The organism is Kribbella sp. NPDC003505 (assembly GCF_040610875.1).
In the GTDB taxonomy this organism is placed as follows: Bacteria; Actinomycetota; Actinomycetes; order Propionibacteriales; family Kribbellaceae; genus Kribbella.
Window position 1 is genome coordinate 113,844 of sequence record NZ_JBEXNA010000002.1, and the last position, 228,580, is coordinate 342,423.

Genomic DNA, 228,580 nt, shown 5'->3' on the forward strand with positions numbered 1-228,580 from the left:
ACGTGCCGCAACTTCTGCTCGACCGCGAGCGTCTGACAGCCATGTCCACAGCTGCGACCGGTGTCATCCGGACCGACGCCGACGACCGATTGGCGCGGATCATCCTCGATGTGGTGGGGTCTGCTTCGTGATCGTCACCGCTCCTGACACGCTGTTACCGGCCGAGAAGCTGGGCAGGGTGCACTTCGTCGGTATCGGCGGCGCCGGCATGTCCGGCATCGCCCGGATCATGGCCTCCCGCGGGATCGAGGTGTCCGGGTCGGACGCCAAGGACGGCAAGGTGCTCGCCGCGCTCCGGGCGCTCGGCGCGACCTGCTGGGTCGGCCACGCCGCCGAGCACGTGAAGGACGCCGACACGGTGGTGGTGTCGACCGCGATCCGCGAGACCAACCCCGAGGTGGTCGCCGCCCGCGCGGCTGGGATCCCGATCCTGCCGCGGGCCGCCGCGCTCGCCTCGGTGATGGTCGGCCGCCGGACGCTGGCGGTGGCCGGCACGCACGGCAAGACCACCACCACGTCGATGCTCACGGTCGCGCTGCAGCACTGCGCCGCCGACCCGTCGTACGCGATCGGCGGCAACCTGAACGAGTCCGGGTCGAACGCGCACGACGGCACCGGCGACCTGTTCGTCGCCGAGGCGGACGAGTCGGACAAGTCCTTCCTGACCTACTCGCCCGAGGTGTCGATCGTCACGTCGGTCGAGCCGGACCACCTGGACAACTACGGCGACGAGGCCAGCTACCGCCAGGCCTTCGAGGAGTTCTGCGGCCGGGTGCTGCCCGGCGGGTTCATGGTGATCTGCCAGGACGACGCGGGCGCGCGGCAACTCGCGGCGTACGCGCGCGACCGCGGGATCGACGTCCGGACGTACGGCGAGGCCGACGACGCGGACCTGCATGTCACCGAGATCACCGCGACCGGGGCGACCCAGTCGTTCGTGCCGGTATACCGCGGCCGCAAGCTGCCAGTCGTCCGGCTGCAGCAGGCGGGCAAGCACAACGCCCTGAACGCGTCGGCGGCGCTGACCGTCGGGCTCGGGCTCGGGTTCTCCGCGGCCGACCTGGCCGAGGGCCTGGCGTCGTTCACCGGCACCGGGCGACGGTTCGAGTTCAAGGGGCTCGAGGACGGCGTCCGGGTGTTCGACTCCTACGCGCACCATCCGACCGAGCTGGCCGTCGACCTGACCGCGGCGCGCCAGGTGGCGGGGGAGGGGCGTGTGATCGCGTGCTTCCAGCCGCACCTGTTCAGCCGGACCCGGATCTTCGCGACCCAGTTCTCCGACGCGCTGGCGCTGGCCGACGAGGTCGTGGTGATGGACGTGTTCGCGGCCCGGGAGGACCCGGAGCCCGGCGTCACCGGCGCGCTGATCGCCAACCACGTGCCGCTGAAGCCCGAGCAGGTGCGGTTCGAGCCGTCCTGGTCCGCCGTGCCGCAGCTGGTCGCGGATCTCGCCGAGCCGGGCGACCTGGTGGTCACGCTGGGCGCGGGCGACGTGACGCTGATCGGCCCGGAAGTCGTTGGTTTGCTGGCCGAACGTGCTGCCACCCGCGAGTCTGCGCAGGAGACCCCCGAGCCTGTGGTGAAGTAAAAGCGTGGGGTACGTCGAATGAGCCAGAGCGTCGATCTCGCTCGGGCACAGCAGCGGTTCGCGCGCCGGCAACGGCTGGTGCGGTGGCGCAGCTGGTTGCCGTGGGCGGTCGGCGGCGGACTGGTCGTGCTGGCCGGTCTGGTCGTCTGGCTGTTCTACTTCTCCACTGCGTTCGCGGTCTCCGGGGTCCGGATCAGCGGCGCCGACACGGTGCCGGTGGCAACGATCGAGCAGGTCGCGGCCGCGCCGATCGGGACCCCGCTGGCGAAGGTCGACCTGCGGTCGATCGCGGAGCGGGTGCGCACCGTACCGGCCGTCGCGGACGCGCAAGTGACTCGGGCGTGGCCGCGCAAGATCGTGATCGTGGTCACCGAACGGGTTCCGGTCGTGGTGGTCACCGACGGCTCGCGGTACGAGTTGGTGGACGCGACCGGTACGTCGTACCGGACGGTGCCGGACCGGCCGGCCGGACTGCCGGAGGCGAAGGTGACCGGTGCGCGGCGCGACGTCACGATCCACTCGGTGGTGACGGTCTCGGCTGCGCTGCCGGACACGCTGCGGGCGCAGGTGGGGACGATCTCGGCAGCGTCGCCGGACTCGATCACCCTCAACCTCAGCTCCGGCGTGAAGGTCGTTTGGGGTAGTTCCGATGACAGTGAGCGCAAGGCCGGGGTACTGAGCGTGCTGATGAAGCGGCAGGCGAAGGTGTACGACGTCTCGGCGCCCGATCTCCCTGTCACCAAAGGCGAAAAGCGGTGACGGGACACATCCGCGGCGCGCGGCGAGGCGCGTGGATTTTGGCGCGAAGCGTCCCGTATCGTGCGGCGTAATCTAAAGTTGACATAAGTCTAAGCATCCACTTGAGGTTCAGTCTTTTCGCTGGACAACGGGAAAGCAACGAGGCGAGAGGCGCGGACGTGGCGGCACCGCAGAACTACCTGGCACTCATCAAGGTCGTCGGCATCGGCGGAGGCGGCGTGAACGCCGTCAACCGGATGATCGAGCACGGTCTGAAGGGCGTTGAGTTCATCGCCATCAACACCGACGCACAGGCGTTGCTGATGAGCGACGCGGACGTCAAGCTCGACATCGGCCGCGAGGAGACCCGCGGCCTGGGCGCCGGTGCGAACCCGGCGATCGGGCAGAAGGCCGCGGAGGACCACGCGGAGGAGATCGAGGAGGCGCTGAAGGGCGCCGACATGGTCTTCGTCACCGCCGGCGAGGGCGGCGGCACCGGCACCGGCGGCGCGCCCGTGGTGGCGCGGATCGCCCGGTCGCTCGGCGCGCTGACCATCGGTGTGGTGACCCGGCCGTTCTCGTTCGAGGGCAAGCGCCGCGCCACCCAGGCCGAGGACGGCATCAGCACCCTCCGCGAGGAGGTGGACACGCTGATCGTGATCCCGAACGACCGGCTGCTGACCATCTCCGACCGCGCCGTGTCCGTGCTGGACGCGTTCAAGCAGGCCGACCAGGTGCTGCTGCAGGGTGTGTCCGGCATCACCGACCTGATCACCACGCCCGGTCTGATCAACGTGGACTTCGCCGACGTCAAGGCGGTCATGTCGAACGCCGGCTCGGCGCTGATGGGCATCGGCTCGTCGCGCGGCGAGGACCGCGCGGTCGCGGCCGCCGAGGCGGCCATCTCGTCACCGTTGCTGGAGGCAAGTATCGAGGGCGCGCACGGCGTCCTGCTGTCGATCGCGGGCGGTTCGGACCTGGGTCTGTTCGAGATCAACGAGGCGGCGCAACTGGTGTCGGAGTCCGCGCACTCGGACGCGAACATCATCTTCGGCGCGGTCATCGACGACGCGCTCGGCGACGAGGTGCGGGTCACGGTGATCGCGGCCGGCTTCGACGGCGGGATGCCGAAGCGCCGCGAACAGGCCATGAACCAGGCCAGACCGCAGTCCACCCGCCCGACCTACTCGGTGCCGATGTCCGGCGGCTCGACCCCACCGGCCCAGCAGCCGGGCCAGCAAGCGGGCCAGCCGACCACGCCGCCGCCGGCCACCAACCAGCCCCCAGCAGGCCAGCCCACGACGAGCCAGCCCACTGCGGGTCAGCCCGGCGGGAGCCAGTTCGGCACCGGTCAGCCCGGCGCGGGCCAGTCGGGCGCGGGTCAGGCAGGGACCGGTCAGCCGGTCGGAGGCCAGCCCTCCCAGGCGGCCCCGACGCAGCCTTCACCGGCGTCACCAGCCCCCCAGGGCCAGCAGCAGGCTCCGGCGCCGTCGGCCGCCCCGGCAGACGAAACGATCCCGGTCCCGGCCCCGACGGAACCGCGCGTGGGTACGACGAACTCGGCCCGCCCCGTGCAGAACGGTCAGCAGTCCGCCCAGCCGGCCCCGCACACCCCGGCCTCGCCGTCGACCCAGCACTCCTGGCCGACGCACGGCCCCAGCAACTCCACGAGCGGAGCCGCGACCCCCAAGCCGAAGAAGCCCGAGCCCGAGGAAGACCTCGACATCCCGGACTTCCTCAAGTAGGACGCCGCACCACCCGAGCGCTCACCAGCCGTCGCGACGACGGCCGGTGAGCGCTCATGCTGTGCCGGACGACGGCTGCCGCGGCCGGTACACCGACACGACGACGCCGTACCGCGACTCACCCGCGCCGGCGTCCTCGAGCTCACCGACCATCCGGTCCAGCGTCGCACCGAGCTCCGCGGCCTGCTCGGCGGTCAGCCGCAGGTTTCGCACGGTGAACGCGGGGACGTCATCGGCCGTCTCGAGCTCGGCCGCGACCGCCTGCAGCGACACCGCATGGCTCGCCCGGGCGCCTTCGCCGACGAAGTCGAACCGTCGCACCGAACGCCGGTAGTACTGCTCGGTCCCGCCGCGCACCTGCCGGGTCTCGGCGACGTGCACCATCCCGGCGTCACGCAGCACCCCCAGATGATGGGCGACGTTGCCCTTCGCCGTGCCCAGTGCCGCGGCGAGCTGGCTGATCGTGGCCGCCTCCTGCCCGAGCGCGAACAGCAGACGGTGCCGCAAAGGGTGCCCGAGGGCCTTGAACTGCGCGGCCGTCGACACCTCCAGGTGGTCGGAGATCTCGCTCATGGCGAAAGCGTCTAAAAATCTTGACGCTTTGTCAAACCCCGTGCTTCACTCCTGCTCATGCGAACCGAAGAGATCAGGGCAGTGCTGGACCGGCTGGGCGCGTTGGTCGCCCTGCACTACGTCTTTCCCGAGACCGGCCGCGAGATCGCGGACCGGCTCGCCGCGGCGGCCGCCGAAGGGCGCTACGACGCGTTCGGGGCGCCTGAGGAGCTCGCGCAGCGCGTCACCGCCGACCTGCAGATCGGCAACCACGACAAGCATCTGCGGCTCAAGTACCACCGCGACGGGCTGCCGGACGAGACGGATCCGGTGGCGGAGGAAGCGCACTGGCGCCGCAGAGCAGAGCTCGACGCCGGCGGGATGGCCCGGGTCGAGCGGCTGGACGGCAATATCGGCCTGCTGGAGATCCGCCCGTTGCTGTATCCGCCCGAGCACGCCGCTGCGGTGATCACGGCGGCGATGACGCTGCTCGCGTCGACCGACGCGCTGGTGATCGACCTGCGCCGCTGCGTGGGCGGGTCGCCCGACCAGGTCGCCTTCGTCTGCAGCTATCTCCTCGCGTCCGACGAGCCGATCCATCTGCAGGATCTGCTGACGCCGGCCGACGGAACGATCCGGCAGTTCTGGACCGCGCCGTACGTGCCGGGTCCGCGGTACGAGGGCAGCAAGCCGATCTGGGTGCTCACCAGCTCGGCGACCTTCTCCGGCGGCGAGGAGCTGGCGTACAACCTGCAGCAGTTCGGGCGCGCGGTCGTCGTCGGTGAGCGGACGGGCGGCGGCGCGCATGCTCGGCGTGGATTCAAGCTGCACGAGCAGCTCGAGGCGACAGTGCCGGTGGTGCGGTCGGTGAACGCGGTGTCGGGGACCAACTGGGAAGGGACCGGCATCACGCCCGACGTCGACGTGCCCGCGGAGCTGGCCCTGACCGAGGCCTACCGGCGGGCGGCCGAGCACGTGATCGGGCTGCCGGCGGACAGCACGCGCAACGGTGTGACCGACGAGGCGCGGACGGTGCTGAGTCCGGCGGTCGCGGCTGGGTAATCTTCAGTCGTGTTCGGCTACGACGAGGAACTCTCCGCCGCCCGGGTCGCCTTCACCGATCGTTTCGGTGGCGCCAGCCAACCGCCGTACGGCGAACTGAACCTGGGCAGCGCCTCGGGTCCGGACGTCGAGGGCGTGACCGCCAACTTCCGGCTGGTCGCGGCGGAGTTCGGCGTGCCGGCGGAGAACGTCGTGCGGGTCAGCCAGGTGCACGGCCGTGACGTGCATGTCGTCGGACCGGACGACGAGCTGCCGATCCGGCCGATGCCGCGGGCCGACGGGCTCGTCACCACCCGCTCCGACGTCGTCCTCGCGGTTCGCGCCGCCGACTGTCTGCCGGTGCTGCTGTCCGGCGGCGGCGTGATCGGCGCCGCGCATTCCGGCCGCAAGGGAATGTACGTCGGCATCGTCGCGGCGACCGTCGACGCGATGCGGGATCTCGGTGCGTCGCGGATCACCGCCGTGCTCGGGCCGTACGCGTGCGGCAACTGCTACGAGGTTCCCGAGGAGATGCGCGCCGAGGTCGCGGAGCGGGTGCCGGCGTCGTACTCCGAGACGACCTGGGGGACGCCCGCGATCGACGTCGCCGCCGGCGTGCGCGCGCAGCTCGCCGAGCTCGGCGTCGAGGTGATCGACGCGACCGCGTGCACGATCGAATCCCCGAACCTGTACTCGTACCGCCGCGAAGGTCCCGAGAGCGGGCGGATGGCGGGACTGATCCGGAAGCTGGTCACGCGATGAGCACTCGCGCCGACGAGCTCCGGGCGAATCTGGAGCAGGTGCAGGAGCGGATCGAGAAGGCCTGTCAGGCGGCCGGGAGAAGCCGGGACGAGGTCACCCTCGTGGCGATCACCAAAACCTTCCCCATCAGCGACGTACGGGCGCTCGCGGCCCTCGGGGTGACCGACGTCGGGGAGAACCGTGAGCAGGAGCTGAAGGCGAAGGCGCCGGACTGCCCGGACCTCCGCTGGCACTTCGTCGGTCAGCTGCAGTCCAAGAAGTCCCGCTCGATCGTGCGCTACGCGTCGGCCGTGCACTCGGTCGACAGGGACTCGCTCGTCGACGCGCTGTCGAAGGCAGCCGTCGCGGAAGCGAAGACGGTGCGCTGCCTGATCCAGGTGAGCCTCGCGGCGTACGGCTCCGCGGACGCGGCGACCGGTGCGATCCGCGGCGGCGTCGAGCCGTCCGTCGTCGCCGCGCTGGCCGCGCGGATCGCGGCGGCGGAGGGTCTCGAGCTCGGGGGAGTGATGGCGGTCGCCCCGCTCGGAGCGGACCCGGACGAAGCCTTCGCCGGGCTGCGCGACGTAGCGTCGCGGCTACGCTCCGAACACCCCGGAGCGGACTGGATCTCGGCCGGGATGACCGGCGATCTGGAGGCCGCGATCAAGCACGGTGCGACACACGTCCGGCTCGGGCGCGCATTACTCGGTACGCGCACTCCGCTGGGTTAGTGTCGACATCGAGCGGGTTTTGCTTCCTGCTCACTGTTGTCGTCGAGTTGCCGTAGAACCGGATCGAGGTGCTGGAGGGCCATGAGCGGCGCGCTGCGCAAGATGGGTGTGTACCTCGGCTTGGTCGAAGACGGGGAGCGTTACAACGCCCGCTACGACGACACGTACGACGACGAGTACGACGACGAGTACGACGAAGCCGTCGACGGGGACTCCCACGAGGCCGAGCCGGCGCCCGCCGGCCGGGAGAGCCGCGAGCCGCGTGAGCATCGCGAGGATCGCCAGGACCGCACGGACCTGGGCGGCGCCACGGTCAGCAAGTTCCCAGACCGGCGCGGGGTCGCGCCGTCCCCGGAGGTTACCGAGTTGGCCCGGATCACCACCGTGCACCCGCGCAGCTACAACGAAGCGCGCGTCATCGGTGAGCACTTCCGTGACGGGACGCCCGTCATCATGAACCTGACCGAGATGGACCACGCCGACGCCAAGCGGCTGGTGGACTTCGCGGCCGGCCTGATCTTCTGCTGCCGGGGCTCGATCGAGCGGATCACCACCAAGGTGTTCCTGGTCTGCCCGCCCAACGTGACGGTGGCCGCGGAGGAGAAGGAAAAGATCGCTGCGGACGGGTTCTACAACCAGAGCTGAGGCCGGCGCTTCCGCCGTCTTCTACACTCGTTGTCGACATGGATGCTCTAGCGCTCGTCCTCATCGTTCTCTACTGGGTTCTGCTCGCCTTCTTCCTGGTGCTGGTGGCGCGGTTCGTACTCAGCCTGATCGTCATGTTCGCTCCGCAGTGGCACCCCAAGGGTCCGCTGCTGCTGTTCTTCGAGCTGATCTACTCGATCACCGATCCGTTCCTGAAGCCGCTGCGGCGGATCCTGCCCCCGATCGGGGCCGGCGGTATCCGGATCGACCTGTCGATGCTGATGCTGTTCGTCATGGTGTCGGTGGCGATGGCGATCAACTCGACGGCCCTTCGATCGTTGTGAGGGTGAGGACCGCGAAGACCGGGTAGGTAGAGCCCGGATTCCGTCATAAGACAACGAAGCGATAACGTGATCTACTGAGTCGCCAAGGCGAGGGCCACGGGGACTCCGCCAAGACACAGACAAACGAGGTGAAAGATGCCGCTGACGCCGGATGACGTCCGCTCGAAGCAATTCACGCCCGTCCGACTACGGGAGGGCTACGACGTCACAGAGGTCGACTCCTTCCTCGACGAGGTGGAGGCCGAGCTCGAGCGACTTCTCGCCGAGAACGAGGAGCTGCGGGCCAAGCTCGCGGCGGCTCAGCGTGCCGGTGCCGACCAGCAGCGGCCGGTCGACCAGACCGCCGCGCTGCCGCCCGTCGTGCAGCAGCCCAAGCCCCCGGTCGTGGTCGAGAAGCCCGAGGAGCCCAAGCCGCCGGTGGCGGTTCCGGGCGCGGCCGCGGCGGCCGGCACGGTCGGTGACGCCTCCAGCTCCGCGGTGCGGCTGCTGGAGATGGCCACCAAGCACTCCGACGACCTGGTCCAGGAGGCGAAGGACACCGCCGACAAGATCATCGGCGAGGCCCGCGCCAAGGCGGAGCGCCTGGAGAACGAGGCCCGCGGCAAGGCCGACCGGATGACCGGTGAGGCCCGCGCCCGCGCCGAGAAGCTCGACGGCGAGATCGCCGAGCGCCGCGCGCAGATGCTCGGCACCCTGGAGAAGCAGAAGGGTCAGCTCGAGCGCACGATCGACGACCTGCACGCCTACGAGCGTGAGTACCGCAGCCGCCTGAAGACCTACTTCACCGAGCAGCTGAAGGCGCTCGGCAACGGCGACGACACGCTCAGCCCGCGCAACGGCTTCCGGCCGGAGGCGCGTGCGCAGGCGCACGGTCACGGCGTCTGACAGACCTGATCGAAGAGGCGGTGCTTTCCGGCGGCACCGCCTCTTCGCCATGTCTGGCCACTTTTGACACAGGGTCTCCCGGTCATGACAGGGAGTCAGGGCCAGGCAGCAGCAACCTTCCGGCCGCTGAGCGTCTCGACATCAGCAAGCCGCAGCCGGTACGGCGCCAGCCGCAGGAGTGAGGGTGATTCCCCGGAGGGACCGTCGGGGAACACACTCCAGAAGTCGTAGCCGAGTGGTGGGGGAGCGTCCCGGTACAGCTCCCACACTCGTTGCCGGGTCGCGGTGTCCGTGACCCACTCCGCCGCGCAGTCCGCGACGGCAACCTCATGACCGGGCTCCCAGTAGCTGCAGCTCACGTACGGGCTGTGGGCCAGATGCCGCGCCTTCAGCGGCGTCGCCCGCGTGACGATCCACCCGGTGAGCTCGTCGCCGGACAGCTCCCAGATCGGGTGCAGGATGCGGCTGCGTGGTCGCTTGTCGGGGCCGACCGTCGCCACCGTGCACCACACGACTCGGTGCGCTCTGTCGAGGAACTCCTTTTGCACAACCATGGTTGTAGATTAGCCCATACACAACCAAGGTTGTATATTCTCGGGTTGTGGAATTCGATCCTGCCGACGCCGACCTGTCGCTGGCCTCGCTGTTCGCCGGCTGGGCGCTGGCCGACGAGCTGCAGCGCCGGCTCGCGGCGGAGGGTTTCGAGGACTCGCGGTTCTCCGACGGCGTGGTGTTCCAGCATCTGGTCGCCGGGCCGGTGACGATCAGCACACTCGCGGAGAAGCTGGGCGTCACCCAGCAGGCCGCCTCGAAGACGGTCGCCGACCTGTGGATCCGTCGCTACGTCAACCGTCAGCCGGACCCGTCGGACGCGCGCGCACGCCAGGTCGTGCTCACCGACCGCGGCGAGGCCATCATCGCCGCCGCCCGCAAGCACCGGGCCACCCTGGACGCCGAGCTACGAACGGCCCTGGGCGACAAGCGGGTCGAGCAGACGCGGCGACTGCTGCTCGAGGTCATCAACCACCTGGGCGTGACCCCATCCCTCCGCGCCCGCACCGTCCGCCCACCCCACTGACCACGACCACCCCATTTGCCTGGCTGACCACCACACTTGCCTGGCTGACCACCGAGATGTGGGGTTCTCCACCCGTATCAACGGTGGAGAACCCCACATTTGGCTGGTCTACCAGCCAAATGCCGGTGACGGGTCAGGCCTTGGTGAGCCAGTAGGTCAGCTGCAGGTCCTCTTCGGTGCCGGTGGCAACATCTCCTGAGCTGTCCGTGGCTTCCGACGGCGCGGACTGGTTCAGCTCGACGGCGAGGACCTCGCGGGCGATCTCCTCGGCGTGCTTGCCGAGGGCATCGCTGAGCTCGGCGTCGGTCGAGGTCACCCAGACCGTGATCCGGTCGGACACCTCGAGGCCGGCGTTCTTCCGGGCCTCCTGCAGGGTGCGGACGACCTCGCGGGCGAGGCCGGCCTGCTTCAGCTCCGGCGTCAGCTCGAGGTCGAGGGCAACGGTCTCACCCTGCTCGTTGACCACCGACCAGCCTTCCTTCGGCCGCTCGGACAGCAGCACCTCCGCCTCGGAGACCTGGACCTGCTCGCCGTCGACCACGACCGTCGCCGTCCCGGACTCCTTCAGGGCGGCGGCCAGCGCGCCGGCGTCGGCCGCGGCGATCGCGGCGGCGACCACCGGGGTCTGCTTGGCGAACCGCTTGCCGAGCTCCCGGAAGTTGCCCTTGGCGGAGAACTCGACCAGGTCCGCGCCCGCCGAGGACAGCGGCGCGACGGTGCCCACGTTGAGCTCGTCGGCGATTTCCTGCAGCAGCTCCGGCGACAGGTCCGCGATCGCGGCCGACCCGACCAGCGCCCGGGCGAGCGGCTGCCGTGTCTTCACCTTCGCCTCGGCGCGGGCCGACCGGCCGAGCTCGACGACCCGGCGGGCCATCGCCACGTGCCGCGCCAGGGTGTCGTCGACGAGCGTCTCGTCGTACGTCGGGAAGCTCGCCAGGTGCACCGACTCGGGCAAGCCGGGCGTGACCGGGCGGAGCACGTCCTGCCAGACCCGCTCGGTGACGAACGGCGTCAGCGGCGCCATCACCCGGGTCAGCACGTCGAGCGTCTCGTGCAGGGTGGCCAGCGCGCCCGCGTCACCGGACCAGAACCGGCGGCGCGAACGGCGGACGTACCAGTTCGAGAGCACGTCGACGAACGAGTTGATCAGCAGGCCGAGCCGCTGCGTGTCGAACCCGGCGTACGCCTCGTCGGTGTCGCGGACCAGCCGGTGCGTCTCGCTGACCAGCCAGCGGTCCAGCACCGAACGCTCCTCGACAGCCGGCGCGTCAGCAGGCGACCAGTCGGCCAGCCTGGCGTACAGCGCGTGGAACGCGACGGTGTTCCAGTAGGTGAGCAGCACCTTCCGGACGATCTCGTTCAGCACGTTCGGCCCGATACCGCGCGCCTTCCACGGCGACCCGGAGGCGGCCATGAACCAGCGCACCGCGTCGGCACTGTGGTCGTCCATCAGCGGGATCGGCTCGAGGATGTTGCCCAGGTGCTTGGACATCTTCCGGCCGTCCTCGGCGAGGATGTGCCCGAGGCAGACGACGTTGCGGTACGACGACTCGTCGAACACCAGCGTGCCGATCGCCATCAGCGTGTAGAACCAGCCGCGCGTCTGGTCGATCGCCTCGGAGATGAAGTCCGCCGGGTAGGTCTCCGCGAACTTCTCCTTCGAGCCCTCGACCCACGGGTAGCCCCACTGCGCGAACGGCATCGAGCCCGAGTCGTACCAGGCGTCGATGACCTCGGGCACGCGCCGCGACTCGGCGCCGCAGGTCGGGCAGTCGAAGGTGATGTCGTCGACGTACGGCCTGTGCGGGTCGCTCGCGCTCAGGTCGCGGCCGGCCAGCTCGCCGAGCTCGGCCAGCGACCCGACGCACACCTGGTGGTCCTCGTCGCAGCGCCAGATCGGCAGCGGTGTACCCCAGTAGCGGGACCGGGAGACGGCCCAGTCGATGTTGTTGCGCAGCCAGTCGCCGTACCGGCCCCACTTGACCGACTCCGGGAACCAGTTGGTCTTCTCGTTCTCGCGGAGCAGCGCGTCCTTCACCTGCGTGGTGCGGATGTACCAGGACGGGAGTGCGTAGTACATGACCGGGGTGTGGCAGCGCCAGCAGTGCGGGTACGGGTGCTCGTACGGCACGTGCTTGAAGAGCAGGCCACGGTCCTTGAGGTCCTTCACCAGGTCCTCGTCGGCCTTCTTGAAGAACTGCCCGCCGACCAGCGGCACGTCGGCGTCGAAGTGACCGGTGGTGTCCACCGGCTTCACCACCGGCAGGTTGTACGCGCGGGACACCAGCAGGTCGTCCGCACCGAACGCGGGGGACTGGTGCACCAGACCCGTGCCGTCCTCGGTGGTCACGTACTCCGCGAGGACGACGTAGTGCGCCTCCTCCTCGAACGGCACCAGCTCGAAAGGCCGCTGGTAAGTCCAGCGCTCCATGTCGTGGCCGGCGTACTCGCCGGTCACCGTCCAGCCCTCACCGAGCCGGTCCAGCAGCGGCTTCGCGACGACCAGCGACTCGGTGCCGTCGGTGGCGACGACGTACTCGACGTCCGGGTGCACGGCGACCGCGGTGTTCGACACCAGCGTCCAGGGCGTGGTCGTCCAGACCAGCAACGACGCCTGGCCGGCCAGCGGACCCGAGGTGAGCGGGAACCGGACGTACACCGACGGGTCGACCACGGTCTCGTACCCCTGCGCGAGCTCGTGGTCGGACAGGCCGGTGCCGCAGCGCGGACAGTACGGCGTGATCCGGTAGTCCTCGACCAGCAGGCCCTTCTCGTGGACCTGCTTCAGGGACCACCAGACCGACTGGACGTACTCCGGGTCCATCGTCTTGTACGGGTGCTCGAGGTCCACCCAGTAGCCCATCCGGACGGTGAGCTCGTTGAAAGCGTCGACGTGCCGCAGCACGGACTCGCGGCACTTCGCGTTGAACTCGGCGATGCCGTACGCCTCGATGTCGGGCTTGCCGTTGAAGCCGAGCTCCTTCTCGACCGCGACCTCGACCGGGAGGCCGTGGCAGTCCCAGCCGGCCTTGCGCTCGACCCAGAAGCCCTTCATGGTCCGGTAGCGCGGGAACACGTCCTTGAAGACGCGGGCCTCGATGTGGTGGGTGCCGGGCATGCCGTTCGCGGTCGGCGGACCTTCGTAGAACGTCCACGGCGTGCCGCCGGCGGACTGCTCGAGGCTCTTGGCGAAGGTGTCCTGCTCCTCCCAGAGCGTGAGCACCTCGCGCTCGAGCGCGGGGAAGTCGACCTGGGCGGGAACCTGCCGCCAGGGGGTGTTTGCCGCCATTGTCTGCGTCCTTCGTCGCGTCCTGCTGTGCTGGACGAGGGACGAAGCACCCGGACCGAGCCGGCTACCGCGCGGTACCACCCTCCTTGGCAACCTTGTGCGGGTTGCCCACTTCCTTAACGAGACGCTGCCGGTTCTAATAGGTCCCTACGGACTGTTCTTCCGGCGGCTCCGAGGTGATGGCCTCATCACTGCCTTGCGCTTCGCGGTCCTCAGTGTACGGCGTCGTACCAGGTGGCTACGAATCGTTAATCGGTGGTGCGGTAGGAATTCGAGGATGAGAATTCTGTTGCGGGTCCGGCCGGGGGCCTCCAGGACCGCGGTCGGTGGCCGGTACGACGGTCCGTCCGGGCCGGCGCTGGTGGTCGCGGTGGCAGCCCGTGCGGTGGAAGGACAGGCGACGAAGGCTGTCCTGGGGGCGGTCGCGGCGGAGTTCGGCGTACGGCGTTCCGCGGTGACCCTGGTGCGTGGGGCGACCAGCAGGGACAAGCTGGTCGAGGTGGAGGGGGAGGAGAACGACATCCGGGCGCGGCTCGAGCTGCTGCTCGGTTGACCTGGGATTGTTACGGACAGTGACGTCCGCAATGCGGTTGTGACGCGCAGAACATCGAGCGGGCTTGAAGAACCGACTACCGTATGTCCACGGTCTGCGCGTCAGACTGGCACGTGATGTGCGCGTGGCCTACTGTCTTGCGACCAGTCCGCTTCAGTCTCCGACTAAGGCAGGGGGTAGCCGCCATGGCTACATCGGCACGGAAGAAGTCCGCCCCCCAACGTTCTGCCGCGGCCAAGAAGAGCGCCCCGGCATCCGGCGAGCCGAAGAAGACGACGACGGCCCGCAAGGCACCGGCGAAGAAGACCTCGCCGGCCGCCAAGACTTCCGCGAAGCAGGCGGCGACCGCCACCGGTTCCGCGGCCAAGAAGGCTCCGGCCAAGAAGACCCCTGCCAGGAAAGCGACAACGAAGAGGGTGGCCATGAAGACGAACGAGAACAGGACTCCGGCGACGGCGCCGGGGAAGTCCGCAGCCCACACGGCCGAGACCTTCAAGGTCAAGCCGGGTGAGGACCCGTGGACCGCTGCCGAGCTGGCCGAGCTGCGGGCGGAGCTGGAGGGTGAGGTCGAGCACCTCAAGCAGGAGATCCGGGACGCCGAGCAGGAGATCGCGGGCCTGTTCCGGGACGGCAGCGACGGCGCCGGCAACGACCAGGCGGACGTCGGCTCCACCACCCTCGAGCGGTACCACGAGCTGACCCTGGCCAACAACGCCAGGGACATGCTGAACCAGATCGAGTTCGCGCTGACCCGGATCGACGACGGCACGTACGGCGTCTGCGAGAACTGCGGCAACGCGATCGGCAAGGGTCGGCTGCAGGCGTTCCCGCGTGCGACACTGTGCGTCTCATGCAAAGAACGCCAGGAACGCCGCTGAACGACCCTGCCTCGTCTCACCAGGTGGGGGACGAAGACACACCGGAACCGGCCGACACCGCGTCGGCCGGTTCTCCGTCGTCCGACGACGCTGTCGCGGACGGCGGCGGTGGGACGACCCCCGGTAACCGGTCGTGGAAGTGGACCGTGGTGTTCGCCGGCGTCGGGCTGCTGATCCTCTTCCTGGATCAGCTGACCAAGGCGCTGGCGCTGGCGCACCTGACGCCGGGGGAGCCGGTGAACGTAATCGGTTCGCTGCTCAAGTTCAACCTGATCCGGAACTCGGGTGCCGCGTTCAGCCTCGGTTCCGGCTACACGCCGTACATCAGCGTCATCCAGATCACGGTCGCGCTCGGCGTCGTCTACCTGTCCCGCCGGCTCGGTTCGGCGGGCTGGGCGGTCGCGTTCGGGCTGCTGTTCGGCGGCGCGGTCGGGAACATCCTGGACCGGATCTTCCGCGAGCCGTCGCCGTTCCACGGGCACGTGGTCGACTTCCTGCAGACCCCGCACTGGGCGATCTTCAACGTCGCGGACATGGCGGTCACGTCGGCGGCCGTCCTGCTGGTGATCCAGACGCTGCGCGGGATCCGGCTCGACGGTACCCGGGAGCAGCGGAAGTGAGCTCCCGGACCGTGATGGTGCCGGACGGTCTCGCGGGGGAGCGACTGGACGCGGCCCTGTCCCGCCTGTTCGGCGTGTCCCGGACGAAGGCGGCCGAGCTGATCGAGTCCGGGCTGGTCCAGGTCGACGGCGTACCGGCGCCGAAGTCGTCCCGGGTCGCGGCCGGCGTCCTGCTCGACGTCGAGCTGCCGCCGCCGCCGTCCGAGGTGACCGTCGTCCCGGAGACCGTGGACAACCTGCGGATCGTGTACGACGACGACGAGATCGTCGTCGTGGACAAGCCGGTCGGGGTCGCCGCGCACCCGTCGCCCGGGTGGACCGGCCCGACCGTGATCGGGCACCTGGCCGGCGCCGGGTTCAGCATCTCGACCAGCGGCGCCGCCGAGCGCAAGGGCATCGTGCACCGGCTGGACGTCGGGACGTCCGGACTGATGGTGGTCGCGAAGACCGAGTACGCGTACACGGTCCTCAAGCGCGCCTTCAAGGAGCGCACGGTCAAGAAGATCTACCACGCGCTCGTGCAGGGCCATCCCGACCCGTTCACCGGGACCGTCGACGCGCCGATCGACCGGCACCCGCACCACGACTACAAGTTCGGTGTGGTGGCCGGCGGCAAGCCGAGCGTCACGCACTACGAGACCCTCGAGGCGTTCCGGTACGCGACGCTGCTGGAGATCACCCTCGAGACCGGCCGCACCCACCAGATCCGCGTCCACATGTCCGCGATCGGCCACCCGTGCTGCGGCGACCTCACGTACGGCGCCGACCCGATCCTCGCCGAACGCCTCGGCCTCACCCGCCAATGGCTGCACGCGATGCGCCTCGGCTTCACCCACCCCGGCACCGGCGAGTACGTCGAGTTCACCTCGGAGTACCCCGAAGACCTCGACCACGCCCTGGACCTCCTCGTCGACTGAGATCCGGGCCTACGCTGAGGTCATGGACGGATCTCGCCCCGGGGGGACGGGGCGTTGGCGGCTGCCGGCCGAGGTGACGAGCTTCGTCGGGCGACGGCGTGAGCTCGCCGACACGAGGCGGCTGTTGTCGAGCAGCCGGCTGCTGACACTGACCGGGGTGGCCGGGGTCGGCAAGACGCGCCTGGCGGTGCGGATGGCCGCCGAGGTACGGCGTACCTTAGACGACGGGGTCTGGTTCGTCGAGCTGGACGCGCTGCGGGACCCGGCCCTGCTCGGCCATACGCTGGCCGAGGCGCTCGACCTGATCCAGGTGTCGGCGAGCCCGGAGACGGATGTCGCGGAGTTCCTCGAGGACAAGCACGTGCTGCTGGTGCTCGACAACTGTGAGCACGTGGTCGAGCAGTGCGCCGTGCTCGTGAGCAAGTTGCTGGCGATCGCACCCGGTCTCCAGGTCCTGGCGACCAGCCGGCACGTCCTCGGGGCCGAGGGCGAGCAGATCCTGACGGTGGCGCCGTTGCCGACGCCGTCTGCCGAGTCCGCGGACCCCGATCGGTACGAGGCGCTGGTGCTGTTCGCCGACCGGGTTCGGGCGGTGATGCCCGGCTTCGTCGTCGACGACTCGAACCGGGACCAGGTGATCGAGGTCTGCCGGCGGCTGGACGGCGTACCGCTCGCGATCGAGCTCGCCGCGGTCTGGATGCGTACGCTGACGTTGCCGCAGATCGTCGAGCGACTGGCGGACCGGGTCCGGCTGCTGCTGGGCGGCGGGGCCACGGATCCGTTGTACCCGCAGGCGCTGGAGGCCGCGATCGGCTGGAGCTACGACCTGTGTTCTCCCGGCGAGCGGCTGCTCTGGGAGCGGCTGTCGGTCTTCGCCGGCGGGTTCGACCTGACCGGTGCGGAGGAGGTCTGCTGGGGCGACGGCATCGAACGCGACGAGGTGCTCGGTCTGGTCGCCGGTCTGGTGAACAAGTCGATCATCACCCGGACGGCGGCGTCCTCGCCGGTGGTCGCGGGCTACGACATGCTGATGACCATCTCGCAGTTCGGCGCGACCCGGCTGGGTGACCGGACCCGCACGTACCGGTTCCGGCACCGCGACTACTATCGGGCGCTGACCGCCCAGTGGGCGACCGACTCGTTCGGTCCGCGGCAGGCCGAGCTGTTCCTGCGGACGCGGCGCGAGCACCACAACCTCCGGACGGCCATCGACTTCTGCCTGGCCGAGCCGGGGGAGGAACCGGTCGCACTCGAGCTCGCGGCGCCGATCTGGACGTTCTGGTTCGCGGGCCTGCTGCGCGAGGGGCTGCGCTATCTCACCCGGGCACTCGACGCCGCGCCGGCGCCGACGCCGAGCCGCGCTCTCGGACTCCTGGCCGGCTGCCAGCTCGCGATGTTCCTCGGCGAGGCGGAACTGTTCGCGCGCTGGCTCGCCGAGTGCGCGGAACTCGCCGAGCGGTACGACGACGACCGGCTGCGGGCCGGGGTTGCCGAGGTGTCGGCGCACGCGATGATCTACGAGGGGCGGGAGGCCGCCGCCGTCGGCGAGCTGGAGCGGGCGCTCGCCGGGTTCCGCGCGGGCGGGGACCGGCACGGTGAGTTCAACTGCCTCTACCTGTTGTCGCTGGCAACTTTCTTCCTGGACGACCCCAGGGTCGACGAGTTCAGCCGCCGGGCGTACGAGCTCGCCGAATCGCGGGGCGCCGTCCAGTCGCGTGCGTACGCGCTCTGGGTGCTCGGCGTCGTGCAGTCGCGCGACCACGACCAGTTCGAGTCGGCGACCCTGCGCTTCCGTGAGGCGATCAGGTCGTTGCGGCCGCTGAACGACCGGACCGGGATCGGGTTCTGCGTCCAAGCGCTGTCCTGGTGCGCGGGGGCGGCGGCGCCGGACGAGCGCGCCGCACGACTGATGGGAGCGGCACGGGCGGTCTGGCGCAGTGGCGTCGTGGTCCGGGAGACGACGCCGTACAGCCGGCTCGACGACCTGACCGCGGAGCGGATCCGCGCGGCGATCGGTGCGCCCGCGTTCGGCGCGGCCTTCGCGCGCGGAGCGGCGTACACCTTCGACGAGACCGTCGCACTCGCGCTGGGCGAGGACGACGGACCGGACCGGCGTGGAACCCGACGGAACGGCCGGCGGCTGACGCGGCGTGAGCACGAGGTCGCCGTGCTGATCGGCGAGGGGCTGAGCAACCGCGAGATCGCCGACCGGCTGACCGTCTCCCGGCGCACCGCCGAGACCCACGTCGAACACATCCTCGGCAAGCTCGGCTTCACCTCCCGCAGCCAGGTCGCGCACTGGGTCGCGGACCACCCACCTACGTAGTCAACATCCGTATCCGTACCGATGCGCGGGGTCGCCGGTCGCGCGACGCTTGGATCAAGCGTTGTGTGCCACAACGTGGCCGTGGGTCCCCTCCCCGCGGCAGGCCGCCTGGATCCCTCCACCCGGGCCGGCCGCAGGTGGACCTGGCGCCCCGAGACCCCGGGCGGTGCCAGGTCCGCCGTTGTCCGCGCCGCGAACTGGTGTGCTCGTGGTCTGATCCACGACCGGATAGCGGGCGCGGCGCGAGCACGCCGGTGAGCCGGTTCAGAACTGTCCACGGGCCCGCATAGGCTGTACCGGTCCACCTGAATCGCGCCCTGGGAGGTCTGCGTCGATATGGCGTCCAGCGACAGTTTCGTGCATCTCCACGTGCACACGGAGTACTCGATGCTGGACGGCGCCGCGCGGATCGACGAGTTGTTCAAGACCGCCCAGGAGATGGGCATGCCGGCGATCGCGACCACCGACCACGGGTACGTGTTCGGCGCCTACGAGTTCTGGCGGACCGCGAAGAAGTACGACGTCAAGCCGATCATCGGCGTCGAGGCGTACCTGACGCCGCACACCCACCGCTCGGAGCGCAAGCGGGTCAAGTGGGGCGACGCGAACTCCGGCCGCGACGACGTCTCCGGCTCGGGTGCCTACACCCACATGACGCTGCTGGCGAAGAACACCTCCGGCATGCACAACCTGTTCAAGATGAGCTCGCTGGCCAGCCTCGAGGGCTATTACTTCAAGCCCCGGATGGACCGCGAGCTGCTGAACACCTACGGCCAGGGCCTGATCGCGACCACCGGGTGCCCGTCCGGCGAGGTGCAGACCCGCCTCCGCCTCGGGCAGTACAAGGAGGCCGTCGAGGCCGCCGCGGAGTTCCGCGACATCTTCGGCAAGGAGAACTACTACTGCGAGCTGATGGACCACGGCCTCGGCATCGAGCGGGACATCCAGAAGGATCTGCTCAAGCTGGCCCGTGAGCTCGACCTGCCGCTGGTCGCGACCAACGACCTGCACTACACCAAGCCCGAGGACTCCCAGGCGCACGCCGCGCTGCTGTGCGTCCAGTCCGGCTCGACGCTGTCCGACCCGAACCGGTTCAAGTTCGACGCCAACGAGTTCTACGTCAAGACCGCGGCCGAGATGCGCGAGGTGTGGAAGGAGCTGCCGGAGGCGTGTGACAACACGCTGCTGATCGCCGAGCAGTGCGACGTCAGTTTCACCGAGGGCGAGGGCCGGTTCATGCCGCGCTTCCCCTGCCCCGACGGCCACAACGAGGAGTCCTGGTTCGTCGCCGAGGTCGAGACCGGTCTGCACCACCGCTACCCGGGCGGCATCCCGGACCACGTCCGCAAGCAGGCGGAGTACGAGATCGAGGTCATCGTCTCGAAGGGGTATGCCGGCTACTTCCTGGTGGTCGCGGACTTCATCAACTGGGCCAAGAAGAACGGCATCCGGGTCGGCCCCGGCCGTGGTTCGGGTGCGGGCTCGATGTGCGCGTACGCGATGAAGATCACCGACCTGGACCCGCTCCAGCACGGCCTGATCTTCGAGCGGTTCCTGAACCCGGAGCGGATGTCGATGCCCGACTTCGACGTCGACTTCGACGACCGTCGCCGCCCCGAGGTGATCCGCTACGTCACCGAGAAGTACGGCGACGACCGGGTCGCGATGATCGTCACCTACGGCACGATCAAGGCCAAGCAGGCGATCAAGGACGCCGGCCGGGTGCTGGACTACCCGTTCGCGATGGGCGACCGGATCACCAAGGCGATGCCGCCGTCGGTGATGGGCAAGGACATCCCGCTGTCGGGCATCTTCGACTCGACCCACAAGCGGTACTCCGAGGCCGCCGAGTTCCGCTCGCTGTACGAGTCCGATCAAGACGTCCGCAAGATCGTCGACACCGCCCGCGGCCTGGAGAACCTGAAGCGCCAGTGGGGTGTGCACGCGGCCGGCGTGATCATGTCCAGCGAGCCGCTGATCGAGCTGATCCCGATCATGCGCCGCGAGCAGGACGGCCAGGTCATCACCCAGTTCGACTACCCGAGCTGCGAGACGCTCGGCCTGGTCAAGATGGACTTCCTGGGCCTGCGGAACCTGACGATCATGGACGACGCGGTCAAGAACGTCGAGGCCAGCCGCGGCATCACGCTCGACCTCGACGAGCTGGCCAAGTCCCTCGACGACAAACCGACGTACGACCTGCTCGCCCGCGGTGACACGCTCGGCGTGTTCCAGTTCGACGGCGGCCCGATGCGGGCGCTGCTGCGGCTGATGCGGCCGGACAACTTCGAGGACATCTCCGCGGTCGGCGCGCTCTACCGCCCCGGCCCGATGGGCGCGAACAGCCACACCAACTACGCCCTCCGCAAGAACAAGCAGCAGGAGATCAGCTACCCGCACGACGAGCTCGCCGTCGCGCTGGAGCCGATCCTGGGCACGACATACGGCCTGATCGTGTATCAGGAGCAGGTGATGGCGATCGCCCAGCAGCTCGCGGGCTACACGCTCGGCAAGGCGGACCTGCTCCGCCGGGCGATGGGCAAGAAGAAGCGCGAGGTCCTCGACGCGGAGTACGTCGGCTTCTCCGAGGGCATGAAGGCGAACGGCTTCTCCGAGGCGTCGATCAAGGCGCTGTGGGACGTGCTGGTCCCGTTCTCGGACTACGCGTTCAACAAGGCGCACTCGGCGGCCTACGGTCTGGTCTCGTACTGGACGGCGTACCTGAAGGCCAACTACCCGGCGGAGTACATGGCCGCGGTCCTGACGTCGGTGAAGGACGACAAGGACAAGATGGCCATCTACCTGAACGAGTGCCGCCGGATGGGCATCAAGGTGCTGCCGCCGGATGTCAACGAGTCCGACTCGAACTTCACCCCGGTCGGCACCGACATCCGCTTCGGCCTGTCGGCGATCCGCAACGTCGGCGTGAACGTGGTCGCCGAGATCGTCGCGGCCCGCGAGGAGAAGGGCCGGTTCACCGACTTCGTCGACTTCATCGACAAGGTGCCGCTGCCGGTCTGCAACAAGCGCGTGATCGAGTCGCTGGCCAAGGCCGGCTCGTTCGACTCGATGAGCCACGCCCGGCGCGCGGTCGTCGCGGTGCACGAGCAGGCCGTCGACGAGGCCATCGACCTCAAGCGGAACGAGGCGCACGGCCAGTTCGACCTGTTCTCGATGGGTGACGACGACGCCGACGAGGGCGAGGGCAACAGCCGCCTGACCGTCACGGTCCCCGAGATCGAGGAGTGGGACAAGGCGACCAAGCTGGCGCACGAGCGCGACATGCTCGGGCTGTACGTCTCCGACCATCCGCTGTTCGGTGTCGAGCACGTGCTCACCAACGGCAGCGATTGCACGATCGGGCAGTTGCTCGCCGACGAGGACCGGCCGGACGGCAGCCGGGTGACGATCGGCGGCCTGGTCACCGCGGTCCAGCGGAAGGTGAACAAGCGCGGCGACATCTACGCGATCGTCACCATCGAGGACCTCGAAGGTTCGATCGAGGTGATGATGTTCTCCTCGGCGTACCAGCTGCACGCGCATCTGCTCACCAACGACGCGATCATCTTGATGAAGGGCCGGGTGCGCCGCCGCGAGGACCGGCTCGAGCTGAGCGGCGACGAGGTCGTCGTCCCGGATCTGACCGAAGGCCCGAGCGGCCCCGTCGTCCTGACCATGCCGGTCAACCGCTGCACCCCGCCGGTCGTCGATCAACTGCGCGACATCCTGACCTCGCACCCCGGCATGACAGAGGTTCACCTGCGCCTGCAGGCACGCCAGAAGACCACCGTCATGCGCATCGGCGACCGCTTCCGGGTGACCCCCACCTCGTCGCTGATGGCCGACCTGAAGGCGCTCCTGGGTCCCTCCTGCCTGGCCAGCTGAACGATTGTGGAACCCATGCGTCACACTGGCGTCGTGAGTCAACCGGAGTCCTCCCAGTCGCCGTACTTGGCACCCCCGTCGATGAACCCGTTCGGGAGGCCGGCCGTCGAGGAGCCGCGGCTGCCGTGGGCGAAGGCGATCCTGGTGACGGTGGTGGTGTTCCTGGTCGCGGGTGTGGTGGCCGGGTGGGCCTGGCAGCAGTTCTCGCCGCTGGCCAAGTACACCGTGGACGAGCAGGGCGGGGCGCTCGGCGAGGAGCAGATGACGCGGATCTTCGGGCCGGACGGGACGTTCACCGCGATCGGTTTCGTGGCCGCGGTGGTGCTCGGCGGGGCGTTGTTCTGGTGGCTGCGCAACTACGGTCCGTGGTCGGTCGCGATCGTCACTCTCGGTGCTTGCCTGGGCGCAGGAGTGTGCTGGGGCGTCGGCATGCTGCTCGGGCACGACCCGATCGAGCCGCGGCTGCGGGCCGCTCACCCCGGTGATCTGGTCGCGGCTCCGCTGGAGCTGCACACCTGGACGCCGGCGGTCTCCTGGCTGATCGGCGCCGCACTGGCCTGCGCGATCATCGCCGCCGCCACGTGGCGCGCTGAGCCTGTTGCAACCACTTCGCAACCTGCTGCGTCAGAATCTGCACCGCCGGTCCACTAGCCTTTTGCAGGTCCGGTGGTGAGGCCACCGGAGCCAGCGAGGGAGCATATGTCCGACCAGAACCAACCACCCCAGTACCCAGGTGCCGGTGGTCAGCAGCCGCAGTACGGCCCGCCGCAAGGGCAGAACCTCTGGCCCCAGCAGGGTCAGCAGCCGGGGAGGCCGCAAGGCCAGCAGCCCGGCCAGCACGGTTACCCACAGCAACACCCGCAGCAGGGCCAGCAGTACGGCGGCCCGCAGCAGGGTGGTCCTCAGCAGGGTGGTCCCCAGTACGGCGGTCCGCAGGGCCCGGGTCCGCAGCAGCCTCCGCAGGGTGGCGCGCAGTACTACGGCCAGGGCGGGCAGCAGCAGTACGCTCCGCAGCAGGGTCAGCCGGGTCAGGCGTCGTACGAGCAGATGCACATCGGCGGTCAGCCGCCGCAGGGCCCCGGGTACGGCGGTCCGCAGCAGTGGCAGCCGGAGCCGAAGAAGAAGCGCGGCAAGCTGATCCCGATCATTGCCGCGGTGGCGATGGTGCTGGTGGTCGCCGGCGGCGGAATCTTTGCCTACGGCAAGCTCGGCGGCGGCGGCAAGCAGCCGGCCGACGTGCTGCCCGGCACCGCGGTCGGTTACGCCCGGGTGGACCTCAACCCGTCGGCCGGCCAGAAGGTCGCGGCGGTCCGGTTCCTGATGAAGTTCCCGTCCGTGAAGGACAACCTCGGCCTCACCGGTGAGCAGGACGACCTGCGGCAGAAGCTGTTCGAGCAGATCAAGAAGTCCGCCGGCGACGACCTGGCCGATGTCGACTTCGACAAGGACGTCAAGCCCTGGCTGGGAGACCGCGCCGGCTTCGCCGCGCTCCCGCCGGCCGAGGGCAAGGACGAGCCGATCCCGGTCGTCGCCGTCCAGATCAAGGACGAGGACGCCGCCAACAAGGGCATGGACAAGCTGCTCGCGAACGAGGACGACAAGCCCGGCCGTGCGTTCACCGACGGCTACATGATCCTCGGCGACGACCAGGCGACCGTCGACGCGGCCGTCGCCACGGCCAAGGACAACCCGCTGAGCAAGAACGCCAAGTTCAGCGCGGACATGGACAAGCTCGGCGAGCAGGGCTTCATCTCGGGCTGGGCGGACGCCAAGGGCCTGGCCTCGATCAGCGGCAAGGTCGAGTCCAGCCAGATCGCCGGGCTCGGTGACGCGACCGCCGCGGTGGCGCTGCGGTTCGACGCGTCGTACGTCGAGCTGAAGGGCATCGCGCACGGCGACAAGAGCGTCAAGGTGAGCTCCGCCGACGCCGCCGACCTGGTCACCAAGCTGCCGGAGACCACGGCCGGCGCGATCGCGATCTCCGGCGGCGAGAACCTGATCGACACCGCGTGGGCGCAGGTGCAGAAGGCGGGCGGCGAGAACCTCCAGCCGATGATCGACGAGATCGCCCAGGAGACCGGGCTGAAGCTGCCGGACGACCTGAAGAGCCTGGCCGGCAAGAACCTGTCGGTCTCGATCGACAAGGACACCGCCGACGGCCCGAAGATCGCGGCCCGGATGGAGACCGACCCGGCGAAGGCCGAGCCGGTGGTGCAGAAGCTGACCACGCTGCTCCGCGAGCGGTCCTCGGCGAACATCCCGATCGAGAGCGCGAAGGACGGCGACACGCTCGTCGTCTCGACGAGCAAGGACTACGCCGAGCAGGTGCTGAAGGACGGCGGCCTCGGCCAGACGGAGAACTTCAAGCAGGCGCTGCCCGACATCAAGGGCGCGGTGATGATCGGGTACGTCGACTTCGAGGCGGCCGGATCGGTCAGCGACCGGTTCGCCGACGACAAGAACCTGGCCGCCCTCCGCTCGGCCGGCGTCGTCACCCGCTCCACCGGCGACGGCGAGGCCGAGGTCACCCTGCGGGTCGTCGCGAAGTAGTCGGCACAGCGAACGAAAGCCCCGGACAGAATTGTCCGGGGCTTTCTTCGTGGCTGATGTCGAAAACGGCGGATCGGGTTCTACCTCCTGGGTGAAAGCACCTCGTCACGAGGGAGAAGCACCATGACCCACATCAGCGAGATCCGGACCGTCGGCGTACCGGTGACCGACCAGGACCGCGCGCTGGCGTTCTACACCGGCGCGCTCGGCTTCGAGCTGCTGATGGACGCGCCGTTGCCGCAGTTCGGCGGCCGGTGGATCGTCGTCGCACCGGGTGGCTCGTCGGCCGGCATCGCGCTGGTCCCCGCGAGTGAGAGCAACCCGGCAGGCGTCGACACCAGGATCCGGATGGCCAGCCCGGATGCGAAGGCCGCACACCAGCACTACCTCACCACCGGCGTCGACACCGACGAGTTGCTCGAGTGGCCCGGCGTACCCCCGATGTTCAGTCTGCACGACCCGGACGGCAACCGCCTGTACGTCTCACAAGCCTGAGTCAGCGGGGCAGTCGTACGCCGGTCAGCGCGGCGCAGGCGTCCAGAAACGCGTCCTGCGTCTCGCGGTCCGAAGCGGCTGGATGAGTCCGGTGTGGTCGCCGGTGGTAGTAGTACCCGCCGCTTCCGGTCTCCGGCGCGGTAGCCAGCCAGGCCTGCGTCAGGTGCGCCTGCCCGAGATCACCAGGCGCACCGCGACCGCCCATCTTCGTCGGGACCCAGCCGGGGTCGACCGCGTTCGACAGCACGTCCGGCCAGAGCCGGGCGACCGCGAACGCCAGCAGGACGTCGTGCAGCTTGGAGTCCGAGTACGCCTGCGCTCCACGCCACCGCCGCCGTACCCACTGCAGGTCGTCGAGGACGACTTCACCGCCTTCGTGCATGCCGGAGCTGAGGTAGATCAGGCGCTCCGGGCGTTCGATCAGCGCGGTCAGCAGATACGGCGCCAGCGCGTTGATCGCGAACACGTGCTCGAGCCCGTCGACCGTCTCGATCCGCGGCTCCTGGTACCCGACGGCCGCGTTGTGCACGACCACGTCGAACCGCCCGGACGTATTGGCCTGGGCCGCCAGGTCCCGCGTCTGCTCGATGCTCGCGAGATCGCCCACGAGCACCGCCGTCGCGTCCGGCAGCGCTCGGCGCGCGTCGTCGGCGCGCCGTTCGTTGCGCGCGTGGAGCACGACCTCGTGCCCCTGCGCGACAAGTTCCCGCGCCAGCAGCTGCCCGAGGCCGTCGGCCGACCCGGTGATCAGGATGCGTGTCACGACTGGAGTCTCACACCAGGACGTGGCCGCCGTCGACGGACACGATGGAGCCGGTGGCGTAGGGCTGGTCCATCAGGTAGACGTAGGCCGCCGCGATGTCGTCCGGCTCGCCGATGCGGCCGACCGGGAGGTGCTGTGCGGTCTCGTCGTAGTCGATGCCGCCGCGCCACATCGGCGTCCGGACGACGCCGGGCTTGACGGCGTTGACGCGGATCGGCGCGAGTTCGACGGCGAGGGCCCGGGTGAGGGAGTCCATCGCGCCGCAGATGCTCGCGGCGACCGACCAGCCCGGACCCGGCCGGTCGCCGGCGGCGCCGCTCGTGAGGACGATCGAACCTCCCGCCCGGAGCTTCGGCACGGCGGCGCTCACGGCGCCGAGCGCACCGAAGTACCGCAGCTCGAAGGCCTGGCGCGCCTGCGCCAGGTCCATCGAGCCGACCTCGAGGAAGGTCAGCGCCTCGCCGGCGGTGTAGACGAGGTGGTCGAACGGATCGAGCCCGTCGAAGAACGCCCGGACGGCGGCGGCGTCGGTGAGGTCGACCGCTTCGCCGGCGGCCGACGCGGGCAGCGCGCCGAGCGCCGCCTTCACGGACTCGGGGTTGCTCGAGGCAACGATCACGGTGGCGCCCTGGGCGGCGGCCAGCTGTGCGGTGGCCAGGCCGATGCCCGACGTACCGCCGAGGAGGACTACGCGGTGGTCCTGCAGAGTCACGGAACTGCCTTTCGTGGAGAGGAATCTCGCCTCCACGATGCGGCCGCCGGGGCACCGGCGTCCAAGACCTGTTCTGGGCTCTGTAATACCCTGAAGGTATTATGGATCTCGATCTCCGCAAGCTGAGGTACTTCGTCGCTGTCGCCGAGGAACTGCACTTCGGCCGCGCGGCGGAGCGGCTGCACATCGCGCAGCCTGTGCTGTCCCGGCAGATCCGCGCCCTCGAGGACGAGCTCCGGGCCCAGCTGTTCGCCCGGACCCGGCGATCGACCGAGCTGACCGCGGCCGGTCGCCAGTTGCTCGGCGACGCCCGGCCGCTGCTGGCCGCCGCCGAGGGCACCCGGCGCCGGGTGGCGCGGGCCGCGCGCGGTTCGAAGACCTTCACGATCGGATTCATGCCCGGCCTGACCGTGACGGAGGCGGTCCGCGCGTTCGGCGCGCTCCATCCCGAGCTGGAGCTCGAGCTGATCCGCACCACCTGGGACGATCAGGTCGACGTACTGCACGACGGTCGGGTGGACGTGAGCATCGTCCGGCTGCCGATCGACCAGGCCGGCCTCACGGTCCGCCCGCTCTTCGAGGAGCCCCGGGTCGCGACGCTGCCGGCCGGCCACCGTCTGGCCGGCAAACCTGTCATCGACATCACCGACCTCGCCGACGAGCACCTGCTGCAAGACCCGGATGCCGTCCCCGAGTGGCGCGACATCGCCGTCGAGCTCCGCACCCGGACGGCGAGACCGGTCCCGGTCCTGCACAGCGTCGAGGAGAAACTCGAACACGTCGCCGCCGGCCACGGTGTCTCGATCGTCCCGCTGTCCGTCGCGACCTTCTATCAGCGCCCCGACGTCGTCACGGTTCCCGTCGGCAACCTCGCGCCGAACAGCGTCGCCCTGGCCTGGGTCGCGACCCGCCGCTCCCGCCTCCTGCAGGACTTCGCCGGCCTGGCCGCCTCGGTCAGCTGGACTCCGTAGGTCTGCCCGATCGGGTACGGCGTTGTCCGCGCCGGTGTCATGATCGGAAGATGCGGTGGAGCGCGAGCGCCCTTCTGGTGATTGCGTTGGCGGTGGGATGCTCCGGTGGGGGAGAGGTGCCGGCACCTTCGCCGCAAACCCCTGCGCGGACGAGCTTCCCGGATCCCGGGAAACAAGCGCTCGATCCGGCCCGGGCCGCGGCCCTGCAGGAGCTCCTGACGAGATTCATCAAGTACCCGGACAGCCCGTCCGGCTCCCGCGGTGCCACGGCCGCGGTCGTCACCGATCGGTGGACCTGGTCGGGCGCGGCGGGGACGGACGTCAGCGGGACTCCGTTGCGCCCGGACACCGGTATGGCGGTGGCCAGCATCACGAAGACGTTCGTTGCGGCGGAGGTGATGCTGCTCGCGAAGGCCGGGAAGCTCAACCTCGACCTGCCGATCTCGCGCTACGTGCAGCACCGGCTGGCCGCCAACAACGCGACCGTCCGCCAGCACCTGTCGATGACGTCAGGCGTACCGGACTTCCAGCCGGCCGACTTCGGCCGAATGGACAGGGCGATCGCCGCGGCGCCGGGCCGGCACTGGACGATCGCGGAGTCGCTGGACTACTACTCCTCGACGGTGGGCGCGCCGGACGGCACGTTCAGCTACAGCAATCCGAGCTACGCCCTGCTCGGCCTGATGATCGAGAGGATCACCGGGCAGCCGCTCGCCACCGTGCTGCGCCGCGATCTCGCGACCCCGGCCGGGCTGGGGCACGCGGCGTTCCAGGACGGGGAGAAGCCGCAGCCGCCGGTCGTCACCGACGACAACGCCTCGTGCGGCCAACCCGACGGCTACGTACCTTGCCGCGCGTTCGCCAGTTCGGCCGCCGCCTACGGCGGGCTGGCGGCGGACGCCCCGACGATCGCCCGCTGGGGCTACCAGTTGTACGGCGCCCGCGTCCTTCCGGCCGACCTGGTCGGCGAGCTGATCGCGGGCGACGGCGAGTACGGTCTCGGCACCATGCGGTTCACGCGTCAGTTCGGCATCGCGGACGCCTACGGCCACGGCGGCGACATGCCCGACCACAGCAGCCTGCTGGTCGTGATCCCCGAGAAGAAGGTTTCGATCGCCGTGATCCTGGCCGACGGCGGCCGCAACCCCGGCCGGCTGGTGGGCGACCTGACCGAGGCGCTGCAGCCGTTGCTCAGTTGAGGACCCGGTAGCGGATGTGGGTCGCGCGGGGCGTGTCGATCACGCGGACGACCTCGAGCTCGATGCGGTGCGGGAGGACGTCGAACAGCCGCAGACCGCTGCCGAACAGGACCGGCACCTGGCTGAGCTGCAGCTCGTCGAGGACGCCGGCCGCCAGCGCCTGCTGCGCGGTGACCGCGCCGTGCACCAACACGTCCTTGTCGCCGGCAGCCGCCTTCGCCTGCGCCATCGCGGTCTCGATGTCGCCGACGACGTGGACGTTCTCGTAGTCGACCGGTGTGGTGTCGTGGCTGACGACGAAGATCGGTACGCCGTGGTGGTGCCCGCCGTAGTAGTCGACCTGCTCCGCCGTACGGCGGCCGACCAGGACCGCGCCGGTGGCGTTCAGCTCGTCCCAGATCTCGCCGGCCTCGCCGTCCGGGCGGCCGACTTCGCCCGCGTCGTCCAGGTACCACTCGTGCAACCGCATGAAGTCGTCGCCGCCGGGATTGCCGGGCCGGTCGTCCGGTCCCGCGACGTAGCCGTCGGCCGACATCGACATCAACAGCACGGATGAAGACATGAGCGTGCTCCCTCGCTCCGGTGGCGCGGTCGGTCCGCGCCCTGTGCCTTCGCGTCGAAGACGCTACCGCCGATTCGACATCATTCCGCGGCCAGTGTCTCCAGGACGCCGTCGCCGTACTTGGTCAGCTTGTTCTCGCCGATGCCGCTGATCGTGCCCAGCTCGGCCAGCGACGTCGGCCGGTCGGTGGCGATCTGCCGCAGCGTCGCGTCGTGGAAGATCACGTACGCCGGGACGCCCTGCTCCTTGGCCACCGCCGCCCGCCACGCGCGCAACCGCTCGAACACCGGCGCCGCCTCGGGCGCGAGATCGGCGGCGGCCGCCTTCTTGCCGCCGGACGACCTGCTCCTGGAACGCACCCGCTCGGGCTCGCGGCGCATCATCACCTCGCGCCGCCGGCCGAGCACCTCGCCGCTCTCCTCGGTGAGCACGAGCGTGCCGTAGTCGCCCTCGACCGCGAGCAACCGGAGCGCGAGGCACTGCCGGATCACGCCGCGCCACTCGGTGTCCGTCAGCTCGGTGCCGATCCCGAACACGGTCAGCTGGTCGTGCCGGAACTGCTTGACCTTGTCGGTCTCCTTGCCGAGCAGGATGTCGATCAGCTGCCCCGCGCCGAATTTCTGCCCGCGCTCGTGCTGCAGCCGGTACACCGTCGAGAGCAGCTTCTGCGCCGCGATCGTGCCGTCCCAGGACTCCGGCGGGGTCAGGCAGGTGTCGCAGTTCCCGCAGGCGTCGCCTCGCTGGCCGAAGTACGCCAGGAGTTGCGAGCGCCGGCACTGCACGGTCTCGCACAACGCGAGCATCGCGTCGAGATGCGCACTCAGCCGCCGCCGGTGCGCGAGGTCGCCCTCGGACGTGTCGATCATCTTCCGCTGCTGGACGACGTCCTGCAGCCCGTACGCCAGCCAGGCGGTGGACGGCAGGCCGTCACGCCCCGCCCGGCCGGTCTCCTGGTAGTAGCCCTCGACCGACTTCGGCAGGTCGAGGTGCGCGACGAAGCGGACGTCCGGCTTGTCGATCCCCATGCCGAACGCGATCGTGGCCACCACGACCAGTCCGTCCTCGCGCAGGAACCGGGCCTGGTTCGCGGCGCGGGTCCGGCTGTCCAGGCCGGCGTGGTACGGCAGGGCCTCGATCCCGTTCTGGGTCAGGAAGGCGGCGGTCTTCTCGACGCTGTTGCGCGACAGGCAGTACACGATGCCCGCGTCGCCGGCGTGCTCGGTGCGCAGCAGGTCGAGCAGCTGCCGTTGCGGATTGTCCTTCGGGACGATCCGGTACTGGATGTTCGGCCGGTCGAAGCTCGCGACGAAATGCTTCGCGTCGCCGAGCTTCAGCCGGGTCGCGATCTCCTGGTGGGTCGCCTCGGTCGCCGTCGCGGTGAGCGCGATCCGCGGGACGTCGGGCCAGCGCTCGTGCAGCTCGGACAGCATCAGGTAGTCGGGCCGGAAGTCGTGGCCCCACTGCGACACGCAGTGCGCCTCGTCGATCGCGAACAGCGCGATCTTGCCCTGGTCGAGCAGCCGCACGGTCGCTTCCACCCGGAGCCGCTCGGGCGCCAGGTACAGCAGGTCGAGCTCGCCGGCCAGGAACGCCTGCTCGACCTCGCGGCGCTGCTCGAAGTCCTGCGTGGAGTTGAGGAATCCCGCCCGGACGCCGAGCGCGGTGAGCGCGTCCACCTGGTCCTGCATCAACGCGATCAGCGGCGAGATGACCACGCCGACACCGGACCGCACCAGCGACGGGATCTGGTAGCACAGCGACTTGCCGCCGCCGGTCGGCATCAGCACCAGCGCGTCGCCGCCTGCGACGACGGTGTCGATGATGTCGCCCTGCTCGCCGCGGAAGGCGTCGTACCCGAACACCCGCCGGAGGACCTGAAGGGCTTCGGAATCGGGCAACTCGGTCGTCTCACTCACCCCGGCGAGTCTAGTGAGATCGCGCCGACGATGCTGGCGCGATCGCCGGTACCTGTGGATTACCGGACAGATCGGGCAGTTCCTCACGGATCCACTGCCGCGGTGAACAGCCCGCGATCGCGCGGAACTCCCTGGTCAGGTGTGCCTGATCGGCATACCCGGCGGCGGCCGACAGCTCGGCCAGCCGGATCCGCGGCTGCCGGCGGAGTTGTCCGGTGACGCGCTCGAACCGCAGCACGCGGGCCGCGACCTTCGGCGGCAGACCGAACTCCGACGTGAACCGATCAGTGAGATGCCGCCGGCTCCACCCGACCTCGGTCGCCAGCTCCTGGACCCCGATCGAGCCGCTCGCGCCGCACAGTCGCTGCCAGGCCCGGCCGAGCTCGGGCCGGACGGCACCGGGACGGCTCCCGTCGAGCTGCCGCAGCAGCAGGGCCTCGAGCAGGTCGAAGCGCCGCCCCCAACTCGGCGCCTCGCGCAGCTGCTCGGTCAGCTCGCGCGCGGGCCGGCCGAGGACCTCGTCCAGACCGACCACCGTCGAGGCGAGGGCGCCCGGCGGCAGTCCGAGGAGCGCTCGAGCGGCCGGGGGAGTGAGCGAGACCTGCACGCCGGCGCGGCTCGGTGTCTGACCGATGTGGACCGCCCGCGAGTGGAGCCCGCCGACAAGTGCGTCGTACTTGTCCACCGGGCCGCCCGGCCAGGCGACGCCGAGGGGCTCGTCGAGCGTGACGACGAGCGTCAGGTGGCGCGAGGGCAGGCCGCGGTGCAGCGCCGGGGGATCACCGGCGTACGCATATCCGCTGATGTCGGGCACGAAGGGGCGCAGCGCGGGGTGCGCCGCGCGCGTGTGATGGCCGAGTCCTGCCATGCGTCCAGGCTAAGACCGTCCACCGACAAGAACCGCGGCTCCAGAATCCGGGACCCGCATACCGTCATTCGGACGGGCGTGGCACTATCGGGAGATACGCCACACCTAGCTAGGAGATGTTCGTCGTGCCTGCTCTGAGGTCCCGCACTGTCACCCACGGCCGCAACATGGCGGGCGCCCGCGCGCTCATGCAGGCCTCCGGGGTAGCCCGCGAGGACTTCGGGAAGCCGATCATCGCGGTGGCGAACAGCTTCACCGAGTTCGTGCCCGGCCACACCCACCTGGCCCCGGTCGGCCGGATCGTCTCCGAGGCGATCCACGCGGCCGGCGGGATCGCGCGCGAGTTCAACACCATCGCCGTCGACGACGGGATCGCGATGGGCCACGGCGGCATGCTCTACAGCCTGCCGTCGCGGGACCTGATCGCCGACTCGGTCGAGTACATGGTCGAGGCGCACTGCGCGGACGCGCTGGTCTGTATCTCCAACTGCGACAAGATCACCCCGGGCATGCTGATGGCCGCGCTCCGGCTGAACATCCCGACCGTGTTCGTCTCCGGCGGCCCGATGGAGGCCGGCCGCGCGACGCTGGTCGACGGGACGGTCCGCAAGCTCGACCTGATCGACGCGATGTCCGAGGCCGTCAACGAGAACGTCTCCGACGCCGACATCCTGCGGATCGAGGAGAACGCCTGCCCGACCTGCGGTTCCTGTTCCGGCATGTTCACCGCGAACTCGATGAACTGCCTGACCGAGGCGATCGGCCTGTCGCTGCCCGGCAACGGGTCGGTGCTGGCCACCCACACCGCCCGCCGCGCGCTGTACGAGAAGGCGGGCGAGACCGTCGTCGGGCTGGCCCACCGGTACTACGACAACGACGACGCGACCGTGCTGCCGCGCTCGATCGCGTCGAAGGAGGCGTTCGGCAACGCGATGGCGCTGGACATCGCGATGGGCGGCTCGACGAACACGATCCTGCACCTGCTGGCCGCCGCGCAGGAGGCCGAGGTCGGCTTCGACCTCGACGACATCAACGCGGTCTCGCGCCGCGTCCCGTGCCTGGCGAAGGTCGCGCCGAACGTCGCGCCGCAGGGCACGTACTACATGGAGGACGTGCACCGCGCCGGCGGCATCCCCGCCATCCTCGGCGAGCTGCACCGGGCCGGCCTGCTGAACCAGAACGTCCACACCGTGCACAGCGACTCGATCGACGAGTGGCTGAAGACCTGGGACCTGCGCGGCGGTTCGCCGTCGCCGGAGGCCGTCGAGCTGTGGCACGCGGCGCCGGGCTGCAAGCGGTCGGCGCAGGCGTTCTCGCAGTCCGAGCGGTGGGAGACGCTGGACACCGACGCCGCGAACGGGTGCATCCGGGACCGCGAGCACGCCTACTCCAAGGACGGCGGCCTGGCCGTGCTGAAGGGCAACCTGGCCGTCGACGGCTGCGTGGTGAAGACGGCTGGCGTGGACGAGTCGATCTGGACGTTCGAGGGCCCCGCGGTGGTGTGCGAGTCGCAGGAGCAGGCCGTCGAGAAGATCCTCGCCAAGCAGATCCAGCCCGGCGACGTCATCGTGATCCGGTACGAGGGCCCCAAGGGCGGGCCGGGGATGCAGGAGATGCTGTACCCGACCTCGTACCTGAAGGGCCGCGGCCTCGGCAAGGTCTGCGCCCTGATCACCGACGGCCGCTTCTCCGGCGGTACGTCGGGACTCTCGATCGGCCACGTCTCGCCCGAGGCGGCGTCCGGCGGGACGATCGCCCTGGTCGAGGACGGCGACCGGATCCGCATCGACATCCCGAACCGGTCGATCGAGCTGCTGGTCGCGGACGACGAGCTGGCCGCCCGCAAGGCCGCCCTGAACGGCGTCTACGCCCCGAAGGCCCGCGACCGCAAGGTCTCCACCGCCCTCCGCGCCTACGCCGCCATGGCCACCAGCGCCGACAAGGGCGCCGTCCGCGACATCAGCAAGCTCGGCTGAGCAGCCGCTTGATCTCGAGCGGCTTGAGATCGGCCGCCGAAAGGTCCCCCAGCGGCAGCCAGGCCGGCTCGTAACGGTTGGTGGGGGAGTCGGCCTCGGCCTCCTCCCCGCCCAGCACCGGCTCGCCCGCAGGTGCGTCGACGCGGAAGTAGTGCTCGACGCGCCCGGCGTTCGACAGCGTCAGCAGGTGTTCCCCGACGGTGCCGTGCAGCCCGGTCTCCTCCTGGAGCTCCCGCACGCACGCCGCCTCGGGTGTTTCGCCGGGCTCGACACCGCCGCCGGGCAGGGTGACGTACGCCGTACCGTGCTTCCGCCGGTGGATCACCAGGAGTCGCTCGTCGCGGACGATCACGGCGACGGCTCGGTCCTTCACAGTAGGGCTTCGAGGTCGAAGGCGAGGCTGATTGCCTCGGCCAGGGCTGGTTCCTGGTCGGGGTGGAGGTGGCCGATCAGGCGGCCGAGCTGGGCCTTCGGGATGGTTTGGATGTTGTCGCAGGATATCGCGCTGGCGTGGTCGAGGCCGTTCTCGGGGCCGACTCGGACCTCGGTGGACAGGCCGCGGATCGTGCTGGTGATCGGGGCGACCGTCACGTTGGTGAGGCGCGGGCGGATCAGTTCGCGGGTGAGCACCACCACGGGGCGCGGCTTGTCGAGCCGCGCGATGTGGATCGGGCGCATCAGTCGAGGTCGCTGAGCACGGTCCCGGCGGCCGCGGGGGCGAGACCCTCGAGGTCCGGGTAGTCGCCGTACTCGGTCAGGATGGCGAGGTCGCGCGCGGCCAGCTCGCGGCGGCGCTCACGCTCCATCGCCCGGGCGACCACGGACGCCCGGCTGGTCGCCTTGTCGGCGGCGACCAGTTCGTCCATGAAGTCGACCAGCTCGTCCGGCAACCGCACGGTGATCTGCTTGCTCATACCAAAACCATACCGCCTCGGGATTCAATCCGGTAGCGCGTCAGTTGGGGGAGAGGGCGGACCAGCTGATCAGGTCCGTGGCAGGCAGGGACGGGAGGGCGGCGATGGCGGACAGCTCGGTGTCGATCAGGCCGACGAGTTGCGCGAGGCGGGTCGTGACGTCCTCGGCCTCGAGGAGCTTCTGGCGGTCCGGTGTCATCAGCTTCATCGCGGCCGACATCAGGTAGGACAGCGTGCCCGGATCGTCGGGGAGGTCGCCGAGGTGCAGGCCCGGGCGGCTGATCTCGCTGACCGCCGCGGCGTACCTGCGGAAGCGTTCCAGCGCGACCGTCGCCGTCCCCAACGGGTCGTCGCCGAGGTCGTCGGGCAGCCACTCGACGTCCGCGACCAGGTAGTCGCCGGTGCCGTCCAGCTCGGTCACCTTGAACCGCCGGTTCCCGGTCAGGGTCACCTCGATCGGACCCTCGTCGTCGGCGTCCACCGCGATCTCGGAGATCGTCGCCGCGCAACCCGTCCCGTACAGCGACCGGAAGACCCGCTCACCCAGCTCGTACCCGTCCCGGACCGCGAGCGCGCCGCAGATCAGCTCGCCGCCGTTCTCGACCAGGTCCCGGACCACCGCGCGGCCCTGCACGTCGGTGACCGGAATCGAGACCACCAGGCCGGGAAAGATCACCGTGTCGACAGTGAGCAACGGCAGGCGGGAGTCCATGCCGACGAGCCTAGGGCATCGCTGCCCCTGATCACCTGTGGTGACCGGCCGGCCTGTGGATATGGCGTCGGGGGTGCGGGGCGTGACCACTAGACTGACCCCCATGATTCGCCGCGTCGACCTGCGGGGCCGAGTGGCGGCCGGAGAGGTCTTCGACCTCCAAGCCGAAGTGATTGCCCTCGTTCCCCGAGCCGTGTTCGACGTCGAGAAGGCTCTCGACGTCGTCCGACCCATCTGCCTGGACGTCCGCCATCGGGGCCTCCAGGCCATCCGGGAGTACGGCGAGAGGTTCGACCATGTCCGGGTCGAGGACATCCGGGTCCCGGCCGCGGCGCTGAAGTCCGCGCTGGAGGAGCTCGACCCGCAGGTGCGCCGCGCCTTCGAGGAGTCGATCCGCCGGGTCCGCGAGGTCAGCCAGGACGAGCTCACGGCTGATGTCGTCTCTGAGCCTGCACCGGGCGGGCGGGTGACGCAGCGGTTCGTCCCGGTCCAGCGCGTGGGGCTCTACGTTCCCGGCGGCCGCGCGCCGCTGGCGTCGAGCGTCGTGATGAACGTGGTGCCGGCCCAGGTCGCCGGTGTGCCGTCGCTGGCCGTCGCCTCGCCTCCGCAGAAGGAATTCGGCGGCCTGCCGCACCCGACAGTGCTCGCGGTGTGCGCGCTGCTCGGGATCGACGAGGTGTATGCGATGGGCGGCGCCCAGGCGATCGCCGGTTTCGCGTACGGCTTCGAGGGATGCAAGAAGGTCAACCTGATCACGGGTCCGGGCAACATCTACGTCGTCGCGGCCAAGCGCAACCTGCTCGGTGAGGTCGGCATCGACTCCGAGGCCGGACCGACCGAGATCGCGGTCCTGGCCGACGCGACCGCTGACCCCAAGCACGTCGCCGCCGACCTGATCAGCCAGGCCGAGCACGACCCGATGGCGGCCAGTGTGCTGGTCACCCCGAGCGAGTCGCTCGCCGAGGCGGTCGAGGCCGAGCTGCCGCCGCAGGTCGCGCAGACCAGGCACCGGGAGCGGGTCACCGAGGCGCTGTCCGGGCAGCAGTCCGCGATCGTGCTCGTCGACGACCTCGAGCAGGGCACCGCGGTCGTCGACGCCTATGCCGCCGAGCACCTGGAGATCCAGACCGCGGACGCCGAGGAGCGGGCCGGCCTGATCACCAACGCCGGCGCGATCTTCGTCGGCAGCTGGTCGCCGGTCTCGCTCGGCGACTACTGCGCCGGGTCGAACCACGTGCTCCCGACGGCCGGCTGCGCGTGCCACTCGTCCGGCCTGTCGGTGCGCAGCTTCCTCAAGGCGGTGCACGTCGTGAACTACTCGCGCGACGCGCTGCGCGAGGTCGCCGGGCACGTGGTCACGCTTGCCGCCGCCGAGGACCTGCCCGGCCACGGCGCCGCGGTCTCCGTCCGATTCCCCGAGGAGCAGTGATGGGCCGCTTCGACGGGCTGCCGATCCGCGAGGAGCTCAAGAGCTTCGAGCCGTACGGCGCCCCGCAGCTCGACGTCCCGGTGCTGCTGAACGTCAACGAGAACCCGTATCCGGCGAGCGAGGCGACCGTCGCCGACATCGCCGCCGCGGTGACCGAGGCCGCCCGCGGCATGAACCGGTACCCGGACCGCGAGTTCCTCGGCCTGCGCGCGGACCTCGCGGCGTACCTGGCCCGGGAGTCCGGCGCACACCTGGAGCCCGAGCAGCTCTGGGCCGCGAACGGGTCCAACGAGGTGATGCTGCACGTCCTGCAGGCCTTCGGCGGCCCGGGCCGGACGGCGTTGTCGTTCGCGCCGACCTACTCGATGTACCCCGAGTACGCGCGGGACACGAACACGGCGTGGGTCACCGGCCGCCGGGCCGAGGACTTCACGCTCGACCGGAGCAAGGCGATCGCCGCGATCTCCCGGCACCGCCCGTCGGTCGTGCTGCTCGCCTCGCCGAACAACCCGACCGGGACGGCGCTGCCGATCGACGTGACCGAGGCGATCGTCGCGCACGCTGCCGCGCACGGCGCGGTCGTGGTGGTCGACGAGGCGTATGCCGAGTTCCGCCGCACGGGGACGCCCAGCGCGGTCAGCCTGCTGCCGTCGTACCCGAATCTCGCCGTCGCGCGGACGATGTCGAAGGCGTTCGCGATGGCCGGCGGCCGGGTCGGGTACCTTGCCGCGAGCAAGCAGTTCGTGGACGCGCTGCGGATCGTCCGGCTGCCGTACCACCTGTCCGCCGTGACCCAGGCGGTCGCGCGCGCCGCCCTGCGGCACTCCGACGAGCTGCTCGGCCGGGTCGAGCAGTTGCGCGTCGAGCGCGACGAGACCGTCGACTGGCTGCGGTCCCTCGGGCTGCGTGCGGTCGACTCGGACGCCAACTTCGTCCTGTTCGGCACGTTCGCGGACCGGCACGCGGTCTGGCAGGCGCTGCTCGACGACGGCGTCCTGATCCGGGAGACCGGCCCGGACGGCTGGCTGCGGGTGTCGATCGGCACCGGCGAGGAGATGGCCGCGTTCCGCGCCTCGCTGGAGCGCATCCTGAAGACTGACACGGGAAGGCTGACATGAGCCGCACTGCGCGGATTGATCGTGAGACGAGCGAGTCCAAGGTCCTCGTCGAGCTGAACCTCGACGGCGAGGGCCGGGCGGACATCTCCACCGGGGTCGGCTTCTACGACCACATGCTCAACGCGCTCGCCAAGCACGCGCTGCTCGACCTGCACGTGAACACGGTCGGCGACCTGGAGATCGACGCGCACCACACGGTCGAGGACACCGCGATCGGGATCGGGCAGGCGCTCAAGGAGGCCCTCGGCGACAAGCGCGGGATCCGCCGCTTCGGCGACGCGACCGTCCCGCTCGACGAGGCGCTGGTGCACTGCACCGTCGACCTGTCCGGCCGTCCGTACTGCGTGCACACCGGCGAGCCGGACGGGCAGGTGTATGCGGTCATCGGCGGCGACTACGCCGGTTCGCTGACCCAGCACGTCTTCGAGACGCTGGCCTTCAACGCCGCGATCTGCGTGCACATCCGGGTGCTGTCCGGACGCGACCCGCACCACATCGTCGAGGCGCAGTTCAAGGCCTTCGCCCGCGCGCTCCGGGCCGCCGCCGAGCTCGACCCGCGGCAGCCGGGCATCCCGTCCACCAAGGGTGCTCTGTGAGCAAGAAGGTCGTGCTCCTGGACTACGGCTCGGGCAACATCCGGTCGGGGGAGCGCGCGCTGCGGCGGGTCGGCGCGGACGTCACCGTGACCGCGGACTTCGACGCGGCGTGCCAGGCCGACGGTCTGCTGGTGCCCGGTGTCGGTGCCTTCGAGGCGTGTATGACCGGGCTGAAGGCGGTCCGCGGCGATGTCGCGGTCGACCGGCGGCTGACCGGCGGCCGTCCGGTGCTCGGGATCTGCGTCGGCATGCAGATCCTGTTCACCCGCGGCATCGAGCACGGCGTCGAGACCGAGGGCTGCGAGCAGTGGCCCGGCACCGTCGAGCGCCTGCAGCCGGTGGACGGCGAGCCGGTTCCGCACATGGGCTGGAACACGGTCGACGTACCGTCCGGCACGACGCTCTTCGACGGGCTGGAGAAGGAGCGGTTCTACTTCGTGCACTCGTACGGCGTGCGGAGCTGGGAGCTGACCGACACTCGCGAGTCCGTCACGCCGCGCGTCACCTGGACGACGTACGGCGGGGACAGGTTCGTCGCCGCGGTCGAGAACGGGCCGCTCTCGGCCACCCAGTTCCACCCGGAGAAGTCCGGCGACGCCGGCGCGACCTTACTGGAGAACTGGGTCCGCTCACTGTGAATGAGTGACACGCGTTCACTTGCCGTTGGGTTGTTGTTTACCGTACGTTCACTGGTCACCACTGCTTGTCGTCGAGCTAGGGAGACCGCCTCATGACCAGTTCTTTGTCCAGGCGTCAGTTCGTCGGCCGTGCGGCCGCGGCGGGTGTCGCGGTCAGTGTGGCCGGTTCGGTCGACGCGCTGTACACGGCGCAGCCGGCACTCGGTACGTCCGGTCCGAAGATCGGTTACGGCCCGCTGATCGAGGACCCGGACGGCATGCTCGACCTGCCGCGCGGCTTCAGCTACAAGATCCTGTCCCGCGAGGGCACCGTCCGGCCGGACGGGCTGCAGACGCCGAGCCGGTTCGACGGAATGGGCACGTTCCCGGACCGTGACGGCGGCAACCGGCTGGTCCGCAACCACGAGTGCAGCCCCACCGCCAAGATCAAGGTCGTCGCGCCCGCCGAGCGGACGTACGACCCGGCCGCGGCCGGCGGCACGAGCACGCTCGTCGTGAACCGGCACAACCAGGCCGTCCAGGAGTTCGTCAGCCTCGGCGGGTCCGCGATCAACTGCTCCGGCGGGATCACGCCGTGGCGCACCTGGCTGACCTGCGAGGAGACCGAACTCAAGGCCGGGCAGAGCGGCTACACCAAGGACCACGGGTTCATCTTCGAGGTCGACCCGTACGATGACCGGCGCAACGTCGGCCCGGTCCCGCTGACCGCGATGGGCCGGTTCCAGCACGAGGCGGTGGCGATCGATCCGGCCACCGGGATCGTGTACGAGACCGAGGACGCGTTCGTGGCCCCGCTCGGCGGGTTCTACCGGTTCCTGCCGAACCGGCCGCGCGGCGGCTGGGGCAGCCTGCGGGCCGGCGGGGAACTGCAGGCGATGCACATCCCGGACCTGCCGGACCTGTCCGTCGTACAGGAAGCGGGCACCGAGTTCCACGGAGTGCAATGGGTCAAGGTCCCGGATCCGCTCGCCACCGCCGAGTCGGTCCGCGCGCAGGACTACGCCAAGCCGATCACCGGCGGCTACAAGCTCGAGGGCTGCTGGTGGGGTGCGCTGGACCGCTGCGTGTACTTCGTCTCGTCCTTCGCGCGTACCGAGCTCGGCCCGAAGATCGACCACGACGGCCAGGTGTGGCGGTACGACCCGCGGAAGGGGACGCTACGGCTGATGGTGATCTTCACCCGCCCGAAGCCCGGGTCCGACGACCCGGAGTTCGATGCCCCCGACAACATCACGATGTCGCCGTACGGCGGGCTGATGATGTGTGAGGACGGCCTGGGGGAGCAGCACATCCTCGGCACCACCGAGGACGGCGAGGTCTTCAAGTTCGCCCGCAACCGGGTCAACAACGGCACCCCGGGGGACCCGGAGTACGGCGAACTGGCCGGCGCCGGCTTCTCCGCCGACGGCCGGACGATGTTCTTCAACGTCTACAACCCCGGCATCACGTACGCGATCACCGGCCCCTGGCGCCGGCGGCGCTGAGCTTCTCCTCGCGTGTTGGGGGTTGTTCGTCGGTATGACAGCGAAGAACCCCCGACACGGGCGGATATCCACTCATGTGTGGACGAGCGGCGCGGGTTACTGGGTTGCGCCGGGGAAGGCGAGCGGCGCGCCGCCCCAGGTGAGCTGGCTACTCGCGGCGGCCAGCAGGCTCTCGATCGCGAACGTACGGACCGCCGGTTGTTCGGCGGCCTCGACGAGGTCGCCGTACACCGCAGCGATCCGCTGCTCGATCACCAGGATCAGCCCGCTCGCGGTGGCGGTGTTGACGACCGCCCGGGGGAGGTCGTACGCCGGTTCGGCCGCGACCGGGGTCTCGCCGGCGGCGACCAGCAGCGCGCTGAGCCGGTCGCGGTTGTCGCGGTGGCGTTCGAACGTCTCGTTCGCCGCCCGGAACCGGGCCCCGCTGAGCTTGCCCCCGGCCACGCCGACGCCGTACAGCGCCGCGTGCTCACCCGCGAGGGCCGCCTGGAGAGCCTCAACCTGGTTCACGCGTTGTCCTTCTTCTTGGCGGGGGCCAGGGTCGTGCCCAACTGGGTCTCGGCGGCGGCGATCTCGGCGAGCAGGCGAGCGGGCGCGCCGGACAGCTTGGCCGCGGCGGCCGCGTGGGCGACGGCGGCGGCTTTCTCCTGCTTCGAGATCGCGGCCAGCGCAGCCTGCGAACTCGCCGGGACCGCGGTCTTCGTCGCCTGCGCGGCCACGCCCTGGGTCTCCTTGAGCTTCGCCAGGTGGCTCACGTGGTACTTCGCCCCGGCGGCGAGCTGGGCCCGCAGCGCGGGGAACCGGCGGGTCGAGGTTGCGTAGAGCTGGGACAATTGAGTCACCAGGGTCGCAGCGCCGCTGAGAGCCGCGACGACCGCTGGATCGACGGTTGGCGTCTCCTCCGCCGGTCCCTGCGACGTCGACGGCTTACCGTTCACGGCACCCGGCGTACCGGCCCCGGCGGCAGGGTCGTCCTTGCATCCGCTCAGCGCGACCGCGCCCGGGACGAGGGCGGCGGTCACGACGACGGTACGTCGGCTCAGGCGGCGATCGGGCACGGCGGAACGATACCCGGTCGCGCGCCCACGACCGGCCGGGGACGAGGCGGTGACCGGGATCGGAGGGCGGGCCGGATATGGTGGGCTACTGCCCTTGGCGCGACCGCCGGGGCGGCAACGGGTGCACAACTGGAGAGAGAGGCAGGTCAAACTGTGAGCCGACGGACTGACCACACGGACACCACGAGCCTCGAGAACTTCCTGCGGCCGATCGTCGAGCAGTTCGGCTGCGACCTGGAGGCCGCGGACATCAGCCCGGCCGGACGCCGCCGCCTGCTGCGCGTCCTGGTCGACCGGGACGGCGGCATCAGTCTCGACGACGTCGCCGAGGTCACCCGGGCCGTCTCCAAAGCGCTCGACGCCGACGACATCATGGGCGAGGGCGCCTACACGCTGGAGGTCTCCAGCCCCGGCGTCGACCGCCCGCTCACCCTGCCCCGGCACTGGCGCCGCAACACCGGCCGGCTGGTCGCGGTCACGCTGACCGCGGGCGGCAAAGTGACCGGCCGGATCAAGTCCGTCTCCGACGAGGCGGCCGAACTGGACGTCGACGGCAAGCGGCAGAGCGTCGCGTACGCCGACGTGGCCAAGGCCAAGGTCCAGATCGAGTTCAACCGGGCTGCCGGCAACGACACTGAGCCATCTTCTGTTGATGGAGAAACACCTGCCGACGGCACGGTGGAGGAGAACTGACATGGACATCGACATGGCCGTGCTGCGGTCGCTGGAACGGGAGAAGGACATCTCCCTGGACGTGGTCGTCGAGGCGATCGAGCAGGCGCTGCTGGTCGCGTACCACCGCACCGAGGGCGCGCAGCAGCACGCCCGCGCCGAGCTGGACCGCAAGACCGGGCACGTGACCGTCTTCGCCCGCGAGCTCGCCGAGGACGGCACGCTGGCCCGGGAGTACGACGACACTCCGGCCGACTTCGGCCGGATCGCGGCCACCACGGCCAAGCAGATCATCCTGCAGCGGCTGCGCGACGCCGAGGACGAGGTCCGGTACGGCGAGTTCTCCGGCAAGGAGGGCGACATCGTCTCCGGCGTCGTCCAGCAGGGCCGCGACCCGCGCTCGGTGATGGTCGACCTCGGCAAGATCGAGGCCGTGCTGCCGGCGCCCGAGCAGGTGCCGGGGGAGAAGTACGAGCACGGCTCCCGCCTGCGGGTGTACGTCGTCGGCGTCCGGAAGGGCTTCAAGGGCCCGCAGATCACCGTCAGCCGGACCCACCCGAACCTGGTGAAGAAGCTGTTCGCGCTGGAGGTCCCGGAGATCGCCGACGGCACCGTCGAGATCACCGCGATCGCCCGTGAGGCTGGTCACCGGACCAAGATCGCGGTCCGGACTCTGAACCCGTCGGTGAACGGCAAGGGCGCCTGCATCGGGCCGATGGGCCAGCGGGTGCGCAACATCATGCACGAGCTGCACGGTGAGAAGATCGACATCATCGACCACAGCGACGATCCGGCGACGTTCGTCGGGAATGCGCTGTCCCCGGCGCAGGTTACGTCTGTGGAGGTCGTCGACGCCGCGGCCCGTGCCGCGCGCGTCGTCGTACCGGACTACCAGCTCTCGCTCGCGATCGGCAAGGAGGGGCAGAACGCCCGCCTGGCCGCCCGCCTCACCGGCTGGCGGATCGACATCCGGCCGGATACCGATGTGACTGCCGAGAGCGAGAAGGTAGACTGATCTCTCGGTCGGTCGACTGAGTCGCAACCACACCCATGGAACACGTGACAGAGACCGCAGACGCGCGCCCAGGACTGAGTAAGTCTGATAAGGCCCGGGAGCGCACCTGCATCGGGTGCCGGAAGCGATCCGGTCCGGCTGACCTGCTGCGGATGACGGTTTCCGGAGGACTCGTCCTTCCGGATCCCGGGCACCGGGCACCCGGACGCGGGGCGCACCTGCACCCCACGACCGAGTGCTTCGACCTCGCCGTCCGGCGCAAGGCGTTCCCACGGGCCTTCCGGGTCCCGGGGCCGCTCGACGTGACCGGGCTGCGGGACCACGTCGCGCAGCGTGATAAGTAAGAAGCAGTGCAAATGGCGGCCGGCAGGCCGTCCGCGGCGGTCCGACCGGATCGTCCGTGACCGACATGAAGGCGGGTCATCGACTCATGACCACTCGATGAGTGTCTACCGATGAGTGCAAAGCGATGAGCACGTACGTCAACTAACGGTCCGCGCCCAGGCTCGGACCAGAGGGAGAGTAGTGGCAAAGGTCCGGGTCTACGAGCTCGCGAAGGAGCTCGGAGTTACCAGCAAGGTCGTTCTGACCAGACTGAACGACATGGGCGAGTTCGTCCGATCGGCATCCTCGACCATCGAGGCACCTGTCGTTCGGCGGTTGGCGGAGGAGTTCGAGAAGAACCCGCCGAAGAAGCGTGCGGCCAAGAAGGCCGCCGCGAGCACGTCTGCCGCGCCGCAGGCGACCGCACCGGTCGCGCCGGCGCCGAAGCCGGCCCAGCCGGCTACCCCGAAGGCTCCGGCCGAGCGCCCCGCGCCGGCCGCTGAGGTGCGCACCGAGCCGGCTCCGGCCGCCGAGGCGCCCGCGGCCGAGGCCGCGCCGGTCAAGTCCGTTCCGGCCCCGGGTGCCAAGCCGGGTCCGCGTCCGGGCCCGAAGCCGGGTCCGCGCCAGGAGACCGCTCCGGTGGAGCCGGCTGCCGCCGCGTCCGCTCCGGCCGAGTCCGCTCCGGCGGCGAAGGCGGAGACCCCGGCGGCCCCGTCGTTCGAGGCTCCGGCCGCGCAGGCGGCTCCGGCCCCGGCGCCGGCTCCGCGCCGGACCGGCGGCGACTCCGCGGCCCGTCCGGGTCCGCGTCCGGCCGCGCCGGGTGCGACCCCGCGTCCGGGCGGTCAGGGTTCCGGCCCGCGTCCGGGTGGTTCGGGCGGTCCGGGTGCCGGTCCGCGTCCGGGTGCGCCCCGTCCGGGTGCCCCGCGTCCCGGTGCGCCCCGTCCGGGCGGCCAGGGTGGCGGCGGCCCGCGTCCGGGTGCTCCGCGTCCGGGCAACAACCCGTTCAGCTCGACCCAGGGCATGCAGCGCGGTGGACCGCGCCCCGGCCCGGGTGGTGGCGGCGGCGACCGGCAGGGCGCTCCGAGCCCGGCCGGGATGGCTCCGCGTCCGCCGCAGGGTCGCGGCGGTGAGCGTGGCGGCGAGCGCGGCGGCAGCGACCGCCCGCGTTCGGGTGGTGTGCCGGGCGCCCCGCGTCCGAACCCGGCGATGATGCCGAAGTCCTCGGCCGGCACGTTCACCGGTCGTCCCGGTGGCGGCTCCGGCGGTCCCGGCGGTGGCGGCCGCGGTCGTCCCGGCGGCGGTCCGGGTGCCGGTCCGCGCAGCGGTGGCGGCGGTGGCGGCGGTTTCCGTCCGGGTGGCGGCGGCCCCAGCGGCCCGCCCGGTGGCGGCGGTGGCCGTCCGGGTCCGGGCAACCGCGGCCGTGGCGGCACGCAGGGCGCCTTCGGGCGTCCGGGCGGCCCGGCGCGGCGTGGCCGCAAGTCGAAGCGGGCCAAGCGCCAGGAATTCGACAACATGCAGGCTCCGGCCGTCGGCGGCGTGCGGGTCAAGCACGGTGACGGCGAGGTCGTGAAGCTGCCTCGCGGCGCGTCCCTGACGGACTTCGCCGAGAAGGTCGGCGTCGACCCGGCGTCGCTGGTCCAGGTGCTGTTCCACCTCGGTGAGATGGTGACCGCGACCCAGTCGGTGAACGAGGAGACGCTCGAGCTGCTCGGCACCGAGCTGAACTACGACGTCCAGATCGTCTCGCCGGAGGACGAGGACCGCGAGCTGCTGCAGTCCTTCGACATCGAGTTCGGCAACGACGAGGGCGACGAGGGCGACCTGGCTCCGCGGCCGCCGGTGGTGACCGTCATGGGTCACGTCGACCACGGTAAGACGAAGCTGCTGGACGCGATCCGGATGGCGAACGTCGTGGCCGACGAGGCCGGCGGTATCACCCAGCACATCGGTGCGTACCAGGTGACCACCGAGGTCGACGGCGAGCAGCGGGCGATCACCTTCGTCGACACCCCGGGTCACGAGGCGTTCACCGCCATGCGTGCCCGTGGTGCGCAGGCCACCGACATCGTCATCCTGGTGGTCGCGGCCGACGACGGCGTGATGCCGCAGACGATCGAGGCGCTGAACCACGCCCGCGCGGCGGGTGTCCCGATCGTGGTCGCGGTGAACAAGATCGACGTCCCGGCGGCGGACCCGGCCAAGGTGCGCGGTCAGCTGACCGAGTACGGCCTGGTGCCCGAGGAGTACGGCGGCGACACGATGTTCGTCGACGTCTCGGCGAAGTCCCGGATCAACATCGACGGCCTGCTCGAGGGCGTCGTGCTGACCGCGGACGCGGCGCTGGACCTGCGGGCCAACCCGCACATGCACGCCGAGGGCATCGCGATCGAGGCGAACCTCGACAAGGGCCGTGGTCCGGTGGCGACCGTGCTCGTGCAGCGCGGCACGCTCCGGGTCGGCGACTCGATGGTGGTCGGCCCGGCGTACGGCCGGGTCCGGGCCATGCTCGACGAGCACGGCAACAACGTCGAGGAGGCGACCCCGTCGCGTCCGGTCCTGGTGCTCGGTCTGACCGCGGTGCCGGGGGCGGGTGACAAGTTCCTGGTGGTCGACGACGACCGCCGCGCGCGGCAGATCGCCGAGAAGCGGGAAGCCCGTGCCCGGGCGGCCGCCAACGCCAAGCGTCGCGTTCGCCGGACCCTCGAGGACTTCATGGCCTCGATGGAGAAGGGCGAGACCCAGGAGCTGCTGCTGATCCTGAAGGGCGACGTGTCCGGTTCGGTCGAGGCGCTGGAAGACGCGCTGGTCCGGATCGAGGTCGGCGACGAGGTCAGCTTGCGGATCATCGACCGCGGTGTCGGTGCGATCAACGAGAACGACGTCAACCTGGCCATCGCGTCGAACGCCGTCATCATCGGCTTCAACGTGCGGCCGGCGGGCAAGGCCGGTGACCTGGCCGAGCGCGAGGGCGTGGATGTCCGGTACTACTCGGTCATCTACTCGGCGATCGACGACATCGAGGCCGCGCTGAAGGGCATGCTGAAGCCGATCTACGAGGAGGTCACCCTCGGCCAGGCGGAGATCCGCGAGATCTTCCGCTCCTCGAAGGTGGGCAACATCGCCGGTTGCTGGGTGACCAGCGGCCTGATCAAGCGCAACGCGAAGATCCGGTTGATCCGGGACGGCTCGGTCGTCCTCGACAACACCGAGCTGTCGTCGCTGAAGAGGTTCAAGGACGACGCGTCCGAGGTCCGCGAGGGCTTCGAGTGCGGTCTGACCATCAACAACTTCAACGACATCAAGATCGGCGACGTCGTCGAGGCGTTCGAGCTCCGCGAGAAGCCGCGCAGCTGACGGTGCAATGACAGTAGGCGGTGACCCGGCGCGGGTCACCGAGGAGTAGCGTCCGGAGAGACTGCGGTCTCTCCGGACGTTGTTCATGAATGAGGGAGTGAGCCCTGATGGGTGAAGCAAGGGCGAAGCAGCTGGCCGACCGGATCCAGGTGCTCGTCGCGGAGCTGCTGGAGCGCCGGGTCAAGGACCCGCGGCTCGGGTTCGTCACGGTCACCGACGCCCGGCTGACCGGTGACCTGCGCGAGGCCAGCATCTTCTACACGGTGTACGGCGACGAGCAGGCGCGGGCGAACACCGCGGCCGCGCTGGAGTCGGCGCGCGGCCTGATCCGCAGCGAGGTCGGCAAGGCGCTCGGGCTGCGGCACACGCCGAGCGTGGCGTTCTTCCTGGACGCCGTCCCGGAGACCGCGGGGCACATCGAGGAGCTGCTCGAGAAGGCCCGGATGGCCGACGCCGAGGTGGCCAAGGCCGCCGCGGGCGCGAAGCCGGCCGGTGACGCCGACCCGTACAAGCACAAGGACGACGACGAGGACGAGCAGGACTGAGGCCGGCGTTGAGCTCTGAGTTCACGGCGGCGTCGGACGGGATCGTGGTCGTCGACAAGCCGGCCGGGATGACGTCGCACACCGTCGTCGCCCGGATCCGCCGGCTGGCGGGCACCCGGAAGGTCGGTCACGCCGGCACGCTGGACCCGATGGCGACCGGCGTCCTGGTCGTCGGCCTGAACCGGGCGACCCGGCTGCTCGGCCACCTGCAGTTGGCCGACAAGTCGTACGACGCGACGATCCGGCTCGGCGCCACCACGACGACCGACGACGCGGAGGGCGAGATCCTCAGCACCGCCGCGGTCGACGGCGTGACGGCCGAGGCGATCTCGGCGGCCGTCGCGGCGTACCGCGGGGAGATCTCGCAGGTGCCGTCGAAGGTGTCCGCGATCAAGGTCGACGGGAAGCGGGCGTACGAGCGGGTGCGGGCCGGCGAGGAGATCGCGCTCAAGGCGCGCGCGGTGACCGTCTCGCGGTACGACGTGCTGGACGTGCGGGTCGCACCGGACGGGATCGACGTCGACGTGTCGGTGGACTGCTCCAGCGGGACGTACATCCGCGCGCTCGCGCGGGACCTGGGCGCGGACCTCGGCGTCGGCGGTCACCTGACCGCGCTGCGGCGTACCCGGGTCGGCTCGTTCGGACTGGCCGCCGCGCATTCGCTGGAGTCACTGGCGAAGTCCTTCGACTGGCTGCCGATCGCGGACGTTGCCGCCGGCACCTTCCCGCGGTTCGACGCCGACGAGGCGCAGGCCGCCGCGATTCGCACCGGCCGCCCGCTGCCGGGTCTCGACCTGGAGGCAGGTCAGACCGCGATGTTCGCCCCCGACGGCACGTTCCTCGCCCTGTACGAGCCGCACGGCCCGCTCGCCAAGCCGACGGCGGTCTTCGTCAGCTGATCCTCTTGGGTACCGGGAGGTATGAGCGACGAGGAGCTGACGGCCGAGTTCGGCGTGGTGGCCGAGTGGACCGCTGACGTCGTCGACGAGCTCGGGCCGGAGTACGCGATCGTCGCGGGCTGCCGGGGCAGCGGGGACCCGGCGTTGCTGGATTGGCTGGCTCAGGCCTGTGGCGTGGGTCCTGAGACGGCGTTGGTCGATGTCGGTGCAGGGGTGGGCGGAGCGGCCGCCTGGGTCGCGGAGACGTACGGCGCCCGGCCGGCGCTGGTCGAGCCGATGGAGGCGGCCTGCCGGGCGGCGCGGCGGATGTTCGGGTGGGACGCGGTCCGGGCGCGCGGTGAGGCGCTGCCGTTCGGCGACGGGCAGTTCGACGTCGCCTGGTGCGTCGGGGTGCTGTGCACAGTGCACGAGAAGCGGGCGTTGCTGCACGAGCTCGCGCGGGTGCTGCGGCCGGGCGGCTCGCTCGGGATGACGGTGCTGGTGGCGGATCCCGCGTTGCACAGCGCCGTACCGAAGGGGAACGAGTTCCCGGAGGCGGACGAGGTGCGGGACCTGATCGCCGGGGCAGGGCTGACCCTGCGGGCGCTGACCGAGGCACCGAACGGAACGACGCCCACCGAGTGGGTCCTGAAGGCGGGCCAGATAGACGAGTTGCTGCGGAAGCAGCACGCCAACGACCAGGCCTGGCGCGAGTCCGAGGAGCAGGGCCGCAAACTGTCCCACCTGCTCACCACCCGCCAGGTCACCACCCGTCTGTTGCACGCGACGAAATCTGTCGGTGCGGCAGGCTAGCGTGCGGTGGCATGAAATACGGGTTCGTGATGGCGTACGGCGATGCGCGGGCTGCGGCCGAGTTGGCGGTGCTCGCCGAGGAGCACGGCTGGGACGGCTTCTTCGTGTGGGAGTCGATCTGGGGCATCGACGCCTGGGTGATGCTGGGCGCCGCGGCGATGACGACGGAGCGGATCAGGCTGGGGACGATGCTCACGCCACTGCCGCGCCGCAAGCCGTGGGACGTGGCGGGACAGACGTCGACGGTCGACAACCTGAGCGGCGGCCGGGTGATCCTGGCCGTCGGGTTGGGCGTGTCGGGCGACGCGCGGTTCTGGCTGTTCGAGGACGACCCGGGGCGCAAGGTCCGGGCGGAGCTGATGGACGAGTCGCTGGAGATGTTGCAGCACCTGTGGCGTGACCAGCCGTTCGAGTTCACCGGCCGGCACTACCGCTCGGCGAAGGTCGCCGAGCTGATGCCGCCCGCACCGCCGCCGCCGGTCCAGCAGCCGCGGATCCCGACCTGGGTGGTCGGGGCCTGGCCGCGGCCGAAGTCGATGCGCCGGGCCGCGCTCCAGGACGGCTGGCTGCCCACCTACGTCGTGGCGCCGGGCCAGGAGCGCGGCGACTGGACACCGGCGCTCCTGGGCGAAGGCGTCGAGTGGATCCGCCGCGAGCGTGCCCGCCACGGCCTGACCATGGACGGGTACGAGATCGTTGCCGAAGGCTCCACCTCCGCCGGCGACCCGGATCCGGCCGCCACGGTCCGCCCGTGGGCCGCGGCGGGTGCGACCTGGTGGATCGACGCGGACTGGTCCTCGATGGACCCGGCCGAGGTCCGCGCGGCCGCCGAGCGCCGGCTCAGGGCCGGTCCGCCCCGCGTCGACTGACTCCGCACCGTACTCTGGACTGGTGCGTTCTCGTCCGACGTTGGAGTGGGCTCCGGGCCCGGAAGTGCTGGCGTTGGAGCCGGGCCGGACGGATGTCGGCCCGGTTGCGGACATCGTGGCCGCCGGGCGGGTCGTCGTCCTGAGTGGCGCCGGGATCTCGACCGAGTCCGGGATACCGGACTACCGGGGTGAGACCGGGAGTCTGCGCACGCACACCCCGATGACGTACGGCGACTTCACCGCGACCGAGGCCGCCCGGCAGCGGTACTGGGCGCGCAGCCACCTCGGCTGGCGCACCATCGCCCGCGCCGCGCCGAACGACGGCCACCGCGCCGTCGCCGCCCTCCAGGCCCGCGGGTACCTGAGCGGCATCATCACCCAGAACGTCGACGGCCTGCACCAGGCGGCCGGCGCCCGCGACGTCGTCGAGCTGCACGGCAACCTCGACCGCGTGATCTGCCTGGACTGCGGTACGACGTCGGCGCGCGAGGTCCTCGACCGCCGCCTCCGGGCGGCCAACCAGGCGTTCACGGCGGAGGCGACCCGGATCAACCCCGACGGCGACGTCGAGCTGCCCGAGGACGTCGTCCGCACGTTCAGCGTCGTCCCGTGCACGGTGTGCGGCGGCACCGTGAAACCCGACGTGGTCTTCTTCGGCGAGAACGTCCCGAAGAGCCGCGTCGAGCGCTGCTACCGGCTGATCGACGATGCGAACGCCGTCCTGGTTCTCGGGTCCTCGCTCACGGTGATGTCCGGGTTCCGCTTCGTCCGGCACGCCGCCAAGTCGGGTACGCCGGTGCTGATCATCAACCAGGGCCTGACCCGCGGCGACCCGTACGCGACCTGCAGGGTGAACCTGCCGCTCGGCAGGGCACTGGGGGAACTGCTGGAGGAAACCACCGGGCCGAGCCACGCGTGAGGTGGCCCGGCCCGTGGTCCGCGGTACGGATTGGAAAGGGTCAGCGTTGCGCGCTGGTCCGTACGCGGTTCATGGAGGCCTCGAGGGCCTGAGGGGAGGCAGCGGCCTGTTTCGCCAAGGCGCGGGCCTTGGTCGCCCAGGCGGACTGCTCCGCTGCGGTCACGACCGGCGCCTGGCCGGTCAGCGTCTTGTAGGTGAGGGAGGCCATTGCGGCCTCGCCTTCGTAGCGCGGGTGGTAGTTCAGCGCCCGCAGCAGGTTGATGTCCTTGCCCTGGATCCAGGCCTGTCCGTCCGGCGCGCACGCGTCGTGCCCCGTGGACGGCGTGAAGGTGTCGACGTACGTCGCTCCGCCGGCCGCGGCGGCACCGGCGACGGCCGCGTTCAGCGCCTGCTCGATCGAGTACAGGTACGCGTAGTCGCCGTCGGCGAAGGGCAGGATCGACGGGCAGGTGCCGTGCTCGGGCGCGATCTTCGGGTACCCGATCAGCACGATCGTCGCCTGCGGCGCCCGGGCCCGGATGCCCTGGACGACGATCGCGATCCGGGTCTGCGTCTGCGTGATCTTCGCCCGCAGCGTGTCGACCCCGTCGACCGTGAAGTGCGCCTTGCAGGGAGCGCCGGCCGGGTCCGAGGCCCGCAGCCCGGGACAGGTGCCGATGATGTCACCGAAGACGCCGAAGTCGTTGCCGCCGATCCCGAGCGTCACCAGGTCGGTGTCCGGCGTCAGCGCGTCGAACTGGGGCGCCGCGGTGCCGAGGACCGTGCTCTGCGGCTGGGTCATGTTCGTGGTGTCGGCGCCGCCGCAGCTCACGTCGGTGAACCGCCACACGCCGAGCGCCGCGGCGAGCATCTTCGGGTAGTTGCTGTACGAGCGGGCACAGCCGAGCGACAGCAGGTCGGCCAGCGGCACGAACGGTGCCGACGTGTACGAGTCGCCGAGCGCGACGTACTTGGTGAACCGCGGCGTCGCGGCGGCCTGGGTGGCGCCGGCCGCGGGCAGGCCGACCACGAGCGTGAGTGCCGCGCAGGCGGCGACCAGACGGCGTAGCTTCACGAGACCTCCCCAGCAGGGCCCACCAGTGCGCCGCCCACCCTAAGTTGAGTCACTGCCCGATTACAAGGGGTGATCGTGGACCTGATGAAAGCGATCGTCCCGGGGCATGGAATCCTGCTCTCATGCGTGTCTGGCACGGATTGGACGAGGTGAGCCCGGACTTCGGGCCGTCGGTCGTCACCATCGGCAACTTCGACGGCGTGCACCGGGGTCACCAGGAGGTGCTCGCGCACGCCCGCGCGCGGGCGGCCGAGCTGGGCGGCCTGCCGGTGGTCGCGATGACCTTCGACCCGCACCCGATGCAGGTGCTCCGGCCCGACCGCGCGCCGCTGATGCTCACCGATCCCGCCCGGCGCGCCGAGCTGCTCGGCGAGGCGGGCGCGGACGCGGTGCTGATCCTCCCGTTCACCAAGGAGGTCTCGCACTGGACGCCGGAGGAGTTCATCGAGCGCACGCTGGTGACCGCGCTGCGCGCCAAGGCGATCGTGGTCGGTGAGAACTTCCGGTTCGGGCACAAGGCGGCCGGTCACGTCGACACGCTCCTCCAGGCAGGAGCGCAGTACGGCTTCGAGGTCGACGGGCTGAGCCTCGCGGGCGGCCGGCAGCCGTGGTCGTCGACGTATGTGCGGCAGAAGCTCGCCGACGGCGACGTGGAGGCTGCCGCCGAGGCGCTCGGCCGGCCGCTGCGGGTCACCGGTGTGGTGGTCGAGGGCGACAAGCGCGGCCGTGAGCTCGGCTACCCGACCGCGAACATCCCGGCCGACCCGGGCGCCGCGGTCCCGCAGGACGGTGTGTACGCCGGGTGGCTGACCGTGCTCACGCCGGCGCCGGGCGCCCCGGCGTACCCGGATCCGCTGCCCGCGGCGATCAGTGTCGGCAGCAATCCGACCTTCGACGGCGTCGACCGGCGGGTGGAGTCGTACGTGCTCGACCGCGACGACCTGGAGCTGTACGGCGCAGGAGTCGCGATCGACTTCGTCGCCCGGCTGCGCGGCACCCAGATCCGTTTCGACAGCATCGACGAGCTGCTCGTCCAGATGAAGGCCGACGTCGACGGCGCGCGCCGCCTGCTCAGCACCGATCCGGGCTGATTAGGGGAGCAGTCCACGGACTGATACGCTGGCTGCTGCCGTCTGAACGGCCGCGGATCGAGAGTGCTCGGGTGAAGAATGCCCCGGTGCGCCGCGCAACGGAAATCGAGAGGATGCCTGTGTCAGCTGTTGACGCTGCTACGAAGAAGAAGATCATGGGTGAGTACGCCCTGACCGAGGGTGACACCGGTTCCCCCGAGGTCCAGGTCGCGCTGCTGACGCACCGGATCAGCCACCTGACCGAGCACCTGAAGGAGCACAAGCACGACCACCACAGCCGTCGTGGCCTGTTGCTGCTCGTCGGTCAGCGCCGCCGGCTGCTGAACTACCTGGCGAAGAAGGACATCAACCGCTACCGATCCCTGATCGAGCGGCTCGGCCTTCGCCGATGACGTCGCGAGGAGCGGCCCCCCGAAACCTGGGTGGCCGCTCCTGGCGTATCCACGCCCTGAGCTGATAGAGCGTGGCACAACTGAATACGGAGACAGCAAGACGTACGAGGCGACGCGAAGCGCGTGGCGGGAGGACGACCGGTCCTCGGTAGTGGCTTTCGGGTGGATGCACAACAGGCACCCGCGGGCCTCGATCGAAGACCGGCACCCCGGAAGCTCGCGCCTCGCAGTCGTCACACTGTGAGAGAGGGGTATCCCGTGACGGGATCCACCGGTACGCCCATGGAGGGCACCGAATTCGCCGAGGCCGTGCTCGACAACGGCAGCTTCGGCACTCGCACCATCCGCTTCGAGACGGGCCGTCTGGCCCAGCAGGCCGCCGGCTCCGCCGCGGCGTACCTCGACGGCGACACGATGGTGCTCTCGGCCACCACGGCCAGCAAGAAGCCCAAGGACCAGTTCGACTTCTTCCCGCTGACGGTCGACGTCGAGGAGCGGATGTACGCCGCCGGGCGCATCCCGGGCTCGTTCTTCCGCCGCGAGGGCCGGCCCTCGGAAGAGGCCATCCTGACCTGCCGGCTGATCGACCGCCCGCTGCGGCCGTCGTTCGTGTCCGGCCTGCGCAACGAGATCCAGGTCGTCATCACGGTCCTGGCGCTGAACCCGGACAAGCTGTACGACGTGCTCGCGATCAACGCGGCCTCGATGTCGACGCAGCTGGCCGGCCTGCCGTTCTCCGGCCCGATCGGCGGCGTCCGCGTGGCGCTGATCGAGGGCCAGTGGGTGGCGTTCCCGACCCACACCGAGCTCGAGGACGCGGTCTTCGACATGGTGGTGGCCGGCCGGGTGACCGAGTCCGGTGACGTCGCGATCATGATGGTCGAGGCCGAGTCGACCCCGGGCACCTTCGAGGCCGTTGCCTCCGGCACCCAGGCGCCGACCGAGGAGATCGTGGCCGAGGGTCTGGAGGCCGCCAAGGGCTTCATCAAGACCCTGGTCGAGGCCCAGGCCGACCTGGCCGGCCGGGCCGCGAAGCCGACCGCCGAGTTCCCGGTCTTCCCGGACTACGCCGACGACGCGTTCGCCGCCGTCGAGGCCGCCGCGACCGAGGAGCTGGCGCAGGCGCTGACGATCGCCGGCAAGCACGAGCGTGAGGACGCCACCGACGCGGTCAAGGCCGCCACGGTGGACAAGCTCGCCGCCGACTTCGAGGGCCGCGAGAAGGAGCTGTCCGCGGCCTTCCGCTCGCTGACCAAGAAGCTGGTCCGGCAGCGGGTGCTGAAGGAGAAGGTCCGCATCGACGGCCGCGGCCTGACCGACATCCGGCCGCTGAAGGCCCAGGTCGGCGTGCTCCCGCGGGTGCACGGCTCGGCGCTGTTCGAGCGCGGCGAGACCCAGATCATGGGTGTCAGCACGCTGAACATGCTCCGGATGGAGCAGCAGCTGGACACGCTGTCCCCGGAGACCCGCAAGCGGTACATGCACAACTACAACTTCCCGCCGTACTCGACCGGTGAGACCGGCCGGGTGGGTTCGCCGAAGCGCCGCGAGATCGGTCACGGCGCGCTGGCCGAGCGGGCCCTGGTGCCGGTGCTGCCGTCCCGCGAGGACTTCCCGTACGCGATCCGCCAGGTCTCCGAGGCGCTCGGCTCCAACGGGTCCACCTCGATGGGCTCGGTCTGCGCCTCCACCCTGTCGCTGCTGAACGCCGGTGTGCCGCTGAAGGCCCCGGTCGCCGGTATCGCGATGGGTCTGATCTCCGGTGAGGTCGACGGCAAGGAGGAGTTCGTCGCGCTGACCGACATCCTCGGCGCCGAGGACGCGTTCGGCGACATGGACTTCAAGGTCGCCGGCACCAAGGACTTCGTCACCGCGCTGCAGCTGGACACCAAGCTGGACGGCATCCCGGCCAGCGTCCTCGCGGGCGCGCTGAAGCAGGCCAAGGACGCGCGGCTGACGATCCTGGACGTGATGGCCAAGGCCATCGACGCGCCGGGTGAGATGAGCGAGTTCGCGCCGCGGGTCATCTCGGTGAAGGTCCCGGTCGACAAGATCGGCGAGGTCATCGGCCCGAAGGGCAAGATGATCAACCAGATCACCGAGGACACCGGCGCCGACATCTCGATCGAGGACGACGGCACCGTGTACATCGGCGCGACCGACGGCCCGTCGGCCGAGGCGGCCCGGGCCGCGATCAACGCGATCGCGAACCCGACGATGCCGGAGAAGGGCGAGCGCTACCTGGGCACGGTCGTGAAGACGACCAACTTCGGTGCGTTCATCAGCCTGCTGCCGGGCAAGGACGGCCTGCTGCACATCTCGAAGCTGCGTCCGCTGGCCGGCGGCAAGCGCGTCGAGGCCGTCGAGGACGTGCTGTCGGTCGGGCAGAAGCTGCAGGTCGAGATCGCCGAGATCGACGACCGCGGCAAGCTGTCGCTGATCCCTGTGATCGAGGGTGAGGACGACAAGAAGAAGGACGCCGAGTCCGCCGAGTGACTCGAGCGATCACCAGCACGCTGCTGAGCCCGGAGGCGGGCGGTCCGGTCAAACGGACCGTCCTGCCCTCCGGGCTTCGCGTGCTGTCCCAGTCCGTGCCGGGCTTCCGCTCGGTCACCTTCGGCCTGTGGGTCGGGGTCGGCTCCCGCGATGAGCCGGAACAGCTGGCCGGTGCGACGCACTTCCTCGAACACCTGCTGTTCAAGGGCACCGAGCGCCGCGACGCGCTGGAGATCTCCGCCGCGATCGACGCGGTCGGCGGCGAGATGAACGCGTTCACCGGCAAGGAGTACACCTGCTACTACGCGCGGGTGCTGGACTCCGACCTGCCGCTCGCGGTCGACGTCATCTGCGACATGATCACCTCCGCCACGCTGACCGGCGCGGACGTCGAGAGTGAGCGCGACGTCATCGACGAAGAGATCGCGATGCACGCCGACGAGACGTCGGACCACATCCACGACCTGTTCGCGGAGCAGCTGTGGGGCAGGTCCCCGCTCGGCCGCTCGATCACCGGTACGCCGGAATCGGTCGCCGGGCTGTCCCGCCAGCAGGTCGTGGGCTGGTACCGGCGCCGCTACAAGCCGTCCAACATCGTCGTCTCGGTGGCCGGCAACGTCGACCACGCGGACGTCGTCCGGCTGGTCCGGAAGGCATTCGAGCGGCACTGGGTGACCGCCGAGGCCGAGCCCGTCGCCGTCCGGCGAGGTTCCACGCGGCGCGTGCCGACGTACGGCAGCGTGCGGGTGCACCACCGCGACGTCGAGCAGGCGCACCTGGTGCTCGGGATGCCCGGGCTGGTCCGCAGCGACGAGCGCCGCTACATCGCGGGCGTCCTGCACGGCATCGTCGGCGGCGGCATGTCGTCGCGGCTGTTCCAGGAGGTGCGGGAGAAGCGCGGCCTGGCGTACTCGGTGTTCACGTTCGGTTCGGCGTACGCCGACTCGGGCATGGTGGGCGTGTACGCGGGCTGCCTGCCGAAGAAGGCCCCCGAGGTCCTGGACGTGATCCGCGGTGAGCTCGAGTCCATTGCCCGCGGCAACATCACGCCCGACGAGCTGCTCCGCGGCAAGGGCCAGATGCGCGGCTCGGTGGTGATGGGCCTGGAGGACACCGGCGCCAAGATGACCCGGATCGCCAAGGCCGAGCTGGTCTACGGCGAACTCCCGACCGTCGACGAGATTCTGCACCGGATCGACTCGGTCACCCTCGACGACGTCAGCCGACTCGCCGCCGACCTCTACCAGGGCGCTCCCGCCCTCACCGTTATGGGCCCCTTCCAGGAAGACACCACCGCCTTCACGCTCTGACCAGGCGTACCGGCAAGGACTGGTAGCCGCGCAGGACCAGGCGATCACGACGGGCCGGTTCGCCGGCCGGTGTGATGCCGGCGAACCGTTCGCGCAGGCGACCGAACGCGATCGTGGCTTCGAGCCTGGCCAGGCTGTTGCCGAGGCAGATGTGCGCTCCGGCGCCGAAGCTCAACGGCTTGTTGCCGGTGCGCGACGGGTCGAACCTGTCCGGCTGCGGGAATCTCTGAGGGTCGCGGTTAGCTGCGCCCAGCAGGAGGACGAGGCCGGCGCCCGCGGGGATCGCGGTGCCGGAGATCTCCGCGTCCTTGCGGGCGGTGCGGGTCGTGACCTGCACGGGTGAGTCGTAGCGCAGCACTTCCTCGACGAACGCTGCGTCCGGTACGAGACCCGGCTCCTGGAGCAGGATCGCGAGGCCGTTGCCGAGCAGGTCCGTCGTGGTCTCGAAGCCTGCCACCAGCAACAGGATCAGGTTGGCGAGCAGCTCCTCGTCCGACAGCCGCCCGTCGCCTGCGTCCCGGGCAGCGACGAGCGCGCTGACCAGACCGTCGGCGCCGGGCTCGCGGATCAAGCCGGCGAAGTACTCGCCCAACTCACGGGCCGCCGCGTCGGCGGCGGCGTCGGACGCGTCGGTGAGCTCCAGCGCCGCCGTCAGGTCGGAGGCGAGGGGCCGGAAGCGATGCCGGTCGCCGGCCGGTACGCCGAGCAACTCGCAGATGACCGCCACCGGGAGCTGGAACGCGAACCGGTCCATGAAATCGACCTCGGCCTCGAGGTCGTCGAGCAGATCGTCGAGCAGGCCGTCGACGGCGGCCTCCACCGCCGGTCGCAGCGTGGCGACCCGGCGCGGCGTGAAGACCTGCGCGATCAGCGACCGCATCCGCCCGTGATCCGGCGGGTTCGCCCGCAGGATCGATCGCTGCATCAGCTGCAAGGCCGGCTGGCTCGAAGGTTCCGAAGGGATCTCGAAGGCAGGACTCCGCAGTACCTCGTCCACCGCGGCGTACCCCGCGACCACGAACACGTCGTCGGTCACCGGCAGCACCGGACCCAGGCGATGCGCCGCGGCGTACAGCGGGAAGGGATCGGCCCGGCCGGCGGGGGAGAGCAGCTCCTGAAGGATCTCGGTGGCGTTCATGCCCGCCGTCCGAGCAGGACGTAGCCGACGGCGTACAGCGTCGCGCCGGCGACCTCGAAGAGCTGGATCAGGCCGAATCGCGGACCGGACGTGAAGATGAACAGGCCGCCGAGCGTGTACGCGGTGGCGCCGGCGCCGAGCAGTACACCCGCCACCCGCAGTCCGTGCCGAGCCAGGATCCGCCCCAGCCAGACGTAGCCCAGCGGGAAGACGAGCAGTGCCGGGAACACGATCAGCGCGGCGGGCGTGTCGAGATCGGCCGGTTGGTGCACCACGCTCGGCGTGTACTCCGCGCGCACCGGGTTGTGCGAGCCGTCGAAGATGATCAGCGCGAACCAGAACAGGGTGCCGGCCAGGGTGGCGTACCAGGCTCGGAGGTCCCGGCGCCGGGCGAGCTGGTTGCCCAGCGCGATCATGCTCGCGAGGCAGACGACCTGCAGCCCGAGGCCGAGGGCCTGGATGTCGTGCGTGAGCCCGTAGCGCTCGCCGACCGCCGCGATGCTCCAGCCGTCGCGAGCGGGGTGGAGCACTGTCCCCAGCCAGAAGATCGGCCCGCCCGCGAACGCGGTGAGCCGAGCGGTGGTGCGCAGCTGGCGGCGCACGCCGGTCGGTGCCGGAAGGGTCTCGGTCATGGACGCCTCATTTCATTAGAGTGAGTCACTAGCGAATCATTAGAGCGATGCTCTAGTCAATTGGTATGCTGCGCTCCATGGCGCGACGAGCGGACAAGACCCAGGCCAACCGGCAGCGGATGCGGGAGGCGGCCCAGGTGCTGTTCACCGCCCGCGGGTACGCCGCGACGTCGATGCAGGCGATCGCCGACGAGGCAGGGATGTCGGTGCAGTCGCTGTACTTCACGTTCGGCACCAAGCGGGCGCTGCTGAGCGAGCTCCTGGACGTCGCGGTCGCGGGTGACGACGAGCCGGTGCCGACGCTCGAGCGCCCCCGGGTGCGGGCTGCGCTCGACGACCCGGACCCGGAGGCCCAGTTGCGCGAGCAGGCCCGGCTGGCCCGCGAGATCTACGAGCGGGTCGCGCCGGTGCTTCAGGTCGTCGCGCACGCCGCGACCGCCGACCCCGAGATCCACGAGCTGTGGGAGACGAACAACGCCCAGCGAGCCGTGGTCATGGAGCGGTTCGTCACCGCGCTGGCCGCCAAGACTCCGCTGCGGGAGGACATTGCGACGGCGATCGACGTGACGCTCGCGTTGCTCAGCCCTGAGCTGTACCACTTCCTGACGGCACGCCGCGGCTGGGAGCCGGCCCGGTGGGAGGCGTGGACCGCGGACGCGCTGGTGACACAGCTGCTGCCGGCCAGCTAGGTTGAAACCCGATACGTCACACGTGATCTGCCACTGGATCCCTGGATGCACGGGCTGGGCTCGCTTGCTGGGATGACACGCATTTGACGGCCGACGTGAGCGGTGCCGGTCCCGGCGCTGCTCCGGCCTGCTCTGCGTGGAAGAGGATCTCGTGCTCGAGGCGTTGCGTACTGCCCGTGAATCAGTGGCCGATGCTGTCCGGATCACTCCTGGATGGCTGGCGTTGTACTCGGCTCTTCAGTTGCAGCTGGCGATCCTGCCCGGCGCACAGGTCGTGCTGATCCGCGACCTGGTCGAGGCAGACGACCCGTGGCGGCCCTTGCTCGGACTGACCGTGGTGGTCGGGTCGATGTACCCGCTGACGCAGGTCTCCAACGGCGCCGGGCAGCGGATGATGCTGAGGCTGCGGTTGGCACTGCGGGTCGAGCTGGCACGAGCGGCGTCCCGGCTGGGTCCGAGCCGGCTGGCCGAGCCCGAGGTGGTGCGTGACCTGGAAGCGAGCCAGGCGGCGACCCACCCGATGAGCGACGTCGCCGGGAAGCCGATCCAGGTGCTCGGCGCGGCGGCCACGTCGGTCGTGCTGTGCGTGGCCATCTCCTCGATCAACCTGCTGTCCGGGCTGCTCGTGCTCGCGGCGCTGTTCCCGACGGTCTTCGCGTTCACGCTGATCTCGCGGATGGAGGAGAAGGGCTGGCCGCAGGTGGGCGCGCACGAGCGCAAGGCGGCGTACGCGACCGAGCAGCTCATCCAGCAGCGCCCGGGGACCGAGCTGGCTGTGCTCGGCTCCGGCTGGAAGGTGGCCGAGCTGGTCGCCGACGGCCGCGCGAAGGCGACCGGGGTCCTGGATCGGATGATCCGTACGGCGATGTTGCTGGAGCTGGCCGCGGCGCTGGCGACGGTCCTGCTGTTCGGCGGAGCGCTGATGGCGCTGGTGGTCGGCGGTGCGAGTGGGGGAGCGGCGGCCGCGGCGGTGGCCGGAACGATCACCGGGCTGAACGCGATCCGCCAATGCGGGTACGCGTTCGGCAGCATCATCACCGCGGCGCCACAGGCCGCGATCTACCGGAGGTTCGTGCGGAGCGTCCCGGACCGGCGTCGTCGCGCGGTGGTTCGTACGGTCGATTCCGTTGCCTTGGACAACGTGACGTTCGGCTATCCGGGCGCGGCCGGGCCGACGCTGCGCGACGTGTGCATCGAAGCCCGGCGGGGCGAACTGGTCGCACTCGTCGGCGTGAACGGAGCCGGCAAGTCGACGGCCGTCAACCTGCTCGTCGGTGCGCTGCGTCCCGACCGCGGGCGGGTGCTGATCGACGGGGCGGATGCCGGGGCGCTGTCGGAGGACGAGCGGCTGGCGCACTTCGGCCTGCTGGTGCAGGAGTTCGGGCGCTTCGAGTTCACCCTCCGGGACGCCGTGGGCCTCGGCGCACCGCACACCGTCACCGATCAGGACGTCCGGGCGGCGCTGTCCGGCACCTTCGCCGCGGAGTCGCCGCTGGACACGCAACTCGGGCAGCAGTGGGGTGGCACCGGGATCTCCGGCGGCCAGTGGCAGCGGCTCGCCCTGGCCCGGATCCGCCTGCGCGCCGCCGGCGTCTGGATCCTCGACGAGCCCACCTCCGCGATCGACGCCGAGGCAGAACGCGAGATCTTCGCCGACCTACGCCGCACCAGCGCAGGCCGCATCACGATCGTCGTGTCCCACCGGGCCTGGACACTCCGCGAGATGGACCGCATCTACGTCATCGACGCCGGCACCGTCGTCCAGCAGGGCACCTACGAATCCCTCATGAACCAGCCAGCCGGCCGCTTCGCCCACCTCTTCGCAGCTCAAGGAGAAACCGCAAGTACTCGCTGAACGGCTCGAACCCCAACCTCCGGTACAACGGCAATCCCAGCTCGGACGACTGCAGGACCACCACTCGCGCGCCGTGCTCGAAACCGGCCCGCACCGCCGCCCGGGTCACGATCTCGCCGAAGCCGCGCCGCCGGGCGTCCGACCGGGTTGCGACCCAGTACACCCCGGCCTCCTGCCCGGAGACCACGATCATCGCGCAGGCCACCGGACGGGCATCGACCAGCAGGACGAAGGCCGCGACCTCGGGCGCGAGCAGCGCCCCAGGTGACGCGAAGTGCGCCACCGCACCGACGGGGCGCCCGCTGTCGCGGAACAGTTGCTCATGCACGGCGGCAAAGCAAGCTACCCCGGCCGCGTCGGTGACGCGGTGCAGTTCGGCACCGCCCGGGACGACCGGCGGGCCAGGTGGTTCCTCGATCGCCATTCCCACGGTGCTCGACTGAAGCCGCAAACCTGCGGCCGAGGCCGCGCGTGCGAGATCCCCGTCGCGACGAGTCGACGCCCAGAGGATCAGGTCGCGTTCCCACCGAGCCGAGAAGGCGGACAGCTCTTCCAGTACGTCGTTCGAGCCCGCATCGAGCCGGAACGCGGCATTGTGGAACGCGCCGGCGAACGGCACCGCAGCGGCCACCAACAGCGCCGAACGGCTCTCGGACAGTACGGCGTTCTCGGCGTGGATCGCGAAGTGCCGAAGGGCGGCCGCGATGTTGCGGTCGCAGGCGGTGTGGAAATTGTCGTGGTCCACGGGGCTCGACTCTAGTCAACTTGGGGCGGTGACCGGATTTCGGGGATTCGTGTCCGTGGCCTGGCGGGCGGGGCGTGGGCTGGTCGTGGTGGTGGTCGTGACGGTCGTATTGTCGGCGGCAGCGCCGATCGGGACCGTGGTGGCGATCGGGCAGATTGTCGCGGGGGTTGCCGACGGGGACGGTTCGCGGGCGATGGTGTGGGCCGCCGTCGGTGCCGGGGGTCTGTTGCTGCAGTGGATCGCGGGGACCTTGCAGCGGGCGTCGGCGGCGGCGCTCGGAGAGCAGGTCGACGCGGTGCTGCAGCACGATCTGATGCGGGCGGTGTCCGCGCCCGGCGCCGTACGGCAGCTGGAGGATCCGGCGACGGCCGCGCTGGTGGAGGTCGGCCGCGACACGCTGCGGGCCGATTGGGCCCGCCCGGGCCGGCTCGCGAGCACGATCGGCGGGCTGGCCACCGGCCGGATCGTGTTGCTTGCTTCGGGCATCGTTCTCGGCGGGTTCCGGTGGTGGCTCGGCGCCGGTCTGCTGGTGGCCGGCGTGTGGGCGGCGTACGAGGACCGGGTCGCGTCCCGCGCCGAGGCCGGGCACCACTACGGGGCGTCCGAGTCGGCGCGCCGGATGCGGTACTTCAACGACCTGGGCACCACACCGGCCGCCGCGAAGGAGATCCGTGTGTTCGGGTTGCCGGACTTCGTCGTGACCCGGCACGGCGAGACCTGGACCGCGACGATGCGGCGCGTGCTGACCCCGGCGGGCCGGCGTCCGTTGATCGCGACCGCGATGCTCGGCGTCGTCGTCCTGGGCGGCATCGTGCTCGTGGTCCGGGAGGCCGTGGCCGGGCATGTGCCGGCGGGAGCGACAGTGACGTACGTCCAGACGTTCCTGGTCGCGCTCGGCGGCATCCAGCAGTCGTCGTGGTCCGGCCTGCAGACCGAGCTCGCGCTGGCGACCCTCGGACGGTACGACGCGGCGCTGCGTGCGGCCGCGTCCCCGACAGGCGAGGCCGGAACGCGACCCGCGACCGGGATGCCCGCACGCGAGATCGCCTTCCGTGGCGTGTCTTTCAGCTATCCGGGCACGAGCCGGCCGGTGCTGCGCGACTTCGATCTGGTGATCCCGGCCGGGCGGTCGCTCGCGGTCGTCGGCCCGAACGGCGCGGGCAAGACCAGCCTCGTCAAGCTGCTCTGCGGCCTGTACGAGCCGACGCGCGGAACGATCGCGATCGACGGCACCAACTTGCCGGAGCTCGACGTCGCCGACTGGCGGCGCAGGCTGGCGGTGGTTTTCCAGCATCCGCTGCGGCTCCCGATGTCGGCGTACGCCAACGTCCGGTTCGGCCGCGCCGACGGCTCGCCGGACGCGGCCGTCGAGCGGGCAGGTGCGACGAGCGTCGTCGACGCGTTGCCGAACGGCTGGGAGACAGTGCTCTCGGCCGAGTTCGGCGGCGGGGTCGAGCTGTCCGGCGGCGAGTGGCAGCGGCTGGGCCTCGCGCGAGCGCTGTACGCCGTGGAGCAAGGCGCATCCGTGCTGGTGCTGGACGAGCCGGCCGCACATCTGGACGCCCGGTCGGAGGCGGAGCTGTACCGGCGGTTCCTCGACCTGACGGCCGGGTTGACGACGATCGTGATCTCGCACCGGTTCTCCACCGTGCGGCAGGCGTCGTCGATCGTCGTCCTCGACGAGGGCCGGATCGTCGAGCAGGGATCGCACGACGAGTTGCTCGAGCTCGACGGGACGTACGCACACCTGTTCCGGCTGCAAGCGTCACGTTTCGAGGACCTGGCATGAGGTCGTGGATCGGCACCGCCCGCCTGCTGATCGGCCTCGGCTGGGAGATCGGGCCTGGGCTGTTCACGCTCTACACCGTGGTGACGATGTCGAGCTTCGTCAGCCCGTTGCTGGCCGCGCTCGGTGTCCGGCCGTTGGTCGACGGTGTGGTCACGGGCGATTCCCAGCAGGTGATCGCCGGTGGTGTCGCGGTGGCCGTCGCGCTGGCCTTCGTGCTGACGGCCCCGATCGGGTACCGGTGGGCAACGATCCGGATGCGCGAGCGGTCCAGCTTCGTCGCCGAGCGACGGGTGCTCCGGCTGGCCACGAGCGCGCCGCAGATCGAGCACTTCGAGCGGCCCGAGTTCCTGGACCGCCTGCAGTCGCTGCGGCGAGAGGCGTCGGAGCTCGCGGACAGCGTCACGATGCCGTTCATCGGTCTGTTCGTCGTCACCCAGTTGGTGATCAGCACGGTCCTGCTGGCGCAGCTGAAGCCGGTGCTGGCCCTGCTGCCCCTGATCGCGATTCCTTCGCTGTGGTTGAGCCGCCGGGCCGAAAGCATCCGTAGACGGTCGGAGCTGGCGGCGGCTCCGCACCGACGGCTCGCGCAGCAACTCTTCATGGTCTCGGTCGCACCGTCTTCGGCGCAGGAGATTCACGTTGCGTCGCTGAGCGAGGAGCTGCTGCGTCATCACCATGAGGCGGCCGGCGCGGCCAACCGGATCGCCCGGGCGGCGCTGTTCCGGTCGGTCGCGGTCGGGGCCGCCGGCTGGGCGGTGTTCCCGCTCGCGTACGCGGTCGCGCTGGCGATCATCCTGCGCGAGGCGATGGCCGGACGGGTCACTCCCGGCGATGTGGCCCTGGCGCTCGCCCTCGCCGGTGCCGTCGTGAGCGCAGCGAACCGTGTGCTCGACCTGGCAGGCACCGTACTGCGCGTGCGCACAACCGCCGAGCACTACTTCTGGCTCAGCGCGCAGGCACGGCAGGAACCAGGCACGGCGCCCGTCCCCGACCGCCTGGCGAACGGGATCGAGCTGCGCCAAGTGACGTTCGGCTACGGCTCCGACGACCGCCCGGCCGTTCAGGGTTTGGACCTGTTCCTGCCCGCGGGCCGGACGGTCGCGATCGTCGGCGAGAACGGCGCGGGCAAGTCGACGCTCGTCAAGCTCCTCACCGGGATGTATCGGCCCGCCACGGGGGAGGTCCTCGTCGACGGCGTCGATCTCGCCGCGTTCGACCTCGAGCAGTACCGGCAGCGGGTGAGCGCCGGCTTCCAGGACTTCGTCCGCTATCAGCTCACGGCCGGTGAGGCGGTTGCGGTCGGCGGGTTGTCCGAGTCGCCGGAGCAAGTCCGGTCCGCGCTCGTCAAGGCGGACGCGACCTTCGTCGACGCATTGCCGCACGGTGCCGACACCCCGTTGGGGACTTCGTGGGCCGGCGGCGTCGAACTGTCCGGCGGGCAATGGCAGAAGCTGGCGATCGCCCGCGCGCTCGTGCGGCCCGAGCCGCTGCTGATGATCATGGACGAGCCGAGCGCCTCGCTGGATCCGCAGACCGAGGCAGCGCTGTTCGACCGGCTGGCCGCGGAGGCGCGCGCGGGCCGCGCGGACGGGCGGATCACCGTGCTGATCTCACATCGTTTCTCCACGGTGCGGTCGGCGGATCTGATCGTCGTCCTGGAGCGCGGCCGCGTGGTCGAACGCGGCACGCACGAGGAACTGCTGGCGTCCGGCGGTACGTATGCCGGGTTGTACCGTCTGCAAGCGGCTGGTTACCGCTGACCGTCGCTGAGCACGGCTGACACTGCGCAACTGTGCGCAGTGATGAGTTTCGCACAAATCTGATCTGTCATCAGATGACTCTGGCGGGCTGATCTGATTAAGTGGGGGCTCGCTCCGGAAGCGACCGCTGGTCATCTGAGGTCTTGGCAAAGTAACGCCTACGTTACGCGCCGCCGCTTTGCGCCTGACAACGTTGACATGCGCAGTTTCGACCAGCCACCATGGCGCTTGTTCCGCCCGCCTAAACGGCCCTCCCGCCGAGGAAGTTGGTTCGACCGTGCGACGTCTGAGTGGGGTAGTGGGGGTGGCACTCGGCTTGGCGCTGGTGCTCGCCTCGTGTGGTGACGGGAAGAGCAGCGGCTCCGGCGGCAGCTCCGGCAGCAAGACCGAGGTGATCGCGATCGCCGCCGACCCGCCGGAGTACATCAACCCGTTGAACGACAACGGCACCGCGGGGATCGGCGTCTCGATGGCGATCTTCGCGCCGCTGGTGACCACGGACCCGGAGACGGGCAAGCTGCAGAACGTGATGGCCGACTCGGTCACGCCGGACAAGACCAGCCAGACCTGGACGATCAAGCTGAAGCCCGGCAACACCTTCCAGAACGGCCAGCCGCTGACCGCGAAGGACTACGTGGACAGCTGGAACATGACCGCGATGGGCTCGAACGCCTGGAAGAACAACGGGTTCTTCTCCAAGGTCGACGGGTACGACGCGCTGAACCCGCCGACGCCCGACGGCGCGACGCCGAAGCCGACCGCGGTGAAGACGATGAGCGGCCTGAAGCAGATCGACGACCTGACGTTCTCGGTCAAGCTCAAGGTGCCGTTCTCGCAGTTCGGCCTGACGCTGCAGTACCTCGGCCTCGCGCCGCTGCCCGAAGAGGTCCGCAAGAACCCGGACGCGTACAAGCGCAAGCCGATCGGCAACGGCCCGTACAAACTGGCCGCGGACTGGAACCCCGGTGACGACCTCAAGCTGGCCAAGTGGGACGGCTACAAGGGCGCCCTGGTCCCGCAGGCCGACGAGATCACCTACCGGTTCATCCCGAACGCGGACACCGCGTACAACGAGTTCCTGGCCGGCAACCTCGACTTCGTGGACGTGCCGTCGACCAAGGTGAAGAGTTTCAAGACCGACGCTCCGGACCAGTGGGTGACCAGCGTCAGCTCCGGCGCGAACTACCTGGTGATCCCGGCCTGGGACGCGCGGTTCAAGAACCCGAAGATCCGGCACGCGATCTCGGAGGCGATCGACCGCAAGGCGTTCGCCGACCTGGTCGGGCTGTCCGAGCCGGCCACGGGCCTGGTCGCCCCGGACATGGCGGGCTACCGCGCGAACGCCTGCAAGTACTGCGCTTTCGACGCCGGCAAGGCCAAGCAGCTGCTGCAGGAGGCGGGCGGATTCACCGGCCCGCTGAACATCAACTACAGCACCACGTCGGCGACCGGCCAGATCTTCGCCGAGGCGATCGGCAACATGCTCCGGCAGAACCTCGGCATCGAGGTGAAGTACACCGGCAAGCAGAGCTCGGAGATCACCGAGCTGGCCAACAACCACAAGCTGGACGGCCTGCGGTTCAGCGGCTGGGGCCACGACTACCCGTCGATCGAGGACTACCTGACGCCGATGTTCAAGTCCAACGGTGACGCGAACTTCGCCATGTACTCGAACCCGGCGCTGGACGCCGTGCTGGCCAAGGGCGACGCCGAGCCGGACCCGGACAAGGCGATCAAGCTGTACCAGCAGGCCGAGGACATCGCGCTCGAGGACATGCCGCTGATCCCGCTGTACACCAAGTCGAACGCGTACCTGCACTCGGCCAAGATCGAGCCGCGCGTCTCGAAGTACGTCGGCGTCTCGGCGCTTTGGGCAACGTTCAAGTGATCCGGTTCGTCCTGCGACGTGCGCTGGCGGCCGTGCCGATCGGTGTGCTGGTGACGCTGGGGGTCTTCGCGCTCGTCTTCGCGATGCCCGGGGACCCCCTGCGGGAACTGGCCGGCGACAAGCCGATCCCGGCCGCGGTGCTCGCCGCCAAGCGGGCGCAGTACCACCTGGACGATCCGTTCATCGTCCAGTACCTGCTGAGCATGAAGGACATCCTCACCGGCCACTTCGGTACGACGTTCGCGGGTGCGGACATCGCGGCGCAGCTCCGGCTGCGGATCCCGGTGACGCTGAAGCTGACGCTGCTGGCGAACGCCGTCCAGTGGACGCTGGGGCTGTTCTTCGGGATCTACGCCGGTTTCAAGCGGAACGGCTGGATCGACCGGTCGTTGCTGCTGACGACACTCGTGCTGCTCGCGGTGCCCGGGCTGGTGGCGTACTTCGCTGCGCAGTACCTGTTCGGCGTCGAGCTGAAGTGGTTCCCGGTGTCGGGCGTGCTCGAAGGGTTCCCGCGCTCGTACCTGCTGCCCGCGCTGGTGATCGGCGTGCTCGGCTTCGCCGGGCTGGCCCGGTTGCTGCGCACCTCGATCGTGGAGACGGTGAACGCGGACTTCGTGAAGACCGCGCGGGCCAAGGGCCTCGGCGAGCAGCGGGTGCTGTGGCGGCACATCCTGCCGAACGCGCTGCTGCCGGTGGTCACGTTCATCGGGCTCGACCTGGCCGGCATGTTCGGCGGCGCGATCATCACCGAATCCATCTTCAACCTGCCCGGGCTCGGCCAGTTCATGTTCCAGGCGATCAAGCTGAAGGAGGGCGGTGTCGTGGTGCTGCTGTCCACACTCGCGTTCATCTCGTTCATCCTGATCAACCTGCTGGTCGACCTCCTGTACGGCGTCCTGGATCCGAGGGTGCGCAATGTCTGACGTGCAAGCAGTGGTCGGCGCCGAAGCCCAGGAGCTCGGCGACGGTCGTACCCTGTCCAACCGCGAGTTGCTGCGGGCGCTGCTGCGCAAGCCGCCGTTCGTCCTGTGCAGCCTGCTGCTGGTGGTGTTCTTCGCGATGGCGGCGGTGCCGAAGCTGTTCACCTCCGTCGATCCCCGGTTCTGTGAGCTCGGGAAGAGTCGCCAGGGCAGCGGGCCAGGGCACCCGTTCGGGTTCGACATCCAGGGCTGCGACTACTTCGCGAACGTCGTGTACGGCGCCCGGCCGTCGGTGCTGGTCAGCATCTGCGCGAGTTTCGGCGTGTTCCTGCTGGCCGGCTCGCTCGGCCTGCTGGCCGGGTACTTCCCGGGCTTCGTGGACGGGCTGATCTCGCGCACCGCCGACGTGCTGTTCTCGATCCCCGGCATCGTGGTGCTGATCGTGATCCTGAACTCGGTCGCGGACCGCAGCATCTGGATCATCGTCGGCGTCATCCTGCTGATCGGCTGGCCGGGCGGGATGCGGCTGATGCGGGCCACGGTGTTCTCGGTCCGCAACCGCGAGTACGTGCTCGCGGCCCGCTCGATCGGGGTGCCGCCGGTCCGGATCCTGCGCAAGCACGTGTTCCCGAACGCGATGGCGCCGCTGCTGGCGATGACCACGCTCGGCATCGGCGGCATGGTCGGGCTGGAGGCCGCGCTGACGTTCCTCGGGGTCGGGCTGCAACCGCCGTCGATCTCGTGGGGCTCGCAGTTCGGCGTCGCGGCGTCGTACCGCGACACCCCGCACCTGTTCATCTGGCCGGCGTTGTTCATCTCCACGATGACGATCTCGTTCATGATCATCGGCGACTCGATCCGGGACGCCCTCGACCCGAAGTTGATGCGATGAGTACTGGTGAGGTACTGCTCAAGGTCGACAATCTGTCGGTGGAGTTCGACACGCCGCGCGGTCCGGTCCGGGCCGTGGACGGGGTGTCCTGGCAGGTGCGTGCGGGGGAGACGCTGGCGATCCTCGGCGAGTCCGGGTCCGGCAAGAGCGTCTCGACCCAGGCGCTGACCGGGATCCTGGAGATGCCGCCCGGCCGGATCGTGTCCGGGACCGCGGAGTACCGCGGCGTGGACCTGATCTCGATGACCACGGCCGAACGGCGCCGGATCGTCGGCGACCGGATCACGATGGTGTTCCAGGACTCGCTGTCGGCGCTGAACCCGGTGCAGTCGGTCGGGACCCAGATCGCCGAGTGCTACCGGGTGCACCGCGGGATGTCGAAGCGGGACGCGCTCAAGCACGCCGCCGAGATGCTCGACCGGGTGCGGATCCCGGCCGCCGCGAAGCGGGTGCGGGACTATCCGCACGAGTTCTCCGGCGGGATGCGGCAGCGGGTGATGCTGGCGATGGCGCTCGCGCTCGATCCCGACGTCCTGATCGCCGACGAGCCGACCACCGCGCTCGACGTCACCGTGCAGGCGCAGATCCTCGAGCTGATCGCGGAGCTGCAGGCCGAGCGGGACATGGGCGTGGTGCTGATCACCCACGACCTCGGCGTGGTCTCGGACGTCGCCGACAACGTCGTGGTGATGTACGCCGGCCACGTGGTCGAGCGGGCCGCGACCGCGGAGGCGCTCGACCACCCGGTACACCCGTACACCGAAGGGCTGCTGGGCTCGATGCCGTCGGCCGACCTGAAGGGCCGTGAGCTGCCGACGATCCCGGGCACGCCGCCGTCGCTGCGGGCGATGCCGTCCGGGTGCGCGTTCCGGACCCGGTGCCCGATCGCGGTCGACGACTGCGCCGCCGAGGTGCCGCCGTTGCTGACCGTGGCGCCGGGGCGCGATGCCGCGTGCCTGCGGCGGACGACGATCGCCGCCAAGGAGGCTGTGTGAACGAGTTGCTGGTGGCAACGAACGTCGTGAAGCACTACGACATCAGTCCGGCGCTGAACTTCGGCGCCAAGACCGTGGTCCGGGCCGTCGACGGCGTGGATCTGACGCTGCGCAAGGGCGAGTCGCTCGGCATCGTCGGCGAGTCGGGCTGCGGGAAGTCGACCCTCGTCCGGCTGCTGGCCGCCCTGGAGAAGCCGACGGAGGGCCGGATCGAGTACGGCGGTGTCGACGTGAGCAAGCTGCGTGGCGGGGAGCTGCGACGCTGGCGCCGCAACGTCCAGGTGGTGTTCCAGGACCCGTACTCGAGCCTGAACCCGCGGATGCGGGTCGGCGAGATCGTCGCCGAGCCGTTCGAGGTGCACCCGGATGTCGGCAAGGGCGTCGACCTCCGGGTCCGGGTCCGCGAGCTGCTCGAGCTGGTCGGGCTGCGGCCGGAGGACGCGACCAAGTTCCCGCACCAGTTCTCCGGCGGTCAGCGGCAGCGGATCGGGATCGCGCGGGCCATCGCGCTGAACCCCGACGTCCTGCTGTGCGACGAGCCGGTGTCGGCGCTGGACCTGTCCGTGCAGGCGCAGGTGGTGAACCTGTTGATGCGGCTGCAGCGGGAGCTCGGCCTGAGCATCATCTTCGTCGCCCACGACCTGTCGGTGGTCCGGCACGTCTCGGATCGGGTCGCGGTCATGTACCTCGGCAAGGTCGCGGAGCTGGGCGGTCACCAGCAGGTGTACGACGTGCCCGCGCACCCGTACACGCAGGCGCTGCTGTCGGCCGAGCCCGGTCTGGCGCGGCAGGGCCGCCAGCGGATCGTGCTCGCCGGTGACCCGCCGTCACCGGTCATGCCGCCGTCCGGCTGCCGGTTCCACACCCGCTGCCTGCGGGCCGAGGCCAAGTGCAGCACCGACGTACCAGAGCTCCGGGAGATCAGGTCGGGCCAGACCGTGTCCTGTCACTTCGCGGAGGATGCGCAGACCGCCTACTCACACGCGTGAGCGATAGCTGTGGAGTGATGGCCTAGGGTGGCGGCCGTGAGTACGGTTTCCTCGGCAGGCAGACGGTTCGTGGTGCTTGCCGGGGTGATCGTGGTCGCCGGCGGGCTGGCCGCGTGGTGGATTCTCACCGCGGGCCGGGCCGCCAACGAAGGGTTCGACATCACCGACGAGGGCTACTACCTGCTCTCGTACCGGTGGTGGGACAGTAACCCGCTGGCGCTGACCGGCGTGCAGTACGTGTACGGCCCGGTGTTCGAGTGGTTCGGGTACGACATCGTCAAGCTGCGCTTCTTCCGGCTGTTCACCGTGGTCGCCGTCCACCTCGTCTTCGGTTACAGCTTCATGCGCTGGCTGCGCGGCCGACGGCCCGATGCGCCGCCCACCCGACTGTGGGAGGCCGCGGGGACGGCGGTGGTGCTCGCCGCGGGCGGGATGTGTTACAGCTGGATCCCGCAGTCGCCCGGGTACAACGATGTCGTGCTGCTCGGCGCACTGGCGCTGGTGTCGTGCGTGCTGTGGATGGCGACGGCGGTCGATCGCGGGACGCCGGTGCCGTTCTGGATCTTCGTCGTCGCCGGACTGGTGATCGGCGTGATGGTGCTGGCCAAGTGGACGTCGGTCGTGGTGATCGGGCTGATCGTGATCACCGCGGTGGTCGTGCTGGCCGCGCAGGGCGGGAGATCCGTTGCCCGCGGCATCCTTTTCGCGCTCGGCGGGCTGGGGCTGGCGGCGCTGGTCGTCCAGCTCTTCGTGGTCCGCCTGGACGTCGCGGTGCCGGGGATCCTCGACGTCAACAAGTTCATCGCCGGTACGTCGTACACGCCGCCCGAGCTGTTGCACCTGTACTGGTCGAGCACGATCACCCTGATCGGCCGGACACTCGTCGCGCACGGCCTGCTGCTGATCGCAATCGCGGTCGCCACGATCGCCCGCTGGCGTTGGCTCCGGATCGCCGCGGCGGTCCTCGCCCTGGTCGCCTTGATTTTCTCCGTACGACGCGTCGCCGTCGCCGACGGCGCATTGGGCGGCTCCCAGCACATCCCGATGTACGCCGAGACGCTGCTGGCCGCCGTACTGGTCGCGGTCGTCGCGGCTGTGGGCGCCGTGATCGCGGGCCGGGCCGGCGTCACGCCGCGCTCCCTGCTGAGCCGCGAGAACACCCGGACCTGGGTCATCTTCGCGCTGCTCGTCCTGCTGCCGCTGGTGCAGGCCTTCGGGACGAACACGCCGCTGTACACGATCGGCTTCAACGCGTTCGCCGCCTGGGCCGCGGTGATGATCGCGGTCCTCACCGGCATCTGGGCCACGCCGATCGTGGCGCGGCTGACCCTCGGGCTCGTCCTCGTCGGCGCGCTCGTCGCGACCTCGACGATCGCGTACACGGGCCTGTTCCGTTACCCGTACCGCTCGGTCGGCCACTCGCAGCTGACCGCGGCCTCGACGATCCCCGCGCTCGACGGCGTCCACCTGTCACCGGCGGCGGAGGAGAACTTCGGTCGTCTGGCCGCGGAGCTCAAGCCGTACACCGATCCGCCCGGGCGGCCGGTGCTCGCCTTCGACAAGATGGCCGGTCTGGTCCTGATCCTCGGCGGCCGCCCGCTCGGTGAAGCCTGGATCGCGCCGAAGGAACGCGCCCGGACCGCCGCCGGCATCGAGCAGGTCTGCCGCGAGGACCGTCCGTCCAGGGCGCCGCTCGTCGTCCTGAACCGGGCGATCTCGGACGTCGAGATCGGCGCCCTGCGCGCCTGTGGGCTGGACTTCCGCGCCGAGTACGAGCAACTGGCGCCCGCGCACGACACGATCGGCCTGCAGGTGTGGATTCCGAAGGTCGAGCGGGGCGGCCGCTCCGCCGGATGACATCCTGTTCCCGACGATCGGACAGGATCTCGGACAGGAAGGGTGCGCATGATCAAGGTCGGTGTCCTGGGGGCCAAGGGCAGGATGGGCGCTCAGACGTGCCTCGCGGTCGAGGAGGCCGCCGATTGTGAGCTGGTCGCGCAGCTCGACCAGGGCGACACGCTCGACGCGCTGACCGCGGCCGGCGCCGAGGTGGTGGTCGACTTCACCCGTCCCGAGGTCGTGATGGACAACCTGGCCTGGTGCATCGAGCACGGCGTCCACGCCGTCGTCGGCACCACCGGTTTCGACGACGAGCGGCTCGCCGTCCTGCGTGAGCTGCTCGCGAAGGCGCCCGGGACCGGTGTGCTGATCGCACCGAACTTCTCGATCGGCGCCGTGCTGATGATGCAGTTCGCCGCGAAGGCCGCGCCGTACTACGAGTCCGTCGAGATCGTCGAGCTGCACCACCCGGACAAGGTCGACGCCCCGTCCGGCACGGCGCGCCGGACGGCGGAGCTGATCGCCGACGCGCGCCGCGAGGCCGGCTCCGCCCCGATCCCGGACGCGACCACGACGGCGCTCGACGGCGCCCGCGGCGCGGACGTCGCCGGGATCCGGGTGCACGGCGTCCGGCTGCGCGGCCTGATCGCGCACCAGGAGGTGCTGTTCGGCGACGAGGGCGAGACGCTGACGATCCGGCACGACTCGATGGCCCGTGTCTCGTTCATGGCCGGCGTGCTCCTCGGCGTCCGGCGGATCGGCGGCGCGCCGGGTCTCACCGTCGGCCTCGAGCACTTCCTGGACCTCACCTGACATGAGAGCCAAGCAGACCGCGTTCGTGCTCGCGGTCGTGTTCGTCGCGTACGCCGTTCTGATCGGCTGGCGCGGCGTGCTGCTGATCGAGGTCGGTACGCCGGTCCCGGTCGTGCTCGGCGTCGCGGTGCTGGTCATCCCGTTCGTCGGCGCCTACCTGGTGTGGCGCGAGATCCAGTTCGGCCGGCGGACCGAGGTGCTGGCGCGCGAGTTGGAGGCGGCCGGTGGCCTGCCGGTCGACGACCTGCCCCGCAGGCCGTCCGGCCGGGTCGACCGGGCCGCCGCGGACGAGGCCTTCGGGCGGTACAAAGCCGAGGCGGAAGCGGCCCCGGACGACTGGCGCGTGTGGTTCCGGCTGTCCACGGCGTACGACGCCGCGGGGGACCGGAAGCGGGCGCGCGAGGCGATGCGGACGGCGATCGCGCACCACGACCGGACCTCGTGAGTTACCCGGGAGTTCGCTGTGAACGTCCCGAGATGACTGACAACCGGGTGCGGAACGGGATATTTTCAGGAAGGTACGTGGCAGCCGCCACGTAAAGGGTCGGAGACTGGGTGGAGCCGTCCTGTGCCATCAGACGGGTCTCGCCGTGGCTCGGACGACGTGCAGGGGGCAGGGTTCGGTGGCCTGCTGCGACGGCATCGGCGGGAGGCCGGGCTGTCGCAGGAGAAGCTGGCGGAGCTCGCCGGTCTGAGCGTCGACGCGATCGCGGCATTGGAGCGGGGGAGGCGACGTGCGCCGCGGGCGCACACGCTGCGCCTGCTCGCGGACGCGCTGCGGCTCGGTGATGCGGACGTCGCGGCGCTGACCGCGGCCGCGCGCCAGGAGGCCGACACCGCACGGCTGCCGCTGCGGCAACCGCCGGCGCCGATCAGCGAACTGATCGGGCGGACGACCGAGCTGAGCGCGACGACACGCCTGCTGGGCCAGCGAATCACGCGTTTGCTCACCTTGACCGGGCCCGGCGGGATCGGCAAGACGCGGCTCACGCTGGCGCTCGCCGGCCGCGTGGCCGACAACTTCCCGGACGGCGTCTGCTGGGTGCCGCTCGCCTCGGTGACCGACTCCGCGGCCGTGGCGCCGACGACGGCGACCTCGATCGGGATGCACCTGCTGGAGAGCACCCGGCTGGTCGAGGAGATCGCCGAGCAGATCGGCCGGAGCACGATGCTGCTCGTGTTCGACAACTGCTCGCACCAGGTCGCGACGGTCGGCCGGATCTGCGCAGCCCTGCTCGAGTACTGCCCGAACCTGTCGATCCTCGCGTCCAGCCGCGAACTGCTCCGGCTGCCGGGCGAGAGCGTGTACGTCGTACCGGCGTTGTCGCTGCCGCACGACCCGGACCAGTTGGCGTCCTCGGAGGCCGTGCGGCTGTTCGTCGAGCGCGCGACGGCGCGTGGCTACGACCCGACCGGCCAGCTCGACCAGGTCGCGCGCGTCGTCCGCCGCCTCGGGGGCATGCCGCTGGCGATCGAGCTGGCCGCGGCGCGGATGAACGTGATGACGATCGAGGAACTGGCGACCGAGCTCGAGACCTCCTTCAGCATCCTGGCCGGCGGCCCGCCGACCGCTTCACCGCGCCAGCAGTCGATGTACGGCGCGATCGAGTGGAGTCACGCGCTGCTCACCCGGACCGAGCGGGACGCGTTCGCCCAGTTGTCGGTGTTCGCGGGCGGCTGGACGCTCGGCGCGGCCGCCGCGGTCATGCCCGGCGGCGCCACCCGGGCCGAGGCCCTCGACCTCATCGGCAGGCTGGCGGACAAGTCGCTGATCCGGGTGGTCCGGCGCGGCGGCGTCGCGCGGTACTACATGCTCGGGGTGATCCGGGAGTTCGCGGCCGATCAGCTGCGGGCGTCCGGTGAGACGGAGGAGGCTGCCGCGCGGCACGCCCGGTACTACGTGGAGCTGGCCGAGGAGTCCGAGAGCCATCTGCGTGGACCGGACCAGGGCGAGTGGCTCGAGCGGCTGGAAGGCGAGCTCCCGAACCTGCGCGCCGCGATGGCCTGGGCGCTGCGAACCGGCGCGGCCACCGAGGCGCTGCGTCTGGCCGGTGGCCTGTGGCTGTTCTGCTACCTGCGCGGCCATTACGCCGAGGGCAGTCAGTGGCTCGAGCGCGCCCTGCAACTCGGCGACTCGGTGCCGCCCGAACAGATCGCGGACCTGTCGGCGGTGTGCGCGAAGGCGAACCTGGGCGCCGGGACGCTGGCGTTCCTCCAGTGCGAGTACGACGCCGCGACCGCGCGACTACAGACTGCCCTGCGGCAGTACAAGGAGCTCGACGACCCGGCCGGTACGGCCTTGGTGCTGCAGCGCCTCGGCGGGGTCGCGCGCGAACGCGGGGACTACGAGGCGGCCGAGGATCTGCACTGCGAGAGCTACGACCTGTACGAGAGTCTCGGGGACCGCGGCGGCATGGCCTGGGCGCACAACCACCTCGGGTTCGTGGCCTGGCTGCGTGGCGACCTCGAGGTCGGGGAACGCCGGTGCCGGCGGGCCCGCGACAGCTTCCGGGTCGTCGGCGACGGCGAAGGGCTCGCCTGGTCGCTGATCAGCCTCGGCGCGATCGCGCAGTACGGCGGTGAGCTCGTCGAGGCGGAGGACCTGCTGCAGGAGAGCCTCGCGCTGTCGCAACGGCTCGGCTACCGCGAGGGTGTCGCCTGGTCGATGAACCTGCTCGGCGTCATCGAGCGCCGGCGCGGCCTGACCGAACGCGCCGTGCACCTGCTCGACGAGAGTCTCGCCGAACATCGTGACCTCGGCGACCGGTGGCGCTCGGCCAGCGTCCTCGAGGAGCTCGCCGCCGTTGCCCAGCAACGCGAACGCAGCGAGTACGCCGCCTTCCTGCTCGGCGCCGCCGACGGGGTGCGCGACGTCATCGGCGCGCCGGTGCCGGTGATCGAGAGGGCCGATCGTGAGGCGACGCGAGCCGCCGTCGAAGCATCCCTCGAGCGTCGGGCCTTCCGGGCCGCCTGGTCGGCCGGCCGCGCGGCGCCGTTGGCCGCGGTCGCGGACGGGTACCCGCCGCCCGGGGCTCCATCGGCCGCCCGGACCCGGGATCCGCTCTGACACCGGCCGGACGTGGGGGTGCCTCGCGAGACACCACGACCTGGGGGATCGACGGTGCCCCGCGAGGGATCTGGTGGCACGGATCGCGGATGCGTGACCCGGCCGGCTGTGTCTCTGTCTGACCCCCCAGGCAGTCCCCCCACCTCACAGCCGGCCGAAGCCACGTCGGCGATGGTCACCGTCGTCGAGCCCTCCCAGTCGACGCCCGGTTCCTCCGCGCTGACTCAATGTTGTCGTTATCACGCTGTGTCGCACAGGGACGGAACCCTGACATCGCCCTGACAAATTTGTCCTGACAACGAAAGCCTCTGCCGGAATTCGCCGACGGTGACCGGGAACTGCCGGTCCGTAGGTGAATTCCGGCGGCTGTCAAACGCTCGTTACGGCAGATATCCGGAAATCGCCTTGGTGAATCCCGCGATCTTCCGCAGCGGGGCGCCGCTGCCGTCGTCGAAACCGGGTTCCTCGGTCTCGGGGGCGGGAATCCCTTCACCGGCACAGGAAACGTCCTCGGCCGGTGCGACACCGGTGGTGAGGAACGTGTTGACGATCCGGTCCGCACAGCGGTTCACGCCGCCGTACACGCCGTGGTCGCCCTCGCCCGTGACGGTCAGCAGCCGCGAGCCGGCGTACCGGCTGTGCGCCGAGGCGGCCAGGCTGTAACTGGTCGCCGGGTCGTGCACGGACTGCACCATCAGCGTCGTGGGCAGGCCTTTCCCGGTGGGCGTCGGCATCGTCAGGTTCGGCCGGTCCCAGTAGAAGCAGGGGTTCTGGGTCATCGTCCAGCCGACCAGCGGGAAGTGCGGGCCGAGCCGGGCGGCGAGTTGTTCGCCGTACTCGCGGCCTTGCGGCCAGACCGTGTCGTTGCAGGTGATCGCGGTGAAGGTGGCGTCCTCGGCGTCGTCCTCACCGAGCATCCGCAGGCCGACGGCTTCCCGGCCGGCGCGTTTCACGAGTTGCTGCTGGCGGGCCGGCGAGAGCGCGTCGACGCGGTGTTGCGCGGCCCGCGGACCGCCTTTCGCCTGGGCCGCGGAAAGGTCGGTGAGGAACAACAGGTCGGCCGCGAGGGAATGGAAGTCGAGTTTCGAGTACATGTCCCCGGACACCATCTGGTCGAGGACGTTCTCGTCATAGGTGACGTTCACCGCGCCGTCCAGGAACTCCTCGGTCGCGGGCCGTTCCTTCAGCGTCCGCCGCAACCGTTCGTAGAGCCGGATGACCGCGCCCGGTGAGGAGCCGAGGTGCAGTTGGTCGTCGTACTTGGCGGCCCAGGACGCGAAGTCCTCGCGGAAGCGGCGCTCGAACGCCTGCGGCTGGCTGACGAACGTGTCGAGCCACGTCTTGGTGAAGTCGGTGTTCGAGTCCAGCACGAAGCGGCCGACGTGCTCGGGGAAGTACGTCTGGTAGTACGCGCCGAGCCAGGTGCCGCCGGAGTACCCGAGGTAGTCGATCTTGTCGTAGCCGAGCAGCTGCCGGATCAGGTCCATGTCCTGCACGGTCTGCGCGGTCGTGATGTACGGGAGCAAGCCGCGGGATTGGCGGTCGCAGTACGTCTGCGCCATCGCCGACGCCTCGGCGATCACGTCGCGGTTCGCGGGGTCGCGGTCGCGGGCGTCCATCGTGTAGCCGGGCGTCCCGTCGCAGCTGACGTTCGAGCTGCCGCCGGTGCCGCGCGGATCGAAGCCGACGGCGAGGTGGTCCTTGGCGAGCGGCGCCTGGCTCGCGAGGTACGGCGCCATTCCCAGGCCCGCGCCACCCGGCCCGCCGGGGTTGCCGAACACCACTCGGCTCGGCTTGCCCTTGGCAGGCGCGACCTTGCTGACCGCGATCTGCAGGTCGTTGCCGGAGTACTGGTCGGCCCAGTCGCGCGGGACGGTGATCTTCGCGCAGAAGGTCCGCATCTCGGGTTCGCCGCACAGGTACCAGTGCGGTTTCTGGTCGAGGTACTTGTTCGCGACCGGATGCGGTCTGTCGACGACGGTCTCCGTTTGCCCCGATTGCATGGAGGCGGTCGCTCCCGACCCCGGCACGACGAGAACAGCGGCAACGGACAGCCCTAGGCCGAGGGCCAGGGGAAGGTACTTCATTCGGACTCCAGCGGATGGCCATGCGTGATCGGTCCGTGACAATCTGTCATGCGCGCTGACAGCCGTCGAGCACCACCCCCGGCTCGTCGCCGATCGGCGGCCTGCTAGGTCCTGTCTGGTGATCCATCGCCTACTGCGGGGCACTCGGCACGGCACCTCGCCGCACGGGTGCAAAGGCCACGATGCTCCGCATCGAGACCTTCGCCCCCGCACGCCGATGCACCGCACCGAGCACCTCCTCGCTACGGCGCTGGATCACCAGACAGGACCTAGGCGCCGGACGACGGCAGGAAGTACGCGAGCATCCGGATCCGCCGGCTGCCCTCGGGCTGCTCGGTGCGGTTCAGGTACGGCTTGAGCATCGTCTCCAGGTCTTCCTGGATGGTCCGCAGCTCGTCCGCGGTGACCGTCATCCCGGCGTTGAACAGGCCTGCCGCCCGCGCCCAGTCGAGCTCGAGCTTCGGCTCGGTCTGCTCGACCCAGTCCCGCGGCACCTGCTCGTAGTTCAGCAGCATCGCGTTGCTCAGCTCGCGCGCGGCCAGCTGGACCTCCTCGGGCCCGGACTCCGGCACCTCGAAGAACACGCCGCGCCCGACCGCCCGCCACCCGTCGCCGTCCGCGACGAGCAGGCCCACCTCGGCGAGGCCCTCGACATGTCCCTGGACTTCGGCCGATACGACCCCGACCTGCTCGGCCAGCTCCGCGACGGTCGCCGTACCGCGGGTCAGCCGGTCCATCAGCGCGAGGCGTACGGGGTGCGCGAGAGCGCGCAGGGCAGCCGCCTCGGTGAGGACCATGTCGCCGACGTCGTTGACTTCGACCTGCATGGGCGGCTACTCCGTTCCGGGGTCGGTGTGGAGGCGGATCTGCTTGATCCGGACCGACTCGTCGCCGTAGAGGTCGAGTTCGCGGTGGGCGCCGTCCGGGGCCCAGCCGGCTTCGGTGTAGAACGCCCGGAGCACGTCGTCGGTGGAGTTGACCCAGACGGTGACCCGCCGGAAGCCGTCGGCGCGGATCGTGTCGACGACGGCGTTGAGCAGCCGGGAACCGTGGCCGGCGCGGGTGGCCTCCGGGGCGACGGCGAGCTCGGCGATCAGTGCGTCGTGCTGCGGGTCGGCGTCCGGGTCGTCGGACGGCGTGATGGCCGCGAAGCCGACCAGCGTGCGGCCGGCCAGCGCGACCATCACCCGGTTGCGCGCCTCGCCCGGAGCGACCAGCGCGGCCCGCCACTGGGCCGCGAACTGCGCCGGGTCGAGCTCGGCGAGGACATCGGCCGGCAGCAGCCCGGCGTACGACGTACGCCAGGCCGCTACCTGGATCTCGCCGATCGCGTTGGCCTCCGCGGGCAGCGCCAGCCGCACGCTGGTCTCGGCCACGGGTGTCCCGGCGGACAGATCCGAGAGCTTGGCGGGTTCCGGTACGCCGAAATCACTCATGCCCGCAATCCTCGCAAGTCAGTACACGAGCCGCCGCAGCAGGGTCTCGGCCGGGCCGCGGTACGAACGCCGGCTCATCGCGTACGCGCCGGCCACCGAGACGATCCAGACGCCGATCGCGACCAGCGCCGCGGTGTACGCCGTACTTCCGAAGAGGTCCAGGTCCAGCGTGAAGGGTGCCAGCAGAACCATCCACGACCCCGACTGGAACAGGTAGCCGGACAGCGACCGCTGGCCGAGCGCGGAGATCGCCCGGACCGGAAGCGACTGCCTGCGGAGCCGCATGACGAGCAGACCGAACAGCGCGACGTACCCCGGACCGCCGAACATGCCGGACACGTGGGACAGCAGGCTGAGCGCGTCCACCGCGTTCTCGTCGACGTGCAGCCGGCCGGCGCCGACCAGCGCGAGCGGCAACCCGCCGACGAGCGTCAGGCCGAGGCAGCAGACAGCGACGCGCGTCAGCAGGGTCTTGTGTGCGGCCGGGTTCTCCAGCAGCTGCTTGCGAGCGGCCCAGATACCGAGCCAGACGATCACGATGAAGGGCAGCACGCTGGCCATGTGCAGCGGGTACTCGTGCAGCCGGTCGACCAAGCTGCCCAGGTACGACGACGCGTCCAGCGACGGGTTCGGCGCGTTGGTCAGCGCGTGGGCGGGACCTGAACTGTTGAGGACCGCGAGCACAGCCGTGGCTCCGACGACAAGGACCTCGACCGCCATCAGCGCCCAGATGCCGAGGGCGATCCGGTGGAACTTGTCGCCGCGGTTGAGCAGGAGCAGCGTGCTGGCGATGCCGACGACGCCGTAGGCGCCGAGGAAGTCGCCGAAGTACAGCAGCGACGCGTGCGCGAGGCCGAAGGCGATCAGCCAGGCGTTGCGCTTCAGCAAGATCCGCCGTACCGCCCCGGCGCCGGCCCCCGAGGACCGCTGCCGGCGGGCGAGCTGTACCAGGCCGTAGCCGAACATCACCGCGAACACCGGGTACGCCCGGGCGTCGACGAAGGTGAGTTTGAGGAAGTTCAGCACGCGTTCGAAGCCGTGCGGCGCGCTCTCCACGCCGGGCTGGCCGGCGAACGCGAAGTTGGCGCTGTTGGCGAGGCCGATCAGCAGCAGCATCGCGCCGCGGATCAGGTCCGGCGCGAGGGCACGCTCGCGGCCGGTGACGGGCCCGCGGTGGTCTACGACCGGGGTGAGTGTGGTGGTCACGGGGTCCTCCGGGAAACTGTTTAGCCCTTGAACGGATAACTGAATCCTCGCCGTCCGTGACCGCTCTTCCCCAGTGCGTCAGCCCCCCATCCCGGAGTAGGTCCAGCACCACCTTTGTGACACCTGTTGTTGATTCCGAGAAAAAGTGTCACATATGCTGAGGGTATGGACGACAGCTTCCAGGCGACCATCGACGCCGACGGCCGGATCGAGCCGCGGGACGCGATGCCGGACGGGTACCGCAAGACCCTGATCCGGCAGATCGCGCAGCACGCGCACTCCGAGATCATCGGCATGCAGCCGGAGGGCAACTGGATCAGTCGCGCGCCGTCGCTGCGCCGCAAGGCCATCCTGATGGCGAAGGTGCAGGACGAGGCCGGCCACGGTCTGTACCTGTACGCCGCCGCGGAGACGCTCGGCGTCGACCGCGCGGACCTGCTCGACCTGCTGCACAGCGGCAAGCAGAAGTACTCCAGTATCTTCAACTACCCGACGCTCACCTGGGCCGACATCGGCGCGATCGGCTGGCTGGTGGACGGCGCCGCGATCGTCAACCAGGTGCCGCTGTGCCGCTGCTCCTACGGTCCGTATGCGCGGGCGATGGTGCGGGTCTGCAAGGAGGAGTCGTTCCACCAGCGGCAGGGCTTCGAGATCCTGCACACGCTGTCCCAGGGCACCGAGGCGCAGAAGGCGATGGCGCAGGACGCCCTGGACCGCTGGTGGTGGCCGTCGCTGATGATGTTCGGTCCGCCGGACGCCGCGTCGACGCACTCGGAGCAGTCGATGGCGTGGGGGATCAAGCGGCACAGCAACGACGAGCTGCGGCAGCGGTTCGTCGACATGACCGTCCCGCAGGCCGACGTACTCGGGCTGCGGGTGCCCGACGACGGCCTGGCGTACGACGAGGCATCGGGTCACTACCGCTTCACCGAGCCGGACTACGCGGAGCTGTACGAAGTTGTCAAGGGCAACGGTCCGTGCAACCGGCAGCGGCTGGCCAAGCGGGTCAAGGCGCACGAGGACGGCGCGTGGGTGCGCGAGGCCGCGGCGGCGTACGCCGCGAAGCAGGCTGCTCGTCAGGAGGCCGCGGCATGAGCGTCGAGCCCTTGTGGGAGGTTTTCGTGCGGTCGCGCCGCGGGCTGTCGCACACGCATGTCGGTAGCTTGCACGCCCCCGACGCGACGATGGCGTTGCGGAACGCGCGGGACGTGTACACGCGCCGCCAGGAAGGCGTCTCGATCTGGGTGGTGCGGGCGTCCGACATCACCGCGTCCAGCCCGGACGAGAAGGACGAGTTCTTCGACCCGGCCGGCGACAAGGTGTACCGGCACCCGACGTTCTACGAGGTCCCGGAAGGTGTCGAGCACCTGTGAGCGACCTGTTCGTCTATACGCTCCGCCTCGGCGACGACGCGCTGATCGCGGCGCAGCGTACCGCCGAGTGGATCGCGGCCGCGCCGCAGCTCGAGGAGGACGTTGCGCTCGGCAACATCGGGCTGGACCAGCTGGGGCAGGCGCGGTCGCTGCTCCAGTACGCCGGTTCGCTCGACGGCCGCACCGAGGACGAGCTGGCGTACTTCCGCGACGAGCGCGAGTTCCGCAACCTGCAGCTGTGCGAGCTGCCGAACGGCGACTTCGCGCACGCGATGGCGCGGCTGCTGTACTTCGCGACGTACCAGCAGCTCCTGTACGACGAGCTGCGGTGCTGCGCCGACGAGACGCTCGCCGGTGTCGCGGGGAAGGCGGTCAAGGAGGTCGCGTACCACGTCGACCACGCGACGCAATGGGTGCTGCGCCTCGGCGACGGGACCGACGAGAGCCACCGCCGCATGCAGGCAGCCCTCGAGGCGCTGTGGCCGTACACCGCCGAAATGTTCGAGTCGGACGCGCTGGTGCAGCGGCTGGATGTAGCCGTCGATCCCTTGACTCTGCAGGACGCCTGGACGGATCGGGTCCTGGCTGTCATCGACCAGTCGACGTGTGAGCGACCGTCGTCGTCCTATCAGCACACCGGCGGTCGCGCCGGTCGCCATACCGAACACATGGGCTACCTCCTCGCCGAACTCCAGCACGTCGCGAGATCCCACCCAGGTGCGACATGGTGACCGACGAGGCGATTCTCGCAGCGGTCGGCGAGGTCACCGACCCGGAAGTGCCGGTCCTCACGATCGACGACCTCGGCGTCCTGCGCGGTATCCGGCACGAGGGCGACGAGGTCGTGGTGACCATCACCCCCACGTACTCCGGCTGCCCGGCGATGGACCTGATCCGCCACGAGGTCGAGCTCACGCTCCGCTCGCTGAACGTCGACGGCCGCGTCGAGACCGTGTTGTCGCCGGCCTGGACCACCGACTGGATGACCGAGACCGGCAAGGCCAAACTCACCGAGTACGGCATCGCCCCGCCGACCGGTCGTCGAGCTGTCGGCGGACCGGTGGCGCTCGCGCTGACCGTGCGCTGCCCGCTGTGCGGCTCGCCGGACACCACGGAGCTGAGCCGTTTCGGCTCCACCTCCTGCAAGTCCCTGTGGCGGTGCAACAGCTGCAAGGAACCCTTCGACCACTTCAAGGCGATCTAGATGACGACCGTCGCCCCCCGCCGCCGCGCGACCTTCCATCCGCTCAGGGTGGCCGCCATCGAGGCGATCACCGACGACTCGGTGGCGATCACCTTCGCCGTGCCGCCCGAGCTCGCCGACGAGTACGAGTTCGCGGCCGGTCAGCACCTGACGATCCGCCGGACCGGGGAAGAGGTACGCCGCAGCTACTCGATCTGCTCGCCCGCGGGATCGGGCGTGCTGCGGATCGGCGTGAAGCGGATCCCCGGCGGCGAGTTCTCGGCGTACGCCGCCAACGACCTGAAGGTCGGCGACGAACTCGAGGTGATGACCCCGCTCGGCCGGTTCGGTACGACGTTCGACGCCGCGAACGCCAAGCACTACGCGTTCGTCGCCGCCGGCAGCGGCATCACGCCCGTGCTGTCACTGGTCGCAACCGTCCTCGCGATCGAGCCGTCGAGCCGCGTCACGCTGCTGTACGGCAACCGCACCGCGGGGTCGGTGATGTTCGCCGACGAGCTGGCCGACCTCAAGGACCGGTACGCCGAGCGCTTCCACCTCGTGCACGTGCTGTCGCGCGAGACGACCGAGGTCGAGCTGTTCAGCGGACGGATCGACGCCGATCGGCTGCAGCGGATGTTCGCGACGATCCTCCCGCTGGACTCCGTCGACGAGTGGTTCCTCTGCGGCCCGTACGCGATGGTCGTCGGCGCCCAGGACCTGCTGCTGGCCGAGGGCGTCGCGCGCGAGCACGTCCACGCCGAGCTCTTCCACGTCGGCGACGAGGCGCCCAAGGCTCCCGTCGAGGAATCGACCGCCGACGAGGACGCGGCCCAGGTCACCGTGATCCTGGACGGTCGCCGGTCGACGTTCGCGCTGGGGGAGCACTCCAAGGCGGTGCTGGACGCGACGCTCGCCGTACGGTCCGACGCCCCGTTCGCGTGCAAGGGCGGCGTCTGCGGCACCTGCCGCGCCAAGGTCCTCGACGGCAACGTCCGGATGGACACCAACTGGGCCCTGGAACCCGACGAGATCCGCGCCGGCTACGTCCTCACCTGCCAGTCCCACCCGACCACCCCCCAGGTAACCCTCGACTTCGACGCCTGACCCGTCCTGCCCAGTCGCGGGCCGCGGTCGCATCTCGCTGGATGCCGTTAACCGCGGCCCGCGACTGAAGATCTCAGTCGGTGCCCGACTCCATCGCGGCCCGGTCGAGGAGTTCGTCCTCCTCGGTGGCCTCGCCGCGGGACGCGATCGCCTCGGCGCCGCCGCGGGGGAGTTCACCGATCAGTTCGGTGGAGGAGGCGAGCGCGGGGTTGGCGGAGCCGAACATGCCGAGGCCGGCGTACTGCTCCAGCTTCGAGCGCGAGTCCGCGATGTCCAGGTTCCGCATGGTCAGCTGGCCGATCCGGTCGACCGGGCCGAACGCCGAGTCCTCGATCCGCTCCATCGACAGCTTGTCCGGGTGGTAGCTGAGCGCGGGGCCGGTGGTGTCGAGGATCGAGTAGTCCTCGCCCCGCCGCAGCCGCAGCGTGACTTCGCCGGTGACCGCCGTGCCGACCCAGCGCTGCAGCGACTCCCGGATCATCAGTGACTGCGGGTCGAGCCAGCGGCCCTCGTACATCAGCCGGCCGAGCTTGCGGCCCTCGGTGTGGTAGCTGGCCAGCGTGTCCTCGTTGTGGATCGCGTTCACCAGCCGCTCGTACGCCGCGTGCAGCAGCGCCATCCCGGGCGCCTCGTAGATGCCCCGGCTCTTCGCCTCGATGACCCGGTTCTCGATCTGGTCCGACATGCCGAGCCCGTGCCGGCCGCCGATCGCGTTCGCCTCCAGCACCAGGTCGACCGCGGAACCGAACTCCTTGCCGTTGATCGTCACCGGCCGGCCCTGCACGAACCCGATCGTGACGTCCTCGGCGGGGATCTCGACCGTGGGGTCCCAGTGCGCGACACCCATGATCGGGTCGACCGTCTCCACCCCGGTGTCGAGGTGCTCGAGGGTCTTCGCCTCGTGGGTGGCGCCCCAGATGTTCGCGTCGGTGGAGTAGGCCTTCTCGGTGCTGTCCCGGTAGGGCAGGCCGTGCGCGACCAGCCACTCCGACATCTCCTTGCGGCCGCCCAGCTCGTGCACGAACTGCGCGTCCAGCCACGGCTTGTAGATCCGCAGCTGCGGGTTCGCGAGCAGGCCGTAGCGGTAGAACCGCTCGATGTCGTTGCCCTTGAACGTCGAGCCGTCGCCCCAGATCTGGACGTCGTCGTCGAGCATCGCCTTGACCAGCAGGGTGCCGGTCACCGCCCGCCCGATCGGGGTGGTGTTGAAGTAGGTCCGCCCGCCCGACCGGATGTGGAACGCGCCGCAGGCCAGCGCCGCGAGGCCTTCCTCGACGAGCGCCGCGCGGCAGTCCACCAGCTGGGTGATCTCCGCGCCGTACGCCGTCGCACGGCCGGGCACGGACGCGATGTCGGGCTCGTCGTACTGCCCGAGATCAGCGGTGTACGTGCACGGGATCGCACCCTTGTCCCGCATCCACGCAACCGCAACCGACGTGTCGAGACCACCCGAGAAGGCAATCCCGACCCGCTCACCGACCGGCAAAGAAGTAAGCACCTTGGACACAGGAAAAGTATGCATCACTCTGCATGATTATGCAAAGCCGGTCCCGTCCTTGAGCCCCCACCAACCGGATTTCGCCGCCGGATCTGGTTGGTGGGTGCTCAAACACGCGCGAGGTGGGTCTGCGTGGCTGATGAGGGTAGTGGGGCTGGTGGGGGAGGATGGATGTCGAGCTGAGGGGTGTGAGGCGCGGGATGATGGGGCGGTCGCATGCGTTGTCGGGGTGGTGTGCCGGGCTGGCGGTGGCGCCGCTGGTCGGGCTGACCACGGTGGCCGAGGTGGTGCCGTTCGCTGCGGCCACGGCCGGGTACGCCCTGGTGCCGGACCTCGACCACCCGGGCGCGAGCGCCTCGCGTCTGCTCGGTCCGCTGACCCGGCTCGTCTCAGCCGCGGTGCGGGCGTTCTCGGGCGTCCTGTACGCCGTGACCAAGGGGCCGCGCGACGAGGACGGCACCGGCAAGCACCGCCACGCGACGCACACCCTGGTGGCCGCGGTCCTGCTCGGCATGCTCGCGGCCAGTCTCGGCGACCGCGGCAAGTGGGCCGTTCTGGCGGTCGCCGTGACCGGTCTGGTGCTGGCCGCCGACGCCCTCGGCGACTGGATCGTCTTCGCGGTGCTCGCCGCGGCCGGCTGGACCGTCGTCGGCGCCGAAGCCCTGCCCGGCACCGCGGCGGCCGATGCCCTGCAAACGGGTCTGACGCAGATCGGCGGATGGATCGGCGCCGCGGTCGCGCTCGGCATGTTCGTGCACTGCCTCGGCGACAGCCTCACCCGCTCCGGCTGTCCGTGGTTGTGGCCGCTCCCGATCCGCGGCGAGACCTGGTACGAACTCCGCCTCCCGAAGCCGCTGCGGTTCCGGACCGGTCACTGGTTCGAGCACGCGGTGATCGTGCCGGTCCTGACCGTCGGCGCCGTCCTGCTGCTGCCGGGCGGACTGCAGGCGGTCGAGCAGCTCTTCGACGCGACGAGCGTCTGGCTCGCCGGCCGCTCCTGATCTCAGTCCTGAGCTCGATCCTGAGCCCGATCCTGAGCCCGATCCTGCAGCCGGCCGGTCAGGTACGACGGGACGCCGCCGGACTCGAGCGCCGCGGCGAACCGGCGCTGGTTGCGCTCGCCCGGCCACACCTCCCAGTAGAACAGCGGCAGCGCCAGGGCGGCTCCGATCAGGACGACCCAGAAGCTGTCGGCGACGAACGACAGCGCGACGGAGACCAGGAACACGGCCTCGCAGACCGCGAACCGGGTGAACGTCGACGCGGTGAACCGGCGCCACGAGTCCGCCTCGATCTCGGCCGACGACCGGGCCGAGTGCGCGAGCGGGGGAGTACGGAAGCCGACCAGCTCACAGATCGAGTACGCGCCGACGGCGGCGGCCAACACCACCAGCACCGGCCAGCCGGTCGGGAACTCGCCGATCCCGTCGGTCGCGAGCACGAACCACAGCACGAGCGTCATCAGCGGGATCGCCCCGGCCATCGTCGCGCAGACGGTCGTCAGGCTCTGGCGGGCGGCAGGTGTGGCAGCAGAAGGTGTCGACACGCGGACGAGCGTACGGGCACCGCAGCCCACAACGCGCGCCCCCGCGCCCGCTGCCGCCTGCGTTTGGTGGGTGGGCGTCCGAGATGCGGGGTTTGCGACCGAGATCCCGGCCGCAAACCCAAAGGGTCAGACGTCCACCCACCAAATCGGGCTCCTGTGTCGTTTCCGTCGGTACTGCGGACGCGGTGCACGGGCCGGTTGTGGTGTCCTGGGACCGGATGTGGTGAGCGGGGACCTGGTATTGCAGGTCTCCGGCCGTCGTTTCCGGGCTCCGCTCACCAGGGGGTCTCAACCCGCCCGCGGCAGGCGACGCCGCCTCGCCGTCCGCACCGTCCGCGTCCGGGGTTCTCCATTCGATGTGGGGGCTCTTCGTTGGTGTGCAGACGGAGAACCCCCAGTACGGGCGGATAACCTCTCGCGTTCCCTCCGGCGATTGCGACCACCCTGCGGCGAGGCGGGGCGGGACGTCGGAGCCTCCAGTCGGCCACGTGGCGGCCCACCCGATGCGACGGTGCGCCTCGAGAATCTCCACGTACTGCGGTATTTGTATCACGCAGAGTAGTCACAGAAGTTTTTCCGGACTTTTTTGCCAGAAGCTGTAACGCCTACCGGGCGGCGCCCGATAGGACGAGTGAGCCTGGTGGCTGCCCGGACCCCCGAGCGGACAGCCACCAGGCCTACCCATTTCTTCAGGGGTCGGGAGCGGTAATCTGAGGCCCATGTCCTCGCCAGAATCCACGCCCTCGTCGGCCCCGTCCGCGGCACTGCCGTTCGGCCGGCTGACGACCGCGATGATCACGCCGTTCCGCCCGGACGGGTCCCTCGATCTCGACGCCGCCCAGAGGGTCGCCAGGCACCTCGTGGACGGCGGCAACGACGCCCTGGTGCTGAACGGCACCACCGGCGAGGCGCCGACCACCTCCGACGAGGAGAAGGTCCGGATCATCCAGGCGGTCCGCGAGGCCGTCGGCGACGGCATCAAGCTCGTGGCCGGCGTCGGGACCAACGACACCGCGCACACGATCGCGTGTGCGCAGCAGGCCGAGGCCGCCGGAGCCGACGGCCTGCTCGTCGTCACGCCCTACTACAACAAGCCTCCGCAGGACGGGCTGCGCGCGCACTTCACCGCGGTCGCCGACGCCACCGGCCTGCCGAACATGCTGTACGACATCCCCGGCCGGTCCGGGGTCGAGATCAGGACCGAGACCCTGATCGCGCTCGCCGAGCACCCGCGGATCGTCGCGGTGAAGGACGCCAAGGGCGACCTCGCGGGGACCACCAAGGTGCTGGCGAACACCGATCTGTTCTACTACTGCGGTGCCGACGAGCTGAACCTCGCCACGATGGCGGTCGGCGCGGTCGGCATCGCGAGTGTCGTGGCGCACGTGGCAAGCCGGGAGTACCGGCAGCTGATCGACGCCGTGGTCGCCGGCGATCTCGCGACCGCACAACAGATCGAGCGACGGCTGGTGCCCGCCGTCGAGGCGATCATGACCAGGACCCAGGGCGCCATCATGGTGAAGGCCGCGCTCAAGCTGGCGGGCGTCATCGAGCACGCGACCCTCCGGTTGCCGTTGGTTGAGGCGACCGCCGAGCAAGTGGACTGGCTCACCACCGACCTCAAGACGGCAGGACTGATTGCATGAGCCATCCCCATCCAGATCTCGCCGCGCCCGGACCTCTCGCTCCGGGCGCTTTGCGGGTCATCCCGCTCGGCGGCCTCGGCGAGGTCGGCCGGAACATGACGGTGTTCGAGTACGACGGCAAGCTGCTGATCGTGGACTGCGGCGTACTCTTCCCGGACGAGAACCAGCCCGGCGTGGACCTGATCCTGCCGGACTTCGAGCCGATCCGGGACCGCCTCGACGACGTCGTCGCGGTGGTCCTGACGCACGGCCACGAGGACCACATCGGCGGGTTGCCCTACCTGCTGCGTGAGCGGGGCGACATCCCGGTGGTGGGGTCGCAGCTCACGCTCGCGCTGCTCGAGGGCAAGCTGAAGGAGCACCGGCACCGCAACGTGCCGCAGCAGACCGTGGTCGAGGGCGAGAAGCTGCAGATCGGGCCGTTCGTCTGCGAGTTCGTCGCGGTCAACCACTCGATCCCGGACGCGCTCGCCGTCGCGATCAAGACGCCGGCCGGCACCGTGCTGCACACCGGCGACTTCAAGATGGACCAGTTGCCGCTGGACAACCGGATCACCGACCTGCGGGCGTTCGCCCGGCTCGGTGAGGAGGGCGTCGACCTGTTCATGGTCGACTCCACCAACTCCGAGGTGCCCGGGTTCACCACCCACGAGCGCGACATCGCGCCGGTGCTGGACCGGGTCTTCACCAAGGCGAAGAACCAGCGCATCATCGTGGCCTGCTTCGCCTCCCACGTGCACCGCGTCCAGCAGGTCATGGACGCCGCCGTGAAGCACCACCGCAAGGTCGCGTACGTCGGCCGCTCGATGGTCCGCAACATGGGCGTGGCCCGCGACCTCGGGTTCCTGACCGTGCCCGGCGACACGCTGATCGACATGCGCGACCTGGACAACTACCCGCCGGAGCAGGTGGTGCTGGTGTCGACCGGTTCGCAGGGCGAGCCGATGTCGGCGCTGTCCCGGATCGCCGCCAACGACCACAACGTCGTGCACCTGCAGCCGGGCGACACCGTCGTCCTCGCGTCGTCGCTGATCCCGGGCAACGAGAACTCGGTGTACCGGGTGATCAACGGCCTGATCCGGCACGGTGCGAACGTGATCCACAAGGGCAACGCGCTGGTGCACGTGTCCGGGCACGCGAGCGCGGGCGAGCTGCTGTACTGCTACAACATCGTGAAGCCGCGCAACGTGATGCCGGTGCACGGCGAGGTCCGGCACCTGCACGCGAACGCGGATCTCGCGGTGCAGACCGGCGTACCGCGGGAGAACGTGGTCGTCGTCGAGGACGGCGTGGTGGTCGACCTGATCGACCGCAAGGCCGTGGTGGCCGGCAAGGTCGACTGCGGGTACGTGTTCGTGGACGGCTCGACCGTCGGCGACATCACCGAGACCTCGCTCAAGGACCGCCGGATCCTCGGCGACGAGGGCTTCATCTCGGTGATCGCGGTGATGGACTCGGTGACCGGCAAGCTGACCGCCGGGCCGGAGATCCAGGCTCGCGGGTTCGCCGAGGACGACACCGTGTTCGACGACCTGAAGCCGAAGATCGAGGCCGAGATCGAGAAGGCGATCGGCAGCGGCGTCGACGACATGTACCAGCTGCAGCAGGTGATCCGCCGGGTGGTCGGCAAATGGGTCAGCGACACCCACCGCCGGCGCCCGATGATCATTCCGGTCGTGGTCGAAAGCTGATCACCCGGTGTAACCTGCTCCGCGAGCAGAGGAAGGTGGGCCGGCGATGAGTGTCAGCGGGGTGAACGGGACGGGCCAGCGCCGGCCCACGATGAAGGAGGTCGCCGCCCGGGCCGGGGTCGCGCTGAAGACCGTGTCCCGGGTGGTGAACGAGGAGCCGAACGTCAGCCCGGAGCTGACCGCCAAGGTCCAGGCGGCGATCAAGGAGCTGAACTACACGCCGAACGAGTCGGCCCGGATGCTGCGCCGCGGCAAGACCGGCACGATCGCCGTGGTGATCCGCGACATCGGCGACCCGTTCTTCGCCTCGCTCGGCCGCGCGGTCGAGCTGTGGGCGCGCTCGTCGGGCTCGGTCGTGATGATCGGCCTGACCGACGAGGACCCTCAGCGGGAGCGCGAGGTCTGTCTGGAGTTCGTCGCCCGGCGCCCGGATGCGCTGATCATGGCGCCGATCGGGGAGACCCAGGAGTACCTCGCTCCGCACGTCGACGCCGGGATGGCGGTCGTCACGATCGACCGTCCCGCGCACGGCATCGAGGCGGACGCCGTGCTCGCCGACAACGCGGGCGGTATCGACCAGGCGATCGACCACCTGGTCCGGCAGGGCCACCGGCGGATCGCGTACCTGGGCGATGACGAGCGGATCTTCACCGCCCGGGAGCGGGTGGTGGCCTACCGGGCGGCAATGGCCCGGCACGGGATCGGTGTCGACGAGGACCTCGTCCACCTGTCCGAGCCGACCACCGAGGGGATCGGCATCACGCTCTCGGCCGTTCTCGACCGCCCCGACCCGGCCACCGCTCTGCTGTCGGCCAACAACATGACGACCGCGGAGGTACTGCGGGGCCTGGCCGGCCGTCGGGACAAGGTGGCGTTGGTGTCCTTCGACGACCTGCAGCTCGGCGACCTGCTGAGCCCCGGGCTGACCGCGGTCGCGCAGTCCGCCGACGTGATGGCGCGGACGGCGATCCAGCTGATGACCGAGCGTCTCCCGGAACCGCACCGCCCCGGGCGGACGGTCCGCGTCCCGGTCAAGCTCACGATCCGTGGCTCGGGGGAGATCCCGCCTCCGCGCTGACCACCTGCCCGGGCTCGCCGAACCGAGCCAGGACCAGCGCGGCCGTGACGGCGAGGACGAATCCGCCGGCGGCGACGACGGCGTAACCGGGCCGCGCGCGATCGCCCAGCAGCAGGAGTCCGACGAGGGCGGGAAAGACTGTCTCCCCGACAACCAGCATGGCGGTGGCCGTCGTAACGCCGCCGCGCTGCAGAGCGGCCGCGTAGCAGAGCATCGCCAGTGCACCAGCTGCGACAGCGATGTAGGCGGCAGGCTCCGTGACCAGGTTCGCCGGTCTCAGGCTCGGAATGATCCGTGCCGCGATGGCCACGATGCCGAAGCCGAGACCGGCGATCAGGCCCAGCAGCGCACCGTGCAGCCGGCCAGGGACCAGCCGCGTCGACAGCCACACCAGGGCGAGCACTGCCACGGCAGCGCCGAGAGCGGGCCGGAAGCCGTGGCCGACGGCCGGGTTGCCCTCGCTGCCCGCCGAGATCCCCAGCAGGCCGAGTCCGAGGCACACGCCCCCGACTGCGATCCACTCTCGCCGGCCGAGTCGAACCCCGAGTGACCGTGCGGCGACGGCAGTGACGGCGAGGCTGGCGGCCAACGCCGACTGGACCACGAACAGCGGCAGCACCTGCAGCGCAGCGACCTGCAGGGCAAATCCGACAGCATCAAGGCTCATGCCGAGGATGAAGCGCGGCTCGAGAACCACCTTGTGCGCGCCAGCGTCTCCTGAGCGACCGGCTGCCGATGCCTGCAGGACGGACGCCAGGCCGTACGCGGCAGCTGCGGCGCACGCAGCTGCCAGACCCCACCACATGGCGGCCACCTTAGTTCAGGATCACCCTCGGCACCGGCCGGGCGCGATGCTCGACCCGTCAGGTGATTTGCCGCCGAGTTGGCCAGGCTGTCACCTGGCGGTCACTCGTGGAGCGCACCTTCGGGACATGAAACTGAGTCGCCGCCAGCTCTTGGCCGCATCTTCCGTCGCCGGTGCGTCGTTGGCCCTGCCGGGCGTCGCGTCCGCGGCACCGAATCTCGTCCGCCGTGACCGCGCCGCGCTGCCCTCGGGCGTCGCGAGTGCCGACGTGACGCCGAACTCGGCCGTCGTGTGGTCGCGCGCCGACCGCCCGGGCCGCCTGGTCGTCCAGCTGACCAGCCACGGCCGCTTCGACAAGGCGATCTGCCTGCGCGGCCCGAAGACGGACGCCGCCGACGACTTCACCGCGCGGCTGCCGCTGCGCGGCCTGCGCCCCGGCCAGCGCTACGACTACCGGATCGGCTTCGAGGACGAGAACGGCCGGATCGGGCAGACGCTCGACGGCTCGTTCGGTACGCCGGGCCGCAACCGGCCGGTGTCGTTCGTGTTCACCGGCGACACCGCGGGGCAGGGGTACGGCATCAACCCGGACCTCGGCGGGATGATCGCGTACCGGGCGATGCACGACACCCGGCCGGACTTCTTCCTGCACTCCGGCGACAACATCTACGCCGACGGCCCGATCCAGGCCGAGCTGAAAGTTGCCGACGGCACCGTCTGGCGGAACGTGGTGACCGAGGAGGTCTCGAAGGTCGCCGAGACGCTCGCCGAGTACCGCGGCCGGTACAAGTACAACCTGCTCGACGGCAACGTGCGCTCGCTGTACGCCGACGTACCGCTGATCGCGCAGTGGGACGACCACGAGACGCTGAACAACTGGTACCCGGGGGAGATCCTCACCGACGGCCGCTACACCGAGCGGCGCGTCGACGTGCTCGCGGCGCGGGCGAAGAAGGCGTTCCTCGAGTACCTGCCGATGGAGCACGCCGCGGGCCGGGACCGGATCTACCGCAAGGTGAGCTACGGTCCGCTGCTCGACGTGTTCTGCCTGGACATGCGCACGTACCGCGGCGCGAACCCGGTGCCGTCGACCGCCGGGCCGGTGGCGATGCTCGGTGCCGAGCAGGCCGCCTGGCTGGTGCGTGAGGTGGCGGCGTCGCGGGCGACCTGGAAGGTGATCGCCAGCGACATGCCGCTCGGCCTGCTGGTGCCGGACGGCGACCTGATCGAGGCGGTCGGGAACGGCCTGCCCGGCGCGCCCGGTGGTCGCGAGCACGAGATCGCCTGGGTGCTGAGCCAGTTCAAGAAGCGCAAGGTCCGCAACGCGATCTGGCTCACCGCCGACGTGCACTACTGCGCGGCGCACCACTACGACCCGGCCCGGGCGGCGTTCACCGACTTCGACCCGTTCTGGGAGATCGTGGCCGGCCCGATCAACGCCGGCACCTTCGGGCCGAACGCACTGGACAGTACGTTCGGGCCGCAGGTCGTCTTCTCCAAGGCGGCCGACTTCGCGAACCAGTCGCCGGCCGGCGGCAACCAGTTCTTCGGGCACACGTCCATCGACCCGCGGACCGGCGTGTTCACGGTCTCGCTGCGGAACCTGTTCGGCACGGTCCTGTGGACCAAGGACATCACCCCGGCCTGAGAAGGCCAGTCGTACCCACCGGCTCCGGCGCTTGAGCGGGATGCCGCCCACCGGGGCCGGCGGGTACGACGTCACACGCCGTGCAGCACCTCCGCGCCCGGACCGTCGAGCTGCGGCAGGACGACGCGGCGCCCGGTGAGCAGCAGGAGCAACGACAGCATCGGGCCGCGCAACTCCGGCCCGTCGCCGACGCTCCAGTCGATGTCGTCGGCAACCAGACGGAGCCCGTCGTACGGCAGCGGCTTGAAGACCCTCGACATCCGGCTGCCGCGGCATTCCCAGACGCGCGCGGCCGCCGTCGCAGCGACGTGAGGCGGGACCGGGAGCGACCGGCCGATCGGGATCGCGATGTCTTGCCCGTGGACGACGATGTCGATGAGGGTCTCCCGCGGGGTGACGCCGAAGTTGTGCCTGCGGGAGCCGATCATGCCGCGGATCTCGCCGATGATCTGCTCGGTCGGCAGCGCTGCCCGGTCGCGCCCGGAGGCCTGGATGATCCAGTTCATGCTGTGAATGCCGGGATGCTTGAGTGCGAGGCGGAGGGCTGCGCCGAGCGTCATCTGCTGCAGGGTCAAGTGGCCGGCGACGTCGCGGACGGTCCAGCCCTCACACAGCGAGCGGTGCGCCCAGTCGTCGGCGGCCAGTGTCGCGAGCAGGTCGGCCGTCCGGGCTCTTTGCGTGTCGATCGCGGCCCAGAGTTCGTCGTCGTTCATGACGGCGCCTTTCCGTCGGTGGGCCGGTAGCGCACGTCCGGCGGGCTGGTGCGGGTGCGCTTGAGTTCGAAGAAGTCGCGGCAGCCCGTGAGCAGGCGAATGCCGTCGAACAGGCGTACGGCGTCGTCGCCGCGGGGGACCGCGTTGAGGACAGGGCCGAAGAACGCGGCCCCGTCGAGATGCAGGACGGGTGTGCCGCCGTCGATGCCGACGGGCACGGTGCCTTCGTCGTGGCTGCGGCGCAGCGCCGTGTCGTACGTCGCGGAATCGGCCGCGTCGGCGAGCGTGCCCGGCAGCCCGGCGACGACGAGCGCCTCGGTCGAGGCGGCTCGGTACTCGGCGGTCGACGGATAACGCCAGTGGTCGAAGATCCGCTCGCCGAACGCGGTGTGCCAGGCCCGGAACGCTTCCGGCCCATGGTGCGTGACCACCGCGGTCGCGACCCTGGACGGACCGGTCATCTCGCCGAGCTTCGCGCGGTAGGTCTCGTCGACGGCGCGGTGCTCGTTGAGCATCAGCAGGCTCATCACGTGGTACCGGAGATCGAGGGTACGGCGCTGGGCGACTTCGCGGAGCCAGCACGCCACGACCCACGTGTACGGGCAGACGGGATCGACGTACAGGTCGACCCGCGGCGTGGTGCCGTGGACTTCGGCGGCACGAGCTGCTTCGGTGCGCTCGAGGAACCCGGCGGCGGGTGTGACGCCGGTGCGGTCGGCGTAGTAGCGCTTCGTGACCTGGTCCCACAGGTCGCGGTCGGCGCCGGTCTGATCGTTGTGCATGGTCCGAGCGTCCGCCACCTGGGTCATCGTCACATCGTCCGAATTGCTCAGTCGGTACTCAGACCGGTGCTCGCCCAGGCCGCGACCTGGGCGCGGTTCGCGAAGCCGAGCTTGTCGAGGATGTGCTGGACGTGGTTCTGCGCGGTGCGTTCGGAGATCACCAGCCGGGCGGCGATCTCGCGGTTGCTGAGGCCGTTCGCGACGAGTCGTGCCACCTCGCGCTCGCGGGGGCTCAACGGGTCCGGTGTGACCGCCAAGCTTCGGAGGCGTTCGGCCCAGGGCGTCATGCCGAGTGCCTGCGCCAGTTCGAGCGCGTCCCGGGCCACGGCGCGGGCCCGGGACTCGTCGCCGAACCGTTGATGGGTCTCTGCCAGAACGCAGGCCGATTCGACCGCGAAGCCCGGCGCCCCGATGCTGCGGCAGCGCGCTTCGGCCGTTCGGAGGTCCGCGACCGCCGCGTCCGGTTCGTCGAGGGCTGCGGCGCAGACACCGAGGACGAGCTCGACCGGTCCGAGGAAGTTGGTCGCGCCCGCGCCGCCCACGACGTACCAGCCGCGGCGGGTCTCCAGGCGGTCCCGGAAGCGCCGTACGTCGTCGGTCGCGCCGATCGCGGCCGCGACCCGCGCGCCGATGGTGTTCAGCAGCAGCTCGCCCGCGCGCCAGTCCGGCCACGACTCGGGTCGGCCACACCGCTGGTACAGGGCTGCTGCCTCGTCGGTCCGGCCGGCGTCGACGAGTACGAACGCGCGGTTCAGCCGGGCGGCGAGATCCCAGCGGGCGTCGGTTCCGAACTGCCAGACGGCGCTGCCCAGCAGGTCGGGGGAGTGGCCGCGATGATGGCCGAGCACCAGCCGGAACGCGACGTCGGCGCCGTGCGCCGCCGGATGACCGATGCCGCGGAAGACGGTGAGCGCTTCGTCGAGCAGCGCCTCGGCGTCGTCGAACTCGGCGCGGGCGGCGGCCAGAGACGCACGAGTGGTCAGGACGTGCCATTGACCCTGCGGGCCGCCCGCACGCCCCGCACAGCTTGCGATCCGGCCGGTCTCGCCGCCGATCGCGGCCAGATCCCCGGCGTACCAGAGCGTGTCGACGCGCCAGAGTCGCCCGCGCAGCTCCACTTCGGCGCGACCGGTCGACGTACCGAGCTCGATCATCCGGTCCGCGGCGGCGGCCAGTTCGGCCACGTCGTCCGGCCCGCTCGTCGCGAGCTGGCGCGCTGTCAGCGCTTCCACGAGTAGGGACGGATCTTGCAGCGCCTCGGCCTGGGCCAGCGCTTCACTGCTGGCTTGGAGCGCCTCACTCGACCGCGCGAGGTAGACAGCCGCCTGCGACTGCCGGGCCAGCAACCGGACTCTCGTGCTCGGCGAGTTGTGTACTGCGGCGAGTGCCTCGGTGCACCACTGGTCGATGTCGCCGTCCCACTCCGACTGGCCGATCGGCTCGAGCGTGACGGCTGCCTCGGCGAGCAGCTCGGCCGTTTTCGCGCTCCTCGCGACCGCGACGGCGCTGCGCGTGGCAGCGTGGGCCGTCGCGAGGTCACCGGCGCGGACGGAGGCCGTTGCGAGGCGGAGGTGGAGCGCTGCCCGGTCGAGCGCGTCAGGCGTGGCCGCGACGGCTCCGGCCCAGTGCCGTGCGATCTCGGCCGGGTCGGCGCCTGCGTCGGCTTCGAGTGCCTCGGCCGTACGGCGGTGCAGGTCGGCGCGTCGACTCAGGACCAGCCGCGCTTCGGTGTCCCGGCGGACCGACTCGTCGGCGAACCACGACTCGCCCGTGTCCGCTGCCACGACGATCGCGCCGCCACGGATCAGTACGTCGACCGCGGCCGCGAACTCGTCGCTGGTGAGACCGGCGACCCGCTGCAGGACGTCCAGCCGGATCCGCGGGCCGGCCACGGCGGCGGCGACCCGCACCTGGTCCGCGTGGTCGTCGACCGGTCGCGTGGTGGTCACGCTCGCAGTGTGACGGCAGGCCGGTGAGTCCGCCAGTAGGTTGTGTCCATGACCGTCTATCCCGAGAGCCGCCGCGACGATGTGGTCGAGACGTTGCACGGGCACCAGATCGCCGACCCTTACCGCTGGCTGGAAGACCCTGACTCGAGCGACACCCAGGACTGGGTCGACCGGCAGAACGCATTCACCCAGGCCGAGCTGGCCGACTACCCCGAGCGTGGCTGGTTCCAGGCCACGATGGCCGCGATCCTCGCGCGGCCGCGGGCCGGTGTGCCCGCGAAGAAGGCGGGCTGGTACTTCGTCGGCCGCAACGACGGCACCCAGGCCCAGGACGTGATCTTCGTCGCCGACTCGCTCGACGAGCTGCTGTCCGCGGGGCGGGTGCTGATCGACCCGAACACGCTGTCCGAGGACGGAACGGACTCGCTGGGCTCGTTCACCGTGAGCCCCGACGGCAAGTACTTCGCGTACGGCGTCAACGAGAGCGGCAGCGACTGGACGACGTTCCGGCTGCTCGACATCGCCAGCGGTTCGCCGGTCGACGACCAGGTGTCGGAGGCCAAATTCTGCGAGGCGACGTGGCTTCCGGACAGCTCGGCGTACCTCTACCTGCACTACCCGGCGAGCGGCCGCAGCGAAGGCACGGACACGACGTCGTTGTCCGGGGGACGGCTGATGCTGCACCGCGTCGGCACGCCGCAGTCCGAGGACGAGCTGGTGCTGAGCTTCCCGGCGAACGACCGGTTCTTCATCAGCCCGGAGATCTCCGACGACGACAGGTACCTCGTCGTCCACATCACCGAGGGGACCGACCCTGCCACCCGGCTGTGGGTCTACCCGATCACCTCGGAGGGCCTGGGCGAGCCGGTGAAGGTGGTCGACGAGTTCGCGGACGAGATCGCCTTCGTGCGGATGTCCGGCGACCAGCTGGTCCTGCGCACCGACCGGGACGCGTCCCGCGGCCGGGTGGTGCTGTCGACGCTGGACGGTTCATTCACCGACCTGATCCCGGAGGGAGAGTCGACGCTGCAGGCAGTCCGCGGTACGGCGGGCGGCCTGGCCACGTTGACACTTGTCGACGCGCAGCCGGTGCTCACGCTCTACGCGTTGGACGGCTCCGGTGAGCGCGTCGTCAACGTACCTGGCGGCGGAGTTGTGGGGCTCAACGCCGGACCGGAGTACGACGAGCTCTTCATCGGTCTGTCGACGACGACCGACCCCACGCTGTCGTACGTCGTCTCGACCGGGTCAGGCGACGTACGCGTGCTGCCGGAGCTGGTTCGTGGCTCCGGGGGCTTCACGCCGCCGCAGGTCACCGTGACACGCCGGACCGGCCCGGTGCCCTACTTCTTGATCACCAGGTCGGACCTGGACTTCTCCGAGCCGCGCCCGACGCTCATGTGGGGGTACGGCGGGTTCCGTATCCCGATCCAGGCCGACTACCGGCCCGGCTGGCCGGCATGGCTTGCTGCCGGTGGCGTGCTGGTCATCACCAACCTGCGTGGCGGCGGCGAGTACGGAACCGAGTGGCACGACGCAGGGCGGCTGAAGAACAAGCAGAACGTCTTCGACGACTTCATCGCGGTTGCCGAGGACCTGCGGGACACCGGCGTGACCACTCCGGCGCAGCTGGCCGTTCACGGTCGCAGCAACGGCGGACTGCTCGTCGGTGCCGTCATGACACAGCGGCCTGACCTGTTCGCGGCCGCACTGCCGGGCGTGGGTGTCCTGGACATGCTGCGCTTCCACAAGTTCACCGTTGGTGCGGCGTGGGCGTCCGACTACGGCTCGCCGGACGATCCGGAGCAGTTCGAGGACCTGCTGGCGTACTCGCCACTGCATCGCGTCAGCGACGGGACGTCGTACCCGGCCACGCTGGTGGTCACGGGGGACCACGACGACAGGGTCGTTCCGTTGCACAGCCACAAATTCATCGCGGCGCTACAGCATGCCCAGTCCGGTCCGCGGCCAGTCTTGACCCGGGTCGAGGTCAACACCGGCCATGGCTTCGGAAAGCCCGCCGCGATGGTCGCGGCGGAGTGGGCGGACCTACTGGCGTTTGCTGCTCACCATGTAGGTCTCGTACCTCCCGAGCAGTAGGAGGGCTGCTTGGGGCTACCAGATCCGCGGGGCCTGAAGGTCCCGCGGGTCGTCCGCCGGCTGACAGCCGTGGGCGCTCTCCGTGTACTCCGTGCGCGGACCGGTCGTGGCCAGCGTGCGGACGGCGTTGACGAGCCGGTCCACGTGCTCGCGGGTCGTCCCGAGGCCGAGGCTGGCGCGGACCGCCGTACCGTGCTCGGGGGAGTCGGCGAGCAGGTGGCCGACCAGCGGGTGGGCGCAGAACTTGCCGTCCCGGACACCGATGCCGTACTCGGCGCTGAGCGCCGCGGACACCAGCGTCGAGGTGCGGCCGGCGAGCGTGAAACAGACCGTGCCGACGCGGTCGGCCTCCTCGCCGAAGATCGAGTACGTCGTGACGCCGTCGATCTGGGCGAGTCCGGTACGTAGCCGGGCCAGCAGGCTGCGCTCGTGCTGCTCGATGGCGTCGCGGTGCTTGCTGATCGCGGCGCACGCGCTGGCCAGGGCGATGGCGCCGATCACGTTGGGGGAGCCGCCCTCGTGGCGGGCCGGTCCGGTCGTCCACACCACGGTGTCGCCCGTGACGGCGTGGGTCGCGCCGCCGCCGTACAGGTACGGGTCGGCGGCGTCGAGCCAGTCGGAGCGGCCGATCAGCGCGCCGGCGCCGTACGGCGCGTAGAGCTTGTGACCGGACAGGGCAACCCAGTCGACGTCCAGAGCGGCGATGTCGACCGCGCGGTGCGGAGCGAGCTGTGCGGCGTCGAGGCAGACCCGCGCGCCGTGGGCCTTGGCCACCTTGGCGATGTCGGCGATCGGGAAGATCTCGCCGGTGACGTTGGACGCTCCGGTGATGACGACGAGGCGGGGACCTTCGGGCGCCTGACGGAGCGCGTCGGCGACCCGGGTCACGGCCTCGGTCGGGCTGGACGGGGCCCCGAGGCGGACGGTCCGCTCGGCCGGCCAGGGGAGGAGTGCCGCATGGTGCTCGGACTCGAACACGAGGACCGTCGCGTCGGCCGGCACCGCGTGGGCGAGGAGATTGAGGGCGTCGGTCGTCTGCCGGGTGAAGATCACCTGGTCTGTGGGGCGAGCGCCGACGAAGGCGTGCACCTCGGCCCGGGCCCGCTCGTACCACTGGGTCGTGATCCGCGAGGCGTACCCGTTGCCGCGGTGCACCGACGCGTACGACGGCAGCGCGGCCTCGACGCTGGCCCGCACGGACTCCAGACACGGCGCGCTCGCGCCGTGGTCGAAGTTCGCGTAGTCGGTGACCCGGCCGTCGGCGAGCGGGACCAGCAGGTCCGAACCGACGGTGGCGGGGATGTTTCCGGTGACCTGACGCGTGACGGTCGGCCGCGAAGTCGTCGTACTGGCCGGCTCGAGGATGGACAGGATCGACATGACGCTGCTCCCAGGGAAGTCCGCACTTGCCGAACGGGGTATCCGCACGACCTGGTCTTCACCCGGGGCACCCCACCGCGGAGGAGGGTTGCCGGCCAGCTAGCCGGGGCTTGTCGCTGGCACTCATGACCTGCCGAGAACGGTAACGAAGGGGACACGGCTGCCGCCAGTGACGATCTCATGTGATGAGATGAGTGAACACATCGTGGGACGACGTAAGGAAGTCGATGACCTGGAGAGCACCTGTGGTCGAGCGGCCGGACGGCTCGCTGACCGCGCCGGAACGCGAACTGCTGCAAGGCTATCTGCAGTTCTACCGCCGCACGCTGCTGTTCAAGTGCACGGGGCTGACCGCCGAGCAACTGGCCGAACGGCCGTCGCCGCCCTCCAATCTGTCGCTGCTCGGCCTGATCCGGCACCTCACCAAGGTCGAGCGGATCTGGTTCCGCATCCACTTCGCCGAGGTCCCCGCCGAGCCGGTGTTCCCGCTGGAGCTCGGCAAGGACGCCGACTTCGACCTGGTCGACGCCGCCGACGCGCAGGAGGCGTACGAAGGTCTGATCGCCGAGTGGAAGCTCTCCGACGACGCCGCGGCCGGCCACTCGCTGGACGAGCGGTTCACGTTCAAGGGCATCGACTCGACGCTGCGGATGATCTACATCCACCTGATCGGCGAGTACAGCCGGCACTGCGGCCACGCAGACCTCTTGCGGGAGCAACTCGACGGGACCACAGGCGCCTAACACGACCTGCCACGCGCCTAGGCTGCCGCCGTGCCGTTCACCCTCGCCCACCCCGCGGCCGTCCTTCCACTGTGCCGGCGTCCGTTGGTGGCGTCGGCTCTCGTGGCCGGCGCGGTGGCTCCCGACCTGCTGTACGTCGGGCCGATCTACCGGATCGCCACGCAGATCAACGGCAACTTCACGCTGACTCTCACCCACAAGTTCTGGTCCACGCTCTGGCTGGATCCGTTGCTGGCGCTCGTGCTCTTGCTGTGCTTCAACTTGGCGCTGCGGCGACCTCTCACGGCTCTGGCCCCGCCCGCCCTCGCGGCGCGCCTGCCCGCGGCGGACCGGCCCCGCCCGGTGTGGGTGGTCGCCTCCGCCTTTGTGGGTGCGCTGACCCATGTCGTCTGGGACTCGTTCACTCACTATGACGGGTACTTCGTCCGACAGTTCCCCGACGTTTTCCGGGCACGGGTGACAGGAGCGTGGGACGTGAACCGCGTCTTCCAGTACGCCAGCACGGTCGGCGGCTGTCTCGTCCTCGCCGTCTGGCTCTACCGCTGGTACCGCCGTACCTCGCCGTCTGCTGTCGTCTCCGGGGTGCCGTCTTGGGTGCGATATCTCGTGCTGGCGGCGCTGGTGGTCTTCGGTGTCACCGGCGCGATCGTCGAGCTCGGCCGGGTGGACGGCGAGTTCGCCGGGGAGACCGCCGTACGGCTGGTGCTGTCCGGGCTCGTGTCCGGCGGCCTGGCCGCGCTCGCCTGGTACGTCGTGCTGTGGCACCTGGAGCGCCTGCGGCGGCGTACGCGCGTGTCGTGACGCTACGGATGGGGCAGCGTGATCGGCGTGTGACACGTGGGACTCGAGGGGTGATCGGGGTAGCCTGAACGATATGGCGACCCGCACGTCTTCCCCGGCGCGGGCGCAGAAGTCGGCAGCCAAACGGCCGAGCACGGCCCGTTCGGCGGCCGGTGGACGCCCCCGTCCGTCAGGCGCCCAGAAGCGTGGGCAGAGCACGAAGCGCGGCGGTGGAACCACCGCCGCGCGGACCAGCACGCCCAAAAACAGCGGACCGGGCCCGTTCGCGGCCGCCATGCTCGCGCTCGGCCGCGGGGTGGTGAAGATCTGGATCGGCATCGCGCACCTGCTCGGCGGCATGGTGCGGGGGATCGGTCACAGCGCCCGCGACCTGGAGCCGGAGCACCGCCGGGACGGCGCCGGCCTGTTCCTGATCGGTCTGGCGGTCGTCGTGGCCGCCGCGATCTGGTGGGACCTCCCGGGCGCCGTCGGCAACGGCGTCCGGACCGTCGTCGGCGGCAGCATCGGCATGCTCGGCTGGGCGCTGCCGCTGATGCTGGTCGTCATTGCGATCCGCACGCTGCGTCACCCTGACCGCAACGGCCCTGCCGGACGACAGGTCATCGGGTGGACCGCGGTGTGCCTCGGCGTCCTCGGCCTGATCCACATCGCCAACGGCCTGCCGCGCCCGAGCAACCCGGCCGACGGCCCGCTGCGTGACGCCGGCGGCGCGATCGGGTACTTCATCTCGTCGTTCCTGTCGGACCTGCTGACGCAGTACGTCGCCGCCCCGCTGCTCGTCCTGCTGTCGATCTTCGGCGCGCTGGTGATCACCGGTACGCCGGTGTACGCGATCCCGCTGCGGTTCCGCGCGGCGTTCGACGTCCTGATGGGACGCACCGAGCTGCCCGAGGACGCGCCGTCCGTGGCCGCTGCGCCGACCGACGACACCGTCCGGCTGACCCGCAAGCAGCGGCGCGCGAAGGCCGAGCTCGACGAGGACGGCGAGCCGACCGTCAAGCCGTACGACTCGCCGGTGCTCGGGGAAGCCCCGAAGCGCGGCCGCAAGAAGGCGAAGCCGCCGGAGGACGCGTACGACGTCGACAGCGCCGAGGAGGCTGCTGCCGCCGAGCCTGCCTTCGAGCCGCCTGCCGCCTCGAGCAAGCCCCCGGCGCCGGCGCCGGAGCCGCCGCCGCACACGCCGCTGCCGCAGCGGGTCGAGCAGCTCAGCCTGTCCGGCGACATCACCTACACGCTGCCCGACGGGCAGATGCTGAAGCCCGGCTCGGTGCACAAGGCCCGCACCAAGGCGTCCGACCAGGTCGTCGACCGGCTGACCGAGGTGTTCGAGCAGTTCGGCATCGACGCCCAGGTCACCGGCTACACGCGCGGCCCGACCGTCACCCGGTACGAAGTCGAGCTCGGCTCCGCGGTCAAGGTCGAGAAGGTCACCGCGCTGTCCAAGAACATCGCGTACGCCGTCGCTTCGGCCGACGTCCGGATCCTGTCGCCGATCCCGGGCAAGTCCGCGATCGGTATCGAGATCCCGAACACCGACAAGGAGATCGTCAGCCTCGGCGACGTGATCCGGTCCGCGACCGCCCGCAACGACCACCACCCGATGGTGGCCGGACTCGGCAAGGACGTCGAAGGCGGGTTCGTCGTCGCGAACATGGCGAAGATGCCGCACCTGCTGGTGGCCGGCGCCACCGGATCGGGCAAGTCGTCGTTCGTCAACTCGCTGATCACGTCGATCCTGATGCGCGCCACCCCCGACGAGGTGCGGATGATCCTGGTCGACCCCAAGCGGGTCGAGCTGAACAACTACGAGGGCATCCCGCACCTGATCACGCCGATCATCACCAACGCCAAGAAGGCGGCCGAGGCGCTGCAGTGGGTCGTTCGCGAGATGGACATGCGCTACGACGACCTGGCGGCCTTCGGCTTCCGGCACGTCGACGACTTCAACAAGGCGGTCCGCGGCGGGAAGGTGAAGCCGCCGCCCGGTAGCGAGCGGGTGCTCACGCCGTACCCGTACCTGCTGGTGATCGTCGACGAGCTCGCCGACCTGATGATGGTCGCGCCGCGCGACGTCGAGGACTCGATCGTCCGGATCACCCAGCTGGCGCGCGCCGCCGGCATCCACCTGGTGCTCGCCACCCAGCGGCCCTCGGTGGACGTCGTCACCGGTCTGATCAAGGCGAACGTGCCGTCCCGGCTCGCGTTCGCGACCTCGTCGCTGGCCGACAGCCGGGTCATCCTCGACCAGCCGGGCGCCGAGAAGCTGGTCGGTCAGGGCGACGGCCTGTTCCTGCCGATGGGCGCGAGCAAGCCGATGCGTATCCAGGGCGCCTGGGTCACCGAGAGCGAGATCCGCGGCGTCGTCGACCACTGCAAGGAGCAGCTGCAGCCGACGTACCGCGAGGACGTCACCGCGGCCCCCGGCCCGAGCAAGGACCTCGACGACGAGATCGGCGACGACCTGGACCTCGTGGTGCAGGCGGCGGAACTCATCGTTTCCACCCAGTTCGGCTCCACGTCGATGCTGCAGCGTAAGCTCCGCGTCGGTTTTGCCAAGGCCGGCCGGCTGATGGACATCCTGGAGAGCCGCGGCGTCGTCGGTCCCAGTGAGGGCTCCAAGGCCAGGGACGTCCTGGTCAAGCCCGACGACCTAGAGGACTTCATCACCACCCTCCGAGGAGAGTGAGACCGTGACCGCCGCGAGCGCAGTGCCCAGGCAGGATCGATTCGACGTCGATCCCGAGCCCACGCCGTTCACCGTCCGGGCCTCCCAGAAGGTGCACGGCGGACTCGCCGTCGGCGCGGCGCTGGTGGCGATCGGCTTCGCGGCGTCGGGATCCACCAGCCCGACCGGCGTCCTGCGCTGGCTCGCGGCCGCGGCGTTCGCGGTGCTGGCGGTGGTCTGCGCCCGCGCGCTGACGGTGGGGGAGATGCTGGTCGCCGACGACGTCGGCATCCGGCTGCGGATCGGCAGCGAGTGGGTGGGGACCCGCTGGGAGGACATCGAAGAGGTGACGGTGCTGCAGCGGCGGCATCCGCTCGACGACGGGCGGATCGCCGTACATCTGCAGGATCCCGGGCCGATCCTCGGCGCGATGCCGAGTTCGACCCGCAAGACGACCGATGCCAACCGGCGCCTGACAGGGGCCTCGCTCGCGATACCGTTCGGGTTGACGGCCCGGCCGTCCAACGGGGAAGTGGTGCAGGCGCTGCACATGCTGGCCGATGCGAGATGTCCGGTCAGGGAACAACTCTGACTCGTCCGTGACTCCGTCGGGCGAGGGCCGTTGAGATGATGTCCGCGGCACTGCCGTGGGCGAGCACAGCCCGTCCGGGGGACAGGGCGACGAACGAGAGGGTGGTGGCGAAGTGAGCATCGGCAGCGATCTCACGGCGGCCCGGGAGCGGGCCGACATGACGATCGAGCAGCTGAGCGCTGCGACCCGGATCAGATCCGGGCTGCTGATCGCCATGGAGGCCGACGACTTCTCCCGCTGCGGCGGGAACTTCTACGCCCGCGGGCACATCCGGTCGATCGCTCGCGTGGTCAAGGCCGACCCCGCCCCGTTGCTCGCCGCCTTCGACGCCGAACACGCCGTCGAGGAGGAGAAGTCCCGCCGCGAGGAGCGCGCCGCGGTCAAGGCCCCGACGCTACGTCCGGCGCGGCCGCGCTGGGCGCTGGTGGTCGGCGCGATCCTGGTGATCCTAATGGGCTGGGGGATGGTGCGCCTGTTCACCCTGCCCAGCGACATCGAGGCCAACGCGTCGAAGACCGCGACCGCCACCGCGACGGTTACGACGCCGACCCCGAAGCCGACGCCGCAGCCGAGCGTTCAGCCCACCAAGACGCCGACCTCGGCGAAGCCGCCGGTGCTGAAGACCTCGCTGACACTGACGGCGAAGGGCAACGGCACGTACCTGACGGTCCGCGACAAGAAGAACCGCCGCCTGTTCCAGGGCCGCCTCGGCCCGGGCATCGCGCAGTCCGTCACCAGCTCCGGCGACATCCGGGTGACAGTGGGCAACCCCGCCAACCTCGTCGTCGTGCTGAACGGCAAGCAGATCCCGACCAAGCTCTACCGCTTCACCGCCCACCCGGACGGCACGCTCAGCAAGACCACCGGCACCGGGTCCTGAAGCTGCTGAGTTAGGTGGGGACGTGCACAGCGCGTCATACTCGGGGGGATGACTACGCCACCCACCACCGTCGCCCTGGTCACGCTGGGCTGTGCCCGTAACGATGTCGACTCCGAGGAACTGGCCGGCCGGCTCGAAGCCGGCGGATTCCGGCTCGTCGACGACGCCGCCGAGGCGGACACGGTGGTGGTGAACACCTGCGGCTTCGTCGAGGCCGCGAAGAAGGACTCCGTCGACACGCTGCTCGCGGCCGCCGACTACAAGGAGTCCGGGCGTACGCAGGCCGTGGTCGCGGTCGGCTGTCTCGCCGAGCGGTACGGCGAGCAACTCGCCGAGGCCCTCCCGGAGACGGACGCGATCCTCAGCTTCGACGACTACACCGACATCTCGGACCGCCTCCGCAGCATCCTCTCCGGCGCCAAGCACCAGCCCCACGTGCCCCGCGACCGCCGCAAACTTCTGCCACTCGCCCCCGCCGACCGCCACACCACCCCGGGCGTAGCCATCCCCGGCCACGGCGACGCAACGACCCCCGACTCGTCCGGCGCCTCCGAGCAGGCTGCTGTTGTGGGCTCGCACATCCCCGAGCAGCTCAGGCCGGCCGGCGCCACTCCGAGCGTTCCTGGCGAGCTCAAGGGACGCTTCGTCACCGGCGCCTCGGAAGAGCTGAAGATCGACGCCCCCGACCTCGCGACGGCCCCCGCCAGCGGCCCCCGCGTCATGCGTCGCCGCCTCGACGGCGGCCCGATGGCCCCGCTGAAGCTCGCCTCCGGCTGCGACCGCCGCTGCGCGTTCTGCGCGATCCCGATGTTCCGCGGCGCCTTCGTGTCCCGCCGCCCGGGCGAGGTGCTCCGCGAGGCCGAGTGGCTCGCCGAGAACGGCGTCCGCGAACTCTTCCTCGTCTCCGAGAACTCCACCTCCTACGGCAAGGACCTCGGCGACCTCCGCCTCCTCGAAACCCTGATCGGCGAGATCGCCCAGGTCGCAGGCATCACCCGAGTGCGCGTCTCGTACCTGCAGCCGGCCGAGATGCGCCCCACCCTGATCACCGCGATGACCGGCACCCCCGGCGTCGTGCCGTACTTCGACCTGTCCTTCCAGCACGCCTCCGGCCCGCTACTGCGCCGCATGCGCCGCTTCGGCGACTCCGAGCGCTTCCTCGAGCTCATCGCCCAGGTCCGCGCGGCCGCGCCTAGCGCCGGTATCCGCAGCAACGTCATCGTCGGCTTCCCGGGCGAGACCGAGGAGGACGTCGACATCCTCTGCGACTTCCTCTCCCGCGCCGGCCTGGACGCGATCGGCGTCTTCGGCTACTCCGACGAGGACGGCACCGAGGCCGAGACGTACGACGGCAAGCTCGACGAGGACACCATCGCCGCCCGCCTGGACCGCGTCACCCGCCTGGCCGAGGACCTGACCTCGTCGCGGGCCGAGTCCCGCATCGGCGAACTGGTCGAGGTCCTGGTCGAATCCCTCGACGACGCCTCCGACGCCTCCGACGCCTGCGACGCCTCGGGGTCGGACGCTGCCGGGTCGGACGCTGTCGCGTCTGTCTCCGGGCAGTCTGCCGAGGGCCGGGCCGCGCACCAGGGCCCGGAGGTGGACGGGATCACCACGCTGACCGGCCTTCCGGACGGCGTCCGCGTGGGCGATCTGGTGTCCGCGAAGGTCGTCGCGAGCGACGGTGTTGACCTGATCGCCGAGTTCGCGGCACTCGTGAGCACCCCAAGCGGCCGTCCGGCAGCTAACCTGACCGCGTGAGCAACCCCCCGACGAACCCGGCACCGGGCGCCGCCGGCGGTCCTCTCCACGCGCCCAGCGCCTGGAACCTGCCGAACGCGCTCACGGTGCTGCGGCTGGTCCTGGTACCGCTGTTCGTCTGGCTCCTGCTCCGCGACGGCGGCGAGGGCACCGGCGACCGGCTGCTCGCCACCGCCGCGTTCGTCGTCGCCATCGTCACCGACCGCTTCGACGGCGACATCGCCCGGCGCTGGAACCTGGTCACCAACTTCGGCAAGATCGCCGACCCGATCGCCGACAAAGCCCTCACCGGCGCCGCCTTCATCGGCCTCTCGTACCTGGGCGAACTCCCGTGGTGGGTCACCGTCGTCGTCCTGGTCCGCGAATGGGGCGTCACCCTCCTCCGCTTCTGGGTCATCCGCCACGGCGTCATGCCCGCCAGCCGCGGCGGCAAACTCAAAACCGTCCTCCAAGCCATCGCCCTGGGCCTCTACCTCCTCCCCTGGCAAGACGTCGCCCTGATCCACTGGCCCGCCGTCATCATCATGGCCGCGGCCGTCCTGGTCACCCTCGTCACAGGCCTCGACTACCTCCTCCGAGCCCTCCGCCTCAGAGCCGCCGCCAAACGCCCCCTCCCATAACCGCCGAACCCGGCTTACCGCGCGCCCCCGAACCTCGTGCAGACGGGTATGGCGTCCCCTCAGGCACTGCCCAGGCGCGGCGTGCCGCAGGCGAGGTGCGAGGTCGGGGGCTCCGGTGTGTGGGTACGGCCTGCTGCCGGGGATGGCGTCCCGCCGGGCACTGCCCCCATACGGCGTGCCGCAGGCGACAGGTGCGAGGTCCGGGGTTCCGGTGCGTGCGGGGGACGGCGTGCTACCGGGGACTGTCCGCACCCAGGGGCAGTGAGCATGGCGTGTGCCGCCGGACAAGTGCGGACGGGTACGGCCTATCGCCGGGGACTGTTCCGCGTACGGCGTGCAGTGCCGCGTGCGACAGGTGTTGGGGTCCGGGGTCCGGTGCGTGCGGGTAAAGCGTGCTGCCGGGAACTGATCGCACAACCCGGCCGCGAGCACCGCGTGTGCCGCCCGGGAACCGGTACGGACTGGTACGGCGTCCCGCCGGGCACTGCCCGCGTTCGGCGTCCGGCCGGGAACTGTTCGCTGATGGCGGCATCGGCAACACGTGCACCGCTCGGTAACTGGTGCGTGCGACTACGGCGTGCTGCCGCGGACTGCTCACACACGCGGGCAGCGAGCAAGGCGTGTGCCGCCGCGGAACCCGATGCCGCGGGCACGGTGTGCTGCCGGGATTGTTCGTGTACGGCGTGCCGCGGGCGACAGGTGCAGGCTCCAAGGCAGGTGGGAACGGGTACGGCGTGACCGCCGGGATCCTGGGCCTACGGCACGGTCGGTCCTAAGGCTGGTCAGCCCTGGGGATGGTGGATCTAGGGACCGGCCAAACCTAGGGCTGCCAGGCCTGGGTCCGGTCGGCGCAAGGGGCCAGTCGGACCCGCGGACCGGCCAGCGCGGGGGGAGCAGGACAAGGCGTCCGGCGCGCCCAGGGGTCCAGCGAGGGAGAGCCGGGCTCAGGACTCGCCCAGATGGCCCAAGGAGTCGCCCGGTCGGCTCGGGACGCCGCCAGCGGGCTGACGACGCTCAAGCGGGCTAACGACGGTCAGTGGGCTTACGACTCGGCCAGCCAGGTGAGCATTTCGCCGCGGAGCCAGCAGCGGCCGACTGCGGTGGCGTGGAGCGAGCTGTGATCGAACACTGCCAGCCCGAGAATGCTGTGCCCGGAAGCCCGCCGATCGCCGAACGTCGGGATTCCCGGCGCGACCCCGACCCCCTCCACCGACACCCACGCGACCGGCCGCCGGGTCGCTGCCTCGTCCAGCCGCTGCAGGAACCGCAACCGTCCTTCGAGATCCAGACCCGACAACGCCCAGGTCGTGATCACCACCGGCAGTACTACATCCGGCACCGCCCCGATCGCCTCCGGCAGCACCTGGACAACGTCACCCCGCACCAGCTCCGGGGGAGCCGCCGACGCCAACGCCAACTCCGCCTCGAGCCTCGCCCCTCGCTCCACCTGATCCGGCGGCACACACGCCCGCAGCCACCGCACCGCATCCGCATCCGTCACATCAACCGGATCCGCATCAACCACCACGCGAGCCCCAATCTCCGGCATCCCCAGAGACGGCACCCGCCCCTCACCCACAACCGAAGCCGACACCTGAACCGCCGACCCCGGATCACCCAACGACTGCCCGTTCCCGTACGTGATCCCCACCCGATCAACCGTCAAATTCAGCCCAGCCGACCGCCCCACATCAACCAACCCGACCGACTCCGCCCCCACCCGCCGCGCCACCTCAGCAACAGCCGGGTACACCAGGGCATGCCGTCCACCCTCGTCCCCCGACACCTTCCGCCCCGAGGCGACCTCCACGAGAGCCCCTCCCAGCCGCCCCACCGCGCCCACAGCCACCCGACCAATCTCCGTGCCCGGCGGACTGGGATGAGCTGCGGTGCTGGCGAAGGCGGCGGCCAGCTCGGAGGCCTGGCCGCCGAGGGCCAAGTAGTGAAGTGCGGCGAGGATTACCGCCGGACGCCGGCCGCGTGGCGAGGCGCTCTCGATGACCCGCAGCGCTTCGTCCGACTCACTCAGCGCGATCGCGATCTGCGCGTACACCGGTGAGATCTTCGGCGCTTCGACCTCACCGAACCGTCGATAGACCTGCGCAAGCGTACGCCCGCGACCGCCACCCTCCACGCTTCCAGCAGTCGACATCGGCATCCGAGCGAGTCTAGGTCCTGTCCGGTAATCCATCGCCTACTGCGGGGCACTCGGCACGGCACCTCCTCGCGACGGCGCTGGATCACCAGACAGGACCTAGTCACGCCCGCGCAGCCAGCCTCCAAACACAGCCAATCCAGTCATTGCGCCGGCAAGGCGTCGAGGGACTTCCTCAAGCGTGTCGGATCAGGACGAGCGCCTTCGTAGCCATTGTGAGAGACCAGCAACGGGCCGGTCGCTTCAACTTCGGGAGATCAGCATGTTGGACACCCGCTCCACCTCACCAGCACTCGCCACACCGGCCGCCGTCGGGCGTCGGTTGGGGAACGACCTGCTGGAGCCGCTGCACTTGGTCGCCTACATGTCCGACGAGCCGAACGAAGCGCTCCGGGCCCTCGGGTACGAGGGCTACTGGCCCGGATACTTCGCCGCGCGATCCGCCCCGCTGGGCCGGGTACCCGCCGAAGTCGTGGATGCGCTCTTCTACAACTTCGCCCCTGGCGAGGTCGCGGCCTGCATCCCGGCGTGCTGGGACGTCGCAACGCCCGAGGCGGCACTCGAGGCCCACCGCCAAGGATGTGTCGCGGCACTGCGGCGCATCCTGGGTGACCTCGCCGACACGCCGGCGGTCAGCCGCGCCGCGGACCTCGCCATCCGTGCAGCGATGAACGCCCCTGTGGAAGGGCGGATCCTGTACGCCGCCCTGCGCTCGCTCCCGGTGCCGGACGAGCCGCTCACCCGCCTCTGGCACGCGGCCACGCTCCTCCGCGAGCACCGCGGCAACGGCCACGTCGTGGCTCTGGTGTCCGAAGGCATCGACGGCCAGGAAGCCCACGTGCTGCAGGCGCTCGACTGGGGCATGGCCCCGGCCGACTACGGACGTCTCGACCCGCTGACGCCTGCTCAACTCGACGCGGTCGTGGACGGCCTGCGCGAACGCGGCCTCGTGGACGCGGAAGGCAAGTTCACGCCTGCCGGACGCGAGACGAGGAACCGCATCGAGGCCCTCACGGACGCGCTCGCCGCCCCCGCGTACGACTGCCTGCAGCCGCACGAGATCGACCAACTCACCGCCGACCTCGAACCCCTGGTCGAACGCATCGCCACAGCCGGCTACTAGCCGAACGCGCCCCCGTCGTCACCGTCGACACACCACGAGGGGCATGGTGTGCGATGTGGGGCAGCGGGTGTGGTGTTGGCTGGTGGCACTGGAGTGCCGATGTGGATCGAGAGTCGGAGGTGGGCGTGGCCGGAGACGCAATTGAGGCGGCGGTTGGCCGATTGGTGGAGCTCTTGCTGGAACATCGCGTGACGCTGGCCACGGCTGAGTCGTTGACAGGGGGGATGGTCGGGGCGGTTCTGACGGATGTGCCGGGGGTGTCGGCTGTGTATCGGGGTGGCGTGGTGGTCTACGCGACTGACCTGAAGGCCAAGCTCGCGGGTGTGCCGGAGGATCTGCTGGCTGCTGTGGGTCCGGTGCACCCGGACACGGCCGCCGCGTTGGCCACCGGTGTGCGGGAGCGTCTAGGGGCGGATTACGGGCTCGCGACGACAGGTGTGGCCGGTCCGGACCCGCAGGCGGGTATCGAAGCCGGCACGGTGTACGTCGCAGCGGCCGGGCCGAGCTCCGTGCAGGTGCGGAAGCTGCAGTTGAGCGGCGATCGGACAGCCGTCCGCAGGGGGAGTGTGCAGGCCGTCCTGGAACTCGGGGCAGAAGTTGTGACGGAAGATCTCGACTGAACGGGGTGTTGGGACCAGCATGGGGACAGGTAAGGCAGACTGGCACGGCGCACCGAAGGTGGACATTGCGAGAAGTAGTGACCCAGCAACAGGTACCGTTGGTTCCTACGGCCGAGCTACCGTGCGGGTAGGGACGGCCGGACAGGCGGAAGGGAGAAACCTCATGGTGCTGGTTCGTGGCCTGCTGGGCGACGTGCTGCGGCGTAAGCGGCTGCGCCAGGGGCGCACTCTGCGCGAGGTCTCCGCCGACGCACGGGTCAGCCTCGGCTACCTGTCCGAGGTCGAGCGCGGTCAGAAGGAAGCTTCGAGTGAGCTGCTGGCGGCCATCTGTATGGCGCTGGACGTGCCGCTGTCGACTGTCTTCGCCGAGGTGAGCGAGGATCTGGCGCGCGAAGAGGCTCTGGTGCTGGCGCACCCGGCCATCGAGACCGAGGTCGTCGCCTCCGCCGCCTGACCTGGTCATCGCCCGTCTCCGTCAGGACCGGCACTACTGCTGGGCGGCTGGATCAGAGCTGTGCGGCCCGGCCACACGAGCTGCAGTGCCGGCAGCGACGGCTGCCCAGGCTGCCGGAACATCGTGTTGGCGGTGAACAGGTGCAACGCTGAGTCCGGAAACCGGAGCAACTCGGCTGTGTGTGGTGGCGGGAACAGCTCCGACAGGTCGTCGCCCTCGTCGAACGTCGCACCTTCGATCACGGCCCAGGCGAGTGGCTTGAGCCCGAGATAGGCGTGACACGGCTCAGGCTCGAAAACGATGATCTCCGGATGCCGGTACAGGCTGAGGCCGAGTGTGTACCCGAAGGCCGGGTTCCGGTCGCCGTCGCCCTCGACGAACTGCATCGTCCAGCCGTAGGTCTGGATGTTCCGCTCGATCTGCCGCGAGTACCGCTCGTCGGTCAGCCCGCCACACTGGTCGCACATCGCCTTCTCCTCTCGCTCGAACACCTGTTCGATGCGTCAGAGAAGGTATCCGTGTTCGGTCCCGTCGGAGGAGTTGTCCACAGGGCATTCCCACGACGGAGAGGTCACGTCTCGGGCTGGCAGGCCGGGCACCAGTAGGTAACTCGTTCCCGGGTCGGCTCGCCGAGCATCTCGGTCAGGATCGTCGTACCGCACCGGCGGCAGGGCTTCCCGGCGCGCTCGAACACCCATGAGCGTTGTCCCGGCCGGTCGATGCCGGTGCTGACCTGCGCGACATTGCGTACGTTGGCTTTCATCAGTTTCCGGCTCAGGTCGACCGCGGCGGGGACATCGACCTCCGCCACCGGGCGCCGCGGGTGCAGGCCGAGCAGGAAGCAGACCTCCGTGCGGTAGAAGTTGCCGATCCCGGCGAGGTTGCGTTGGTCCAGCAAGGCCTCGCTGATCGTGCGCCCGGCATCGGACTCGACGTTCGCGATCGCGGTCGCCCGGTCGAACGACGGCGACAGCAGATCGGGGCCGAGATGCCCGACGACGCTGTCTTCGTTGTCGGTGGCGACGAGGTCGAGCACCGGAAGGCGGTATCCAACCGCGGTCCAGGCTTCCGTTTCGAGGACCGCGCGTATCTCGTGGCCCGGCCCGCCACGCCATCGCTCACCCGGTCGATAGAGATGCCAGCTGCCGTCCATCCGGAAGTGGCTGTGCACCGTAACTCCACCGGAGAGGCGCATCAGGATGTGCTTGCCGCGCGCAACCACCTCCGACACGGTCCGCCCGCTCAGGTCGGTCGTCGCCAGCGACGGCACACGGAAATCGGTGCGAACGAGCACCTGGCCGGCAAGCGCCTGGTTCAGCCGCTTGCAGGCCCGCCAGACGGTGTCTCCTTCAGGCATGACCCGCTACTTCAGGCCCGCAGCCGCAGACCGCGCGGCGTTGCGTGGAACCCTGCCTTGGCCAACGCGTCGCCGAACGCCGTATGCCGGACCTGCTCGCCGTCGGCTGTCTCCACACTGAGCTTGCCGAGCTGCCCGTCCCGAATCGCCAACGCCAACGCGTCCACGGCAGGCTGGAGCAGGTCTGGGTCCTCGGTGAAACTCAGCACGGTCCTGCCGCCACGCTCGACGTACACGATCAGCTGCCCGTCGACCATCACGACCAATGCGCCCGCTTTCCGGCCCGGACGATGCCCGCCCGCACTCTCTCGCTCAGGCCAAGGCAAAGAGGCACCGTAGGGATTCGCCGGATCGGACGCAGCCAGCACGACTGCGCGCGCGGTCAGCTCTTCGTCCTTGCGGCCGCCCGCCCGTGAGCCGCCGGGGCCGAAGCGCCCCGGTGGACCGAACGGTCCCTCAGGTTTGGCGGGCGACGGCAGCTCAGCGAGCGCCCGTAGCCGGTCGACTGCGCCGGGCAACGCGAACTGTGCGGCGCCCAGCCCAGCGACGAAGTACCCGCGCCGGCATCGACCGGACTCCTCGAACGCACTCAGCACCTTGTAGACGGCCGCGAACCCGCCCGGCGTCCGCTCGGTGATCACCGAGCCTCGCGTCACGATGCCGTAGCGATCGAGCAGCGTCTCCGCCGCGGCGTGCGCGCGCCGCGTCGCGTCGGAGCTCCGCTCCGGGAGCAACGACCATCGACCGCCCGCGGTGGGCGGACCACTGCGTGACGGCATCGCCGGACGTCCAGGTCGTAGCGGTCGCCCAGGACGCGCGCGTGGAGTGGAACGACGTGTCCGATGACTGCCTCGGCCGCCGCCGACGAGCGATCGGACCGGCGTGAGGGTGTCGTTCGTCAGGTACCCCGCCCACACGAGGTCCCAGAGAATGCTCACCAGCGTCTCGTCCTCCACCACACCCGAACGGGATCCGACGACGTCGCTCAGTTGGCGGAAGAAGAACGCGCCACCGCCGGACAACGCATCGAGGACGGCCTCATGGGTCTCGCCGAGCTCGAAGGCCGGATCCGGGTCGGGCAACGTCAGGTCGCAGTTGTCCGCGAGATGAAGCGATACCCATCCGTCTGTCCCCGGCAACGAGCCTGAGCCGGCCCAGACCACTTCACCGGTCGCCGTCAGCTCGTCCAGCATCGACGGCTGATACCCGGGGACCCGCGAGGGCAACACGATCGACTCGAGCGCCGACGCCGGGACCGCGCATCCCGCGAGTTGCTCGACGGCGCCGAGCAGCACGTCGTACCCGCGGCCGCGGCTGCTCGTGATCCCTTGCCAGGCCGGCAGGAATCGCGCCAGCGCAGACGGATCGACCGGCTCGACCTCCTTCCGCAACGCGGCGAGAGAGCGCCGGCGCAAGAGGCGCAGCACCTCGCTGTCGCACCACTCGAGCGCGATCCCGCCCGGCAGGAACTCACCCTCGACGACTCGACCGGCCGCACTCAGCCGGCGCAGCGCGTCCGTGACGACGGCGACTCCGATCCCCAGATGCGTCGCGAGATCGATCGCGCGGAACGGTCCGTGCGTCCGCGCATACCGCGACACGAGGTCGCCGAGCGGGTCGGCGACCGGCTCGGCATGCGCCTCCGCGACCCCGGGTGGCAGCGGCACACCGAGGGCGTCGCGCAACCGGGCCACATCCTCGACGACAGCCCATCTGTGCTCGCCCGCGATCCGCACCCGAACGACGCGACGCGCCGCGGCCAGCGACGTCAGCCAGGACTCCGCGTCCGAACCGTCGACGCACCGCTGGGTTGCCTCCGGCAACGACAGTGGGCCGACGATCCGCAGTACGTCGAACAAGCCCTCGGCATCGCGGGCTCGACGATCCTCGGCCAGGCGTTGCAGCTCGGCCTCGGTCCGCAGCACTACTTCCGCGTCGAGCAGCTCTCGTAGCTCGGTCCGCCCGAGCAGCTCCGCCAGCAGGCTCTGGTCCAGCGCGAGCGCGGCGGCGTGCTTCTCGGCGAGCGGGCTGTCGCCCTCGTACATGAAGGCGCCCACGTAGCCGAACAGCAACGACTTCGCGAAGGGTGATGCCTCCGGCGTCTCGACCTCCACGACCGAGATCCGGCGCTCTTCGATCCCGGTCAGCAGATCCTTCAACGCCGGCAGGTCGTACACATCCTGGAGGACCTCACGCAGCGTCTCGAGCACGATCGGGAACGAGCCGAACTTGCTGGCCACACTCAACAGCTGCGACGCGCGCTGCCGCTGCTGCCACAGCGGTGATCGACGCCCCGGGTTGCGGCGTGGCAGCAGCAACGCCCGCGCCGCGCACTCCCGGAACCGCGCCGCGAACAAGGCGGATCCGCCGACCTCGTTGGTGACCAGATCCTCGATCTCGGCCGGATCGAACAGGACCAGATCCGCACCCGGTGGCGCCTCGTCCGTCTCCGGCAGGCGCAGGACGATCCCGTCGTCGCCGGAGACCGACTGCGCGTCCATCCCGTACCGATCCCGGAGCCGCGCGGCGATCGCCAGCGCCCACGGACCGTGCACCTGCCCGCCGTACGGCGAATGCACGCAGACCCGCCAGTCGCCGAGCTCGTCGCGGAACCGCTCGACGACGATCGTCACGTCGTCAGGCACGCGGCTGGTCGCGTCGCGCTGCTCGGCGAGATACGACACCAGGTTGTTCGCGGCGTACTCGTCGAGACCCGCCGTCCGTGCGCGCTCGACCGCCTTGCCGGCCGGCAACGACGCCATCTTGCGGACGAACGCCCCGGTCGCCGCGCCGAGCTCGGCCGGCCGCCCCACGGCGTCGCCCTTCCAGAACGGCAACCTGCCCGGCTGACCGGGGGCGGGGGAGACGAGCACCCGGTCATGCGTGATGTCCTCGATCCGCCAGCTCGACGCGCCGAGCGTGAACACGTCGCCGACGCGGGACTCGTACACCATCTCCTCGTCGAGCTCGCCGACCCGGTGGTTCGTCGACTCGCCGACCAGGAACACCCCGAACAGCCCGCGGTCCGGAATCGTCCCGCCGCTGGTCACCGCGAGCCGCTGCGCGCCCGGCCGGCCGGAGATCTCACCGCTCACCCGGTCGAACACGATCCGCGGTCGCAACTCCGCGAACTCGTCGGACGGGTAGCGACCGGACAGCATGTCGAGCACGCCGTCGAACGCCGATCGCGGCAGCGTCGCGAACGGGGCGCAGCGTCGCACCAGAGCAAAGAGGTCGTCGACGTCGATGGCTTCGAGGGAGACGATCGACACGATCTGCTGCGCGAGCACGTCCAGCGGATTCGCCGGGATGTGCAGACTCTCGATCAACCCCTCCCGCATGCGCTGCACGACGACCGCGGTGTCGATCAGATCGCCGCGGAACTTGGGGAACAGCACGCCGCGCGAGACGGCGCCGACCTGGTGACCGGCCCGTCCGACACGCTGCAGCCCGCTGGCGACGGACGGCGGCGCCTCGACCTGGATGACCAGATCCACGGCGCCCATGTCGATGCCGAGCTCGAGGCTGCTCGTCGCCACGACGCACGGTAGCCGCCCGGACTTCAGGTCGGCTTCGATGAGTGCGCGCTGCTCCTTGCTGACCGAGCCGTGGTGGGCCCGCGCGATCAACGGCGGCGCCGCGAGCGATCCGCCGGACTGCGCCATCAGCTGAGCAGGTGACCCGAGCTCGGGCAGCTCCAGCTCGGCGCGCTCGGCGGCAATCTCGTTCAGCCGGGCCGTCAGGCGCTCGGCGAGGCGGCGCGAGTTCGCGAAGACGATCGTCGAGCTGTGCCGGCTGATCAGGTCGAAGACCTGCTCCTCGACATGCGGCCAGATCGATGCGTGCTGTTGCGGCCCGGCCGCGGACCCTGAGGTCTCCACCTCGGTCGCGGCCAGCTCGGCCATGTCTTCGACGGGGACGACGACACTGAGGTCCCACTGCTTCGTGAACTTGGGCTGCACGACCGTGACCGGCCGCTCGCCGCCGAGGAACCGTGCAACCTCCTCCACCGGTCGCACGGTCGCGGACAGACCGATGCGCTGCGCCGGCTTCGGCAGCAGCGCATCGAGCCGCTCGAGGGTCAGCGCCAGATGTGCGCCGCGCTTGGTCCCGGCGACGGCGTGCACCTCGTCGACGATGACCGTCTCGACGCCACGCAACGACTCCCGGCCTTGCGAGGTCAGCAGCAGGAACAACGACTCCGGCGTCGTGATGAGGACGTCGGAGGGCCGCGACGCGAACCGTCGTCGCTCGGCGGCCGGGGTGTCGCCCGATCGCACCGCGACCTCGACGTCGATCGGCGCCTCACCGAGCCGGCGGGCGGTCTCCCGGATGCCGATCAGCGGGGCGCGGAGGTTCCGCTCGACGTCGACGGCGAGGGCCTTCAGCGGTGACACGTAGAGAACCCGGCAGCGCAGCTTCGGGTCGGACGGCGGCGGCGTCGTCGCCAGTCGGTCGAGTGCCCAGAGGAAGGCCGCCAGCGTCTTCCCGGAGCCCGTCGGCGCGACCACCAGCGCGTCCCGGCCCGCGGTGATGGCGTCCCACGCCTCGAGCTGGGCCGGGGTGGCCGCCTCGAAGACGTCGCCGAACCACGCCCGGGTCGCGGGCGAGAACCGGCTCAACGCGCTGGTCTTCTTCACGCCGACCATCTTGCCGGGTCCCGCCGACAGTTTTCACGAACCGTCCCGTCGCCCACCGTGAGCACACGCTTTCCGTCCGATGCCCAGCTTGTCCCCTTCGTCTGGAATGATCGACGGCATGATGAACCGCGTACGTGCAGCCCTCGTCGTCGTGGCCTGCCTGGTCGGGCTGACCGGGTGCGTCAAGCTCGACGCCGACCTGAGGGTCGGGTCGAACGAGACGGTCTCGGGGACCATGAAGATCGGGGTGGACAAGCAGCTGCTGCAGTCCAGCGGCCAGTCCCTCGACAAGGTCCGGCAGCAGATCGAGAGCAGCATCAAGTCGGGCGCCACCGAAGGCGTCGAGTGCAAGTCGTACGAGGACGACAAGTACGTCGGCTCGGACTGCTCCTTCAAGAATGTGCCGTTCGACAAGATGGGCAGCTCGAGCGGTGACGGCGTCAGCTTCACCAAGGACGGCGACAAGGTCACGGTGAAGGTCAAAGCCAGTGACCTGGGCAGCAACCTGCCGTCCGGTGGCAGCCAGCCGGACGTGAACTTCAAGATCACCATGCCGGGCAAGATCCTCGAGCACGACGGCGGTGCGAAGGTCAGCGGCCGGACGGCGACCTACGACAGCGTCGACAAGCTGGGCAAGATTTCCCTGACCTCCGAGGCCGGCGGCGGGTTCCCCCTGTGGGCGCTGATCCTGATCATTGTGCTCGTGGTGCTGGCGATCGCCGCGATTGTCTTCTTCGTGCTGCGCGGCCGGAAGGCGAAGGGCCCGCAGGGCTACGGCCAGCAGTTCCCGGGTCAGTACCCGGGCCAGCCGGGTCCGTACGGCGGTCAGGGGCAATACCCGGGGCAGCCCGGATACGGTCAGCAGCAGTACGGCCAGCCCGGACAGCAGTATCCGGGTCAGCCCGGTCAGTACGGCGGTCAGCCGGGCCAGTACGGCGGACAGCCGGGGCGGTACCCGGGCCAGCCACAGCAGGGGCAGCCCAGTCAGGGCCAGCCGCCGTACGGCGGGCAGCAGCCAGGGCAGCCTGGTCCGCAGCAGTACCCTGGGCAGCCTCAGCAGGGGCAGTGGGGCTCGCAGCCGCCGCAGCAGCAGCCGCCGCAGCAGCAGGCTCCCGGTGGTTGGGGTCAGCAGCCTGGACAGGGTCAGCAGCCTGGTCAGCCGCAGCAGGGTTCGCCCTACGGCCAGCAGCCGCCGCAGCAGGGCGGGTGGAGTCAGCCTCCGAAGGACAACGACGGGCAGGCATGAGACTGACGGAATTCTGGGCACGGATGGATCACCATCTCGGGCCCGCGTATGCACGGACCTGGGCAGAGACCCAGGTGGTTCAGGAGCTCGACGGCCGCACGGTCGTCGAGGCCCTGGCCGACGGTGAGGCCGCCAAGGTGGTGTGGCGAGCCGTGTGGGCGCACCTCAACCTTCCGCCCAGTGAGCGCTGATGCTCAGAGCAACGACTCGAGCCGCCCGCTAGCTGGTCCATCCGGTGCGGGCGGCCCATTCCTCGGCCGGTAGATAGATGAGATCGCAGACCGGGTCCTTCAGGTCGGCGTAGTCGCCGATCTCCAGCCGGAGCGCGGCGGCGTGCTGCTTGAAGACGGCGTACGCGTGGGCCGTGTCCGGATGATTGCGCAGGTAGTCGCGGAACAGCAGGGCGTACCGCTGGTTGGCCCGGCCGGCGACCCGGATGTGCAAGTTCACCCGACGCCGGTACATAGGCTCGACCAACATCCGCTTCACCCACTGGATGTCGTCAGCGGGCAGCCCCGGAACCGGATGGTCGCGCCGTGGCGGGCGGAGTTCCCAGTCCGCCGCGACCATCCGCTCGGCCACGTCGTCCAGTTCGGGTTCGGTGGCCACCGTCACCTGGATGTCGAGGATGTCCTTGGCCGGCAACCCGGGGACCGAGGTCGAGCCGATGTGATCGATCCGCTGGACCAGTTCGCCGAGCTGTCCACGGATCGCGTGCGCGGTCTTCTCGTACTGCGCGGGCCACGTCTCGTCCGGCTGCACGATGACGATCTCGTTCATGCGCCGATCATCCCAAGCCCGCCCGGGCCTGGGACAGCTTCAGAGAGGTTTGACCCGGAACGCGCTGGAGATGAGCAGCTCCGCGGCCTCGTATGCCGCTTTCTTGATGCCCTTGCGCTCGTCGAAGAAGCCGCCGACCACGCCGACGCCGGGAAGCTTCCCGACGAACCGGGCGCCCAGGCTGCCGCGCGGACGCTCCTCGAACACCTCGCTGAGCCCGCCGAAGAGCTTGCTGAGCCGCCAGACCAGCCGCACGCCCTTGCGCAGCCCCATGTCCTTCGACACCTCGTTGAGGCCGAGTTGCTCCGTGACGTCCTTGCCGGCGACCTCCGGGTCGTCGTACTTGAGGACCTCGTCCGGCGTGATCGGGCGGTCGGTGAGGACCCGGATGATGATGGACGTCCGGTCGGCGTGCGCCTCCACGCCGTACTCGCGGCAGACCGCGCCGATCACCATCGCCTGCACCGCCGCGCCGAGGGTGTCCTTCATCGGCAGCCGGTCCGCCGCCGCGCCGCTGAGCCGGGGGAGCCCGGCGACGACCGCGGCGAATCCGCCCAGCCGCTCGACCCACCAGTCGCAGCGCTCGGCCAGCGGGAGCGTCGGCCACTCCTCGTGGCCGGGCACCTTCATCTGCAGCAGCCGGTCGATCGCGAGGATCAGCCCCTTCTCGGCCAGGTTGGGCTTCTCCTGGTCGGAGTAGTCGCTCAGGAAGCTGCGGATGCCGAACGGGTCCTGCGAGCGGAGCGCGTCGAGCACGATGTCGATCCCGAACTCCACCCGGCTGATCGCGAGGACCACGGCGGAATCGGGGACGTCGGGACGGTCTGTCACGCCCGCAAGAGTAGGGATCGGCCGGGTCAGGATGGTTGCCCGGACAGGCTTCGGCGTGTCAGTTGTGATTCGAACACGTGTTCGGGATACTTTGGTGCTCGGAAGGTGGCCGGGACGGCCGAGTTGTCCACAGATTCGAAGTGGCTGCGAAAACTGTCCGTGGCGGCGAATACCTTCTCTGGCGACAACGAAGTTCCTTCGGGCGGCCGGCCGGCGGCCCCGATTATCAGATGGGTCAGGTGGCAGTCACATGGCGGGTGCAGCGAGTGCGGAGCGCGCGGTGGCCGATCGCGAGAAGGCGCTTGCGACCGCGCTGACGCAGATCGAGCGGCAGTGCGGCAAGGGTGCGGTGATGCGCCTGGGTGAGCAGGGCAAGGCACCGATCGAGATCATCCCGACCGGCTCGATCGCGCTCGACATCGCGCTCGGGATCGGCGGTCTGCCGCGCGGCCGGGTGGTAGAGATCTATGGTCCGGAATCCTCCGGTAAGACCACGGTCGCCCTGCACGCGGTCGCGAACGCCCAGCGGGCCGGTGGGATCGCGGCCTTCATCGACGCCGAGCACGCCCTCGACCCGGAGTATGCGCGGAAGCTCGGCGTCGACACCGACGCACTGCTGGTCTCGCAGCCCGACTCCGGTGAGCAGGCGCTGGAGATCGCCGACATGCTGGTCCGCTCCGGCGCGATCGACATCGTGGTGATCGACTCGGTGGCCGCGCTGGTGCCCCGCGCCGAGATCGAGGGCGAGATGGGCGACAGCCACGTCGGTCTGCAGGCCCGGTTGATGAGCCAGGCGCTCCGGAAGATGACCGGTGCGGTCAACGGCACCGGGACGACGGCGATCTTCATCAACCAGCTGCGCGAGAAGATCGGCGTGATGTTCGGTTCACCGGAGACCACGACCGGTGGTCGCGCACTGAAGTTCTACGCGTCGGTGCGGCTGGACGTGCGCCGGATCGAGTCGCTCAAGGACGGCACGGACGTGGTCGGGAACCGGACCCGCGTCAAGGTCGTGAAGAACAAGGTGGCCCCGCCGTTCAAGCAGGCCGAGTTCGACATCATCTACGGTCAGGGCATCAGCCGCGAGGGCAGCCTGCTCGACCTCGGCGTGGAGCAGGGCTTCGTCCGCAAGGCCGGCGCCTGGTTCACGTATGAGAGCGACCAGCTCGGCCAGGGCCGGGAGAACGCACGGAACTTCCTGCGCGACAACCCCGATCTGGCCAACGAGTTGGAGAAGAAGATCAAGGAGAAGATGGGCATCGGCCCGACGCTCGACGCCCCGGCCGACGAGGCCGCCAAGGCCGAGGTTGATGTCGACTTCTGATCGACCCTCCGCGGGCGGCAGCGTCCCCCGGCAGCCACCGGCTGCCGACGACGCTGCCCCCGCGGCGCTGTCTCTACCCCACGACGAACGCCTCGCGCTGGCCCGCAAACTCCTGGCCGAGGGCGTGACCGCGTCTGCGGACACAGGTAGCTCCGCCGAGCGCTCGTCGTACCGGCGGACGTCGGCGCGCCGAGTGTCCGCGGAGCGTGACCGGTCCGAGTTTTCGCCGGACGATGCCCGGCGGGGTCGCGGCGGCGACACAGCAGCTGAGGCGGGTCCGGCCTCGTCTGCGGGTTCGATGCGAGGAACACGTCGTACGCGCGGTCGTAGCGCCAGGCCTGCCAACGCGTGGGACGACTCCGACGACTTCCTCGACAGTGGCGAGACGGAACGCAGCACGGGCCGACGCACCGGCTCGATCAGGCGAACTGCCGGCACGGTCGATCCCTGGGACGAGCCCTCGACCACCGACCGCGATTCAGGCGGACGGCGTTCTCGTCGGCGATCCGTCCAACCGGAGTCCGACGCTGAATCACCAGCCCGAAGCGGTACGTCGCGGCCGGATTCCGAGCCGCAGGCTTCATCGCCGGTCCGACGCGATTCGCTGCGGCTGTCCGCCGACGCGAATCCGATCGACCCGTGGGGCGACGAAGACCAGCGCCCCGCGGTCCGACGCGATTCGCTGCGGCTGTCCGCCGACGCGAATCCGATCGACCCGTGGGGCGACGAAGACCAGCGCCCCGCCCGGACATTCAAGGCGAAGGCCGCCGCACGCCAGGCCGAAGCGCGAGCCTTCGCCGACGACACCCCCGCGCCACCCCAGGAACGCACCGCCCGCGAGACGCCGGCGCGGCCCAACACCGGTGATGACCCAGCAGCACGCCCGACCCCAGATGAATCGGCCTCAACCTCCCGCAACAACCACACGGAGCCTGCCGCCTTCGACCCCTGGGCAGACCCACCCGACAACACCACCCCACCCTCTGCCAACAACCACCCAGCGCCGCCCGACACACCCGCCTCAGTCAAGCGAGGCCCGGGTACGACGGAATCTGCGGTCGAGCGGGGCCCAGGTACGGCGGACACACCCGCAACAAGCCGGGGCTCACATACGGCGGACGCGCCTGCCTGCGAGCGGGGTTCAAGCACAGTGCACGGGCCTGCTTGCGAGCGGGGTTCAAACACGGTGGACGCTCCGGCGGTCGAGCCGCAGTCAAAGGCGGCACCCACAGTCGACCGTGCTTCGAGCTCAGTCGGCACGCCCGTCGAAGGTGGACGGCGCGGCTCAGCCGACCCGTGGTCGGATCCGGCCGATGCTTCTGGCGAGGAGCGGCGGTCAGGCGGTGCGTCCGCCGAAGCTGTCTGGCGAGACTCGGCCGACCGATCTGCTGATGATCCGTGGGCGGGCCTGGCCGATGCACCTGCCGGTCCCGGGGCAGCCAGCGAGTCGCGCGACCAGGTGCCCGGCGGAGCGCGTGGCGAGGGATCGGCCGGGTCGCGCGGCCAGGCATCGAACGCCGGGGAGCGTGAGGCGGCGGGCGGGGGGCGGCGAGGGTTGGCTCGGCGGCGGGTTGGCGGCGGGTTTGGGCGGCGGGGGAAGCGGTCTGTGCGGGACGAGCCTGAGGGGACGGGGGATCCGCAACTGGAGGGGGAGGCGGGGGATCCGTACTCGGTGGCGCGGACGATTCTGCTGGACAAGCTGACGGGGCAGCCGCGTACGCGGGCGGAGTTGGCCGATGTGCTCGCCGAGCGGGACATTCCGGACGAGGTGGCCGATGAGGTGCTGGATCGGTTCACCGAGGTCGGGTTGATCGATGACGCGGCGTTCGCGAACGCGTGGGTGGAGTCGCGGCACCGCGGACGCGGGCTCGGGAAGCGTGCGCTGGCGCAGGAGTTGCGGCGGCGCGGGGTGGACGACCAGTTGGCGCGGGATGCGCTCGAAGAGCTGGATCCTGAGCAGGAGGAGCAGACGGCTCGCGAGCTGGTACGGCGCAAGCTGCGGTCGATGCGGTCGCTCGATCGGCAGGTGGCGATACGGCGGCTGGTCGGGATGCTTGCGCGTAAGGGGTATCCGGGCGGTCTCGCGATGAGCATCGTCAAACAAGAACTCGACGCCAGCCACGAAGAGTTTCCGCTCCTCGACTCCTCCGGCCTCGAACCTGAGTTGTGAGGCTCGAAGCTGGGTCGTGAGGGTGGAGGTGGAGTGCATGGGCCCGTCGGGGCGTGGCGTGGTTGTCCGGGATGGGCTTGCGGGGGACCGGGCGGGGATTCGGCGGTTGTTGGGGGAGTTGCACGGAGCGGCAGCGGGCTCGGTGAGTTTGCCTGTCGTGCGGCAGGACGCGCGGACGTTTGTTGCTGTGGATGGCGACGCGCTGGTCGGCATCGTGGTGGGGACGTTTGTGGATTACGGGCGTGAGCCGTACGGGATGGTTGAAGAGTTGGTCGTCGCGCCACAGTGGCGTGGGGCGGGGACCGGTGCGGCGTTGCTGGACGAATGCCGGGAGTGGTTGGCGGCTTCAGGGGCGGAAGTGGTGTTCGTGTCGGCGGTCGATCAGGAGGCTGCCGAGTTCTATCTGCGGGCCGGGTTCAACCGGTGCGTCGGGCCGTGGTTGTGGGCCGGTAGCGGCACCAAGCGGGAGTAGCGTCGGCCGTATGACGAGCCTGGGTGATGTGGAGCGGTTGGTCTCGGCGCTGCCGGAGACCGAGGAGGCCACTCGGCATGGCATGCGGACGTGGAAGGTCGGGGGGAAGGCGTACGCGTGGGAGCGGCCGTTCAGCAAGGCGGACGTGAAAAGGTTCGGGGACGAGACGCCGCCGGACGGCCCGATTCTTGCGCTGGTCGTCGAGGATCTCGCGGAGAAGGAAGCCGTACTCGCGGCGCGGGCGGGGGACGGGTTCTTCACGATTCCGCATTTCAACGGGTACGCCGCTGTGCTGGTGCAGCTGGATCGGGTGTCGGAAGCGGTCCTCGAAGAGGCGTTGCTCGACGCGTGGTTGGTGCATGCGCCGGCCGAGGTTGCCAAGGCTCATCTCGACGGACGGTAGACAGTGTACGGCTGTCGTGGGGGTGTCGAGCGGGCCGGTTGTCACGGAGGGTGACGGGGTTGCAGGGGCGGGCTGCGGCGAGGGGCGTTGACGGGTGCGGCGTGACGGTGTGTTATCCGAAGTAGGGCTGGTATTTGGGCCGGTCCGTAGGCTGGAATTTTCCGTCGATCCGCCCCAGACACCGCGGAGGGTGCAATGAACGATTTTCAGGAACAGGCGAAGAACTGGCTCCGGAATGTCGTCAAGCAGAACCCGGACAAGATCAAAGCCGGAGTCGAGAAAGCCGGCGATCTGGTCGACAAGCAGACCGGCGGGAAGTACGCGGACAAGGTCGATTCGGTGCAGGAGAAGGTCGGCGGATTCGTCGACAAGCAGAACGCCGCAGATGCGCCTGGTCAGGCGGAGCCGGCCGAGACTCCTCAGTCCACATCGCAGGCTGAGACGGCGCCTGGATCTGCTCCCGGCACGTCGGCCGGAGCCTCCGCGGGCACTGCTGGGCCCTCGACAGCCGGCACGTCGGATGCCGCGACGGGCACCCAGCAGGGCAGCACCAACAGCTGACGAACGGCAGAGGCAGCGGGCCTGACGGCAGCACAGGAACCGTGTTCCTCCCGGCAACTCGAGCGGAAGCATCAGAAGCGTGCAGGCGGTAGCCGGCGAGCCGGGATCGAAAGCGTGCAGGCAGTAGGGCCCGCGGCCGCGACCTAGGTCGCGAAGCCGGCGGGGTGAGGTCACGTGGCGTGAGGCCAAGCCGACGCGGGCAATGGGGCTTGTCTGCTTGCCCGTGGTGGTGGGGGTTCGGGGAGCGGAGTGGGCCTGAGGACGCTGGCCAGCGTCCGTCCCAGTGGTTGGCCTCCGCGCGCGGGCTAGCGATCTCCGCGGGCGGCAGGTCCTGCGACCGCAACCTGCGGTCGCGGAGCAGCCGGCCTGCGGTCGCAACCCGGACGACCTTCGGTCGGGAACTCGGGCGAGCTGTGGTCGGGAACCCGACGACCTGCGGTCGGCAAGCGGGCGACCTGTGGTCGGGAAGCGGACGACCTGTGGTCGCGAGCGCGGGGTCGGTTGGGGCAAGGCCTGCCGGGGGGCGGCGCGGGTGGTGGGGCTTGCCCGGTTAAGTGGGGAAGCGTAGACCACGGTGGGGAGTGGTCTGGGCGGGATCGGGGTGGGGGCGTGTGAGTGTCCGTCTTGACCGGCGTGGGGGGCGCGCCTAGCCTCGGCATCAGGAAGGGATGAAACCACCGGATCGGTGGCGGGTATAAGAACGGCCGGCTGGTGAAAGGTGCCGATCGGCCGCGAAAAACGCAACCACGCTCGACCGAGCTGAAGGAAGGACGACGGCGTTGTGCATCGCCGTCGGAATAGGCGGCACCGCGCGCAGGGCCGGAACGGGATGCGGGCGGCGCCATCGTGGTCTCCGAGGTGTCGTACGGCGACGTACGGTGAGCAGGCGAACGCTGGACGGCTGCGCAGGCAGTCGCTGCCTCGTCGGCGGACGAGGGTCCGCGGGCGCGCGGGCAGCAGCCACGCTGAGCGGTAGACGAACAGCGGCTTCACCGTCGGCACGGCCGGACAGGGCAACACCGGTACCGCCTCAGCCGAGGTGGCGCCGGCACCGCCGTACCCCGGTGACGCCTTACCGAACGGCCGGGCGGCCGAGTGGCTGATCCCTTCGACCGATGGCCACAGTCCCGCGTGGGACTCGAAGGAGAGGGGAGACGCCGATGACCGCGATGTCGGTTGGCCTGGCCCTGATCGGATTGCTGATCGCAGGACTGCTGGCCTGGATCGGGCTGACCCTCTCTCGCCGGAAGGCCGTCGACACCGCACGGCAGGAGATCACCCAGCGCGAGGAGGCGGACCTGGTCCGCCGCCAGGCCGAGGAGGACGCCGCCGTACTGCGGACGCGGGCCGAGGCGGCCGAGCAGCGCGCCGAGGAGATCCGCCGTGCCGCGGAGGACCGGGCGTCGGAGGTACGGCGGGACGCGGAGCAGCGGGCGTCCGACGTACGCCGGGAGGCCGAGGTGGAGGCGCAGTCGATCCGCGACGACCTGCGCGAGCAGCGGCTGGAGATGGAGCGCCGCGAGCACCGCCTGACCGAACGCGAGGAGCGGCTCGACGAGCAGCACCGCGGCATCGAGGAGCGCCAGACCGAGCTGACCGCGCAGCTGGCCGCGCTCGAGCAGCGCAAGCAGGAGATCAAGGACCTCGAGGACGAGCGCCGCCGGATCCTCGAAGGTGTCGCGAACCTGACCACCGAGCAGGCGAAGGCCGAGCTGGTCGCGGCGATCGAGGACGAGGCGAAGCGGCACGCGCACGGCATCGTCCGGGAGATCGAGCGGCAGGCGCTCGACGAGGGCGAGACGAAGGCGCGCAAGATCATCACCGGCGCGGTGCAGCGGCTGGCCTCGGAGCAGACCAGCGAGTCGGTCGTGTCAGTCGTCCATCTGCCCAGCGACGACATGAAGGGCCGGATCATCGGCCGCGAGGGCCGCAATATCCGGTCGTTCGAGCAGACCACCGGCGTGAACCTGATCATCGACGACACCCCGGAAGCGGTGCTGTTGTCCTGCTTCGACCCGGTACGGCGGGAGACCGCGCGGCTGACCCTGGACTCGCTGGTGCTGGACGGCCGGATCCACCCGAGCCGGATCGAGGAGATCTACGAGCGCAGCAAGGGCGAGGTCGCGGAGCTGTGCGAGCGGGCCGCCGAGGACGCGATGGCCGATGTCGGGATCACCGATCTGCACCCGGAGCTGATCCGGACGATGGGCCTGCTGCGCTACCGGACGTCGTACGGGCAGAACGTGCTGAAGCACCTGGTCGAGTCGGCGCACATCGCCGGGATGATGGCGGCCGAGCTCGGGCTGGATCCGAAGCTGTGCAAGCGCGGAGCGTTCCTGCACGACATCGGCAAGGCGCTCACGCACGAGTCCGAGGGCAGCCACGCGATCGTCGGCGCGGAGCTGGCCCGCAAGTACGGCGAGAACGACGACGTCGTGCACTGCATCGAGGCGCACCACAACGAGGTCGAGGTGCGGACCGTCGAGGCCGTGCTGACACAGGCGGCGGACGCGGTGAGCGGCGGGCGGCCGGGCGCGCGCCGGGAGTCGCTGGAGGCGTACGTGCAGCGGCTCGAGCGGCTCGAGGAGATCGCGATGCACCACGACGGCGTGGAGAAGGTGTTCGCGATGCAGGCCGGCCGCGAGATCCGGGTGATGGTGCTGCCGGACGCGGTCGACGACATCGCGGCGCAGGTGATGGCCCGCGACATCGCGAAGCAGGTCGAGGAGGAGCTCACCTATCCGGGGCAGATCCGCGTGACGGTGGTTCGCGAGTCCCGGGCGACCGAGGTCGCGAAGTAGTGGTGGTGATCAAGCCCGCGACGCAGGCCGACATCGACCGGATGATCGGGGCCCGGGACGGCGAGCCGGTCGCGCAGCACCACATCCGGGCTCGTTGGGTGCTCCAACAGTCCGGCGAGGGCGTGTACCTGGTCGCGTGGCGCGACGGCGAGATCGTCGGGCAGACGATGCTGCTGCGGCGGTCGAAGTACGACGAGGTGTACGCCGACGCGGATCCGGCCGAGATCAACGCCCTGCACGCGTACGTGCGGCGGCAGGGCATCGGCACGGCGATCATCCGCGCCGCCGAGGAGATCGCCGCGGGGGAGTGGAACCGGTCGGCGATCGGTCTCGCGGTCGGTCTCGACAACGACAGGGCTCGTGCGCTGTACGAGCGCCTCGGGTACGAGGCGTGGTCAGGTCCGCGGGTCGTGGACCGCTGGACCGAGCAGGCCGCGGACGGGACTGTCGTCCGGACGCACAGCGACCCGTGTGAGTACTTGCTGAAGAAGTTGTAGGCCCTGTCTAGGCGACACTGGCCGCTGACGCGGTGAAGGTGTTGCACGCCGCCGGGGAGCCCGCGTCGAAGCCGCGACGGGTCCACCGGCTGTGGTTCTTGGCGCTGCCGTGGTCGCGCTGCGTGCCCCACTCGTCGCCGCGGTGGCTGATGGTCCAGAGCCAGCGCTGCCGCCACGATCCGCTGACCGGGAAGAAACCCCGATCGGCGCCGAGGTAGGCGCCGCTCAGACAGGACGCCTGGAGTTCGATGCGCCGGCTTTCCAGCAGCGGGGCGTCGACGCCGTTCGCGTACGCCCTACGGGTCGCGGAGGCGTCGCTGATGCCGACCAGGTGCTGGATGTGGTGGCCGTACTCGTGCGCGACGAGATGCGCCATGGTCGTACGAGCCCAGAGCTTGTTGTACTTGCGGTAGTTGTCGATGTCGAACGTCGCGTTCATCGAGATCACGCCGTTGCCGCAGTACGCCGCCGAGTCCTGCACGTCGCACGCGGTGCGGGTCTTGCCGGTGAAGATGTCCAGCCGCGGCGACTCGAAGGTGAAGCCGGCCTTCTCGACGACGGGCTTCCAGACCTTGTCGAGGCACTGGATGTAGCCGGCGTAGTACCTGCGCACGTTGGCGACCGAGGTCGGGCGGATCGCGGGCTCCTGGCAGCGTGAGGCGGGAAGCCGGCCGACGCGGTACAGAGGGTTCTGGGCGACGATCCGCAGCTTCGCCGCCAGCATCGCCTTCGTCGAGTCGACCGTAGCCGTCCGGCTGGACACAGTCGGCGAAGGCGATGGCGACGAAGGGGCGGGCGACGAAGGCGTGGGTGACGAAACTACAGACGGCGTAGGTGTCGTGCGAACTGCCAGCGTCGCACCGGCCGTCGGTGCGTCGTCACGCCCGTCCACCTGCCGTACGACGACCGCAGCGCCCACGACGACAGCGACAACGACAGCGGCGACGATCCCCACCCGCGACTTCACGGGCGGAGCCTAGCTGGAAGCGGGGCTCAGTGGCGCTTCTGATCCCGTAGATGCGTCGGCATCACGTCGATTGGGTCGTCGGCGACGGGCCGCGGCGGATCGGTGCGGTACTGCCGTTCGACGTCCGGATCCATGACCGCGGGCTCGCTGCGCGGACGCCGGTTGGCGAGGCGGTACGACAGCCAGATCCCGGCCGCGCCGCCGAGCATGATGATGATGCCGAGCGCTGTCAGGTTGAACGTCTCGGACGTGTCCCGGACGGCGAACGCGATGACGGCGCCGATCACGACGAGTGCGATTCCGGCCCCGATCCGCATAACAGCTCCTTCCGAACGCGGAGTAACCGATCTCACTCCCTGTGCCCAAAAGGAAGCAACGGTATGCGTCAGCGGAAGGCGGACTGGCCGGTCAGCGCCTGGCCGATCACCAGCTGGTGGACCTCGGACGTGCCCTCGTAGGTGAGGACCGACTCCAGGTTGTTGGCGTGCCGCATGATCGGGTACTCGCCGCTGATCCCGTTCGCGGCGAGGATCGTGCGGCACTCGCGGGCGATCGCGATCGCCTCGCGGACGTTGTTCAGCTTGCCGACCGACACCTGCTCGGGCCGCAGCGCGCCCTTCTCCTTCAGCCGGCCGAGGTGCACGGCGAGCAGGATGCCCTTGTTCAGCTCGACGGCCATGTCGGCGAGTTTCGCCTGCGTCAGCTGGTACGCCGTCAGCGGCTTGTCGAACACGATCCGCTCACCGGCGTACTCGACCGCGGTCTCCAGACAGTCCCGGGCCGCGCCCATCGCGCCGAAGATGATGCCGAACCGGGCCTCGTTCAGGCAGCCGAGCGGCCCGGACAGACCGCGTGCCTCCGGCAACATCGCGGACTCCGGCAGCCGGACGTCCTCCAGGACCAGCTCGGACGTGACGGAGGCGCGCAGCGACATCTTCTGCTTGATCTCCGGCGCGGAGAAGCCGGGCGTCGCCGTCGGGACCACGAAGCCGCGGACGCCGTCGTCGGTGCGCGCCCAGACCACCGCGACGTCGGCGACCGATCCGTTGGTGATCCACATCTTCGAGCCGTTCAGGATCCAGTCGGACCCGTCGCGGCGGGCGTTCGTGCGCATCCCGGCCGGGTTCGAGCCGAAGTCGGGTTCGGTCAGCCCGAAGCAGCCGATCGCCGCACCCGCGGACATCCGGGGGAGCCACTCGTTCTTCTGCTCGTCGCTGCCGTACTTCCAGATCGCGTACATCGCCAGCGAGCCCTGCACCGACACCAGCGACCGCATTCCCGAGTCGGCGGCCTCGATCTCCAGACACGCCAGCCCGTAGGCGACCGGTCCGAGGCCGGCGCACCCGTACCCGGTCAGGTGCATCCCGAGGAACCCGAGCGACCCGAGCTCCTTGGCCAGCTCCCGCGCCGGAATCGACGCCGTCTCGAACCACTCCGGCAACGAAGGCCGCAACCGCTCGTCCGCGAACCGCCGAGCGGTCTCCCGGACATCGACCTCCTCGGAGGTCAGCAGGGAGTCGACATCCACCAAGTCCAACGAAGCAGCCATGTGCTCACGCTAGCCGCTCGAACCCCGCAGGGCTGTGCGTCGGCTCACTTGCGGTACCAGGGCCACCACCAGTGGCGTTTGCGTGGGTGGCGGACGATGACGCTGGCGTGGTGGGCCTTGCCGGTGACGTGCAGGCGGACGCCGCCGGGGCGCGGGGCGACGGCCTTGTTCTTCGCGCTGCTGTGGTTGGACTCGACCTGGTCGATGTCGACGCTCCAGCCTTCGGGGATCACCATCACGACCGAGCTGTGGATGGCCTGTGCGTCGACGTGGATGTCCGACCAGTGCACGATCGCCTCGGTGAAGTCGAGTTTCACCGACGAGTGTTCCGCGATCGCGGTCAGCCGCTCCGGCACGACCCACGCGCCCTCACGCTTCTGCGCGCTGTGCCGTGCCCGCAGCGTCAGTTCCTGGGAACTGCCGTGGGCGACCGGCACCAGGTCCGCGGTCGCGTTGCGGAGCTCGAGTTGCGTCTTGGCCGAGTAGATCTGCGTCAGTCGCTCGTCCAGCTCCTGGAAGTCCAGCCGCCCGTCGGAGTGCGCCTCCTGGACCACAGCGGCGGCCCGTTCACGGTCGTTGTCGGATGCCCGGTGATTCGGCGGCGGCTGCTCCAGACTCATGTCCCATAAGGTAGCGCCGCATCAGCCGACGAGGGACAGGAATCGACCGACGACGGCCGACCAGGTCTTGTCCAGTTCGGCGGCGTGGCGCTCCGCGTCGGCGACCACCTCGTCCGGGTCGAACCCGAGTGACCGCAGCCGCTCGGGGTTCCAGCGCCGTACGCGGTCTGCCTCCACCTCCGGATGGAACTGCACGCCCCAGCTCTGCCCGAGGCGCAGCATCTGGTTCTGGCACCGCTCGCTGGACATCAGCAGCACGGCGTCGTCCGGAAGCCTGGTGATCTGGTCCTGATGGCTCTCGACCGCCAGCACCGTCGACGGGAGGCCGGCCAGCAGTACGTCGTCCTCGGCCGCCGGGAGCACCGTCAGCGCCGTCACACCCTTCTCCGGCTGCCCGTACTTCCCCTGCACCTCGCCGCCGAACGTGTGGGCCAGCAGTTGCGCTCCCAGACAGATCCCGAGCACCGGCACCCGGCCGTGAGCCGCGCGCAGCAGCGCACGCTCCGCCGGCAGCCAGGGCGAGCGCTCGTCCTCGTCCGGCAGCATCCCGCCGCCGAGCAGGATCAGCGCCGCATACCCGTCGACGCCCGCGGGTACGGGATCCCCGTCCCACGCCCGGACGACGGCCGGGGTGATCCCGCGCTCGTCGAGCCAGTCGAGCAGTCGGCCCGGTCCACTGTCGCGGTCGTTCTCGATGATGAGTACAGAAGTCACGCGGCAACGGTACGGCGGCGGCACACCGGGCATCGCCGTACCGGAGTGGCGATTCCTGGATACTGAAGCACTGGGGGTGCCGATGGAGCCGGTCAGTGGATTCGTGCGCGCTGTGGTCGGAGATGTGGCGTTCATCTTCGGCAAGGGCATGGTCAGTGCGTACCTGCTCGCGCGCCGCAACGGATGCGCGCGGCCGCAGCTCGACCTGCTGGTGCGCTCGCACGGCCAGTACGTACCGCTGTCGGTCCCGGCGGGCACCGTCCCCGCGGTGGGCCGCCTGGTCGGGCTGGACGAGATCCGCCCGGCTCCGATGATCACGGTCGAGTTCACCCCGGGCGACACCGGCGCCGAGGCGCATCTGGCCGCCAACAACCCGGTCCTCATCACCATCACCGATGTCAGCCACCGCGAGTACGACGCGGTCGTGCTGACCACATCACTCGGCGCGGCGGCGTATGCGCAGCTGCCGCCGGGGTACTACCACGTCTCGGCCGTCGTCATCGACGAGTACGGCGACCTGCTGCAGGGGTACGGCGCTCAGCACAACCTGCTGGTGGAGAAGGGCGACGACCTGATCGTGTCGCTGTCGATCCGGACCGCCGGTGTGGCGGAGATCGCAGCCGCGCTGGAGACCGGTCCACAGCCCGCACTGGTGGGCCAAGAGGGCGACGTCGTACCGCTCCTCGACTTGGTCCGGATCGGCCGCGCGCCGGACTGTGACCTGATCGTGGACCGCCAGGAGATCAGCCGGCACCACGCCGAGCTGTTGCGGATCGACGCGGCCGGCTACGAGCTGCGCGACCTGGGCTCCACCAACGGGACCCAGGTGAACGGCGTACCGATCGAGACGGCGCCGGTCGTGCACGGCGACGAGATCCGGCTCGGGGCGCTCCCGTTCCGCATCCTGCTGTCCTGACCTGGAACAATGGCCGCCGTGAACCCGCGTAGCGTCGTCATCCTCGGCTCGACCGGCTCGATCGGTACCCAGGCGCTCGAGCTGATCGGACGCAACCGCGACCGCTTCCGCGTGGTCGCGCTGTCCGCCGGCGGCGGCAACGTGGCGCTGCTCGCGGAGCAGGCGCTCGAGTTCGGTGTCGAGGTCGTGGCGGTGGCGAAGGCCACGGTCGCGCAGGACCTGCAGCTCGCGTTCTACGCCGAGGCGCAGCGGAAGGGGTACGCGCAGGGCGAGTTCCGGATCCCGAAGATCGTCACCGGGCCGGACGCGTCCAGTGAGCTCGCGGCGCTGCCGTGTGACGTGGTCCTCAACGGCATCACCGGATCGGTCGGCCTGCACGCGACGCTGGCCGCCCTGGACGCCGGGAACACGCTGGCGCTCGCGAACAAGGAGTCGCTGGTGATCGGCGGGCCGATCGTCACCCGGCGGACCAAACCCGGGCAGATCGTCCCGGTCGACTCCGAGCACAGCGCGATCGCCCAGTGCCTGCGCGGCGGCTCGCCGGACGAGGTCCGCAAGCTGCTGCTGACCGCGAGCGGCGGCCCGTTCCTCGGCCGGCCGCGCGCCGAGCTGGCGAACGTCTCGGTGGCGGAGGCCCTCGACCACCCGAACTTCGCGATGGGCCCGGTCGTCACGATCAACTCGGCCACGCTGGTCAACAAGGGGCTGGAGCTGATCGAGGCGCACCTGCTGTTCGGGATCCCGATGGACCGGATCGACGTGGTGATCCACCGGCAGCAGGCGATCCACTCGATGGTGGAGTTCACCGACGGCGCCACGATCGCGCAGGTCGGCGTACCGACGATGACGGTGCCGATCGCGCTCGCACTCGGCTGGCCCGACCGGATACCGGACGCGTCGCCGCCGTGGAGCTGGGCCGAGGCGGGCACCTGGACCTTCCAGCCGGTCGATCACGCAGAGTTCCCGTCGGTGGCACTGGCCCGCGAGGCCGGGACCCGCGGCGGCACCGCTCCGGCCGTGTTCAACGCCGCGAACGAGGTCTGCGTGCAGGCGTTCCGGGACGGCCGGCTGCCCTTCCCGGCGATCGTCGACACGGTGGCCCGGGTGGTGACCGAACACGACGTACCCTCGTATGAGGAACTGTCTGTCGACGACGTGCTCGCGGCGGACGCGTGGGCCCGGAACCGGGCCCGTGAGATCACCGGCGTACAGGAGACCCAGCAGGCATGAGTGTGCTTCTCACCACCCTCGGCATCGTGCTGTTCGTCGTCGGGGTGCTTGTCTCCGTGGCGCTGCACGAGCTGGGCCACATGCTCCCGGCGAAGGCGTTCGGGATGAAGGTCACGCAGTTCTTCGTCGGCTTCGGGCGGACCCTGTGGTCCACCAAGCGCGGCGAGACCGAGTACGGCATCAAGGCGATCCCGGCCGGTGGATTCGTCCGGATCATCGGCATGATGCCGCCCGCCAAGGGCCAGGACCCGGCTCAGCCGCTACGGGTACGCAAGGCCAACACCGGCCCGATCCAGTCGATGGTCGAGAACGCGCGCTCCGCGGAGTACGAGACGATCGCGCCCGAGGACGACGGCCGGCTGTTCTACCAGAAGGTGTGGTGGAAGAAGCTGATCGTGATGGCGTCCGGGCCGCTGGTCAACGTGCTGATCGCCGCCGTGCTGTTCACCGGTCTCTTCACGCTGTACGGCGCCCGGGTGCCGCAGACCACCATCTCCACCGTCACCGACTGCGTGATCCCGGCCGACCAGGCCTCCGCGGATCGCAAGTGCCAGGACGGGGACAAGGTGTCGCCGGCCAAGCAGGCCGGATTCCAGGTGGGCGACCGGATCGTCTCGTTCAACGGCACCGCGATCGACAGCTGGGACCAGCTGACCCCGCTGATCCGGGCGAACACCGACAAGGCCGCCACCATCGTTGTCGAGCGCAACGGCCAGCAGCTGACCCTGAAGACCAGCACGATCGTCAACCAGGTCCTGGACAAGCCGGGGTCGGACAAGTACGTCTCGGTCGGGTTCCTCGGCGTCTCGCCGGAGAACAAGCTCGAGCGGCAGAGCGTCGGCTACGCCTTCGACCAGATGGGCACCTACACGGTCGCCACGGTGCAGGCCCTCGGCCGGTTCCCGGAGAAGCTGGTGGGCGTCGCGAAATCGATCGTCGGCGGTCAGCGCGACCAGGACAGCCCGATGAGCGTCGTCGGCGCGAGCCGGGTCGCGGGCGAGATCGCCTCCAGCAACCTCGACGTCGGCGCGAAGTTCGCGAGCCTGATCATGCTGCTCGCCTCGCTGAACCTGTTCCTTGCCCTGTTCAACTTCATCCCGCTGCTGCCGCTGGACGGCGGGCACATGATCGGCGCGATCTGGGAAGGCATCCGGCGCGGCTTCGCCAGGCTGTTCGGCCGCCCGGACCCCGGGTACGTCGACGTGGCCAAGCTGCTCCCGATCGCGTACGTCGCGGCCAGCGTGATCGTGGTGATGGGCGTGCTGCTCGTCATCGCCGACATCGTGAACCCCATCAAGCTGTTCAACGGATAAGGACACATGAGCATCAACCTCGGCATGCCTGCCTTGCCACCCCCGACCCTCGCACCGCGTCGCAAGACCCGACAGATCAAGGTCGGCAAGGTGCTGGTCGGCGGCGACGCGCCGGTCTCGGTGCAGTCGATGACGACGACGCCGACCAACGACGTCAACAAGACGCTGCAGCAGATCGCCGAGCTGACCGCGGCCGGCTGCGACATCGTCCGGGTCGCCTGCCCGCGGCAGGAGGACGCCGACGCGTTGCCCGAGATCGCGAAGCACTCGCAGATCCCGGTGATCGCCGACATCCACTTCCAGCCGAACTACGTGTTCGCGGCGATCGAGGCCGGCTGCGCGGCGGTCCGGGTGAACCCGGGCAACATCCGCCGGTTCGACGACCAGGTCAAGGAGATCGCGCAGGCCGCGAAGGACCACGGGACGTCACTGCGGATCGGCGTGAACGCGGGCTCGCTGGACAAGCGGCTGCTGGAGAAGTACGGCAAGGCGACGCCCGAGGCGCTCGTCGAGTCGGCCGTCTGGGAGGCGTCGCTGTTCGAGGAGCACGACTTCCACGACTTCAAGATCTCGGTCAAGCACAACGACCCGGTCGTGATGGTGCAGGCGTACGAGATGCTCGCCGAGCGCGGCGACTGGCCGCTGCACCTCGGGGTCACCGAGGCCGGCCCGGCGTTCCAGGGCACGATCAAGTCGTCGGTCGCGTTCGGCGCGCTGCTGTCGAAGGGGATCGGGGACACGATCCGCGTCTCGCTGTCCGCGCCGCCGGTCGAGGAGGTCAAGGTCGGCCTGCAGATCCTGCAGTCGCTGAACCTGCGCGAGCGCAAGCTCGAGATCGTCTCCTGCCCGTCCTGCGGCCGCGCCCAGGTCGACGTCTACACGCTCGCCGAGCAGGTCACCGCCGGGCTCGAGGGCATGGAGGTCCCGCTCCGGGTCGCGGTCATGGGCTGCGTCGTGAACGGCCCGGGCGAGGCCCGCGAGGCCGACCTCGGCGTCGCGTCCGGCAACGGCAAGGGCCAGATCTTCGTCAAGGGCGAGGTCATCAAGACCGTCCCCGAGTCGGCGATCGTGGAGACCCTCATCGAAGAGGCGATGCGCATCGCCGAGCAGATGGAGCCCGCGGAAGGCGCCGAGCCGACCGTCACCGTCAGCTGATCGCCCTGCCCGAAGGATTCCCATTGATGTGGGAGCGGTAGGACGTTCAGGACTTCTCCAGGGGCAGGCGCGGGCGTACTGTGCCCGCAGTCCGTGCCCCTGGGAGGTTTCATGCGCAAGACGATCCTGACGGTGCTGGCGATCGGCGCGGCGGTGTGTGCGTCGACCGTGCCGGCGGCGGCGATCAACTCGTACAACGCGGCGCCCGCGCCGGAACGGACCGAGGTCGGGGCGTTCCTGGCGTTGTGGGACAACACCGGTGACGGCGTACCCGACCGGTTCGACTGGGTGTGCAGCGGGACGATGGTCGACCGGGACACCTATCTGACGGCCGCGCACTGCACAGACGACTGGCCGGCCGGGACCACGTTCTACGTGTCGCTCGACCAGGACGTGCAGACGCTCCTGGACAACGCCACGGCGCAGGGGCTGACCCCCGCGCAAACAGCGGCTTCATTCGTCGCGAATCATCACGCCGTGCAGGGCGACACCCATCAGGATCCGGCGTACCCGGGGAATTCGGCTGACGCGCACGACATCGGCGTCATCGACTTCGCGAATCGCGCGGCCGATCCCGCCGACGTCTGGAGCTTCACGCCGGCGACACTGCCGGGCGCGGGGCAGCTGGACGAGCTGGGCAGCCGCGCGCTCGACGCCGCGTCCTGGCTGGTCGTCGGCTACGGCACGCAGGAGGCCGTCAACGGACCGGGCGGTCAGACGCACCCGGGCGGCGGTGTGCGGATGAAGGCGGCAGTGGACTTCGACGCGCTCAACAACACCTGGGTCCGGCTCGCCATGACCGCGCCCCAGGGCAATGGCGGTGCCTGCTACGGCGACTCGGGTGGCCCGAACTTCGTCAGCCTCAACGGCAAGCTTGTCCTCGCCGCGACCACCATCACCGGCGACACCCCGTGCTATGCGACGAACGTCGTCTACCGGACCGACACCCCGTCGGCACGGTCCTTCCTCGCGCCGTACGTCAACCTCCCCTGATCCAGGCAGAGCTGGTCACCCGCCGACTACGCTTCGGCGGGTGACCAGTTACCTGATCGTCAGCGCCATCCGCGCCGAGGCTCGCTACGTCCCGGGGGATCTGCCCGTCGTCACGACGGGCGTCGGCAAGACGGCCGCTGCGGTGGCTACCGCCCGGGCGTTGGCGGAGCGGGACACGACCGGACTGGTGGTGCTGAACGTCGGTACGACGGGTGCGCTGCGCGACGGGTTGTCCGGGTTGTACCTGCCGAGCACGGTCGTCAACCACGACCTCAACGCCGACGCGATCCGGGCGATCGGGCTGGACCCGCAGGAAGAGCTGCAGGTCGACGGTGGGGACGGGACGGTGCTGGCATCAGGGGATGTGTTCGTGACGGATCCCGCCGTACGGGCACGGCTGGCGGAGCGGGCTGATCTGGTGGACATGGAGGCGTACGGCGTCGTGTACGCGTGCCGCGCGTACGGCGTACCGGTCCGGGTCGTGAAGCACGTGTCGGACTCGGCCGACGAGGCGGCGCTGGACTGGCCGGCCCTCGTGGACGCCAGCGCGAAGGTGCTGGGGGAGTGGGTCCGTTCGCACACCTCCTAAACTGGGCTTGACCTTGACCCTGGGGGCAAGGTTTAGCGTCGGGGTGAAGGAGGCGGGATGCGGATCAGCGATCTGGCGGCCGAGGCCGGTGTGACGGTCAAGGCGGTTCGGTACTACGAGGCGCAGGGCCTGCTCAAGCCGCGGCGGGAGGCCAACGGGTACCGGTCGTACGACGCGGACGACGTGGTCGTGGTGCGCGAGGTGAAGGCGTTGCTGAGCCTCGGGCTGACCGCGGAGCAGACGTACCCGTTCATCGAGTGCCTGCGGGCCGGCAACGCCCGCGCGGACGTGTGCCCGGCGTCGCTGACGGCGTACCGGACGCGGATCGCGGAGGTGGACCGGCGGATCGCCGAGCTGACCGATCTGCGGTCCCGGCTGACCGACCTCCTGACCGACGCCGAGAACTGGAGAACCCCATGAGCGACCTGCGCAGTGTTGACGAAGCCACCTTCGACGAGGAGGTGCTGCGGTCCGAGAAGCCTGTGCTGGTGGACTTCTGGGCGCAGTGGTGCCCGCCCTGCCACCAGATCGCCCCGGTCCTCGCCCAGATCGGCGCCGAACGCAACGATCAGCTGACCGTGGTGAAACTGAACTCCGACGAGAACCCAGCGATCTCCGCCCGCTACCGGGTGATGGCGCTGCCGACCCTGATCCTGTTCCACCGCGGCGAGATGATCTGGTCCGTCGTCGGCGCCCGCCCCAAGCACAAGCTCCTCAAAGAACTCGACGACGCCCTACTGACCGCGGTCTAGCGTCTCCGCGATCAGGTCCATCACCTGCGACCAGTGAGTCCGCTGGCGTTCGCGTTCCGCTGCTGACGCCAGCCGCTCCTGGTGAAACCGCAGTACGGTCCGTCCGCCCGAGCTCGACACCGCGACCTGCACGGTGCTGTCGTGCGACCAGTCCACCGGCTGCCACGTCAACCGCACGCGGTTGTTCGCGCGCAGACTGCGCACCACCCCGACGGTCCCGTCGTCGGTCTCGTACGACGCTCCGTCCTCGAGCAGAGCTCCGGCGCCGAGCCAAACCGCAACACCCTCGGGGCTGACGACGGCGTCCCAGACGTCATCGAGGGGACACGGGAACGTTCTGGAGACACCGACGTTCCAGCCGGCGTCCTTGGTCAGGCCGGTCGGCATCAGAGCGCCGTCTGCTGGTGGAAGGCGACGCGCCAGTCGCCGTGGACGTCGGTCCAGACCGTGCTCGCGTACGACGGCAGGTGCACCTCGTTGCCGTCGACCAGGGCCGTGACGTCGACGCGGTAGGTGACGATCGCGGTGTGGTCGTCGACCGCGATCACCTGCTCGTCGCTGCGGTCGGTCTCCACGAACGGGTTGTGGTTGGTCCGGATCTCCGGCACCGCGGTCGCCTTGTCGATGATGCCGAACTTGGTCACCGCCACCGCGTCGTCCAGCAGGTACTTCTCGTAGAACTCCCCGTCGCCTTCCCGGTTCGCCTTCCACAGCAGGTCTTCGAGCTCCAGCAGCTTCTCTCTCATGTCATCCATGCTGCCGAACGCTTAGGACACCTGCGGTCCTAGCTCGAGTAGATCTCGACAAGAATTCCGTGAGGCCCGCGGACGTACGCCGAGGTGCCCCAATCGGTCTCGGTCGGTTCGAGGACGACGGTGCCGCCGTGGCGGCGGATCTCTTCGATGTCGGCCCGGACGTCGTCGCTGGTGAAGTGCAGCAGGGTGCCTCCGTGCGGAGTGAAGTCGGTCATCGCGCCGGTGTGCAGGGCGATGGTCGTCGCGCCGGCCTTCACCTCGGCGTAGCCCTCGGCGGCGTCGCCGGAGATCTCCAGGCCGAGCACGGCCGAGAAGAACTCGGCGATCTCCTGGTTCTTGTCGCGACTGTCGGTCAGCAGGCCCACGTGGTCGAAGCGAAGTGTCATCGTCGGCTCCTCGATTGACTGGTAGGTATCTAGGATGCTAGCAATATAGCCATGGCGGATGATGCAGGCAAGAAGGTGCAGTTCAACGTGTATCTGCCGCCGGAGCTGGTGCGGCGGGTGAAGCACAAGGCGATCGACGACGCGGCGAGTCTGTCCGCGCTCGTCGAGCAGGCGCTGTCGGAGTACCTCGACAACCATGGGGAGGCCCGGGGATGAACACCACGGTGATCCGGCCGCTGCGGTTCACGACGGACGTGCAGGGGATGCGGGCGTTCCTGGAGACGCTGGGGCTGCGGGCGCGGATCGAGTCCGAACGCGGCGGCTGGGTCGACATGCTGGCCGGTCGCGGGATGGTCGCGCTGCACGACGCGGCGTCGAGTTCGACGGGCGGGCTGCCCGGGCAGACGAGGCTGTCGTTCGAGGCCGACGATCTCGGCGAGTTGAAGGACCGCCTGGAGCAGGTCGGGTTCGTCGACGCGACGGTGTTCGACGAGGCGTACGGGCGGGTGCTGTCGGTCAGCGGTCCGGAAGGCGTGGTGATCTGGGTCGACGAGCGCAACGACGACCTGTACGGCTACAAGCTGCACACCACGAGACCCGACGAGCGCTGGTCGGTCACGCCGTACCTGACCGGGGCGGACGAGGCGCCGTGGCTGCGCTTCCTCGACGCGCTCCGGGTGCCGCGGGCCGCCCGGTTCGGACCGTCCGGCGGGGAGTTCGACGTACGGCTCGATTTCGTGACGACCGAGGACCTGGACGACGTACACGCGCGGGTCGGCGGTTCGCGCACCGAGGACGGGCTGGAGATCGTCGACCCGGACGGTCGGCTCGTGGTGGTTCACGGATGATCGCGGTACGCCGGGCCGACCGCGAAGTCAAGGACGAACTGCTGTGGATGAGCCTTGACCTCGACCGCACCTGACGTTGCAAGATTCCCGGCATGACTCGGCTGCGGGACGACCCGGACTTTCGGCGGTACTGGTCGGCGCGGGCGTTGTCGACGACCGGGTCGATGGTGACGGCGATCGCGCTGCCGGTGCTGGTGTACCGGCTGAGCGGCTCGACGGTTCTGACCGCGGTGGTGACCGCGCTGGAGTCGGCGCCGTACCTGCTGACCGGTCTGTTCGCCGGTGCGCTGGCCGATCGCTGGAACCGGCGGCGCGTGATGGTCACCGCGGACACGGTGAATGCGGCGCTGGTGGGGTCGGTTCCGCTGGCGCATCTGCTCGGTGTGCTCACCGTCGTCCAGGTCCTGATCGTCGCGTTCGCGGTCCAGGCCGTGCACACGTTCTTCGACGGCGCGAACTTCGGCGCGCTCCCCGTGCTCGTCGGCCGGGCCCGGGTCGCCCAGGCGAACTCCGCGGTCTGGACCGCCTCCAGCCTGATCGAGTTGCTGGTGCCCCCGCTGACCGGTCTGCTGCTCGCCGTCCTCGATCCGGCCAGCCTGCTGACGCTGGACGCGCTCAGTTTCGCGGCGTCCGCGTTCGCGGTCCGCGGGATCGTCCGGGCGCTGTCCGAGTCCCGTGACGGGCGTCCGCCGTTGCGGCCGCGGGTCGTCCTGAACGACATCGGCGACGGTCTGCGCTACCTGGTCCGGCACGCCGGCGTTCGCACGATGACGATCGTCGGCAGCGTCCAGTCCTTCGCCGGTGGCGGGTTCATGGCCCTGATCGTGGTCTGGTGCGACCGCGTCCTGCACATCGGTACGTCGGGACTTCGCTTCGGTCTGGTCTGGGGTACGTGGGGGATCGGCGGCCTGATCGCCGCGCTCAGCCTCCCGAAGTTGCTCAAGCGGATGTCACCCGCCGCGATCACCCTGTACGCGCTGCCGGTGTCGGCGCTGCTGGGCGTGCTGTCGCCGTTGTCGCCGCACTGGATCGTGGCCGCGCTGGCGTTGCTCGTCTGGGGTTCGGCGTACGTGCTGGTGATCGTGAACGCGGTGTCGTACCGCCAGCAGGTGACGCCGGAGAACCTGCTCGGCCGGGTCAACACCGCGGGCCGGATGCTCTCCTGGGGCGTCGGGTGGACGCTCGGCTCGGTCGTCGGCGGGCTGCTCGGCACCGAGTTCGGGGCGCGCACCGGGATGGTGCTGATGGGGCTGTTCGGCTGCGTCGGCGTCGTCTTCGCCTGGACGTCGCCGCTGCGCAGGATCGCCGCCGAGCACGAGCCGCAGGTGGCCTGACCCGGCCCCGTTGCATACGAACGCGGGGCTGATCCGCTAGGTTCTGCGCGTGGGAGTACGGGTTCTCGGTCCTCGTGACCTCGCGGCGGCGCGCGCGGTCATCGCCCGTGATCCGGTGGTGAACGTGTTCGTCGACAGTCTCGTGCAGGCGTCCGGGCTCGACCCGCGGCGCGGTGCGGAGGTCTGGGGGTACGTCGAGAAGGGCGCGCTCGAGGCACTGTGCCACGCCGGCGGGAACATGGTGCCGGTCGGCGCGGATGACGCCGCGTTGCGGGCGTTCGCGGCGTACGCGCTGCGGCGCGGCCGCAACTGCTTCCAGATCCTCGGGCAGGCGCGCTCGGTCGAGCAGCTGTGGACAATCCTCGAGCCGCACTGGGGGCCGGCCCGGGAGGTGCGCGACGACCAGCCGTTCATGGTCATCGACGGGCCGCCGGCGATCGCGCCGGACCCGCTGGTGCGCGCGGTGGAGCCGGTCGAGCTGCCGATCCTGTACCCGGCGTGCGTGGCGATGTACACCGAGGAGGTCGGCGTCCCGCCGCAGACCGGGCCGGACGGGACGTTCTACCGCTCACGGGTCGCGGAGCTGATCCGCGCCGGGCGGGCGTTCGCGCGGATCGAGAACGGCCGGGTCGTGTTCAAGGCCGAGGTCGGCTCGGTCGGGACCGGGGTGTGCCAGATCCAGGGCGTCTGGGTGGACCCGGAGTACCGCGGCCGCGGCCTCGCCGCGCCCGGCATGGCCGCAGTGGTCGAGCTGGCCCGGCAGATCGCGCCGGTCGTCACGCTCTACGTCAACGCGTTCAACCGGCCGGCGCGGGCGGCGTACGAGCGGGTCGGGTTCCGCACCATCGAAACCTTCGCCACCATCCTGTTCTAAGCTCCGACGCATGCCATCGCGAAGCACCAAGGGTCTGGCCGCGCTGTTCGGCGTGCTCGGGACGTTGCATTTCGTGAAACCCGGGCCGTTCGAGCAGATCGTGCCGAAGGTGCTGCCGCGGAAGAAGGAGCTCGTGTACGCGTCCGGGGCGGCGGAGCTGGCCTGTGCGGCCGGGCTGTTGCACCCGCGGACCCGTCGACTGGCCGGGCTGGCGAGCGCGGGGCTGCTGGTCGCGGTGTTCCCCGCGAACGTCCAGATGGCCGCCGACCTGCGGACGAAGGGGTCCCCGACCGCTCAGGCGATCGCCTGGGCGCGGCTGCCGCTGCAGCTGCCGCTGATCCGGTGGGCGCTGAAGGCTGCCCGCGAGTGACCTGTGGATAACGTGGTGAGAGCATCACCACCGGACCGATATTCTTCCTGATGTCCTGTACTCGACTTTTGCACGCTTGGAGACTCCCGTGATTTTGCGTATGTCGTCGTTGTTCCTCCGCACCCTTCGCGAGGACCCGGCGGACGCGGAGGTCCCGAGCCACAAGCTGCTCGTCCGCGCCGGATACATCCGCCGCGCCGCGCCCGGCATCTACACCTGGCTGCCGCTCGGCCTGCGGGTGCTGCGCAACGTCGAGCGGATCGTCCGCGAGGAGATGGACGCGATCGGCGCGCAGGAGCTGGTCTTCCCGGCGCTGCTGCCCCGCGAGCCCTACGAGGCCACCGGCCGCTGGACGGAGTACGGGCCGAACATCTTCCGGCTGAAGGACCGCAAGGGCGCCGACATGCTGCTCGGCCCGACGCACGAGGAGATGTTCACGCTGGTCGTGAAGGACCTCTACTCGTCGTACAAGGACCTGCCGCTGTCGATCTACCAGATCCAGAACAAGTACCGCGACGAGGCGCGGCCGCGGGCCGGCGTGCTCCGCGGGCGCGAGTTCGTGATGAAGGACTCGTACTCGTTCGACGTCGACGACGACGGCCTCGCCGCGTCGTACGAGAAGCACCGGGACGCCTACATCAAGATCTTCGACCGGCTCGGCTTCGACTACGTGATCGTGCAGGCGATGTCCGGCGCGATGGGCGGCTCGCGGTCCGAGGAGTTCCTGGCGATCGCGGAGAACGGCGAGGACACCTTCGTCCGCTCCCCGGGCGGGTATGCCGCCAACGTCGAGGCCGTCGTGGTGCCGCAGGCGGCCCCGGTCGACGCGTCCGGCGTGCCGGCCGCCGAGGTCGTGGACACGCCCGACACCCCCACGATCGACACCCTCGTCGACGCGCTGAACGCCAAGCACGCGCGCATCGACGGCCGCGAGTGGACCGCCGCGGACACCCTGAAGAACGTGCTCGTCATGCTGGTGCACCCGGACGGCAGCCGCGAGCCGCTCGCGATCGGCGTCCCGGGCGACCGGGCGATCGACGAGAAGCGGCTCGGCGCGCAGATGGAGCCGGCCGAGGTCGTCGCCTTCGACGAGGCGGACTTCGAGAAGTACCCGTCACTCGCGAAGGGGTACATCGGCCCCGGTGTGCTCGGCAAGGAGAACGCCTCGGGCATCCGCTACCTGCTCGACCCGCGGATCGCCGAAGGGTCGGCCTGGGTCACCGGCGCGGACAAGTCCGGCTTCCACGTCGTCAACCTGGTGCACGGCCGGGACTTCACTGCGGACGGGACGATCCAGGCCGCCGAGGTCCGCGACGGGGACCAGGCGCCGGACGGCTCGGGCGAGCTGGAGACCGCGCGCGGGATCGAGATGGGCCACATCTTCCAGCTCGGCCGCAAGTACGCCGACGCCCTCGACCTCAAGGTCCTCGACCAGAACGGCAAGCTCGTCACGGTCACCATGGGGTCGTACGGCGTGGGTGTCACCCGCGCGGTCGCCGCGATCGCCGAGGGCAACCACGACGAGCTCGGTCTGGTCTGGCCGCGGGAGATCGCGCCGGCCGACGTCCACCTGGTTGCCACCGGCAAGGACAGCGAGGTCTTCGCCAGGGCCGCGGAGATCGCCGCCGAGCTGGAGGCCCGCGGGCTGAGCGTCATCTACGACGACCGCGAGAAGGTCTCGCCGGGCGTGAAGTTCAAGGACGCCGAGCTGATCGGCGTCCCGACCATCGCGGTCGTCGGCAAGGGTCTGGCCGACGGCACGATCGAGGTCAAGGACCGCCGCTCCGGCGACCGCGCCGACATCCCGGTCGCGGACGTCGTCGATCACCTGGTCGCCACAGTCCGCGGCTGATTCGCAACCTGAGACCGGCAGTTGTAGCTGGGGACCTGATATCTCAGGTCCCCAGCTGCCGTTTCCGGTCTCCGGTGACGGCAAACTCGGCGAGATTTCTTGGCGAGGGATGTCGAGGTTCGCCGGTTGGCTCCGATCCCGGGGTGTGGCGCCTGAGGGGGCGTCCGGGAGTCAGGAGTTGACGATGACGGAATCTGTAATGGCCCAGGGCGGGCTCGGCGAGCTGCGTGCGGCGGTCCGGGGGGAGGTGCTCGTGGACGGGGACGCGGGATACCCGGACGCCGGGCGCGTGGTGATGGCCGCGGGGCGGCCGCGGGTGATCGTGCGCTGCACCGGGGCGGGTGACGTGGTCGCGGCGCTGAAGTACGCCGAGACGCACGACCTGCCGATCGCGGTCCGCAGCGGCGGGCACCACGCGGCCGGGTTCGGCACCAACGACGGTGGTGTCGTGATCGACGTCCGGCCGATGGACGAGGTCCGGCTGCTGCCGGACAACGTCGTACGGATCGGCACCGGCGGCACGTGGGGCGGGGTGGCCGAGCGGCTCGGCAAGGCCGGACTGGCGATCTCGTCCGGCGACACGGCCAGTGTCGGGGTGGGCGGGCTGATGGCCGGCGGCGGTATCGGGTGGATGGTCCGCAAGCACGGGCTGGCGATCGACAACGTGGTTGCGGCCGAGGTGGTCACCGCCGACGGCTCGGTCCGCCGGGTGGACGCCGCGCGCGAACCGGAGCTGTTCTGGGGACTGCGCGGCGCGGCGGGAAGTCTCGGCGTCGTGACGTCGTACGACATCACCGCCACATCGCAGCCCACGGTGCACTTCGGTGCGTTGCTGTACCCGTGGACGCAGGCGGCGCAGGTCCTGCAGGGCTGGGCGGAGTACATGACGACCGCGCCCGAGGACCTGACGGCGTCGCTGCAGCTGGCGCCGACGATGATGGCCGACGGGCAGGTGCCGGTCGCGATCATGGTGTGTGTGGCCGGCGAGCCCGCCGCGCGCGACGCGATCCTGGAGCCGCTGCGCAACCTCGGCTCGTTGCTCACCGACAAGGTGGCCGAAGTGCCGTACGCCGAGGTGTTCAGCGCCATGGAGATGCCCGCGGACTGGCGGCCCCGGATCCGCAACGGCTTCTTCGGGACGGTGCCGGCCGAGCTGGGGGAGCGGCTGCTCGAGGCCCGCGGGCGGATCCCCGGGATGGCGATCGAGATCCGGGCGCTGGGCGGCGCCTTCGCCGCGATGCCGGCGGACGCGACCGCGTTCGCGCACCGCGACGCCCGGTTCCTGGTGAACTCGGTGGTGGTCGGATCGCCGGAGCAGCAGGGCTCGCAGCCCGAGGAGTTCGACGCGCTGTGGAAGACGCTGGAGCCTCAAGGCGCCTACGTGAACTTCCTGTCGAACCCGACGGACGCCGACCTCGACCTCTGCTACCCGCAGGACCACCGCGCCCGGCTCGCCGCGCTCAAGCAGGCGGTGGATCCGGGCCACGTGTTCCGCAGCGAGCTGAGCGTCCCGCCGCGTCCCGAATGGACCGGCGGCCGCCGTCACCTGATCAGGTGGGCGATGCGGTCGCGCAGATAGTTCTGCTCGGCCCTGTTCCGGGTCCGCTCCAGCGCCGCGAGGTAGTTGGAGCGGGCCAGGTCCGGGCGGCCGGCGAGTTCGTGCAGATGGGCGAGGACGGACAGCCGGCGGTGGTGGTCGCCGAGGTACCGGTCGGCGGCCAGCTCTTCGACGATCGCGATGCCGGCGTCCGGGCCTTCGGTCATCGCGACGGCCACGGCTGACCCGAGCCGCACCATCGGGCTCGGGTCGACCTTCTCGAGGACGCGGTAGAGGCCGGCGATCTGCGCCCAGTCGGTCGTCTCGACCGAGTCGGCCTCGCTGTGCACGGCCGCGATCGCCGCCTCCAGCTGGTACGGGCCGACGGCGCCGGTGCGCAGCGTCTCCTCGACGAGTCGCGTGCCTTCGGCGATCTCGTCGGCGTACCAGCGGGAGCGGTCCTGGCGGTCGGCCGGGACGAGGTCGCCGCCGGGCCCGGTCCGCGCGTCGCGGCGCGCATGCGTGAGGATCATCAGCGCCAGCAGGCCCGCCACCTCGCCCGGACCGCCGACGGCCTGGTGCAGCAGACGTGTGATCCGGAGCGCTTCCCCGGCGAGATCCACACGCTGCAACGAGTCGCCGGCACTGGCGGTATGGCCTTCGTTGAAGATCAGGTAGAGAACCTGCAGTACGGCGCGGAGCCGCTCGTCGTACTCGTCGGCGGTCGGCAGCTCGAAGCGGGCGCCCGCGATCGTCTTCTTGGCCCGGCTGATCCGCTGCGCCACCGTCGTCTCGCTGACCAGCAGCGCGGCCGCCACCTCGGCCGTCGTGAGACCGCCGACCGAGCGCAGCGTGAGCGCGATCTGCGAGGCCGGGGTGAGCGCCGGATGACAGCACAGCACGAGCAACCGCACGGTGTCGTCGGAGTCCTCGTGGTAGTCGTCCGGGTCCGGATCCGCGGCCCGGAGGAAGTCGTTGAGTTCGCGCCGCCTGCGGGCGTTGTCCCGCCGCCAGCCGTCCATCATCCGCCGTGTGGCGACGCTGATCAGCCAGCCGACGGGCTGCTCCGGTACGCCGTTCGCGCGCCACTGCACGAACGCTTCGAGCAGCCCCTCCTGCACCGCGTCCTCGCACTGGTCGAACACGCCGTACCGCCGGACCAACGTCGCCAGCGCCCGCGGGGCCGCGGCGCGGATCGCCGCCTCCAGCTCGGGCGCCGACGTCATCACAGCTGATCGAGCTCCACGAGGAAGTCGTCCTGGTCCATCCGGATCTCACGGAGCTCGACGCGCCGGAACTGCGCCAGCGGGATCATCGCGGCAAGCTCCAGTGCTCGCTCCTGCGAGGCGCAGTTCACCACCAGCGCGCCGGCCAGGAACTCCTTCGTCTCCAGCAGCGGGCGGTCCGAGATCACCGGCGTACCGGCGACCAGCTGGACGTCCTTGGTCTGGGCCGGCTCGTTGAGCGCGAGCACGGACACCAGTTCGCCGCTGTTCAGCAGCTCGCGCGTGAGCGTGGCGACCTGCTCCCGTCCGCCGGCCAGCTCGGTCAACTGGTCTTCGGTCAGTCCCTCGAGTGCCTCGAGGTTGTTGTGAACCAGCAGTAGGAACTTCACCCCGCCATTGTCCCGGACGAGGTGTCAGGACCGAACCCAGACGGTCCAGCGCACGACGCGCAGATACCCGAGGCGCTGGTAGACCGGCTGCCCGTCGTCGGACGCGATCAGGCAGGCGGGTTGATCGGCGTACCCCGTGGTCGCCGCCCATGTGATGGCCGCGCCGGCACCGCGGCCGCGCGCGGCCGGCATCACTGCGACGTTCTCGACGACGGTGACCCCGGCGGCACTGTGCGCCGTCGCGGTCGCCAGCGGTACGTCGCCGTCGTACCCCACCCAGACCGCCGACCCTTCGAGGAACGACGGTGCGTAGACCACCCCCGCCCGGAACGGCTGGAGTTCAGGCAGCGGGTATCCCTCGACGAGCACCCGTTCGGCGTCGGCCAGACCGGCCGCATCCGTCACCCGCCGTACGTCGAGGTTGGTCGTCGGTGGAGCGGTCGTCGTCTCTGGCAGCCGGAGCATCAACGGCGGATGTCCGGCCAGGCCCAGGCCGGACGCGCGCAGGTCGCCGGTCGGCCAGGCGCTGACAAACAGGTACGGCGCGGCGCCGGGCAACTCCCGGGCGGCTTCGGCGACGATCCCGGCCGGATCGACCGGCTGCTTCGGCACGACCCAGTTCGTCAGCGCGCTCCGCTCACCGAGGATCGCGCCGGCCCAGGTGTCGCCGTCGTACCACGGTTTGCCGGCCCTCCGGGCGGCGTCGACGGCCCAGGACGCGTGCGCCAGCACGGCCTGCCGCATCAGTGAGTCGGCCGGGGCGAGGTCCGGCTCCCAGCCGGTGGCGAGGGCTTCGCCGTCCGGCGGGAGGATCGAGGACGCCATGCGCACCACTGTCGCAGCACGGACGTGGTTTGTCTCTCACTCGCCGGCGTAAGGGTTGAGCGGTACTACGCCCTTACCGGATCATCGACGCCGTGAGGACGTGCTGCTGTGCCTGATGTGTCGTTGCTGACGTTGGTGTTCCTGGTGATCGCGGCCTTCGCGGCCGGCTGGATCGACGCGGTGGTCGGGGGCGGCGGGCTGCTGCAGTTGCCCGCGATGCTGCTCGGGCTGCCTCATGCGTCCCCGGCGCAGATCCTGTCGACCAACAAGATCTCGTCGCTGTGCGGTACGACGACCAGCGCGGTCACGTTCGGCGTCAAGGTGCGCCCGGACCGTAAGACCGTGCTGCCGCTGGCGATCCTCGCCGGGCTCGGCGCCGCGGCCGGCGCGCTGGTGGCGACCAGGATCCCGATGTCGTGGTTCAAGCCGATCGTCCTGGTGCTGCTCGTGCTGGTCGCGATCTACACCGCGATGAAGCCGTCGCTCGGGGCCCGCACCGCGTTGCGGTTCGACGGCCGCGACCACTACCTCGCGGCGAGTGGTGTCGGCGTGCTGATCGGCTTCTACGACGGTGCGGTCGGACCGGGCACCGGTTCGTTCCTGATCTTCGCGCTGGTCGGCCTGCTCGGGTACAACTTCCTGCAGGCCAGTGCGAAGGCGAAGATCGCCAACGTGGCCACGAACCTGGGCGCGATCGCCGTGTTCGCCCTGAGCGGCGCACCGCTGTGGAGGCTCGGTCTGATCATGGGGGCCGCCAACATGTGCGGCGGTCTGCTCGGCGCCCGGACCGCGGTCGCCCGCGGCAGCCGGTTCGTCCGGGCGGTCTTCCTGGTCGTCGTCTCGGCCCTGATCCTGCGGCTGGCCTACGACGTGTTCTTCGCCTGACCCGAGTGCCGGCTGAAGGTGGGGGCCCAGGGCGCGTCGTCGAGGCCGACCCGGCGGATGGCGTCCGCGGTCTGGACGGCCAGGTCCTCGAGGGACGCGATCTCGTCCGGAGCGGCCCGATAGCGGCGGGACCAGTACGCGCCGATGGCCGCGACCGGCGTCGGTGAGCCGACCGGGACCATCAGCAGGCTGCGGACGAACGTCGGCAAGTAGGCCTCGATCGGGATCCTGCTGTCGACGGAGATGTCCGGGACCACCGCGGTCTCGTCGTGCAGCATCGCCCAGCCGCTGATACAGGAGGTGATCGGGAAGCGCTGTCCCTTCCACAGCGGCGCGATCGCGTCCTCGTCGGCGTAGAAGCAGCGGTCGGCCTCGCGCAGGACGAACGTCCCCCCCTGCGCGCCCGTGCGGCGGCGCGCCTCCTTGCGGACGATCTCACCGATCCCGTCGAGGCTCGCTGCCAGCTCCAGCGCTGCCAATCCCTCCGCCATTCCGCCATTGTGCACCCGGCCGGCCCCTGCCGATGTCAAAACCGGCAATTGAGACCGCGTACCGGCCGCCGGGACCCATGGCGCCACCTAGGGTCGCGCCATGGACACGGAAGTGTTGTTCGAGGGGAAGATGAATCTGACCTTCGGCCAGATCCATCTGATGAGTGGGGACACGGACCGGCCGGACTTCGACGACTCGCGGCGAGGCCAGGCGAACGGCATCTGCGGCGCCGCCGAGCCTGGGCGGCTGCTGCTCGCGACCGGCCTGCACACCGGATACGTGCTGCTGCGGATCGAGCACTCCGGGCAAGAACCGGCGGTGGACGACGCCTGGGAGGACATCGTCGAGGTGTCGTTCCTGCCCGCGGCCCCGGACGTCCTGGTGCACGGGCTGGACGGCTCCGCGTCCGCGGAGTTCCGCCTGCCGATCCGGAGTTACCGCGTGCGCTACAGCGCGATCGGGATGGACGAGGGCAACCGGGTCAACGTGGTCGGCGACGGCGAGCCCGTCGTGGATCGGTACCTGCTGCAATTCTGGCCGGCCGGCGCCGCGGCGGACGCCGTACGCAAGCAGACCAGCACCGTGGCGAAACAGTGGCACCAGGACTGGCGCTAGGGTCGCCCCATGGTCGACTACAACGGTCGGTTGGGCAGGGTGTACGCCGCGGGCCGTGCGATGCCGCCGGCCGAGATACGGCGGTGGACCGGGGCCTTCGCCCAGCACGTGCCGCCGGTGCGGCCGCTGGACGTCCTCGATCTCGGCAGCGGGGTCGGCCGGCTGACTCCGGGCCTGGCCGAGGAGTTCCAGGGACAGGTGTTCGGCGTGGAGCCGTCGGACCGGATGCGCGAGGTGGCCGAGCAGGCGCCGCATCCGGGTGTGACCTACCTGCGGGGCAGCGCGGAGGACATTCCGTTGCCTGAGGCATCGGTCGACGTGGTGCTGATGTTCTTGTCGTTCCATCACTTCACGGATCAGCTGCAGGGGCTGCGCGAGGTCCGCCGGGTGCTGCGGCCCGGGGGAGCGGCGCTGCTGCGCACCCAGTTCACGGATCTGATGCCGGACCTGTTCTGGTACGAGTACTTCCCGTCCGCGCGGGCGGTCGATGCCGCGATGTACCGGTCGCTGGCCGACACGAAGGCGCTGGCGATCGAGGCCGGGCTGGTGCCGGCCGACGAGGTCGTACGGCTTCAGGGCGAGACGCACAGGACGTTGCGGGAGCGCTACGAGCGGCTGAGTCTGCGGGCCCTGTCGACGTTCGAGCATCTGCCCGCGGACGAGGTCGATGCCGGGTTCGCCAGGTTCGCCGAGGACGCGGAGCGGGACCCGGACCGGCAGATGCCGCGGTACGACGCGACGATGCTGGTCCTCACCCGTCCCAGGTGACGCGCAGTGCCGACGGTTTGCGGAACACGAGACCGTGCGGTGCGGGTGAGTCCGGCGCCAGGCGGAGGCCGGGAAGGCGCAGGACGGCCTCGACCGCGGTCAGGGTTTCCAGGCGGGTGAGGTGCATGCCGAGGCAGATGTGCGGCCCGCTGGCGAAGGCCAGGTGGCGGCGCGCGTTCGGCCGGCGGACGTCGAACTCGTCGGGTGCCTCGAACATCTCAGGGTCACGGCCGGCTCCTGCCAGCGACACCGTGACCATGTCGCCGCGGCGGATCGTGGCGCCGGCGAGGGCGACGTCGCGGGTCGCGTAGCGGTCGACGACGGCGGCCGCGGGCTCCAGGCGCAGCGACTCCTCCATCGCGTTGGGGAGCAGCGACGGGTCCGCGAGGACCAGGTCGAGTTGGTCGCGGTGCGTGAGCAGATGCCACAGGGCGTTGGTGATCATGCCCTCGGTGGTCTCGATGCCGCCGAACATCAGCACCGCGGCGTTCGCGACCACCTCGTCGATGCCCAGCCCGGCGTGCGCCGCCGCGGCCAGCAGCGAGTCCGAGGAGTCGATGCCGGAGGCAACATGCTTGTGCAGCTCGGCGAACGCCGCGGCGCCGTCCGCGGTGGCCGGACGCCCGGCCGAGATGCCGGACACCGAGGACGAGATCGCCGTGTACCAGTCGAGCACGGTAGACGCCGACGCCGGCGGCAGCCCGAGCGACAGCGCCACGACTGCGACGGACAACGGCCCCGCGAGCGAAGTCCGCAGATCAGCGGACCGCCGCCCGCCGGCCTGGAGGGCAGTCATCAGTTCGTCGACCGTCTGCTGCACCGGCTCGGTGAAGCGGCGACGGGTTTCGGCCAGGCCGAAGGGGGACTCGAACGGGTCGCGGTGGGACTTGTGGCGGCTGCCGTCGAGGGACAGCATCGACGGGCCGACGACCTGGGCGGTCGAGAACCGCGGATCGTCGACGGTGAACGTCTCCGGGTCGCGCAGCACCTGCAGCGCGAGCGCGCGGCCGGTGACGAACCAGGCGTTCAGCGACTCGATCCACCCGATCGGCCGGATGCGCGCGAGGGCGGGATGCGGATCGGTTTCGAGCTCTTCGACGGTCGGCACGGCAGCAAGCCTAGGTGTAATACCATTGCCTCAACTGGTATCGCTGAGACAGATCGATTTCAAACGACTCAGGAGGCCTCCGGGTTACGAATCCGGAACTCTCGCCCTCTAGGGTGTGGCCCATGTCAGTGTTGGATTCTTCCCCCGCCCCACCGCCCCGGTCAGGGAACCTGGTGCTCCTGCCTGCCGTCGATGTGGCGGACGGGCAGGCGGTCCGGCTGGTGCAGGGCGAGGCCGGCAGCGAGACGTCGTACGGCGATCCGCTGGCGGCGGCGATGGCGTGGCAGGAGGCCGGGGCGGAGTGGATCCACCTGGTCGACCTGGACGCGGCGTTCGGCCGCGGCAGCAACCGGGAGCTGCTCGCCGACGTGACCGGCAAGCTCGACGTACAGGTCGAGCTGTCCGGAGGCATCCGCGACGACGACTCGCTCGAGGCCGCACTCGCGACCGGTGCCCGCCGGGTAAACATCGGCACCGCCGCGCTCGAGGACCCGCAGTGGTGCGACCGGATCATCCAGCAGTACGGCGACCGGGTCGCGATCGGCCTGGACGTCCGTGGCCGCACCCTGGCCGCCCGCGGCTGGACCAAGGAAGGCGGCGACCTGTACGAGGTGCTCGCCCGGCTGGAGACGGCCGGCTGCGAGCGCTACGTGGTCACCGACGTCACCAAGGACGGCATGCTCCAGGGCCCGAACCTGGACCTCTACCGCGACCTGTGCGCGCGCACCGACAAGCCGATCGTCGCGTCCGGCGGCGTCTCCAGCCTCGACGACCTGCAGGCCCTCGCCACGCTCGTACCCGAGGGCGTCGAGGGCGTCATCGTCGGCAAGGCGCTGTACGCCGGCGCGTTCACCCTGACCGAGGCACTCGAGCTCACGCGTGGAGGCGACAAGTGAGTCTGGCCGACAAGCTCAAGGACAAGAAGGTCCTGGTCACCGGCGTCACCGGCTTCGTCGGTGAGGCGCTGCTGCACCGGATCATCGGCGAGCTCCCCGGCACCACGATCGCCGCGATCATCCGGCCGAAGGGCTCGATGACCGGCGGCGACCGGATGGCGCAGCTGCTCCGGAAGGACATCTTCAAGCCGTTCTACGGCGAGGGCACGCCGTACGCCGACGCCGAGGCGCTGTCCGCGGCTCGGATCCACGTTATCGACGGCGACCTGGCCGACGTGCCCGAGCTGCCCAAGGATCTCGACATCGTCGTGCACTGCGCCGGTGACGTGAGCTTCGACCCGCCGATCCACGAGGCGTTCACGACCAACGTGCTCGGCACCAAGAGCCTGCTGGAGCGGATCGTCGAGACCGGCCGCCCGGTGCACTACGTGCACATCTCCACGGCGTACACGGCCGGCCGCCGGCGCGGCGCGATCCCGGAGGCGCCGGTCGACCACTTCGTCGACTGGCGGACCGAGGCCGAGGCCGGGATGGCGATGAAGGCCCGGGTCGAGGAGCAGTCCCGGTCCGCGCCGATGCTGGCGAAGTTCCGCAAGGAGGCCGAGAAGCTGCACCGCCGCGCCGGTCACCTGACCGCCGCGGCCGACACCGAGCGCCGCCGGACCGAGTGGGTCGCGAAGCGGCTCGTCGAGACCGGCACCGAGCGCGCCCGCAGCCTCGGCTGGACCGACTGCTACACGTTCACCAAGGCGCTCGGCGAGCGCGTGGTGGAGGAGTTCGCGAGCACGCTGCCGACGTCGATCGTCCGGCCGGCCATCATCGAGTCCGCGGTGCAGAGCCCGCACCCGGGCTGGATCGAGGGCTTCAAGATGGCCGAGCCGCTGATCCTGGCCTACGGCCGCGGTGAGCTGCCCGAGTTCCCGGCCTCGCCGGACTCGGTGATCGAGATCATTCCGGTCGACCACGTGGTCGGCGCGATCTGCGCGGTGATGGCGACCGAGCCCGAGCTGAGCAAGCCGGAGTACTACCACATCGGCTCCGGCGCCCGGAACCCGCTGACCTTCGAGCAGCTGTACGCCGGTGTCCGGGAGTACTTCTCCAAGCACCCGTTCGACCTCGGCGAGCGCGGCGCGGTCCGGCTGCCGGTGTGGAAGTTCCCCGGCGGCGACTCGGTCGAGAGCATGCTGCGGTACGGCGAACGCGCGCACAAGATCGCCGACGCGGTCATCACCCGGGTGCCGCGCGGCGAGCGCACCCGCAAGTACGCCCGCGAGCTCGACGTCCAGAAGCGCCGCCTCGACTTCCTGCGCCGCTACATGGACCTGTACTCGGAGTACGCGCAGGCCGAGCTGCAGTTCATCGACGACAACGTGCTCGCGCTGCACAACGCGCTCGAAGGCGACGACAAGGAGAAGTTCGCCTGCGACACCGCGGTCGTCGACTGGCAGTACTACCTGCAGGAACTGCACTGCCCGAGCGTCACCGAGTCGATGCGCCGGCTGGACGTCGTCCGCAAGAAGCGGAACAAGGCGCTCGCCGAGTCCGCGGGCGTGCTGAAGAAGGTCGAGCCGAACCAGGAGTCCAAGGTGATCGCCGCGTTCGACATGGACGGCACGCTGCTGTCCTCGAACGTGATCGAGACCTATCTGTGGATGCGGCTGCCCGAGCTCGACGGTCCGCAGCGCGCCGGCGAGATCGGCGCGATGCTGCGCAAGCTGCCCAAGCTGATCGCCGCCGAGCGCAAGGACCGCGGCACGTTCCTGCGCACGATCTACCGCCGGTACGCCGGTGCGGATCTGGAGGAGCTGAACCAGATCGTCGACGAGATCCTCGCCGAGCACGTGCTCGAGCGGCTCAGCGGCGCCGCCGTCCGCCGGATCCGCGAGCACCGCGCCGCCGGGCACAAGACGATCCTGATCACCGGCGCCGTCCGGCCGCTGACCCGGCCGCTGGAGCCGTTGTTCGACGAGATCGTCGCCGCGGAGCTGGCCGTCGACGACCGCGGCCGCTGCACCGGCTTCCTGTCCGGCCCGCCGCTGGTCGGTGAGTCCCGCGCCGCCTGGATCAAGCACCACGCGCGGCAGACCAACATCGACCTGTCCAAGTCGTACGCCTACGCCGACAGCCACTCGGACCTGCCGATGCTGTCGGTGGTCGGCAACCCGGTCGCGGTTTCGCCGGACGTGTCGCTGTTCCGGGCTGCCCGGGCCGCGCGCTGGCAGATCGTCGACTGGAAGACCTCGTCCACGCCGTCCCGTCTGGAGCTCCCTGGGGTGAACGCCCGATGATGCTGGCCCTCGAGATGTACCGGTCGCCGGCCAAGTATCTGGCGGCCAAGGCGGTCGGTGGCCGGATCCCCGGCATCCTGACCGGACCGGCCGCACCGCTGCGCCTCGTCACCATCGACGAGCCGAAGGCCGAGCGGGCGGGCTGGGCGCGGATCCGGCCGATCCTGTCCGGGATCTGCGGCTCGGACCTCGGCATGGTCACCGGCGCCACCAAGCTGTACTTCTCCGCGGTCGTGTCGATGCCGTTCGTCCCTGGTCACGAGGTGGTCGGCGAATTGCTCGACGACTGCGATGACCTGCCGAAGGGCACGCGCGTCGTGATGGACAGTGTCCTCACCTGCGCTGCCCGCGGCGTCGAGCCGTGCGAGGGCTGCGCGTCCGGCAACACCAACCGATGCGACCGGATCACGGTCGGCCATGTGGCGCCGGGCCTGCAGACCGGGTTCTGCCGGGACACCGGCGGCGGCTGGGGCAACGTGATGGTCGCGCACCGCAGCCAGCTGTACGCCGTACCGGACGAGATGTCCGACGAGCGCGCCGTCCTGGTCGAGCCGCTGGCGGGCGCGGTGCATGCCGCACTGCGGGCCAAGGTCCAGCCGGGCCAGTCGGTGCTGGTCAGCGGCGCCGGCGCGGTCGGGCTGTTCGCGACGCTCGCCCTGCGCGAGCTGACCCAGGCCGGACGGATCACCGTCGTCGCCAAGCACGCGCGGCAGCGGGAGCTGGCGCGTGCGTTCGGCGCCAGCGACGTGGTGGCGCCCGACGAGGTGTTCCGCGGCGTACGGCGCTCGACCGGCGCGTTCCGGCTGAAGCAGGACTTCAGCGGCGGCGAGTTCCTGCTCGGCGGTGTCGACGTCGCCGTCGACGCGGTCGGCAGCAAGGCCTCGATCGACACCGTCCTGCGGGTCACCAAGGCCGGCGGGCGGGTCGTCCTGTCCGGGATGCCGGACAGCGGCGCCGACCTGTCGCCGGTGTGGTTCCGCGAGCTCGAGGTCACCGGCACCTACGCTTCCGCGCGCGACGAACCGAACGGCCGCCCGGCGTTCGAGACCGCGCTGGACCTGGCCGGTCGCGCCCCGCTGGACGGGATCGTCGGGGCCCGCTATCCGCTCTACCGCTGGCGTGAGGCGCTCGACCACGCGCACTCCGCCGGCCGACTGGGAACAGTCAAGGTCGCATTCGATGTGAGGGCCTCATGAGGGCCGTGACAGTGCAGTACGTACGACGAGAGAGGTTCTGACATGTCTCGGCCAGGTTTCGTGCTTGAGGTGGACGACCGCACGCCGCCGCTGCTCGTGCACAACGGTGAGGGCTTCCTGCTGGAGCGCTTCCCGCAGGGCACCCGGGTGGTGTACCCGCCGGAGGCCCTGCCCGCGGTCCGCGACGTCGACGAGGCGATCCAGAACGCGCTGCTGAACCCGATCGAGTCCGAGCCGCTGCCGGAGCTGCTGCGCCCGGGCATGCGGCTGACGATCGCGTTCGACGACATCTCGCTGCCGCTGCCCCCGATGAAGAAGCCGGACATCCGGCAACGGGTCATCGAGGCCGTGCTGGAGCTCGCCGCGCAGGCCGGTGTCGACGACGTCGAGCTGATCTCGGCGAACGCGCTGCACCGCCGGCTGACGCCGAACGAGCTGCGCGAGATCGTCGGCGAGCGGGTGTTCCGCTCGTTCTTCCCCGACGGCAAGCTCTACAACTTCGACGCCGAGGATCGCGACAACCTCACCCACCTGGGTCAGACCCGGCACGGTGAGGACGTGGAGATCTCCAAGCGGGCGGCCGAGTCGGACCTGCTCGTCTACGTGAACGTGAACCTGGTGGCGATGGACGGCGGGCACAAGTCCACGTCGATCGGCCTGGCGTCGTACAAGTCGCTGAGGCACCACCACAACAGCCACACGATGATCCACTCGCGGTCGTTCATGGACCACAAGGCGTCGAAGATGCACCACTCCGCCTGGCGGATGGGCGAGATCCTGACGCAGCACGTCAAGGTGTTCCAGATCGAGACCACGCTGAACAACGACATCTTCGGCGGCCCGCTGGAGTTCCTGCAGAAGCGCGAGTGGGAGTGGTCGATCAAGGACCAGGCCTCGATGCTCGGCACCAAGCGCGCGCTCGCGGCCGCGCCGTCGAAGCTCCGGCACAAGATCTTCACCGACGTCCGCTCGAACTACGGCCTCACCGGGATCAACGCCGGCGCGATCGAGCCGGTGCACGAGAAGACCATCGAGGCCGTGCACCGCCAGCACCTGGTCGAGGTGCAGGGCCAGTCCGACGTCGCGATCATGGGCGTGCCGTTCGTCGGTCCGTACAACGTGAACTCGGTGATGAACCCGATCCTGGCCGCCTGCATGGGCCTCGGGTACTACTTCAACTCGTACCGGGGCAACCCGGTCGTCCGCAAGGACGGCGCGGTCATCCTGTACCACCCGGTCGACTACGAGTTCAGCCAGTTGCACCACCCGTCGTACGTCGACTTCTTCGAGGAAGTGCTTGCCGAGAGCACCGACCCGGCGACGATCGAGGCGAAGTTCGAGAAGCAGTACGCCGAGGACCCGTGGTACATCCACCTGTACCGGACGTCGTACGCGTACCACGGCGTGCACCCGTTCTACATGTGGTACTGGATCTCGCACGCCCTGGACCACTGCGGCGACATCGTCTGGGTCGGCGCGAACCGCAAGACCGTCGAGCGGATGGGCTTCCGGTCCGCGTCGACGCTGCAGGACGCGCTCGAGATGGTCAGCCACTCGGTCGGCCGGTCGCCGTCGATCACGTACCTGCACAACCCGCCGCACCTGCTCGCGGACGTGCGCTGATGGGTACCAGCCTGGTGAAGTTCGGCCGGGACACCGCGCGGGACGTGAAGCAGGTCGCGCGCGGGTGGCGGTGGGGCCGGCGGCCGCAGGTGCCGCGCTCGGCCGAGCCGTACGTGATCCCCAAGGAGACCTCGGTCTTCCCGACCAAGTGGGCCCGGACGCCGGCCGCGATCGCGGTCCGCGACCTGATCCAGAAGGGCCCGCTGAACGCGGTGCTGAACTTCGAGGTCAGCCCGCAGGTGAGCGGCCTCGACTCGCTGCTCAAGCTCGACGGCCCGGCGATCATCGTCGCGAACCACTCCTCGCACCTCGACACCCCGTTGCTGCTGCTGTCGCTGCCCGACGCGATGCGCCGCCGGACGGCGTTCGCGGCCGCGGCCGACTACTTCTTCGACACCTGGTGGCGGGCCGCCGGGTCGGCGATCGTGTTCAACACGTTCCCGATCGAGCGCCGCGGCGGCAAGATGAGCGCCACGCCCGGCGACCTGCTCGCCGACGGCTGGAACGTCGTCGTGTTCCCGGAGGGCACCCGCTCGCCGGACGGCTGGGTGCAGCGGTTCCGGATGGGCGCGGCGTACCTGGCCGTCGAGCACGACGTGCCGATCATCCCGGTCGGCATCAAGGGTTCGTTCGCCGCGATGCCGCGCGGCCGTGGCTGGCCGGTCCCCGGCCGCCCGGCGGTCCACGTCCGGTACGGCGACCCGCTGCGTCCGCTCCAGGGCGAGAGCGCCCGCGATTTCGCGCCCCGGATCGCCGCCGCGGTGTCGGCCCTGCTCGACGAGGAATCGACCACCTGGTACGAGTCCCGCCGGCGCGCCGCCATCGGCGCCTCCCCGTCGCAGACGGGCCCCGACGCCGCGCACTGGCGCCGCGTCTGGGAGTCCACCCGGCCGATGCGGTCGACCGACAACCGCCGGCGCGCCTGGAAGTGATGACTGTCGAGGTCCGGCCGCGCTTCGGCGCGGCCGGACGCCCGTTCTGGATCCTCGCGGCCTGCTACCTGGTCCTGCCGGCCGTGCTGTGCGCGTCGCTCGCGACCTGGGCCCTCAGTTGGGCAGCCGCTGTCGCGCTGTTCGTCGTGCTGGTCTGCGGGCTGACCTTGCTGTTCTGGCTCGCCATTCGTGGCGCCCGGATCCGGGTCAGCGCGGACGCGGTCGGCTACCGGTTCACCGCGTGGGCGCCGATGAAGGTACTGCCGCGTGCGCAGGTGGTTCGGGTGCTCACGATCGGCCGGGTGAAGGGATCCCTGCCGATGGGTCTGCTGGTCGTGCTCGCCGCGGACGGTACCCGCATCGGGGCGGCCCGGTGGTTGTGGACGGACGCCGACTTCCGGACGGTGACCTCCGCGATCGGGCTTCCGGTGGAGCATCGCCCGACCGTCGGTTCGCTCGAGTTGGTGCGTGAACTCGGCGTCGATCCGGCGTTCAAGCGCAACCCCGCGCACGTCCTCATGCTGCTCGGCGCCGCCGCGGTCGGCGTCCTGATCGCCTGGCCGATCGTCCGCGCGCTGCTGCTCTGAGACAGCTTCACCTGGCCGAGACCTGCGGCTCGGTACGCTTGGCCGCGTGAGTCTTGCTGTGCGGGTCATTCCCTGTCTCGACGTCGACGCCGGCCGGGTGGTCAAGGGCGTCAACTTCGCCGATCTGCGCGACGCCGGGGATCCGGTCGAGATGGCGCAGGTGTACGACGCGGAGGGCGCCGACGAGCTCACCTTCCTCGACATCACCGCGTCGTCGGGATCGCGCGAGACGACGTACGACGTGGTCCGGCGGACCGCCGAGCAGGTGTTCATCCCGCTGACCGTCGGCGGCGGCGTGCGCGAGGCGACCGACGTGGACCGGCTGCTGCGGGCCGGCGCGGACAAGGTCGGCATCAACACCGGCGCGATCGCGCGCCCCGACGTGATCCGCGAGATCGCCCACCGCTTCGGCAACCAGGTCCTCGTGCTGTCCCTCGACGTACGGCGGTCCGCGGACCAGCCGAGCGGCTTCGAGGTCACCACGCACGGCGGCCGGAGATCGGCCGGCCTGGACGCGATCGAGTGGGCGCAGCGCGGCTGCGAACTGGGCGCCGGCGAGATCCTGCTCAACTCGATGGACGCCGACGGGACGAAACAGGGCTTCGACCTGGAGCTGATCAAGGCGGTCCGCGCGGTCGTCGACGTCCCGCTGATCGCCAGCGGCGGAGCCGGCGCCCCGGAGCACTTCCCACCAGCAGTGCAGGCCGGTGCCGACGCCGTCCTCGCCGCCAGCGTCTTCCACTTCGGCGACTTCCGCATCGCCGACGTCAAGAAGGCCCTCCGCGACGCCGGAATCGTGGTCCGCTGAAATGCAGGGCGAACAGGCACCGGGCGCGCAGGCGCTGGGCGAGCGGACGTCGGACAGGCCGACTGAGAAGGCGCCGGGGGAGCAGGTGCCGGGGGAGTCGGCGGAGGGGGAGCGGTCGGAGGTGTTGGTTGCTGCGATCGAGCTGGCGTTGTCCGCGTTGTTCCGCCGGTCGCGCTCCGCGTCGCTCCGGCTGGCGCGCCGCGTGCATCCTGAGATGGACGCCGCCGGGTACGCCCTGATCTCGCAGATCGAGCTCGGCACCGGCAGCGGAGCCGGCGTCCGCGCGTCCGACGTCGCGCAGGTCCTCGGCCTCGACAAGTCGACCGTCAGCCGCGGCATCACCCAGCTCGAGAACCTCGGCCTGATCGAACGCGTCGGCGACCCGGACGACGGCCGCGCCCGCCTGCTCCGCCTCACCGCCACCGGCGCCGAGCGCTACGAAGCCATGCGCACCCAACGCCAAACCGAGTTCCGCGCCATCCTCGACCGCTGGAACCCCACCGACCTGGCCGACCTGGGCCGCCTCCTGACCCGCCTCAACACCGACCTCGGCTGACCCAGCCCATCGCGCGCACCCCGGCGCGCGTGCTTGCGCCCGGCGCAGACGGACAGCTCGACAGGTAGTGCACCGCGAAACGCTGTACGCGCGGGCCCCAATCACGCTCAGGTGCGCTACCCGGCCGGCGGACACTTCCTGTCGAGCTGTACGTCGCGGGGGGCGGGCCAGTGTCACTGGGCGCGATCGTGTTATCCACAGGCTGTGCATATGGTTGTGGAAACCAACCAATCGGGTATATAGTTGGCTTATGCAACTAGCTCAGCAACCCCTTGTCCCGGGGGCAGAGCGGGATGCGGCGGCTCAGGAACTGCTCGAAGGGGTCAGTTCTCTGGTGCGAGCCGTGCGGTGTATCGAGCATCGGCACCTGACGAACGACGGCGGTCTGCGCCGGTCGGACGCGAGTGTGCTCAAGGTGCTGATGAAGGACGGTGAGCAGCGCGGCGGGGAGATCGCCGGGAAGCTCGGTGTCGACGCGTCGGTAGTGAGCCGGCAGCTGACCGCGCTGGAGGCCGACGGACTGGTGAGCCGTCGGCCGGACCCCGCCGACGCCCGTGTCGGGCTGGTCAGCCTGTCGGCCCACGGCAAGGCCCAGCTCGAAGCGCTCTACTCCTCCTACACCCGGCAACTGAGAACCGCCTTGGCGGACCTCGACGACGACGCGCTGGTCGCGGCCGCTGCCACCATGCAGCGGGTCGCGACAGCGATCACCGAGGCCAACAAGGTCGTGAGGCGAAACCCCAAGACTGGAGACTGATGACTGTCACCGAGACCCGGCAGCAGCAAACGCCCGCTGCGCCGGAACTCACCCACAAGGAGATCCTCGAGATCCTGATCGGCCTGCTCGCCGCGTTGTTCACGGCGATGCTGAGCTCGACGATCGTCAGCAACGCCCTGCCGACGATCATCGCCGACCTCGAGGGCTCCCAGACGCAGTACACCTGGGTGCTCACGGCGAGCCTGCTGGCCACCACGGTGTCCACCCCGATCTGGGGCAAGCTCGCCGACCTGATGAGCAAGAAACTGCTCGTCCAGGTGGCGATCTCGGTTTTCGTGATCGGGTCGGCGCTGGCCGGCCTGTCCCACAACGTGCCGTTCCTGATCGGCGCCCGCGTGCTGCAGGGCCTGGCGATGGGCGGTCTGATGGCGCTCGCCCAGGCCATCATCGGCGCCGCGATCCCGCCCCGGTCGCGCGGCCGGTACTCCGGGTACATGGGTGCGGTGATGGCGGTCGCGACCGTCAGCGGCCCGCTCATCGGCGGTGTCATCGTGGACACGTCGTGGCTCGGCTGGCGCTGGTGTTTCTACGTCTGCGTCCCGCTGGCCGTGGTCAGCCTGGTGATCCTGCAGAAGTACCTGCACCTGCCGGTGCTCAAGCGTGAGGTCCGCATCGACTACCTCGGCGCGGTGCTGATCAGCATCGCGGCCAGCCTGCCGCTGCTGTGGGTCACGTTCGCGGGCACGGACTTCGCCTGGATGTCCTGGCCGTCCGCGCTGTTCGTCGGCGGCACGCTGCTGGTCGGCTTCCTCGCCGTGCTGGTGGAGAACCGGGTGGCCGAGCCGCTGGTTCCGCTGAAGGTCGTCCGGGAGCGCACCACTGCGCTGGCGATCGTCGCCAGCCTCGCGGTCGGTGTCGCGATGTTCGGCAGCGCGCTGTTCCTGGGGCAGTACTTCCAGATCGCCCGCGGCTACAGCCCGACCGAGGCCGGCCTGCTGACGATCCCGATGATGCTCGGCTCGTTCGTCGGATCGGCGGGCTCCGGCCAGCTGATCACCCGCTACGGCAAGTGGAAGCGGTACCTGGTGTCCGGCGGGATCCTGCTGCTCGGCGGTCTGCTGATCCTCGGCACGATCGACCACGCCACGCCGTACTGGCTGGTCGGGCTCGGCATGCTGGCGCTCGGCCTCGGCACCGGTATGACGATGCAGAACCTGGTGCTCGCGGTCCAGAACACCGTCGACGTCACGCAGATCGGCGCGTCCTCCGCGACCGTCGCGTTCTTCCGCAGCCTGGGCGGTGCGGTCGGCGTCTCGGCGCTCGGTGCGGTGCTCGCGGCCCGGGTGAAGGACCTGATCGTCGCCGGCGTCCTGGCCGGCCCGAACGGCGCCGAGGCCGCGCGCAAGCTGCAGGAGGGCGGCGGCGGTACGAGCCTGCTGGACGTCAACCACCTGCCGCCGCAGCTGGCCGAACTGGTCCGGCACGCGTACGGCGACGCCACCGGGCGGATCTTCCTGATCGCCGCGGCCTGCGCAGTGGTCAGCCTGGTCGCGGTCGTGTTCATCAAGGAGGTCCCGCTCCGCAAGACCGTCGCCAAGGTGGACGTGGCGGAAGACCTTTAGAGGCTGGGCGGTTCGAGAGCGTCCAGTGAACGGGTGCGGATGATCGGTGAGCCGATCAGCCACAGGACGGCGAGCAGGCCGCCGGCCGCGGAGACGAGGAGGGTTTCGCGGACACCGATCCAGGTGCCGAGGAACCCTCCGACGACCGCGCCGAGCGGCCTGATGCCGTAGTTGATGCTGCTGAACGCTCCCGCGACCCGGCTGCGCATGTGGTCGTGGACGACCGCGGCCTGCAACGAGTTCAGCGGTACGTCGAAGCACATCACCGCGAACGCCCCGACGAACTCGGCGACCGCCAGCGCGACCGCTTTGGTCCACGTCGGCCCGCCGGCCAGCGCGGCGATCGCGATCGAGCCGGGGAACACGACCGCGCCGACCGCAATCACCGGTCCCGCGCCGAACCGTTTGCTCAACGGGGAGGCGGTGACGGCGCCCAGCAGCCCGCCGGTCGCACCGACGCCGAACGCGACACCGATGACGCCGGCCGACAGGTCGAGGTTCCGGCTCGCGAACAGCACCAGCAGCGCGATGCTCATCAGGTTGAAGAAGTTCACCGTGGTGGCGCAGCCCAGGCTGCGGCTGAGGTACGGGTGCTTGAGCACGTACCGCATTCCCGCGCCGGCCCGGCGCAGCAGCGGCTCGCTCGACTCCTCCGAGGCGCCCGGCTCCACCTTGAGCCGGCTGATCTGGACGGCCGAGAACACGAACGTCAGCGCATCGACGACGATCGCGACCGGCGCGGTCAGCCACTGCACCAGCAGACCGCCCACGGCCGGTCCGCCCATGAACGAGATCGACCGCGTCGCGGACAGCTTGCTGTTCGCCTCGAGGTACTGGTCGCGGTCGACGAGCCGGACGAAGAACGACGCGTACGCCGTGTTGAACACGACATGCGCCGTCCCGGCCAGGATCGCGATCACGTACAAGTGGCCGAGGCCCAGCAGATCCAGCCAGTACGCGACCGGCAGGGTGAGCAGCAGCACCGTCCGGGCCAGGTCCGCGGCGATCATCAGCGGCCGCTTGTCGCGGCGGTGGTCGACCCAGGTGCCGATGAACAGCGACGCGATGTTCGGCAGCCACACCGCCGCGGTCAGGAACCCGACCTGGCTGGGGGAGGCGTCGAGCAGCGTGACCGCGATCAGCGGCAGGGCAAGCTCGGTGATCCGGTCGCCGAACTCGGAGACCGTCTGGGCGGACCAGAACGTCCGGAACCGCTGGACGCGCCACAAGCTGGTGGCGGGCAGGGTCTTCATGGCGCCTCCGGCAAGGAGATGCGCAGGTGCCGGACCGGGCGGGCATCGTCCGGTACATCGCCGGCGTCGCGGCGCTGGACGTAGGGCGCCAGCAGTTCCTCGATGGCGTCCTCGATCGCCTCGGCCTCGGCGAGCGTGAGCATCAGCAACGTGTTGGCGGATCCGGCCAGCCGGCTCCACTCGGGGTCCAGGTTCGGCTCGGTCTCGACCAGCCACTGCTGGGCCGCTTCGAGCGCCTGGTTCATCATCTCGGTCCGCAGCAGGCGGCCGGCCTCGGTGCCTTCCGGGGTGTCCGGCATCTCGTACCGGAACCCGCGGGCGGCCGCGTCCCACCAGCGCTGCCGGCGGTCCGTCCCGCTCGGCGGCGGTACGTCGACCACGAGCCCGAACTCGGCCAGGTGCCGCAGGTGCCAGCTGGTCACCGAGGGGGAGGCACCGACGTGCTCGGACAGCTGGGTGGCCGTCGCCGGCCCGTGCTTCTGCAGATAGCTGAGCGCGGCGAGCCGGACCGGATGCGCCAACGCACGCATCGCCTGCGGGTCGGTGATCTCGAAATCGCCGTACGGATTCCTGAGAGACATGTTTCGAGAGTAATCTCTCAGATCTCGGATCGGCAAGATCCGGCCAGCTCGACAGGAAGTGTCGGCTGATCGGACCGGATCGCCGGGGTGCTCAGGCGGGGACCTGGCGGCAGTGGGCGTAGACGTCCTGTCGAGCTGGCACGGCGTCAGGTGCGGAAGGTCTTGGTCCAGATGTCGCTGATCAGGTCCGGGCGCATGCCGGCGCCGGTGTAGAGGGCGACGGCCGGCGTCGGGTTGCCGGTGTCGACGTGCAGGATCGTGCCGCGGCGTCCGGCGGCGGAGTCGACCGCGAAGGCGTTCCGCAGCAGGAACTTGGCCAGCCCGCGGCCGCGCGCGGACGGCACGACGCCGAGCCGCCCGACGTACCCGCAGTTGTCGGTGCTGACGAAGTTGTCGTTGCACTCGGTCATCCCGACGGCCAGCCCGTCGACCTCGGCGATCGTCACCTGCGACCAGTCGAACGTCGACCGGCTCTCCCGCGACGCGGCCCACTCCTCGAACGGCCGCGGCTGCGTCCCGGGCTGTGTCGCGAACGCCTCCATCAGCACGGCGTGCGCCGCCCGGCGGCTGGCCTCGTCCGGGGCACCCCGCCGTACGACGACGCCGTCCGGTACGGCGGGTGGCGGGACCTGGCCGTCGAAGGTGATCCGCATCCGGTGCGTCGACGTACTGATGGCGAACCCGTGCGCGGCGACCGCCGCCGCGAGTCGCACGTCCTGACGGATGACGCCCAGGCGCACCACGACCTCGCGACCGGTCCGCGAGCCGACCTCCGTGGCCCGGCGCTCGACCTGGTGCAGGAGCCAGTCGAGGACCGCTGGGTCCTCGCTCAGGATGTCGACGTTCACGTGCGTGCCGCCGGTGACCGCGACCGCCGTCGCCGAACCGGCGAACTCGCCGTCCGGTCCGGCCACCATCCAACCGTCCGTCGCGGGATCGATCCCCGGATCCCGCAGGTAGTTGGCGACGTCCTCGGCACTGTGTTTCGGGAAGCCGAGCAGGGCCGACGTGTAGGCGCCGGACCGCTCCGCGATCACCGCGGCGTCCTTCTGCCGCATCGGGCGCACGGTGTGACCGGCAGGGAGGCTCACACGCTCACCTCGCGCCGCCAGACCTCCATCACCAGCACCGGCTGCATGCCGACGGACAGGTACACGCCGAGCGCCGGGGTCGGGTTGTTGGTGTCGACGTGCAGGATCGTGCCGGCTCGCCCGGCCACCGCGTCGAGCGCGAACTGGTCGCGCAGCAGGAACTTCGCCAGCCCTCTGCCACGGGCCTTCTCGAGGACGCCGAGGCGGCCGACGTAGCCGCAGTTCTCGTCCTCGACGAACTGGTCGTTGGACAGCCGCAGCGCCACCGTCTCGCCGTCCAGCTCCAGCAAGGTCAGCTGCGACCAGTCGAACGCGGAGTGGTTCTCCTGCGCCGCATGCCACTCCTCGAAGGAGCGCGGTGAGAAGCCGAACTGGCCGTCGAAGCTCGCGTTCAATACGTCGTGCGCCGCGCGCCTGGTCGCTTCGTCGGGTGCGCCGCGGCGCACCGTGATCCCCTCGGGAACGTCCGGCGCCGGGACTTGCCCGTCGTGGTCGATGCGCATCCGGTGGAACGTCGTACCGGGCTGGAAGCCGTTGTTCGCCAGGCGTTCCGCGCGGGCGGTGTCGGCGCGGTAGTTCACCGCGTCCAGTTGGACGGATGCATGCCCGTAGGCCCTGGCGAACTCCTCCGCACGCGTGAGGATCCTCTGCAGGAGGTACGTCTCGACGGTCAGGTCCGCGGTCACCAGGTCCAGGTCGAGCTGGCTGTGGTTACCCTTGCCGAAGATCGAGCCGTAGCCCACGAGGCGGTCGCCGTCGAAGACCAGCCAGCCGTCGGTCTCCGGGGCGAAGCCGGGTTCGGTGAGTTCGTCCTCGGCGTCCTCGAGGGTGTAGTCGGCGAAGCCGACCACCGAAGTGTTGTAGGCCGACACCAGCTCGAGGACCGCCTGCGCGTCTTCCTTCGATGGCGAACGGACGGTGTACGACGATGGCAGTACGGCGGTCATTCACACATGGTGATGAACGACCGCCGTACTGGCCAACTCAATTAGCAGGCCTTGTCCCACTCCAGCTCACACGTGGTCTGCGCGGTGCGCAGGCTCGACGTCGCGGCCGGCGGCGCCTGGTCGGACCAGGAGGCGAGCGTGACGCCGACGGCGTCCTCGATCGAACGCGGGCTGACCAGGTAGTTGTTGCTGATCATCGAGAACACCAGCTTGCGCCCGTCCTTGGTCGTCACGTAGCCGGACAGCGACGTGACGCCCGTGAGCGAGCCGGTCTTGCCGTGCAGGTTGTTGGCGGCCGGCGTGTTCCGCATCCGGCTGCGCAGCGTGCCGCCGACGAACCGGTCCGGGTTCCCGGCGATCGGCAGGGCGTCGTACCACTGCTGCCACCACGGCTCTTTTTGGGCGCCGATCAGGACGTCGGTGATCGCGTCGGCCGTCACGTTCACCTTGCGGGACAGGCCGGAGCCGTCGGACAGGCGGATCCGGCTGGTGTCGACGCCGATGCTCTTGGCGTAGCCGGTGACAACGCCTAGGCCGGCCGGCCAGCTGCCCTCGGCGTCGACGACCGCGCCCATCGCCTTGACCAGGGTCTCGGCGTGCATGTTGTTCGACAGCTTGAGGAACGGCGTCATCAGTTCGCCGACGGTCATCGACTCGTCGCGCGCCAACCGAGCCGCGGTCGCCGGGGTCGCCGCGTTCTTGATCCGGCCGCTCACCGTGATGCCCTGGGCGGCCAGCGCGCGCCGGAACACGTCGGCGGCGTAGAGCTCGGGCTCCCAGACCGTCACCCATTCCTGGCCGACCGACGCGCCGAGCGGCAGCGAGCCGGTCACCCGGACAACGTTGGTGCCGTGGTCGCGCTCGATGTTCAGGGTGTTCGAGGAGCCGGCCGCGCCGGTCGTGGCGGTGTTGACGAGCGTGATCGCGCCGTTCGCCGGGACCAGGTTCAGCTTCACCGGAGCCCCCGCGGCGGCGCCGGGGCGGCTCTCGACGATCGCCGTACCGGAGTCGTAGTCCGTGTTCGGCGCGAGCGTGAGCGCGGAGATCTGGGCGTTGTAGTAGAACGGCTCGTCGTCCCAGGCCCAGCTGTCACCGAGCCGGACGTGGTCGAAGTACGTGTCGTCGGCGATCAGGTCGCCGTACACCCGGCGGACACCGGCCGCTCTGAGCTGCTGGGCCAGGCCGGCGTAGTCGGACTCGAGCGCGGTCGGGTCGCCGTACCCCTTCAGGTAGAGATTGCCGAGCAACTGTCCACCGCGGACGGGTGCGGTGGCCAGGACGTCGGTGTGGAAGCGGTACGACGGGCCGAGCACGTGCATCGCGGCCGTCGAGCTGAACAGCTTGGTGTTCGACGCGGGCAGCATCCGCCGGCCGCCGTTGCGGTCGTACAGCGTCTCGCCGGTGGCCGCGTCCCGGACCACGAGCGCGACCTGCGAACCGTCGTACCGGCTGTCGTTCAGCAGACCGTCGAGCTGCTGCTGTAAAGCAGTCGCTTGTACTGCGGTAGGCGCCGCGACGGACTGGGTGACGACGCCACCCACCGCTGCTGCGACCGCCGCGACGGCGGCGATCATCCCTCTCGGTAAACGACTCACGAGGCACTCCTCAAACCAGGCGGAAACCAACTAGCGGGAGTCTCCACCCCCGGAATCCCCACGGTCCAGGGATTGGGCCCTCGCGTTTCAGGTGAATCGATGTAAAAGTTGGCTCCACAGGTAACCGCCCCACCTGAGGAGTCACCCATGAAACGACTTCTGGCAGCGTTACTCGCTGTCCTCAGCCTGACCGCCGTCCTCTCGCCCACGGTCCACGCCGCCACCACGGCGGCCGTCTTCCCGAGCGAGATCGTCGGCGAGAACTTCCCCGACCCGGACGTCTTCGAGCAGAACGGCACCTGGTACGCGTACGCGACCAACGGCAGCCGCGGCACCGTCCCGGTCGCGACCGCGCCGAGCGCCGACGGGCCATGGACGATCCGCGGCGACGCGATGCCCGGCGGCCCGTCGAGCGCCTGGGCGCAACCCGGCCGCACCTGGGCCCCGGACGTCCACCCGAACGCCGACGGGACCTACACGCTCACCTACACCGCCTGGCACAAGGCCTCCGGACGGCAGTGCATCGGCGTTGCCACCGCCACGAATCCGCTCGGCCCGTTCCAGCCCGTCGGTACGGCGCCGTTGATCTGCCCGCTCAACCTCGGCGGCGCGATCGACGCGAACACGTTCGTCGCCGACGACGGAACCCGCTACCTGGTCTGGAAGAACGACGGCAACGCGATCGGTCAGCCGTCGACGCTCTGGCTGACCCGGACGGCGGACAACGGCAGGACCCTCGTCGGCGGCAACACCGCGATGCTCACGTCGAGCGGCGTCATCGAGGCGCCCGACCTGGTGCAGCGCGGCAGTCAGTACGTGCTGTTCTTCTCCGGCGGCGGGTACAACGACTGCAACTACCTCACGTCGTACGCGACCTCGAAGACGCTGAGCGGCCCGTGGACGACCGCGTACCGGCCGTTGATGACGACCGCAACGTTCGACAACCACGTCTGCGGTCCGGGTGGCGCCGACGTCGTCGGGGGCAAGGTGTTCGTCCACGGATGGGTGAACGGCGGCCGGCATCTGTACGTCGCCGACATCGGGTACGCCAACGACTACCCGGTGGTGCGCGGCAGCCGGGTCCGGTACGAGGCGGAGCGCGGCACGCTGAACCACTGCGTGGTCCGGTCGAACGCGGCCGGCGCCTCCGACGGGAAGGTCGTCGCGTACATCGACTACGCCGACTCCTGGGTGGAGAACCCGGTGTTCGCGCCGGTGGCGGGCAGCTACACGCTCCACGTCGGGTACGCCAACGGCTCCGCGTCCACCGCCAGCCACGGCCTCGTTGTCAACGGCAACAATGCGGGATCGGTCAGCTACCCCGTCACCGGCTGGGACAACTGGCAGCAGAGCTCGGTCTCCGTCACGCTGAATGCCGGCTGGAACACGATCCGGCTGACCAAGGGCACCCTGTACACGGAGGTCGACTACCTCGAGGTGCAGTAAAGGTGTCGCCGCGACCCCGTAGTCTCGTACTGCACAGAGCACTACGGGGAAGCAGGCGATGGCGAAACCACCAGAACAGGTGTCCAAGGCCCGGCGCGGGCGTCCGGTGTGGCTGGACCTGCGCCGGACCGGTCGTGGCCTGCAGGCGATGCTGGTCGGCGGCCTGCTGTCGCTGATCTCGCTGGCGATCACGTTCTGGACGCTGCCGCAGATCAGCAGCGACGGCCGGCTGCCGATCCTGCGGCTGGTCGTCCTGCTGGCGATCTTCTCGGTGCTGATGCGCTGGGTGCTCGCCGGGGTCGCGGTGCTGATCGGGTCGATCGGCGTGCTGGTCGGCGGGCTGCTGTCACAGTTCGCGGTCGTCTATCTCGGCATCACCGCGGATCCCGGCGTGGACCTGCACGGCGGCGTCGAGGCGCCGCTGCTGGTCGCGATCGTGATGTCGACGGTGAGCGCCTTCGTCGGCTGGGTCGCGTACGCGGGCAGTGACGACGCGTACGTCGCGGAGGTGATGCGGGTCGTGCACCGGCGCGCCCGGCGGATCGAGCCCGCGCCGCGGACCGGGATGCTGATCGTCCAGATCGACGGCCTGTCCGCCCCGCTGCTGAACTGGATGGTCCTGGCCGGCAACCTGCCGAACCTCGGCGGCTGGATCCGGGACGGCAGGCACTCGATGCTCGCCTGGCACACCGGCGTGCCGGCCACCACGCCGGCCAGCCAGGCCGGGATCCTGCACGGCGGGTCCCGGCACATCCCGGCGTTCCGGTGGTACGAGAAGGAGACCGGCCGGGTGATGGTCACCAACCGCGGCCGGGACGCGGCGGAGATCGAGGCCCGGATGTCCACCGGGCGCGGCCTGCTCGCCGACGGCGGCGTCAGCATCAGCAACAACTGGTCCGGCGACGCCGACAAGTGCGAGCTCGTGTTCAGCCGCGCTGGCCTGCCGAACAGCCGCAGTCGCGGGTACGTCCGGTTCTTCTCCAGTCCGCAGGGCGCCGCCCGCGGCCTCGTGCTGTGTGTGGCGGAGATGATCAAGGAGCTGCACCAGGCCCGCCGGCAGCGGGTCCGGCACCTGGTCCCGCGGGTGAAGCGCGGGGGTGGGTACATCTTCCTGCGGGCCGTCACCAACGTGCTGCTCCGCGACCTGAACGTCTCGCTGATCACCGACGAACTGGTGAAGGGCACCCCGGTGATCTACTGCGACTTCGTCGACTACGACGAGGTGGCGCACCACGCCGGCCCGACCCGCGCCGAGTCGCTGCAGACGCTCGAGGGCCTGGACCGGGTGCTCGGCGCGCTGCAGCGGATCATCGAGACCCTCCCGCACTCGTACGAGATCGTCGTACTGTCGGACCACGGCCAGAGCCAGGGCTCGACGTTCCTGCAGCGGTACGGCCGGACCCTCGCCGAAGTGGTCGACGACCTGGTCGACACCACCAAGGAGCCGGTCCAGGCGGTCGGCAAGTCGGAGGGGTGGGGCCCGGTCAACGCGTTCCTCACCGAGCTGAGCATGCGCCGCAGCGTCGCCGGCTCCGTGACCCGGCGGGCGCTGCACGTGAAGACCGGCGAGGTGGAGCTCGGCCCGAAGGACTGCGAGCCGCAGCTCGCCGCCGACGAGCAGATGGTGGTGACCTCGTCCGGCAACCTGGCGCTGATCTACCTCGCGACGACGCCCGGCCGGGTGCCGCTGGAGGAGATCGAGCTGCTGCACCCGAAGCTGATCCCGGGCCTCGCGACCCATCCGGGCATCGGGTTCGTCGTGGTCGACTCGCTGGCCGAGGGACCGGTGGCGATCGGCGGCGCCGGGGTCCGGGTCCTGCGGTCCGGTCGCGTCGAGGGCGAGGACCCGCTGACGCCGTACGGCGACCTCGCCGCCGCGTCGATGCTCCGGCAGGCGGAGATGCCGCACAACGGCGACCTCGTGGTGGTCAGCCGGCTCGACGACTACACCCACGAGGTCGCGGCCTTCGAGGAGCTGGTCGGGTGCCACGGCGGGATCGGCGGCTGGCAGACCGAGGCGGTGCTGGTGCACCCGAGCCGCTGGGCGCTGGGTGCGCCTCCCGTAGGCTCCGACGAGGTGCACAAGGTGCTGATCGGCTGGCTGGAGAAGCTGGGGCAGCGCAAGGACCTGGACGAGCCGATCGAGTCCGAGCGGGCGTCTGAGGCCCCTGCGTCCACTGCGCGGCGCTCGGGGGCCTCCGACGCCCGCAGGATGGAGGCATGAAGCGTGCGAGTGACATGCGCGTGACGTGGTGGGGGCACGCCACCACCACGATCGAGGCGAACGGCACGCGGCTGCTGACGGATCCGGTGCTGACGTCGCGGATCGCCCACCTGCGCCGCCGCCGCGGTCCCGCGCCGGCGCGGGCGGCGAGGCGTTGCGACGCGGTCCTGATCTCGCACCTGCACGCCGACCACCTGCACCTGACCTCGCTGCCGCTGATCGCGCCGGACGCCGCGCTGATCGTGCCACGCGGCGCGGCGAAACTCATCCACGCCGACAGCGGCCCGGAGTACTCGGACCGCTGCATCGAGGTCTCGCCCGGCAACCAGATCCGGATCGGGTCGCTGGACATCACCGCGGTCACCGCACACCACGACGGGCGCCGGCTGCCGTGGTCGTCGTATTCCGCGCAGGCCCTCGGATACCGGGTCGACGGCTCGCCGAGTGTCTGGTTCGCCGGCGACACCGACCTGTACGACGGGCTCGCGGCCGAGGCCGGGTCGGTCGACGTGGCGCTGGTCCCGGTCGGCGGGTGGGGGCCGTCGCTCGGCCCGGGGCACCTGGACCCGATCCGGGCTGCCGAGGCGGTCCGGCGGGTCGGCGCCTCGACGGCGGTGCCGGTCCATTTCGGGACGTTCTGGCCGATCGGCTGCGACTGGATCAAGCCGGAGCTGTTCCTGCCGCCGGGGGAGAGGTTCGAGGCTGCGATGAAGCAACTCGATCCCGAGGTGAAGGTGAAGGTCCTCGCGCCCGGCCAGTCGATCGAGGTGCCTGTGTGACCGGAGACACCAAGTTCGACCTGTGGTATTTGTTCGCGTTGGCCGGCGCTGTGCTGCTCGGTGCGGTGCTGCCGGTGCTGCCGACGGGTGCCGCGGTGTCGGCAGGCGCCGTCCTGGCCTCGCACAACAACCCGATCGGGCTGGCCGGTGTGCTGCTCGCGGGCGCCGCCGGCGCGTACGTCGGGGACCTGATCGTGTACGCCGGCTGCCGCTTCGGCGGTGAGCGGCTGGCCACACGGGTCGGGTGGCTGCGCAACAACGGGTCGCTGGACTCGCTTCGCGAGCGTTTGTCCGAGCACGAGATCGGCGTGCTGCTCACCTCCCGGCTGATCCCGGGCGGCCGGGTGCCGGTGCTCCTGGCGGCCGGTCTCGCCGGCTACAAGTGGGAGCGGTTCGCGCTCGTCGACCTGGCCGCGTCGTCGCTGTGGGCGGCGGTCTACATGGCCATCGGCCTGCTCGGCTACGCGCTCTTCGACAAGCCGTGGCAGGGCGTGCTGGCGGCGATCGTCCTGGTCATCCTGACCACTGTGCTGAGCAGCGCGATCCAGCGCGCGCGGCGCAAGAAGCGGTCACACGCCGAATGACGCGTTGCGGAGCCGCTCGACCGCCTCCGCGTCGCCGTCCAGCTGAACGTCGGCGACCTGCTGCCGCCCGAAGCAGAACAGCACCAGCTCGCCGGGCTCGCCCGTCACGGTGACCGAGCCGTGCTCGTTGGGCCGCTTCGCGACGGACGTCGTACCGTCGGGGCGCCGCAGCACCAGGCCGCTCGGCGACTTGCGAGTCATCGACTTCGCGGCCAGCCGCACCGCCTTCCACAGACCGTCCTGCTGCTCGGCGGGCAGCTCGCGGACGTCGTACGCCGGTTGCGCGCGCCGCACGTCCTCGTGGTGGACGAAGTACTCCGTGGTGTTCAGCTGGTGCCCGAGTTTCGGCAACGCGTAGATCGAGATCGGCGGAGGGCCGTTGCGGACCTTGCCGACCACCTCGGCGAAGCCGTAGCGCTCCTTCACGCGCCGCATCCGCCGCTCGGTGGTGTCCGCGAGCGCCGGGATCAGGATCCCCGGCCCGGCCATCGGATCGGCCTCGCGGACGTACAGATGGACCGCCAGGTCGTAGGCGTCCCAGCCCTCGCACAGGGTCGGGGCGGCCGGTCCGACCGCTTCGAACAGGTCACACAGAGCGAGTCGTTCCACCCGGCTGTAGTCGGTCACAACTCGATCGTAGTTGTCCGTGGCGAGTGGCAGAATGTCAATCGTTGTCATGTCTGAGTCCCATTGATGCACCTGACTGCCCTGGAGCGTGTCTTGCCTGTCCCGAAAGTCCCGGAAAAGGGCAGCGTCACCCGCCGGGGGTTCGCCGTTCTGCGGGTGGCGATCTGGGAGGAGCCGGGGATCTTCGCGCTGTCCGTGCTCGCCGCGATGCTCTACGGCGCCATGACGGTGGCCGGCGGCTGGGCGCTCGGCTGGGCGACGGACCACGTGCTGCGGCCCGCGTTCGAGAGCGGGGAGACCACGGCCGGTGCGATCGGGTCGCTGATCGGCCTGTTCATCGGCATCGCGATCCTGAACGCGATCGGCGTCGTCGGGCGGCGGCTGGGCGCCGGTGTGATGCAGTTCCGGCTGCAGGCGACGTACCGGCGACGTGTCACCCGGCAGTACCTGAAGCTCCCGCTGGAGTGGCACCACCAGCACTCGACCGGCATGTTGCTCTCGAATGCCAACGCCGACGTCGAGTCGACCTGGTTCGTGATCGCGCCGCTGCCGATGGCGATCGGCGTGATCGCGATGCTGGTGTTCGCGACCGTCGCGATGTTCGCCGCCGACGTCTGGCTGGCGCTGGTCGGGTGCCTGGTGTTCCCGCTGGTCTTCCTCGCGAACGTGATCTTCCAGCGGTACCTGCAGCCGCTCGCCACCCGGGCGCAGCAGCTCCGCGCGGATGTCTCCGAGGTCGCGCACGAATCGTTCGACGGGGCGCTGGTGGTGAAGACGCTGGGCCGGGAGTCGGCCGAGACCGAGCGCTTCCGCGGCCCGACGTACGCGCTGCGGGACGCGAACATCGCGGTGAACAAGGCCCGCGGCCTGTTCGACCCGGTCATCGACGGCCTGCCCCGGCTCGGCGTGCTCGCGGTGCTGCTGGTCGGCGTCGCGCGGGTGCGCTCGGGCGGCGCGGACGCGGGCGACGTGGTGCAGGTGGCGTTCCTGTTCACGCTGATCGGGTTCCCGATCCGCGCGCTCGGCTGGGTCCTCGGCGAGCTGCCGCGGTCGGTCGTCGGGTGGGACCGCATCCAGCGGGTGCTCACGGCCGAGGGCGGCACGGAGTACGGCGAGCAGCGGCTGACGTCGACGAAGGCGGCCCGGCTGGAGGTCGGCGGCGTCCGGTTCGGGTATCTGCCGGATCGCGACGTGCTCGCCGGTGTGGACTTCGCCGTCGAGCCGGGCCGGACGGTCGCGGTCGTCGGCCCGACGGGCGCCGGCAAGTCGACGATGACCACGCTGCTGACGCGTCTGGTGGACCCGGAGCAGGGCGCGGTGAAGATCGACGGGATCGACCTGCGGGACCTGGCCCGGGACGAGCTGGCCGGATCCGTCGCGCTGGTGGCGCAGACCGCGTTCCTGTTCGACGACACGATCCGCGGCAACATCACGCTCGGCGGTGAGTACGGCGACGACGACGTGTGGGACGCGCTGCGGGTCGCGCAGGGCGACGGCTTCGTGAAGGCGCTGCCCGACGGGCTGGACACCAAGGTCGGCGAGCGCGGCACGACACTGTCCGGCGGTCAGCGGCAGCGGATCGCGCTGGCCCGCGCCCTGGTCCGGCGGCCGCGGCTGCTGATCCTGGACGACGCGACGAGCGCGGTCGACCCGCAGGTCGAGGCGCGCATCCTCGCCGGGTTGCGCTCGGCCGTCCAGGAGGACTCCGGCGCGGCGACGACCGTGCTGGTGATCGCGTACCGGAAGGCGACCATCTCACTCGCCGACGAGGTGCTGTTCCTGGACGAGGGCCGGATCGTCGCGCACGGCACCCACACCGAACTGCAGTCGTCCACGCCCGCCTACCGGGACCTGGTCGACGCCTACGAGAAGGACGCCGAGCGCCGCGAGGAAGAGGCGGAGCTCGCGGCGGACATCGACGACCTCGACGCGGAAGGGGCATCAGCGTGAGTGCGGCCGAAGCCAGCCGTCTTGACCACGGTGACAACGCGGGTGGGCTGCAGACCCTCAAGGAAGGCCTGAAGGTCTCACCCGAGCTCGCGCGCGGGTGGTGGGTGACCGGGATCCTCGCGCTGACGATGACCGCCGGGCGGATCGTCGTACCGATCGCGGTGCAGCAGACGATCGACAAGGGCCTGTCCGGCCCGAACGGCCCGGACATGTCGTACGTCGCCTGGATGTGCCTGATCTGCGCGCTCGGCGTGATCGTGACGGCCGGCGCGTCGTACCTGACGACCGTGCGGCTCGCGGTCAACTCCGAGCACGGCCTGGCCACGATGCGGATCAAGGCGTTCCGGCACGTGCACGACCTGCCGGTGCTGACGCAGAGCACCGAGCGCCGCGGCGCGCTGGTCAGCCGGGTCACCTCGGACGTGGACACCGTGTCGCAGTTCCTGCAGTTCGGCGGGTTCATCTTCCTGGTCAGCATCGGGCAGATGCTGCTCGCGACGATCGTGATGTTCTTCTACTCCTGGCAGCTCGCGCTCGTCGTGCTGCTGTGCTTCATCCCGCTGTTCGCGAGCCTGAAGTACCTGCAGCGCGCGATGTCCGCGGCGTACGGCGTGGTGCGGGCCAAGGTCGGCGAGATGCTGTCCGCGATCGCGGAGCCGGTCGTCGGCGCCCAGGTGGTCCGCTCGTACGCGATCGAGCAGCGCACCCAGGACCGGATCGACGCCTCGATCGAGGACTACCGCCGGACCGCGACCAAGGCGCAGGCGCTGACCGGACTGACGTTCTCGATCGGCGGTCTGGCCGCCGGCCTGGCGAACGCCGGCGTCCTGACGGTCGGCGTGCTGCTCGGTGTCGACGGGCAGGCCACGCTGGGTGAGCTGCTCGCCTTCATGTTCCTGGTGGCCCTGTTCTCGGACCCGGTGCAGATCGCGACGCAGGTGCTGACCGACGCACAGAGCGCGTTCGCCGGCTGGCGCCGGGTGCTCGGCGTGATCGCCACGCCGGCCGACGTCGCGGACCCGGGCGAGGACGGCGTACAGCAGGCGCGCGGGCCGATCACGGTCGAGTTCGCCGACGTCGATTTCGCCTATCCCGAAGGCGAGCTGGTGCTGCGCGACGTCGACGTCCGGATCGAGCCGCACCGGCGGGTCGCCGTGGTCGGGGAGACCGGGTCGGGCAAGACGACGTTCGCGAAATTGCTGACCCGGTTGATGGATCCGACCTCCGGAGCGGTGAAACTGGACGGGGTCGACGCGCGCGAGATCTCGTTCGAGTCGCTGCGGGAGCGGGTCGTGATGGTGCCGCAGGACGGCTACCTGTTCGACGCGTCCCTGGCGGAGAACGTCCGCTTCGGGCGCCCGGAAGTGACGGATGCGGAGCTGGTCAGCGCGTTCGAGTCGCTCGGACTCACGGAGTGGCTGGAGTCGTTGCCGGACGGGTTGCAGTCGCCGGTCGGTCAGCGCGGCGAGTCGCTGTCGGCGGGGGAGCGGCAGCTGGTGGCGCTGGTCCGCGCGAACATCGCCGACCCGGACTTGCTCGTGCTCGACGAGGCGACCTCGGCGGTCGACCCCGGCACCGAGGTCCGGGTGAACGCGGCGCTCGAGCGCCTGATGGCCGGTCGTACGTCGGTCACGATCGCGCACCGGCTGTCGACGGCGGAGGCCGCCGACGAGGTCCTGGTCTTCGACGAAGGAGAGATCGTGGAGCGTGGTCCGCACGCCGAGCTCGTCGGCGCGGGAGGGGTCTACACCCGGCTGCACGACAGCTGGATCGCGCAACGCAGCGCCGTTTGACGCTCTGAGACGACAGCACGCCGGGAGACGACAGCACGCCGGCCGAGGCTCATGGTTCCCGGCCGGCGTGCGGATCGGTGGATCAGGGGGTCGGCGCAGCGCCGTTGCTCGGGCCCGGCTGCGGCACCAGCAAGAACTCGACACCGCCCTTGTCGTCGACCGCCGCGTCCAGGATCTTGTCGTCCAGCGCGTTCGCCGCGTTCTCCTCGAGGAAGACCCGCGCACCCGCCTCCTCGACCACCTGGTCGCCCGGTTGCGGAGCTTCTGTCGTCGTCACCGCGAGTGCCGGATCCGCCGGGTTGTCCTGCGAGATCCGCACCCCGGCGCCTTCCGGCGCGCCCTCGACCCCGGTGATGCTCTTGATCACCAGCGTCGCGTTCTCAGTCAGGGTCAGCACAGCCCACTCCATCCGTCGATTTGTCACTAGCCCTCGCCCCGTGCCCGACCACCGGAATCACAAACCTGGCCCCCACCCACCCCGGCCCACGCCACCGACCTCGCCGCCACCCGACCCGACCCGCGCGGCCCGTCGACCACATTCGACTTTGTGCACCAGATCTGTGCCCGCGGCGTACCGATCCACGGATCTGGTGCACAAGGTGGCGAGCAGCAGGGGTTGGGTGGCCGAGAGGGCTAGGCGGCTCGGGTGGTGGGGCCGGGGGTGGCGGATCGCCAGGTGGGGGCGGGGTCGGTACGGCGGGCGCCGCGGTTGAAGGCGGCGTGGAATCGGCGGATCAGATCACCGGGCCGGAAAACCGCGTCCTCCCAACCGAAGTGAACGATCTCGACACCGAGGTCGGACAGACGCTGGTCGCGCTCGAAAGTCCGGCGGAGCAGGCGGCGGCGTTCGGCCGGTGTCGAGGCCTCGAACTTCTCCAGGCCGTCGGCTTCTCCGATGGTGCGGAACGCCGGCCACCAGAAGTCGACACGGAACGGCACCCAGCGGTACCCGTCCCAGAACTCCACTTGAAGCACCGGACCCGGAAGCCCGCCGTCCGCGAACACGACACGCGCGTACGACTCGAGGGCCGACTCGGAGCGAGGGTCGCCCAGCGCAACAGCCGCCCGAGCCTTCCGTACGCCGGGCCAGCGGTGCTGACGCTCGAGCACCGCCTCGAGTTCCGCGAGCGAGACCGACCCGCACAAGGCGTGATCGACGGTCACCATGGCCTGACGAAGGGGTAGCTCGCGCGCGATGTCGACTGTGGTTCGAGCATCCGAGGTGATCCACAGCCCGCGATGCAGTTGCAGGTCTGGTGCGCTCAGGCCCGCGCGGCGCAGTACGACATCTGTGCGTTTCAGGTTGCGCCGGCGGCCCGGTTCGCAGGTGAGCCAGCTCGGGTTCAGCGCCGTACGACGGTCCTCATCGGTCCACGTGCGGAGGCCGACAAGGTCCGCGGCGGTGAGGTGGCTGATGACAGATCGCGGATGCGCTGCCTGCGCGCACGCCGCGCGGGCGAGTTGCTGGTCGACGGTTCCGCTGACGTAGCGTCCGTGCGCGCGCTGCAGTTCCCCGGCGCGCAGCAGCCGCTCGACGTCGTACTTCTGCAGACCCAACTCCAACAGGTCGACATGCCGCAGCGGCCCGCGCATCCGCCGGACCAGCCGCTCCCGCACCTCGTCCCCAAGCCTCTCCACCCACCCATCCTCCCGAAAACCGCGCCGCGTCGCCCGAAGGCCTGTGGACAACTCGACTTTGTGCACGGGATCCGCGTTTCCAGGCGTCGGAAGTACGGACACGGTGCACAAAGTCGGGCTTCGAGGTAGTGCGGGAAGTCGCGTGCGGATGGGTGGGGTTTTGGTGTGTGATCGGGGGATGGGTATCGAGTTGAGTACGCCGGGGATCGGTGAGCTGGGGGACGTGGTGGCGGTGTTGCGGGAGTGGCAGCGGGAGGATGTGCCGCTGCAGTTGCACCCGGGGGACCTCGGCTGGTTCTGGCGGTTCGGGGAGGACCGGACGGCGGCGGCGACGCGGGTCTGGCGCCGGGGCGGGCAGATCGTCGCGATCGGGATGCTCGACGAGCCGGACTGGCTGCGGATGTCGATCGCGCCGGACGTCCAGCGTGACGAGGAGCTCGCGCAGCGGATCGTCGACGACGTCTCCGCGCCTGCGACCGGCGTGCTGATCGAGGGCAAGGTGTACGTCGAGACGCCGATGGGCGCGCTCGTCCAGGACCTGCTGTTCAAGGACGGCTGGAACGCCGACGCACCGTGGGTGCCGCTGCGCCGCGACCTGTCCGAGCCGGTGCCGGATCCCGGCGCCCGGGTGGACGTGATCGGCGCGGAGGAGGCCCACGAGCGGACCGCCGTCCAGCGGGCGTCGTTCGACGGGTCGACCTTCACCGACGACCGCTGGTTCGCGATGTCCGACGGCCTGCCGTACGCCGATGCGCGCTGCCTCGTGCTCCGCAACGAGATCGGCGAGTCGGTGGCCGCGGCGACCGTCTGGTCGGCCGGCGAGGGACGCCCCGGCTACATCGAGCCGATGGGCGTCCACCGCCTGCACCGCGGCCGCGGCTACGGCACCGCGATGGTCCTCGGCTGCGCGCGGCACCTGCGGGAGATGGGGGCCTCCAGCATCTACACGGTCACACCGGCCACCAACGAGGGGGCGGTCGCGACGTACCAGGCCGCCGGGATGCAGGCGCTGGACGAGGTCCGCTCCCAGTACCGGGAAGCCTAGGCCCTGACGTCGTCCGCGGCCCGGAGCACGCGCAGGATGTTGCCTCCGGCAAGTTTGCCGAGGTCCTCGGAGCTCCAGCCGCGGCCGGCCAGCGCCTCGAACAGCACCGGGTAGGACGCCACGTCGGGCAGCTCCACCGGGAACTCGGGGCACCCGTCGTAGTCGCCGCCGAGCCCGATGTGGTCGACGCCTGCCACCTCGCGGACGTGCTCGACGTGCGCGACCACGTCCGCCAGCGTGGTCTGCGGCTTCGGCACGCCGTAGCTCTCGGCGAGCTTCGCCTGATGTTCCGGGTTCAGCGGGTTCAGGCCCTGGTCCTGGGCCGCCTCCCGCGCGCCGGCGACCCAGTCGACGTACGCCTGCGAGGTGAAGTACGGCACGAAGGTCACCATGCAGACGCCGTCGTTGCCGGCCAGCGTCTCGAGGACGTCGTCCGGCGCGTTCCGCGGTACGTCGCAGACCGCGCGCGCCGACGAGTGGCTGAAGATCACCGGCGCGCTCGTCACCCGGAGCGCGTGCCGCATGGTGTCCGCGGACACGTGCGAGAGGTCGACCAGCATGCCGATCCGGTTCATCTCCCGGACGACTTCCTCGCCGAACTCGTTGAGCCCGCCGAGCACCGGTTCGTCGGTGGCCGAGTCGGCCCAGGACACGTTGTTGTTGTGGGTCAGCGTCATGTACCGGACTCCGAGCGCCCGCATCACCCGCAGGACGCCGAGCGACTCGCCGATCGAGTGGCCGCCCTCCATCCCCATCAGCGAGGCGACCCGGCCCGCCTTGATCGCCGCCTCGACCTCGTCGGCGGTGTCGGTGAGCTCCAGGTCCGCGGGGAAACGCGCGACCAGGCGCCGGACGAAGTCGAGCTGCTCGAAGGTACGCCGGACCGCGTGCTCGTCCTGCGGCACCCACAGGGACCAGAACTGCCCGCCGACCTGGCCGGCCCGTAGCCGGGGGAGGTCGGTGTTCAGCGACGGCACCGAGCCGCCCAGGTCGTACGCGTCCAGGTCGTAGCCGCACAGTTCGTAGAAAGCGATCGGCAGGTCGTTGTGCCCGTCGATCACTGGGTATTCGCTCAGCGTCATCCGGACACCTTCATCCGGACCGTGGTCAGAAGGCAACCCCGGATCGGGGACAATGGGTGGGTGACTATCGACGAGTTGACCTTCGACGCGGCCGGTCTGATCCCGGCGGTGGTGCAGCAGTACGACACGCGCGAGGTCCTGATGGTGGGCTGGATGAACGCCGAGGCGGTCCGCCGGACCGCGGCGACCGGGCGGAGCACGTTCTGGTCGCGCAGCCGGCAGGAGTACTGGGTGAAGGGCGAGACCAGCGGCCACCGTCAGCACGTGAAGCAGCTCCTCGTCGACTGCGACGCCGACACCCTGCTGGTCCTCGTCGACCAGGAAGGGCCGGCCTGCCACACCGGCACCCGCAGCTGCTTCGAGCACGGTGAGATCGAGGTGCAGGTAGCGTGACCGCCCCGGACCTGGAGACCTTCCGCGAGTACGCCAAGGACCGCCGGGTGATCCCGGTGACGCGCCGGCTGCTGGCTGACGCCGAGACGCCGATCGGGGTGTACGGCAAGCTCGCCGCCGAGCGCGAGGGCACGTTCCTGCTCGAGTCGGCGGAGAACGGCGGCGTCTGGTCGCGGTACTCGTTCATCGGCGTCCGTTCCGCCGCGACGCTCACCGAGCGCAACGGCGAGGCAGTCTGGACGGGTAACCCGCCTGTCGGCCTGCCGGACCACGGCGACCCGCTGCGGGCGTTGCGCGAGACTCTGGAGATCCTGCACACGCCGCGGCTGCCGGACCTGCCGCCGCTGACCGGCGGCATGGTCGGCTTCCTCGGGTACGAGGCCGTGCGCCGCCTGGAGCGGTTGCCGGACACAACGACCGACGACCTCGGCCTGCCCGAGCTGACTTTCCTGTTCGCGACCGACCTGGCCGCCCTCGACCACGAGACCGGCGAGATCTGGCTGATCGCGAACGCGGTCAACTGGGACGACTCCGACGAGCGCGTCGACGAGGCGTACGCCGACGCCGTCCGCCGCCTGGACGCGATGGAGCGCGACCTCGCGCAGCCGACCCCGTCGTACGTCGTGCGCGCCGACCGGCAGGCCCAGCCGGAGCCGCACCGGCAGCGCTCCAGCGCGGAGTACCGGCAGGCCGTCGAGCACGCGAAGGAGGAGATCCGCGCGGGCGAGGCGTTCCAGATCGTCGTCTCGCAGCGGTTCGAACTGCAGAGCAGTGCGTCCGCGCTGGACATCTACCGGGTGCTGCGCCGCTCCAACCCGAGCCCGTACATGTACCTCGTGCGGCTGGACGGGTTCGACATCGTCGGCTCCAGCCCGGAGGCGCTGGTGAAGGTCACCGAGAACAAGGTGATCCTGCACCCGATCGCGGGCACCCGCCGCCGCGGCGCCACGCCGGAGGAGGACCACGCGCTGGAGGAGGAGCTCCGGGCGGACGTGAAGGAACGCGCCGAGCACCTGATGCTCGTCGACCTGGGCCGCAACGACGTCGGCAAGGTCTGCGCGCCGGGCACGGTCGAGGTCGTCGATTTCATGGACGTGCGGCGCTACAGCCACGTGATGCACCTGGAGTCGACGGTCACCGGGCAGCTGAAGGCCGGTCTGACGGCGTTCGACGCGCTCACGGCCGCGTTCCCCGCGGGCACCCTGTCCGGGGCGCCGAAGCCGCGCGCGATGGAGATCATCGACAAGCTCGAGATCACCCGCCGCGGCGTGTACGGCGGCGTCGTCGGCTACCTGGACTTCGCCGGTGACGCGGACACCGCGATCGCGATCCGCACCGCGGTGCTGCGCGGCGGGACGGCGTACGTCCAGGCCGGGGCCGGCATCGTCGCGGACTCGGATCCGGCCGCCGAGGACGCCGAGTGCCGGACCAAGGCGGCCGCCGTGCTCAACGCGATCGCGGTCGCGGGAACGTTCACCGACGTATGAGGCCGCAACGGATCGTCGACGTCCTCGCCCTGGCGGCGCTGGTGCTGCTCGGGCTGTCGGGGTACCTGACCTGGGTGTCGGCAGACCCCGGGAACGGCCGCAACGACGTCGTCCTGAACGGCTACACGATCACCAAGGCCCCGGTGACGCTCGCGCTCGCCGCGGTGCTGGCCGTCGTGGTGCTCAGGCTGGCGGGAACGGCGCTGCGGAGAGTCCTGGGCGGTCTGGTGGCGCTGCTCGGGTTCGCGGCGATCTTCGTCGCCCTGGGCGTGCGCCCCGACGGCCCGGAACTGAGCCGGCTGCGGCCCGAGCTGAGCGACGTGCTGGCCGACCAGGTCACGCAGTCCCTGGGCCCGGCGCCGTGGTTCGCGCTGGCGGGCGGCATCGCGCTGATCGCGGCCGGTCTGCTGACCGTGCTGACCGCGCACCGTTGGAGGCGGGCCACGGCCCGTTACGAGCGTGATCCGGCGGCGGCTGGGCCGGATCACGGAGCGGATCAGTGGAAGGCGATCGACGCCGGGGAGGACCCGACTCTCTGATCGCGGCGGGCTACCGCCACAATAGGACGGGACGACGAGGAGGAGTGGCGCCAATTATGGACAATACGGTGGCCGATCAAGGGGCGAGCCGGATCGAGGACGAGGCTCCGCACGATCTGCACGGCAACAGCCCGGCGGCGTGGACGGCGGTCGCGATCGTGCTGGTCGCGTTCACGCTCGGCGCCATCGCGATGGTGCTCGGGCCGAACTGGGTGCTGTTCTGGATCTCCGTCGGGATCGCGGTTCTGGGGGCGCTGGCCGGCAAGGTGCTGCAGCTGCTGGGCTTCGGGGTCCCGACCGACGGCGACCACTGAAGGGCGGACGGACATGACTGTGCTTGACGACATTCTCGCCGGGGTCAAGGCCGACCTCGCGGAGCGCCAGGCGCGGGTCAGCCTGGACGACCTGAAGCTCGAGGCCCAGCGCAAGCCCGACGCCAAGGACCCGATGCCGGTGTTCCGCGGCGACGGGATCGCGGTGATCGCCGAGGTGAAGCGGTCCAGCCCGTCCAAGGGCGAGCTGGCCGAGATCACCGACCCGGCCGCGCTCGCCGGGGAGTACGAGCAGGGCGGCGCCGCGGCGATCTCGGTGCTCACCGAGGAGCGCCGGTTCAACGGCAGCCTCGACGACCTGCGTGCGGTCCGCGGCCGGGTCGACGTCCCCGTGCTGCGCAAGGACTTCATCGTCTCGTCGTACCAGCTCTGGGAGGCCCGGGCGGCCGGCGCCGACATGGTGCTGCTGATCGTCGCGGCGCTCGAGCAGGAGGCGCTGGTCTCGCTGATCGAGCGGGCCCAGTCGATCGGCCTGTGCCCGCTGGTCGAGGTGCACGACGAGGAGGAGACCCGGCGTGCGGTGGACGCCGGAGCCCAGCTCATCGGCGTGAACAACCGCAACCTGAAGACCCTCGAGGTCGACCGGGACACCTTCGCCCGGGTCGCGCCGACGATCCCGACCGAGCTCGTCCGCGTGGCCGAGTCCGGGGTTCGCGGCCCGCATGATGTAATCGAGTTCGCGCGCGCCGGGGCCGATGTCGTCCTCGTCGGTGAAACTCTGGTGACCGGCCGCGACCCGCGCGCCTCGGTCGCCGACCTCGTCGCCGCCGGATCGCACCCCGCCATCCAGCAGCGGCACTAGAACGCCCGCCCGGTCCAAACGGTGCGGGGCCGTAACTCTCCCCGCGCCGTACGGGCCGGGTCGGAAGGTTTTGTCGGATGAGTACTGTGCTGCCCGACCAGTTCGGGCACTTCGGCCGTTTCGGCGGCAGGTTCATGCCGGAGGCGCTGATCGCGCCGCTCGACGAGCTCACCCAGGCGTGGCGTGAAGCCATGGCCGATCGTGAGTTCACCGGCGAGTTCGAGCGGATGCTGCGCGAGTACATCGGCGCCCCGAGCCTGCTGTACGACGCGACCCGGCTGTCGGACGTCGCCGGCGCGCGGATCCTGCTCAAGCGCGAGGACCTGAACCACACCGGCGCACACAAGATCCGCAACGCGATCGGCCAGGCGCTGCTCACCAAGCGGATGGGCAAGCCGCGGGTGATCGCGGAGACCGGCGCCGGCCAGCACGGCGTCGCGACCGCGACCGCCTGCGCCTACCTCGGCCTGGAGTGCGTGGTCTACATGGGCGAGGTCGACACCGAGCGCCAGGCGCTGAACGTGGCCCGCATGCGGCTGCTCGGCGCCGAGGTGATCTCGGTCAAGACCGGCAGCCGGACCCTGAAGGACGCGATCAACGAGGCGCTGCGCGACTGGGTCGCGAGCGTCGACAAGACGCACTACATCCTCGGCACGGCGGCCGGATCGCACCCGTTCCCGGCGATGGTCCGCGACTTCGTCCGCGGCATCGGCGACGAGGCCCGGGAGCAGTCGCTCGAGCTGCTCGGCAAGCTGCCGGACGCCGCGGTCGCGTCGGTCGGCGGCGGCTCCAACGCGATCGGTCTGTTCACCGCGTTCATCGGCGACCAGGACGTGAAGCTGTACGGCGTCGAGCCGGGCGGCGACGGGTTCGAGACCGGCCGGCACGCGGCCACGATCAGCGCCGGCCAGGTCGGCGTCCTGCACGGCGCGCGGTCGTTCCTGCTGCAGGACGAGGACGGGCAGACGATCGAGTCGCACTCGATCTCCGCCGGGCTGGACTACCCGGGCGTCGGCCCGGAGCACGCATGGCTGGCCGAGACCGGCCGGGCGACGTACCGGCCGATCACCGACGCCGAGGCGATGGAGGCGTTCCGGCTGCTGTCGCGGACCGAGGGCATCATCCCGGCGATCGAGTCCGCGCACGCGGTCGCGGGCGCGCTCGACATCGCCAAGGAGCTGGGGCCGGAGGCTTCCATCCTGGTGAACCTGTCGGGCCGTGGCGACAAGGACATGGACACGGCCGCGACCTGGTTCGGCCTGGGCGAGGAAGGATCCGGCCGTGAGTGAGCTCGTTGCCCTGGGCAAGGCCGGTGCCGCGATCCGGAAGGCGAACGACGAGGGCCGCGGCGCGTTCGTCGGATACCTGCCGGCCGGTTTCCCGTCGTACGACGGGGCGCTGGACGGGCTGAAGGCGCTCGTCGACGGCGGCGCCGACGTGATCGAGCTCGGCCTGCCGTACAGCGACCCGGTGATGGACGGTGTCACCATCCAGCGCGCCACCGAGATCGCGCTGGCCGCCGGTCTGCGCACCCGTGACGTGCTCAGCACGGTCGAGAAGCTCGCGGCGTACTCGGACGTCCCGGTGCTGGTGATGACGTACTGGAACCCGGTCGAGCGGTACGGCGTGGACCGTTTCGCCGCGGACTTCGCCGGTGCCGGGGGAGCGGGGCTGATCACCCCCGACCTGATCCCGGACGAGGCCGCCGAATGGGTCGCGGCCGCGGACAAGCACGACCTGGACAAGGTGTTCCTGGTGTCGCCGTCGTCGACCGACGAGCGGATCGCGATGACCACGGCCGCCTGCCGCGGGTTCGTGTACGCGACCGCTGTGATGGGTGTCACGGGCGCCCGGGACAAGCCGTCGGAGCTGGCGGCGCCGCTGGTGGCCCGGACCCACGCGGCGACCGGTCTGCCGGTCGGTGTCGGCCTCGGCATCTCGAACGGCGACCAGGCGGCCGGGGTGACCGCGTTCGCGGACGCCGCGATCGTCGGCGCCGCGCTCGTGAAGGCGCTCGGCGAGGGTGGTCCGGCTGCGGTTCGTGCGCTGGCGGAGGACCTGTCCGCAGGCGTCCGCCGGGAACCCCGTGCGACCGTTGCTCGTTAGTACCGCCGTGAGTCGAACCAGGAGCACCGCCGTCCTTTTCCTGGCGGCGGTGGCCCTGCTTGCCCTCGCGGGCTGCAGCGGCAAGGAGGAGAAGCCGGACAATCCGGGCGGCGCGATCATCCGCAGCAGCCAGGACCCGAACGGGTTGCGCGGCGCGACGCTCGACCGGCCGTACTCGATGCCCGCGGCCACCTTGACCGACACCGGCGGGAACCCGTTCAACCTGGTCACCTCGACCAAGAAGCCGGTCACGCTGGTGTTCTTCGGGTACACGAACTGCCCGGACGTCTGCCCGACCGTGATGGCCGACGTGGCGTCCGCGCTGACCAAGCTGGACCAGCAGGTGCAGGACCAGATCCAGATGCTGTTCATCACCACGGACCCGGCGCGCGACACCGGCCCGGTGATCCGCAAGTACCTGGACCGGTTCGACCCGTCGTTCGTCGGGCTGACCGGCTCGCTGACGTCGATCAAGGACATCGCCAAGGCCGTCGGCGTCCCGGTGGAAGGGATGCAGAAGCTGCCCTCCGGCGGGTACGAGGTCGGTCACGGAGCGCAGGTGATCGGCTTCGGGAAGAACGACAAGGCGACCGTGCTATGGCTGTCGAACGCCGCGATCGGCGACCTCGCGCACGACTTCGGCAAACTGGTGGAGGCCAACCGGTGAAGTCGTGGGTGTCGCTGGTGGCGCGGCTCGTGCTGGGCAGCGTGATGCTGGTGGCCGGTGCGCTGAAGGTGACCGACCCGGAGACCGCTGCGCAGGCGGTTCGTGCCTACGAGTTGCTCCCGTCCTCGCTGGTGGAGCCGGTCGGCTGGGGACTGCCGTTCCTGGAGATCGCGATCGGGCTGCTGCTGATCATCGGCTTCGGTGTCCGGGCCTCGGCGGCCGCGGCCGGTGTCTTGATGGTCGTGTTCATCGCCGCGGTGGCGTCCGCCTGGGCCCGCGGCCTGTCGATCGACTGCGGCTGCTTCGGCGGCGGCGGTCAGGTCGCGCCAGGGCAAACGAAGTACCTGCAGGAGATCCTCCGCGACGCCGGCCTGCTCGTGCTGGCCGGCTGGCTGTGGTTCAACCCCGTCAGCAAGTTCGCCGTCGTAGCGGAACCGAACAAAGAGCCGCAAGGAGCCACCGCGTCGTGAGCAAGGCCAAGTCCCCCGTGAATCCGCTGCTGCAGCAGCAGAAGCGCCGGATCTCACCCGGGATCATCGTGATGATCGTCCTGGTGCTGGCCCTCGGCGCCGGCGTCGGCGTGCAGTACTACCGCGGCCACTCCAAGGTCGAGGTGAGCTCGAACGGGCGCCCCGAGCCCGCGGTCGTCACCGGTCCGGGCACGGCCGGCAAGGGCGTCACGGTCGGCACGAGCGGCGCCAAGGTCACCATCGACCTGTACCTGGACTTCCGCTGCCCGCACTGCGCGGAGTTCGAGGAGAAGACCGGCGCGACGATCGACAAGCTCGTCCAGGACGGTACGGCGACGCTGACCTACTGGCCGCTGCAGTTCGTGAACCCGGACGCCTCGCCGCGGCTGGCGAACGCGTTCGCCGCGGCGGCCGCGAACGGCAAGGCGCTGAGCTTCGTCGACGAGCTGTACGGCGACTTCTCGAAGTCCTGGACCACCGACCAGTTGATGGAGCTCGGCAAGCAGCTCGGGGTCGGCGACGCGAAGTACCAGCAAGCCGTGCAGAACGACACGTACGCGAGCTGGCTGGAGTCCGTCGGCAAGGCCGCCGACGACCGGGGCGTGACCGGTACGCCGACCGTGTACGTCAACGGAAAGCAGCTGGAAGCCGGCCAACTGACACCCGACGGCCTGCAGCAGGCCGTGGACGCGATCGCATCGTGACCCTGCGTTCCTGGCCGTGGTCTGACGGGTCGAGTAGCGTCTCTCCTTGCCATGTCTAGTCTGAGTTCCGCCGTGTTGATTCCGGCGACCATCCCCAGTCCGAGCCAGGGTGTCTGGCACCTCGGACCGCTGCCGATCCGTGCGTACGCGCTGTGCATCCTGGCCGGCATCTTCGCCGGTTACTGGCTCGGCCGCCGGCGCTGGGTGGCGCGCGGCGGATCGGCGCCGGTGCTCGCCGACATCATGTTCTGGGCGATCCCGTTCGGGCTCGTCGGCGCGCGGATCTACCACGTGATCACCGACGCCGAGCTGTACTTCGGCGCCGGCAAGAACCCGCTCGACGCGCTGAAGATCTGGCACGGCGGGCTGGGCATCTGGGGTGCGGTCGGCTTCGGCGCGCTCGGCGCGTGGATCGCGTGCCGGCGGGCGAAGGTGCCGTTCCTGGCGGTCGCGGATCTGATGGCGCCCGGGATCGCGCTGGCGCAGATCTTCGGCCGGTTCGGCAACTACTTCAACCAGGAGCTGTTCGGCCGCCCGACGAGCAAGCCGTGGGGCCTGGAGATCGCCTTCGACAACCGTCCGGCCGGGTACAAGGACTTCGCCACGTTCCAGCCGACGTTCCTCTACGAGGCCGTCTGGAATCTCGGCGTGGTCGCCCTGATCCTGCTCGCCGACCGCCGGTTCAAGCTCGGCCACGGCCGGGCGTTCTTCCTGTACGTCGCGGCGTACACCGCCGGTCGGGCGTGGATCGAGAACCTGCGCATCGACACCGTGAACCACTTCCTCGGCCTGCGGCTGAACGTCTGGACCGCGCTGATCCTGTTCGTGCTCGCGGTCGTGGCCTTCGTGATCAGCGCCAAGCGCTACCCCGGCCAGGAAGACATCAGCACCGGCCCGGCCGCCGGCAAGCCCACCGGAGAGGCGAAGGACGCCACCGAGCCGGGTGACGCGAAGCAGGACGACGCCCAGCCGAGCGACGCGACGGCGGACGCCGACGCCGACGCCGCGCCCGGTTCCCCGGGCACCGGGGGAGGGGCTGCTGATGCGCCTCCCGCCTCGGCGGGGCCGGCTGCCGAGGCGACCACCGCGAGCAACAGCGAAGGGTCTCGTGACTGAGACGCCCGAGGTTTCGGCCGAGCATCACGGCGACCACACGCACCGTGATGTCAACGGCGGCTGGCTGCGCCCGGCGGTGTTCGGCGCGATGGACGGCCTGGTCTCGAATTTCGCCCTGATCGCCGGCATGGACGGCGGCACCGCCTCGGGCTCGAAGTTCATCGTGCTGGCCGGCCTCGCTGGCCTCGCCGCCGGCGCGTTCTCGATGGCGGCGGGGGAGTACACCTCGGTCGCCTCCCAGCGCGAACTCGCGCACGCCGAGATCGAGGTCGAACGCGCCGAGATCAAGAAGCACCCGATCGACGAGGAGATCGAGCTCGCCGAGACCTACCGCGCGAAGGGCCTCGATCCGGACCTGGCCAGCAAGGTCGCGAAACAGTTCCACGCCGACCCCGACCAGGCCCTCGAGGAACACGTCCGCGAGGAGCTGGGCATCGACCCCGGCGACCTCCCCAACCCGGTGATCGCCGCCGCCTCGTCGTTCATCTGCTTCGCCGTCGGCGCGTTCATCCCGCTGGCGCCGTACCTGCTCGGGGCCAACAGCGTCGTACCGGCCCTGATCCTGTCCCTGACCGCATTGTTCGTCTGCGGCGCCGTCGTCTCCCGCGTGACGAGCCGGTCCTGGTGGTACTCCGGCCTGCGCCAGCTGCTCCTCGGCGGGGCAGCTGCCGCCCTCACTTACTTCGTCGGCACCCTCGTCGGCCCCGGAATCGGGTAGCGCGGGCGCTACCGTCGAGGTCGCCTCGGCGTCATGGTTCACGCCGTACGGATTCGCCTAGCTTGTGCCCATGAAGAGGCTCGCCGTTCTCGCAGTCGCTCTCATTGTCGCCTTCGTCGTTGCTCCGGGCCTGCTGGCGAGCGACGGGGCGACCGCCGACCTGAGGAGTGAGGGCCACCTGGTCGGCGCCTTTCGCAGCGAGTTCGTCACGTACTGGGGCTCCGGCGAGCGGGACTTCGACCATGGCCTGCAACGGGTGGTCGACTACTGGTTCCGCTACCACCTGGCCAAGGGCCTGCTCGCCGGTGCGTTGCTGGTCGTGCTCGTCCCGCTCGGCGTGCTGCTGTGGCGCACGTTCGTGCGAACAGGTGGCCTCCGCGCGGCGGGGGCCGCGTCGGGCGGTGTTCTCTGCACCGCGCTGGCTGTCGTCTCGCTCGCGGCGCTGATGGCGAACATCCATGGAATGGCGGCGCCGTTCGGCTCGCTGCTCCCGATGTTGGTCGGCGCCCCGGCCGGTCCGCTGGACGACACGCTTGGGCAGGTCAGGCAGCAGTTGGCCGATGGGCAGCAGTCACCGCCGCTCGAGGTGATCACCAGCGACTATGTGCTGTTCCACGCGGTGATGGCCGTCGAAGGCGCGATCGTGGTCGCGGCGCTCGCCGTACTCACCGTCCTGCTGTGGCGGCGATTCACCAGAGCGAACGGGCGTAGCAGGCGAGTGCTGGCCGGGTACGGCGTGCTCGTCCCTGTCCTGTCGCTCGTACTCGCCGTCGTGGTGGTGGCGAACACGACCACGGCGGCGCATCCGCTGCCCGGCCTCGAAGGGTTCTTCGCCGGCGGCTGGTGATCAGTCGGCGATCCGCTGCGACTGGGTGAACAGGCTGCTGTAGGCATTCAGGGCGGGCTGGCCGCCGAGATGGGCGTACAGGACGGTGGAGTCCTTCGGGATGTCGCCGGTGCGGATCAGGTCGATCAGCCCGGCCATGGACTTTCCTTCGTAGACCGGGTCGATGATCATGCCTTCCAGTTGGCCGGTCAGACGGATCGCGTCGAGCGTTGACTGCACCGGGATGCCGTACTCGTCGCCGGCCCAGCCCTCGAGGACGGTGATCTCGTCGTCGCGGAGATCACGGCCGAGGCCGATCAGCTCGGCGGTGTTCCGGGCGATGCGTTCGACCTGGTCGCGGGTCTCCTGGAGTTTGGCGCTCGCGTCGATTCCGATCACCCGGCGCGGGCGGTCCTGGCCCGCGAACCCGGCGATCATTCCGGCGTGCGTCGAGCCGGTGACCGAGCAGACCACGATCGTGTCGAAGAAGACGCCCAGGTCCTGCTCCTGCTGCTGCACCTCGTACGCCCACTGAGCGAACCCGAGACCGCCGAGCCGGTGGTCCGAGGCGCCGGCCGGGATCGCGTACGGCGTACCGCCGCGGGCCTCGACGTCCGCGAGCGCCTGCTTCCAGCTGTCCTTGAAGCCGATCCCGAACCCGGCCGGGTCGAGGCGCACCTCGGCGCCCATGATCCGGCTGAGCAGGATGTTGCCGACCCGGTCGTTGAGGGCGTCCGGCCAGTCCACCCAGTTCTCCTGGACGAGCACCGCTTTGAGCCCGGCCTTGGCCGCCACGGCCGCCACCTGGCGGGTGTGGTTCGACTGGTAACCGCCGATCGACACGAGTGTGTCGGCGCCCTGCGCGAGCGCGTCCGGGATCAGGTACTCCAGTTTGCGCGTCTTGTTCCCGCCGTACGCGAGACCGGAGTTGCAGTCCTCCCGCTTCGCCCAGATCTTCGCCCCGCCCAGGTACGCCGACAGCCGCTCCAGCGGGTGCACCGGGCTCGGTCCGAACAGCAACGGGTACCGCGGAAAATCGCTCAGCCCCATCAGATGCCTCCACTACGCTCGGTCGAATGTTCCCTGGCGCGATCGACGTCCTTCCGGCCACCTACCTCGACCAGCTAGGCACCATCTTCGCGCGCTTCACGACCCAGGACTCCGGCAACTTCTCGTACGGCGTCCAAACCGCCGCCGCGCGCTACTTCGTGAAAACCGCCGGTGATCCCGCGGACACCCGGCCGTACCTGGACTTCGACGGCCGCGTCGCCCTCCTCCGCACCGCCGCCGAGCTGGCGCGATCGCTCACGCATCACACGCTCCCGGTGCTGCACGCCGTGATCGAGTCGGCCGCCGGACCGCTCCTCGTCTACGACTGGCGCGACGGCGACCTGCTGCACGAACCGGCGGCCCGCGAGCGCTTCCGGGCTCTGCCCACCGCGGAGATCCTGGCCGCGCTCGACGCCCTGTACGAGTTGCACGCCGCGCTGGACGCTGCCGGTTGGGTCGAAGGGGACTTCTACGACGGCGCGCTGATCTACGACTTCGAGGAGCGTCGGCTGACGGTGATGGACCTGGACACGTACCACCGCGGCCCGCACCGCAACACGATGTGCCGCATGTTCGGCTCCGAGCGCTTCATGGCCCCCGAGCAGCACGCCCTCGGTGCGCCCATAGACACCCGCACGACGGCATACGTCATGGCCCGCACCGCACAGGTCCTACTCCCCGAACCGCCACCGGCCCACCAGTCAGTACTCCTCGAGGCAACCACGACCCGCTTCTCCAACTACCAGGCGTTCTACGAAGCGTGGCTGACAGCCTCGTCCACAACCGCTGACAGCGTGGCCAGCCGCGAGACGTGATCGCCGGGGTCGGGCTGCATGAGCGCCCAGGCAGCCCGGGACACCCCCGTGTACGCCGCCACCAGCACCGCCCCACACCGCGCCGCACCCGTCGACCTGTCGCCGACGTATGCGGCGAGCAGATCCTCCAGCGGCACGTCCACGGCCAAACCTGCAGCCAAGGACTCCGGTGCCCACTCGACCGGCGACGTGTACGCCGTCCGCAGCGTGATGCCGTCAGCGTCCCGCTCGACGCCCAGGCAGGCGGGCGCGCGAAGCCCCGGCGTACCAGCGACGACGCCGGACTCGGCGACCAGCGCCTGCCGCTCCCAGAACGCGTGGTGGCGCGGATCGCTCACACCCGGGACGAGGCGCTTCACCACCTCGCCGGCGGGTGTCCGCCAGACTCCACCGGTCGCTTGGCCGGTGCCGCTGGTGAGCGGTTGCCACGCGGGGGAGGGCTGCCACGACATGGGACCGGCTTATCAGTCTCAGCAAGTGAATTTCAGGTGCTGTTGGTGGTTCCCGGAGCGGGTGGCTGGGAAGATAAGAGGCTAGTAGTGAGCGCTTGCTTACACAGGGTTAGCACGGCGTTTCGCAGTGGACAGGAAGTCCAACTGGCGGGCGTCATGAGGTAGTCTCGGGACTCCCGGCTTGGGCCAGTGTTGTCCCGCGGCCAGTTGTTTTTGACCGTAGGACGACGGGAGCTCCTGAATGTATGGTCGCCCCCCATTCCCGAGCGAGGGTCTCTACGACGGACGGCACGAGCACGACGCTTGTGGTGTCGCCTTCGTCGCGACCCTGACCGGTGAACCCAGCCACGACATCGTGGCCAAGGCATTGACCGCCCTGCGGAACCTCGAGCACCGTGGTGCGTCCGGTGCCGAGCCCGATTCCGGTGACGGCGCCGGCATCCTGATCCAGGTCCCGGACGCCTTCTACCGCAAGGTGTGCGCGTTCGAGCTGCCGGCTCCGCACAGCTATGCGACCGGTATCGCCTTCCTGCCGGCCGAGGCCGACGACGCTGCGAAGGCGATCGCCCGGATCGAGGAGCTGGCGGCGGAGGAGCAGCTGACGGTGGTCGGCTGGCGTGACGTCCCCACCACGCCGGAACTGCTCGGCGCGACCGCGCGCTCGGTGATGCCGACCTTCAAGCAGCTGTTCGTGACCGCGAAGGCCGGCCGCGTGCTCGGCCTGGCGCTGGAGCGGATGGCCTTCCGGCTGCGCAAGCGCGCCGAGAAGGAGACCGAGACCTACTTCCCGTCGCTGTCCGGCCGGACGATCACCTACAAGGGGATGCTGACCACCGACCAGCTGGACAAGTTCTTCCCCGAGCTGACCGACCCCGACCTCGCGTCCGCGATCGGCATTGTGCACAGCCGGTTCTCGACGAACACGTTCCCGTCCTGGCCGCTGGCGCACCCGTACCGGTACATCGCCCACAACGGCGAGATCAACACCGTCCAGGGCAACCGGAACTGGATGCGCGCCCGCGAGGCCCTGCTGTCCAGCGACCTGATCCCGGGCGACCTGGAGCAGCTCTACCCGATCTGTACGCCGGGAGCGTCCGACTCCGCGTCCTTCGACGAGGTCCTCGAGCTGCTGCACCTCGGCGGCCGTTCGCTGCCGCACGCGATGCTGATGATGATTCCGGAGGCGTGGGAGAACGCCGCCACCATGGATCCGAAGCGGCGCGCGTTCTACGAGTTCCACTCGACGCTGATGGAGCCGTGGGACGGCCCGGCGTCGGTGGTCTTCTCCGACGGTACGAAGGTCGGCGCGGTGCTGGACCGCAACGGCCTGCGCCCCTCGCGGTACTGGGTGACCGACGACGGCCTCGTCGTCCTCGCCTCCGAGGCCGGGGTCTTGGACATCGACCCCGCGACCGTGACCGAGAAGGGCCGGCTCGAGCCCGGCCGGATCTTCCTGGTCGACGTCGACGCGCACCGGATCATCACCGACGCCGAGGTGAAGAACGCGCTCGCCGCCGAGAACCCGTACGACGAGTGGCTGCACGCGGGCCTGATCCGCTTCGAGGACCTGCACGAGCGCGAGCACGTCGTCCACAGCCACGCCTCGGTGACCCGGCGCCAGCAGGTCTTCGGGTACACCGAGGAGGAGCTGCGGGTCATCCTCACCCCGATGGCGAAGTCCGGCGCCGAGCCGATCGGCTCGATGGGCACCGACACCCCGATCGCGGTGCTGAGCGACCGCCCGCGGCTGCTGTTCGACTACTTCGCGCAGCTGTTCGCCCAGGTCACGAACCCGCCGCTGGACGCGATCCGCGAGGAGCTGGTGACCTCGTTGTCGTCCAGCCTCGGCCCGGAGTCGAACCTGCTGAACCCGAGCCCGGCGTCCTGCCGGCAGGTGGTGATCCCGTTCCCGGTGATCACCAACGACGAGCTGGCCAAGCTCCGGCACATCAACCTCGACGGCGACATGCCCGGCCTGGCCACCACGGTCCTGCGCGGCGTGTACGACGTCGAAGGCGGCGGCGAGGCGCTCCGGACCCGGCTCGACGAGCTGTGCGCCGAGGCGAGCGCCGCGATCAACGACGGCGCCCGCATCCTGGTGCTGTCCGACCGGCACTCGAACGCCGACAGCGCGCCGATCCCGTCGCTGCTGCTGACCTCGGCGGTGCACCACCACCTGGTCCGGGAGAAGACCCGCACCCAGGTCGGCCTGGTCGTCGAGGCCGGTGACGTCCGCGAGGTGCACCACGTCGCGCTCCTGATGGGGTACGGCGCGGCCGCGATCAACCCGTACCTGGCGCTGGAGTCCGTCGAGGACCTGTGCCGCCAGGGGACCTACCTGCCCGGCGTCGAGCCGGAGCAGGCGATCCGTAACGTGGTGAAGTCGCTCGGCAAGGGCGTCCTCAAGGTGATGTCGAAGATGGGCGTCTCGACGGTCGCCTCGTACACCGGCGCCCAGATCTTCGAGGCGAACGGGCTGTCGCCGTTCCTGGTCGACATCTACTTCACCGGTACGTCGTCCAGGATCGGCGGCGTCGGCCTCGACGAGATCGCCGAGGAGGTCCGGCGCCGGCACCTGCGCGCCTACCCGGCCGACGGCATCCTGCCGGCGCACCGCAAGCTGGAGATCGGCGGCGAGTACCAGTGGCGCCGCGAGGGCGAGCCGCACCTGTTCGACCCGGACACGGTCTTCCGGCTGCAGCACAGCACCCGCACCGGTCGGTACGACATCTTCAAGCAGTACACGTCGAAGGTCGACGAGCAGTCCGAGCGGCTGATGACGCTGCGCGGCCTGTTCGGGTTCAAGTCCGACCGGCAGCCGATCCCGCTCGACGAGGTCGAGCCGGTGAGCGCGATCGTCAAGCGGTTCTCCACCGGCGCGATGAGCTACGGCTCGATCAGCGCCGAGGCGCACACCACGCTGGCGATCGCGATGAACCAGCTCGGCGGCAAGTCGAACACCGGCGAGGGCGGCGAGGACGCCGAGCGGCTGTACGACCCGGCCCGCCGGAGCTCGATCAAGCAGGTCGCGTCCGGCCGCTTCGGCGTCACGGCGGAGTACCTGACGAACTCCGACGACATCCAGATCAAGATGGCGCAGGGCGCGAAGCCCGGCGAGGGCGGGCAGCTGCCCGGCCCCAAGGTGTACCCGTGGGTCGCCGGCACCCGGCACTCGACGCCGGGCGTCGGCCTGATCTCACCGCCGCCGCACCACGACATCTACTCGATCGAGGACCTGGCGCAGCTGATCCACGACCTGAAGAACGCCAACCCGGCCGCCCGCATCCACGTGAAGCTGGTGTCCGAGGTCGGTGTCGGCACGATCGCCGCGGGCGTCTCCAAGGCGCACGCGGACGTCGTCCTGATCTCCGGCCACGACGGCGGGACCGGCGCGGCGCCGCTCACCTCGCTGAAGCACGCGGGCGGTCCCTGGGAGCTCGGTCTCGCCGAGACCCAGCAGACCCTGCTGCTGAACGGGCTGCGCGACCGCATCGTCGTCCAGGCCGACGGCCAGCTGAAGACCGGCCGGGACGTCGTCATCGCCGCGCTGCTCGGCGCGGAGGAGTACGGCTTCGCGACCGCGCCGCTGGTGGTGTCGGGCTGCATCATGATGCGGGTCTGCCACCTGGACACCTGCCCGGTCGGCGTCGCCACCCAGAACCCGGTGCTCCGCGAGCGGTTCTCCGGCAAGCCGGAGTTCGTGGTGAACTTCTTCGAGTTCATCGCCGAGGAGGTCCGGGAGTACCTGGCCGAGCTCGGCTTCCGCACGCTGGACGAGGCGATCGGGCACGCCGAGGTCCTCGACATCGAGCGCGCGGTCGACCATTGGAAGGCCGACGGGCTCGACCTGACGCCGATCCTGCACGTCCCGGCGCTGCCCGAGGGCGCGTCGCGGCACCGGACCACCGAGCAGAACCACGGCCTGGACAAGGCGCTCGACAACGAGCTGATCCGGATCTGTCAGCCGGCGCTCGAGAACGGCGAGCCGGTCCGCGCCCAGCTCGCGATCCGCAACGTCAACCGGACCGTCGGGACGATGCTCGGCCACGAGATCACCAAGCGGTACCGCGCGGCCGGCCTGGCCGACGGCACCATCGACCTGACCTTCACCGGGTCGGCCGGCAACTCGTTCGCCGCGTTCGTGCCGCGCGGGGTCACCCTGCGGCTCGAGGGCGACGCCAACGACTACGTCGGCAAGGGCCTGTCCGGCGGCCGGGTCGTGATCCGGCCGGACCGGCGGGCCCGGTTCGACGCCGCCGACCAGATCATCGCCGGCAACGTGATCGCGTACGGCGCGACGTCCGGCGAACTGTTCATCAGCGGCGGCGCCGGCCAGCGGTTCTGCGTCCGGAACTCCGGCGCGACCGCGGTCGTCGAGGCGGTCGGCGACCACGCGTGCGAGTACATGACCGGCGGGCGCGTCGTCGTCCTCGGCGCCGTCGGCCGGAACTTCGCCGCGGGCATGTCGGGCGGCGTGGCCCACGTGCTCGACCTGGACCGCGCCCTGGTGAACCCGGAGCTGGTGGACCTGCTCCCGCTCACCGAGGACGAGTCCGACCTGTTGCACGACCTGGTCCGGCGGCACCACGAGGAGACCGGTTCGGAACGGGCGGCCAAGCTGCTCGCCGACTGGCCCGCCGCGGCCGCCAGGTTCACCACGGTGATGCCCCGCGACTACGCCCGGGTGCTGGCGGCCAAGGCGGCCGCCGAGCGCGACGGCCTCGACGAGGACGCCACCACGCGAGCGATGATGGAGGCCATCTGATGGCTGACCCCAAGGGATTCCTGACCACCGGCCGGGAGGTTGCCGACCGGCGGCCGGTCGCCGAGCGCGTGCAGGACTGGAAAGAGGTCTACCCCGGCGGGCCCGGCAAGGCGCTGCTGCCGATCATCACCAAGCAGGCCGGCCGCTGCATGGACTGCGGCATCCCGTTCTGCCACAACGGCTGCCCGCTGGGCAACCTGATCCCGGAGTGGAACGACCTGGTCTGGCGGGACGACTGGTCGAGCGCGATCGAGCGGTTGCACGCGACCAACAACTTCCCGGAGTTCACCGGCCGGCTCTGCCCGGCGCCGTGCGAGACCGCGTGCGTGCTCGGGATCAACCAGGACCCGGTGACGATCAAGAACGTCGAGGTCGCGATCATCGACAAGGCCTGGGAGACCGGTGACGTCAAGCCGCAGCCGCCGGAATGGCTGACCGGCAAGACGATCGCCGTCGTCGGCTCCGGCCCGGCCGGCCTGGCCGCCGCGCAGCAGCTGACCCGCGCGGGGCACACAGTCGCGGTGTACGAGCGCGCCGACGCCCCCGGCGGCCTGCTGCGGTACGGCATCCCCGAGTTCAAGATGGAAAAGGTTCAGGTCGACCGCCGCATCCAGCAGATGAAGGAGGAGGGCACGGTCTTCCGCTCCGGCGTCAACGTCGGCGTGGACGTCACCGGCACCCAGCTGAAGCAGCGGTACGACGCCGTGGTGATCGCGACCGGGTCCACCGCGGCCCGCGATCTGCCGGTGCCCGGCCGTGAGTACGGCGGCATCCACCAGGCGATGGAGTACCTGCCGCAGGCCAACCGGGTCGCGCTCGGCCAGAACGTCGAGGACCAGATCGTTGCGACCGGCAAGGACGTGGTGATCATCGGCGGCGGCGACACCGGCGCCGACTGCCTCGGTACGGCGCACCGCCAGGGGGCTCGCTCGGTCACCCAGCTGGAGATCATGCCGCGGCCGTCCGACGAGCGCCCGGGGCACCAGCCGTGGCCGACGTACCCGATGATCTACCGGGTCGCCTCCGCGCACGAGGAGGGCGGCGACCGGGTGTACGCCGTCTCCACGGTGAACTTCGAGGCCGATGCCGCCGGCAACGTCTCCGGGCTGAACCTGGTCGAGGTGGAGTTCAAGGACGGCCGGTTCGCGCCGGTCGAGGGCACCGAGAAGCACATCCCGGCGCAGCTGGTGCTGCTCGCGATGGGCTTCGTCGGACCGGAGCGCGAGGGCTTCCTCGAGCAGCTCGGCGTCGAGCTCGACGAGCGCGGCAACGTGCAGCGGGACAAGAACTACCACACGTCGGTCGAGGGGGTCTTCGCCTGCGGTGACGCCGGCCGCGGCCAGTCCCTGATCGTCTGGGCGATCGCCGAGGGCCGCTCGTGCGCCAACGGCGTCGACACCCACCTCACCGGTTCGTCGACCCTTCCCACCCCCATCCCGCCGACCGCCCGCCCGCTGGCGGTCTGACCGACCTTGAGCACCGGCCAACCATGAAACGCCCCGCGATCTGGTTGGTCGGTGCTCAAAGTGGTCAGTGTCGATAGGTTGGGAGTGTGGCAACGCGCCTGGTGACGAAGGCCCGGCTCCGCGCGATCGCGCCGTGGGCCACCCTCGTCGTGCTCTGGCTGGTCACCTCGGTGACGATCGGCCTGGTTGCGTTCGCCAACGACTCCGAGCGCGTCACGATCGGTGCACACGCCGCGACCGTCTCGCCGACGTTCGACGGACACGCGACGGTGGACCTCGGCGCTGTCCTGCCGCGGCTGCGGATCGCCAGCGACAACCCGCTGGGGCTCGGCGTGAACGTCGACGTCCAGGAGACGGACGCCGCCAACCTCACCGACCTGATCAACCGCGACGCCCTGATCGCGGCCCAGCCCGACGGTGAGATCGGGCGGATCCAGCAGGTGATCCAGGAGATGGCCGTCGACGACGCCCTGGCCGGAGCCGGCTCCGGTCTGCTGGTGGTCGTCGTGGTGGCGACGGTGTGGGCGATGATCGGCGTCCGCCGCCGCCGGGAGCTGTGGCACCTCGTACACCGTCACGAGCGCCGGCTGGAGCATCGGGCGATCGTCGTCCTGGTCGCGATGCTGATCACGATCGCCTCGATCTTCGGCCCGGGACGGATGCGGCCCGTCGACGTACCGCCGACCGAGTGGAAGCCGCTCGCCGACCTGCTGCCGGAGATCCCGCTGGACGAGCAGCTGCAGGGCGTCGAGGTCGCCTCCGGGTTCTCCACCACGGGCGGCGTCGGGGTGATCCGGACCGCGGTCGAGACGTACCAGCGGTCGTCCCGGTTCTACGGTCAGCTGAAGGACTCGGTGGCCGATGTCGCCACCCAGATCCACCAGCCCGCCGAAGGGCAGAAGGTCGCACTGCAGGTCAACGACCGGCACGACAACATCGGCATCGACGGCTTCGCGGCCGAGGTGGCGAAGGCCGGCGGGGCGAAGATCCTCATCGACGCCGGTGACGACACGTCGTCCGGCCAGGGCTGGGAAGTCTTCAGCATCCACTCGCTGCGGCAGCACTTCAAAGACTTCAAGGTCGTCGCGGTGGCCGGCAACCACGACGCGGGCGGTCACATCGAGGACGCCATGCGCAAGAACGGGTTCACCGTGCTCGACAGCAAGCCGGTCGAGGTGGAGGGGATCCGGTTCCTGGGCGACAGCGACCCCACCAAGACCGGGCTCGGGAGCGCCGACAGCCCCGGCGACGAGACCATCGAGCACCAGTCCGGGCGGCTCGCGGACGTCGCCTGCGACCAGCCCGAGAACAAGCGGATCTCGACGTTCGTGGTCCACGACCCGGCGTCCGGCGCCGACACCGCCGCCCGCGGGTGCGCGCGACTGGTGCTTTCCGGCCATCTGCACCGGCAGGTGGGGCCGGAGAGCCGGGTGGTCGACGGGCGGTCCGTGACGACGTACACCAACGGGACGACCGGGGGAGCGGCGTACGCCTTCGCGCTGGGGTACACGCTGCGCCGGCCCGGGCAGGTCACGTTGATCACCTACGACAAGGAAGGGCAGCCGATCGGCCTGCAGAGCGTCACGGCCGAGCTGACCGGGGCGATCACTGTCGGGGCCTACACACCCTTGCCTTCTTGACGATTCAGGCGTCTCGTCAGGCACTGCCGCCGGTTGTCTTCTACTTTTAACTGTCCAGTAACGGGGGCGGACCAGCAGGCCCAGTGGTTTGCAGGAGTAGGGTTTTGTGACGTGCGTCGCGCAAAGATCGTTTGTACGCTCGGCCCGGCTACGGCCGCCCCGGAGCGCATCACGGAACTCGTCCAAGCTGGCATGGACGTCGCAAGGCTCAACCTGAGCCATGGTGCCCATGCCGAGCATGAGCGCATCTACCAGCGGATCCGCACCGCTGCGGCGGAGACCGGGAGCAACGTCGGCATCCTGGTCGACCTGCAGGGCCCGAAGATCCGGCTGGCCGAGTTCGCCGAGGGCAAGGCAACGCTCACCTACGGCGAGCGCTTCACGATCACCACCCGGGAGGTGCCCGGCGACCAGACCATCTGCGGTACGACGTACGACGGTCTGCCGGGTGACGTGAAGCCGGGCGACCAGCTGCTGATCGACGACGGCCGGATCGCCCTGGTCGCCGAGGAGGTCACCGAGACCGACGTGATCTGCCGGGTCACCGTCGGCGGGCCGGTCTCCAACCACAAGGGCATCAACCTGCCCGGCGTCGCGGTCAGTGTGCCCGCGCTGTCCGAGAAGGACGCCGAGGACCTGCGCTGGGCGCTGCACCTGCCCGCCGACATGATCGCGCTGTCGTTCGTCCGGGACGCCGCCGACATCCAGTTGGTGCACAAGATCATGGACGAGGAGGGTCTGCGGATCCCGGTCGTCGCCAAGATCGAGAAGCCGCAGGCGGTCGCCAACCTCGACGAGATCATCGAGGCGTTCGACGGGTTCATGGTGGCCCGCGGCGACCTCGGTGTGGAGCTGCCGCTCGAGGACGTCCCGCTGGTCCAGAAGCTGATCATCGACCAGGCCCGGCTGAACGCGAAGCCCGTGATCGTCGCCACCCAGATGCTCGAGTCGATGATCTCCGCGCCGCGGCCGACCCGGGCCGAGGCGTCCGACGTCGCCAACGCCGTACTCGACGGCGCCGACGCGGTCATGCTGTCCGGCGAGACCAGCGTCGGGCGGTTCCCGATCGAGACCGTCAAGACGATGGCCCGGATCGTCGAGGCCACCGAAGAGCAGGGCCTCGGCCGGGTCCACGAGATCGAGTGGGAGCCGAAGACCAAGGGCGGCGTGATCGCCCGCGCGGCCGCGGACGTCGCGGAGCGGCTGGACGCGAAGTACCTGATCGCGTTCACCCAGTCCGGCGACACCGCCCTCCGGCTGGCCCGCTACCGCACCGAGGTCCCGCTGCTCGCCTTCACCCCGGTCCCGTCGGTCAGCTCCTGGCTGAGCGTGGTGTGGGGCATCGAGACCCACATCGTCCCGACCGTCGACCACACCGACGAGATGGTCCGCCAGGTCGACCAGCGCCTCCTGGAACTCGGCAAACTCAGCAAGGGCGACCTGGTCGTCATCGTCGCCGGCTCCCCGCCCAGCATCCCCGGCTCCACCAACGCCCTCCGAGTCCACCGCATGGGCGACGCCATCGAAGGAATAGCCCCCGCCTACCGCAACCCCAACCCGTAACCACCGGGGTCAGCGGGGAAGAACACAGAGCAGTGGTTGAGGCGGATGGTCAGCTGACCGTCCGCCACAACCACACTCATGCCAAAGAACCCGGGGGTTGGCGCGCTCAGGACTTTGGGCCGATGAAGGTGTCGAGGTAGGTGACGGCTTCTCGGCGGGCTACGGAGAGGGCGTTGGGGCGGGGCATGCGCCAGGGGATGGTGAGCAGGTCCAGTGCCCACTGGCAGATACGCATGATGTCGGGGGATTCGTTGGAGAACATGTAGCGCGGGTATTCGTACCGCTTCAGCCGCCCTGCGACCGTTCGCGTGGTCCAGTTGGCTATCCGGCAGCCGTCGGAGTTGAACAGGCCGCGGAGGAACAGTTCGGCGTACTGAGCAGCGATTTCGTGCTGCCACTCGGCGAGGGTGATGGTACGGCGGTGCTTCGGGCCGGGGCCGTGCTGCGGAAACAGGCATGGCCAGTGCTTCCAGTACGAAAGAACCGACGTGTATCCAATCGCCTGCACCCGATGCACCGGCCGGCTCGGGTGCACAGCTCGTACGGCGGACTCGGCCTCGTCGATCAACCGCGGATAGACGTCGTCACAGGCGATCCGCAGCGAATAAACGTCCCGCCGGTGGCGGGACAGACAGCCGTCGCCGAGATACAAACCGAGCAAGTGCGCGTACGACTGTGCATCGAGCGTCCCGGTGCCACACCGCGGGCACTCGCTCGGCCGCGCTGAACGGTTCCCGCGATCCCGCCAGTCACGCAGCGCCGCCCGACTGATCCCGAGCCGCTTGCTGATCGAGTTCAGACTCTCCCCGGCGCCGATCGCCGCTAGTGCGATCGCCCGCGTCCGCTCGTCGTACATGACCCCAGCTTGACCGGGACCACTGACAGATTTCTGTGCCCTGGGTGGGATTCGAACCCACACTGTATGGTGTTTGAGACCATCTTCTCTGCCGGTTGGAATACCAGGGCATCGCGTCGAAGATCTTAGCCTAATGGATCGGTCGATCCGCAAAATGTCGGTGGTCGCCGAGATCCTGTGGCATGGGGCACATCAGGTCGCAGGAGACGGTGGATTCCGCGTTGCGGATGTCGGACAACGGGGTCAGCGACAAGACGAATGCCGAGATCCATGGCGTGGCGGTCAAGACGATCCGGCGGTGGCGGCGGCTTTATCAGCGTGGGGGGATGCCTCGTGGGGGCAGCCGCCCGGCAACGCCGTGTCCGCGGTGCGATGGGGCCGGGCTGGACGAGGCGGCGTACGCGTTGTTGCTCGGGTGGTATCTGGGCGACGGGTCGATCGCGCGGGCCCGGCGGGGTGTGTTCACGCTGCAGATCATCAATGACGAGCGGTATGTCGAGCTGAACCAGGAGATCGCGGAGACGATCAAGCGGGTGAAGCCGAATGCGAGTCCTTGCCTACGGGGAGGCGGCGGCGCGATCAGGGTCGAAGCGCGGTGGAAGCACTGGCCTTGTGTGTTCCCGCAGCACGGCCCGGGACGGAAGCATCTGCGCAAGATCGAGCTGGCCGACTGGCAGCTCGAGATTGTTGCCAGGTACCCCGAGCAGCTTCTGCGTGGGTTGTTCCACTCGGACGGGTGCCGAGTTGTGAACTGGGCGAGCAGGCCGGGACGGGAGAAGCGCTACTTCTACGTCCGCTACCAGTTCTCGAACCGGTCCGATGACATCCGGAAGATTCTCACGGATGCGCTGGATCTGTTGGGGATCCCTTGGCGGCACCCACGGTGGGACACTATCGCGGTCAGCCGGAAGGAGGCTGTTGCTGCGCTCGATGCCTTTGTGGGTCCTAAGTCGTGAGGGGGGATCGATAAGGTGTCGGGTGTGACTGCTAAGCGTGTGGTGATCGCTGAGGACGAGGCTCTGATTCGGATGGATCTGGCTGAGATGCTCGCGGAAGAGGGGTATGACGTCGTCGGGCAGGCGGGGGACGGCGAGGAGGCGATTCGGCTGGCGATCGAGCAGCGGCCGGATCTGGTGATTCTCGACGTGAAGATGCCGAAGCTGGACGGGCTGAGCGCGGCGGAGAAGATCGCGGGGGAGCGGATCGCGCCGGTGCTGATGCTGACCGCGTTCTCGCAGCGGGAGCTGGTCGAGCGGGCGCGGGACGCGGGCGCGATGGCGTACCTCGTGAAGCCGTTTTCCAAGGCCGATCTGCTGCCGGCGATCGAGATCGCCGCGAGCAGGTACGTCGAGCTCGCCGAGCTGGAGCGGGAGGTCGCGGACCTGGCCGAGCGGCTGGAGACGCGCAAGCTGGTGGATCGCGCGAAGTCGATCCTGCAGACCAAGTTCGGGTTGTCGGAGCCGGACTCGTTCCGGTGGATCCAGAAGACCGCGATGGACAAACGAGTCTCGATGCGTCAGGTCGCCGAGCTGGTCGTCAACGAAGCCGGCGATTCCTGATCGGGCAGCCACCGCCGCGGGTCGGTGAGGAAGTTACGTTGCCAGTCTGCGTTTCCGGTGCGTCGTAACGTCTCGTGAACGTCTGCGGGCATTCGTGACGAACCGTGGCGGCCGTCTCGGCGGCCGAGAGTAATTCTCACCGAGCAAAACCATTCGCTGACGCTATGTCACCGTCAGACCCGACCAGACAGCAATCAGGTCAACGGACGATGCTTACCGGGGTAACGACCTCACAACACAGCCGATGCGCTGTTCGCTTGGAACCATCGCGGGGTCTAACCTGCCGGTGCTCGTGGCAAATGCGCGAGAGTCCCGGATTCGCTGGGACTATCCAGACATGGGAGGAACAGTGCACCAGCGTTCCGTAGTACGGGTCGGCGCGTCGCTGATCGTTGCGTCGTTGGCCCTGACTGCCTGCGGCTCACGCAGTGGCAACGACTCCGGGGGGGACTCCGGAGGCTCGACCAAGACCGCGAAGATCGGCGTCATCGCGCCGCTGTCCGGAGACTTGTCGGCCCTGGGTCTGGGTATCCAGCACTCCGTCGAGTTGGCCGTCAAGCAGGCCAACGACTCCAACGCGATCCCGGGCTGGAAGCTCGAGGTGGACGCGAAGGACGACGAGGCCAAGACCGAGCCGGGTAAGAACGCCGCCACGGCCCTGGCCAGCGACAAGGACGTGATCGGCGTGGTCGGCACGCTGAACACCAGCGTCAGCCAGCAGGTGCAGCCGGTGCTCGCCCCGAAGAACATCGTCCAGGTCTCGCCGGCCAACACCGGCCCGGGCCTGACCCAGGGCGCGAAGTGGCAGACGGACCCGAAGCGTCCGTACCCGACCTACTTCCGGACCTGCACGACGGACGCCGTCCAGGGTCCGTTCGCGGCGCGGTACCTGTACGAGACCGCGAAGATCACCAAGGTCGCCACGATCCACGACAAGAAGGCGTACGGCCAGGGCCTGGTCGGTACCTTCACCGAGGAGTTCAAGAAGCTCGGCGGTCAGGTCGTCACGGCGCAGACCATCAACCCGGACGACTCGAACTACCAGGCAGTCATCTCCGCGGTGAAGCCGTCCAACCCGCAGGCCGTCTACTACGGCGGTGAGTACCCGAACGCGGGTCCGCTGTCGCAGCAGATGAAGGCCGCCGGCCTGAACGTCCCGCTGATGGGCGGCGACGGCATCTTCGACCCGAAGTACATCACGCTGGCCGGCAAGACCAGCGACGGTGACCTGGCCACCTCGGTCGGTGCTCCGGTCGACAGCCTCGAGTCGGCGAAGAAGTTCGTCTCCGACTACAACGCGCAGAACTACAAGGAGCCCTACGCCGCGTACGGCGGCTACTCCTACGATGCTGCGAACGCCATCATCGAGGCGCTGAAGGTGTCGCTGAAGGACGCCAAGGACGTCGAGTCCGCCCGGCAGGCGACGGTCGATGCCATGAGCAAGGTCTCCTTCGACGGTGTGACCGGCAAGGTCGCCTTCGACCAGTACGGTGACACCACCTCCAAGGTGCTCACCGTCTACAAGGTTGCCGGCGGCAAGTGGGCCACCGTGGAGACCAAGGACTTCGAGAGCAAGTAAGCAGAGTCGACCTCATGTCTCGGGGGTGGGAGCGATCCTCCCACCCCCGTGGCGTGTCATTAACCGAGGCAGATGGGAGGTCGACGTGGACCAGTTCTTGCAGCAGCTCGTCAACGGGTTGACCTTGGGCTCGCTGTACGCCCTGATCGCGGTCGGGTACACCGTCGTGTACGGCATCGTGCAGCTCATCAACTTCGCCCACGGCGAGGTGTTCATGATCGGTGCGTTCGGCGCACTGACGACGTATCTGTTGTTCTTCAACGGTGAGACCAGCGTGTGGATCCTGCCGGTGATGATCGTCGGCGCGATGATCGCGTCGGTCGGCACCGCGGTGGCCATGGAACGTGTCGCGTACCGTCCCCTGCGGAACGCGCCACGCCTCGCCCCGCTGATCACCGCGATCGGTATCTCCGTGTTCCTGCAGGAGTTCGTCCGGCTGTTCTACGACCAGCCCCAGTGGACGGTCGTGGTGCTCACGGGTCTGGCGATCGGCGTCGGCTACCTGATCGGCGGGCGGGTGGCCAAGATCGACCTGAACCACCCGATCTCCAAGTGGTTCGACCGCGCTCCGCTGCTCGGCGCCGCCGGCGGCGCAGTCGCGGTGTGGGTCGCCGTCCGGCTGGTCGACCCCGACCTGAATGCCCTGCTGATCGTCGGGGTGGTCGTGCTCGGCGCCCTGGTCGGTACGGCGATCGGGTGGCTGGCCGGTGCGGCCGTACGCCGTCGCGCCCGGAGCCAGACTCCGGTACCGGCGATCGCTGCCGCCGCTGCCGGCGCGGTCGTGATCGCTGAAGTCAGCTGGGTGCTCTACGCGAAGCTGATCAGCAACGTCGACTGGCCGAGCGCCAAGCTGCGCATCCCGTTCCCGCAGATCGATGTGGTGAGCGGCACGGCCCTGCAGGTCGGCGGTGTGACCATCCAGCGGTCCGCGATCTTCACGATCGGGGCGCTCGCGGTCTGTTCCGTGCTGCTCTGGTTCTTCGTCAACCGGACCCGGATGGGCCGCGGTATGCAGGCGGTGTCGCAGGACCCGGACACCGCGCGGCTGATGGGGATCAACGTCGACCGGATCATCGTGGTCGCGTTCGCCCTCGGTGCGGTGCTGGCGGCGATCGCCGGTGTCTCGCAGGGGCTGCAGAACACCAACATCGAGTTCCGGATGGGCTTCCTGGCCGGTCTGAAGGCGTTCACCGCCGCGGTGCTCGGCGGTATCGGCAACATCTTCGGCGCCGTCGTCGGTGGTCTGGTGCTCGGCGTCATCGAGGCGATGGCCACCCAGTACATCCCCGGCCAGTTCGGCGGTAGTACCTGGAAGGACGTGTGGGCCTTCGTCATCCTGATCCTGGTTCTGGTGTTCAGGCCGCAGGGCCTGCTGGGCGCGAGGGTGGTGGACCGCGCATGACCGACGTACAGGCTCCTGTCGACGACGTCGCCGAAGCACCGGTGGCGAAGCCGGGCAAGCCGATCGCATGGCCGCTGGGCCTGGTCGGCGTGGCGTTGGTGATCGTCGGATCGTTCCTGTCGTGGAGCTACGACGGGTCGATCCTGAACGACCTCTCGATCAACTTCTATCCGGGCGGCCTGCAGATCCTCGCGATCATCGTCGCCGTGCTCTCGCTGGTGCTGCTGCTGGCGGAGCGGGGGCCGCTGACCAAGCTGGGCTCCTGGCTGGACGCGACGCTCGGCCTGCGGGCCTTCGGCGTCGGCCTCACGCTGTACATGGTGCTGGTGATCGTCGCGATCTCGGTGGAGTCCGACGGCCTGATCAACGTCAACCCCGGTGCGTACGTCACGCTCGCCGGTGCCGCGTTGATCGCGGTGTCGGCGTACCTGCTGCCGCTGCACCAGTTGCGGGACATGAGCCACGCGCGCCTGCCGGACTGGCTGGAGATCTTCCTGATCTCCGCGATGATGGCGGTGGTGCTCTTCGTCGCGGCGTACGCGCTCGGGCTGGGCGACGCGTGGTCGTTCATCCTGTGCCTGGTGTTCGTCGCGACCGGCGCGACCGGGCTGTTCCGGACCGGTGCGATGACGTTCATGTCGCACGCCGGGCAGCGGCACCGCAAGGTGCTCACGCTGGCGGCGTTCGCGGCGGCGTTCCTGTTCCCGTTCACGCAGAACGGCTCGGACGCGAACATGTCGATCGCGGGCTCGGTGCTGGTCTTCAGCGCGACCGCGATGGGCCTGAACATCGTGGTCGGCCTGGCCGGTCTGCTGGACCTCGGGTACATCGCGTTCCTGGGCTCCGGCGCGTATGTCGCCGCGACACTGTCGACATCGGCGTTCGCGACCATCAACTGGAAGCCGCCGTTCCTGCTGGTCATGCTGATCGGCGCCGGTGTGGCGGCTCTGCTGGGCCTGATCATCGGGTCGCCGACACTGCGGGTCTCGGGTGACTACCTGGCCATCGTGACGCTCGGGTTCGGTGAGATCTTCCGGTTCTCGATGTTCAACCTGGACGGCAACAACGGCCCGAACCTGACCAACGGGCCGAACGGTATCCCCGGCATCCCGGACCTGGAACTGTTCGGGTTCAACTTCGGCGACGCGCACACGGTCGCCGGCATCGAGCTCGGCCGGTTCTCGAACTACTACTTCCTGCTGCTGCTCCTGCTCGGCTTCGTCATCCTGACGTTCGCCCGGCTGAACAACAGCCGGATCGGGCGTGGCTGGGTGGCGATCCGGGAGGACGAGAAGGCCGCCGAGGCGATGGGCGTGAACGTCTTCGGGCTGAAGCTGCTCGCGTTCGCGGTCGGCGCCTTCCTGGCCGGTCTGGCCGGCACCATCAAGGCCCACCAGGACGGCGCGGTCAGTCCGGACCAGTTCATCTTCCTGGAGTCGGCGTTCCTGCTCGCCGCGATCGTGCTCGGCGGTATGGGCACCATCGCTGGTGTGCTGCTCGGTGCGACGATCCTGAAGCTGCTGCCGGAGAAGCTGCGGTTCTTCTCGGAGTACCGGCTGTTCCTGTTCGGCATCCTGCTGGTGCTGATGATGCGGTTCCGTCCCGAGGGCCTGGTGGCGAGCAAGCGGCGCCAGCTCGAGTTCCACGAGGAGGACGAGGCGTTGGCCGTCGAGGTCGAAGAGGAACGGCTCGCTGTCGAGGAGGCGAAATGACGGTGACCGACACCCAGGACACGGCCGAGCGCTCGATCGGCGCCCCGGTTCTGGAGGCCTCCGGCGTGACCATGCGGTTCGGTGGTCTGCTGGCGGTGAACGACGTCAACCTGACGGTGCGCGAAGGGGAGATCGTCGGCCTGATCGGTCCGAACGGGGCCGGCAAGACGACGTTCTTCAACTGCCTCACCGGTCTCTACAAGCCGACCAGCGGGCAGGTCCGGTTCTCCGGTACGCCGTTGCCGCCGAAGCCCCGGGCCGTGGTCCGGGCCGGGATGGCGCGGACGTTCCAGAACATCCGGCTGTTCGCGAACATGACCGCGCTGGAGAACGTGATGGTCGGGCGCTACTGCCGGACCAGTTCGGGCGCGATCACCTCGGTGCTGCACGGCCCGAAGTTCCGCCGCGAGGAGGCGGCCTCCCGGGCGCGGGCCCAGGAGCTGCTCGATTTCGTCGGTCTCGGCAAGTTCACCGAGCACCTGGCCCGGAACATGCCGTACGGCGACCAGCGCCGGCTCGAGATCGCGCGGGCGCTGGCCACCGACCCGAAGCTCATCCTGCTGGACGAGCCGACGGCCGGCATGAACCCGCAGGAGACCCGGCAGGCCAGTGACCTGATCTTCAAGATCCGGGACTCCGGCCTGTCGGTCGTGGTGATCGAGCACGACATGCGGTTCATCTTCAACCTCTGCGACCGGGTGCTCTGCCTGGTCCAGGGCCAGACCCTGATCGAGGGCACGCCCGAGGAGGTGCAGTCGGACCCGCGGGTCATCGAGGCCTACATCGGCACCGGCGAGGACGAAGAGGACGAGGTACCCGGAGGGGAGGTCTGATGGCCGTACTGATGCCGCGACTCCGTCGCGGCGGGTCATGGGGCTGTTGCCCCCTGTCTTCCCTCGTCGCTCCAGTCGCTTCGCTCCCTCCGCTCCTCAGTCCAGACAGGGAGGCCCCATGACCACGATGCTCGAGGTCAAGGACCTGGAAGTTGCCTACGGCAAGATCAAGGCCGTGAAGAAGATCAGCTTCAGCGTCGAGCAGGGGCAGGTGGTGTCGCTGATCGGCACCAACGGCGCCGGCAAGACCACCACGCTGAAGACGATCTCCGGCCTGCTCCGGCCGACCGGCGGCGAGATCTGGTTCCAGGGCGAGCGGATCGACCACGTGGCGGCGCACGACATCGTCACCCGCGGGCTGGCGCACTCACCCGAGGGCCGGCGGATCTTCCCGCGGCTGTCGGTCGAGGAGAACCTGATGCTGGGCGCGTTCTCCCGCAAGGACCCGGGAGGTGTGCGGGGCGACCTGCAGGCCGCGTACGACCTCTTCCCGATCCTGGGGGAGCGGCGCAAGCAGCCGGCCGGGACGTTCTCCGGCGGTGAGCAGCAGATGCTGGCGATGGGCCGGGCGATGATGAGCCGGCCGAAGCTGCTGATGCTGGACGAGCCGTCGATGGGTCTGTCACCGATCATGATGAAGCGGATCATGACCACGGTGACCGAGTTGCAGCAGCAGGGCACGACGATCCTGCTCGTCGAGCAGAACGCCCAGGCCGCGCTGAAGCGGGCCGACTACGGGTACGTGCTCGAGGTCGGGAAGATCGTGCTGTCCGGCACCGGCCGGGACCTGCTGGTGAACGACTCGGTCCGCAAGGCCTACCTGGGCGAGGACTGACCCGGGATCGACGCGGGCGTTGCCGGTTCAGTTGCGGATGACAACGAGCAGCTGAACCAGCAACGGCGCGACGAGCAGCGCGGGCAGCAGGTCGGCCACGGCGACCTGCTTGAGCTTCAGAAGTCTGAGCGCGACACCGATGAGCATCACGCCGCCGGTCGCGCCGAGCGCGGTCACGTGGGCGTCGGGCAGGACGTCGCCGAGGATCGCCCCGACCGCGGTCATCGATCCCTGGACCACCAGGACGACCAGTGCGGACGCCGCCACGCCCCAGCCGAACGACGCGGCGAAGGCGATCGACGCGAAGCCGTCCAGCACCGCCTTCAGGAACAGCTGGTCGGCGCCGCGGCCGAGCCCGTCGGACAACGAGCCGAGGAACGTGAGCGGGCCGACGCAGAACACCATCGAGGCGGACACGAACCCCTCGACGAAGGTGCTGCGGCCCTCGCCGCGGTCGAACCGGCGCTGCATCCAGCCGCCGAAGTCCTCCAGCCGCTGCTCGATCCGCAGCAGCGAGCCGATGATCCCGCCGATCAGCATCGCGCCGAGCACGATCAGGATCGGCGCGCTGTCGCCGACGGCGTCGCTGAGCACGTCGTCGCTTACCGTCAGTGCCCCGCTGATCGCGATCAGGAGCGTGACCAGTCCCAGCGCGTCGGTGACTAGGTCGCGGGTGCGGTGACTGAGACGGTGCCCGACGAGTACGCCGAGTACCGAACCGACGAGCACCGTCGCGACGTTGACGACGGTCCCGATTCCGATGAACAAACTGGTCTCCAGACCGCTGTTGTCAGCTTTGCATGTGACCCCCGAGGGCCTACTGTTGCGCGAGGACGAGCGTATCGGCCCGTCTGTTCACCTCGGGGGTGGACCGGACCGGGAGGTCGCTGTGGTGGCTGCCGTCGAGGTGAGGGACGCCCGTGCGGGCGATGCCGCCGCCCTGGTGGCGATGTGGCGTGAGCTCAGCACCGCCGCGGGTCTGCCGTCCCGGCTCCCGGCGCCGCCGTCGGAGGCCGCCGCCGAGGTTGCCGTCAGCAAGCACCTGGACGATCCGTTCGGCCGGCTGCTGGTCGTCGAGCTGGACGGCCAGGTGCACGGGATGGCCTACCTGCGCCGTACCGCGATCAGCCCGCTGCACGACGACACCACGGTCACGATCGAGTACCTGCACGTCAGCGACTCGGCCCGCCGGCACGGCCTGGGCAAGGCGCTGATCGCGGAGGCGGTCGCCTGGGCCGAGCACGAGAGCTGCGTGCACCTGGCCGTGGTCGCGCCCGCGATCGCCCGCGAGGCGAACCGGTTCCTGGCCCGGCTCGGCCTCGGGCAGGCCGGCGTACTGCGGTTCGCGAACACGCACACCGTGCGCCGCCGGCTCAACGCCGAGCACGCACCGAACCTGCTCGCCCTGCTGTCGTCGCGGCGCTCGGCGATCGCCCGCCGCGCAGTCAGCTCCCGGGCGGAGCCGTAGAGGCCCGGCGAGTAGGGAGCGCCTGCTGCGCGCCGTCCCGCGGGCGCTGGGCGGCGTTGTCGTCGGTCGGAAGGACTCCGTCCTGCCTCCCTCCTCCGCCTTGCCCAGCACTCCGCGGGACGACGCTCGCGACGGCGCTCCCTACTCGCCGGGCCTCTGAATCAGCTGGCAAGTGATCCGCGCCGTGCAGACCCGCTTGTCCCGCTCGTCGGTGACGATCACCTCGTACGACGTCGTCGTCCGGCCGAGGTAGATCGGGGTCGCGACGCCGGTGACGACCCCGTCGCGGACGGCGCGGTGGTGGGTCGCGTTGATGTCCACACCGACCGCGACCTTGCCGTACGTCGCCGCGTGCAGGGCGGAGCCGATCGAGCCGAGGCTCTCGGCGAGGACACAGGACGCGCCGCCGTGCAGCAGTCCGTACGGCTGGGTGTTGCCCTTCACCGGCATGGTGGCCACGACCCGCTCCGCGGTCGCCTCGCCGACGACGATTCCCATCGTCTGCAGGAGGGTGCCCTCCAGGGCCATGCCCGGTCCGAGATTCGATTCATCTGTCACGGAAGCAGTGTGTCAGAACTGTCCCCGGGAGCCACTAGAGTCGGTATGTGGCTGCAGAGACGGATACGACGACGATGACCAAGGATTCCGCGACCCCGGGCGCCGGGCGACCGCGGATCCTGCTGCTGGACGGGCACTCGCTGGCCTACCGGGCGTTCTACGCGCTCCCGGTGGAGAACTTCTCCACCACCACGGGCCAGCACACCAACGCGGTGTACGGGTTCACCTCGATGCTGATCAACATGCTCCGCGACGAGCAGCCCACGCACGTCTGCGTCGCGTTCGACGTCTCCCGCAAGACCTTCCGCACCGAGCAGTACGCGGAGTACAAGGCCGGCCGGTCGAAGTCGCCGGACGAGTTCAGCGGCCAGATCTCGCTGGTCAAGGAGGTGCTGGAGGCGCTCCGGATCCCGACCACGGAGATCGACGGCTGGGAGGCCGACGACATCATCGCGACGCTCGCCACCCAGGCCTCCGAGCAGGGTTTCGAGGTGCTGATCAGCAGCGGTGACCGGGACTCGTTCCAGCTGGTCAACGAGAACGTCACGGTGCTGTACCCGAAGCGCGGCGTGTCCGAGATCGCCCGGATGGATCCGGCCGCGATCGAGGAGAAATACGGCGTCGGCCCCCGGCTGTATCCGGATCTCGCCGCGCTGGTGGGGGAGCAGAGCGACAACCTCCCGGGCGTGCCCGGTGTCGGTCCGAAGACGGCCGCCAAGTGGCTGAACCAGTTCGGCTCGCTGAACGACGTGGTCGACCGGGTGAACGAGATCAAGGGCAAGGCCGGGGAGTCGCTGCGTGAGCACCTCGCCGACGTGATCCGGAACCGGCAGATCAATGAGCTGGTCCGCGACCTCACCTTGGACGTCGCGGTCGACGACCTGGCCCGGGTGCCGTGGGACCGGGAGAAGGTGCACACGCTGTTCGACAGCCTGGAGTTCCGGGTGCTGCGCGAGCGGCTGGTCGCCGAGCACGAGGAGGTCGACGCGACCGTCGACCACGGGTTCGAGCTGGACGGTGCGCAGCTGAAGCCGGGCGAGGTGGGCGCCTGGCTCAAGGAGCACGTCAGCGGCGGCGAGCGGGTCGGCGTCGCGGTGCAGGGCAGCTGGGGCGGCGGCACCGGTCAGATCACCGGGCTGGCGCTGGCGAACGCGTCCGGTGCGGCGGCCTGGTTCGACCCGACCACGATGACGCCGGACGACGACTCGGCGTGGCAGGCATGGCTGGCCGACGAGAAGCAGCCGAAGGCGCTGCACGACGTGAAGGGCCCGCTGCTCGGGTTCCTGGAGCGCGGCTGGACGCTGGCCGGCCTCAGCTCGGACACCCAGCTGAGCGCGTATCTCGTCCGCCCGGACCAGCGGGCCTACGATCTGGCCGATCTGACGGTGCGTTACCTCAAGCGCGAGCTACGCAACGAGGAGGCGGAGAACGGTCAGCTCAGCTTCGACGACGTCGAGGGCGGTCCGGCCGCGGACCACACGATGCTGCGGGCGCGCGCGATCGCCGACCTCGCCGACACCCTCGACGCCGAGCTCGAGAAGCAGGCCGGGACGGCGCTGCTCGCGGACGTCGAGCTGCCGCTGATCCAGGTCATCGCCGGGATGGAGCGCGACGGCATCGCGGTCGACCGGCCGTACCTGGAGGAGCTCGAGGACCGGTTCGCCACCGGCGTCCGGGAAGCGGCCACCGCGGCGTACGAGGTGATCGGCAAGGAGATCAACCTCGGGTCGCCGAAGCAGCTCCAGGTGGTGCTGTTCGACGAGCTGCAGATGCCGAAGACCAAGCGCACGAAGACCGGCTACACCACCGACGCCGACTCGCTGCAGGCGCTGTTCGAGAAGACCGAGCACCCCTTCCTGGCGTACCTGCTGGCGCATCGGGACGCGACCCGGCTGCGGCAGACGGTCGAGGGGCTGCTGAAGACGATCAGCCCGCGCGACGGCCGGATCCACACGACGTTCAACCAGACCATCGCGGCGACCGGGCGGCTGAGCTCCACCGAGCCGAACCTGCAGAACATCCCGATCCGCACCGAGGAGGGCCGCCGGATTCGGCAGGCGTTCGTGGTCGGCGAGGGCTACGAGTCGCTGATGTCGGCCGACTACAGCCAGATCGAGATGCGCATCATGGCGCACGTCTCGCAGGACCAGGGCCTGATCGACGCGTTCAACTCCGGGATGGACTTCCACTCGGTGACCGCGTCCCGGGTGTTCTCGGTCGAGCCGTCCGCGGTGACCCAGGAGCAGCGCGCGAAGATCAAGGCGATGAACTACGGCCTCGCCTACGGCCTGTCGGCGTACGGGCTGAGCCAGCAGTTGAAGATCGGCGTCGACGAGGCCAAGGGACTGATGGACGAGTACTTCGAGGGCTTCGGCGGGGTCCGGGACTACCTGCGGTCGATCGTGATCGACGCCGGCAAGACCGGGTACACCGAGACGATCCTGGGCCGCCGGCGCTACCTGCCGGACCTGACCAGTGACAACCGGCAGCGGCGTGAGATGGCCGAGCGGATGGCGTTGAACGCGCCGATCCAGGGCTCGGCCGCCGACGTCATCAAGATGGCGATGCTGAAGGTCGACCGCTCACTGCACGAGTCCGGCCTGAAGTCGCGGATGCTCCTCCAGGTCCACGACGAACTGGTCTTCGAGATCGCCCCGGGCGAGCGGGAGGCCCTGGAGGAGCTGGTCCGCCACGACATGGGCCACGCCGTCGACATGGCCGTCCCCCTCGACGTCTCGGTAGGCATCGGCCGCACCTGGCACGAAGCCGCGCACTGAGTTGACGGAGCCGACTCGGCCGTTCAGATGGGACCTGATCCGGCCGGACAACCTCGGCTCGCTGCTCGACGACGTCCAGACCTGGGAGCTGTTCTTCCTGGAGGACCTGGTCCGCTGCGCGGCCCGGGTCCTCGGACAGTGCGGCGACGGCGACCTGTACTTCGTGGGCCGCTCGGTGGACAGCCTGTTCGACTTGCTCAGTGGGGCGCTCGCCGGTACCGGATGGAGCTCGAGGTTGCATCCCCTCCCGCTGTCGCTGTTCGGTGGTGACGGCAAGGGCTTCACCGACACCGAGCTCCGGCAGCTCCGGACCAACCTGGCTGCGGACGGTCTCGCTCCGGCGGACCTGATGCGGGGGCGGCCGACGGTGTTCGTCGATCTGGTTCACGAAGGGTCGACGTTCGGGAACCTGTACGGCGTGCTCCGGCGGTGGATCGACGACGAGCACGCGCAGTGGGACGTGATCCGCCGGCAGCTCCGGTTCGTCGGGATCACGACCCGGACGAAGACCAGCCCGAACACCTGGCGCTGGCAGCAGCACGCCGATTTCGCGGCCGAGCTGCCGGCCTCGGCGATCCGGAACGTGTCGCTCGACGCCCGGCTGTGGTCGTATTTCGGCAATTACCAGCACAAGACCGCCGGCTCCTTCCGCCGTACCAGGTGGACGGCCCCCGAGGCTGCGGATCCGCGCCGCGACGAGCGGACCCGGATCGCGCTGGCCGAGGCTGTGCGGGTCGTCGCCGCCGGGCGGTCGCCGGAGGTACGGCGGATGCTCGCGGAGCTGCTGAGCCGGGAGCCGGCGATCAGGGAGCGTTGGCTCCGGGACCTGCAGGTCAGCCTTCGGCGGTGACGAAGACCGGGGCCGGACCGGGGGAGAGGGCGTTCTCGATGCAGATCCGGTCCCGGGCCGGTAGGTCCGGAAGGTCGTTCAGCGGCCACCAACGGACGTCGAGGGACTCGTCGTCGTTCACGCGGGGCTCGCCGGCGACGGCACGGCAGCGGAAGCAGAGGTCGAGGAACTGGACCTGGTCGCCGTTCGGGTAACTGCTGGGCGGCAGTGACTCGACGCTGACCAGACGCTCGGCCACGGCCTCGACCGCGGTCTCCTCCTGGATCTCGCGCACCAGCCCGACGGCCGGCTGCTCGCCCGGCTCGAGGATGCCGGCGACCAGGCTCCACCGGCCGTTGTCGGCGCGCCTGACCAGCAGGACCTCGTCGCGGTCGTTCAGCACCACCCCGCTGATCCCGGTCAGCCACAGCAGGTCGTTCCCGATCTTCTGGCGCAACTCGAGGATGAACTTCGGCGTCGGCATGCCCAGCACCCTACCCAGGCCGGTCCAGGACCTTTCTTCAGCGCAAGGAATTTGGGTGCCCGCACGCAAGCGGTAACCGCTTGCCGCGCAAGATACGAACAGTGACCGATCGATCCCTTTCAGTGGCGGCGAGCTCTTCCGTAGCGTCCTGATCTATGTCATTCTCCCGGGCAAAGATCCGAGATCCTATTGGATATCCGTATCGGATCTCGTATCGACTTCGTTCCGACCAGCCGCCTAGGAGGAACCATGCCGAACGACGACGCGCGCAAGGGGCTCAGCCGTCGATCACTCATCGCGGGGGCGATCGGACTGACCGCGGCGACAGCCGGCGGCGGTCTGCTCAGCGGGTGCAGCGGCTCGAGCAGTGCGAGCAGCGGCACCGGCGGCGCCGGGCAGGCCGCGCCCAGCGTCACTCTCGGCCCGAAGCTGACGACCGTGCAGTACCCCGAGGGGTACGTCGGCCCGGTCGCCCGCGAGCTCAAGCCGATTTCCTCGGAGAAGGTCACCTTCAAGATCGTCGTACCGCAGGACGTGACGATCGGCGACTGGCGGACCAACGCGTTCACGAAGTGGCTCGAGCAGAAGACCAACATCCACATCGAGTGGAACCAGATCGGCGGTACCGACGACGACATCATGACCAAGGTGAACGCGATGATCGCCGCCGGCGACATCCCGGACGCCTTCATGGGGATCCACTTCACCCGGTCGCAGCTGTTCCTGTACGGCCAGCAGGGCCTGTTCACCGACGTCGACCAGTACATCGGCTCGTACGCGCTGAACCTGCAGCAGGCGATGAAGGACTACCCGGACGCCCGCAAGCTGGTCCAGGCGCCGGACAAGAAGATCTACTCCTTCCCGAACGTCAACGACTGCTACCACTGCCGGGCGAGCAACGGGCGCACGTTCCTGAACACCGACTGGATCGAGCAGGTCGGGCTGGACGTCCCGGAGACCACCGACGAGTTCGTCGAGCTGCTGCGTGCGTTCAAGAAGGCCGACCTCGGCGGCAACGGCCGGACGATCCCGTTCTGCGGCTACAAGGACGCGCCGCTGGACACGTTCTTCATGAACTCGTTCCTCTACAACCCCGGCGATCCGTGGCTGGTGGTGAACGACGGCAAGGTCGACGTGACCTTCACCAAGGACGAGTGGCGCGAGGGCCTGAAGTTCATCCACGGGATGTACGCCGAGGGCCTGATCAACAAGGACGTGTTCACGGCCGACCAGGACCAGATGGACCGCTACGGCAACGCGCCGGGCAAGCCGATCATCGGCGGCGCCCGCTCGTACTACTGGGGCGGCTTCCTGGACATCGACCAGAAGGACCCGAACGCGCGCTGGCGCAAGTACCTCGCGGTCCCGCCGCTGAAGGGGCCGAACGGGGTCCGGTACGCCGCCTGGAACTACCTCGGCGTCGGCGTCGAGGTGGCGAAGCTGGTGATCACCAAGAAGTGCGCGAAGCCGGAGCTGCTGGTCCAGTGGGCCGACGCTCAGATGGAGCTGGAGGCGATCCTGCGCGGATACGGCGGCCCGAAGTTCGAGTGGGCCAAGAAGGGTGAGCTCGGGATCAACGGCAAGCAGGCGGTCTACGGCTTCTCGGCGACCTGGAACACCGAGAAGAACGTCAGCTGGAGCCAGGACAACACGATGTACCGCTCGCAGGACTTCCGGCTCGCCGAGCGGGTGAACCCGAAGGACCTGACCTTCGAGAAGCCGCTGTACCAGCAGACCGTGGACAACTACTTCCCCTACAAGCAGCCGCAGGAGATGCAGTTCCCGCCGGTCACGCTGGACCAGGACCAGGCCGCGCAGGAAGCGGAGCTGAAGACGAACCTGAAGAGCGAGGTCAACCTGTCGTTCTCGAAGTTCGTCACCGGGCAGCTGGACCCGAACGACGACGGCGCCTGGAACGACTTCAAGGACCGGGTCGAGAAGATCGGCGTGAAACCGTACCTGGACCTGCAGCAGGCCGCCTACGAGACCTACAACGGATGAGTGCCGCCGGGACCTTGCCGCCGGACGAGCGGCGGCTGGGCGGAGGCGCGCCGATCCAGGACACCCGCGGCGACAAGATCGCCCTGGCCTGTATCTACGCGGCCCTCGGCCTGTTCTGCCTCGCGATCCTGTACCCGATCGTCTACGTGCTCAGCGCCTCGGTCAGCAACACCAAGAAGGTGTCGGCCGGCGAGGTGTGGCTGTGGCCGGTCGGCTTCACGCTGGACGCGTACAAGGCGATCTTCGACTACGACGCGATCGTCAGCAGCTTCGGCAACTCCGTGTTCTACGCGGTCGCCGGCTCCTGTGTCGCCACGGTCCTCACGCTGCTCGCGGCGTACCCCCTGTCCCGCAAGGGTTTGCCGGGCAAGGGGCTGATCATGGCGGCGTTCGTGTTCACGATGATGTTCAGCGGCGGACTGATCCCGACGTACCTGGTCGTGGATCAGCTCGGCCTGCTGAACACCCGCTGGGCGATGATCCTGCCCACCGCGATGGCGGTCTGGAACGTGATCATCACCCGGACCTACTTCATGGTGACGATCCCGGAGGAGCTGGTCGAGGCCGGGCGGGTGGACGGCTGCAGCGACTTCGGGTTCTTCTGGCGGATCGTGCTGCCGCTGAGCAAACCGATCATCGCGGTGAACCTGCTCTTCTACGCCGTCGGCCAGTGGAACACGTTCTTCAACGCGCTGATCTACCTGACCAACGAGCACCTGTTCCCGCTGCAGGTGGTGCTGCGGCAGATCCTCATCCAGAGCAAGGTCGACCCGTCGCAGATGCCCGACACGAGCAAGCTCGCGCAGCTGAAGGAACTCCAGCAGCAGCTCAAGTACTCGCTGATCGTGATCGGGATGATCCCGCCGTTGCTGGTCTACCCGTTCGTGCAGAAGCACTTCGTCAAGGGGGCCATGGTCGGCTCGCTGAAGGGATGAGCACATGACGACCTCGACACAAGCCCGTCCGGCGGTGCGTGACGCCGCCCACAAGCGGACCCGCTCGGCGAAGTCCTCGGTCGGACTCGGACTCCGGATGCGGCGGCACTGGCAGCTGTACGTGATGCTCGCGCTGCCGTTGATCTGGCTGGCGATCTTCGCCTACTGGCCGATGTACGGCGTGGTCATCGCCTTCAAGGACTACAACGTCGTGTCCGGGATCCTCGGCAGCCCGTGGGTGGGACTCAAACACTTCGACCGGTTCGTGGAGTCGTACCAGTTCTGGCGGCTGATCCGGAACACGGTGTTCCTGCACGTGTACGAGCTGGTCGCGACGTTCCCGTTGCCGATCATCCTGGCGCTGTGCCTGAACACGGTCCGCAAGAAGTGGTTCAGCCGGTCGGCGCAGCTGATCACCTACGCGCCGCACTTCATCTCCACCGTGGTCGTGGTGGGTCTCATCGTCGTGCTGACGAACCCGAGCACCGGCGTGGCGAACAGGCTCATCGGTCTGTTCGGTCTCGGCCCGGTCGACTTCCTCGGTGACGCCGGGCTGTTCCGGCATCTCTACGTCTGGTCGGGTGCCTGGCAGACCATGGGGTTCGCGGCGATCATCTACCTGGCCGCGTTGACCACTGTGCCGCCGGAGCTGCACGAGGCGGCGATCGTGGACGGCGCGTCGCGGTTGCGGCGGATGTGGCACATCGACCTGCCCGCGATCGTGCCGGTGGCGGTGATCCTGCTGATCCTGAACATCGGCTCGATCCTGTCCGTCGGGTTCGAGAAGGTGCTGCTGATGCAGAACAACCTGAACCTCGACACCGCCGAGGTGATCGACACCTACGTGTACAAGATCGGCCTGGCGTCCGCGGTTCCGCAGTTCAGCTACGCGACCGCGATCGGCCTGTTCCGATCGGTGATCGGGCTGGTGCTG

212 protein-coding genes, 1 tRNA gene, 1 pseudogene and 1 riboswitch (2 of these 215 only partly in view) are annotated in these 228,580 nt (G+C 69.9%); of the genes and pseudogenes, 150 read left to right on the forward strand and 64 right to left on the reverse strand.

Going from position 1 to position 228,580, the window contains the following annotated elements; all coding sequences use genetic code 11:
* The 4 genes and pseudogenes from murG to ftsZ all read left to right on the forward strand — a co-directional run.
* Positions 1-131 carry the final stretch of an undecaprenyldiphospho-muramoylpentapeptide beta-N-acetylglucosaminyltransferase gene (gene murG, locus ABZX12_RS04985; protein WP_355689927.1) on the forward strand. 958 nt of this gene lie to the left of the window's left edge, so only the last 131 of its 1,089 coding nucleotides appear in the window; the start codon falls outside the window, past its left edge; the stop codon is at positions 129-131.
* The gene (gene murC / locus ABZX12_RS04990) at positions 128-1,588 is read left to right on the forward strand and encodes a UDP-N-acetylmuramate--L-alanine ligase (protein WP_355689929.1); all 1,461 of its coding nucleotides are present in this window, start codon (positions 128-130) and stop codon (positions 1,586-1,588) included. Before murG ends, murC begins: the two co-directional genes overlap by 4 nt.
* A gap of 18 nt (positions 1,589-1,606) precedes the next feature.
* The gene (locus ABZX12_RS04995; protein WP_355689931.1) at positions 1,607-2,347 is read left to right on the forward strand and encodes an FtsQ-type POTRA domain-containing protein; all 741 of its coding nucleotides are present in this window, start codon (positions 1,607-1,609) and stop codon (positions 2,345-2,347) included.
* Positions 2,348-2,448: 101 nt separating this feature from the next.
* Positions 2,449-3,474, forward strand: a pseudogene (gene ftsZ / locus ABZX12_RS05000) (cell division protein FtsZ); the annotation flags it as partial.
* A 651-nt stretch (positions 3,475-4,125) separates the two neighbouring features.
* Here the strand turns inward: ftsZ and ABZX12_RS05005 are convergent.
* On the reverse strand, positions 4,126-4,644 hold the full coding sequence (locus ABZX12_RS05005; protein WP_355689932.1) for an ArsR family transcriptional regulator: 519 nt from the start codon (positions 4,642-4,644) through the stop codon (positions 4,126-4,128).
* Between the two features lie 57 nt (positions 4,645-4,701).
* Between ABZX12_RS05005 and ABZX12_RS05010 the strand changes: the two genes are divergently transcribed.
* The 6 genes from ABZX12_RS05010 (at position 4,702) to ABZX12_RS05035 (ending at position 9,010) form a co-directional block, all read left to right on the forward strand.
* Complete coding sequence (locus ABZX12_RS05010; RefSeq protein WP_355689934.1) at positions 4,702-5,685, forward strand: S41 family peptidase; 984 nt, start codon at positions 4,702-4,704, stop codon at positions 5,683-5,685.
* A gap of 9 nt (positions 5,686-5,694) precedes the next feature.
* Positions 5,695-6,426: a peptidoglycan editing factor PgeF gene (gene pgeF / locus ABZX12_RS05015; RefSeq protein WP_355689936.1), complete on the forward strand. Its 732-nt coding sequence runs from the start codon at positions 5,695-5,697 to the stop codon at positions 6,424-6,426.
* Positions 6,423-7,136 carry a YggS family pyridoxal phosphate-dependent enzyme gene (locus ABZX12_RS05020; RefSeq protein ID WP_355689938.1) on the forward strand — a complete coding sequence of 238 codons (714 nt, stop codon included), beginning with the start codon at positions 6,423-6,425 and terminating at the stop codon, positions 7,134-7,136. The genes pgeF and ABZX12_RS05020 overlap by 4 nt, the downstream gene beginning before the upstream one ends.
* Before the next feature lie 81 nt (positions 7,137-7,217).
* Positions 7,218-7,781 (forward strand): cell division protein SepF, encoded by a 564-nt coding sequence (sepF, locus tag ABZX12_RS05025; RefSeq protein WP_355689939.1) that lies wholly within the window; start codon positions 7,218-7,220, stop codon positions 7,779-7,781.
* A 38-nt stretch (positions 7,782-7,819) separates the two neighbouring features.
* Complete coding sequence (locus ABZX12_RS05030; protein WP_130379857.1) at positions 7,820-8,125, forward strand: YggT family protein; 306 nt, start codon at positions 7,820-7,822, stop codon at positions 8,123-8,125.
* Between the two features lie 135 nt (positions 8,126-8,260).
* Entirely contained in the window at positions 8,261-9,010 is a 750-nt protein-coding gene (locus ABZX12_RS05035; RefSeq protein WP_355480080.1) for a DivIVA domain-containing protein, read from the forward strand.
* A gap of 95 nt (positions 9,011-9,105) precedes the next feature.
* Here the strand turns inward: ABZX12_RS05035 and ABZX12_RS05040 are convergent, their stop codons facing one another.
* A complete protein-coding gene (locus ABZX12_RS05040; protein WP_355689941.1) occupies positions 9,106-9,564 on the reverse strand; it encodes a pyridoxamine 5'-phosphate oxidase family protein in 459 nt (152 codons plus the stop codon).
* A gap of 47 nt (positions 9,565-9,611) precedes the next feature.
* Between ABZX12_RS05040 and ABZX12_RS05045 the strand changes: the two genes are divergently transcribed.
* Positions 9,612-10,088 carry a MarR family winged helix-turn-helix transcriptional regulator gene (locus tag ABZX12_RS05045; protein ID WP_355689943.1) on the forward strand — a complete coding sequence of 159 codons (477 nt, stop codon included), beginning with the start codon at positions 9,612-9,614 and terminating at the stop codon, positions 10,086-10,088.
* Between the two features lie 133 nt (positions 10,089-10,221).
* Here ABZX12_RS05045 and ileS read toward each other — a convergent pair whose 3' ends face one another.
* Positions 10,222-13,377, reverse strand: coding sequence for an isoleucine--tRNA ligase (gene ileS, locus ABZX12_RS05050; RefSeq protein WP_355689944.1), 3,156 nt, complete (start codon positions 13,375-13,377; stop codon positions 10,222-10,224).
* 277 nt (positions 13,378-13,654) lie between these two features.
* On the opposite strand from ileS, the gene ABZX12_RS05055 reads away from it, so the two are divergent.
* The 9 genes from ABZX12_RS05055 to ABZX12_RS05095 all read left to right on the forward strand — a co-directional run bounded on the left by ABZX12_RS05055 (position 13,655) and on the right by ABZX12_RS05095 (position 25,601).
* Positions 13,655-13,930, forward strand: coding sequence for a DUF167 domain-containing protein (locus ABZX12_RS05055; RefSeq protein ID WP_355689946.1), 276 nt, complete (start codon positions 13,655-13,657; stop codon positions 13,928-13,930).
* Between the two features lie 185 nt (positions 13,931-14,115).
* Positions 14,116-14,808 (forward strand): TraR/DksA C4-type zinc finger protein, encoded by a 693-nt coding sequence (locus ABZX12_RS05060; protein WP_355689948.1) that lies wholly within the window; start codon positions 14,116-14,118, stop codon positions 14,806-14,808.
* Positions 14,809-14,831: 23 nt separating this feature from the next.
* Positions 14,832-15,428: a signal peptidase II gene (gene lspA, locus ABZX12_RS05065; RefSeq protein ID WP_355689950.1), complete on the forward strand. Its 597-nt coding sequence runs from the start codon at positions 14,832-14,834 to the stop codon at positions 15,426-15,428.
* A 14-nt stretch (positions 15,429-15,442) separates the two neighbouring features.
* Complete coding sequence (locus tag ABZX12_RS05070; RefSeq protein ID WP_355691303.1) at positions 15,443-16,345, forward strand: RluA family pseudouridine synthase; 903 nt, start codon at positions 15,443-15,445, stop codon at positions 16,343-16,345.
* Positions 16,346-16,367: 22 nt separating this feature from the next.
* Positions 16,368-18,671: a LuxR C-terminal-related transcriptional regulator gene (locus tag ABZX12_RS05075; protein WP_355689952.1), complete on the forward strand. Its 2,304-nt coding sequence runs from the start codon at positions 16,368-16,370 to the stop codon at positions 18,669-18,671.
* A gap of 336 nt (positions 18,672-19,007) precedes the next feature.
* Complete coding sequence (gene dnaE, locus ABZX12_RS05080) at positions 19,008-22,556, forward strand: DNA polymerase III subunit alpha (protein WP_355689954.1); 3,549 nt, start codon at positions 19,008-19,010, stop codon at positions 22,554-22,556.
* Between the two features lie 33 nt (positions 22,557-22,589).
* Positions 22,590-23,207, forward strand: coding sequence for a hypothetical protein (locus ABZX12_RS05085; RefSeq protein WP_355689956.1), 618 nt, complete (start codon positions 22,590-22,592; stop codon positions 23,205-23,207).
* Between the two features lie 48 nt (positions 23,208-23,255).
* The gene (locus ABZX12_RS05090) at positions 23,256-25,106 is read left to right on the forward strand and encodes a DUF3352 domain-containing protein (RefSeq protein WP_355689957.1); all 1,851 of its coding nucleotides are present in this window, start codon (positions 23,256-23,258) and stop codon (positions 25,104-25,106) included.
* A 123-nt stretch (positions 25,107-25,229) separates the two neighbouring features.
* Positions 25,230-25,601, forward strand: coding sequence for a VOC family protein (locus tag ABZX12_RS05095; protein ID WP_355689959.1), 372 nt, complete (start codon positions 25,230-25,232; stop codon positions 25,599-25,601).
* Between the two features lies 1 nt (position 25,602).
* Here ABZX12_RS05095 and ABZX12_RS05100 read toward each other — a convergent pair whose 3' ends face one another.
* Positions 25,603-26,364: an SDR family NAD(P)-dependent oxidoreductase gene (locus tag ABZX12_RS05100; protein ID WP_355689961.1), complete on the reverse strand. Its 762-nt coding sequence runs from the start codon at positions 26,362-26,364 to the stop codon at positions 25,603-25,605.
* A 10-nt stretch (positions 26,365-26,374) separates the two neighbouring features.
* Entirely contained in the window at positions 26,375-27,076 is a 702-nt protein-coding gene (locus ABZX12_RS05105) for an SDR family oxidoreductase (protein ID WP_355689963.1), read from the reverse strand.
* 101 nt (positions 27,077-27,177) lie between these two features.
* Here ABZX12_RS05105 and ABZX12_RS05110 point away from each other — a divergent pair, with 101 nt between their 5' ends.
* Positions 27,178-28,047: a LysR substrate-binding domain-containing protein gene (locus tag ABZX12_RS05110; RefSeq protein ID WP_355689965.1), complete on the forward strand. Its 870-nt coding sequence runs from the start codon at positions 27,178-27,180 to the stop codon at positions 28,045-28,047.
* 116 nt (positions 28,048-28,163) lie between these two features.
* Positions 28,164-29,246: a serine hydrolase domain-containing protein gene (locus tag ABZX12_RS05115; protein ID WP_355689967.1), complete on the forward strand. Its 1,083-nt coding sequence runs from the start codon at positions 28,164-28,166 to the stop codon at positions 29,244-29,246.
* Here ABZX12_RS05115 and ABZX12_RS05120 read toward each other — a convergent pair.
* From ABZX12_RS05120 to ABZX12_RS05130, 3 genes are all read right to left on the reverse strand, one after another.
* Positions 29,239-29,808, reverse strand: coding sequence for a dihydrofolate reductase family protein (locus tag ABZX12_RS05120; RefSeq protein WP_355689968.1), 570 nt, complete (start codon positions 29,806-29,808; stop codon positions 29,239-29,241). The two genes, ABZX12_RS05115 and ABZX12_RS05120, sit on opposite strands and share 8 nt — an antisense overlap.
* Before the next feature lie 80 nt (positions 29,809-29,888).
* A complete protein-coding gene (recQ, locus tag ABZX12_RS05125) occupies positions 29,889-31,724 on the reverse strand; it encodes a DNA helicase RecQ (protein WP_355689969.1) in 1,836 nt (611 codons plus the stop codon).
* A gap of 10 nt (positions 31,725-31,734) precedes the next feature.
* Positions 31,735-32,592, reverse strand: a complete 858-nt coding sequence (locus ABZX12_RS05130) for a helix-turn-helix domain-containing protein (protein WP_355689971.1) — start codon at positions 32,590-32,592, stop codon at positions 31,735-31,737.
* Positions 32,593-32,717: 125 nt separating this feature from the next.
* Here ABZX12_RS05130 and ilvD point away from each other — a divergent pair, with 125 nt between their 5' ends.
* Positions 32,718-34,568: a dihydroxy-acid dehydratase gene (gene ilvD / locus ABZX12_RS05135; protein ID WP_355689973.1), complete on the forward strand. Its 1,851-nt coding sequence runs from the start codon at positions 32,718-32,720 to the stop codon at positions 34,566-34,568.
* On the opposite strand, the gene ABZX12_RS05140 is transcribed toward ilvD, so the two are convergent.
* Genes ABZX12_RS05140 through ABZX12_RS05155 form a run of 4 tightly spaced genes read right to left on the reverse strand, consistent with a single transcriptional unit; the run spans position 34,552 to position 36,194 of the window.
* Entirely contained in the window at positions 34,552-34,941 is a 390-nt protein-coding gene (locus ABZX12_RS05140; RefSeq protein WP_355689975.1) for an NUDIX domain-containing protein, read from the reverse strand. The two genes, ilvD and ABZX12_RS05140, sit on opposite strands and share 17 nt — an antisense overlap.
* The gene (locus ABZX12_RS05145; RefSeq protein WP_355689977.1) at positions 34,938-35,246 is read right to left on the reverse strand and encodes a type II toxin-antitoxin system PemK/MazF family toxin; all 309 of its coding nucleotides are present in this window, start codon (positions 35,244-35,246) and stop codon (positions 34,938-34,940) included. Before ABZX12_RS05145 ends, ABZX12_RS05140 begins: the two co-directional genes overlap by 4 nt.
* Entirely contained in the window at positions 35,246-35,482 is a 237-nt protein-coding gene (locus ABZX12_RS05150) for a YlcI/YnfO family protein (RefSeq protein WP_355689979.1), read from the reverse strand. The genes ABZX12_RS05145 and ABZX12_RS05150 overlap by 1 nt, the downstream gene beginning before the upstream one ends.
* 40 nt (positions 35,483-35,522) lie before the next feature.
* Complete coding sequence (locus ABZX12_RS05155) at positions 35,523-36,194, reverse strand: LON peptidase substrate-binding domain-containing protein (protein WP_355689981.1); 672 nt, start codon at positions 36,192-36,194, stop codon at positions 35,523-35,525.
* 103 nt (positions 36,195-36,297) lie between these two features.
* On the opposite strand from ABZX12_RS05155, the gene hisD reads away from it, so the two are divergent.
* The 5 genes from hisD to ABZX12_RS05180 all read left to right on the forward strand — a co-directional run bounded on the left by hisD (position 36,298) and on the right by ABZX12_RS05180 (position 41,459).
* On the forward strand, positions 36,298-37,623 hold the full coding sequence (hisD, locus tag ABZX12_RS05160; RefSeq protein WP_355689983.1) for a histidinol dehydrogenase: 1,326 nt from the start codon (positions 36,298-36,300) through the stop codon (positions 37,621-37,623).
* Positions 37,623-38,741: a histidinol-phosphate transaminase gene (locus tag ABZX12_RS05165; RefSeq protein ID WP_355689985.1), complete on the forward strand. Its 1,119-nt coding sequence runs from the start codon at positions 37,623-37,625 to the stop codon at positions 38,739-38,741. Before hisD ends, ABZX12_RS05165 begins: the two co-directional genes overlap by 1 nt.
* Entirely contained in the window at positions 38,738-39,337 is a 600-nt protein-coding gene (gene hisB / locus ABZX12_RS05170) for an imidazoleglycerol-phosphate dehydratase HisB (RefSeq protein ID WP_355689986.1), read from the forward strand. Before ABZX12_RS05165 ends, hisB begins: the two co-directional genes overlap by 4 nt.
* Complete coding sequence (hisH, locus tag ABZX12_RS05175; RefSeq protein ID WP_355689988.1) at positions 39,334-39,975, forward strand: imidazole glycerol phosphate synthase subunit HisH; 642 nt, start codon at positions 39,334-39,336, stop codon at positions 39,973-39,975. Before hisB ends, hisH begins: the two co-directional genes overlap by 4 nt.
* A 92-nt stretch (positions 39,976-40,067) precedes the next feature.
* Positions 40,068-41,459 (forward strand): alkaline phosphatase PhoX, encoded by a 1,392-nt coding sequence (locus ABZX12_RS05180; protein WP_355689990.1) that lies wholly within the window; start codon positions 40,068-40,070, stop codon positions 41,457-41,459.
* A 96-nt stretch (positions 41,460-41,555) separates the two neighbouring features.
* Here the strand turns inward: ABZX12_RS05180 and ABZX12_RS05185 are convergent, their stop codons facing one another.
* A complete protein-coding gene (locus ABZX12_RS05185) occupies positions 41,556-41,969 on the reverse strand; it encodes a ferritin-like domain-containing protein (RefSeq protein ID WP_355689992.1) in 414 nt (137 codons plus the stop codon).
* Complete coding sequence (locus ABZX12_RS05190; RefSeq protein ID WP_355689994.1) at positions 41,966-42,517, reverse strand: cell division protein FtsK; 552 nt, start codon at positions 42,515-42,517, stop codon at positions 41,966-41,968. The genes ABZX12_RS05185 and ABZX12_RS05190 overlap by 4 nt, the downstream gene beginning before the upstream one ends.
* 153 nt (positions 42,518-42,670) lie before the next feature.
* Here ABZX12_RS05190 and rimP point away from each other — a divergent pair, with 153 nt between their 5' ends.
* The 9 genes from rimP to ABZX12_RS05235 all read left to right on the forward strand — a co-directional run bounded on the left by rimP (position 42,671) and on the right by ABZX12_RS05235 (position 51,906).
* Positions 42,671-43,210 carry a ribosome maturation factor RimP gene (rimP, locus tag ABZX12_RS05195; RefSeq protein ID WP_355689995.1) on the forward strand — a complete coding sequence of 180 codons (540 nt, stop codon included), beginning with the start codon at positions 42,671-42,673 and terminating at the stop codon, positions 43,208-43,210.
* A 1-nt stretch (position 43,211) separates the two neighbouring features.
* Entirely contained in the window at positions 43,212-44,204 is a 993-nt protein-coding gene (gene nusA / locus ABZX12_RS05200; RefSeq protein WP_355689997.1) for a transcription termination factor NusA, read from the forward strand.
* Between the two features lie 35 nt (positions 44,205-44,239).
* Entirely contained in the window at positions 44,240-44,548 is a 309-nt protein-coding gene (locus ABZX12_RS05205; protein WP_355689999.1) for a YlxR family protein, read from the forward strand.
* Between the two features lie 181 nt (positions 44,549-44,729).
* Positions 44,730-47,882: a translation initiation factor IF-2 gene (gene infB / locus ABZX12_RS05210; protein ID WP_355690001.1), complete on the forward strand. Its 3,153-nt coding sequence runs from the start codon at positions 44,730-44,732 to the stop codon at positions 47,880-47,882.
* 107 nt (positions 47,883-47,989) lie between these two features.
* The gene (rbfA, locus tag ABZX12_RS05215) at positions 47,990-48,427 is read left to right on the forward strand and encodes a 30S ribosome-binding factor RbfA (RefSeq protein WP_355480019.1); all 438 of its coding nucleotides are present in this window, start codon (positions 47,990-47,992) and stop codon (positions 48,425-48,427) included.
* Positions 48,428-48,435: 8 nt separating this feature from the next.
* Positions 48,436-49,326: a tRNA pseudouridine(55) synthase TruB gene (truB, locus tag ABZX12_RS05220; protein ID WP_355690003.1), complete on the forward strand. Its 891-nt coding sequence runs from the start codon at positions 48,436-48,438 to the stop codon at positions 49,324-49,326.
* Positions 49,327-49,347: 21 nt separating this feature from the next.
* The gene (locus ABZX12_RS05225; protein ID WP_355690004.1) at positions 49,348-50,118 is read left to right on the forward strand and encodes a methyltransferase domain-containing protein; all 771 of its coding nucleotides are present in this window, start codon (positions 49,348-49,350) and stop codon (positions 50,116-50,118) included.
* Between the two features lie 11 nt (positions 50,119-50,129).
* The gene (locus ABZX12_RS05230) at positions 50,130-50,987 is read left to right on the forward strand and encodes an LLM class flavin-dependent oxidoreductase (RefSeq protein ID WP_355690006.1); all 858 of its coding nucleotides are present in this window, start codon (positions 50,130-50,132) and stop codon (positions 50,985-50,987) included.
* A 22-nt stretch (positions 50,988-51,009) separates the two neighbouring features.
* A complete protein-coding gene (locus tag ABZX12_RS05235; RefSeq protein ID WP_355690008.1) occupies positions 51,010-51,906 on the forward strand; it encodes an NAD-dependent protein deacetylase in 897 nt (298 codons plus the stop codon).
* 40 nt (positions 51,907-51,946) lie between these two features.
* Here the strand turns inward: ABZX12_RS05235 and ABZX12_RS05240 are convergent, their stop codons facing one another.
* A complete protein-coding gene (locus ABZX12_RS05240) occupies positions 51,947-52,960 on the reverse strand; it encodes an SGNH/GDSL hydrolase family protein (protein WP_355690010.1) in 1,014 nt (337 codons plus the stop codon).
* Positions 52,961-53,082: 122 nt separating this feature from the next.
* Here ABZX12_RS05240 and ABZX12_RS05245 point away from each other — a divergent pair, with 122 nt between their 5' ends.
* The 4 genes from ABZX12_RS05245 to ABZX12_RS05260 all read left to right on the forward strand — a co-directional run bounded on the left by ABZX12_RS05245 (position 53,083) and on the right by ABZX12_RS05260 (position 58,249).
* On the forward strand, positions 53,083-54,051 hold the full coding sequence (locus ABZX12_RS05245) for a bifunctional riboflavin kinase/FAD synthetase (RefSeq protein WP_355690012.1): 969 nt from the start codon (positions 53,083-53,085) through the stop codon (positions 54,049-54,051).
* A gap of 113 nt (positions 54,052-54,164) precedes the next feature.
* On the forward strand, positions 54,165-54,443 hold the full coding sequence (rpsO, locus tag ABZX12_RS05250) for a 30S ribosomal protein S15 (protein WP_344200893.1): 279 nt from the start codon (positions 54,165-54,167) through the stop codon (positions 54,441-54,443).
* Between the two features lie 282 nt (positions 54,444-54,725).
* Positions 54,726-56,939 (forward strand): polyribonucleotide nucleotidyltransferase, encoded by a 2,214-nt coding sequence (locus ABZX12_RS05255; protein ID WP_355691305.1) that lies wholly within the window; start codon positions 54,726-54,728, stop codon positions 56,937-56,939.
* The gene (locus ABZX12_RS05260) at positions 56,936-58,249 is read left to right on the forward strand and encodes a pitrilysin family protein (protein WP_355690014.1); all 1,314 of its coding nucleotides are present in this window, start codon (positions 56,936-56,938) and stop codon (positions 58,247-58,249) included. Before ABZX12_RS05255 ends, ABZX12_RS05260 begins: the two co-directional genes overlap by 4 nt.
* Here ABZX12_RS05260 and ABZX12_RS05265 read toward each other — a convergent pair.
* Both ABZX12_RS05265 and ABZX12_RS05270 read right to left on the reverse strand, forming a co-directional pair.
* Entirely contained in the window at positions 58,239-59,387 is a 1,149-nt protein-coding gene (locus ABZX12_RS05265; protein ID WP_355690016.1) for a cytochrome P450, read from the reverse strand. The genes ABZX12_RS05260 and ABZX12_RS05265 overlap by 11 nt on opposite strands.
* Positions 59,384-60,019, reverse strand: a complete 636-nt coding sequence (locus ABZX12_RS05270) for a hypothetical protein (protein WP_355690018.1) — start codon at positions 60,017-60,019, stop codon at positions 59,384-59,386. The genes ABZX12_RS05265 and ABZX12_RS05270 overlap by 4 nt, the downstream gene beginning before the upstream one ends.
* Positions 60,020-60,096: 77 nt before the next feature.
* Between ABZX12_RS05270 and ABZX12_RS05275 the strand changes: the two genes are divergently transcribed.
* Both ABZX12_RS05275 and ABZX12_RS05280 read left to right on the forward strand, forming a co-directional pair.
* Complete coding sequence (locus ABZX12_RS05275) at positions 60,097-60,708, forward strand: helix-turn-helix domain-containing protein (protein ID WP_355690019.1); 612 nt, start codon at positions 60,097-60,099, stop codon at positions 60,706-60,708.
* Positions 60,709-60,844: 136 nt separating this feature from the next.
* Positions 60,845-62,563 (forward strand): ABC transporter ATP-binding protein, encoded by a 1,719-nt coding sequence (locus ABZX12_RS05280; RefSeq protein ID WP_355690021.1) that lies wholly within the window; start codon positions 60,845-60,847, stop codon positions 62,561-62,563.
* Here ABZX12_RS05280 and ABZX12_RS05285 read toward each other — a convergent pair.
* A complete protein-coding gene (locus ABZX12_RS05285) occupies positions 62,493-63,308 on the reverse strand; it encodes a GNAT family N-acetyltransferase (RefSeq protein WP_355690023.1) in 816 nt (271 codons plus the stop codon). The two genes, ABZX12_RS05280 and ABZX12_RS05285, sit on opposite strands and share 71 nt — an antisense overlap.
* A 28-nt stretch (positions 63,309-63,336) precedes the next feature.
* Here ABZX12_RS05285 and ABZX12_RS05290 point away from each other — a divergent pair, with 28 nt between their 5' ends.
* The 11 genes from ABZX12_RS05290 (at position 63,337) to ABZX12_RS05340 (ending at position 78,260) form a co-directional block, all read left to right on the forward strand.
* Positions 63,337-65,097 (forward strand): ABC transporter ATP-binding protein, encoded by a 1,761-nt coding sequence (locus ABZX12_RS05290; RefSeq protein ID WP_355690025.1) that lies wholly within the window; start codon positions 63,337-63,339, stop codon positions 65,095-65,097.
* On the forward strand, positions 65,094-66,857 hold the full coding sequence (locus ABZX12_RS05295; RefSeq protein WP_355690027.1) for an ABC transporter ATP-binding protein: 1,764 nt from the start codon (positions 65,094-65,096) through the stop codon (positions 66,855-66,857). The genes ABZX12_RS05290 and ABZX12_RS05295 overlap by 4 nt, the downstream gene beginning before the upstream one ends.
* A gap of 304 nt (positions 66,858-67,161) precedes the next feature.
* Entirely contained in the window at positions 67,162-68,745 is a 1,584-nt protein-coding gene (locus ABZX12_RS05300; RefSeq protein ID WP_355690029.1) for an ABC transporter substrate-binding protein, read from the forward strand.
* Positions 68,742-69,668 (forward strand): ABC transporter permease, encoded by a 927-nt coding sequence (locus ABZX12_RS05305; protein WP_355690030.1) that lies wholly within the window; start codon positions 68,742-68,744, stop codon positions 69,666-69,668. Before ABZX12_RS05300 ends, ABZX12_RS05305 begins: the two co-directional genes overlap by 4 nt.
* Positions 69,661-70,557, forward strand: a complete 897-nt coding sequence (locus ABZX12_RS05310) for an ABC transporter permease (protein ID WP_355690032.1) — start codon at positions 69,661-69,663, stop codon at positions 70,555-70,557. The genes ABZX12_RS05305 and ABZX12_RS05310 overlap by 8 nt, the downstream gene beginning before the upstream one ends.
* Positions 70,554-71,552, forward strand: a complete 999-nt coding sequence (locus ABZX12_RS05315; RefSeq protein ID WP_355690034.1) for an ABC transporter ATP-binding protein — start codon at positions 70,554-70,556, stop codon at positions 71,550-71,552. Before ABZX12_RS05310 ends, ABZX12_RS05315 begins: the two co-directional genes overlap by 4 nt.
* The gene (locus ABZX12_RS05320; protein WP_355690036.1) at positions 71,549-72,541 is read left to right on the forward strand and encodes a dipeptide ABC transporter ATP-binding protein; all 993 of its coding nucleotides are present in this window, start codon (positions 71,549-71,551) and stop codon (positions 72,539-72,541) included. The genes ABZX12_RS05315 and ABZX12_RS05320 overlap by 4 nt, the downstream gene beginning before the upstream one ends.
* Positions 72,542-72,577: 36 nt before the next feature.
* Positions 72,578-74,398: a hypothetical protein gene (locus tag ABZX12_RS05325; RefSeq protein WP_355690038.1), complete on the forward strand. Its 1,821-nt coding sequence runs from the start codon at positions 72,578-72,580 to the stop codon at positions 74,396-74,398.
* Between the two features lie 48 nt (positions 74,399-74,446).
* Positions 74,447-75,193 (forward strand): 4-hydroxy-tetrahydrodipicolinate reductase, encoded by a 747-nt coding sequence (gene dapB / locus ABZX12_RS05330; RefSeq protein WP_355690040.1) that lies wholly within the window; start codon positions 74,447-74,449, stop codon positions 75,191-75,193.
* A gap of 1 nt (position 75,194) precedes the next feature.
* A complete protein-coding gene (locus ABZX12_RS05335; RefSeq protein ID WP_355690041.1) occupies positions 75,195-75,638 on the forward strand; it encodes a hypothetical protein in 444 nt (147 codons plus the stop codon).
* Between the two features lie 123 nt (positions 75,639-75,761).
* Positions 75,762-78,260 carry a tetratricopeptide repeat protein gene (locus tag ABZX12_RS05340; protein ID WP_355690042.1) on the forward strand — a complete coding sequence of 833 codons (2,499 nt, stop codon included), beginning with the start codon at positions 75,762-75,764 and terminating at the stop codon, positions 78,258-78,260.
* A 380-nt stretch (positions 78,261-78,640) separates the two neighbouring features.
* Here the strand turns inward: ABZX12_RS05340 and ABZX12_RS05345 are convergent, their stop codons facing one another.
* The 4 genes from ABZX12_RS05345 to ABZX12_RS05360 all read right to left on the reverse strand — a co-directional run bounded on the left by ABZX12_RS05345 (position 78,641) and on the right by ABZX12_RS05360 (position 82,989).
* Positions 78,641-80,347: an alpha/beta hydrolase gene (locus ABZX12_RS05345; protein ID WP_355690044.1), complete on the reverse strand. Its 1,707-nt coding sequence runs from the start codon at positions 80,345-80,347 to the stop codon at positions 78,641-78,643.
* A 269-nt stretch (positions 80,348-80,616) separates the two neighbouring features.
* On the reverse strand, positions 80,617-81,174 hold the full coding sequence (locus ABZX12_RS05350; RefSeq protein WP_355690046.1) for a winged helix-turn-helix domain-containing protein: 558 nt from the start codon (positions 81,172-81,174) through the stop codon (positions 80,617-80,619).
* 6 nt (positions 81,175-81,180) lie between these two features.
* Positions 81,181-81,783: a GNAT family N-acetyltransferase gene (locus tag ABZX12_RS05355; RefSeq protein ID WP_355690047.1), complete on the reverse strand. Its 603-nt coding sequence runs from the start codon at positions 81,781-81,783 to the stop codon at positions 81,181-81,183.
* An 18-nt stretch (positions 81,784-81,801) separates the two neighbouring features.
* Complete coding sequence (locus ABZX12_RS05360; protein WP_355690048.1) at positions 81,802-82,989, reverse strand: DUF418 domain-containing protein; 1,188 nt, start codon at positions 82,987-82,989, stop codon at positions 81,802-81,804.
* A 165-nt stretch (positions 82,990-83,154) separates the two neighbouring features.
* Here ABZX12_RS05360 and paaA point away from each other — a divergent pair, with 165 nt between their 5' ends.
* Genes paaA through paaE form a run of 5 tightly spaced genes read left to right on the forward strand, consistent with a single transcriptional unit; the run spans position 83,155 to position 86,652 of the window.
* Entirely contained in the window at positions 83,155-84,084 is a 930-nt protein-coding gene (gene paaA, locus ABZX12_RS05365; protein WP_355690050.1) for a 1,2-phenylacetyl-CoA epoxidase subunit PaaA, read from the forward strand.
* On the forward strand, positions 84,081-84,362 hold the full coding sequence (gene paaB / locus ABZX12_RS05370; protein ID WP_355690052.1) for a 1,2-phenylacetyl-CoA epoxidase subunit PaaB: 282 nt from the start codon (positions 84,081-84,083) through the stop codon (positions 84,360-84,362). The genes paaA and paaB overlap by 4 nt, the downstream gene beginning before the upstream one ends.
* Positions 84,359-85,093 carry a 1,2-phenylacetyl-CoA epoxidase subunit PaaC gene (paaC, locus tag ABZX12_RS05375; RefSeq protein WP_355690053.1) on the forward strand — a complete coding sequence of 245 codons (735 nt, stop codon included), beginning with the start codon at positions 84,359-84,361 and terminating at the stop codon, positions 85,091-85,093. The genes paaB and paaC overlap by 4 nt, the downstream gene beginning before the upstream one ends.
* On the forward strand, positions 85,087-85,566 hold the full coding sequence (gene paaD, locus ABZX12_RS05380) for a 1,2-phenylacetyl-CoA epoxidase subunit PaaD (RefSeq protein WP_355690055.1): 480 nt from the start codon (positions 85,087-85,089) through the stop codon (positions 85,564-85,566). The genes paaC and paaD overlap by 7 nt, the downstream gene beginning before the upstream one ends.
* The gene (gene paaE, locus ABZX12_RS05385; protein ID WP_355690056.1) at positions 85,567-86,652 is read left to right on the forward strand and encodes a 1,2-phenylacetyl-CoA epoxidase subunit PaaE; all 1,086 of its coding nucleotides are present in this window, start codon (positions 85,567-85,569) and stop codon (positions 86,650-86,652) included.
* Positions 86,653-86,725: 73 nt separating this feature from the next.
* Here paaE and argG read toward each other — a convergent pair whose 3' ends face one another.
* On the reverse strand, positions 86,726-88,159 hold the full coding sequence (gene argG / locus ABZX12_RS05390) for an argininosuccinate synthase (RefSeq protein WP_355690058.1): 1,434 nt from the start codon (positions 88,157-88,159) through the stop codon (positions 86,726-86,728).
* Positions 88,160-88,317: 158 nt separating this feature from the next.
* Between argG and ABZX12_RS05395 the strand changes: the two genes are divergently transcribed.
* Positions 88,318-89,151, forward strand: coding sequence for a metal-dependent hydrolase (locus ABZX12_RS05395; RefSeq protein WP_355690059.1), 834 nt, complete (start codon positions 88,318-88,320; stop codon positions 89,149-89,151).
* 2 nt (positions 89,152-89,153) lie between these two features.
* Here the strand turns inward: ABZX12_RS05395 and ABZX12_RS05400 are convergent, their stop codons facing one another.
* On the reverse strand, positions 89,154-89,696 hold the full coding sequence (locus ABZX12_RS05400) for a hypothetical protein (protein ID WP_355690061.1): 543 nt from the start codon (positions 89,694-89,696) through the stop codon (positions 89,154-89,156).
* Positions 89,697-90,415: 719 nt separating this feature from the next.
* Between ABZX12_RS05400 and dapA the strand changes: the two genes are divergently transcribed.
* From dapA to ABZX12_RS05415, 3 genes are read left to right on the forward strand one after another with little or no spacing between them, the layout of a single operon-like run.
* Positions 90,416-91,342 (forward strand): 4-hydroxy-tetrahydrodipicolinate synthase, encoded by a 927-nt coding sequence (dapA, locus tag ABZX12_RS05405; protein WP_355690063.1) that lies wholly within the window; start codon positions 90,416-90,418, stop codon positions 91,340-91,342.
* Positions 91,339-93,033 carry a ribonuclease J gene (locus tag ABZX12_RS05410; RefSeq protein ID WP_355690065.1) on the forward strand — a complete coding sequence of 565 codons (1,695 nt, stop codon included), beginning with the start codon at positions 91,339-91,341 and terminating at the stop codon, positions 93,031-93,033. Before dapA ends, ABZX12_RS05410 begins: the two co-directional genes overlap by 4 nt.
* Positions 93,034-93,079: 46 nt before the next feature.
* The gene (locus ABZX12_RS05415; RefSeq protein WP_355690067.1) at positions 93,080-94,111 is read left to right on the forward strand and encodes a LacI family DNA-binding transcriptional regulator; all 1,032 of its coding nucleotides are present in this window, start codon (positions 93,080-93,082) and stop codon (positions 94,109-94,111) included.
* Here ABZX12_RS05415 and ABZX12_RS05420 read toward each other — a convergent pair.
* On the reverse strand, positions 94,071-94,916 hold the full coding sequence (locus ABZX12_RS05420; protein WP_355690069.1) for a hypothetical protein: 846 nt from the start codon (positions 94,914-94,916) through the stop codon (positions 94,071-94,073). The two genes, ABZX12_RS05415 and ABZX12_RS05420, sit on opposite strands and share 41 nt — an antisense overlap.
* A gap of 127 nt (positions 94,917-95,043) precedes the next feature.
* Here ABZX12_RS05420 and ABZX12_RS05425 point away from each other — a divergent pair, with 127 nt between their 5' ends.
* On the forward strand, positions 95,044-96,564 hold the full coding sequence (locus ABZX12_RS05425) for an alkaline phosphatase D family protein (RefSeq protein ID WP_355690071.1): 1,521 nt from the start codon (positions 95,044-95,046) through the stop codon (positions 96,562-96,564).
* A gap of 71 nt (positions 96,565-96,635) precedes the next feature.
* Here the strand turns inward: ABZX12_RS05425 and ABZX12_RS05430 are convergent, their stop codons facing one another.
* The 3 genes from ABZX12_RS05430 to ABZX12_RS05440 are packed head-to-tail and all read right to left on the reverse strand — an operon-like array spanning position 96,636 to position 100,008.
* A complete protein-coding gene (locus tag ABZX12_RS05430; protein ID WP_355690073.1) occupies positions 96,636-97,277 on the reverse strand; it encodes a maleylpyruvate isomerase family mycothiol-dependent enzyme in 642 nt (213 codons plus the stop codon).
* Complete coding sequence (locus tag ABZX12_RS05435) at positions 97,274-98,086, reverse strand: disulfide bond formation protein DsbA (RefSeq protein ID WP_355690074.1); 813 nt, start codon at positions 98,084-98,086, stop codon at positions 97,274-97,276. The genes ABZX12_RS05430 and ABZX12_RS05435 overlap by 4 nt, the downstream gene beginning before the upstream one ends.
* Before the next feature lie 20 nt (positions 98,087-98,106).
* Positions 98,107-100,008 (reverse strand): LuxR C-terminal-related transcriptional regulator, encoded by a 1,902-nt coding sequence (locus tag ABZX12_RS05440; protein WP_355690075.1) that lies wholly within the window; start codon positions 100,006-100,008, stop codon positions 98,107-98,109.
* 48 nt (positions 100,009-100,056) lie between these two features.
* On the opposite strand from ABZX12_RS05440, the gene ABZX12_RS05445 reads away from it, so the two are divergent.
* Positions 100,057-102,108, forward strand: a complete 2,052-nt coding sequence (locus ABZX12_RS05445) for a prolyl oligopeptidase family serine peptidase (RefSeq protein ID WP_355690076.1) — start codon at positions 100,057-100,059, stop codon at positions 102,106-102,108.
* 15 nt (positions 102,109-102,123) lie between these two features.
* Here ABZX12_RS05445 and ABZX12_RS05450 read toward each other — a convergent pair whose 3' ends face one another.
* Entirely contained in the window at positions 102,124-103,488 is a 1,365-nt protein-coding gene (locus tag ABZX12_RS05450) for an aminotransferase class V-fold PLP-dependent enzyme (RefSeq protein WP_355690077.1), read from the reverse strand.
* Between the two features lie 17 nt (positions 103,489-103,505).
* Positions 103,506-103,619, reverse strand: a riboswitch (SAM riboswitch).
* 96 nt (positions 103,620-103,715) lie between these two features.
* Here ABZX12_RS05450 and ABZX12_RS05455 point away from each other — a divergent pair.
* The 7 genes from ABZX12_RS05455 to pgsA all read left to right on the forward strand — a co-directional run bounded on the left by ABZX12_RS05455 (position 103,716) and on the right by pgsA (position 111,550).
* Positions 103,716-104,231, forward strand: coding sequence for a DinB family protein (locus tag ABZX12_RS05455; protein WP_355690079.1), 516 nt, complete (start codon positions 103,716-103,718; stop codon positions 104,229-104,231).
* Between the two features lie 30 nt (positions 104,232-104,261).
* Positions 104,262-105,032, forward strand: coding sequence for a DUF4184 family protein (locus tag ABZX12_RS05460; RefSeq protein ID WP_355690080.1), 771 nt, complete (start codon positions 104,262-104,264; stop codon positions 105,030-105,032).
* A gap of 73 nt (positions 105,033-105,105) precedes the next feature.
* Positions 105,106-107,718, forward strand: coding sequence for a DNA translocase FtsK 4TM domain-containing protein (locus ABZX12_RS05465; RefSeq protein ID WP_355690082.1), 2,613 nt, complete (start codon positions 105,106-105,108; stop codon positions 107,716-107,718).
* A gap of 4 nt (positions 107,719-107,722) precedes the next feature.
* A complete protein-coding gene (locus ABZX12_RS05470) occupies positions 107,723-108,289 on the forward strand; it encodes a hypothetical protein (protein WP_355690083.1) in 567 nt (188 codons plus the stop codon).
* Between the two features lie 112 nt (positions 108,290-108,401).
* On the forward strand, positions 108,402-109,169 hold the full coding sequence (locus tag ABZX12_RS05475) for a helix-turn-helix domain-containing protein (protein ID WP_355690085.1): 768 nt from the start codon (positions 108,402-108,404) through the stop codon (positions 109,167-109,169).
* A 48-nt stretch (positions 109,170-109,217) separates the two neighbouring features.
* Positions 109,218-110,930 (forward strand): 30S ribosomal protein S12 methylthiotransferase RimO, encoded by a 1,713-nt coding sequence (rimO, locus tag ABZX12_RS05480; RefSeq protein ID WP_355690087.1) that lies wholly within the window; start codon positions 109,218-109,220, stop codon positions 110,928-110,930.
* Positions 110,927-111,550 carry a CDP-diacylglycerol--glycerol-3-phosphate 3-phosphatidyltransferase gene (pgsA, locus tag ABZX12_RS05485; RefSeq protein WP_355690089.1) on the forward strand — a complete coding sequence of 208 codons (624 nt, stop codon included), beginning with the start codon at positions 110,927-110,929 and terminating at the stop codon, positions 111,548-111,550. The genes rimO and pgsA overlap by 4 nt, the downstream gene beginning before the upstream one ends.
* 1,042 nt (positions 111,551-112,592) lie before the next feature.
* On the opposite strand, the gene ABZX12_RS05490 is transcribed toward pgsA, so the two are convergent.
* A complete protein-coding gene (locus ABZX12_RS05490) occupies positions 112,593-113,741 on the reverse strand; it encodes a DUF2332 domain-containing protein (RefSeq protein ID WP_355690091.1) in 1,149 nt (382 codons plus the stop codon).
* Positions 113,742-113,967: 226 nt separating this feature from the next.
* Here ABZX12_RS05490 and ABZX12_RS05495 point away from each other — a divergent pair, with 226 nt between their 5' ends.
* From ABZX12_RS05495 to ABZX12_RS05505, 3 genes are all read left to right on the forward strand, one after another.
* A complete protein-coding gene (locus ABZX12_RS05495) occupies positions 113,968-114,828 on the forward strand; it encodes a MarR family transcriptional regulator (RefSeq protein WP_355690093.1) in 861 nt (286 codons plus the stop codon).
* Between the two features lie 140 nt (positions 114,829-114,968).
* Positions 114,969-115,448, forward strand: a complete 480-nt coding sequence (locus ABZX12_RS05500) for a CinA family protein (RefSeq protein ID WP_355691308.1) — start codon at positions 114,969-114,971, stop codon at positions 115,446-115,448.
* Positions 115,449-115,611: 163 nt separating this feature from the next.
* Positions 115,612-115,902, forward strand: coding sequence for a helix-turn-helix transcriptional regulator (locus ABZX12_RS05505; protein WP_355690095.1), 291 nt, complete (start codon positions 115,612-115,614; stop codon positions 115,900-115,902).
* A gap of 5 nt (positions 115,903-115,907) precedes the next feature.
* On the opposite strand, the gene ABZX12_RS05510 is transcribed toward ABZX12_RS05505, so the two are convergent.
* The 3 genes from ABZX12_RS05510 to ABZX12_RS05520 form a co-directional block, all read right to left on the reverse strand.
* Positions 115,908-116,369 carry a DUF4262 domain-containing protein gene (locus ABZX12_RS05510; protein WP_355690096.1) on the reverse strand — a complete coding sequence of 154 codons (462 nt, stop codon included), beginning with the start codon at positions 116,367-116,369 and terminating at the stop codon, positions 115,908-115,910.
* 104 nt (positions 116,370-116,473) lie between these two features.
* On the reverse strand, positions 116,474-117,259 hold the full coding sequence (locus ABZX12_RS05515) for a DNA-formamidopyrimidine glycosylase family protein (RefSeq protein WP_355690098.1): 786 nt from the start codon (positions 117,257-117,259) through the stop codon (positions 116,474-116,476).
* Between the two features lie 11 nt (positions 117,260-117,270).
* A complete protein-coding gene (locus tag ABZX12_RS05520) occupies positions 117,271-121,908 on the reverse strand; it encodes an ATP-dependent helicase (protein ID WP_355690099.1) in 4,638 nt (1,545 codons plus the stop codon).
* Between the two features lie 109 nt (positions 121,909-122,017).
* Here ABZX12_RS05520 and ABZX12_RS05525 point away from each other — a divergent pair, with 109 nt between their 5' ends.
* Together ABZX12_RS05525 and ABZX12_RS05530 are read left to right on the forward strand one after the other, a co-directional pair.
* Positions 122,018-123,145 (forward strand): hypothetical protein, encoded by a 1,128-nt coding sequence (locus ABZX12_RS05525; RefSeq protein WP_355690101.1) that lies wholly within the window; start codon positions 122,018-122,020, stop codon positions 123,143-123,145.
* Entirely contained in the window at positions 123,142-123,336 is a 195-nt protein-coding gene (locus tag ABZX12_RS05530) for a DUF3046 domain-containing protein (protein WP_355690102.1), read from the forward strand. Before ABZX12_RS05525 ends, ABZX12_RS05530 begins: the two co-directional genes overlap by 4 nt.
* A 28-nt stretch (positions 123,337-123,364) precedes the next feature.
* Here the strand turns inward: ABZX12_RS05530 and ABZX12_RS05535 are convergent, their stop codons facing one another.
* Together ABZX12_RS05535 and ABZX12_RS05540 are read right to left on the reverse strand one after the other, a co-directional pair.
* A complete protein-coding gene (locus ABZX12_RS05535) occupies positions 123,365-123,925 on the reverse strand; it encodes a GrpB family protein (protein WP_355690103.1) in 561 nt (186 codons plus the stop codon).
* A gap of 39 nt (positions 123,926-123,964) precedes the next feature.
* Positions 123,965-124,756, reverse strand: a complete 792-nt coding sequence (locus ABZX12_RS05540) for a hypothetical protein (RefSeq protein ID WP_355690104.1) — start codon at positions 124,754-124,756, stop codon at positions 123,965-123,967.
* Positions 124,757-125,006: 250 nt separating this feature from the next.
* On the opposite strand from ABZX12_RS05540, the gene recA reads away from it, so the two are divergent.
* From recA to ABZX12_RS05575, 7 genes are all read left to right on the forward strand, one after another.
* A complete protein-coding gene (gene recA, locus ABZX12_RS05545; RefSeq protein ID WP_355690106.1) occupies positions 125,007-126,080 on the forward strand; it encodes a recombinase RecA in 1,074 nt (357 codons plus the stop codon).
* A gap of 1,606 nt (positions 126,081-127,686) precedes the next feature.
* Positions 127,687-128,250, forward strand: a complete 564-nt coding sequence (locus ABZX12_RS05550) for a regulatory protein RecX (RefSeq protein WP_355690107.1) — start codon at positions 127,687-127,689, stop codon at positions 128,248-128,250.
* 157 nt (positions 128,251-128,407) lie between these two features.
* The gene (locus ABZX12_RS05555; protein WP_355690109.1) at positions 128,408-128,722 is read left to right on the forward strand and encodes a GNAT family N-acetyltransferase; all 315 of its coding nucleotides are present in this window, start codon (positions 128,408-128,410) and stop codon (positions 128,720-128,722) included.
* A gap of 10 nt (positions 128,723-128,732) precedes the next feature.
* Positions 128,733-129,125, forward strand: a complete 393-nt coding sequence (locus ABZX12_RS05560; protein WP_355690111.1) for an MmcQ/YjbR family DNA-binding protein — start codon at positions 128,733-128,735, stop codon at positions 129,123-129,125.
* Positions 129,126-129,320: 195 nt separating this feature from the next.
* Positions 129,321-129,686 (forward strand): antitoxin, encoded by a 366-nt coding sequence (locus ABZX12_RS05565; RefSeq protein WP_355690113.1) that lies wholly within the window; start codon positions 129,321-129,323, stop codon positions 129,684-129,686.
* A 1,160-nt stretch (positions 129,687-130,846) separates the two neighbouring features.
* On the forward strand, positions 130,847-132,487 hold the full coding sequence (gene rny / locus ABZX12_RS05570) for a ribonuclease Y (RefSeq protein ID WP_355690114.1): 1,641 nt from the start codon (positions 130,847-130,849) through the stop codon (positions 132,485-132,487).
* 5 nt (positions 132,488-132,492) lie between these two features.
* Positions 132,493-132,984 carry a GNAT family N-acetyltransferase gene (locus ABZX12_RS05575; RefSeq protein ID WP_355690116.1) on the forward strand — a complete coding sequence of 164 codons (492 nt, stop codon included), beginning with the start codon at positions 132,493-132,495 and terminating at the stop codon, positions 132,982-132,984.
* Between the two features lie 7 nt (positions 132,985-132,991).
* On the opposite strand, the gene ABZX12_RS05580 is transcribed toward ABZX12_RS05575, so the two are convergent.
* From ABZX12_RS05580 to ABZX12_RS05600, 5 genes are all read right to left on the reverse strand, one after another.
* Entirely contained in the window at positions 132,992-133,951 is a 960-nt protein-coding gene (locus ABZX12_RS05580) for a neutral zinc metallopeptidase (RefSeq protein WP_355690118.1), read from the reverse strand.
* A gap of 26 nt (positions 133,952-133,977) precedes the next feature.
* Positions 133,978-134,268, reverse strand: coding sequence for a DUF6458 family protein (locus ABZX12_RS05585; RefSeq protein ID WP_355690120.1), 291 nt, complete (start codon positions 134,266-134,268; stop codon positions 133,978-133,980).
* 68 nt (positions 134,269-134,336) lie between these two features.
* Positions 134,337-135,500 carry an acyl-CoA dehydrogenase family protein gene (locus ABZX12_RS05590; protein WP_355690121.1) on the reverse strand — a complete coding sequence of 388 codons (1,164 nt, stop codon included), beginning with the start codon at positions 135,498-135,500 and terminating at the stop codon, positions 134,337-134,339.
* A gap of 44 nt (positions 135,501-135,544) precedes the next feature.
* Positions 135,545-136,120 (reverse strand): DUF1707 domain-containing protein, encoded by a 576-nt coding sequence (locus tag ABZX12_RS05595; RefSeq protein ID WP_355690123.1) that lies wholly within the window; start codon positions 136,118-136,120, stop codon positions 135,545-135,547.
* A 21-nt stretch (positions 136,121-136,141) separates the two neighbouring features.
* Positions 136,142-136,834 (reverse strand): type 1 glutamine amidotransferase, encoded by a 693-nt coding sequence (locus ABZX12_RS05600; RefSeq protein ID WP_355690125.1) that lies wholly within the window; start codon positions 136,832-136,834, stop codon positions 136,142-136,144.
* Here ABZX12_RS05600 and ABZX12_RS05605 point away from each other — a divergent pair.
* The 8 genes from ABZX12_RS05605 (at position 136,818) to trxA (ending at position 143,782) form a co-directional block, all read left to right on the forward strand.
* Positions 136,818-137,750: an FHA domain-containing protein gene (locus tag ABZX12_RS05605; RefSeq protein ID WP_355690127.1), complete on the forward strand. Its 933-nt coding sequence runs from the start codon at positions 136,818-136,820 to the stop codon at positions 137,748-137,750. The genes ABZX12_RS05600 and ABZX12_RS05605 overlap by 17 nt on opposite strands.
* Before the next feature lie 9 nt (positions 137,751-137,759).
* The gene (gene dxr / locus ABZX12_RS05610) at positions 137,760-138,980 is read left to right on the forward strand and encodes a 1-deoxy-D-xylulose-5-phosphate reductoisomerase (RefSeq protein WP_355690129.1); all 1,221 of its coding nucleotides are present in this window, start codon (positions 137,760-137,762) and stop codon (positions 138,978-138,980) included.
* Positions 138,977-140,293: a site-2 protease family protein gene (locus ABZX12_RS05615; RefSeq protein WP_355690131.1), complete on the forward strand. Its 1,317-nt coding sequence runs from the start codon at positions 138,977-138,979 to the stop codon at positions 140,291-140,293. Before dxr ends, ABZX12_RS05615 begins: the two co-directional genes overlap by 4 nt.
* A gap of 6 nt (positions 140,294-140,299) precedes the next feature.
* Positions 140,300-141,448, forward strand: coding sequence for a flavodoxin-dependent (E)-4-hydroxy-3-methylbut-2-enyl-diphosphate synthase (gene ispG, locus ABZX12_RS05620; RefSeq protein ID WP_355690133.1), 1,149 nt, complete (start codon positions 140,300-140,302; stop codon positions 141,446-141,448).
* Between the two features lie 111 nt (positions 141,449-141,559).
* Positions 141,560-142,441, forward strand: a complete 882-nt coding sequence (locus ABZX12_RS05625; RefSeq protein WP_355690135.1) for a trypsin-like serine protease — start codon at positions 141,560-141,562, stop codon at positions 142,439-142,441.
* 40 nt (positions 142,442-142,481) lie between these two features.
* Complete coding sequence (locus ABZX12_RS05630) at positions 142,482-143,030, forward strand: nucleosidase (RefSeq protein WP_355690137.1); 549 nt, start codon at positions 142,482-142,484, stop codon at positions 143,028-143,030.
* A gap of 57 nt (positions 143,031-143,087) precedes the next feature.
* Entirely contained in the window at positions 143,088-143,450 is a 363-nt protein-coding gene (locus ABZX12_RS05635; protein ID WP_355690139.1) for a MerR family transcriptional regulator, read from the forward strand.
* Positions 143,447-143,782 (forward strand): thioredoxin, encoded by a 336-nt coding sequence (gene trxA, locus ABZX12_RS05640; protein WP_355690141.1) that lies wholly within the window; start codon positions 143,447-143,449, stop codon positions 143,780-143,782. Before ABZX12_RS05635 ends, trxA begins: the two co-directional genes overlap by 4 nt.
* Here trxA and ABZX12_RS05645 read toward each other — a convergent pair.
* From ABZX12_RS05645 to ABZX12_RS05655, 3 genes are read right to left on the reverse strand one after another with little or no spacing between them, the layout of a single operon-like run.
* Entirely contained in the window at positions 143,765-144,169 is a 405-nt protein-coding gene (locus ABZX12_RS05645) for an SRPBCC domain-containing protein (protein WP_355690142.1), read from the reverse strand. The two genes, trxA and ABZX12_RS05645, sit on opposite strands and share 18 nt — an antisense overlap.
* Complete coding sequence (locus ABZX12_RS05650) at positions 144,169-144,528, reverse strand: nuclear transport factor 2 family protein (RefSeq protein ID WP_355690144.1); 360 nt, start codon at positions 144,526-144,528, stop codon at positions 144,169-144,171. The genes ABZX12_RS05645 and ABZX12_RS05650 overlap by 1 nt, the downstream gene beginning before the upstream one ends.
* Before the next feature lie 38 nt (positions 144,529-144,566).
* The gene (locus ABZX12_RS05655; protein ID WP_355690146.1) at positions 144,567-144,923 is read right to left on the reverse strand and encodes a VOC family protein; all 357 of its coding nucleotides are present in this window, start codon (positions 144,921-144,923) and stop codon (positions 144,567-144,569) included.
* A gap of 51 nt (positions 144,924-144,974) precedes the next feature.
* Between ABZX12_RS05655 and ABZX12_RS05660 the strand changes: the two genes are divergently transcribed.
* From ABZX12_RS05660 to ABZX12_RS05690, 7 genes are all read left to right on the forward strand, one after another.
* Positions 144,975-145,139, forward strand: a complete 165-nt coding sequence (locus tag ABZX12_RS05660; RefSeq protein ID WP_355479860.1) for a CopG family transcriptional regulator — start codon at positions 144,975-144,977, stop codon at positions 145,137-145,139.
* The gene (locus ABZX12_RS05665; RefSeq protein ID WP_355690148.1) at positions 145,136-145,771 is read left to right on the forward strand and encodes a VOC family protein; all 636 of its coding nucleotides are present in this window, start codon (positions 145,136-145,138) and stop codon (positions 145,769-145,771) included. Before ABZX12_RS05660 ends, ABZX12_RS05665 begins: the two co-directional genes overlap by 4 nt.
* A gap of 92 nt (positions 145,772-145,863) precedes the next feature.
* Positions 145,864-147,105, forward strand: coding sequence for an MFS transporter (locus ABZX12_RS05670; protein WP_355690150.1), 1,242 nt, complete (start codon positions 145,864-145,866; stop codon positions 147,103-147,105).
* Positions 147,106-147,154: 49 nt separating this feature from the next.
* The gene (locus ABZX12_RS05675) at positions 147,155-147,979 is read left to right on the forward strand and encodes a GNAT family N-acetyltransferase (RefSeq protein WP_355690152.1); all 825 of its coding nucleotides are present in this window, start codon (positions 147,155-147,157) and stop codon (positions 147,977-147,979) included.
* Positions 147,980-147,989: 10 nt separating this feature from the next.
* Positions 147,990-148,349, forward strand: coding sequence for a DoxX family protein (locus ABZX12_RS05680; protein WP_355690154.1), 360 nt, complete (start codon positions 147,990-147,992; stop codon positions 148,347-148,349).
* Positions 148,350-148,437: 88 nt separating this feature from the next.
* A complete protein-coding gene (locus ABZX12_RS05685; protein ID WP_355690156.1) occupies positions 148,438-150,201 on the forward strand; it encodes a proline--tRNA ligase in 1,764 nt (587 codons plus the stop codon).
* 184 nt (positions 150,202-150,385) lie between these two features.
* Positions 150,386-151,780: an FAD-binding oxidoreductase gene (locus ABZX12_RS05690; protein ID WP_355690158.1), complete on the forward strand. Its 1,395-nt coding sequence runs from the start codon at positions 150,386-150,388 to the stop codon at positions 151,778-151,780.
* On the opposite strand, the gene ABZX12_RS05695 is transcribed toward ABZX12_RS05690, so the two are convergent.
* From ABZX12_RS05695 to ABZX12_RS05705, 3 genes are read right to left on the reverse strand one after another with little or no spacing between them, the layout of a single operon-like run.
* A complete protein-coding gene (locus tag ABZX12_RS05695) occupies positions 151,744-152,964 on the reverse strand; it encodes a sigma-70 family RNA polymerase sigma factor (RefSeq protein WP_355690160.1) in 1,221 nt (406 codons plus the stop codon). The genes ABZX12_RS05690 and ABZX12_RS05695 overlap by 37 nt on opposite strands.
* Positions 152,964-153,353, reverse strand: coding sequence for a YciI family protein (locus ABZX12_RS05700; RefSeq protein WP_355690162.1), 390 nt, complete (start codon positions 153,351-153,353; stop codon positions 152,964-152,966). Before ABZX12_RS05700 ends, ABZX12_RS05695 begins: the two co-directional genes overlap by 1 nt.
* 24 nt (positions 153,354-153,377) lie before the next feature.
* Entirely contained in the window at positions 153,378-154,178 is an 801-nt protein-coding gene (locus ABZX12_RS05705; protein ID WP_355690164.1) for a GNAT family N-acetyltransferase, read from the reverse strand.
* A 108-nt stretch (positions 154,179-154,286) separates the two neighbouring features.
* Here ABZX12_RS05705 and ABZX12_RS05710 point away from each other — a divergent pair, with 108 nt between their 5' ends.
* Positions 154,287-155,063: a TSUP family transporter gene (locus tag ABZX12_RS05710; RefSeq protein ID WP_355690166.1), complete on the forward strand. Its 777-nt coding sequence runs from the start codon at positions 154,287-154,289 to the stop codon at positions 155,061-155,063.
* On the opposite strand, the gene ABZX12_RS05715 is transcribed toward ABZX12_RS05710, so the two are convergent.
* A complete protein-coding gene (locus ABZX12_RS05715; RefSeq protein WP_355690168.1) occupies positions 155,042-155,554 on the reverse strand; it encodes a GAF domain-containing protein in 513 nt (170 codons plus the stop codon). The two genes, ABZX12_RS05710 and ABZX12_RS05715, sit on opposite strands and share 22 nt — an antisense overlap.
* Positions 155,555-155,654: 100 nt before the next feature.
* On the opposite strand from ABZX12_RS05715, the gene ABZX12_RS05720 reads away from it, so the two are divergent.
* Positions 155,655-156,170, forward strand: a complete 516-nt coding sequence (locus ABZX12_RS05720; protein WP_355690170.1) for a hypothetical protein — start codon at positions 155,655-155,657, stop codon at positions 156,168-156,170.
* Between the two features lie 9 nt (positions 156,171-156,179).
* On the forward strand, positions 156,180-156,938 hold the full coding sequence (locus ABZX12_RS05725) for a class I SAM-dependent methyltransferase (protein ID WP_355690172.1): 759 nt from the start codon (positions 156,180-156,182) through the stop codon (positions 156,936-156,938).
* On the opposite strand, the gene ABZX12_RS05730 is transcribed toward ABZX12_RS05725, so the two are convergent.
* Entirely contained in the window at positions 156,922-158,046 is a 1,125-nt protein-coding gene (locus tag ABZX12_RS05730) for a cytochrome P450 (RefSeq protein ID WP_355690174.1), read from the reverse strand. The two genes, ABZX12_RS05725 and ABZX12_RS05730, sit on opposite strands and share 17 nt — an antisense overlap.
* A 122-nt stretch (positions 158,047-158,168) precedes the next feature.
* On the opposite strand from ABZX12_RS05730, the gene priA reads away from it, so the two are divergent.
* From priA to ABZX12_RS05780, 10 genes are all read left to right on the forward strand, one after another.
* Positions 158,169-158,942: a bifunctional 1-(5-phosphoribosyl)-5-((5-phosphoribosylamino)methylideneamino)imidazole-4-carboxamide isomerase/phosphoribosylanthranilate isomerase PriA gene (gene priA, locus ABZX12_RS05735; RefSeq protein WP_355690176.1), complete on the forward strand. Its 774-nt coding sequence runs from the start codon at positions 158,169-158,171 to the stop codon at positions 158,940-158,942.
* A complete protein-coding gene (locus tag ABZX12_RS05740; protein ID WP_355690178.1) occupies positions 158,939-161,230 on the forward strand; it encodes an HAD-IB family hydrolase in 2,292 nt (763 codons plus the stop codon). The genes priA and ABZX12_RS05740 overlap by 4 nt, the downstream gene beginning before the upstream one ends.
* Positions 161,227-162,426, forward strand: a complete 1,200-nt coding sequence (locus ABZX12_RS05745; RefSeq protein ID WP_355690180.1) for a zinc-binding dehydrogenase — start codon at positions 161,227-161,229, stop codon at positions 162,424-162,426. Before ABZX12_RS05740 ends, ABZX12_RS05745 begins: the two co-directional genes overlap by 4 nt.
* A 42-nt stretch (positions 162,427-162,468) precedes the next feature.
* Positions 162,469-164,049, forward strand: a complete 1,581-nt coding sequence (locus ABZX12_RS05750) for a lactate racemase domain-containing protein (RefSeq protein WP_355690182.1) — start codon at positions 162,469-162,471, stop codon at positions 164,047-164,049.
* Positions 164,049-164,981 (forward strand): lysophospholipid acyltransferase family protein, encoded by a 933-nt coding sequence (locus ABZX12_RS05755; RefSeq protein WP_355690184.1) that lies wholly within the window; start codon positions 164,049-164,051, stop codon positions 164,979-164,981. Before ABZX12_RS05750 ends, ABZX12_RS05755 begins: the two co-directional genes overlap by 1 nt.
* Positions 164,981-165,568 (forward strand): hypothetical protein, encoded by a 588-nt coding sequence (locus ABZX12_RS05760; RefSeq protein WP_355690186.1) that lies wholly within the window; start codon positions 164,981-164,983, stop codon positions 165,566-165,568. The genes ABZX12_RS05755 and ABZX12_RS05760 overlap by 1 nt, the downstream gene beginning before the upstream one ends.
* 46 nt (positions 165,569-165,614) lie before the next feature.
* Positions 165,615-166,376, forward strand: a complete 762-nt coding sequence (gene hisF / locus ABZX12_RS05765) for an imidazole glycerol phosphate synthase subunit HisF (protein ID WP_355690188.1) — start codon at positions 165,615-165,617, stop codon at positions 166,374-166,376.
* 1 nt (position 166,377) lies between these two features.
* Positions 166,378-166,932 (forward strand): MarR family transcriptional regulator, encoded by a 555-nt coding sequence (locus ABZX12_RS05770; RefSeq protein ID WP_355690190.1) that lies wholly within the window; start codon positions 166,378-166,380, stop codon positions 166,930-166,932.
* Between the two features lie 334 nt (positions 166,933-167,266).
* A complete protein-coding gene (locus ABZX12_RS05775) occupies positions 167,267-167,689 on the forward strand; it encodes a MarR family winged helix-turn-helix transcriptional regulator (RefSeq protein ID WP_355690191.1) in 423 nt (140 codons plus the stop codon).
* Positions 167,689-169,272 (forward strand): MFS transporter, encoded by a 1,584-nt coding sequence (locus tag ABZX12_RS05780; RefSeq protein ID WP_355690192.1) that lies wholly within the window; start codon positions 167,689-167,691, stop codon positions 169,270-169,272. Before ABZX12_RS05775 ends, ABZX12_RS05780 begins: the two co-directional genes overlap by 1 nt.
* Here the strand turns inward: ABZX12_RS05780 and ABZX12_RS05785 are convergent.
* The 5 genes from ABZX12_RS05785 to dacB form a co-directional block, all read right to left on the reverse strand.
* A complete protein-coding gene (locus tag ABZX12_RS05785) occupies positions 169,269-170,525 on the reverse strand; it encodes an MFS transporter (protein WP_355690194.1) in 1,257 nt (418 codons plus the stop codon). The genes ABZX12_RS05780 and ABZX12_RS05785 overlap by 4 nt on opposite strands.
* Complete coding sequence (locus ABZX12_RS05790; RefSeq protein WP_355690196.1) at positions 170,522-171,106, reverse strand: helix-turn-helix domain-containing protein; 585 nt, start codon at positions 171,104-171,106, stop codon at positions 170,522-170,524. The genes ABZX12_RS05785 and ABZX12_RS05790 overlap by 4 nt, the downstream gene beginning before the upstream one ends.
* A gap of 146 nt (positions 171,107-171,252) precedes the next feature.
* A complete protein-coding gene (locus ABZX12_RS05795; protein ID WP_355690197.1) occupies positions 171,253-172,197 on the reverse strand; it encodes a GNAT family N-acetyltransferase in 945 nt (314 codons plus the stop codon).
* A complete protein-coding gene (locus ABZX12_RS05800; protein ID WP_355690199.1) occupies positions 172,194-173,144 on the reverse strand; it encodes a GNAT family N-acetyltransferase in 951 nt (316 codons plus the stop codon). Before ABZX12_RS05800 ends, ABZX12_RS05795 begins: the two co-directional genes overlap by 4 nt.
* 41 nt (positions 173,145-173,185) lie before the next feature.
* On the reverse strand, positions 173,186-174,739 hold the full coding sequence (gene dacB, locus ABZX12_RS05805; protein WP_355690200.1) for a D-alanyl-D-alanine carboxypeptidase/D-alanyl-D-alanine-endopeptidase: 1,554 nt from the start codon (positions 174,737-174,739) through the stop codon (positions 173,186-173,188).
* Positions 174,740-174,886: 147 nt separating this feature from the next.
* On the opposite strand from dacB, the gene ABZX12_RS05810 reads away from it, so the two are divergent.
* The 4 genes from ABZX12_RS05810 to ABZX12_RS05825 are packed head-to-tail and all read left to right on the forward strand — an operon-like array spanning position 174,887 to position 179,772.
* The gene (locus tag ABZX12_RS05810; RefSeq protein ID WP_355690201.1) at positions 174,887-176,185 is read left to right on the forward strand and encodes a family 43 glycosylhydrolase; all 1,299 of its coding nucleotides are present in this window, start codon (positions 174,887-174,889) and stop codon (positions 176,183-176,185) included.
* A gap of 58 nt (positions 176,186-176,243) precedes the next feature.
* Positions 176,244-178,409, forward strand: a complete 2,166-nt coding sequence (locus tag ABZX12_RS05815; protein WP_355690202.1) for an alkaline phosphatase family protein — start codon at positions 176,244-176,246, stop codon at positions 178,407-178,409.
* On the forward strand, positions 178,406-179,188 hold the full coding sequence (locus tag ABZX12_RS05820) for an MBL fold metallo-hydrolase (protein WP_355690204.1): 783 nt from the start codon (positions 178,406-178,408) through the stop codon (positions 179,186-179,188). The genes ABZX12_RS05815 and ABZX12_RS05820 overlap by 4 nt, the downstream gene beginning before the upstream one ends.
* Entirely contained in the window at positions 179,185-179,772 is a 588-nt protein-coding gene (locus tag ABZX12_RS05825) for a VTT domain-containing protein (protein ID WP_355690206.1), read from the forward strand. Before ABZX12_RS05820 ends, ABZX12_RS05825 begins: the two co-directional genes overlap by 4 nt.
* Here the strand turns inward: ABZX12_RS05825 and ABZX12_RS05830 are convergent.
* Entirely contained in the window at positions 179,758-180,399 is a 642-nt protein-coding gene (locus tag ABZX12_RS05830; protein WP_355690207.1) for a TIGR03085 family metal-binding protein, read from the reverse strand. The genes ABZX12_RS05825 and ABZX12_RS05830 overlap by 15 nt on opposite strands.
* Before the next feature lie 93 nt (positions 180,400-180,492).
* On the opposite strand from ABZX12_RS05830, the gene ABZX12_RS05835 reads away from it, so the two are divergent.
* Positions 180,493-182,349 carry an ABC transporter ATP-binding protein gene (locus ABZX12_RS05835; protein WP_355690209.1) on the forward strand — a complete coding sequence of 619 codons (1,857 nt, stop codon included), beginning with the start codon at positions 180,493-180,495 and terminating at the stop codon, positions 182,347-182,349.
* Positions 182,346-184,142, forward strand: a complete 1,797-nt coding sequence (locus tag ABZX12_RS05840; protein ID WP_355690211.1) for an ABC transporter ATP-binding protein — start codon at positions 182,346-182,348, stop codon at positions 184,140-184,142. The genes ABZX12_RS05835 and ABZX12_RS05840 overlap by 4 nt, the downstream gene beginning before the upstream one ends.
* Positions 184,143-184,224: 82 nt before the next feature.
* On the opposite strand, the gene ABZX12_RS05845 is transcribed toward ABZX12_RS05840, so the two are convergent.
* Together ABZX12_RS05845 and ABZX12_RS05850 are read right to left on the reverse strand one after the other, a co-directional pair.
* Complete coding sequence (locus tag ABZX12_RS05845) at positions 184,225-184,539, reverse strand: Fe-S cluster assembly protein HesB (RefSeq protein WP_355690212.1); 315 nt, start codon at positions 184,537-184,539, stop codon at positions 184,225-184,227.
* A gap of 236 nt (positions 184,540-184,775) precedes the next feature.
* A complete protein-coding gene (locus tag ABZX12_RS05850; protein ID WP_355690214.1) occupies positions 184,776-185,780 on the reverse strand; it encodes a hypothetical protein in 1,005 nt (334 codons plus the stop codon).
* A 178-nt stretch (positions 185,781-185,958) separates the two neighbouring features.
* On the opposite strand from ABZX12_RS05850, the gene ABZX12_RS05855 reads away from it, so the two are divergent.
* Positions 185,959-186,825, forward strand: coding sequence for a GNAT family N-acetyltransferase (locus tag ABZX12_RS05855; protein ID WP_355690216.1), 867 nt, complete (start codon positions 185,959-185,961; stop codon positions 186,823-186,825).
* Here the strand turns inward: ABZX12_RS05855 and ABZX12_RS05860 are convergent.
* Positions 186,822-187,907, reverse strand: a complete 1,086-nt coding sequence (locus tag ABZX12_RS05860) for a dipeptidase (protein ID WP_355690218.1) — start codon at positions 187,905-187,907, stop codon at positions 186,822-186,824. The genes ABZX12_RS05855 and ABZX12_RS05860 overlap by 4 nt on opposite strands.
* A gap of 60 nt (positions 187,908-187,967) precedes the next feature.
* Here ABZX12_RS05860 and hisI point away from each other — a divergent pair, with 60 nt between their 5' ends.
* The 13 genes from hisI (at position 187,968) to ABZX12_RS05925 (ending at position 198,088) form a co-directional block, all read left to right on the forward strand.
* Positions 187,968-188,300 (forward strand): phosphoribosyl-AMP cyclohydrolase, encoded by a 333-nt coding sequence (hisI, locus tag ABZX12_RS05865; RefSeq protein WP_355690219.1) that lies wholly within the window; start codon positions 187,968-187,970, stop codon positions 188,298-188,300.
* Positions 188,297-189,787, forward strand: coding sequence for an anthranilate synthase component I (locus ABZX12_RS05870; protein ID WP_355690221.1), 1,491 nt, complete (start codon positions 188,297-188,299; stop codon positions 189,785-189,787). Before hisI ends, ABZX12_RS05870 begins: the two co-directional genes overlap by 4 nt.
* Entirely contained in the window at positions 189,784-190,326 is a 543-nt protein-coding gene (locus ABZX12_RS05875) for a Trp biosynthesis-associated membrane protein (RefSeq protein ID WP_355690223.1), read from the forward strand. Before ABZX12_RS05870 ends, ABZX12_RS05875 begins: the two co-directional genes overlap by 4 nt.
* Before the next feature lie 56 nt (positions 190,327-190,382).
* A complete protein-coding gene (locus ABZX12_RS05880; protein WP_355690224.1) occupies positions 190,383-190,640 on the forward strand; it encodes an HGxxPAAW family protein in 258 nt (85 codons plus the stop codon).
* 13 nt (positions 190,641-190,653) lie between these two features.
* Positions 190,654-191,460, forward strand: a complete 807-nt coding sequence (trpC, locus tag ABZX12_RS05885) for an indole-3-glycerol phosphate synthase TrpC (RefSeq protein ID WP_355690225.1) — start codon at positions 190,654-190,656, stop codon at positions 191,458-191,460.
* 77 nt (positions 191,461-191,537) lie between these two features.
* On the forward strand, positions 191,538-192,749 hold the full coding sequence (gene trpB, locus ABZX12_RS05890; protein WP_355690227.1) for a tryptophan synthase subunit beta: 1,212 nt from the start codon (positions 191,538-191,540) through the stop codon (positions 192,747-192,749).
* A complete protein-coding gene (trpA, locus tag ABZX12_RS05895; protein WP_355690228.1) occupies positions 192,742-193,566 on the forward strand; it encodes a tryptophan synthase subunit alpha in 825 nt (274 codons plus the stop codon). Before trpB ends, trpA begins: the two co-directional genes overlap by 8 nt.
* Before the next feature lie 7 nt (positions 193,567-193,573).
* A complete protein-coding gene (locus tag ABZX12_RS05900; protein WP_355690230.1) occupies positions 193,574-194,233 on the forward strand; it encodes an SCO family protein in 660 nt (219 codons plus the stop codon).
* Complete coding sequence (locus ABZX12_RS05905) at positions 194,230-194,703, forward strand: MauE/DoxX family redox-associated membrane protein (protein WP_355690231.1); 474 nt, start codon at positions 194,230-194,232, stop codon at positions 194,701-194,703. The genes ABZX12_RS05900 and ABZX12_RS05905 overlap by 4 nt, the downstream gene beginning before the upstream one ends.
* Complete coding sequence (locus ABZX12_RS05910; RefSeq protein ID WP_355690232.1) at positions 194,700-195,407, forward strand: thioredoxin domain-containing protein; 708 nt, start codon at positions 194,700-194,702, stop codon at positions 195,405-195,407. Before ABZX12_RS05905 ends, ABZX12_RS05910 begins: the two co-directional genes overlap by 4 nt.
* Positions 195,408-195,458: 51 nt before the next feature.
* Complete coding sequence (gene lgt / locus ABZX12_RS05915; RefSeq protein ID WP_355690234.1) at positions 195,459-196,523, forward strand: prolipoprotein diacylglyceryl transferase; 1,065 nt, start codon at positions 195,459-195,461, stop codon at positions 196,521-196,523.
* A complete protein-coding gene (locus ABZX12_RS05920; RefSeq protein ID WP_355690235.1) occupies positions 196,516-197,241 on the forward strand; it encodes a VIT1/CCC1 transporter family protein in 726 nt (241 codons plus the stop codon). Before lgt ends, ABZX12_RS05920 begins: the two co-directional genes overlap by 8 nt.
* 70 nt (positions 197,242-197,311) lie before the next feature.
* Positions 197,312-198,088, forward strand: a complete 777-nt coding sequence (locus tag ABZX12_RS05925; RefSeq protein WP_355690237.1) for a hypothetical protein — start codon at positions 197,312-197,314, stop codon at positions 198,086-198,088.
* Here ABZX12_RS05925 and ABZX12_RS05930 read toward each other — a convergent pair whose 3' ends face one another.
* Positions 198,089-199,117 (reverse strand): 1-aminocyclopropane-1-carboxylate deaminase, encoded by a 1,029-nt coding sequence (locus ABZX12_RS05930; RefSeq protein WP_355690238.1) that lies wholly within the window; start codon positions 199,115-199,117, stop codon positions 198,089-198,091.
* Positions 199,118-199,143: 26 nt separating this feature from the next.
* Here ABZX12_RS05930 and ABZX12_RS05935 point away from each other — a divergent pair, with 26 nt between their 5' ends.
* On the forward strand, positions 199,144-199,932 hold the full coding sequence (locus ABZX12_RS05935) for a hypothetical protein (RefSeq protein ID WP_355690240.1): 789 nt from the start codon (positions 199,144-199,146) through the stop codon (positions 199,930-199,932).
* Here ABZX12_RS05935 and ABZX12_RS05940 read toward each other — a convergent pair.
* Positions 199,869-200,384 carry a hypothetical protein gene (locus ABZX12_RS05940; protein ID WP_355690241.1) on the reverse strand — a complete coding sequence of 172 codons (516 nt, stop codon included), beginning with the start codon at positions 200,382-200,384 and terminating at the stop codon, positions 199,869-199,871. The two genes, ABZX12_RS05935 and ABZX12_RS05940, sit on opposite strands and share 64 nt — an antisense overlap.
* Positions 200,385-200,625: 241 nt before the next feature.
* Between ABZX12_RS05940 and gltB the strand changes: the two genes are divergently transcribed.
* From gltB to pyk, 4 genes are all read left to right on the forward strand, one after another.
* Positions 200,626-205,149 (forward strand): glutamate synthase large subunit, encoded by a 4,524-nt coding sequence (gene gltB, locus ABZX12_RS05945; RefSeq protein ID WP_355690242.1) that lies wholly within the window; start codon positions 200,626-200,628, stop codon positions 205,147-205,149.
* Complete coding sequence (locus tag ABZX12_RS05950) at positions 205,149-206,615, forward strand: glutamate synthase subunit beta (RefSeq protein ID WP_355690244.1); 1,467 nt, start codon at positions 205,149-205,151, stop codon at positions 206,613-206,615. The genes gltB and ABZX12_RS05950 overlap by 1 nt, the downstream gene beginning before the upstream one ends.
* Positions 206,616-206,701: 86 nt before the next feature.
* On the forward strand, positions 206,702-208,255 hold the full coding sequence (locus ABZX12_RS05955) for a metallophosphoesterase (protein ID WP_355690245.1): 1,554 nt from the start codon (positions 206,702-206,704) through the stop codon (positions 208,253-208,255).
* 111 nt (positions 208,256-208,366) lie between these two features.
* Entirely contained in the window at positions 208,367-209,818 is a 1,452-nt protein-coding gene (gene pyk / locus ABZX12_RS05960; protein WP_355690247.1) for a pyruvate kinase, read from the forward strand.
* A 106-nt stretch (positions 209,819-209,924) separates the two neighbouring features.
* On the opposite strand, the gene ABZX12_RS05965 is transcribed toward pyk, so the two are convergent.
* On the reverse strand, positions 209,925-210,674 hold the full coding sequence (locus ABZX12_RS05965; protein WP_355690248.1) for a transcriptional regulator: 750 nt from the start codon (positions 210,672-210,674) through the stop codon (positions 209,925-209,927).
* A gap of 36 nt (positions 210,675-210,710) precedes the next feature.
* Positions 210,711-210,784 (reverse strand) — tRNA-Leu (locus ABZX12_RS05970).
* Between the two features lie 72 nt (positions 210,785-210,856).
* Here ABZX12_RS05970 and ABZX12_RS05975 point away from each other — a divergent pair.
* From ABZX12_RS05975 to ABZX12_RS06005, 7 genes are all read left to right on the forward strand, one after another.
* Entirely contained in the window at positions 210,857-211,630 is a 774-nt protein-coding gene (locus ABZX12_RS05975; RefSeq protein ID WP_355690249.1) for a transcriptional regulator, read from the forward strand.
* 15 nt (positions 211,631-211,645) lie between these two features.
* The gene (locus ABZX12_RS05980) at positions 211,646-212,233 is read left to right on the forward strand and encodes a response regulator (protein WP_344197031.1); all 588 of its coding nucleotides are present in this window, start codon (positions 211,646-211,648) and stop codon (positions 212,231-212,233) included.
* 337 nt (positions 212,234-212,570) lie between these two features.
* Complete coding sequence (locus ABZX12_RS05985; RefSeq protein ID WP_355690251.1) at positions 212,571-213,812, forward strand: branched-chain amino acid ABC transporter substrate-binding protein; 1,242 nt, start codon at positions 212,571-212,573, stop codon at positions 213,810-213,812.
* Positions 213,813-213,897: 85 nt separating this feature from the next.
* Positions 213,898-215,214, forward strand: coding sequence for a branched-chain amino acid ABC transporter permease (locus ABZX12_RS05990; RefSeq protein ID WP_355690253.1), 1,317 nt, complete (start codon positions 213,898-213,900; stop codon positions 215,212-215,214).
* Entirely contained in the window at positions 215,211-216,926 is a 1,716-nt protein-coding gene (locus tag ABZX12_RS05995) for a branched-chain amino acid ABC transporter permease (RefSeq protein ID WP_355690255.1), read from the forward strand. Before ABZX12_RS05990 ends, ABZX12_RS05995 begins: the two co-directional genes overlap by 4 nt.
* Positions 216,923-217,759 (forward strand): ABC transporter ATP-binding protein, encoded by an 837-nt coding sequence (locus tag ABZX12_RS06000; RefSeq protein WP_355690256.1) that lies wholly within the window; start codon positions 216,923-216,925, stop codon positions 217,757-217,759. Before ABZX12_RS05995 ends, ABZX12_RS06000 begins: the two co-directional genes overlap by 4 nt.
* Positions 217,760-217,877: 118 nt before the next feature.
* A complete protein-coding gene (locus ABZX12_RS06005) occupies positions 217,878-218,594 on the forward strand; it encodes an ABC transporter ATP-binding protein (protein WP_355690258.1) in 717 nt (238 codons plus the stop codon).
* A gap of 27 nt (positions 218,595-218,621) precedes the next feature.
* On the opposite strand, the gene ABZX12_RS06010 is transcribed toward ABZX12_RS06005, so the two are convergent.
* On the reverse strand, positions 218,622-219,362 hold the full coding sequence (locus ABZX12_RS06010) for a DUF554 domain-containing protein (RefSeq protein WP_355690260.1): 741 nt from the start codon (positions 219,360-219,362) through the stop codon (positions 218,622-218,624).
* Between the two features lie 124 nt (positions 219,363-219,486).
* Here ABZX12_RS06010 and ABZX12_RS06015 point away from each other — a divergent pair, with 124 nt between their 5' ends.
* Positions 219,487-220,062: a GNAT family N-acetyltransferase gene (locus ABZX12_RS06015; protein ID WP_355690262.1), complete on the forward strand. Its 576-nt coding sequence runs from the start codon at positions 219,487-219,489 to the stop codon at positions 220,060-220,062.
* Positions 220,063-220,203: 141 nt separating this feature from the next.
* Here the strand turns inward: ABZX12_RS06015 and ABZX12_RS06020 are convergent, their stop codons facing one another.
* Positions 220,204-220,620, reverse strand: coding sequence for a hotdog fold thioesterase (locus tag ABZX12_RS06020; protein WP_355690264.1), 417 nt, complete (start codon positions 220,618-220,620; stop codon positions 220,204-220,206).
* A gap of 74 nt (positions 220,621-220,694) precedes the next feature.
* Here ABZX12_RS06020 and polA point away from each other — a divergent pair, with 74 nt between their 5' ends.
* Positions 220,695-223,397, forward strand: a complete 2,703-nt coding sequence (gene polA / locus ABZX12_RS06025) for a DNA polymerase I (RefSeq protein WP_355691309.1) — start codon at positions 220,695-220,697, stop codon at positions 223,395-223,397.
* A 1-nt stretch (position 223,398) separates the two neighbouring features.
* Positions 223,399-224,247: a hypothetical protein gene (locus ABZX12_RS06030; RefSeq protein ID WP_355690266.1), complete on the forward strand. Its 849-nt coding sequence runs from the start codon at positions 223,399-223,401 to the stop codon at positions 224,245-224,247.
* On the opposite strand, the gene ABZX12_RS06035 is transcribed toward ABZX12_RS06030, so the two are convergent.
* Positions 224,231-224,710 carry an NUDIX domain-containing protein gene (locus ABZX12_RS06035; protein WP_355690267.1) on the reverse strand — a complete coding sequence of 160 codons (480 nt, stop codon included), beginning with the start codon at positions 224,708-224,710 and terminating at the stop codon, positions 224,231-224,233. The two genes, ABZX12_RS06030 and ABZX12_RS06035, sit on opposite strands and share 17 nt — an antisense overlap.
* A gap of 249 nt (positions 224,711-224,959) precedes the next feature.
* Here ABZX12_RS06035 and ABZX12_RS06040 point away from each other — a divergent pair, with 249 nt between their 5' ends.
* The 3 genes in view from ABZX12_RS06040 to ABZX12_RS06050 are tightly spaced (at most 4 nt apart) and all read left to right on the forward strand, a layout consistent with a single transcriptional unit that may run on beyond the window.
* On the forward strand, positions 224,960-226,711 hold the full coding sequence (locus tag ABZX12_RS06040) for an extracellular solute-binding protein (protein ID WP_355690269.1): 1,752 nt from the start codon (positions 224,960-224,962) through the stop codon (positions 226,709-226,711).
* Complete coding sequence (locus ABZX12_RS06045) at positions 226,708-227,646, forward strand: carbohydrate ABC transporter permease (RefSeq protein WP_355690270.1); 939 nt, start codon at positions 226,708-226,710, stop codon at positions 227,644-227,646. The genes ABZX12_RS06040 and ABZX12_RS06045 overlap by 4 nt, the downstream gene beginning before the upstream one ends.
* A gap of 4 nt (positions 227,647-227,650) precedes the next feature.
* A protein-coding gene (locus ABZX12_RS06050; protein ID WP_355690271.1) for an ABC transporter permease subunit crosses the window boundary here: on the forward strand, positions 227,651-228,580 show its 5' portion. The gene runs 54 nt beyond the window's last position; 930 of the gene's 984 nt are visible here — the first part of the coding sequence; it begins with the start codon at positions 227,651-227,653; the stop codon falls past the right edge of the window.

Bases quoted from the DNA above. Each gene is read 5' to 3' on its own strand.
- ABZX12_RS04995 (WP_355689931.1), top strand. From the start codon at position 1,607: ATGAGCCAGAGCGTCGATCTCGCTCGGGCACAGCAGCGGTTCGCGCGC.
- ABZX12_RS05005 (WP_355689932.1), bottom strand. From the start codon at position 4,644: ATGAGCGAGATCTCCGACCACCTGGAGGTGTCGACGGCCGCGCAGTTC.
- ABZX12_RS05010 (WP_355689934.1), top strand. From the start codon at position 4,702: ATGCGAACCGAAGAGATCAGGGCAGTGCTGGACCGGCTGGGCGCGTTG.
- ABZX12_RS05020 (WP_355689938.1), top strand. From the start codon at position 6,423: ATGAGCACTCGCGCCGACGAGCTCCGGGCGAATCTGGAGCAGGTGCAG.
- sepF (WP_355689939.1), top strand. From the start codon at position 7,218: ATGAGCGGCGCGCTGCGCAAGATGGGTGTGTACCTCGGCTTGGTCGAA.
- ABZX12_RS05030 (WP_130379857.1), top strand. From the start codon at position 7,820: ATGGATGCTCTAGCGCTCGTCCTCATCGTTCTCTACTGGGTTCTGCTC.
- ABZX12_RS05035 (WP_355480080.1), top strand. From the start codon at position 8,261: ATGCCGCTGACGCCGGATGACGTCCGCTCGAAGCAATTCACGCCCGTC.
- ABZX12_RS05040 (WP_355689941.1), bottom strand. From the start codon at position 9,564: ATGGTTGTGCAAAAGGAGTTCCTCGACAGAGCGCACCGAGTCGTGTGG.
- ileS (WP_355689944.1), bottom strand. From the start codon at position 13,377: ATGGCGGCAAACACCCCCTGGCGGCAGGTTCCCGCCCAGGTCGACTTC.
- ABZX12_RS05055 (WP_355689946.1), top strand. From the start codon at position 13,655: ATGAGAATTCTGTTGCGGGTCCGGCCGGGGGCCTCCAGGACCGCGGTC.
- ABZX12_RS05060 (WP_355689948.1), top strand. From the start codon at position 14,116: ATGGCTACATCGGCACGGAAGAAGTCCGCCCCCCAACGTTCTGCCGCG.
- ABZX12_RS05070 (WP_355691303.1), top strand. From the start codon at position 15,443: ATGGTGCCGGACGGTCTCGCGGGGGAGCGACTGGACGCGGCCCTGTCC.
- ABZX12_RS05075 (WP_355689952.1), top strand. From the start codon at position 16,368: ATGGACGGATCTCGCCCCGGGGGGACGGGGCGTTGGCGGCTGCCGGCC.
- dnaE (WP_355689954.1), top strand. From the start codon at position 19,008: ATGGCGTCCAGCGACAGTTTCGTGCATCTCCACGTGCACACGGAGTAC.
- ABZX12_RS05090 (WP_355689957.1), top strand. From the start codon at position 23,256: ATGTCCGACCAGAACCAACCACCCCAGTACCCAGGTGCCGGTGGTCAG.
- ABZX12_RS05095 (WP_355689959.1), top strand. From the start codon at position 25,230: ATGACCCACATCAGCGAGATCCGGACCGTCGGCGTACCGGTGACCGAC.
- ABZX12_RS05110 (WP_355689965.1), top strand. From the start codon at position 27,178: ATGGATCTCGATCTCCGCAAGCTGAGGTACTTCGTCGCTGTCGCCGAG.
- ABZX12_RS05120 (WP_355689968.1), bottom strand. From the start codon at position 29,808: ATGTCTTCATCCGTGCTGTTGATGTCGATGTCGGCCGACGGCTACGTC.
- ABZX12_RS05130 (WP_355689971.1), bottom strand. From the start codon at position 32,592: ATGGCAGGACTCGGCCATCACACGCGCGCGGCGCACCCCGCGCTGCGC.
- ABZX12_RS05145 (WP_355689977.1), bottom strand. From the start codon at position 35,246: ATGCGCCCGATCCACATCGCGCGGCTCGACAAGCCGCGCCCCGTGGTG.
- ABZX12_RS05150 (WP_355689979.1), bottom strand. From the start codon at position 35,482: ATGAGCAAGCAGATCACCGTGCGGTTGCCGGACGAGCTGGTCGACTTC.
- ABZX12_RS05155 (WP_355689981.1), bottom strand. From the start codon at position 36,194: ATGGACTCCCGCCTGCCGTTGCTCACTGTCGACACGGTGATCTTTCCC.
- hisD (WP_355689983.1), top strand. From the start codon at position 36,298: ATGATTCGCCGCGTCGACCTGCGGGGCCGAGTGGCGGCCGGAGAGGTC.
- ABZX12_RS05165 (WP_355689985.1), top strand. From the start codon at position 37,623: ATGGGCCGCTTCGACGGGCTGCCGATCCGCGAGGAGCTCAAGAGCTTC.
- hisB (WP_355689986.1), top strand. From the start codon at position 38,738: ATGAGCCGCACTGCGCGGATTGATCGTGAGACGAGCGAGTCCAAGGTC.
- ABZX12_RS05180 (WP_355689990.1), top strand. From the start codon at position 40,068: ATGACCAGTTCTTTGTCCAGGCGTCAGTTCGTCGGCCGTGCGGCCGCG.
- nusA (WP_355689997.1), top strand. From the start codon at position 43,212: ATGGACATCGACATGGCCGTGCTGCGGTCGCTGGAACGGGAGAAGGAC.
- ABZX12_RS05205 (WP_355689999.1), top strand. From the start codon at position 44,240: ATGGAACACGTGACAGAGACCGCAGACGCGCGCCCAGGACTGAGTAAG.
- rbfA (WP_355480019.1), top strand. From the start codon at position 47,990: ATGGGTGAAGCAAGGGCGAAGCAGCTGGCCGACCGGATCCAGGTGCTC.
- ABZX12_RS05225 (WP_355690004.1), top strand. From the start codon at position 49,348: ATGAGCGACGAGGAGCTGACGGCCGAGTTCGGCGTGGTGGCCGAGTGG.
- ABZX12_RS05230 (WP_355690006.1), top strand. From the start codon at position 50,130: ATGAAATACGGGTTCGTGATGGCGTACGGCGATGCGCGGGCTGCGGCC.
- ABZX12_RS05245 (WP_355690012.1), top strand. From the start codon at position 53,083: ATGCGTGTCTGGCACGGATTGGACGAGGTGAGCCCGGACTTCGGGCCG.
- rpsO (WP_344200893.1), top strand. From the start codon at position 54,165: ATGCCTGTGTCAGCTGTTGACGCTGCTACGAAGAAGAAGATCATGGGT.
- ABZX12_RS05255 (WP_355691305.1), top strand. From the start codon at position 54,726: ATGGAGGGCACCGAATTCGCCGAGGCCGTGCTCGACAACGGCAGCTTC.
- ABZX12_RS05265 (WP_355690016.1), bottom strand. From the start codon at position 59,387: ATGAACGCCACCGAGATCCTTCAGGAGCTGCTCTCCCCCGCCGGCCGG.
- ABZX12_RS05270 (WP_355690018.1), bottom strand. From the start codon at position 60,019: ATGACCGAGACCCTTCCGGCACCGACCGGCGTGCGCCGCCAGCTGCGC.
- ABZX12_RS05275 (WP_355690019.1), top strand. From the start codon at position 60,097: ATGGCGCGACGAGCGGACAAGACCCAGGCCAACCGGCAGCGGATGCGG.
- ABZX12_RS05295 (WP_355690027.1), top strand. From the start codon at position 65,094: ATGAGGTCGTGGATCGGCACCGCCCGCCTGCTGATCGGCCTCGGCTGG.
- ABZX12_RS05310 (WP_355690032.1), top strand. From the start codon at position 69,661: ATGTCTGACGTGCAAGCAGTGGTCGGCGCCGAAGCCCAGGAGCTCGGC.
- ABZX12_RS05315 (WP_355690034.1), top strand. From the start codon at position 70,554: ATGAGTACTGGTGAGGTACTGCTCAAGGTCGACAATCTGTCGGTGGAG.
- dapB (WP_355690040.1), top strand. From the start codon at position 74,447: ATGATCAAGGTCGGTGTCCTGGGGGCCAAGGGCAGGATGGGCGCTCAG.
- ABZX12_RS05335 (WP_355690041.1), top strand. From the start codon at position 75,195: ATGAGAGCCAAGCAGACCGCGTTCGTGCTCGCGGTCGTGTTCGTCGCG.
- ABZX12_RS05345 (WP_355690044.1), bottom strand. From the start codon at position 80,347: ATGAAGTACCTTCCCCTGGCCCTCGGCCTAGGGCTGTCCGTTGCCGCT.
- ABZX12_RS05350 (WP_355690046.1), bottom strand. From the start codon at position 81,174: ATGCAGGTCGAAGTCAACGACGTCGGCGACATGGTCCTCACCGAGGCG.
- ABZX12_RS05355 (WP_355690047.1), bottom strand. From the start codon at position 81,783: ATGAGTGATTTCGGCGTACCGGAACCCGCCAAGCTCTCGGATCTGTCC.
- paaA (WP_355690050.1), top strand. From the start codon at position 83,155: ATGGACGACAGCTTCCAGGCGACCATCGACGCCGACGGCCGGATCGAG.
- paaB (WP_355690052.1), top strand. From the start codon at position 84,081: ATGAGCGTCGAGCCCTTGTGGGAGGTTTTCGTGCGGTCGCGCCGCGGG.
- paaD (WP_355690055.1), top strand. From the start codon at position 85,087: ATGGTGACCGACGAGGCGATTCTCGCAGCGGTCGGCGAGGTCACCGAC.
- paaE (WP_355690056.1), top strand. From the start codon at position 85,567: ATGACGACCGTCGCCCCCCGCCGCCGCGCGACCTTCCATCCGCTCAGG.
- ABZX12_RS05395 (WP_355690059.1), top strand. From the start codon at position 88,318: ATGGATGTCGAGCTGAGGGGTGTGAGGCGCGGGATGATGGGGCGGTCG.
- dapA (WP_355690063.1), top strand. From the start codon at position 90,416: ATGTCCTCGCCAGAATCCACGCCCTCGTCGGCCCCGTCCGCGGCACTG.
- ABZX12_RS05410 (WP_355690065.1), top strand. From the start codon at position 91,339: ATGAGCCATCCCCATCCAGATCTCGCCGCGCCCGGACCTCTCGCTCCG.
- ABZX12_RS05415 (WP_355690067.1), top strand. From the start codon at position 93,080: ATGAGTGTCAGCGGGGTGAACGGGACGGGCCAGCGCCGGCCCACGATG.
- ABZX12_RS05420 (WP_355690069.1), bottom strand. From the start codon at position 94,916: ATGTGGTGGGGTCTGGCAGCTGCGTGCGCCGCAGCTGCCGCGTACGGC.
- ABZX12_RS05425 (WP_355690071.1), top strand. From the start codon at position 95,044: ATGAAACTGAGTCGCCGCCAGCTCTTGGCCGCATCTTCCGTCGCCGGT.
- ABZX12_RS05430 (WP_355690073.1), bottom strand. From the start codon at position 97,277: ATGAACGACGACGAACTCTGGGCCGCGATCGACACGCAAAGAGCCCGG.
- ABZX12_RS05435 (WP_355690074.1), bottom strand. From the start codon at position 98,086: ATGACCCAGGTGGCGGACGCTCGGACCATGCACAACGATCAGACCGGC.
- ABZX12_RS05445 (WP_355690076.1), top strand. From the start codon at position 100,057: ATGACCGTCTATCCCGAGAGCCGCCGCGACGATGTGGTCGAGACGTTG.
- ABZX12_RS05450 (WP_355690077.1), bottom strand. From the start codon at position 103,488: ATGTCGATCCTGTCCATCCTCGAGCCGGCCAGTACGACGACTTCGCGG.
- ABZX12_RS05455 (WP_355690079.1), top strand. From the start codon at position 103,716: ATGACCTGGAGAGCACCTGTGGTCGAGCGGCCGGACGGCTCGCTGACC.
- ABZX12_RS05465 (WP_355690082.1), top strand. From the start codon at position 105,106: ATGGCGACCCGCACGTCTTCCCCGGCGCGGGCGCAGAAGTCGGCAGCC.
- rimO (WP_355690087.1), top strand. From the start codon at position 109,218: ATGACTACGCCACCCACCACCGTCGCCCTGGTCACGCTGGGCTGTGCC.
- ABZX12_RS05490 (WP_355690091.1), bottom strand. From the start codon at position 113,741: ATGGATTACCGGACAGGACCTAGACTCGCTCGGATGCCGATGTCGACT.
- ABZX12_RS05495 (WP_355690093.1), top strand. From the start codon at position 113,968: ATGTTGGACACCCGCTCCACCTCACCAGCACTCGCCACACCGGCCGCC.
- ABZX12_RS05505 (WP_355690095.1), top strand. From the start codon at position 115,612: ATGGTGCTGGTTCGTGGCCTGCTGGGCGACGTGCTGCGGCGTAAGCGG.
- ABZX12_RS05510 (WP_355690096.1), bottom strand. From the start codon at position 116,369: ATGTGCGACCAGTGTGGCGGGCTGACCGACGAGCGGTACTCGCGGCAG.
- ABZX12_RS05515 (WP_355690098.1), bottom strand. From the start codon at position 117,259: ATGCCTGAAGGAGACACCGTCTGGCGGGCCTGCAAGCGGCTGAACCAG.
- ABZX12_RS05520 (WP_355690099.1), bottom strand. From the start codon at position 121,908: ATGGTCGGCGTGAAGAAGACCAGCGCGTTGAGCCGGTTCTCGCCCGCG.
- ABZX12_RS05525 (WP_355690101.1), top strand. From the start codon at position 122,018: ATGATGAACCGCGTACGTGCAGCCCTCGTCGTCGTGGCCTGCCTGGTC.
- ABZX12_RS05530 (WP_355690102.1), top strand. From the start codon at position 123,142: ATGAGACTGACGGAATTCTGGGCACGGATGGATCACCATCTCGGGCCC.
- ABZX12_RS05535 (WP_355690103.1), bottom strand. From the start codon at position 123,925: ATGAACGAGATCGTCATCGTGCAGCCGGACGAGACGTGGCCCGCGCAG.
- recA (WP_355690106.1), top strand. From the start codon at position 125,007: ATGGCGGGTGCAGCGAGTGCGGAGCGCGCGGTGGCCGATCGCGAGAAG.
- ABZX12_RS05560 (WP_355690111.1), top strand. From the start codon at position 128,733: ATGACGAGCCTGGGTGATGTGGAGCGGTTGGTCTCGGCGCTGCCGGAG.
- ABZX12_RS05565 (WP_355690113.1), top strand. From the start codon at position 129,321: ATGAACGATTTTCAGGAACAGGCGAAGAACTGGCTCCGGAATGTCGTC.
- rny (WP_355690114.1), top strand. From the start codon at position 130,847: ATGACCGCGATGTCGGTTGGCCTGGCCCTGATCGGATTGCTGATCGCA.
- ABZX12_RS05585 (WP_355690120.1), bottom strand. From the start codon at position 134,268: ATGCGGATCGGGGCCGGAATCGCACTCGTCGTGATCGGCGCCGTCATC.
- ABZX12_RS05590 (WP_355690121.1), bottom strand. From the start codon at position 135,500: ATGGCTGCTTCGTTGGACTTGGTGGATGTCGACTCCCTGCTGACCTCC.
- ABZX12_RS05595 (WP_355690123.1), bottom strand. From the start codon at position 136,120: ATGAGTCTGGAGCAGCCGCCGCCGAATCACCGGGCATCCGACAACGAC.
- ABZX12_RS05605 (WP_355690127.1), top strand. From the start codon at position 136,818: ATGAGTACAGAAGTCACGCGGCAACGGTACGGCGGCGGCACACCGGGC.
- dxr (WP_355690129.1), top strand. From the start codon at position 137,760: ATGGCCGCCGTGAACCCGCGTAGCGTCGTCATCCTCGGCTCGACCGGC.
- ABZX12_RS05615 (WP_355690131.1), top strand. From the start codon at position 138,977: ATGAGTGTGCTTCTCACCACCCTCGGCATCGTGCTGTTCGTCGTCGGG.
- ispG (WP_355690133.1), top strand. From the start codon at position 140,300: ATGAGCATCAACCTCGGCATGCCTGCCTTGCCACCCCCGACCCTCGCA.
- ABZX12_RS05625 (WP_355690135.1), top strand. From the start codon at position 141,560: ATGCGCAAGACGATCCTGACGGTGCTGGCGATCGGCGCGGCGGTGTGT.
- ABZX12_RS05635 (WP_355690139.1), top strand. From the start codon at position 143,088: ATGCGGATCAGCGATCTGGCGGCCGAGGCCGGTGTGACGGTCAAGGCG.
- trxA (WP_355690141.1), top strand. From the start codon at position 143,447: ATGAGCGACCTGCGCAGTGTTGACGAAGCCACCTTCGACGAGGAGGTG.
- ABZX12_RS05645 (WP_355690142.1), bottom strand. From the start codon at position 144,169: ATGCCGACCGGCCTGACCAAGGACGCCGGCTGGAACGTCGGTGTCTCC.
- ABZX12_RS05650 (WP_355690144.1), bottom strand. From the start codon at position 144,528: ATGAGAGAGAAGCTGCTGGAGCTCGAAGACCTGCTGTGGAAGGCGAAC.
- ABZX12_RS05655 (WP_355690146.1), bottom strand. From the start codon at position 144,923: ATGACACTTCGCTTCGACCACGTGGGCCTGCTGACCGACAGTCGCGAC.
- ABZX12_RS05660 (WP_355479860.1), top strand. From the start codon at position 144,975: ATGGCGGATGATGCAGGCAAGAAGGTGCAGTTCAACGTGTATCTGCCG.
- ABZX12_RS05665 (WP_355690148.1), top strand. From the start codon at position 145,136: ATGAACACCACGGTGATCCGGCCGCTGCGGTTCACGACGGACGTGCAG.
- ABZX12_RS05670 (WP_355690150.1), top strand. From the start codon at position 145,864: ATGACTCGGCTGCGGGACGACCCGGACTTTCGGCGGTACTGGTCGGCG.
- ABZX12_RS05680 (WP_355690154.1), top strand. From the start codon at position 147,990: ATGCCATCGCGAAGCACCAAGGGTCTGGCCGCGCTGTTCGGCGTGCTC.
- ABZX12_RS05690 (WP_355690158.1), top strand. From the start codon at position 150,386: ATGACGGAATCTGTAATGGCCCAGGGCGGGCTCGGCGAGCTGCGTGCG.
- ABZX12_RS05695 (WP_355690160.1), bottom strand. From the start codon at position 152,964: ATGACGTCGGCGCCCGAGCTGGAGGCGGCGATCCGCGCCGCGGCCCCG.
- ABZX12_RS05705 (WP_355690164.1), bottom strand. From the start codon at position 154,178: ATGGCGTCCTCGATCCTCCCGCCGGACGGCGAAGCCCTCGCCACCGGC.
- ABZX12_RS05715 (WP_355690168.1), bottom strand. From the start codon at position 155,554: ATGGCGGAGGGATTGGCAGCGCTGGAGCTGGCAGCGAGCCTCGACGGG.
- ABZX12_RS05720 (WP_355690170.1), top strand. From the start codon at position 155,655: ATGGACACGGAAGTGTTGTTCGAGGGGAAGATGAATCTGACCTTCGGC.
- ABZX12_RS05725 (WP_355690172.1), top strand. From the start codon at position 156,180: ATGGTCGACTACAACGGTCGGTTGGGCAGGGTGTACGCCGCGGGCCGT.
- priA (WP_355690176.1), top strand. From the start codon at position 158,169: ATGTCAGTGTTGGATTCTTCCCCCGCCCCACCGCCCCGGTCAGGGAAC.
- ABZX12_RS05745 (WP_355690180.1), top strand. From the start codon at position 161,227: ATGATGCTGGCCCTCGAGATGTACCGGTCGCCGGCCAAGTATCTGGCG.
- ABZX12_RS05750 (WP_355690182.1), top strand. From the start codon at position 162,469: ATGTCTCGGCCAGGTTTCGTGCTTGAGGTGGACGACCGCACGCCGCCG.
- ABZX12_RS05755 (WP_355690184.1), top strand. From the start codon at position 164,049: ATGGGTACCAGCCTGGTGAAGTTCGGCCGGGACACCGCGCGGGACGTG.
- ABZX12_RS05760 (WP_355690186.1), top strand. From the start codon at position 164,981: ATGACTGTCGAGGTCCGGCCGCGCTTCGGCGCGGCCGGACGCCCGTTC.
- ABZX12_RS05770 (WP_355690190.1), top strand. From the start codon at position 166,378: ATGCAGGGCGAACAGGCACCGGGCGCGCAGGCGCTGGGCGAGCGGACG.
- ABZX12_RS05780 (WP_355690192.1), top strand. From the start codon at position 167,689: ATGACTGTCACCGAGACCCGGCAGCAGCAAACGCCCGCTGCGCCGGAA.
- ABZX12_RS05785 (WP_355690194.1), bottom strand. From the start codon at position 170,525: ATGAAGACCCTGCCCGCCACCAGCTTGTGGCGCGTCCAGCGGTTCCGG.
- ABZX12_RS05790 (WP_355690196.1), bottom strand. From the start codon at position 171,106: ATGTCTCTCAGGAATCCGTACGGCGATTTCGAGATCACCGACCCGCAG.
- ABZX12_RS05800 (WP_355690199.1), bottom strand. From the start codon at position 173,144: ATGACCGCCGTACTGCCATCGTCGTACACCGTCCGTTCGCCATCGAAG.
- ABZX12_RS05810 (WP_355690201.1), top strand. From the start codon at position 174,887: ATGAAACGACTTCTGGCAGCGTTACTCGCTGTCCTCAGCCTGACCGCC.
- ABZX12_RS05815 (WP_355690202.1), top strand. From the start codon at position 176,244: ATGGCGAAACCACCAGAACAGGTGTCCAAGGCCCGGCGCGGGCGTCCG.
- ABZX12_RS05820 (WP_355690204.1), top strand. From the start codon at position 178,406: ATGAAGCGTGCGAGTGACATGCGCGTGACGTGGTGGGGGCACGCCACC.
- ABZX12_RS05855 (WP_355690216.1), top strand. From the start codon at position 185,959: ATGGGTATCGAGTTGAGTACGCCGGGGATCGGTGAGCTGGGGGACGTG.
- ABZX12_RS05860 (WP_355690218.1), bottom strand. From the start codon at position 187,907: ATGACGCTGAGCGAATACCCAGTGATCGACGGGCACAACGACCTGCCG.
- ABZX12_RS05875 (WP_355690223.1), top strand. From the start codon at position 189,784: ATGAGGCCGCAACGGATCGTCGACGTCCTCGCCCTGGCGGCGCTGGTG.
- ABZX12_RS05880 (WP_355690224.1), top strand. From the start codon at position 190,383: ATGGACAATACGGTGGCCGATCAAGGGGCGAGCCGGATCGAGGACGAG.
- trpC (WP_355690225.1), top strand. From the start codon at position 190,654: ATGACTGTGCTTGACGACATTCTCGCCGGGGTCAAGGCCGACCTCGCG.
- trpB (WP_355690227.1), top strand. From the start codon at position 191,538: ATGAGTACTGTGCTGCCCGACCAGTTCGGGCACTTCGGCCGTTTCGGC.
- lgt (WP_355690234.1), top strand. From the start codon at position 195,459: ATGTCTAGTCTGAGTTCCGCCGTGTTGATTCCGGCGACCATCCCCAGT.
- ABZX12_RS05925 (WP_355690237.1), top strand. From the start codon at position 197,312: ATGAAGAGGCTCGCCGTTCTCGCAGTCGCTCTCATTGTCGCCTTCGTC.
- ABZX12_RS05930 (WP_355690238.1), bottom strand. From the start codon at position 199,117: ATGGGGCTGAGCGATTTTCCGCGGTACCCGTTGCTGTTCGGACCGAGC.
- ABZX12_RS05935 (WP_355690240.1), top strand. From the start codon at position 199,144: ATGTTCCCTGGCGCGATCGACGTCCTTCCGGCCACCTACCTCGACCAG.
- ABZX12_RS05940 (WP_355690241.1), bottom strand. From the start codon at position 200,384: ATGTCGTGGCAGCCCTCCCCCGCGTGGCAACCGCTCACCAGCGGCACC.
- gltB (WP_355690242.1), top strand. From the start codon at position 200,626: ATGTATGGTCGCCCCCCATTCCCGAGCGAGGGTCTCTACGACGGACGG.
- ABZX12_RS05950 (WP_355690244.1), top strand. From the start codon at position 205,149: ATGGCTGACCCCAAGGGATTCCTGACCACCGGCCGGGAGGTTGCCGAC.
- ABZX12_RS05965 (WP_355690248.1), bottom strand. From the start codon at position 210,674: ATGTACGACGAGCGGACGCGGGCGATCGCACTAGCGGCGATCGGCGCC.
- ABZX12_RS05975 (WP_355690249.1), top strand. From the start codon at position 210,857: ATGGGGCACATCAGGTCGCAGGAGACGGTGGATTCCGCGTTGCGGATG.
- ABZX12_RS05985 (WP_355690251.1), top strand. From the start codon at position 212,571: ATGGGAGGAACAGTGCACCAGCGTTCCGTAGTACGGGTCGGCGCGTCG.
- ABZX12_RS05995 (WP_355690255.1), top strand. From the start codon at position 215,211: ATGACCGACGTACAGGCTCCTGTCGACGACGTCGCCGAAGCACCGGTG.
- ABZX12_RS06000 (WP_355690256.1), top strand. From the start codon at position 216,923: ATGACGGTGACCGACACCCAGGACACGGCCGAGCGCTCGATCGGCGCC.
- ABZX12_RS06005 (WP_355690258.1), top strand. From the start codon at position 217,878: ATGACCACGATGCTCGAGGTCAAGGACCTGGAAGTTGCCTACGGCAAG.
- polA (WP_355691309.1), top strand. From the start codon at position 220,695: ATGACCAAGGATTCCGCGACCCCGGGCGCCGGGCGACCGCGGATCCTG.
- ABZX12_RS06035 (WP_355690267.1), bottom strand. From the start codon at position 224,710: ATGCCGACGCCGAAGTTCATCCTCGAGTTGCGCCAGAAGATCGGGAAC.
- ABZX12_RS06040 (WP_355690269.1), top strand. From the start codon at position 224,960: ATGCCGAACGACGACGCGCGCAAGGGGCTCAGCCGTCGATCACTCATC.
- ABZX12_RS06045 (WP_355690270.1), top strand. From the start codon at position 226,708: ATGAGTGCCGCCGGGACCTTGCCGCCGGACGAGCGGCGGCTGGGCGGA.